At 35.7% G+C, this 230,686-nt stretch carries 225 protein-coding genes, 1 riboswitch and 1 other annotated feature (2 of these 227 running past the window's edge); of the genes, 211 read left to right on the top strand and 14 right to left on the bottom strand.

What is annotated here, in order from left to right; translation table 11 throughout:
* The 37 genes from ACXYMZ_RS05540 to ACXYMZ_RS05360 form a co-directional block, all read left to right on the top strand.
* A protein-coding gene (locus ACXYMZ_RS05540; protein ID WP_458947365.1) for a DUF3397 domain-containing protein crosses the window boundary here: on the top strand, positions 1 to 301 show its 3' portion. Its footprint begins 83 nt before the window's first position; 301 of the gene's 384 nt are visible here — the last part of the coding sequence; its start codon lies off the left edge, out of view; it ends in the stop codon at positions 299 to 301.
* Between the two features lie 77 nt (positions 302 to 378).
* Positions 379 to 1,998, top strand: a complete 1,620-nt coding sequence (bshC, locus tag ACXYMZ_RS05535) for a bacillithiol biosynthesis cysteine-adding enzyme BshC (protein WP_458947364.1) — start codon at positions 379 to 381, stop codon at positions 1,996 to 1,998.
* 221 nt (positions 1,999 to 2,219) lie between these two features.
* Entirely contained in the window at positions 2,220 to 2,651 is a 432-nt protein-coding gene (gene mraZ / locus ACXYMZ_RS05530) for a division/cell wall cluster transcriptional repressor MraZ (protein ID WP_458947363.1), read from the top strand.
* A gap of 93 nt (positions 2,652 to 2,744) precedes the next feature.
* On the top strand, positions 2,745 to 3,722 hold the full coding sequence (gene rsmH, locus ACXYMZ_RS05525) for a 16S rRNA (cytosine(1402)-N(4))-methyltransferase RsmH (protein WP_458947362.1): 978 nt from the start codon (positions 2,745 to 2,747) through the stop codon (positions 3,720 to 3,722).
* On the top strand, positions 3,722 to 4,093 hold the full coding sequence (ftsL, locus tag ACXYMZ_RS05520; protein WP_458947361.1) for a cell division protein FtsL: 372 nt from the start codon (positions 3,722 to 3,724) through the stop codon (positions 4,091 to 4,093). Before rsmH ends, ftsL begins: the two co-directional genes overlap by 1 nt.
* A 12-nt stretch (positions 4,094 to 4,105) precedes the next feature.
* A complete protein-coding gene (locus ACXYMZ_RS05515) occupies positions 4,106 to 6,358 on the top strand; it encodes a penicillin-binding protein (protein ID WP_458947360.1) in 2,253 nt (750 codons plus the stop codon).
* 77 nt (positions 6,359 to 6,435) lie between these two features.
* Positions 6,436 to 8,358, top strand: coding sequence for a stage V sporulation protein D (locus ACXYMZ_RS05510; protein ID WP_458947359.1), 1,923 nt, complete (start codon positions 6,436 to 6,438; stop codon positions 8,356 to 8,358).
* A gap of 62 nt (positions 8,359 to 8,420) precedes the next feature.
* A complete protein-coding gene (locus ACXYMZ_RS05505) occupies positions 8,421 to 9,884 on the top strand; it encodes a UDP-N-acetylmuramoyl-L-alanyl-D-glutamate--2,6-diaminopimelate ligase (RefSeq protein WP_458947358.1) in 1,464 nt (487 codons plus the stop codon).
* 12 nt (positions 9,885 to 9,896) lie between these two features.
* A complete protein-coding gene (locus ACXYMZ_RS05500; RefSeq protein ID WP_458947357.1) occupies positions 9,897 to 11,273 on the top strand; it encodes a UDP-N-acetylmuramoyl-tripeptide--D-alanyl-D-alanine ligase in 1,377 nt (458 codons plus the stop codon).
* A gap of 51 nt (positions 11,274 to 11,324) precedes the next feature.
* Positions 11,325 to 12,284 (top strand): phospho-N-acetylmuramoyl-pentapeptide-transferase, encoded by a 960-nt coding sequence (mraY, locus tag ACXYMZ_RS05495; RefSeq protein ID WP_458947497.1) that lies wholly within the window; start codon positions 11,325 to 11,327, stop codon positions 12,282 to 12,284.
* Positions 12,284 to 13,633 carry a UDP-N-acetylmuramoyl-L-alanine--D-glutamate ligase gene (gene murD, locus ACXYMZ_RS05490; RefSeq protein WP_458947356.1) on the top strand — a complete coding sequence of 450 codons (1,350 nt, stop codon included), beginning with the start codon at positions 12,284 to 12,286 and terminating at the stop codon, positions 13,631 to 13,633. The genes mraY and murD overlap by 1 nt, the downstream gene beginning before the upstream one ends.
* Positions 13,634 to 13,702: 69 nt before the next feature.
* Positions 13,703 to 14,815: a stage V sporulation protein E gene (spoVE, locus tag ACXYMZ_RS05485; protein ID WP_458947355.1), complete on the top strand. Its 1,113-nt coding sequence runs from the start codon at positions 13,703 to 13,705 to the stop codon at positions 14,813 to 14,815.
* A gap of 183 nt (positions 14,816 to 14,998) precedes the next feature.
* A complete protein-coding gene (locus ACXYMZ_RS05480) occupies positions 14,999 to 15,799 on the top strand; it encodes a cell division protein FtsQ/DivIB (protein ID WP_458947354.1) in 801 nt (266 codons plus the stop codon).
* Positions 15,800 to 16,214: 415 nt separating this feature from the next.
* Positions 16,215 to 17,498: a cell division protein FtsA gene (gene ftsA / locus ACXYMZ_RS05475; RefSeq protein WP_458947353.1), complete on the top strand. Its 1,284-nt coding sequence runs from the start codon at positions 16,215 to 16,217 to the stop codon at positions 17,496 to 17,498.
* Between the two features lie 82 nt (positions 17,499 to 17,580).
* Entirely contained in the window at positions 17,581 to 18,717 is a 1,137-nt protein-coding gene (gene ftsZ / locus ACXYMZ_RS05470; protein WP_458947352.1) for a cell division protein FtsZ, read from the top strand.
* 306 nt (positions 18,718 to 19,023) lie between these two features.
* Positions 19,024 to 19,944: a sigma-E processing peptidase SpoIIGA gene (gene spoIIGA / locus ACXYMZ_RS05465; protein WP_458947351.1), complete on the top strand. Its 921-nt coding sequence runs from the start codon at positions 19,024 to 19,026 to the stop codon at positions 19,942 to 19,944.
* Positions 19,945 to 19,964: 20 nt separating this feature from the next.
* Positions 19,965 to 20,678, top strand: a complete 714-nt coding sequence (gene sigE, locus ACXYMZ_RS05460) for an RNA polymerase sporulation sigma factor SigE (RefSeq protein WP_458947350.1) — start codon at positions 19,965 to 19,967, stop codon at positions 20,676 to 20,678.
* A gap of 124 nt (positions 20,679 to 20,802) precedes the next feature.
* Positions 20,803 to 21,585, top strand: coding sequence for an RNA polymerase sporulation sigma factor SigG (gene sigG, locus ACXYMZ_RS05455; RefSeq protein WP_458947349.1), 783 nt, complete (start codon positions 20,803 to 20,805; stop codon positions 21,583 to 21,585).
* 106 nt (positions 21,586 to 21,691) lie between these two features.
* Positions 21,692 to 21,961 (top strand): YlmC/YmxH family sporulation protein, encoded by a 270-nt coding sequence (locus ACXYMZ_RS05450; RefSeq protein WP_458947348.1) that lies wholly within the window; start codon positions 21,692 to 21,694, stop codon positions 21,959 to 21,961.
* A 72-nt stretch (positions 21,962 to 22,033) separates the two neighbouring features.
* Complete coding sequence (pgeF, locus tag ACXYMZ_RS05445; RefSeq protein ID WP_458947496.1) at positions 22,034 to 22,840, top strand: peptidoglycan editing factor PgeF; 807 nt, start codon at positions 22,034 to 22,036, stop codon at positions 22,838 to 22,840.
* 25 nt (positions 22,841 to 22,865) lie between these two features.
* Positions 22,866 to 23,537, top strand: coding sequence for a YggS family pyridoxal phosphate-dependent enzyme (locus tag ACXYMZ_RS05440; protein WP_458947347.1), 672 nt, complete (start codon positions 22,866 to 22,868; stop codon positions 23,535 to 23,537).
* 35 nt (positions 23,538 to 23,572) lie between these two features.
* The gene (locus ACXYMZ_RS05435; RefSeq protein WP_458947346.1) at positions 23,573 to 23,989 is read left to right on the top strand and encodes a cell division protein SepF; all 417 of its coding nucleotides are present in this window, start codon (positions 23,573 to 23,575) and stop codon (positions 23,987 to 23,989) included.
* Positions 23,990 to 24,007: 18 nt separating this feature from the next.
* Positions 24,008 to 24,274, top strand: a complete 267-nt coding sequence (locus ACXYMZ_RS05430; RefSeq protein WP_458947345.1) for a YggT family protein — start codon at positions 24,008 to 24,010, stop codon at positions 24,272 to 24,274.
* 12 nt (positions 24,275 to 24,286) lie between these two features.
* Positions 24,287 to 25,063, top strand: a complete 777-nt coding sequence (locus tag ACXYMZ_RS05425; RefSeq protein ID WP_458947344.1) for a YlmH family RNA-binding protein — start codon at positions 24,287 to 24,289, stop codon at positions 25,061 to 25,063.
* Between the two features lie 89 nt (positions 25,064 to 25,152).
* Entirely contained in the window at positions 25,153 to 25,656 is a 504-nt protein-coding gene (locus tag ACXYMZ_RS05420) for a DivIVA domain-containing protein (protein ID WP_458947343.1), read from the top strand.
* Positions 25,657 to 25,709: 53 nt separating this feature from the next.
* Positions 25,710 to 25,932, top strand: a binding site (T-box leader).
* Positions 25,933 to 26,014: 82 nt separating this feature from the next.
* Positions 26,015 to 28,765: an isoleucine--tRNA ligase gene (gene ileS, locus ACXYMZ_RS05415; protein ID WP_458947342.1), complete on the top strand. Its 2,751-nt coding sequence runs from the start codon at positions 26,015 to 26,017 to the stop codon at positions 28,763 to 28,765.
* Positions 28,766 to 28,912: 147 nt separating this feature from the next.
* Positions 28,913 to 29,392, top strand: coding sequence for a signal peptidase II (gene lspA, locus ACXYMZ_RS05410; protein WP_458947341.1), 480 nt, complete (start codon positions 28,913 to 28,915; stop codon positions 29,390 to 29,392).
* Complete coding sequence (locus ACXYMZ_RS05405; RefSeq protein ID WP_458947340.1) at positions 29,389 to 30,300, top strand: RluA family pseudouridine synthase; 912 nt, start codon at positions 29,389 to 29,391, stop codon at positions 30,298 to 30,300. Before lspA ends, ACXYMZ_RS05405 begins: the two co-directional genes overlap by 4 nt.
* Before the next feature lie 197 nt (positions 30,301 to 30,497).
* Positions 30,498 to 31,040: a bifunctional pyr operon transcriptional regulator/uracil phosphoribosyltransferase PyrR gene (pyrR, locus tag ACXYMZ_RS05400; protein ID WP_458947339.1), complete on the top strand. Its 543-nt coding sequence runs from the start codon at positions 30,498 to 30,500 to the stop codon at positions 31,038 to 31,040.
* A 575-nt stretch (positions 31,041 to 31,615) separates the two neighbouring features.
* The gene (locus ACXYMZ_RS05395; protein WP_458947338.1) at positions 31,616 to 32,539 is read left to right on the top strand and encodes an aspartate carbamoyltransferase catalytic subunit; all 924 of its coding nucleotides are present in this window, start codon (positions 31,616 to 31,618) and stop codon (positions 32,537 to 32,539) included.
* Positions 32,496 to 33,773 carry a dihydroorotase gene (locus ACXYMZ_RS05390; RefSeq protein WP_458947337.1) on the top strand — a complete coding sequence of 426 codons (1,278 nt, stop codon included), beginning with the start codon at positions 32,496 to 32,498 and terminating at the stop codon, positions 33,771 to 33,773. The genes ACXYMZ_RS05395 and ACXYMZ_RS05390 overlap by 44 nt, the downstream gene beginning before the upstream one ends.
* Before the next feature lie 18 nt (positions 33,774 to 33,791).
* A complete protein-coding gene (locus tag ACXYMZ_RS05385) occupies positions 33,792 to 34,544 on the top strand; it encodes a dihydroorotate dehydrogenase electron transfer subunit (RefSeq protein ID WP_458947336.1) in 753 nt (250 codons plus the stop codon).
* Positions 34,541 to 35,455 carry a dihydroorotate dehydrogenase gene (locus tag ACXYMZ_RS05380; RefSeq protein ID WP_458947335.1) on the top strand — a complete coding sequence of 305 codons (915 nt, stop codon included), beginning with the start codon at positions 34,541 to 34,543 and terminating at the stop codon, positions 35,453 to 35,455. The genes ACXYMZ_RS05385 and ACXYMZ_RS05380 overlap by 4 nt, the downstream gene beginning before the upstream one ends.
* Positions 35,452 to 36,159 (top strand): orotidine-5'-phosphate decarboxylase, encoded by a 708-nt coding sequence (pyrF, locus tag ACXYMZ_RS05375; protein WP_458947334.1) that lies wholly within the window; start codon positions 35,452 to 35,454, stop codon positions 36,157 to 36,159. The genes ACXYMZ_RS05380 and pyrF overlap by 4 nt, the downstream gene beginning before the upstream one ends.
* Entirely contained in the window at positions 36,149 to 36,769 is a 621-nt protein-coding gene (pyrE, locus tag ACXYMZ_RS05370; RefSeq protein ID WP_458947333.1) for an orotate phosphoribosyltransferase, read from the top strand. Before pyrF ends, pyrE begins: the two co-directional genes overlap by 11 nt.
* Before the next feature lie 87 nt (positions 36,770 to 36,856).
* The gene (locus ACXYMZ_RS05365) at positions 36,857 to 37,717 is read left to right on the top strand and encodes a LysR family transcriptional regulator (RefSeq protein WP_458947332.1); all 861 of its coding nucleotides are present in this window, start codon (positions 36,857 to 36,859) and stop codon (positions 37,715 to 37,717) included.
* A 237-nt stretch (positions 37,718 to 37,954) separates the two neighbouring features.
* Positions 37,955 to 38,377: an organic hydroperoxide resistance protein gene (locus ACXYMZ_RS05360; protein ID WP_458947331.1), complete on the top strand. Its 423-nt coding sequence runs from the start codon at positions 37,955 to 37,957 to the stop codon at positions 38,375 to 38,377.
* Between the two features lie 61 nt (positions 38,378 to 38,438).
* Here ACXYMZ_RS05360 and ACXYMZ_RS05355 read toward each other — a convergent pair whose 3' ends face one another.
* Positions 38,439 to 40,139 carry an Rqc2 family fibronectin-binding protein gene (locus tag ACXYMZ_RS05355; protein WP_458947330.1) on the bottom strand — a complete coding sequence of 567 codons (1,701 nt, stop codon included), beginning with the start codon at positions 40,137 to 40,139 and terminating at the stop codon, positions 38,439 to 38,441.
* A gap of 96 nt (positions 40,140 to 40,235) precedes the next feature.
* On the opposite strand from ACXYMZ_RS05355, the gene ACXYMZ_RS05350 reads away from it, so the two are divergent.
* The 15 genes from ACXYMZ_RS05350 (at position 40,236) to spoVM (ending at position 56,681) form a co-directional block, all read left to right on the top strand.
* Entirely contained in the window at positions 40,236 to 42,890 is a 2,655-nt protein-coding gene (locus tag ACXYMZ_RS05350; RefSeq protein ID WP_458947329.1) for a cation-translocating P-type ATPase, read from the top strand.
* A 150-nt stretch (positions 42,891 to 43,040) separates the two neighbouring features.
* Positions 43,041 to 43,922 carry a YicC/YloC family endoribonuclease gene (locus ACXYMZ_RS05345; RefSeq protein ID WP_458947328.1) on the top strand — a complete coding sequence of 294 codons (882 nt, stop codon included), beginning with the start codon at positions 43,041 to 43,043 and terminating at the stop codon, positions 43,920 to 43,922.
* Positions 43,923 to 44,025: 103 nt separating this feature from the next.
* Positions 44,026 to 44,277 (top strand): extracellular matrix/biofilm regulator RemA, encoded by a 252-nt coding sequence (gene remA, locus ACXYMZ_RS05340; RefSeq protein ID WP_458947495.1) that lies wholly within the window; start codon positions 44,026 to 44,028, stop codon positions 44,275 to 44,277.
* Between the two features lie 65 nt (positions 44,278 to 44,342).
* Positions 44,343 to 44,957 (top strand): guanylate kinase, encoded by a 615-nt coding sequence (gmk, locus tag ACXYMZ_RS05335; protein WP_458947327.1) that lies wholly within the window; start codon positions 44,343 to 44,345, stop codon positions 44,955 to 44,957.
* A 2-nt stretch (positions 44,958 to 44,959) separates the two neighbouring features.
* The gene (gene rpoZ, locus ACXYMZ_RS05330) at positions 44,960 to 45,154 is read left to right on the top strand and encodes a DNA-directed RNA polymerase subunit omega (protein ID WP_458947326.1); all 195 of its coding nucleotides are present in this window, start codon (positions 44,960 to 44,962) and stop codon (positions 45,152 to 45,154) included.
* 141 nt (positions 45,155 to 45,295) lie between these two features.
* Positions 45,296 to 46,504: a bifunctional phosphopantothenoylcysteine decarboxylase/phosphopantothenate--cysteine ligase CoaBC gene (gene coaBC / locus ACXYMZ_RS05325; RefSeq protein WP_458947325.1), complete on the top strand. Its 1,209-nt coding sequence runs from the start codon at positions 45,296 to 45,298 to the stop codon at positions 46,502 to 46,504.
* Positions 46,501 to 48,909: a primosomal protein N' gene (gene priA, locus ACXYMZ_RS05320; RefSeq protein WP_458947324.1), complete on the top strand. Its 2,409-nt coding sequence runs from the start codon at positions 46,501 to 46,503 to the stop codon at positions 48,907 to 48,909. The genes coaBC and priA overlap by 4 nt, the downstream gene beginning before the upstream one ends.
* A gap of 290 nt (positions 48,910 to 49,199) precedes the next feature.
* Positions 49,200 to 50,141 carry a methionyl-tRNA formyltransferase gene (gene fmt, locus ACXYMZ_RS05315; protein ID WP_458947323.1) on the top strand — a complete coding sequence of 314 codons (942 nt, stop codon included), beginning with the start codon at positions 49,200 to 49,202 and terminating at the stop codon, positions 50,139 to 50,141.
* 1 nt (position 50,142) lies between these two features.
* The gene (rsmB, locus tag ACXYMZ_RS05310; protein ID WP_458947322.1) at positions 50,143 to 51,492 is read left to right on the top strand and encodes a 16S rRNA (cytosine(967)-C(5))-methyltransferase RsmB; all 1,350 of its coding nucleotides are present in this window, start codon (positions 50,143 to 50,145) and stop codon (positions 51,490 to 51,492) included.
* A gap of 76 nt (positions 51,493 to 51,568) precedes the next feature.
* The gene (locus tag ACXYMZ_RS05305; protein ID WP_458947321.1) at positions 51,569 to 52,327 is read left to right on the top strand and encodes a Stp1/IreP family PP2C-type Ser/Thr phosphatase; all 759 of its coding nucleotides are present in this window, start codon (positions 51,569 to 51,571) and stop codon (positions 52,325 to 52,327) included.
* Complete coding sequence (gene pknB, locus ACXYMZ_RS05300) at positions 52,324 to 54,354, top strand: Stk1 family PASTA domain-containing Ser/Thr kinase (protein ID WP_458947320.1); 2,031 nt, start codon at positions 52,324 to 52,326, stop codon at positions 54,352 to 54,354. Before ACXYMZ_RS05305 ends, pknB begins: the two co-directional genes overlap by 4 nt.
* Complete coding sequence (rsgA, locus tag ACXYMZ_RS05295) at positions 54,355 to 55,239, top strand: ribosome small subunit-dependent GTPase A (protein ID WP_458947319.1); 885 nt, start codon at positions 54,355 to 54,357, stop codon at positions 55,237 to 55,239.
* Positions 55,240 to 55,245: 6 nt separating this feature from the next.
* Entirely contained in the window at positions 55,246 to 55,902 is a 657-nt protein-coding gene (gene rpe, locus ACXYMZ_RS05290; RefSeq protein ID WP_458947318.1) for a ribulose-phosphate 3-epimerase, read from the top strand.
* A gap of 3 nt (positions 55,903 to 55,905) precedes the next feature.
* A complete protein-coding gene (locus ACXYMZ_RS05285; protein ID WP_458947317.1) occupies positions 55,906 to 56,565 on the top strand; it encodes a thiamine diphosphokinase in 660 nt (219 codons plus the stop codon).
* A gap of 5 nt (positions 56,566 to 56,570) precedes the next feature.
* A complete protein-coding gene (spoVM, locus tag ACXYMZ_RS05280; protein ID WP_458947316.1) occupies positions 56,571 to 56,681 on the top strand; it encodes a stage V sporulation protein SpoVM in 111 nt (36 codons plus the stop codon).
* 211 nt (positions 56,682 to 56,892) lie between these two features.
* On the opposite strand, the gene rpmB is transcribed toward spoVM, so the two are convergent.
* Positions 56,893 to 57,081, bottom strand: coding sequence for a 50S ribosomal protein L28 (gene rpmB, locus ACXYMZ_RS05275; RefSeq protein WP_458947315.1), 189 nt, complete (start codon positions 57,079 to 57,081; stop codon positions 56,893 to 56,895).
* A 518-nt stretch (positions 57,082 to 57,599) separates the two neighbouring features.
* Here rpmB and ACXYMZ_RS05270 point away from each other — a divergent pair.
* The 11 genes from ACXYMZ_RS05270 (at position 57,600) to rnc (ending at position 68,024) form a co-directional block, all read left to right on the top strand.
* The gene (locus ACXYMZ_RS05270; RefSeq protein WP_458947314.1) at positions 57,600 to 57,962 is read left to right on the top strand and encodes an Asp23/Gls24 family envelope stress response protein; all 363 of its coding nucleotides are present in this window, start codon (positions 57,600 to 57,602) and stop codon (positions 57,960 to 57,962) included.
* Between the two features lie 27 nt (positions 57,963 to 57,989).
* On the top strand, positions 57,990 to 59,648 hold the full coding sequence (locus tag ACXYMZ_RS05265) for a DAK2 domain-containing protein (RefSeq protein ID WP_458947313.1): 1,659 nt from the start codon (positions 57,990 to 57,992) through the stop codon (positions 59,646 to 59,648).
* A gap of 329 nt (positions 59,649 to 59,977) precedes the next feature.
* Positions 59,978 to 60,640 carry an L-serine ammonia-lyase, iron-sulfur-dependent subunit beta gene (gene sdaAB / locus ACXYMZ_RS05260; RefSeq protein ID WP_458947312.1) on the top strand — a complete coding sequence of 221 codons (663 nt, stop codon included), beginning with the start codon at positions 59,978 to 59,980 and terminating at the stop codon, positions 60,638 to 60,640.
* Between the two features lie 20 nt (positions 60,641 to 60,660).
* Positions 60,661 to 61,536 (top strand): L-serine ammonia-lyase, iron-sulfur-dependent, subunit alpha, encoded by an 876-nt coding sequence (gene sdaAA / locus ACXYMZ_RS05255; RefSeq protein WP_458947311.1) that lies wholly within the window; start codon positions 60,661 to 60,663, stop codon positions 61,534 to 61,536.
* 44 nt (positions 61,537 to 61,580) lie between these two features.
* Complete coding sequence (gene recG, locus ACXYMZ_RS05250) at positions 61,581 to 63,614, top strand: ATP-dependent DNA helicase RecG (RefSeq protein WP_458947310.1); 2,034 nt, start codon at positions 61,581 to 61,583, stop codon at positions 63,612 to 63,614.
* Positions 63,615 to 63,744: 130 nt separating this feature from the next.
* The gene (fapR, locus tag ACXYMZ_RS05245; RefSeq protein WP_458947309.1) at positions 63,745 to 64,338 is read left to right on the top strand and encodes a transcription factor FapR; all 594 of its coding nucleotides are present in this window, start codon (positions 63,745 to 63,747) and stop codon (positions 64,336 to 64,338) included.
* The gene (gene plsX, locus ACXYMZ_RS05240) at positions 64,322 to 65,317 is read left to right on the top strand and encodes a phosphate acyltransferase PlsX (RefSeq protein ID WP_458947308.1); all 996 of its coding nucleotides are present in this window, start codon (positions 64,322 to 64,324) and stop codon (positions 65,315 to 65,317) included. Before fapR ends, plsX begins: the two co-directional genes overlap by 17 nt.
* Positions 65,318 to 65,321: 4 nt before the next feature.
* Complete coding sequence (gene fabD / locus ACXYMZ_RS05235; protein ID WP_458947307.1) at positions 65,322 to 66,260, top strand: ACP S-malonyltransferase; 939 nt, start codon at positions 65,322 to 65,324, stop codon at positions 66,258 to 66,260.
* Positions 66,261 to 67,001, top strand: a complete 741-nt coding sequence (gene fabG, locus ACXYMZ_RS05230; RefSeq protein ID WP_458947306.1) for a 3-oxoacyl-[acyl-carrier-protein] reductase — start codon at positions 66,261 to 66,263, stop codon at positions 66,999 to 67,001. It begins immediately after the preceding gene.
* 31 nt (positions 67,002 to 67,032) lie between these two features.
* Positions 67,033 to 67,269 carry an acyl carrier protein gene (gene acpP, locus ACXYMZ_RS05225; RefSeq protein WP_458947305.1) on the top strand — a complete coding sequence of 79 codons (237 nt, stop codon included), beginning with the start codon at positions 67,033 to 67,035 and terminating at the stop codon, positions 67,267 to 67,269.
* A gap of 62 nt (positions 67,270 to 67,331) precedes the next feature.
* Positions 67,332 to 68,024, top strand: coding sequence for a ribonuclease III (gene rnc / locus ACXYMZ_RS05220; protein ID WP_458947304.1), 693 nt, complete (start codon positions 67,332 to 67,334; stop codon positions 68,022 to 68,024).
* Between the two features lie 33 nt (positions 68,025 to 68,057).
* On the opposite strand, the gene ACXYMZ_RS05215 is transcribed toward rnc, so the two are convergent.
* Positions 68,058 to 68,282 (bottom strand): DUF1128 domain-containing protein, encoded by a 225-nt coding sequence (locus tag ACXYMZ_RS05215; RefSeq protein WP_458947303.1) that lies wholly within the window; start codon positions 68,280 to 68,282, stop codon positions 68,058 to 68,060.
* Positions 68,283 to 69,058: 776 nt separating this feature from the next.
* On the opposite strand from ACXYMZ_RS05215, the gene smc reads away from it, so the two are divergent.
* The 86 genes from smc to ACXYMZ_RS04785 all read left to right on the top strand — a co-directional run bounded on the left by smc (position 69,059) and on the right by ACXYMZ_RS04785 (position 151,797).
* Positions 69,059 to 72,625 carry a chromosome segregation protein SMC gene (smc, locus tag ACXYMZ_RS05210; protein ID WP_458947302.1) on the top strand — a complete coding sequence of 1,189 codons (3,567 nt, stop codon included), beginning with the start codon at positions 69,059 to 69,061 and terminating at the stop codon, positions 72,623 to 72,625.
* Between the two features lie 17 nt (positions 72,626 to 72,642).
* Positions 72,643 to 73,635 (top strand): signal recognition particle-docking protein FtsY, encoded by a 993-nt coding sequence (ftsY, locus tag ACXYMZ_RS05205; RefSeq protein ID WP_458947301.1) that lies wholly within the window; start codon positions 72,643 to 72,645, stop codon positions 73,633 to 73,635.
* A gap of 70 nt (positions 73,636 to 73,705) precedes the next feature.
* A complete protein-coding gene (locus tag ACXYMZ_RS05200) occupies positions 73,706 to 74,023 on the top strand; it encodes a putative DNA-binding protein (protein ID WP_458947300.1) in 318 nt (105 codons plus the stop codon).
* A gap of 13 nt (positions 74,024 to 74,036) precedes the next feature.
* Positions 74,037 to 75,380 (top strand): signal recognition particle protein, encoded by a 1,344-nt coding sequence (ffh, locus tag ACXYMZ_RS05195; protein ID WP_458947299.1) that lies wholly within the window; start codon positions 74,037 to 74,039, stop codon positions 75,378 to 75,380.
* 96 nt (positions 75,381 to 75,476) lie between these two features.
* Positions 75,477 to 75,752 carry a 30S ribosomal protein S16 gene (rpsP, locus tag ACXYMZ_RS05190; protein ID WP_458947298.1) on the top strand — a complete coding sequence of 92 codons (276 nt, stop codon included), beginning with the start codon at positions 75,477 to 75,479 and terminating at the stop codon, positions 75,750 to 75,752.
* 9 nt (positions 75,753 to 75,761) lie between these two features.
* Positions 75,762 to 75,989 carry a KH domain-containing protein gene (locus ACXYMZ_RS05185; protein ID WP_458947297.1) on the top strand — a complete coding sequence of 76 codons (228 nt, stop codon included), beginning with the start codon at positions 75,762 to 75,764 and terminating at the stop codon, positions 75,987 to 75,989.
* 318 nt (positions 75,990 to 76,307) lie between these two features.
* Positions 76,308 to 76,697, top strand: coding sequence for a YlqD family protein (locus ACXYMZ_RS05180; RefSeq protein WP_458947296.1), 390 nt, complete (start codon positions 76,308 to 76,310; stop codon positions 76,695 to 76,697).
* Positions 76,698 to 76,705: 8 nt separating this feature from the next.
* Entirely contained in the window at positions 76,706 to 77,218 is a 513-nt protein-coding gene (rimM, locus tag ACXYMZ_RS05175; RefSeq protein WP_458947295.1) for a ribosome maturation factor RimM, read from the top strand.
* On the top strand, positions 77,218 to 77,952 hold the full coding sequence (gene trmD / locus ACXYMZ_RS05170; protein WP_458947294.1) for a tRNA (guanosine(37)-N1)-methyltransferase TrmD: 735 nt from the start codon (positions 77,218 to 77,220) through the stop codon (positions 77,950 to 77,952). Before rimM ends, trmD begins: the two co-directional genes overlap by 1 nt.
* A gap of 168 nt (positions 77,953 to 78,120) precedes the next feature.
* Positions 78,121 to 78,465, top strand: coding sequence for a 50S ribosomal protein L19 (gene rplS / locus ACXYMZ_RS05165; protein ID WP_458947293.1), 345 nt, complete (start codon positions 78,121 to 78,123; stop codon positions 78,463 to 78,465).
* 157 nt (positions 78,466 to 78,622) lie between these two features.
* Complete coding sequence (lepB, locus tag ACXYMZ_RS05160) at positions 78,623 to 79,177, top strand: signal peptidase I (protein WP_458947292.1); 555 nt, start codon at positions 78,623 to 78,625, stop codon at positions 79,175 to 79,177.
* A gap of 8 nt (positions 79,178 to 79,185) precedes the next feature.
* Positions 79,186 to 80,034: a ribosome biogenesis GTPase YlqF gene (gene ylqF / locus ACXYMZ_RS05155; protein ID WP_458947291.1), complete on the top strand. Its 849-nt coding sequence runs from the start codon at positions 79,186 to 79,188 to the stop codon at positions 80,032 to 80,034.
* Between the two features lie 35 nt (positions 80,035 to 80,069).
* Positions 80,070 to 80,837 carry a ribonuclease HII gene (locus ACXYMZ_RS05150; protein WP_458947290.1) on the top strand — a complete coding sequence of 256 codons (768 nt, stop codon included), beginning with the start codon at positions 80,070 to 80,072 and terminating at the stop codon, positions 80,835 to 80,837.
* 22 nt (positions 80,838 to 80,859) lie between these two features.
* Complete coding sequence (locus ACXYMZ_RS05145) at positions 80,860 to 82,698, top strand: hypothetical protein (RefSeq protein WP_458947289.1); 1,839 nt, start codon at positions 80,860 to 80,862, stop codon at positions 82,696 to 82,698.
* A complete protein-coding gene (locus ACXYMZ_RS05140; RefSeq protein WP_458947288.1) occupies positions 82,695 to 82,970 on the top strand; it encodes an EscU/YscU/HrcU family type III secretion system export apparatus switch protein in 276 nt (91 codons plus the stop codon). Before ACXYMZ_RS05145 ends, ACXYMZ_RS05140 begins: the two co-directional genes overlap by 4 nt.
* Before the next feature lie 89 nt (positions 82,971 to 83,059).
* Positions 83,060 to 84,220 (top strand): ADP-forming succinate--CoA ligase subunit beta, encoded by a 1,161-nt coding sequence (sucC, locus tag ACXYMZ_RS05135; RefSeq protein WP_458947287.1) that lies wholly within the window; start codon positions 83,060 to 83,062, stop codon positions 84,218 to 84,220.
* A gap of 52 nt (positions 84,221 to 84,272) precedes the next feature.
* The gene (gene sucD, locus ACXYMZ_RS05130) at positions 84,273 to 85,175 is read left to right on the top strand and encodes a succinate--CoA ligase subunit alpha (RefSeq protein ID WP_458947286.1); all 903 of its coding nucleotides are present in this window, start codon (positions 84,273 to 84,275) and stop codon (positions 85,173 to 85,175) included.
* 70 nt (positions 85,176 to 85,245) lie between these two features.
* A complete protein-coding gene (gene dprA, locus ACXYMZ_RS05125) occupies positions 85,246 to 86,136 on the top strand; it encodes a DNA-processing protein DprA (RefSeq protein ID WP_458947285.1) in 891 nt (296 codons plus the stop codon).
* Between the two features lie 111 nt (positions 86,137 to 86,247).
* On the top strand, positions 86,248 to 88,326 hold the full coding sequence (topA, locus tag ACXYMZ_RS05120) for a type I DNA topoisomerase (protein ID WP_458947284.1): 2,079 nt from the start codon (positions 86,248 to 86,250) through the stop codon (positions 88,324 to 88,326).
* 578 nt (positions 88,327 to 88,904) lie between these two features.
* Entirely contained in the window at positions 88,905 to 89,825 is a 921-nt protein-coding gene (gene xerC / locus ACXYMZ_RS05115; RefSeq protein WP_458947283.1) for a tyrosine recombinase XerC, read from the top strand.
* A gap of 17 nt (positions 89,826 to 89,842) precedes the next feature.
* Positions 89,843 to 90,388 carry an ATP-dependent protease subunit HslV gene (gene hslV, locus ACXYMZ_RS05110; protein WP_458947282.1) on the top strand — a complete coding sequence of 182 codons (546 nt, stop codon included), beginning with the start codon at positions 89,843 to 89,845 and terminating at the stop codon, positions 90,386 to 90,388.
* Positions 90,389 to 90,408: 20 nt separating this feature from the next.
* The gene (hslU, locus tag ACXYMZ_RS05105) at positions 90,409 to 91,806 is read left to right on the top strand and encodes an HslU--HslV peptidase ATPase subunit (protein ID WP_458947281.1); all 1,398 of its coding nucleotides are present in this window, start codon (positions 90,409 to 90,411) and stop codon (positions 91,804 to 91,806) included.
* Positions 91,807 to 91,831: 25 nt separating this feature from the next.
* Positions 91,832 to 92,611, top strand: coding sequence for a GTP-sensing pleiotropic transcriptional regulator CodY (codY, locus tag ACXYMZ_RS05100; protein WP_458947280.1), 780 nt, complete (start codon positions 91,832 to 91,834; stop codon positions 92,609 to 92,611).
* Between the two features lie 368 nt (positions 92,612 to 92,979).
* Positions 92,980 to 93,375, top strand: a complete 396-nt coding sequence (gene flgB / locus ACXYMZ_RS05095; RefSeq protein ID WP_458947279.1) for a flagellar basal body rod protein FlgB — start codon at positions 92,980 to 92,982, stop codon at positions 93,373 to 93,375.
* A gap of 2 nt (positions 93,376 to 93,377) precedes the next feature.
* The gene (gene flgC / locus ACXYMZ_RS05090; protein WP_458947278.1) at positions 93,378 to 93,830 is read left to right on the top strand and encodes a flagellar basal body rod protein FlgC; all 453 of its coding nucleotides are present in this window, start codon (positions 93,378 to 93,380) and stop codon (positions 93,828 to 93,830) included.
* 21 nt (positions 93,831 to 93,851) lie between these two features.
* A complete protein-coding gene (gene fliE / locus ACXYMZ_RS05085; RefSeq protein ID WP_458947277.1) occupies positions 93,852 to 94,148 on the top strand; it encodes a flagellar hook-basal body complex protein FliE in 297 nt (98 codons plus the stop codon).
* 71 nt (positions 94,149 to 94,219) lie between these two features.
* Positions 94,220 to 95,824, top strand: a complete 1,605-nt coding sequence (fliF, locus tag ACXYMZ_RS05080) for a flagellar basal-body MS-ring/collar protein FliF (RefSeq protein ID WP_458947276.1) — start codon at positions 94,220 to 94,222, stop codon at positions 95,822 to 95,824.
* A gap of 19 nt (positions 95,825 to 95,843) precedes the next feature.
* Positions 95,844 to 96,854, top strand: a complete 1,011-nt coding sequence (fliG, locus tag ACXYMZ_RS05075) for a flagellar motor switch protein FliG (protein ID WP_458947275.1) — start codon at positions 95,844 to 95,846, stop codon at positions 96,852 to 96,854.
* Complete coding sequence (gene fliH, locus ACXYMZ_RS05070; protein WP_458947274.1) at positions 96,847 to 97,599, top strand: flagellar assembly protein FliH; 753 nt, start codon at positions 96,847 to 96,849, stop codon at positions 97,597 to 97,599. The genes fliG and fliH overlap by 8 nt, the downstream gene beginning before the upstream one ends.
* Entirely contained in the window at positions 97,596 to 98,915 is a 1,320-nt protein-coding gene (gene fliI / locus ACXYMZ_RS05065; RefSeq protein ID WP_458947273.1) for a flagellar protein export ATPase FliI, read from the top strand. The genes fliH and fliI overlap by 4 nt, the downstream gene beginning before the upstream one ends.
* Positions 98,915 to 99,361: a flagellar export protein FliJ gene (gene fliJ, locus ACXYMZ_RS05060; protein WP_458947272.1), complete on the top strand. Its 447-nt coding sequence runs from the start codon at positions 98,915 to 98,917 to the stop codon at positions 99,359 to 99,361. Before fliI ends, fliJ begins: the two co-directional genes overlap by 1 nt.
* A gap of 5 nt (positions 99,362 to 99,366) precedes the next feature.
* The gene (locus ACXYMZ_RS05055; RefSeq protein WP_458947271.1) at positions 99,367 to 99,966 is read left to right on the top strand and encodes a MotE family protein; all 600 of its coding nucleotides are present in this window, start codon (positions 99,367 to 99,369) and stop codon (positions 99,964 to 99,966) included.
* Positions 99,967 to 100,010: 44 nt separating this feature from the next.
* Complete coding sequence (locus tag ACXYMZ_RS05050) at positions 100,011 to 101,384, top strand: flagellar hook-length control protein FliK (RefSeq protein WP_458947270.1); 1,374 nt, start codon at positions 100,011 to 100,013, stop codon at positions 101,382 to 101,384.
* Complete coding sequence (gene flgD / locus ACXYMZ_RS05045; RefSeq protein WP_458947269.1) at positions 101,385 to 101,855, top strand: flagellar hook assembly protein FlgD; 471 nt, start codon at positions 101,385 to 101,387, stop codon at positions 101,853 to 101,855.
* 16 nt (positions 101,856 to 101,871) lie between these two features.
* Entirely contained in the window at positions 101,872 to 102,243 is a 372-nt protein-coding gene (locus ACXYMZ_RS05040) for a TIGR02530 family flagellar biosynthesis protein (protein WP_458947268.1), read from the top strand.
* Positions 102,244 to 102,323: 80 nt separating this feature from the next.
* Complete coding sequence (gene flgG, locus ACXYMZ_RS05035) at positions 102,324 to 103,241, top strand: flagellar basal body rod protein FlgG (RefSeq protein WP_458947267.1); 918 nt, start codon at positions 102,324 to 102,326, stop codon at positions 103,239 to 103,241.
* A gap of 46 nt (positions 103,242 to 103,287) precedes the next feature.
* The gene (locus ACXYMZ_RS05030) at positions 103,288 to 103,509 is read left to right on the top strand and encodes a flagellar FlbD family protein (RefSeq protein WP_458947266.1); all 222 of its coding nucleotides are present in this window, start codon (positions 103,288 to 103,290) and stop codon (positions 103,507 to 103,509) included.
* On the top strand, positions 103,502 to 103,924 hold the full coding sequence (locus tag ACXYMZ_RS05025; RefSeq protein ID WP_458947265.1) for a flagellar basal body-associated FliL family protein: 423 nt from the start codon (positions 103,502 to 103,504) through the stop codon (positions 103,922 to 103,924). The genes ACXYMZ_RS05030 and ACXYMZ_RS05025 overlap by 8 nt, the downstream gene beginning before the upstream one ends.
* A 34-nt stretch (positions 103,925 to 103,958) precedes the next feature.
* Positions 103,959 to 104,954, top strand: coding sequence for a flagellar motor switch protein FliM (gene fliM, locus ACXYMZ_RS05020; protein WP_458947264.1), 996 nt, complete (start codon positions 103,959 to 103,961; stop codon positions 104,952 to 104,954).
* On the top strand, positions 104,947 to 106,128 hold the full coding sequence (gene fliY, locus ACXYMZ_RS05015) for a flagellar motor switch phosphatase FliY (RefSeq protein WP_458947263.1): 1,182 nt from the start codon (positions 104,947 to 104,949) through the stop codon (positions 106,126 to 106,128). The genes fliM and fliY overlap by 8 nt, the downstream gene beginning before the upstream one ends.
* Before the next feature lie 23 nt (positions 106,129 to 106,151).
* On the top strand, positions 106,152 to 106,514 hold the full coding sequence (locus tag ACXYMZ_RS05010) for a response regulator (RefSeq protein WP_458947262.1): 363 nt from the start codon (positions 106,152 to 106,154) through the stop codon (positions 106,512 to 106,514).
* A 12-nt stretch (positions 106,515 to 106,526) separates the two neighbouring features.
* Positions 106,527 to 107,165 (top strand): flagellar biosynthetic protein FliO, encoded by a 639-nt coding sequence (locus ACXYMZ_RS05005; RefSeq protein ID WP_458947261.1) that lies wholly within the window; start codon positions 106,527 to 106,529, stop codon positions 107,163 to 107,165.
* Entirely contained in the window at positions 107,158 to 107,823 is a 666-nt protein-coding gene (gene fliP, locus ACXYMZ_RS05000) for a flagellar type III secretion system pore protein FliP (RefSeq protein WP_458947260.1), read from the top strand. Before ACXYMZ_RS05005 ends, fliP begins: the two co-directional genes overlap by 8 nt.
* 30 nt (positions 107,824 to 107,853) lie before the next feature.
* Positions 107,854 to 108,123: a flagellar biosynthesis protein FliQ gene (gene fliQ / locus ACXYMZ_RS04995; RefSeq protein ID WP_458947259.1), complete on the top strand. Its 270-nt coding sequence runs from the start codon at positions 107,854 to 107,856 to the stop codon at positions 108,121 to 108,123.
* A gap of 3 nt (positions 108,124 to 108,126) precedes the next feature.
* Positions 108,127 to 108,906 carry a flagellar biosynthetic protein FliR gene (fliR, locus tag ACXYMZ_RS04990; protein ID WP_458947258.1) on the top strand — a complete coding sequence of 260 codons (780 nt, stop codon included), beginning with the start codon at positions 108,127 to 108,129 and terminating at the stop codon, positions 108,904 to 108,906.
* Position 108,907: 1 nt separating this feature from the next.
* The gene (gene flhB / locus ACXYMZ_RS04985; protein ID WP_458947257.1) at positions 108,908 to 109,987 is read left to right on the top strand and encodes a flagellar biosynthesis protein FlhB; all 1,080 of its coding nucleotides are present in this window, start codon (positions 108,908 to 108,910) and stop codon (positions 109,985 to 109,987) included.
* Between the two features lie 20 nt (positions 109,988 to 110,007).
* Positions 110,008 to 112,041: a flagellar biosynthesis protein FlhA gene (gene flhA / locus ACXYMZ_RS04980; RefSeq protein WP_458947256.1), complete on the top strand. Its 2,034-nt coding sequence runs from the start codon at positions 110,008 to 110,010 to the stop codon at positions 112,039 to 112,041.
* Positions 112,038 to 113,165: a flagellar biosynthesis protein FlhF gene (flhF, locus tag ACXYMZ_RS04975; protein WP_458947255.1), complete on the top strand. Its 1,128-nt coding sequence runs from the start codon at positions 112,038 to 112,040 to the stop codon at positions 113,163 to 113,165. Before flhA ends, flhF begins: the two co-directional genes overlap by 4 nt.
* Positions 113,158 to 114,027: a MinD/ParA family protein gene (locus tag ACXYMZ_RS04970; protein WP_458947254.1), complete on the top strand. Its 870-nt coding sequence runs from the start codon at positions 113,158 to 113,160 to the stop codon at positions 114,025 to 114,027. The genes flhF and ACXYMZ_RS04970 overlap by 8 nt, the downstream gene beginning before the upstream one ends.
* Complete coding sequence (locus ACXYMZ_RS04965; protein ID WP_458947253.1) at positions 114,024 to 115,103, top strand: protein-glutamate methylesterase/protein-glutamine glutaminase; 1,080 nt, start codon at positions 114,024 to 114,026, stop codon at positions 115,101 to 115,103. Before ACXYMZ_RS04970 ends, ACXYMZ_RS04965 begins: the two co-directional genes overlap by 4 nt.
* Positions 115,104 to 115,156: 53 nt before the next feature.
* Complete coding sequence (locus ACXYMZ_RS04960; protein WP_458947252.1) at positions 115,157 to 115,627, top strand: chemotaxis protein CheW; 471 nt, start codon at positions 115,157 to 115,159, stop codon at positions 115,625 to 115,627.
* A 7-nt stretch (positions 115,628 to 115,634) separates the two neighbouring features.
* The gene (locus ACXYMZ_RS04955) at positions 115,635 to 116,270 is read left to right on the top strand and encodes a chemotaxis protein CheC (protein WP_458947251.1); all 636 of its coding nucleotides are present in this window, start codon (positions 115,635 to 115,637) and stop codon (positions 116,268 to 116,270) included.
* The gene (locus ACXYMZ_RS04950) at positions 116,263 to 116,763 is read left to right on the top strand and encodes a chemotaxis protein CheD (protein WP_458947494.1); all 501 of its coding nucleotides are present in this window, start codon (positions 116,263 to 116,265) and stop codon (positions 116,761 to 116,763) included. Before ACXYMZ_RS04955 ends, ACXYMZ_RS04950 begins: the two co-directional genes overlap by 8 nt.
* Before the next feature lie 39 nt (positions 116,764 to 116,802).
* Entirely contained in the window at positions 116,803 to 117,567 is a 765-nt protein-coding gene (locus tag ACXYMZ_RS04945; RefSeq protein WP_458947250.1) for a FliA/WhiG family RNA polymerase sigma factor, read from the top strand.
* Positions 117,568 to 117,594: 27 nt separating this feature from the next.
* Entirely contained in the window at positions 117,595 to 118,989 is a 1,395-nt protein-coding gene (locus ACXYMZ_RS04940; RefSeq protein WP_458947249.1) for a DUF342 domain-containing protein, read from the top strand.
* Positions 118,990 to 119,242: 253 nt separating this feature from the next.
* On the top strand, positions 119,243 to 119,539 hold the full coding sequence (locus ACXYMZ_RS04935; protein ID WP_458947248.1) for a hypothetical protein: 297 nt from the start codon (positions 119,243 to 119,245) through the stop codon (positions 119,537 to 119,539).
* Positions 119,540 to 119,551: 12 nt separating this feature from the next.
* Positions 119,552 to 120,019, top strand: a complete 468-nt coding sequence (locus tag ACXYMZ_RS04930) for a DUF6115 domain-containing protein (protein WP_458947247.1) — start codon at positions 119,552 to 119,554, stop codon at positions 120,017 to 120,019.
* 176 nt (positions 120,020 to 120,195) lie between these two features.
* On the top strand, positions 120,196 to 120,945 hold the full coding sequence (gene rpsB, locus ACXYMZ_RS04925) for a 30S ribosomal protein S2 (RefSeq protein ID WP_458947246.1): 750 nt from the start codon (positions 120,196 to 120,198) through the stop codon (positions 120,943 to 120,945).
* Positions 120,946 to 121,037: 92 nt separating this feature from the next.
* Positions 121,038 to 121,916, top strand: coding sequence for a translation elongation factor Ts (gene tsf / locus ACXYMZ_RS04920; RefSeq protein ID WP_458947245.1), 879 nt, complete (start codon positions 121,038 to 121,040; stop codon positions 121,914 to 121,916).
* Positions 121,917 to 122,075: 159 nt separating this feature from the next.
* Positions 122,076 to 122,810 carry a UMP kinase gene (pyrH, locus tag ACXYMZ_RS04915; protein WP_458947244.1) on the top strand — a complete coding sequence of 245 codons (735 nt, stop codon included), beginning with the start codon at positions 122,076 to 122,078 and terminating at the stop codon, positions 122,808 to 122,810.
* The gene (gene frr, locus ACXYMZ_RS04910) at positions 122,800 to 123,357 is read left to right on the top strand and encodes a ribosome recycling factor (protein WP_458947243.1); all 558 of its coding nucleotides are present in this window, start codon (positions 122,800 to 122,802) and stop codon (positions 123,355 to 123,357) included. Before pyrH ends, frr begins: the two co-directional genes overlap by 11 nt.
* A 156-nt stretch (positions 123,358 to 123,513) precedes the next feature.
* Positions 123,514 to 124,275, top strand: a complete 762-nt coding sequence (locus ACXYMZ_RS04905; RefSeq protein ID WP_458947242.1) for an isoprenyl transferase — start codon at positions 123,514 to 123,516, stop codon at positions 124,273 to 124,275.
* A 15-nt stretch (positions 124,276 to 124,290) separates the two neighbouring features.
* Entirely contained in the window at positions 124,291 to 125,082 is a 792-nt protein-coding gene (locus ACXYMZ_RS04900; protein WP_458947241.1) for a phosphatidate cytidylyltransferase, read from the top strand.
* Between the two features lie 115 nt (positions 125,083 to 125,197).
* Positions 125,198 to 126,472: an RIP metalloprotease RseP gene (gene rseP / locus ACXYMZ_RS04895; RefSeq protein WP_458947240.1), complete on the top strand. Its 1,275-nt coding sequence runs from the start codon at positions 125,198 to 125,200 to the stop codon at positions 126,470 to 126,472.
* Positions 126,473 to 126,699: 227 nt separating this feature from the next.
* Complete coding sequence (locus ACXYMZ_RS04890; protein ID WP_458947239.1) at positions 126,700 to 130,989, top strand: PolC-type DNA polymerase III; 4,290 nt, start codon at positions 126,700 to 126,702, stop codon at positions 130,987 to 130,989.
* A 254-nt stretch (positions 130,990 to 131,243) separates the two neighbouring features.
* Positions 131,244 to 131,714: a ribosome maturation factor RimP gene (gene rimP, locus ACXYMZ_RS04885; protein ID WP_458947238.1), complete on the top strand. Its 471-nt coding sequence runs from the start codon at positions 131,244 to 131,246 to the stop codon at positions 131,712 to 131,714.
* Positions 131,715 to 131,733: 19 nt separating this feature from the next.
* Positions 131,734 to 132,849: a transcription termination factor NusA gene (gene nusA, locus ACXYMZ_RS04880; protein ID WP_458947237.1), complete on the top strand. Its 1,116-nt coding sequence runs from the start codon at positions 131,734 to 131,736 to the stop codon at positions 132,847 to 132,849.
* An 11-nt stretch (positions 132,850 to 132,860) separates the two neighbouring features.
* The gene (gene rnpM / locus ACXYMZ_RS04875) at positions 132,861 to 133,139 is read left to right on the top strand and encodes an RNase P modulator RnpM (RefSeq protein WP_458947236.1); all 279 of its coding nucleotides are present in this window, start codon (positions 132,861 to 132,863) and stop codon (positions 133,137 to 133,139) included.
* Entirely contained in the window at positions 133,129 to 133,431 is a 303-nt protein-coding gene (locus ACXYMZ_RS04870; RefSeq protein WP_458947235.1) for a L7Ae/L30e/S12e/Gadd45 family ribosomal protein, read from the top strand. Before rnpM ends, ACXYMZ_RS04870 begins: the two co-directional genes overlap by 11 nt.
* A 20-nt stretch (positions 133,432 to 133,451) precedes the next feature.
* Positions 133,452 to 135,602 (top strand): translation initiation factor IF-2, encoded by a 2,151-nt coding sequence (infB, locus tag ACXYMZ_RS04865; RefSeq protein WP_458947234.1) that lies wholly within the window; start codon positions 133,452 to 133,454, stop codon positions 135,600 to 135,602.
* Entirely contained in the window at positions 135,599 to 135,877 is a 279-nt protein-coding gene (locus ACXYMZ_RS04860; protein ID WP_458947233.1) for a DUF503 domain-containing protein, read from the top strand. Before infB ends, ACXYMZ_RS04860 begins: the two co-directional genes overlap by 4 nt.
* A gap of 30 nt (positions 135,878 to 135,907) precedes the next feature.
* Positions 135,908 to 136,249: a 30S ribosome-binding factor RbfA gene (gene rbfA, locus ACXYMZ_RS04855; protein ID WP_458947232.1), complete on the top strand. Its 342-nt coding sequence runs from the start codon at positions 135,908 to 135,910 to the stop codon at positions 136,247 to 136,249.
* A gap of 82 nt (positions 136,250 to 136,331) precedes the next feature.
* Positions 136,332 to 137,228 carry a tRNA pseudouridine(55) synthase TruB gene (gene truB, locus ACXYMZ_RS04850; RefSeq protein WP_458947231.1) on the top strand — a complete coding sequence of 299 codons (897 nt, stop codon included), beginning with the start codon at positions 136,332 to 136,334 and terminating at the stop codon, positions 137,226 to 137,228.
* Positions 137,229 to 137,360: 132 nt separating this feature from the next.
* Positions 137,361 to 138,302, top strand: coding sequence for a bifunctional riboflavin kinase/FAD synthetase (locus ACXYMZ_RS04845; protein WP_458947230.1), 942 nt, complete (start codon positions 137,361 to 137,363; stop codon positions 138,300 to 138,302).
* A 116-nt stretch (positions 138,303 to 138,418) separates the two neighbouring features.
* Positions 138,419 to 138,688, top strand: a complete 270-nt coding sequence (gene rpsO, locus ACXYMZ_RS04840; RefSeq protein WP_458947229.1) for a 30S ribosomal protein S15 — start codon at positions 138,419 to 138,421, stop codon at positions 138,686 to 138,688.
* A 238-nt stretch (positions 138,689 to 138,926) separates the two neighbouring features.
* Positions 138,927 to 141,044 carry a polyribonucleotide nucleotidyltransferase gene (locus ACXYMZ_RS04835; RefSeq protein WP_458947228.1) on the top strand — a complete coding sequence of 706 codons (2,118 nt, stop codon included), beginning with the start codon at positions 138,927 to 138,929 and terminating at the stop codon, positions 141,042 to 141,044.
* A gap of 407 nt (positions 141,045 to 141,451) precedes the next feature.
* Positions 141,452 to 142,399, top strand: coding sequence for a polysaccharide deacetylase family protein (locus ACXYMZ_RS04830; RefSeq protein WP_458947227.1), 948 nt, complete (start codon positions 141,452 to 141,454; stop codon positions 142,397 to 142,399).
* Positions 142,400 to 142,423: 24 nt separating this feature from the next.
* Positions 142,424 to 143,644 (top strand): M16 family metallopeptidase, encoded by a 1,221-nt coding sequence (locus ACXYMZ_RS04825; protein WP_458947226.1) that lies wholly within the window; start codon positions 142,424 to 142,426, stop codon positions 143,642 to 143,644.
* Positions 143,645 to 143,710: 66 nt separating this feature from the next.
* A complete protein-coding gene (locus tag ACXYMZ_RS04820; protein WP_458947225.1) occupies positions 143,711 to 143,956 on the top strand; it encodes a YlmC/YmxH family sporulation protein in 246 nt (81 codons plus the stop codon).
* Between the two features lie 123 nt (positions 143,957 to 144,079).
* The gene (dpaA, locus tag ACXYMZ_RS04815) at positions 144,080 to 144,961 is read left to right on the top strand and encodes a dipicolinic acid synthetase subunit A (protein ID WP_458947224.1); all 882 of its coding nucleotides are present in this window, start codon (positions 144,080 to 144,082) and stop codon (positions 144,959 to 144,961) included.
* Complete coding sequence (locus ACXYMZ_RS04810) at positions 144,961 to 145,545, top strand: dipicolinate synthase subunit B (RefSeq protein WP_458947223.1); 585 nt, start codon at positions 144,961 to 144,963, stop codon at positions 145,543 to 145,545. The genes dpaA and ACXYMZ_RS04810 overlap by 1 nt, the downstream gene beginning before the upstream one ends.
* A gap of 65 nt (positions 145,546 to 145,610) precedes the next feature.
* Positions 145,611 to 146,663: an aspartate-semialdehyde dehydrogenase gene (locus tag ACXYMZ_RS04805; protein WP_458947222.1), complete on the top strand. Its 1,053-nt coding sequence runs from the start codon at positions 145,611 to 145,613 to the stop codon at positions 146,661 to 146,663.
* Positions 146,664 to 147,040: 377 nt separating this feature from the next.
* Entirely contained in the window at positions 147,041 to 148,273 is a 1,233-nt protein-coding gene (dapG, locus tag ACXYMZ_RS04800) for an aspartate kinase (RefSeq protein WP_458947221.1), read from the top strand.
* Positions 148,274 to 148,466: 193 nt separating this feature from the next.
* Positions 148,467 to 149,189 carry a ClpP family protease gene (locus ACXYMZ_RS04795; protein WP_458947220.1) on the top strand — a complete coding sequence of 241 codons (723 nt, stop codon included), beginning with the start codon at positions 148,467 to 148,469 and terminating at the stop codon, positions 149,187 to 149,189.
* Positions 149,186 to 149,386: a YlzJ-like family protein gene (locus tag ACXYMZ_RS04790; RefSeq protein ID WP_458947219.1), complete on the top strand. Its 201-nt coding sequence runs from the start codon at positions 149,186 to 149,188 to the stop codon at positions 149,384 to 149,386. The genes ACXYMZ_RS04795 and ACXYMZ_RS04790 overlap by 4 nt, the downstream gene beginning before the upstream one ends.
* A gap of 131 nt (positions 149,387 to 149,517) precedes the next feature.
* Entirely contained in the window at positions 149,518 to 151,797 is a 2,280-nt protein-coding gene (locus ACXYMZ_RS04785; RefSeq protein ID WP_458947218.1) for an FtsK/SpoIIIE family DNA translocase, read from the top strand.
* Between the two features lie 200 nt (positions 151,798 to 151,997).
* Here ACXYMZ_RS04785 and ACXYMZ_RS04780 read toward each other — a convergent pair whose 3' ends face one another.
* On the bottom strand, positions 151,998 to 152,603 hold the full coding sequence (locus tag ACXYMZ_RS04780) for a TetR/AcrR family transcriptional regulator (RefSeq protein ID WP_458947217.1): 606 nt from the start codon (positions 152,601 to 152,603) through the stop codon (positions 151,998 to 152,000).
* A gap of 307 nt (positions 152,604 to 152,910) precedes the next feature.
* On the opposite strand from ACXYMZ_RS04780, the gene ACXYMZ_RS04775 reads away from it, so the two are divergent.
* The 32 genes from ACXYMZ_RS04775 to glnA all read left to right on the top strand — a co-directional run bounded on the left by ACXYMZ_RS04775 (position 152,911) and on the right by glnA (position 188,833).
* Positions 152,911 to 153,681 (top strand): SDR family NAD(P)-dependent oxidoreductase, encoded by a 771-nt coding sequence (locus tag ACXYMZ_RS04775; protein WP_458947216.1) that lies wholly within the window; start codon positions 152,911 to 152,913, stop codon positions 153,679 to 153,681.
* A gap of 221 nt (positions 153,682 to 153,902) precedes the next feature.
* Positions 153,903 to 154,661, top strand: a complete 759-nt coding sequence (locus ACXYMZ_RS04770; RefSeq protein ID WP_458947215.1) for a glucose 1-dehydrogenase — start codon at positions 153,903 to 153,905, stop codon at positions 154,659 to 154,661.
* 537 nt (positions 154,662 to 155,198) lie between these two features.
* Positions 155,199 to 155,921: a GntR family transcriptional regulator gene (locus tag ACXYMZ_RS04765; protein ID WP_458947214.1), complete on the top strand. Its 723-nt coding sequence runs from the start codon at positions 155,199 to 155,201 to the stop codon at positions 155,919 to 155,921.
* A gap of 89 nt (positions 155,922 to 156,010) precedes the next feature.
* Positions 156,011 to 157,126 (top strand): BMP family lipoprotein, encoded by a 1,116-nt coding sequence (locus ACXYMZ_RS04760; RefSeq protein WP_458947213.1) that lies wholly within the window; start codon positions 156,011 to 156,013, stop codon positions 157,124 to 157,126.
* Positions 157,127 to 157,266: 140 nt separating this feature from the next.
* Complete coding sequence (locus ACXYMZ_RS04755; protein WP_458947212.1) at positions 157,267 to 158,799, top strand: ABC transporter ATP-binding protein; 1,533 nt, start codon at positions 157,267 to 157,269, stop codon at positions 158,797 to 158,799.
* Positions 158,796 to 159,845, top strand: a complete 1,050-nt coding sequence (locus ACXYMZ_RS04750) for an ABC transporter permease (RefSeq protein ID WP_458947211.1) — start codon at positions 158,796 to 158,798, stop codon at positions 159,843 to 159,845. The genes ACXYMZ_RS04755 and ACXYMZ_RS04750 overlap by 4 nt, the downstream gene beginning before the upstream one ends.
* Complete coding sequence (locus ACXYMZ_RS04745; protein ID WP_458947210.1) at positions 159,846 to 160,796, top strand: ABC transporter permease; 951 nt, start codon at positions 159,846 to 159,848, stop codon at positions 160,794 to 160,796.
* Between the two features lie 124 nt (positions 160,797 to 160,920).
* Positions 160,921 to 162,210: an EF-P 5-aminopentanol modification-associated protein YfmF gene (gene yfmF, locus ACXYMZ_RS04740; protein ID WP_458947209.1), complete on the top strand. Its 1,290-nt coding sequence runs from the start codon at positions 160,921 to 160,923 to the stop codon at positions 162,208 to 162,210.
* The gene (gene yfmH / locus ACXYMZ_RS04735) at positions 162,203 to 163,486 is read left to right on the top strand and encodes an EF-P 5-aminopentanol modification-associated protein YfmH (protein WP_458947208.1); all 1,284 of its coding nucleotides are present in this window, start codon (positions 162,203 to 162,205) and stop codon (positions 163,484 to 163,486) included. The genes yfmF and yfmH overlap by 8 nt, the downstream gene beginning before the upstream one ends.
* Before the next feature lie 7 nt (positions 163,487 to 163,493).
* Positions 163,494 to 164,216: an elongation factor P 5-aminopentanone reductase gene (ymfI, locus tag ACXYMZ_RS04730; protein ID WP_458947207.1), complete on the top strand. Its 723-nt coding sequence runs from the start codon at positions 163,494 to 163,496 to the stop codon at positions 164,214 to 164,216.
* 73 nt (positions 164,217 to 164,289) lie between these two features.
* A complete protein-coding gene (locus ACXYMZ_RS04725) occupies positions 164,290 to 164,553 on the top strand; it encodes a DUF3243 family protein (RefSeq protein WP_458947206.1) in 264 nt (87 codons plus the stop codon).
* 172 nt (positions 164,554 to 164,725) lie between these two features.
* Positions 164,726 to 165,517, top strand: coding sequence for a YmfK family protein (locus ACXYMZ_RS04720; protein WP_458947205.1), 792 nt, complete (start codon positions 164,726 to 164,728; stop codon positions 165,515 to 165,517).
* Positions 165,518 to 165,534: 17 nt separating this feature from the next.
* Complete coding sequence (locus ACXYMZ_RS04715; RefSeq protein ID WP_458947204.1) at positions 165,535 to 166,425, top strand: helix-turn-helix domain-containing protein; 891 nt, start codon at positions 165,535 to 165,537, stop codon at positions 166,423 to 166,425.
* A gap of 101 nt (positions 166,426 to 166,526) precedes the next feature.
* Positions 166,527 to 167,105: a CDP-diacylglycerol--glycerol-3-phosphate 3-phosphatidyltransferase gene (pgsA, locus tag ACXYMZ_RS04710; protein WP_458947203.1), complete on the top strand. Its 579-nt coding sequence runs from the start codon at positions 166,527 to 166,529 to the stop codon at positions 167,103 to 167,105.
* On the top strand, positions 167,102 to 168,352 hold the full coding sequence (locus ACXYMZ_RS04705; RefSeq protein ID WP_458947202.1) for a competence/damage-inducible protein A: 1,251 nt from the start codon (positions 167,102 to 167,104) through the stop codon (positions 168,350 to 168,352). The genes pgsA and ACXYMZ_RS04705 overlap by 4 nt, the downstream gene beginning before the upstream one ends.
* A gap of 174 nt (positions 168,353 to 168,526) precedes the next feature.
* Entirely contained in the window at positions 168,527 to 169,573 is a 1,047-nt protein-coding gene (recA, locus tag ACXYMZ_RS04700) for a recombinase RecA (protein WP_458947201.1), read from the top strand.
* A gap of 233 nt (positions 169,574 to 169,806) precedes the next feature.
* Complete coding sequence (rny, locus tag ACXYMZ_RS04695) at positions 169,807 to 171,372, top strand: ribonuclease Y (protein ID WP_458947200.1); 1,566 nt, start codon at positions 169,807 to 169,809, stop codon at positions 171,370 to 171,372.
* Between the two features lie 61 nt (positions 171,373 to 171,433).
* Positions 171,434 to 172,336 (top strand): DMT family transporter, encoded by a 903-nt coding sequence (locus ACXYMZ_RS04690; RefSeq protein WP_458947199.1) that lies wholly within the window; start codon positions 171,434 to 171,436, stop codon positions 172,334 to 172,336.
* A gap of 31 nt (positions 172,337 to 172,367) precedes the next feature.
* The gene (locus ACXYMZ_RS04685; protein ID WP_458947198.1) at positions 172,368 to 173,165 is read left to right on the top strand and encodes a TIGR00282 family metallophosphoesterase; all 798 of its coding nucleotides are present in this window, start codon (positions 172,368 to 172,370) and stop codon (positions 173,163 to 173,165) included.
* Between the two features lie 172 nt (positions 173,166 to 173,337).
* The gene (locus tag ACXYMZ_RS04680; protein WP_458947197.1) at positions 173,338 to 173,598 is read left to right on the top strand and encodes a stage V sporulation protein S; all 261 of its coding nucleotides are present in this window, start codon (positions 173,338 to 173,340) and stop codon (positions 173,596 to 173,598) included.
* Positions 173,599 to 173,749: 151 nt separating this feature from the next.
* Positions 173,750 to 175,306 carry a tRNA (N6-isopentenyl adenosine(37)-C2)-methylthiotransferase MiaB gene (miaB, locus tag ACXYMZ_RS04675; protein WP_458947196.1) on the top strand — a complete coding sequence of 519 codons (1,557 nt, stop codon included), beginning with the start codon at positions 173,750 to 173,752 and terminating at the stop codon, positions 175,304 to 175,306.
* Position 175,307: 1 nt separating this feature from the next.
* Positions 175,308 to 175,736 (top strand): RicAFT regulatory complex protein RicA family protein, encoded by a 429-nt coding sequence (locus ACXYMZ_RS04670; RefSeq protein ID WP_458947195.1) that lies wholly within the window; start codon positions 175,308 to 175,310, stop codon positions 175,734 to 175,736.
* 400 nt (positions 175,737 to 176,136) lie between these two features.
* The gene (cotE, locus tag ACXYMZ_RS04665; protein ID WP_458947194.1) at positions 176,137 to 176,706 is read left to right on the top strand and encodes an outer spore coat protein CotE; all 570 of its coding nucleotides are present in this window, start codon (positions 176,137 to 176,139) and stop codon (positions 176,704 to 176,706) included.
* Positions 176,707 to 177,218: 512 nt separating this feature from the next.
* On the top strand, positions 177,219 to 179,795 hold the full coding sequence (mutS, locus tag ACXYMZ_RS04660; RefSeq protein WP_458947193.1) for a DNA mismatch repair protein MutS: 2,577 nt from the start codon (positions 177,219 to 177,221) through the stop codon (positions 179,793 to 179,795).
* 19 nt (positions 179,796 to 179,814) lie between these two features.
* Positions 179,815 to 181,656: a DNA mismatch repair endonuclease MutL gene (mutL, locus tag ACXYMZ_RS04655; RefSeq protein WP_458947192.1), complete on the top strand. Its 1,842-nt coding sequence runs from the start codon at positions 179,815 to 179,817 to the stop codon at positions 181,654 to 181,656.
* A gap of 323 nt (positions 181,657 to 181,979) precedes the next feature.
* Positions 181,980 to 182,432, top strand: a complete 453-nt coding sequence (locus tag ACXYMZ_RS04650) for a Dps family protein (RefSeq protein ID WP_458947191.1) — start codon at positions 181,980 to 181,982, stop codon at positions 182,430 to 182,432.
* Positions 182,433 to 182,721: 289 nt separating this feature from the next.
* Entirely contained in the window at positions 182,722 to 183,657 is a 936-nt protein-coding gene (gene miaA, locus ACXYMZ_RS04645; protein WP_458947190.1) for a tRNA (adenosine(37)-N6)-dimethylallyltransferase MiaA, read from the top strand.
* A gap of 39 nt (positions 183,658 to 183,696) precedes the next feature.
* Complete coding sequence (hfq, locus tag ACXYMZ_RS04640; protein ID WP_458947189.1) at positions 183,697 to 183,918, top strand: RNA chaperone Hfq; 222 nt, start codon at positions 183,697 to 183,699, stop codon at positions 183,916 to 183,918.
* 129 nt (positions 183,919 to 184,047) lie between these two features.
* Positions 184,048 to 184,953: an AAA family ATPase gene (locus ACXYMZ_RS04635; protein WP_458947188.1), complete on the top strand. Its 906-nt coding sequence runs from the start codon at positions 184,048 to 184,050 to the stop codon at positions 184,951 to 184,953.
* A 22-nt stretch (positions 184,954 to 184,975) separates the two neighbouring features.
* A complete protein-coding gene (hflX, locus tag ACXYMZ_RS04630) occupies positions 184,976 to 186,214 on the top strand; it encodes a GTPase HflX (RefSeq protein ID WP_458947187.1) in 1,239 nt (412 codons plus the stop codon).
* 5 nt (positions 186,215 to 186,219) lie between these two features.
* Positions 186,220 to 187,467, top strand: a complete 1,248-nt coding sequence (locus tag ACXYMZ_RS04625) for a methionine gamma-lyase family protein (protein WP_458947186.1) — start codon at positions 186,220 to 186,222, stop codon at positions 187,465 to 187,467.
* 31 nt (positions 187,468 to 187,498) lie between these two features.
* Positions 187,499 to 188,833: a type I glutamate--ammonia ligase gene (gene glnA / locus ACXYMZ_RS04620; protein ID WP_458947185.1), complete on the top strand. Its 1,335-nt coding sequence runs from the start codon at positions 187,499 to 187,501 to the stop codon at positions 188,831 to 188,833.
* 309 nt (positions 188,834 to 189,142) lie between these two features.
* Here glnA and lexA read toward each other — a convergent pair whose 3' ends face one another.
* Positions 189,143 to 189,766 (bottom strand): transcriptional repressor LexA, encoded by a 624-nt coding sequence (lexA, locus tag ACXYMZ_RS04615; protein WP_458947184.1) that lies wholly within the window; start codon positions 189,764 to 189,766, stop codon positions 189,143 to 189,145.
* A gap of 290 nt (positions 189,767 to 190,056) precedes the next feature.
* Between lexA and ACXYMZ_RS04610 the strand changes: the two genes are divergently transcribed.
* The 8 genes from ACXYMZ_RS04610 (at position 190,057) to ACXYMZ_RS04575 (ending at position 195,954) form a co-directional block, all read left to right on the top strand.
* A complete protein-coding gene (locus tag ACXYMZ_RS04610; protein ID WP_458947183.1) occupies positions 190,057 to 190,710 on the top strand; it encodes a YneB family resolvase-like protein in 654 nt (217 codons plus the stop codon).
* A 113-nt stretch (positions 190,711 to 190,823) separates the two neighbouring features.
* Complete coding sequence (locus tag ACXYMZ_RS04605; RefSeq protein ID WP_458947182.1) at positions 190,824 to 191,057, top strand: DUF896 domain-containing protein; 234 nt, start codon at positions 190,824 to 190,826, stop codon at positions 191,055 to 191,057.
* Between the two features lie 100 nt (positions 191,058 to 191,157).
* Positions 191,158 to 193,158 carry a transketolase gene (gene tkt / locus ACXYMZ_RS04600; protein ID WP_458947181.1) on the top strand — a complete coding sequence of 667 codons (2,001 nt, stop codon included), beginning with the start codon at positions 191,158 to 191,160 and terminating at the stop codon, positions 193,156 to 193,158.
* A 189-nt stretch (positions 193,159 to 193,347) separates the two neighbouring features.
* Positions 193,348 to 193,794 (top strand): sporulation inhibitor of replication protein SirA, encoded by a 447-nt coding sequence (gene sirA, locus ACXYMZ_RS04595; protein ID WP_458947180.1) that lies wholly within the window; start codon positions 193,348 to 193,350, stop codon positions 193,792 to 193,794.
* Between the two features lie 52 nt (positions 193,795 to 193,846).
* Complete coding sequence (locus tag ACXYMZ_RS04590; protein WP_458947179.1) at positions 193,847 to 194,071, top strand: YneF family protein; 225 nt, start codon at positions 193,847 to 193,849, stop codon at positions 194,069 to 194,071.
* A gap of 216 nt (positions 194,072 to 194,287) precedes the next feature.
* Complete coding sequence (locus tag ACXYMZ_RS04585) at positions 194,288 to 194,992, top strand: cytochrome c biogenesis CcdA family protein (protein WP_458947178.1); 705 nt, start codon at positions 194,288 to 194,290, stop codon at positions 194,990 to 194,992.
* 70 nt (positions 194,993 to 195,062) lie between these two features.
* Entirely contained in the window at positions 195,063 to 195,434 is a 372-nt protein-coding gene (locus ACXYMZ_RS04580; RefSeq protein ID WP_458947177.1) for a response regulator, read from the top strand.
* A 37-nt stretch (positions 195,435 to 195,471) separates the two neighbouring features.
* Positions 195,472 to 195,954: a CcdC family protein gene (locus tag ACXYMZ_RS04575; RefSeq protein WP_458947493.1), complete on the top strand. Its 483-nt coding sequence runs from the start codon at positions 195,472 to 195,474 to the stop codon at positions 195,952 to 195,954.
* 71 nt (positions 195,955 to 196,025) lie between these two features.
* Here the strand turns inward: ACXYMZ_RS04575 and ACXYMZ_RS04570 are convergent, their stop codons facing one another.
* Complete coding sequence (locus tag ACXYMZ_RS04570) at positions 196,026 to 196,565, bottom strand: DUF2621 family protein (protein WP_458947176.1); 540 nt, start codon at positions 196,563 to 196,565, stop codon at positions 196,026 to 196,028.
* A gap of 201 nt (positions 196,566 to 196,766) precedes the next feature.
* On the opposite strand from ACXYMZ_RS04570, the gene ACXYMZ_RS04565 reads away from it, so the two are divergent.
* The 4 genes from ACXYMZ_RS04565 (at position 196,767) to ACXYMZ_RS04550 (ending at position 202,209) form a co-directional block, all read left to right on the top strand.
* Complete coding sequence (locus ACXYMZ_RS04565; protein WP_458947175.1) at positions 196,767 to 197,885, top strand: ATP-binding protein; 1,119 nt, start codon at positions 196,767 to 196,769, stop codon at positions 197,883 to 197,885.
* A gap of 221 nt (positions 197,886 to 198,106) precedes the next feature.
* Positions 198,107 to 200,815, top strand: coding sequence for an aconitate hydratase AcnA (gene acnA, locus ACXYMZ_RS04560; protein ID WP_458947174.1), 2,709 nt, complete (start codon positions 198,107 to 198,109; stop codon positions 200,813 to 200,815).
* A 485-nt stretch (positions 200,816 to 201,300) separates the two neighbouring features.
* Positions 201,301 to 201,873, top strand: a complete 573-nt coding sequence (locus ACXYMZ_RS04555) for a TlpA family protein disulfide reductase (protein WP_458947173.1) — start codon at positions 201,301 to 201,303, stop codon at positions 201,871 to 201,873.
* 36 nt (positions 201,874 to 201,909) lie between these two features.
* Positions 201,910 to 202,209: a hypothetical protein gene (locus ACXYMZ_RS04550; protein ID WP_458947172.1), complete on the top strand. Its 300-nt coding sequence runs from the start codon at positions 201,910 to 201,912 to the stop codon at positions 202,207 to 202,209.
* A 258-nt stretch (positions 202,210 to 202,467) separates the two neighbouring features.
* Here the strand turns inward: ACXYMZ_RS04550 and yidD are convergent, their stop codons facing one another.
* Both yidD and plsY read right to left on the bottom strand, forming a co-directional pair.
* Positions 202,468 to 202,695, bottom strand: coding sequence for a membrane protein insertion efficiency factor YidD (gene yidD, locus ACXYMZ_RS04545; RefSeq protein ID WP_458947171.1), 228 nt, complete (start codon positions 202,693 to 202,695; stop codon positions 202,468 to 202,470).
* Positions 202,696 to 202,749: 54 nt separating this feature from the next.
* Positions 202,750 to 203,331: a glycerol-3-phosphate 1-O-acyltransferase PlsY gene (gene plsY, locus ACXYMZ_RS04540; RefSeq protein ID WP_458947170.1), complete on the bottom strand. Its 582-nt coding sequence runs from the start codon at positions 203,329 to 203,331 to the stop codon at positions 202,750 to 202,752.
* A gap of 202 nt (positions 203,332 to 203,533) precedes the next feature.
* Between plsY and ACXYMZ_RS04535 the strand changes: the two genes are divergently transcribed.
* The 12 genes from ACXYMZ_RS04535 to ACXYMZ_RS04480 all read left to right on the top strand — a co-directional run bounded on the left by ACXYMZ_RS04535 (position 203,534) and on the right by ACXYMZ_RS04480 (position 219,875).
* Positions 203,534 to 203,950, top strand: coding sequence for a CoA-binding protein (locus ACXYMZ_RS04535; protein WP_458947169.1), 417 nt, complete (start codon positions 203,534 to 203,536; stop codon positions 203,948 to 203,950).
* Positions 203,951 to 204,346: 396 nt separating this feature from the next.
* The gene (gene parE, locus ACXYMZ_RS04530; protein WP_458947168.1) at positions 204,347 to 206,302 is read left to right on the top strand and encodes a DNA topoisomerase IV subunit B; all 1,956 of its coding nucleotides are present in this window, start codon (positions 204,347 to 204,349) and stop codon (positions 206,300 to 206,302) included.
* 50 nt (positions 206,303 to 206,352) lie between these two features.
* Positions 206,353 to 208,803, top strand: coding sequence for a DNA topoisomerase IV subunit A (parC, locus tag ACXYMZ_RS04525; RefSeq protein ID WP_458947167.1), 2,451 nt, complete (start codon positions 206,353 to 206,355; stop codon positions 208,801 to 208,803).
* A 123-nt stretch (positions 208,804 to 208,926) separates the two neighbouring features.
* Positions 208,927 to 209,526 (top strand): TetR/AcrR family transcriptional regulator, encoded by a 600-nt coding sequence (locus tag ACXYMZ_RS04520; RefSeq protein WP_458947492.1) that lies wholly within the window; start codon positions 208,927 to 208,929, stop codon positions 209,524 to 209,526.
* A 95-nt stretch (positions 209,527 to 209,621) separates the two neighbouring features.
* Entirely contained in the window at positions 209,622 to 210,764 is a 1,143-nt protein-coding gene (locus ACXYMZ_RS04515; RefSeq protein WP_458947166.1) for an acyl-CoA dehydrogenase, read from the top strand.
* 41 nt (positions 210,765 to 210,805) lie between these two features.
* A complete protein-coding gene (locus ACXYMZ_RS04510) occupies positions 210,806 to 212,161 on the top strand; it encodes an acetyl-CoA carboxylase biotin carboxylase subunit (RefSeq protein ID WP_458947165.1) in 1,356 nt (451 codons plus the stop codon).
* A gap of 11 nt (positions 212,162 to 212,172) precedes the next feature.
* A complete protein-coding gene (locus ACXYMZ_RS04505; protein WP_458947164.1) occupies positions 212,173 to 212,385 on the top strand; it encodes an acetyl-CoA carboxylase biotin carboxyl carrier protein subunit in 213 nt (70 codons plus the stop codon).
* Positions 212,386 to 212,417: 32 nt separating this feature from the next.
* Positions 212,418 to 213,203: an enoyl-CoA hydratase gene (locus ACXYMZ_RS04500; RefSeq protein ID WP_458947163.1), complete on the top strand. Its 786-nt coding sequence runs from the start codon at positions 212,418 to 212,420 to the stop codon at positions 213,201 to 213,203.
* 14 nt (positions 213,204 to 213,217) lie between these two features.
* Positions 213,218 to 214,747, top strand: coding sequence for an acyl-CoA carboxylase subunit beta (locus tag ACXYMZ_RS04495; protein WP_458947162.1), 1,530 nt, complete (start codon positions 213,218 to 213,220; stop codon positions 214,745 to 214,747).
* 181 nt (positions 214,748 to 214,928) lie between these two features.
* On the top strand, positions 214,929 to 218,537 hold the full coding sequence (locus ACXYMZ_RS04490) for a dynamin family protein (RefSeq protein ID WP_458947161.1): 3,609 nt from the start codon (positions 214,929 to 214,931) through the stop codon (positions 218,535 to 218,537).
* 19 nt (positions 218,538 to 218,556) lie between these two features.
* Positions 218,557 to 219,426, top strand: a complete 870-nt coding sequence (locus tag ACXYMZ_RS04485) for a 5'-3' exonuclease (RefSeq protein ID WP_458947160.1) — start codon at positions 218,557 to 218,559, stop codon at positions 219,424 to 219,426.
* Positions 219,427 to 219,449: 23 nt separating this feature from the next.
* Positions 219,450 to 219,875 carry a PH domain-containing protein gene (locus ACXYMZ_RS04480; protein ID WP_458947159.1) on the top strand — a complete coding sequence of 142 codons (426 nt, stop codon included), beginning with the start codon at positions 219,450 to 219,452 and terminating at the stop codon, positions 219,873 to 219,875.
* A 61-nt stretch (positions 219,876 to 219,936) separates the two neighbouring features.
* On the opposite strand, the gene ACXYMZ_RS04475 is transcribed toward ACXYMZ_RS04480, so the two are convergent.
* Complete coding sequence (locus tag ACXYMZ_RS04475) at positions 219,937 to 221,568, bottom strand: glutathione ABC transporter substrate-binding protein (RefSeq protein ID WP_458947158.1); 1,632 nt, start codon at positions 221,566 to 221,568, stop codon at positions 219,937 to 219,939.
* A gap of 402 nt (positions 221,569 to 221,970) precedes the next feature.
* On the opposite strand from ACXYMZ_RS04475, the gene ACXYMZ_RS04470 reads away from it, so the two are divergent.
* From ACXYMZ_RS04470 to ACXYMZ_RS04450, 5 genes are all read left to right on the top strand, one after another.
* Positions 221,971 to 222,867, top strand: coding sequence for an ABC transporter permease (locus ACXYMZ_RS04470; RefSeq protein ID WP_458947157.1), 897 nt, complete (start codon positions 221,971 to 221,973; stop codon positions 222,865 to 222,867).
* Positions 222,868 to 222,885: 18 nt separating this feature from the next.
* On the top strand, positions 222,886 to 223,806 hold the full coding sequence (locus tag ACXYMZ_RS04465) for an ABC transporter permease (RefSeq protein WP_458947156.1): 921 nt from the start codon (positions 222,886 to 222,888) through the stop codon (positions 223,804 to 223,806).
* A 29-nt stretch (positions 223,807 to 223,835) separates the two neighbouring features.
* Positions 223,836 to 224,858 carry an ABC transporter ATP-binding protein gene (locus ACXYMZ_RS04460; protein WP_458947155.1) on the top strand — a complete coding sequence of 341 codons (1,023 nt, stop codon included), beginning with the start codon at positions 223,836 to 223,838 and terminating at the stop codon, positions 224,856 to 224,858.
* A complete protein-coding gene (locus tag ACXYMZ_RS04455; RefSeq protein WP_458947154.1) occupies positions 224,836 to 225,849 on the top strand; it encodes an ABC transporter ATP-binding protein in 1,014 nt (337 codons plus the stop codon). The genes ACXYMZ_RS04460 and ACXYMZ_RS04455 overlap by 23 nt, the downstream gene beginning before the upstream one ends.
* Before the next feature lie 97 nt (positions 225,850 to 225,946).
* A complete protein-coding gene (locus ACXYMZ_RS04450) occupies positions 225,947 to 226,591 on the top strand; it encodes a DNA alkylation repair protein (protein WP_458947153.1) in 645 nt (214 codons plus the stop codon).
* A gap of 46 nt (positions 226,592 to 226,637) precedes the next feature.
* Here ACXYMZ_RS04450 and thiE read toward each other — a convergent pair whose 3' ends face one another.
* From thiE to thiW, 4 genes are read right to left on the bottom strand one after another with little or no spacing between them, the layout of a single operon-like run.
* A complete protein-coding gene (gene thiE, locus ACXYMZ_RS04445; protein WP_458947152.1) occupies positions 226,638 to 227,219 on the bottom strand; it encodes a thiamine phosphate synthase in 582 nt (193 codons plus the stop codon).
* 22 nt (positions 227,220 to 227,241) lie between these two features.
* Complete coding sequence (thiM, locus tag ACXYMZ_RS04440; protein ID WP_458947151.1) at positions 227,242 to 228,030, bottom strand: hydroxyethylthiazole kinase; 789 nt, start codon at positions 228,028 to 228,030, stop codon at positions 227,242 to 227,244.
* On the bottom strand, positions 228,027 to 228,848 hold the full coding sequence (gene thiD / locus ACXYMZ_RS04435; protein ID WP_458947150.1) for a bifunctional hydroxymethylpyrimidine kinase/phosphomethylpyrimidine kinase: 822 nt from the start codon (positions 228,846 to 228,848) through the stop codon (positions 228,027 to 228,029). The genes thiM and thiD overlap by 4 nt, the downstream gene beginning before the upstream one ends.
* Before the next feature lie 18 nt (positions 228,849 to 228,866).
* On the bottom strand, positions 228,867 to 229,352 hold the full coding sequence (gene thiW, locus ACXYMZ_RS04430) for an energy coupling factor transporter S component ThiW (RefSeq protein WP_458947149.1): 486 nt from the start codon (positions 229,350 to 229,352) through the stop codon (positions 228,867 to 228,869).
* Between the two features lie 89 nt (positions 229,353 to 229,441).
* Positions 229,442 to 229,555: riboswitch (TPP riboswitch) on the bottom strand.
* Positions 229,556 to 229,741: 186 nt separating this feature from the next.
* On the opposite strand from thiW, the gene ACXYMZ_RS04425 reads away from it, so the two are divergent.
* Complete coding sequence (locus ACXYMZ_RS04425) at positions 229,742 to 230,089, top strand: SCP2 sterol-binding domain-containing protein (protein WP_458947148.1); 348 nt, start codon at positions 229,742 to 229,744, stop codon at positions 230,087 to 230,089.
* A gap of 38 nt (positions 230,090 to 230,127) precedes the next feature.
* On the opposite strand, the gene ACXYMZ_RS04420 is transcribed toward ACXYMZ_RS04425, so the two are convergent.
* Positions 230,128 to 230,686: the 3' portion of a DUF3307 domain-containing protein gene (locus ACXYMZ_RS04420; protein ID WP_458947147.1), read on the bottom strand. It continues 290 nt past the right edge of the window; only the last 559 of its 849 coding nucleotides appear in the window; its start codon lies beyond the right edge, outside the window; the stop codon is at positions 230,128 to 230,130.

Genomic DNA, 230,686 nt, shown 5'->3' with positions numbered 1-230,686 from the left:
CATGACTATAGAGCGAAATAAATGGAAAGCGATACATCGCGTGGTTAATTGGACAACCATTTTTTACGTTATCGCTGTATTAATGATGCTACAAATGATTTTCGACCGTAATTTTATTGGGATAGCGATTATTGTTCTTCTCACCATTTTAACAATTATTGTAGTTGTACAATGGAAAAAAGACCGAGACATTCAGTTTTTATCTGCCTTTAAGTTATTACTTAGGGTTTCATTTTTATTGTTTTTCGTGCTTTATGGATGCCTAATGATTATAGGAATTATTATTCAGCTAGTTGGATAAACAGATTAAGTGATTAAATGAGATATATTCTGTACAATACATAAAGGAATCAACAACTGTAAAAGGGGAAATACTTAATGCGAATCGACGCTGTGAATATTAAAAAAGAAAATATTCTTATAGCCGATTATCGAAAGGGAGAAGAACGAGCAATGCAGTTCTTTGATTATCAACCATTCGAATCGTTAAAAGATAGAGCTATAGAATTAAATAAAAGAAATTTTAAACGTGAAGAACTTACAAAAGTTTTATTAAAAAGCAACCAAAAGTGGGGGGCTTCTTCTTCTACATTAGAAAATATTGAGTTACTGAAACAAAAGGAAACAATAGCAATCGTCGGAGGCCAACAAGCTGGTTTACTGACTGGTCCGCTGTACTCCATTAATAAAGTAATTTCAATCATTCAATTTGCAAAGCAACAAGAAGAAGAACTTCAAGTGCCTGTCGTACCGATTTTTTGGATTGCTGGAGAAGATCATGATTATGAGGAAATTAATCATGTCTATATGCCTGACAAAACAGAACTCAAAAAAATGAAGCTTAAACAGTCACTTTACAAAAAAGCTCCGATATCACAAGTAGAACTTGATAAAGAAATTTGTGAGAAATGGCTTCAAGATCTTTTCTTACAATTAGATGAAACGAAGTACTCAAAAGAATTATTTGAAATGCTGAAAAAACATCTACAACACTCAAGCAGCTTCACTGACTTTTTCGCAAAAATTATATTTGAGATTTTTCAAGAAGAAGGTATCATCCTGATTGATTCAGCGGATGAAAATGTGCGAGCGTTAGAAAGTGAATACTTCATTCAGCTTATCGAAAATCAACAGAAGATAAGCAATGAGGTTGTGGAAGCCTGTAGTCAACTGAAAGAATACAATTATCCCATTCATTTGGATGCGGCACTAGAAGATGGGCATTTATTTTATCATTTAGATGGTGAGAGAATCCTATTAGAACGTGATGCGGATGGTAAATGGATTGGAAAGCAAAACGAAATAATGCTAACAACAAACGAATTATTAACTGTTGCAAAGGAATCTCCAGCAAAGTTAAGTAATAACGTTGTGACAAGACCATTGATGCAGGAAATGCTTCTTCCAACACTTGCATTCATTGGGGGCCCAGGAGAAATAAGCTATTGGGCTGCACTGAAGAAAGCATTCCATACATTAGATTTGAATATGCCACCAGTTATACCTAGATTATCCTATACATTTTTAACGGATAAAGTTAATAAAGCGTTAGAGATGACAAAAATAAATGTGGAAACAGCAGTAAACGAAGGGGTAAGTGAGCAAAGGAAGACATGGCTCGAAAGCAAACAAAGTCCTGATATTGCTGAATTAGCAGAAGTACTTAAACAAACGATAGATAAAGCGCATCAACCAATGCGAGAAGTAGCGTCGGAAATTAGGGACGACGTAAAGCAACTTTCAGAAAAGAACTTAGAATATATTCATCGCGAAGTCGATTTTCTGCGTGATCGAATGATGCAAGCGTTAGAGTTTAAATTTGAAAAGGAATTATCTCAATTTGATCTTATCCAACAATCGCTAAGGCCTGAAGATGGCCTTCAAGAACGCAAGTGGAATCCACTTCCATTTTTAAATCGATACGGCAACGGTTACCTAGCAAATGTTATTAACCATCCCGTTTCATTTAAAGAAAACCATTACGTTGTTTATCTATAATATATTTAACTTTATTTCTTAGGTGGGATTTCCCCCCCACCATCTACCACAATTTAGTAAATGATAAGAAAAGCCATTAAACATTGATTTAATGGCTTTTCTTTTTTTGTTTTTTAAGGTTTTTTATGAAAAACAAAGAAACTAAAAAATTAATGATAAATTTAGTGGTGGAGAGTGGTGGATTGTGGTAATATTAATATTACGAAAGTGGTGAGAACTAAATGTTTATGGGAGAGTACAAGCATAACGTTGATATCAAAGGAAGAATGATCGTTCCAGCGAAGTTTCGTGATGGACTTGGCGATGTCTTTGTTGTGACTCGAGGACTCGATAAATGTTTGTTCGCATATCCACAAGAAGAATGGAAAGTAATCGAAAATAAATTAAAACAATTACCACTTACAAAAAAAGATGCAAGAGCATTTACAAGGTTTTTCTTTTCAGGTGCAATTGAATGTGAAGTGGATAAACAGGGAAGAATAAATATTCCACAGAACTTGAGAAGTTATGCGGAGTTAGAAAAAGAATGTGTAGTTATAGGTGTTTCAGAGCGAGTAGAAATTTGGGCAAATACGAAGTGGGATGATTATGTAGAGGACTCAGAAGAATCCTTTGCAGATATCGCAGAAAATCTCATGGACTTTGATATCTAAATATGAAGGGGAACACCCTTCATACATAGAACATCATTAATAAGTAAAGAACTTATATAGCAATCAATTCATAATTGTGAAGGTGGTGGAGATTTGTTTGAGCATTATAGTGTATTGAAAGAAGAAACAATAAATGGATTAAACATTAAACCTGATGGTACATATATCGACTGCACCGTGGGTGGTGGCGGCCACTCGTATGAAATTGCTTCACGTCTTCACGAAAATGGATTACTGATTGCATTTGATCAGGATAAAGATGCTTTAGAAGCAGCAAAAGAAAGACTAAAAGAATATGAAGATCGAATTCTTTTTATTCATGCTAACTTTAGACAAATTGAAGCAGAGATTGAAAAGCATGAAATAAAGCACATCGATGGTATTCTCTTTGACCTAGGTGTATCTTCCCCACAGTTAGATCGTGGCGATCGAGGTTTTAGTTATCAACATGATGCCAGGCTTGATATGAGAATGAATCAAGATAGTGAATTAACAGCATATGAAATTGTTAATGAATGGCCTTATGCAAGACTTGTATCAATCTTTTTCCAATACGGGGAAGAGAAGTTTTCCAAACAAATCGCAAGAAAGATTGAAGAGCATCGAAAACTTACACCTATTGAGACGACATTTGAACTTGTCGAGATCATTAAAGAAGGTATTCCAGCAGCTGCCAGACGTAAAGGTGGGCATCCTGCAAAACGAATTTTCCAAGCATTGCGTATAGCTGTCAATGATGAGCTTCAAGCATTCAATGATGCATTGCAGCAAGCGGCGAGAATTGTAGGAATTGACGGGCGAGTAGTCGTAATCACTTTTCACTCTTTAGAAGACAGATTATGTAAGCAAGCTTTCAAAAAGTGGAGTACACCGAAGAAAACCCCAAGAAATCTACCGGTTATCCCCGAGGGACATGAGGCACCATTTGAACTAGTAACTCGAAAACCGATTATAGCAAATGAATCTGAACTAGAAGAGAATCGACGTTCTCGTTCAGCGAAATTAAGAATAGCAGAGAAAAAAAGAGTTTGGAATGACGAATTTGTATTTGAGGAAGGATGGAGAAAATAATGAATGCGAATCAAGCAAGGAGCTTTCAAACAGCACCTAGTCCAAATCAGGCACCTAAAAAAGTACGTGTAACAGTCAAAAAACAAGGTTGGATCACAAAAGGCGAGAAGGTAATTTATTCTATTGTTGCTGCAATCATTATAATTTCTTGCGTTTTTATGGTATCCTTATCTTCATCAACAGATGCAATAAATCGTGAATTACAAAGTCTAGAAAGAACTGTTGAACAGAAAATTATCTCCAATGAAAGCCTAGCATTTGAAGTGAAAGAGTTATCTAGACCTGAAAGAATTATTTCTATTGCAGAAAGTAATGGTTTAAAAATTCAAAATGCTGAAGTGAGACAAGCACAGGTTACAGACAGAGAGTAAGGAGCAATATATATGAGGAAAAATAAAACGACTCATATGATGGCTGGAATTTTTATCATTCTTTTTTCAATATTATTTTTAGTATTAACAGGCAGGTTTGTATATATCCAAGCGACTGGTGAAGTGAATAATGTATCTTTAGAGGAATGGGCAGAGCAAAAACGCACTTCCTCTTATTCTATTGGAGCAGAACGCGGAAAAATTTATGACAAGAACGGTATGATTCTTGCCTATGATCGACCTACTTATAGAGTATATGCAATTCTCGATGAAGCCTATTCTGATAATTCCACAGAGCCTAAACATGTTGTCGATCCAGCAGAGACAGCTGAAGAATTAGCTAAATATATTGATTTAGAAGCAAGTGATATTATACAAACGATAGAAAATGGATTGAATGCAAAACCAAAACCACGCTTTCAGGTAGAGTTTGGGAAAGCCGGAAGACAGCTGACTCAAAGTGAAAAAGAAGAAATTGAACAAGCAGATATTCCTGGTATTTACTTTGAAGAAGAATCATTACGTTACTATCCAAATGGTGTGTTCGCTTCGCATATTATCGGTTTTGCTAGAGATGAGATTATAGAGACCGAAAACGGAGAGAAAGTAGAGTTGACGGGTATTACAGGAATGGAAAGAGAAATGAATGAGATTTTACGAGGAAAAGATGGATTTATTTCCTTCCAAAGAGATATATATAATACGAGATTACTTGATCCGAAAGAAGTTATTCAAGAGCCTGAAGATGGTGATGATGTATATCTAACATTAGATCAAAAAATCCAAACACTTCTTGATGAAGCACTTTCAACGGTCCAAGCAGATTATAATCCGGAAAAAATGACCGGAATTGTGATGAGTGCAAAAACAGGAGAAGTTTTAGCGATGAGTAGTCGTCCGAGCTTTAACCCAAATAACCCTGCGAACGTAGAAAATTGGTACAATGACGTTATTTCCGCACCTGTTGAGCCTGGTTCTACTGTTAAGATGTTTACTTGGGCTGCTGCAATTGAAGAGGGCGTATATAATGGCAGTGAAGGCTTTATGTCAGGGAGATATAATGTCAATGAGCGAATTGCACCAATACGTGACCATAATCGAGATGGATGGGGAGTTATTTCATTCGACGAAGGGTTCGAGCGTTCATCTAACGTAGCAGCATCTAAACTTGTTTGGGAAAAAATTGGTGCTGATAGATTCCTAGATTATATTCATGCATTTGATTTTGATAAAGAAACAGGGATCGATTTACCTGGTGAAATTGCTGGAAGTGTTCTTTATAACTGGCCAAGAGAAAAGCTCTCAGCAGCTTTTGGACAAGGGAGTACTGTAACACCAATACAAATGATGAAAGCAGCTACAGCTATCGCAAATGATGGTGTGATGCTACAACCTTATGTGATTAATAAAATTGTTGATCCTTCAACCAATGAAGTTATTGAGCAAAAAGAACCAACTGCGGTATCCGAGCCAATATCAAGTAAAACGGCAGAGGAAACAAGGGAACTTCTTCGTAGAGCTGTTGAAGGAGATTATGCTACAGGTAAGAGCTTCCGTCTAGAAAGTTATTCTCTTGGCGGGAAAACTGGAACTGCAGAAATTCCTAATCCAGATGGTGGAGGTTATTTTACAGGTAGAGAAGAGTTACTATTTTCTTTCCTTGGTATGGCCCCGATTGAAGATCCAGAATTAATTATATTTGTATCTGTACAAAAACCTGAATTAGAGCCAACACAGTATGGCTCGCAACCTGTATCGTTTATCGTGCGAAATGTGATGGAAAATAGTTTGCATTATTTAAACATTGATCCAGATCAAGAAGCAGATTCGACGATAGAAAAAGTGAAAATACCAAAATTACTCCAACAAAATACAGATGAAGTTAGCGATAAACTGAAACAAGCAGGCATTAAATATACAGTCGTAGGAAATGGAAAGAAAATTATAGATGCGAACGTTGCGGAAGGACAATCTGTTTTCCCGAATACAAGAGTTATTCTTTTAACAGATGAACCTACGATGCCAAATATTATGAACTGGTCACAGCGAGATGTGGTTCAGTTTGCAAGTATGCTAGAATTGCAGCTCGAAACTTTCGGAAATGGCTATGTTGCTGTTCAAGGGACAAAAGAGGGAACACCAATTAAAAAAGGTGACTATCTCGTGATAGAATTAATGCTCCCAAATGAAGAAGAACCAGTAACAGAAGAAAATGAAGATGAAGGTGTAGAGCAGGAAGAACAAGAAACAGAATCCGAAGAGTAATGATTCAAAACAGTGTTCTATTCGTTTTTTAATACTCATATAGTTGATACAAGCTTAACTTTATAGGGAGTGCGTATATGAAACAGGTATCAACTATTACAGTTAGAAAACGAATTGTCACTGTTTTTCTCTTTGTTCTTTTTGTGTTTCTTATTATTATTTTACGTTTGGGATATGTTCAATTTTTTATAGGCACCGAACTTAGTGAACGTGCAACTGATTTATGGACAAGAGATATCGTCTTTGCCCCAGAACGAGGGAATATCCTTGATAGAAATGGGGACAAGCTTGCTGAAAATGTGACTGCACCGACTGTTGTCGTCGTTCCTAGACAAATAAGTGAGGCGCAAGATACGGCGGAAAAGCTTGCAACCATACTTCAAGCTCCAGTAGATAAAGTCTATGAAACGATTACCAAAAATGAATCAAGTGTTACCATTCGTCCGCAAGGGATTAAGATTGATTCGACAGCTGAAAAAGCAATTCGAAATTTAAATCTTCCAGGTGTTTACTTAGCGAAGGATTCTAAACGACATTATCCACATGGAAGATATCTTTCTCATGTATTAGGTTTTACAGGGATTGACAGTCAAGGTTTGATGGGCCTAGAGCGTTATTATGACGACAAATTAAATGGTGCAAATGGTAGTCTTTCTTTTTACTCGGATGCAAAGGGTGGCAGGTTAGATATATTGGCTGATGTATACCACCCACCAAAGGATGGCCTACATTTAAAAACTACCATCCATTCACAAGTACAAGCAATTATGGAAAGAGAGCTAGATTTGGCTTTATCTAAATATAATCCAGATGGGGCGATGGCGATTGCGGTTGATCCAAAAACCGGTGGAATCTTAGGAATGACAACAAGACCAAACTTCCATCCTGAAAACTATCAAGAAGTTGATGCAGACATTTTCAATCGTAATTTACCGATTTGGAGTACCTATGAACCAGGGTCAACATTTAAGATTATTACTTTAGCAGCAGCTTTAGAAGAAGCAGTCATCGATTTAGAACATGATCACTTTCATGATCCTGGTAGTATCACTGTATCTGGCACAAAAATTCGCTGTTGGAAAAGTGGAGGACATGGGCATCAGTCGTATTTAGAAGTTGTCCAGCATTCTTGTAACCCTGGATTTGTAAATATCGGTCAAAAACTTGGTACGGAAACACTTTTCTCTTATATTGATGCATTTGGCTTTGGAAATAAAACAGGCGTTGATTTGGATGGGGAAGGAACAGGGATTCTTTTTAAACCTGAAAATGTTGGACCTCTTGAGCTAGCGACTACTGCTTTTGGGCAGGGGGTTTCTGTCACACCGATTCAACAGGTGATGGCTGTTGCAGCTGCTATTAATGGTGGCAATCTCTATGAACCATATATCGCAGAATCCTGGCTTGATCCATTCACTGGTGAAGTAGTAGAGGAAAATAAACCGAATTTAAAAAGCAGTGTAATTTCAGAAGGAACTTCCGAGGAAATCAGGCATGCATTAGAGTCTGTCGTTGCACAAGGGACAGGTAGACCTGCATATGTTGAAGGGTACCGAGTGGGAGGAAAAACAGGGACAGCTCAAAAGGTAGGAGAAGATGGAAGGTATATGCAAAACAATTATATTGTTTCTTTCATCGGCTTTGCACCTGCGGATGACCCTGAAATAGTAGTATATGTTGCAATCGATAACCCAAAAAACACTGTACAATTTGGTGGGGTTGTTGCTGCGCCAATTGTAGGAACCATTATTGAAGATAGTTTAAGTGCAATGGGTGTTCCTAGAAGAATAGATGGAATGGATAAAGAATACCAATGGCCAGAAGCCCCACTAGTGGAAGTTCCTGATTTAATTGGGCGAACAACGGGCGAGCTAGCTGAATACATGGTGGACTTATCCATAGAAGTTAGCGGAACTGGTGAAGCAATTATTGACCAAGAACCAAAGGCTGGAGCTAAAGTCGAGCAAGGTGCGCAAATACGAATTTTTTTAGGTGAATAAAGTTAACGAAGTAATGACTCCTTCTTTCAATCGGTATAGTACATTTAGAAAAAGGTGTCATCATGAAATTAAGTGAATTAACAGCTGTTCTACCTTTTCTCAAACATTCAAATATATATGACGCTATTGAAATTGACTCTCTAGCAATTGATTCTAGAAAAGTGAAGCCAGGAAGCTTGTTTATTTGTTTGCGAGGTCTACAGACGGATGGTCATCTGTTTATAGAAGACGCGATAAGAAATGGTGCTGCAGCAATCATTATGGAAGAGCCTATGAATCTACCTATTCCATGCATCCAAGTAAACGACACTTCTACTGTGCTTGCGAAAATAGTGAATAAGTTTTATGAATACCCCACATCAAGTTTAGATGTCACGGGTATTACTGGAACAAATGGGAAAACAACCGTTTCTTATTTACTAGAAGCAATTTATGAAAAATACGAGAAGAAGACTGGTGTCATAGGGACGATTCAAAATAAAATTGGAGATACGATATTTAATACAAGTCATACAACGCCAGATATTGTTGAGCTCCAACGAATCTTTTATAAGATGAAAAAGGAAAATGTTGATCAAGTAATCATGGAAGTCTCTTCTCATGCGCTTGATATGGGAAGAGTCCATGGCACAGCTTTTGATACAGTTGTTTTTACGAATATTACGCAAGATCATTTGGATTATCATGAAAATCCGATGTACTACTTTTATGCGAAAAGTTTATTATTCTCGCAATTAGGTAACACATACGAAGGCAACAGAAAATATGCGATTATAAATGCAGACGATACAGAAACAAGACGATTAAAGAAAGCTACAGCTCAGCATATTGTCACTTATGGAATCAATCACGAAGCAGATGTTAAAGCATCGGACATTCAATTAAATGCTACGCATACAAAATTTAGATTGAAAACCCCTGTAGGAACGGTTAAAATTACGAGTAGACTTATTGGCAAATTTAATATATACAATATGCTTGCTGCAAGTTCCGCTGCTATAGTAAACGGTGTGCCATTAGAAATCATTCAATCCGCCTTTGAGTCTAAGGATTCTATACCAGGCCGCTTTGAAACGATTGATGAGGGGCAGGATTTTACGGTCATCGTCGATTACGCACACACGCCTAATGCGTTAGAAAATACTTTGATGACAGGTAAGCAATTGACAAAAGGTAGGCTTATTACCGTTGTTGGTTGTGGTGGAGATCGAGACCGCTCAAAAAGGGGTATGATGGCAAAGACTGCAGTAGACTTTTCAGATGTTACTATTTTCACTGCAGATAACCCTCGAAGCGAAGATCCTAAGGAAATCATTCGTGAAATGGTTTCAGGTTTAGATAAGCAATTTGTAAACTTTGAAATAGAAGTTGATCGCAAGCTAGCAATCAAAAGGGCCTTAAGTATTGCTAAAGCAAATGATATACTTATCATTGCTGGAAAAGGCCATGAAACCTATCAAGAAATTGCCGGTAAGAAATACGCATTTGATGACAGAGAAACGGTTCGTAAATTGTTAAATAGCTAAGGAGTAAAAATTATGTTATTTGATTTAGGATGGTTAGCAACTATTTTCACAGATACAAAAGGTGAAATAAATACTCATATAGAAATTGACAACGTAATTATTGATAGTCGTGATGTCCGTCAAAACTCGCTCTTCATTCCTATCGTTGGAGAGCGGTTTAATGGGCATGCATTCGTGGAGCAAGCAATTGCGAATGGAGCAGCTGCTGTCATTTGGGGGAAAGAAGAAAAGCTACCAACATCGGTGCCAAGTGATTTTCCTATATTTTATACCGAGGATACGACAGTAGCTCTACAAACTTTAGCAAAAGCTTATCGTGATTTCATTCAGCCGATTGTTGTAGGAATTACTGGCTCAAATGGAAAAACGACTACTAAAGATTTAGTCGCAGCAATTGGAAAATCTACATATAAAACACATTACACATCGGGAAATTTTAATAATTTGATTGGTTTACCATTAACAATCCTTTCCATGCCACAGCAAACAGAGTTATTAATCCTTGAGATGGGAATGGACCGGTTTGGCGAGATTGAGGCATTGTCCAACATAGCAAGGCCGGATTATGCCATCATCACGAACATAGGTGAATCCCATATTGAATTTCTTGGGTCAAGAGAAGGAATTACCAAGGCCAAATTAGAAATTATTAGTGGGATGAAGCGATCAGGTGTACTAATCGTTGATGGAGACGAACCAATGCTTGAACAATTACATATGGATAAAATTATTTCAATTTATAATGTTGGTTTTGCAGAACATAATGACTTACAAATCAAGGACACAATCGTATCCATGGATGGTACTTCATTCCACGTAAATCAAACATCTAAATACGAGATACCTTTAATTGGGAAACATCATGCTAAAAACGCTGCATTTGCTATCGCGCTCGCAAATCAATTAAAGATTGATCCAGAGAAACAAAAGAATGCGTTACAAGATTTGGAGCATACTCCCATGCGATTTGAGGTTCTTGAAGGTAAGAACCAATCAACAATTGTAAATGATAGTTATAATGCTTCTCCAACTTCTATGGCAGGTGCTATAGGCGTCATGAAGCAAATTGATGGCTTCACACATAGAATTCTAGTGCTAGGAGATATTTTGGAATTAGGTAGCTTTTCAGAAGAAATGCACCGCCTTATAGCAAATGAAATTACTCCTCCAATTACCCATGTTTTCACTTATGGTCAGCAAGCGAACTTTATTCATGAGGAAATGAATCTAAAGAAATCACAAATTATTTCAAAACATATGGCTGACAAAGAAGAGATTGTAAAAGACTTAAATGAATTATTAAACGAAGATACAATTGTATTATTTAAAGCATCAAGAGGCATGCAGTTTGAAACAATGGTAGAAGCTATTATAATAGATGAGAAGTAACAGGAATCGCTGTTTTAGGAGGAACGAATAGTGAATACAACCGTTTTATTTATGACAATAGGGATCGCATTTCTAATTACAGTTCTTTTATCACCAATATTTATCCCTTTTTTAAGAAGACTTAAATTCGGACAGAGCATTAGAGAAGAAGGTCCGCAATCACATTTAAAGAAAACTGGAACACCTACAATGGGTGGAATAATGATCGTTCTAAGTATTATTACAACATCATTCATCATGGTATGGAAGGTAAATGGTGGGATAGGCTTTGAACTTTGGTTACTCGTATTTGTATTATTTGGATATGGTCTATTAGGTTTTCTTGACGATTTTATAAAAGTAGCGTTTAAAAGAAATTTAGGATTAACTTCATTACAGAAACTTATAGGACAAGTAATTATTGCATTAGTCTTCTTCTTCGTTTTACAGATGAATGACTTCTCAACCTATATTCAAATACCAGGTACAAATATACAATGGGAATTTGGTTGGTTTTATGCTGTTTTGATTATATTTATGTTAGTTGGTTCATCAAATGCAGTTAACCTTACAGATGGCTTGGATGGTTTATTAGCAGGAACGGCAGCAATTGCATTTGGAGCTTTTGCTATCTTAGCTTGGTATGGCATCCCACAAACAGAGATCGCTATTTTTTCATTAGCTGTTGTTGGTGCTCTACTAGGTTTTCTTGTGTTTAATGCACATCCTGCAAAAGTGTTCATGGGAGATACCGGATCTTTGGCACTGGGTGCAGCGATTGCAGCAGTTGCAATTTTAACTAAAATGGAGATTCTTTTAATCATTATTGGTGGGGTCTTTGTTATAGAAACACTTTCGGTAATTATTCAAGTTATATCTTTTAAAACTACTGGTAAACGTGTCTTTAAAATGAGTCCATTACACCATCATTATGAGCTAATTGGCTGGTCTGAATGGCGTGTGGTAACAACATTCTGGCTAGTTGGTCTTATCTTTGCAGCAATTGGTGTCTATATTGAGGTGGGATTATAGTGAGTAAACAATTAGAATTTCCCTATCAACATATTTTAGTTTTGGGGCTTGCTAGAAGTGGTACAGCAACAGCTAAAACGCTTTTAAAAAATAATAAACAAGTACGAGTAAATGATAAAAATACGGCGAATGACGCCGCAGAAGTAGTCCTTTTAAGAGAATTGGGTGCGGAGGTTATTGTAGGATCACATCCGCTATCACTTTTAGAAGGAATCGAATTAATCATAAAAAACCCTGGTATTCCTTATAGTATCCCGCTTTTAGAGGAAGCAGAGCAAAGAGGAATCCCTATCGTTACTGAGATAGAGCTTGCTTATCAGTTGGTTCCTGGTAACTTAATTGGAATCACTGGTTCAAATGGAAAGACAACGACCACAACACTTACCACGGAAATGCTCAGAGAAAGTGAGCGTCCAGTGAAAGTAGCTGGGAATATCGGTATTGTTGCCACAGAAGCAGCAGAAGAATTAACAGCAGAAGAAACATTGGTATTAGAACTTTCTTCTTTTCAATTACAAGGGACAATCTCTTTTAGACCAAACATTGCTGTAATCTTGAATATATTTGCTTCACATCTTGATTATCATAAATCAATGGATAATTATAAACAGGCAAAGTTTAATATCTTCAAGAACCAAAATGAAAATGATTACCTTATTTACAATGCGGATGATAAAGCGATCGTAGAGAAAATCGAATTTGCAAAAGCTCAACGAATCCCATTCTCTACTAATCAGAAATTACCAAATGGTGCATGGGTAGATGATTCATTTATTTATTTTAAAGATGAAAAAGTAATTGCTAGAAATAAAGTAGTTCTCGTTGGGGATCATAATCTTGAAAATATATTAGCAGCAATTGCTGCAGCAAAGTTAGCTGGTGCGACAAACGAGGGAATTGAAAAAGTGTTATCAACTTTTCAAGGTGTAAAACATCGCTTGCAATTTGTCGAGAAAATCAATGACAGATTATTTTACAATGATTCTAAAGCTACGAATATGTTAGCAACTCAAAAAGCACTCCGCTCATTTAATCAACCAGTGATTCTTTTAGCTGGAGGCTTAGACCGTGGGGATAACCTTGACGAACTCCTCCCATACTTAAACAATGTAAAGGCGCTAGTCAGCTTTGGCGAAACAAAAGAAAAGTTTAGAGAATTAGCTGAAAAAGCTGGAATCGAATTAACAGAAACAACTGATACAATCTTACAAGCCGTAAAAACAGCTTATGAATTTTCGGATATGCATGATGTCATCTTGCTCTCACCTGCTTGTGCGAGTTGGGATCAATATCGAACCTTTGAAGAGAGAGGCGACATATTCATTGAATCCGTGCATAAACTGTTGTAGGGGGCTTGTACATTAATAAAGTTATTTCATAAAATGCCCCAATTCTTTTTAAAAGAAAGGGGTATTTTTTTGTTTCGTCACTTATTAAAAACAGAGAATCGACCAGATTTAGCTTTATTATTTATCATTCTAGCATTATTAATTATTGGTGTTGTCATGGTATATAGTGCCTCACATGTTTGGTCACTGTATAAGTTCGATGACGGTACTTATTATGTGAAACGACAGTTATTATTTGCGGGTGCAGGTGTTATCGGAATGTTCCTCTTTATGGTCATTCCATATTATACATGGAGGAAATATGCCCCCGTTATTTTAATTGTCTGCTTTGTATTATTGATTGCTGTGCTAATACCAGGTGTGGGTTTAAAAAGAGGTGGAGCACAAAGTTGGATTGGTATTGGTGCTTTTAGTATACAACCTTCCGAGTTTATGAAATTAGGATTAATTATTTTCTTGGCAACATTATTAGTGAATAAGCAAAAGTATATTACTTCATTTACCCAAGGATTTTTACCTTGCTTATTACTTGTTTTTACAGCATTTGGATTCATAATGTTGCAACCTGATCTTGGGACAGGTTTAGTGCTTGTCTTAACATGTATGACAATGATCTTTGTTGCAGGTGCAAAAATCTCTCATTTTATTGGGTTAGGACTTCTCGGATTGGTAGGCTTCACTTTACTCATACTATCTGCTCCATATCGAATAAGCCGAATAACTGCATTCTTAAATCCATGGGAAGACCCACTTGGAGATGGTTTTCAAATTATCCAATCCTTATATGCGATTGGGCCAGGGGGTTTTATGGGGTTAGGACTTGGAAATAGTTTACAAAAATATTTTTATTTGCCTGAACCTCAAACAGACTTTATCTTTGCAATTATTGCAGAAGAGCTAGGCTTTATCGGCGGAACGACAATTATTATCCTCTTTTTTCTCCTTCTATGGCGGGGAATTAAATTATCTTTAGCTTCCACAGATGCTTTTGCTCGTTATTTATCGCTAGGAATCGTTGCGATGCTTGCTATTCAAGCAATGATTAATATAAGTGTCGTTATCGGTCTTATTCCAGTAACAGGAATTACTTTACCATTCCTTAGTTATGGTGGTTCTTCACTAACGTTAACATTATGCTCAGTAGGGATTTTACTTAACATAAGTATCCATACGAGGGTATGAAATTTAAAGATTGAACCAAAAAAAGAAAATCACTTAAAAAAGTGAGAACTATGTGAAGTAAACGCTATGAAAACTAGGAATCTATGATATAATTCTAATATCTCTTTTTATAAAGTAATTTTACCTTACTAAATTAGAAATATATAAAAAAAGAATAGTAAATTGATAAAGGAAGAAATGGAGATGGAGAAGAATAAAAAGAATATCGTTTCTATCGAAGATCGTATTCCAAAATTAAAAGAAGCACGAAAGAAAAAAGCAAATCGACGCTTAGTTTTTTATTTAAGTATCTTCTTCCTTTTAATTCTAATAATCGTCTATTTACAATCTCCTTTAAGTCAAGTTAAAACGATTGATGTTCAAAATAATTCTTTTATTTCTGATGATGAAGTTGTAGAGATTTCTGGTATTAAAATTGATAGTAATATTTGGTCACTTGATTTTGAAAACATGGAGGCCATTTTAAAAGGTAATCCAATTATTGATGAAGTATCAATTGAAAGACAGCTTCCAAATACGGTTGTATTCGAAGTAACGGAAAAAAGAATCGTTTCTTTTTTTGAGCAAGGCGCTTCCTACTATCCTGTATTAGAAAATGGAACTGTTTTAACTGAAGCAGAATTTAAGGAGTTTAATGGACAAGCACCACTGATGGTTGGGTTTACAGATACAGAAAACTTAAGTATCATAGCAAGTGAACTCAATAAGTTATCTGATGAGATTTTGTCTCTTATATCTGAGATTCATCAATTACCTGAGGATAATAATCAGAGTACAGTAATGATGTATATGAATGATGGATTTGTCGTAAAAGCAGCAACCAGGAATTTCTCAGAGGGAATGAGTGCTTACCCTTCTGTAGTTGCACAATTAGATCCAGAAACTAACGGAATGATTCATGTTGGTGTTGGAGTTTATTTCGAAGAATTTATTGAAGAAACTGAAGATGATCTTGAAACAGAAGAAGATGCAGAAGTAGAATAATGTATTTTCACGACATAATCTATACGCTGTATACGAACAGTTATATGTACAAAGGCGTAAGCGCCCGTTCAGCGACGTACAAACTGGAGTACTTCGCAATGAGATAAAGGAAACACGGCGAGGTACGAGCTGATGTTGACTTATCGATTGGAGGAGTACGAAGTTTGATAGTCGTTGGGCGCTGAAGCCGGACGTGGCTATCCTTCACTCGAAGAGTTATCCACAAATTTCATGTTCTATACTGTTCTTTATATCAAGAAAAATTTATTTGATAGCTAAATAAAGGGAATTCACTTAATGATGTTGAAATAGATAGTAATTGTATATTATTACTAATGAATTTCAACCATCGTTAACTTATAATTAGATAAAATATTAATTTAAACAGAGATGTCTTATTGGGAGGTGCCTTTTCTTGAATAATAGTGAAATTCTTGTGAGCCTAGATATAGGTACTACAAAAATTAAAGTAATTATTGGAGAAGTATTAAATGACTCACTTAATATAATCGGAGTAGGAACTGCTAAATCACTAGGAATGAAAAAAGGGGCAATCGTTGATATTGACCAGACCGTTCAATCGATTCGCAACGCGATCGAGCAAGCGGAACGTATGGTTGGTATGCAAATTGAAAGAGTTGTCGTAGGGATAAACGGGAATCATATAAGATTGCAACCTTGCCATGGTGTAGTTGCAGTACAAAGTGATAATAGAGAAATCAATGAAGAAGATATCACAAGAGTAATCGATGGAGCACAGGTAGTATCTATCCCACCAGAGCGCGAAATCGTCGATGTTATTCCACAACAATTTATTGTAGATGGACTTGAAGATATTAATGATCCTAGAGGTATGATAGGTGTTCGTCTAGAGATGGAAGGTACACTTATTACTTGTTCTAAGACAGTGTTACATAATACATTGAAGTGTGTAGAACTAGCTGGCTTAGAAATTTCTGATATTTGTTTATCCCCACTTGCTTCAGGTGCAATTGCACTATCAAGTGATGAGAAAAATATGGGAGTTGCTCTGATTGACATAGGTGGTGGATCTACTACTGTTTCAATCTTTGAAAACGATCATATTGTCGAAACAAATGTTATCCCATTAGGTGGAGACAATATTACGAAGGACTTAGCAATAGGCCTTAGAACCTCTACAGAAGAAGCAGAGGAAATAAAACTTAATTACGGTCATGCATTTTATGAAGATGCACAGGAAGATGAAACATTTGAGGTTTCAATTATTGGCAGTAATGTAAGACAAACATATAATCAACAACAGATTGCAGATATGATTGAAGCTAGATTAGAAGAAATATTTGCTTTTGCTGAAAGAGAAATTAATCGAATGGGCTTTCAAGAGTTACCCGGAGGACATGTGCTAACTGGTGGAACGATGGCAATGCCAGGTACGTTAGACCTTGCACAAAACATGTTTTACTCTAATGTTAGAGTGGCAATTCCAGATTACATAGGAGTTAGGGAACCACATTTTACTACTGGAGTTGGTATCTTGCAATTTGCTTATCGAAATGCGAAAATACAAGGTAAACGTATTTACCCAGCAGTAACTAGCTTAGAACAAGAATCGAAATCGAAACGAAATATAAAACAACCAAAGTCTAAAGAAGAAAAAGGAAATAAACAGAAAAAAGACTCTGGAATTGCTAATTTTTTCAAATACTTCTTTGATTAAATTAATAGGTTTAGGATTAATCGGCCTCTTATAAATTAGCTTCTGGAATGCTTGTTATTTTGCGGATTAGGAGGAACAAAGTATGTTAGAGTTTGATACGAACATGGAAGAACTTGCTAAAATAAAAGTAGTTGGGGTTGGTGGCGGAGGAAATAACGCTGTTAACCGTATGATTGAACATGGGGTAGAAGGTGTTGAATTTATTACAGTAAACACAGATGCTCAAGCTTTGAATCTATCAAAAGCTGAAATTAAAGTACAAATCGGTACAAAATTAACCCGTGGTCTTGGAGCGGGTGCAAATCCAGAAGTAGGTAAAAAAGCTGCAGAAGAAAGTAGAGAGCAGTTAGAAGAAGTTCTTTCTGGAGCAGACATGATTTTTGTTACAGCAGGTATGGGTGGAGGAACTGGAACTGGAGCAGCACCGGTTATTGCACAAGTTGCAAAAGAATTAGGTGCATTAACAGTAGGTGTAGTTACTCGTCCATTCTCATTTGAAGGAAAAAGACGTTCTAATCAAGCTGTTTCAGGGATTGATACATTAAAAAGCAATGTAGATACACTTATTGTGATTCCAAATGATCGTTTATTAGAAATCGTAGACAAAAATACACCAATGCTAGAAGCTTTCCGTGAAGCGGATAATATTCTAAGACAAGGTGTTCAAGGTATCTCGGACCTAATTGCTAAACCAGGTCTAATTAACGTGGACTTTGCGGACGTTAAAACCATTATGTATGATAAAGGTTCAGCATTAATGGGTATCGGTGTTGCAACTGGTGAAACACGCGCAACGGAAGCAGCGAAGAAAGCTATTTCTTCTCCACTTCTTGAAACTTCAATTGATGGTGCACACGGTATTCTTATGAATATTACTGGTGGTACGAACTTGAGTCTATATGAAGTTCAGGAAGCAGCAGATCTTGTAACAAATGCTGCAGACGAAGAAGTTAACGTTATCTTCGGTTCTGTTATTAATGAAAGCCTAAATGATGAAATTATTGTAACAGTAATTGCTACTGGATTTGATGAAACCGTTCAAAAAGCAGAAGCTTCAAGACGCGATATTCGTCCAACAATTGCTCAAAAGCAGCAAGCAGCAACACGCGCACCTGAAGAACCAACGCAGCGTGAACAACCAACACAACAACGACCAAAACAGGAAGAGGACGAGCTAGACATCCCAACATTCCTAAGAAATCGTAACCGTAATCGCTAATTAATTAAATAATAATAAAAAGCAGAATGGAACCTATCCATTCTGCTTTTTTGATGTCCAAAATATAAATATTTGTTGGAAGTTTTAAAAACATACATATTCATCGACAGGGGCCGCATATTTTAGTGAAAAGAAGTTATTTACTGCATACAAGAACTGACAGACTTTGCTGAGTAGGTAAGCTATACTTCTTTTTAACAGATAGTCTATGTTGAAACATATTGGACAGATTTCATCCACTTAACAACATTGAACTTTAACAAAGCCAACACATAAGAATAAAAGTTTTGCTAAAGGAGTGACAAGTTGTCTATCTACCTTGATTCAGTATGGCTATTAAATATTCTACTGGATTACATGTTGTTAGCACTAACTAATAAACTAACTAAAATAAATATCAAACAATCTAGATTAATACTAGGTGCTCTTGTTGCATCCATGATGGTACCACTCACAATATATTTTCCTGACACCTTCGTTACGATACTTCCATTCAAAATAATGTTCTCAATGCTCATCATCTTTACGACATTTGGTTTTAAAAATATCATTCGATTCATGAAGCTATTATTTATGTTTTATTTCATTAGTTTTTCTGTTGGAGGAGGGCTTATCGCAATTCATTTTATTCTTAATAATCCAGTAGCTGCAAGCAATACAGGGATACTTACTTATAACTTAGGTTTCGGGGATCCTATTAGTTGGTTATTTGTTATATGTTTTTTCCCATTGGTTTGGTTTTTTACCAAACAGCGCATGGACAAGCACGTTCAAGCGGAAATTCGATACGATTCATTTTATGATGTAAAAATCACTATTAAAGGTACAACACACGAAACACCAGGATTTGTCGATAGTGGTAACCAGCTTACAGATCCATTTACAAAAAAACCTGTCGTTATCTGTGATGAAGCGTATTTATTAAACTGGTTTGAAGCTACAGACTGGAAACTCTTAAAGCAGGCGTATGAGAATTGGGAGATGGAAAAGATTCCAAGTAATTGGATAGATTCAATCGTTGTCATACCATATCAAGGTGTAGAAGGGGGGGATGGATTTATCTTTGCGATTAAACCTGATCTTTTAACAATTGATTATGGGTCCCAAGGAATTCATACCAAACATGTCTTAGTTGGAATTAAATTTGGTCAACTAACGTCTGATGCAAGTTATCACTGTCTCTTACAACCAGAATTAATAAAGGCAGCTACTGAATATACAGCATAACAGAAAGGAAAGGATAATTAATGTGGAAGATTCGATTGCGTTTATATTGGTATAAATTGCTATTTAAATTAAAATTAAAGTCTCCAGAAATTTATTACATCGGTGGAAAAGAAGCACTACCACCGCCACTGTCGAAGCAAGAAGAGCATGAATTATTAAAGTTGCTTCCTACTGGAGATAAATCAGCCCGAGCATTATTGATTGAAAGAAATCTCCGTCTTGTTGTATATATTGCAAGGAAGTTTGAAAACACAGGTATCAATATTGAAGATCTCATCAGTATTGGGACGATCGGCCTCATTAAAGCAGTTAATACATTTAAACCCGAGAAAAAGATCAAACTAGCAACATATGCCTCAAGATGTATAGAAAATGAAATTTTAATGCATTTGCGAAGAACAAATAAGTTAAAATCAGAGATATCTTTTGATGAACCATTAAATATTGATTGGGATGGAAATGAACTACTATTGTCAGATGTTTTAGGAACAGAAGAAGATATCATTACTAAAAATTTAGAAACGATGGTCGATAAAAACTTATTAAACTCCGCATTATCACAGTTAAATAAAAGAGAGCAACAAATCATGTTTTTAAGATTTGGTTTACATGGACAAGAAGAGAAAACACAGAAAGATGTTGCCGATATGTTAGGGATTTCGCAATCATATATCTCTAGATTAGAAAAGAAAATTATCCGCAGGCTTCAAAAAGAATTTAATAAGATGGTCTAGCCTTACTACATGTAGTTTTGTCGTATATTTACCAATTTCTACATGATTACCCTCTGCATAAAAAGTCGATTACGGGGAGATACTGACCTTGAACAGTATCATCGACTGGGAGGGTTGAGTAGATATGGCTAGACATAAAGTAGAAATATGTGGAGTAGATACATCGAAGTTGCCTGTATTAAAAAATGACGAAATGAAGAAGTTATTTATCAGGCTGCAACAAGAGAACGACTTATCAGCTAGAGAAGAGCTGGTAAATGGGAATCTCCGTCTCGTTTTGAGCGTCATCCAACGATTTAATAATCGCGGCGAATATGTAGATGATTTATTTCAAGTTGGATGTATTGGACTAATGAAATCAATAGATAACTTTGATTTAGGTCATAATGTTCGTTTTTCAACCTATGCAGTACCAATGATTATCGGTGAAATCCGCCGCTATCTTCGGGATAACAACCCAATTAGAGTTTCAAGGTCTTTAAGAGATATTGCATATAAATCTTTACAAGCTCGAGAGTTACTTATGAATAAAACGTCGAGAGAGCCTACACATAAGGAAATTGCTGAGGAGACAGGAATACCTGAAGTAGATATTGTTTTTGCGCTTGATGCAATCCAAGATCCTGTTTCTTTGTTCGAACCGATTTATAATGATGGTGGCGACCCAATCTATGTTCTTGATCAAATAAGTGATGAGAAGGATAAAGCCTCATCTTGGGATGATAATATATCGTTGAAAGAAGGTATGATTCAGTTAAATGCAAGAGAAAAATTAATTTTAAATAAACGGTTCTTTCAAGGAAAAACTCAAATGGAAGTTGCAGACGAGATAGGTATTTCTCAAGCTCAAGTTTCTAGATTAGAAAAGGCAGCAATTAAACAAATGAATAAGCGAATGTTTGAATAGAAATAAATGAGAAGAGGCAGGCGATATGCTTGCTTCTTCTTTTATTTTCTATTTAATGAAAAATGTAATTTATGGTGCATATAAATAGTAGTAGAGAGGTGAGGAAATGGTTCGATTATCTGAATTACAATTAAAAGAGGTTATTTCGGTTGTTGATGGTAGAAGATTGGGGTTTATAACGGACTTAGAGATTGATGTGCGCACTGGTAAGGTACGTTCTTTGATTTTGGCTGACCCCGAGAATAAAGGGCATCTGTTTGGTAAAGGAGAAGAAGTCGCTGTCCTTTGGAATCAGATTTTACGGATTGGCTCTGATGTTATTTTAATCAAAGAAATTCATGGTCAAACAACAATTATGCCCTCTGTTGTTAGGTAAACTGCCATTATACGATAAATATGCGTCATATTATGTTAAAATAGAACGAGATAGAGGAGGCGAAGCTTGGAAATGGAACCGTTTGTATTAAAAGATGAGCAATATTTACAATTAGAAAACATGCAGCAAGACAACCATCATTTAATTGCAGGATTTACTACGAAAAATGGCGGAAGAAGTAAAGGAGATTTTTCAAGCTTTAACTTAGGCCTTCACGTACATGATAATGAAAAAGATGTTTTAGCTAATAGAGAAATTCTTAGCAAAATAACAGGATTCGCACTCGATGATTGGGTAGCTGGTGAACAAACACATGGTACAAAAGTAAAGGTAGTTGGAACAGATGACAAAGGTTGCGGGGCGAAAACTACTGCAACTGCTTTAAAAGATATTGACGGCTTAGTAACCAAGGAAAAAGGAATTTTACTTACCGCATTTTTTGCTGATTGTATTCCACTATATTTCTTTGACCCACTAGAAGGCATTGTTGGAATTGCACATGCTGGTTGGAAAGGAACTGTTGGAGAGATAGCAAAGCAAGTAGTATCTGTATTTCAGCGACAAGGTTCGAAGCTTGAAAATATTCAAGTAACCATCGGACCAGGAATATCTAAAGATTATTACGAGGTTGATCAGCGAATTGTCGATTTTATTGAACCAAGCTTTTATGACAAAGTATTAACAGAAAAGCAGAATCAGCACTTTTTATTAGATTTAAAGGCATTAAATAGAGAAATTCTTTTAAATTGCGGCATATTAAGGCATAATATAGATACTACAAATTATTGTACACATCGTGATGAATCTTTATTTTTTTCTCATCGACGTGATAATGGAAAAACTGGTAGAATGCTAGCATTTATAGGATTAATTGAATAAGTTTTAAAGGAGTAGGAAAATAGAAATGGTAGTTGCAAGAAATTTGGAGAAGATTAATAATAATATTATAGCTGCTTGTGAAAGAAAAAATAGAAATATGGAAGAAATTACATTAATAGCAGTAACAAAATATGTTACAATTGAACGAAATAAGGAAATGCTCGAAGCAGGAATCACACATTTTGGAGAAAATCGTAATGAAGGTTTTCTTGAAAAGTATGAAACTGTTGGCGATGCTGCTACTTGGCACTTTATCGGTACACTACAGACGAGAAAAGTTAAAGAAATAATCGACAAAGTAGATATGATTCATTCGCTCGATCGTGTTTCTTTAGCAAAAGAAATCAATAAGCGGGCAGACCGTGTCATCGATTGTTTTGTGCAAGTGAATGTTAGCGAAGAAGAAACAAAGCATGGCCTTCGTATCGACGAAGTACAACCTTTCATAAAAGAAATTGAAAAGTTTGAAAAGGTTCGAGTGGTTGGCTTGATGACGATGGCTCCACATATTGAGGATAAGCAAGAGATCCGTGAAGTGTTTATTCAACTTAGAGAACTACGTGATGCAATAAGAACTGAAAATTATGGACATGCTCCTTGTAATTATTTATCCATGGGAATGAGCAATGATTATGAGATTGCTGTTGAAGAAGGCGCGACACATATTCGAGTTGGTTCTAAGTTAGTGGAAGAATAAGTTTAATAAATTCTTATGATAACTGAGGTGACAAGATGAGCATTAAAAGCAAATTCAAAAATTACTTTTCAATGGACGATGAGTACGAATATGAGTATATTGAAGAAGACGAACTTCCAGAGAAAGTAAGCCCTAAAGTTAAAAGCAATAATGTAGTTAACCTTCAAGGTGTTCCACAGCCAACCCAAAAGGTTGTCCTTTGTGAGCCAAGATCTTATGGTGAAGTACAGGAAATTGCAGATAATATCGTCAATAAACGTGCAGTTGTTATAAATTTACAAAGAGTTGATAATCAACAAGCTAAAAGGATTGTAGATTTTTTAAGTGGTACAGTTTATGCGGTAAATGGTGATATTCAAAAGCTAGGTGCTGAAACATTTCTGTGTACACCTGATAACGTCGACGTTACAGGATCAATTACAGAAGTTTATCAAGATGATGATGAATTTTAAAAAGGATGGTTATAATTAATGATTCAACTCTTTAATTTATTACAATTAGCATTAACAATTTACACGTTTTCTTTAATTATATATATTTTCATGTCTTGGTTCCCCGGTGCGCGTGAATCTTCATTTGGTATGATGTTGGGTCGTATCTGTGAACCGTATTTAGAAATCTTTAGAAAATTTATTCCCCCACTAGGAATGATTGACCTATCTCCAATCGTAGGTATAATTGTGTTAAACTTAGCAGGACGAGGGTTATACACATTTTTCCAAATGTTTTTATTTTAAAGGAAGTATGAAATGGATATTTATCAACATTTTCGTAAAGAAGAACAACCTTTTATTGACCAAGTGATGTCTTGGAAAGACGAAGTAGAACAAACATATATACCAAGATTAACTGATTTTCTTGATCCTAGAGAACAACAAATAGTCACCATGATTATCGGTGAAACGAATGAAGAATTAAAACTCTATTACTCTGGTGGATCAGCATATGCTGAAAGAAAGCGTATGATAATTGCTCCGTTCTATGAAGAAATCTCTGAAGAAGCTTTTCAATTATCTATCCTTGAAGCAAGATATGAAGAGAAATTCATTACTCTTACGCACCGTGATGTGATGGGTGCATTTCTCTCATTAGGTGTAATAAGAGAAAAACTTGGAGATATCTACGTTAAATCAGGAAAGCTTCAAATCATCGTGACAAGTGAAATTTCACAGTATGTTATCATGAATCTTTTATCTATAAAAAATGCAAAAGTTAATTTAAAAGAAGTACCAGTTACTTCGCTAATAGATCATAAGCCAAATTGGTTGGAATCAACAAAAACGGTATCATCCATGAGACTAGATGTGATTCTAAAAGAAATCTATCGTATTTCTAGAAAAGATGCTCAACAAGCAATTGAAAAACAACGTGTGAAAGTTAATCATAAAGTTGTTCAAGATAATAAGTTTGCTTTACAAGAAGGGGATATGATTTCTCTTATAGGTAAGGGCCGAAGTAAAGTAGTCAGTATTGCTGGGCAAACACGAAAAGAAAAATGGCGAATAACGACAGCAACGCTGCAATAGATTTTACCTCAGGCAGGACAATTTGTATTCTTGTTGAATAAAGTATAGAAGTCAAAAATTATCATAAATCGTAAAAGGAGGTGGCCACTGTGCCATTATCACCATTAGATATCCATAATAAGGAATTTACGAATAAATTTCGTGGATTTGACGAAGATGAAGTAAATGAGTTTTTAGATCGCGTCGTAAAAGATTACGAAATTGTTATTCGCGAAAAGAAAGCTTTGGAAGAACAAGTGAAACAAATGGAAGAAAGACTTGGACATTTCACAAACATTGAAGAAACGCTAAACAAATCAATTCTTGTTGCACAAGAAACTGCTGAAGATGTTAGAGCCAATGCAATGAAGGAATCAAAATTAATTATTAAAGAAGCAGAGAAAAATGCAGACAGAATCATTAATGAAGCTTTAAGTAAATCAAGAAGAATTGCGATGGATGTTGAAGAACTGAAGAAACAAGCCAAAGTGTTCAGAACTCGCTTGAAGATGATTGTTGAAGCTCAATTGGAAATGATTGAGACAGATGATTGGGAAGAACTATTTAGTGAAGAAATCAGTGATGAAGAGGAATTAATGCAGAACAACGCTTAGTTCTTGACGTTATTATAAATTTTACATATAATTCATATATCTTAAAAGAATCCAGAAATACGTTGACGGAGACAGTATAGAAGTATTTTTTCTAATTAGCGAATCAGGGTTGGTGCGAGCCTGATAGAAATTACTTTTGGAAAATCACTCCCGATGTAGTCATTGTGAAATAACAGTAACGATGAACGGTTAGTCACCGTTAACAGATTTTGAGTGAATTTAAATGGTCATATTTAAATTTATAAGGGTGGTACCGCGAGTCTTCTCGTCCCTTTCCAGGGATGGAGAGGGCTTTTTTTATAGCTATAATTAAAGAAATCTTATAAATGAATTGAAAGATAATTTAGGAGGAAATTCAATGGATTATAAAGAGACATTATTGATGCCAAAAACGGAATTCCCAATGCGTGGAAATCTACCAAACAAAGAACCTGAAAGACAGAAAAAGTGGGAAGAAGAAAAAATTTATGAACAAGTATTAGAACGAACAAAAGGTCGTCCACTATTTAACCTGCATGATGGACCTCCATATGCTAACGGTGATCTTCATATTGGTCATGCACTAAATAAAGTGCTAAAAGATATGATTAACCGTTACAAATCAATGACTGGTTATCATGCACCATATATTCCAGGTTGGGATACGCATGGTCTACCTATCGAAACAGCTTTGACTAAAAATAAAAAAATCAAAAGAAAAGAAATGCCAATTGCTGAATTTAGAAAGCTATGTGAAGAGTACGCATTGGACCAAGTTGATAAACAACGTACACAGTTCAAAGGCTTAGGAGTTCGTGGTGACTGGGATAATCCATACATCACGTTGACAAAGGATTATGAAGCAGCTCAAATTAAAGTTTTTGGTGAAATGGCGAAGAAGGGCTACATCTATAAGGCTCTAAAACCAGTATATTGGTCACCATCTTCTGAATCAGCATTAGCTGAAGCTGAAATTGAATACTATGATAAGCGCTCACCGTCTATTTATGTATCTTTTGATGTGACAGATGGTAAGGGAGTATTAGAAACTGGAGATAAAATTATTATCTGGACAACGACTCCTTGGACATTACCTGCGAACCTTGGGATTAGCTTACATCCAGATTTAGAATATGTTGTTGCAAAGGTAAAAGATGAAAGATATGTCGTTGCTAAAGCATTGTTAGAAGAAGTTGCAGAAGAGTTAGGCTGGGAAAATCATGAAGTTGTGAAAAACTTTAAAGGTGAAGAAGCGGATAAAGTAGTGGCTAAACATCCATTCTATGACCGTGATTCACTTGTTATGTTGGGAGACCATGTAACAACTGACGCTGGTACTGGTTGTGTTCATACAGCACCAGGACATGGTGAAGATGACTTCTACGTTAGCCAAAAATATGGAATTTACGCTTTATCTCCTGTAGATGATAAAGGTGTATTTACAGAAGAAGCTCCAGGATTTGAAGGCTTGTTCTATGACACTGCAAATAAAGCAATTACTGAAAAATTGGAAGAAGTAGGTGCGTTATTAAAACTAGACTTCATTACGCACTCTTATCCACATGACTGGAGAACAAAGAAACCTACGATTTTCCGTGCAACACCACAATGGTTTGCGTCTATTAAAGACTTTAGATCAGACATTTTAGATGAAATTAAAGAAGTTAAATGGTATCCAAACTGGGGCGAAACGAGACTATATAATATGGTTCGTGATCGTCAAGACTGGGTAATTTCTAGACAGCGTACATGGGGTGTTCCTATCCCTGTTTTCTATGGTGAAGATGGAGAACCAATTATTACTGAGGAAACAGTGAATCATGTATCTGAATTATTCAAAGAGCATGGGTCAAATGTGTGGTTTGAAAGAGAAGCTAAGGACTTACTTCCAGAAGGATTTACTTCAGAACATAGCCCGAACGGAACCTTTACAAAAGAAACAGACATTATGGATGTATGGTTTGATTCAGGATCTTCTCATGAAGGTGTCCTAATGAATCGTGAAGACCACCAGCGTCCTGCAGATATTTATCTAGAAGGTAGTGACCAATATCGTGGTTGGTTTAACTCTTCCATTTCTACTGCAGTTGCTGTAACAGGTAAAGCTCCATATAAAGCAATCATTAGTCACGGATTTGTTTTAGATGGTAATGGCCGTAAAATGAGTAAGTCTTTAGGGAACGTTATTCTTCCAGGTAAAGTTCAAAAGCAATTGGGTGCAGATATTTTACGTCTATGGGTTTCTTCTGTGGATTATCAAGCTGACGTAAGAATTTCAGATGATATTCTAAAGCAAACTTCAGAAGCTTATCGTAAAATTAGAAACACCTTCCGTTTTATGCTAGGTAACTTGGCAGATTTTGATCCTGCCAAAGATAGTGTGCCAGAAGCAGAAATGGAAGAAGTAGACTTATTCATGCTTAAACGTTTACAGGAAGTGTTAAAAGAATCAAGAAATTCGTATGAAGCTTATGAATTCTCACCAATTTTCCATCAAATTCATAACTTTAGTTCTGTAGACTTAAGCTCATTCTATTTAGACTTTGCTAAAGATATTCTTTATATTGAGAGTCCAAATAATAAACGTCGTCGTAGCATTCAAACAGCTTACTATGAAATTTTAACGACGCTTGTAAAATTACTAACGCCAATTATTCCACATACTGCAGAAGAAGTGTGGGAGTATATTCCAGGAGTTAAAGAAAGTAGTGTTCAATTAACAGATATCCCTGAACCAAGAGAAATTACTGGTTTTGATGAAGAAAAATGGAATCATTTTATGAATGTTCGTGATGACGTTCTTAAAGCTTTAGAAGAAGCTAGAAATGAAAAGTTAATTGGAAAACCTTTAGAAGCGAAAGTAACATTAGTACCACGTGATGAAGAGACGAAAAACGTCTTAGAATCTATGGAGCATTTACACCAATTCTTAATTGTATCAGGTGCTGATATTGTTGAAGCAGACGAAGATGCTAAAGAATATAAATATGTAAATGTAAAAGTAGAAGTACATCCAGGAGAGAAATGTGAACGTTGTTGGGTTGCTTCTGAGACAGTAGGAGAAGATCCTGAGCATTCAACACTTTGTACACGTTGTGCAGAGGTAGTAAAAGAGCATTATCAAGCTTAAATAAAAAGAGCTGGGACATGAGTTAATTTGATACTTGTGTCTCAGCTTCTTTTTGTTTGATAGCGATTCTTCTTGTATTTCAAGGGCGTAACATATAAGATAAATAATGATAAAATAATTTTTACTGTCGCATGCTGGAGGAACAGAATGTTAAAATATTATATAATTGCACTCATTTTAATAATAATTGATCAGGTTACTAAATGGCTTATTGTCGTTAACATGGAAATTGGTGAAAGAATTACGATTATAGAGGATTTTTTCTACCTACTCTCCCATAGAAATAGCGGAGCAGCCTGGGGTATTCTACAAGGACAAATGCTGTTTTTCTACATTATAACTATTTTTGTTATTATAATGATTGTGTATTACATGCAGAAGTACGCGAAGAATAATACGCTTTTGGCAATCGGGCTTAGCTTTATTCTTGGTGGTGCAATTGGAAACTTTATTGATCGTTTGTTAAGGCAAGAAGTAGTAGACTTTGCAAGTTTCATTATTGTTAATTATAATTTTCCGATCTTTAATGTCGCCGATTCAGCTCTAACAATTGGTGTTGTACTCGTATTTATTGCAATGATTGTAGAAGAAATTAATGAAAGAAAGAAGGCTAAGAATAAAAAATGAGTTCTTTTAACCATATTGTAACCGACGAAGAAAAGAAGCAACGAATTGATAAGCTTTTAACAGAACTAAATCCCGACCTTTCGAGATCCCAAATTCAGACATGGATTGAAGAGGGAAATGTTGAAGTAAATAATAAAGTTATAAAAGCGAATTATAAAGTAGCTGCAGGTGATGATGTACAATGGACGATACCTGAAGTGAAACAATTAGAAATTGGAGCGGAAAATATCCCACTTGATATTGTTTATGAGGATAGTGATTTATTAGTAGTAAATAAGGCGCGTGGAATGGTTGTGCATCCGTCCGCTGGACACGGTTCAGGGACACTAGTTAATGCGTTGTTACACCATTGTGACGATCTATCAGGCATCCATGGCGTTGAACGTCCTGGTATTGTCCATCGTATAGATAAAGACACTAGTGGCTTGCTAGTAGTTGCTAAAAACGATAAAGCACATATCGGACTTTCGGAACAATTTGCTAATCGCGAGGTTGAGCGAAAATATGTCGCACTTGTACATGGTGAAATCCCCCACGAGACAGGGATGATTGATGCTCCAATTGGTAGAGATCCAAAAAATAGACAGCGTATGGCTGTAATCGATAATGGAAAACCAGCAATCACACATTTTACTGTGCTAGAGCGCTATCCAGATTACACTTATATAGAATGTAAATTGGAAACTGGAAGAACTCATCAAATTAGAGTGCATATGAGATATATTGAATTTCCACTAGTTGGTGATCCATTATATGGTCCAAGAAAAACACTTGATCTTGGCGGACAAGCTTTACATGCGAAATCTATTGGATTTATTCACCCAATTAAGAAGGAATGGATGCAATTTGAAGCAGATATTCCAGCTTATTTTCAAGATACTTTGAACTTTATTGAGAAGATGTCTTGACAGGCATTCATTTGTTTGAAATAATGAGAAACAGTAGAAAATGATATTATATTCGTAGCCCTTTAAATATAGTCCTGTGAGACTAAAAAGGAACCATACGTTTTAAGTTATTTATTGTATGTATGTTCCCTTTTTTCTTAACAGGAAAAAGGGATTTTTTATTGAAATATGATTGATTTGAGAAGGGAATGGACAAATTGAAGAAGAAAGCTGTAGTTTTAGATGCTGCTGCAATGAATAGAGCATTAACTAGAATGGCTCATGAGATTCTCGAGAAAAATAAAGGAGCAGATGATCTAATCCTTGTAGGAATCAAAACAAGAGGTGTCCCTTTAGCGAAACAATTACAACAAAAAATTGCAGATATTGAAAATGTCACTGTACCAATCGGTGAATTAGATATTACATTGTATAGAGATGATTTAACGACAGTAAGTCCGAATAAAGAACCAGAGCTTAAATCAACAAGTATTGATGTAGCAATTACTGGTAAGCGTATTGTTCTAGTAGATGATGTGTTATTTACAGGAAGAACGGTTCGAGCTGCGATGGATGCAGTTATCGACATAGGGAGACCTTCACAAATTCAATTAGGTGTGCTCATTGATCGCGGCCACCGTGAATTACCTATACGTGCAGACTATGTTGGCAAAAACATCCCAACATCTGATAAAGAAGTAATTGTTGTCCATTTAAATGAAATCGATAATGAAGAAAAAGTAGAGATATATGAACAGTAACTAATCAAAGGCGGAAGCACCCGGTTAGCAACGTACAAACTGTAGCGCTTCGCAATGAGATAAAGGAAACACGACGATCGAAGAGAGTCGATGTTGACTTTCACCACAAGGGTATAAGTGCGACTAAGCCTCTCGCAAGCGAATCGGCAAGTCTTCTTTATCGATTGGAGAAGTGTGAAGTTTGATAGTTGCTGGGTGCTGTAGCCGGACGTGGCTGTTTATGCAAATGAGTTTTCACAGCTTTAAATTTTGTGTTTTTAATAGAACAACTGAACTTTTAATTAAATCCAGAGAGATTTAAAAGGTTGAGGAAATGATGTCATGTTTTTATTTAAACATGATAACCTTCTTGCAACCTTTTGCAAGAAGGTTTTTTTATAAAGAATTCATTGATTAAATAGTAGGAAGTATAAACTTAGCTTCGGAAAATATACGAAGACTCCGAGATGAAAGGCAACGGTGAGCCGCCCGCGGAAAGCGAAGTATATTTCCGAAGCGGTGTCCTAGCTCCATACCTATAGAGCATCAAAAATTGAATACAAAATAAACTTACATGAAGAAATTGGAGGAAAAATATGGAACATTTTATTTCAGTAGACCAATTGTCAAAAGCACGTATTTATTCAATTTTAGAAAAGGCTGAAGCGTATCGCAATCGAACATTTAAGTTAAAAGATCCCATTTTTGCAGCAAATTTATTTTTCGAACCGAGCACACGAACAAAAATGAGTTTTGTAGTAGCAGAAAAAAAGTTAGGTCTTAGTAACCTTGAATTGAGCACAAATACTTCAAGTGTAGTAAAGGGAGAGTCGCTTTATGATACGGCTAAAACTTTCGAGGCGATTGGAGCTAACTTACTAATTATTAGACATGGATCCGATAACTGGTTTGAAGAATTTCAGGGTAAGTTCTCGATTCCAATCATAAACGCTGGAGCAGGTTCTGCAGAGCATCCGACACAAACAATGTTAGACCTTTTAACCATCTATCAAGAATTCGGTGGTTTTACAGGACTGAAAATCGCAATTGTAGGTGATGTGAAACATAGTAGAGTAGCGGCATCAGATGCCATGGCGTTAAAGAAAATGGGTGCAGATGTATACTTTAGTGCATTACCAGGTTTAGAGAGAGATAGCACAGAGTATCCTAATATACCAATTGACGAGGCAGTTGAAATTTGCGATGTCATTATGTTGTTAAGAGTTCAGCATGAAAGACATAAAGATTCCATTGGTACGTCAGACTATCTAGAAAAATATGGTTTAACAAAAGAAAGAGAAAGCAGAATGAAACCTGCTGCGATTATTATGCATCCAGCTCCTATCAATCGAGGAGTAGAAATTGATTCTGATCTCGTGGAATGTGGTCGCTCACGAATATTTAAACAAATGGAAAATGGTGTATTCGTACGCATGGCCATCATTACTGACATATTAAAAAATTGGGGGATTATACATGAAACTACTGTTGAGAAATTCCAAACTATTATCAGCAACTGATGAATTACAAGATTGTGAGATATTAATCGAGAATGGTCGTATCATAAAAATAGAAGAAAAGATAGAAGAAGCAGCAGATCGAGAAATTGATTGTGAAGGAAAACTTGCCTTGCCAGGATTTATTGATGTTCATATCCATTTACGTGAACCTGGTGGAGAAGCGAAAGAAACGATTAAATCAGGAACACTAGCAGCTGCACGTGGAGGTTTTACAACGGTTTGTGCAATGCCAAATACAAATCCAGTTCCAGATGATGTTTCAACATTAACAACTTTACTTGAAAAAATTAATGAAGATGCTGTTGTAAGAGTATTACCTTATGCTTCCATCACTAAAGGTTTAAAAGGGGAAGAGCGGACAGATATTAAAGCACTAAGTGAAGCTGGAGCATTTGCATTTACTGACGATGGTGTGGGGATTCAAACGGCAGATGATATGTTACAAGCAATGAAAGAAGCAGCATCAGTCGGTAAATCGATCGTTGCCCATTGCGAAGATAATTCACTCATTTATGGTGGGGTGCTACATGATGGGGAAGTAAGTACAAGATTAAATTTACCTGGAATACCATCGATTAGTGAGTCTGTACAAATTGCAAGAGATATTCTATTAGCTGAGAAAGCTGGTTGTCACTACCATGTTTGTCATGTAAGTACGAAAGAATCTGTAAGAGTAATTAGAGATGGTAAGAGAGCTGGAGTAAATGTTACAGCAGAAGTAAGCCCACACCATTTATTATTAAATGAAGCGGATATTACTGAAGACAATGCTGATTTAAAAATGAATCCACCGTTAAGAGCAAAGGAAGATCAAGCAGCATTACTAGAAGGATTATTAGATGGCACGTTGGACTTCATTGCAACTGACCATGCACCACATACTACAGAAGAAAAGGCGAGTGGATTCATGCAGGCGCCATTTGGAATCGTTGGTCTAGAAACAGCATTTCCATTGCTATACACACACCTCGTTCAGACTGGTAAATTAACTTTGAATGAATTAGTAAAACATTTAACTGTAAATCCTGCTGATGTTTTTAACTTACCTTATGGTCAACTTGCTGAGGGAGAGATTGCAGATATTGTGATTGTAGATTTAGAGAATGAGTTTACAATCGATCGAAATGAATTTTATTCAAAAGGTAAAAACACACCATTTGATGGTTGGAAGGTAAAAGGAAACCCAGTTTTAACAATAGTAAATGGTGAAATTGTCTATTCAGCTTCTAAATAAAGGGAGGTTAACGTTGTTATGAGAAAAACAAAAATGAAAGTAATCGAAGTAAATGAAATTGCGTTAGATACCTTCGAAATTATTTTAGAAGATGAATATATTACTAGCCAAGCAGTTCCGGGTCAATTTATTTATATCGCACTTCCTGGATTTACGCTACGTAGACCGATTTCTATTGCGGATATAAACAAAGAAAAACAGCAATTAACGATTCTTTTTAAGAAGCTAGGTAAAGGTACAGAAAAACTTGCACTTGTTGCAAAAGATACGGAATTAGATGTGTTAGGACCAAATGGTAATGGATTTCCATTAGATGTGAGTGCTAGTAGTACAGTTGTTTTAATTGGTGGAGGAATTGGTGTGCCACCTCTCTATTACCTTGGACGCAAACTTAAAGAACGTGGTATAGATGTGAAAGCAGTACTAGGCTTCCAAACGAAAGCAGCAATATTTTATGAAAAACAGTTTAAAGAATTAGGAGAAACAATCATTGTAACTGATGATGGTACATATGGTGAAACGGGTTTTGTGACTGATGTAATTGATCAGTTACCTGCGTTCCAAACATATTACTCATGTGGGCCAACTGGTATGCTAAAAGCTGTGAAAGAAAAACTTCATGACACACAGGGGTATATTTCACTGGAGGAAAGAATGGGTTGTGGCGTTGGAGCATGCTCTGCTTGCTTTATCCCTTCAACAAATAAAGAAGGATTCATGAAAATTTGTCATGATGGACCAGTATTTCGGGCTAAGGAGGTTATTTTATGACAAATTTAAAAGTTTCACTACCTGGATTAGAGTTAAAAAATCCATTAATGCCTGCATCAGGTTGTTTTGCTTTCGGAAGAGAATATAGCAAATTCTATGACCTTGGTAAACTAGGTGCAGTAATTATGAAAGCTGCAACTGGAGAAGCTAGATTAGGAAATCCCACTCCAAGAGTTGCTGAGACAGATAGTGGAATGCTAAATGCTATTGGTTTGCAAAATCCTGGTGTGGATAAAATCATTGCAGAAGAAGTTCCTTTTCTTGCACAATTTGATACCCAGATTATTGCTAATATAGCTGGAAGCACAATTGAAGAATATGAAGAAGTAGCTAGAAAATTTAATAGCACTTCAGATGTAGCCGCACTGGAACTAAATATATCTTGCCCGAATGTAAAAGAAGGTGGCATTCAATTTGGAACGGATCCAGGTATGGCGAAGGAAGTTACTGAGAGAGTAATTGCTGCAAGTGATAAGCCGGTTTATGTAAAACTTTCTCCTAACGTTACAGATATTGTATCAATGGCAAAAGCAGTAGAGGAAGCAGGAGCTGCTGGATTAACAATGATAAATACATTAACTGGGATGCAAATTCATCTACCGTCGAGAAAGCCTTTAATTGCGAATAAAACAGGTGGATTATCAGGTCCAGCGATTAAGCCAATTGCAATACGCATGATTTATGAAGTGAAACAACAAGTGTCTATTCCGATTATTGGCATGGGAGGAATTACGAATGCAGAGGATGTATTGGAATTTCTCTTAGCAGGTGCAAGCGCAGTAGCAGTTGGAACAGCTAACTTCAGCAATCCGTTTGTTTTACCAGAAATTATTGAAGAATTGCCAGCAGTACTTAATAAATACGGCTTTTCTTCTGTTGAAGAAGTAATTGCAAAGGGGATGTCTGTATGAATACTTCACTTTATATTGCTCTAGACTTTCCGACTGGAGAAGAGGCATTACATTTCCTTCAAGTTCACGGTCTTCAACAAGCACCAGTAAAGGTAGGAATGGAATTATTTTATCGGGAAGGTCCGAAAATTATTGAAAAGTTGAAAGAAAATAACCATCCTATTTTTCTAGATTTAAAGTTGCATGATATTCCAACAACTGTCTATAAAGCAATGCAAAATATTGCTAAATTGGATGTAGATATTATTAACGTCCATGCACTTGGTGGGAAAGAAATGATCACAAGAGCAAAAGAAGGGCTGTTGCAAGGTGGAGCAGATCATACGAAACTTATTGCCGTTACTATCTTAACCTCAATGAATGAAACGACGATGAATCAAGAATTAAATCTATCTGGTACCGTTGAAAATCAGGTAACAAATTTAGCAACACTATCGAAAGAGAGCGGAGCTGATGGTGTTGTTTGCTCTGTTTTGGAAGTAGAAAATATTAAAAGCAAATGTGGTAAAGATTTCCTCACCGTTACCCCAGGTATTCGATTAGCAAACACAACTGTTAACGATCAAAAAAGGATTGCCACTCCAAGTTTTGCAAAGAACGCGGGAGCTGATTATTTAGTTGTTGGTAGAGGAATAACCCAAGCAGATGATCCAAAAGTAGCTTATAAAGAATTCTTGAAGGAGATTGAAATTCATGACAATTAGTGAAGGAATCGAGCATGATTTACTGGAAATTGAAGCTGTACAACTTCGGCCTGATAACTATTTTACTTGGACATCAGGAATAAGATCACCGATCTACTGTGATAATCGCCTAATTATGTCGTATCCAGAAGTACGAAATAAAGTTATAGAAGCATTTGTAAAGATAATGGAAGAAAAACAATTTAAACCTGATGTTATTGCAGGTTGTGCAACAGCTGGCATTCCACATGCTGCATGGTTAAGTGAAAGATTAAATTTACCTATGGCTTATGTAAGATCAAAGCCTAAAGGTCATGGAAAGGGCAACCAAATTGAAGGTATAATTCAACCTGGACAAAAAGTGTTAGTTATTGAAGACTTAATTTCAACAGGTGGTTCTTCTATCGAGTCTGCAAAAGCTATAGAGTCAGCTGGTGGAGAAGTAATTAGTGTGCTTGCCATTTTTTCCTATGGGTTAAAGCAAGCAAAGGAAAATTTTAAGAATGCTGATTTTAATTTTACGACAATAACTAATTTTGATAAATTATTAGAAGCGTTAATGGAAACACAACAAATGACGATAGAAGAAAAAAATACAATGACCTCATGGAGAGATCAACTTGTATTCTGATTGCTTACAATCTCTACACACTGATAATAGGTGAATTTTACGGTATAATTAAAGATAAAGTAAATTCACAGCAAGGGTGTTTGAACAATGAGAATCCAAGACTATGAACTATTATTAAAATTAGAAGAAGTTGGTACGATTCGAGGTACAGCGAAAGTTATCCTTATCTCACAACCAGCTGTAACGCAACGATTACGGTATATTGAGGAATATTTTGGTGTTGGTATCTTCTTAAGAACACAAAAACGCCTCAAGCTAACTCCTGCTGGGGAAATACTTCTCGAGCATGCCAGAGAAATTGTAGAAAAAGAAAAAATGATTATGAATAAGTTAGCTAAATCGAGTAACGAAGTACAAGGGACATTATCGATTGCTTGCTCATCCCTTATTAGCCAGCGGTTTCTACCTGCAATCTTAGGAGAATATACAAGTGCGTATCCAAAGGTTGCAGTCGATTTGGTGACTGGAATCAGTGAAGATATTAAAAGAGACCATAAAGATTATGACGTCTGTATTATCCGCGGCGAAAAATTGAAAGATAGTGTTTGTGTGAGGCTATTTGACGATCCGTTATATATTTTTGATACAGAGCCATTTCCTGATAATGTAATAAAAGAAAGACCTTTAATATCTTTTAAAAGTGATGACAGCATGCATGAGCTTGTCGATCATTGGCTCTATCATCACCAAGGTTTGATTAAGCCTGAAAAAACAATGACTGTTGATCAAATAGAAACGTGTAAGCAATTTATGAAGCAAGGAATTGGCATGGCTGTCTTACCGAAAAGCGTCTCTGCCTCTCTAATGAATGACTACCCACATTTACCTTTAACAGTTGAGGGAAAACCAGTAACTAGAGACACATGGGTCTGTTATCAAGAAGGAGCAAAAGAACTACCACAAGTAAATCATTTTATTGAAGCCATCACAGCAACAGAATTCCTTTAATCTTTTACACTATTAAGAAATAAGAAGAACAAAATTAGCTTCGGAAATATACGAAGACTCCTGCGGGATGGAAGGCAACGGTGAGACCCCGCAAGTCGCTTGCGACTGAGGAGGCTCACCAGCCGCCCGCGGAAAGCGAAGTATATTTCCGAAGCGGGTTGACACTCATAATAACTCTGATGTTTAACATAATTATATCTGTGGAAGAGTTAATAGTAAGTTAAAGGAGGAGTTTCAATGAGTGATATACTTTTTACATCTAGTGCAACTGCAAAAAACGGCCGTAGCGGACATGTGAAGTCTTCTGATGGAATTATCGATTTACAGTTAGTAGATCCAAATGGAAAAGATGACTCTCCAGGCTCTAACCCAGAACAATTATTTGCAGCTGGCTATGCAGCTTGCTTTGATGGAGCACTGAATTTAATGGCTTCCAAACAAGATAAAAAAATTGATTCAACGACAACAGCTGAAGTTAGCTTAATGAAAGATAAATCAGATGGTGGCGTAAAGATACAAGTAGCATTAAATGTAGAGATTAGTGGTGTTAGTCCAGAAGAGGCTGATGAACTCGTACAGGCTGCTCATGATTTTTGCCCATATTCGAAAGCGACAAGAGGAAATATTGACGTAAAGTTAACACCACAAGCAATAGAATAAATAATTAAAAATAATGCCCATTTGAGGAGGGAATTTAATCTCTTCAAATGGGCATTTCTTATTATTTTTTTCTGGATTTCACAAAGTCAGATGTCGGTGTCACAAAAATTGTTTTTTGATTATCATAGATTACATAACCTGGTTTAGCGCCATTTGGTTTTTTTACATGGCGTACAAGCGTATAATCGACAGGAACGGAAGATGAATTTTGTGACTTACTAAAATATGCTGCGAGCATTGCTGCTTCATTTAGCGTTTCATCACTTGGATCTGTTGAACGAATAACTACATGAGATCCTGGAATATCCTTCGTGTGTAACCAAACCTCATTTCGATGGGCAAGCTTCGTTGTAAGAAATTCATTTTGTTTATTGTTTTTACCAACAAGAATTTCTGTACCGTCTGTCGACACGTATTTTTCTGGGTTTGGTTTAGTAACTTTCTTCTTCTTCGAGAATTTCTGTTTTTTAAGATAACCCTCTTCACGCAATTCTTCGCGTATTTCTTCTATATCTTCTACACCTGCAACTTCAATTTGCTGAAGTAGCTGATCAAAATAATCCACTTCTAGTTTCGTTTTCTCGATTTCTTTTTCTACAACTATTTTTGAGTTTTTTAATTTTTGGTAGGTTTTAAAGTATCTTTGTGCATTTTCACTTGGTGTAAGATTTGGATTCAACTCAATAGTCATCTCTGATTGTTCAGGATCATAGTAATCAAGTACTTGAACAGAAGTATCTCCTTTACTGACCAAATGGAGATGTGCGGTTAATAATTCACCTGTCTTTTGGTAATGCTGTGCATTTTCTGCTTTTTGCAATGTCTGTTGATGCTTTTTAAGTTTTCTTTCATTTTTCTTACTTTCATTTTTAATAAATCTCGATAAATCTTTTGCTTGCTGCTTTACACGGTCTCTTTCTGCTTTACCAGAATAGAAGTTATCTAGCATATCGTTTACGGAATCAAATTTTAGAATATCAGCTTTTAAATGTGTGATTTCAAGAACATGAAAGTCTTCTCGCTCATTTTTATATATCGCTGGATTGTATTTTTGATTGATAATTGGTTGATTAACTTCTTCAAATTTTTCCTGATAAATTTGCGGTGAGCCTAGTTTCGCTCGATGAATGATTTCTTTAGCGATAAATGGAGAATATCCATCAAGTTGTTGGACTAACTGTTGATCTATTTTACCTGCGTTAAAATCTAATCTCCGAACGAGTTCTTCACCTGACGTTTCTAGTGGATTCATTTTATTTTGTTCAGGCGGCTTTATATAGTCATGCCCTGGTAAAATGGTACGGAATCTATTTTGAGAGATAGGGACATGTTTCATGCTGTCAATTATTTTTTCATTTTCTTTATTAACTAGCACAACATTACTATGTCTTCCCATTAATTCGATGATTAGTTTCTTTTCACTTTCATCACCGATTTCATTTTTTGTCTGCAAGAAAATAGTAATAACTCTTTCCAAGCCATCTTGTTCGATTTTATCAATGACGGCACCGCTTAAATGTTTTCTAAGAACCATACAAAACATTGGTGGTTCTTTGGGATTCACATACGTATCATTTGTTATATGCATACGAGCATAGGTAGGATGTATCGACAATAACAATGTGTGATTTTTGCCTTGGCTGCGTATTGTTAATAAGACTTCAGTAGGTGTTGGTTGATAAACTTTAGACACTCTACCAGGTATTAGCTGTTCAATTACTTCATTTGTTACCGCTCTGGTAACTATTCCATCAAATGGCATCTCATCACCTCAACGGTAATTATAGCATTATTTAAAGTGTAGATACATATATATGAGAGTGAGGCATGAGCAATCTGATTTTCTGGAGGAGTGATAATGGAGTGGTATCAATTAACTGTACAACAGGTAGAAGAAAAATTGCAGGTGAAATCAAATACAGGACTAAACGAAACAGAGGTACAAGCGTCTAGAAAAAAATATGGAGAAAACAAAATAATATCTCAAAAACAAACAGCACGTTGGTTAATTTTTATAAAACAATTCCAGGATTTTATGGTCATTGTCTTATTGGGTGCGACATTACTTGCTGGTTTATTAGGAGAATTTATTGATGCAATCGCTATATTAATTATCGTTTTGGTGAATGGATGTATCGGCTATTTTCAAGAACAAAAAGCAGAAAATTCATTAGAAAAACTGAAGCAACTATCTGCACCATTAGCAAATGTTTTAAGAAACGGTGAATGGAAAAAGGTTCCTTCAAGTACTCTAGTTGTTGGCGATATTGTTAAATTGAAGAGTGGAGATAGGATTCCAGCAGATATTAGAATCATTCAAGCGAATAGTTTAGAACTAGAAGAATCAGCATTAACAGGCGAATCCTTACCAGTAGAAAAAATAGTACGAGCTATTGAGAAGCCAAGTTTAGATGCACAAGATCAAGCGAATATCGGTTTCATGGGAACACTTGTAACAAAAGGGAATGGACGAGGAATTGTTGTAAAAACTGGAATGGAAACAGAAATGGGTAAAATTGCTTCTTTAATGATTACCACTAAAAAAGTAATTACACCACTCGAGCGTAGATTAGCTGAACTAGGAAAAGTGTTGATCGTTGTCGCATTATTAATGACAGCCTTGGTTGTTGTCCTTGGAATTCTTCAAGGTAGGCCAACATATCAAATGTTTCTAGCGGGCGTATCCTTAGCTGTAGCTGCAATTCCCGAAGGCCTCCCCGCAATTGTCACAGTTGCACTTTCTCTAGGTGTCCAACGTATGATTAAGCGAAAAGCGATTGTTAGAACGCTTTCTTCCGTAGAAACTCTAGGTTCAGCTTCAGTCATTTGCTCTGATAAAACAGGTACAATGACTGAAAATAAAATGACTGTTAAGCATATTTTTATAAACGATGAGAACCTCACAGTATCTGGAGATGGTTATGATATTGAAGGAGAGATATTCTCAGGTGAAAAGAAAGTTGATGAAAGATACCCCAACTTAAAATCCATGCTGCTCTATGGCACACTTTGCAATCAGGCAGAGTTAATTGAAAAGCAGGACAAGCATCAAATTGATGGTGACCCTGTAGATGGTGCCTTACTTGTAGTAGCAAAAAAGTATGGTTTAGATAATCAAACAGTAAAAGATTATCGAATCGTCAAAGAAATTCCTTTTGATTCAAATAGAAAAAGAATGAGTGTGATAGTGGCGGATAAAAATGAAAAACATTATTTAATCGTCAAAGGTGCTCCCGAAGTGTTGTTGCCACGATCACAAAATATAATGACGAAAAAGGGTATTAAAAGATTCGATGATTTACACAAAGAAAAGCTGAATCAAAAAATTGATCAAATGGCAGCACAGGCATTAAGAATAATAGGAATTGGCATAAAAGAACTGGAAGCCTATAAAGAAGAGGATATACTGACCCTTGAATCCGATATAACTTTTATTGGTTTGTATGGGATGATTGATCCTCCACGTAAAGAAGTAAAAGCGGCGATTCAAGCCTGTAACCAAGCAGGGATTAAAACAGTAATGATTACTGGAGACCATATGCACACAGCTACAGCAATTGCGAAAGACCTCGCACTATTACCTAAAAATGGACGGGTTGTAGCAGGCAGTCAATTAAATCAAATGCATCAAGAAGAACTAGAAAGTCAGATAGATGATATTTATGTATTTGCCCGCGTAACCCCTGAACATAAACTGCGCATTGTGAAGGCTTTTCAAAGTAAAGGGCATATTGTTGCAATGACAGGAGATGGGGTTAACGATGCACCTTCCATTAAGGCGGCAGATATTGGAATTAGTATGGGAATAAGTGGGACGGATGTGACGAAAGAAGCTTCTTCTGTTGTACTGATGGATGACAACTTCGCAACAATCAAAGCAGCTATCGACGAAGGTAGAACTATTTATGAAAATATTCGTAAATTCATTCGCTACTTACTAGCCTCGAATGTGGGAGAGATTCTCGTCATGCTCTTAGCAGTTTTACTAGCTTTGCCTTTACCTTTAGTGCCTGTGCAAATTCTATGGGTAAATCTTGTCACTGACGGACTACCAGCAATGGCACTTGGTATGGATACTGCAGAAAAAGATGTCATGAAAAGAGGACCAAGAAGTCCAAGAGAAGGAATATTTTCTCGGGGGTTGGGTTATAAGATTATAAGCAGGGGGATCATGATCGGTCTTGTTTCTTTAATTGGCTTTATGGTTGCATATCAAAATAATCCAGATCAATTAATCTATGCACAAACAATTACGTTCTGTACGCTTGTCATGGCGCAGTTGATTCATGTGTTCGATTGTCGTTGTGAAACTTCCATTTTTAAAAGAAACCCATTTGAAAATAAATATTTAAACTTTGCTGTTATTTCATCTGTACTTCTTTTATTAGTCGTTGTATATTGGGAACCATTGCAACCAATATTCCACACCACAGCACTAAGTCTAATAGATTGGTTATTTGTATTATTTTTAAGCGTCATTCCAACAGTAATATTCGCAATTACAAAAAAGTAAAACAAAACTAGCTATCCTCATAAGGTGGCTAGTTTTTAAATGGCGCTATTTTAAGAGAATTGAACTTTTGTTCGTCCATCAATTGTGATACGATTAGTTAAATTATAAACACTTTAAACGTAATTAATTTAATGAACAGGTGTGGTGAAAATGGTTAGAAGCATGACAGGGTATGGAAAGCATGTAATTGAAAATGAAGATTTTAGCCTTTCAGTAGAAATGCGTTCAGTAAACAATCGCTTTTTAGATTTCTCATTAAAAATGCCACAAGCTCTTTTATATTTAGAAGAAAGCATAAAAAAAGAACTCAAAACGATGTTTAGACGCGGGAAAGTTGACGTCTATATAACTATTAAAGGTGAAGGAACAACAGAAAAACATCTTCAAGTTAATCAAGAATTATTAAAACAATACATAAATCATTTTTCAGATGTAAAACGAAGATATTCAATCGAAGGTGAGCTAGAAATAAATACACTTGTTTCGCTTCCTGATATTTTCGAAGTAGTGGAAATGAATAAACATAATGATGAATTAAAAGAAAATGTTTTAACAGCAATTTCTGAAGCAGCTAAAGAATTATTAGAAATGCGAGAAACGGAAGGGAATTTTCTAGCGAAAGATATTAAGAGTCGTTTGAATGTCATAGAAGATATAACCAATCGATTAGAAACGCTTGGTCCAGAAGTTACCCAGGAATATAAGGAAAGAATACTTAAACGAATGAGTGAATTACTAAATAATGCAACAGATATTGATGAGGTTAGAATGCACCAGGAAGTTGCCATTCTAACCGAAAAAGGAGATATAACAGAAGAGATTATTCGTTTGAAGAGCCATGTAGAGCATATGAGAAAAATTTTAAAAGAAGAAGATAGCATTGGTAGAAAGCTTGATTTTATTTGTCAAGAACTTCATCGTGAAGCAAATACAATTGGATCCAAATCGATGGCAGCAGAAATTAATCATCTGGATGTTTTATTAAAAAGTGAGATAGAAAAAATTAAAGAACAAGTTCAAAATATTGAATAGTTATTAACAACATTAGTTTTTAGTATAAATTTATGTGAATTTCAAGTATACTAGTGATAACTATCTATGAACTGATAGAGGGGGAAGCACTTTGAATTTATCCATGGTTAATATTGGATTTGGAAATGTTGTTTCAGCTAATCGGATTATATCTATCGTATCACCTGAATCAGCACCAATAAAAAGAATTATTACTGTAGCGAGAGACAGAAATAAATTAGTAGACGCTACATATGGAAGAAGAACAAGAGCAGTAATTATTACTGATAGTGATCACATCATTTTATCTGCTGTTCAACCTGAAACAGTGGGCCAAAGAGTTGAAACACATGAAGAACTCACCGAGGAATCATAATAAATTTCACTAATATGTGGTGAGGTTCATTTTAAATTGTAGGAAGTTTTTAGGAGGAAAAGTAATTGAAGGATGAGTCAGGCATTTTATTTATTCTTTCAGGTCCATCTGGAGTTGGTAAAGGTACTGTGCGTCAAAAATTATTTGAAGAACAAACAGATTTACAGTATTCTATCTCAATGACAACAAGAGATATGCGACCAGGAGAGCAGGAAGGTGTTGATTATTTCTATCGTTCCACAAACGAATTTGAAGAGATGATCAAAAATAATCAATTTATAGAATATGCAAGGTATGTCAATAACTATTACGGTACGCCGAAACAATACGTGGAAGAAACATTGGCGAAGGGCAAAGATGTATTTTTAGAAATTGAGGTACAAGGTGCTTTGCAAGTGAAAAACAATTTTCCACAAGGAGTCTTTATCTTCTTATTCCCACCAAGTTTAGATGAATTGAAAAATCGCATCGTTGGACGTGGAACAGAAACGGAAGAATTAGTAATCAATCGATTAAAAGAAGCAAGAAAAGAAATTGAAATGATGCACGCTTATGATTATGTTGTTGTAAATGACGATGTAAGTAAAGCTGTTGAAAGAGTTAAATCGATTATTACGAGTGAACATTTAAAAAGAGAACGTGTAGAAAAACAATACAAAAAAATACTGGAGGCTGAATAATTATGATGCTCGAACCATCAATCGATCAATTACAAGAAAAAATTTATTCGAAATATGTTTTAATTACTTTATCTGCAAGACGTGCTAGAGATATCTCTGACGGTGCAACACCAATGGTAGAATCACCAACTTCACATACATCAGTTGGAATTGCCCTAGAAGAAATCGCTGCTGAAAAACTTTACGTAGCAAAATAATATTTTTTTTAAACCCTCGCCTCTAAAGCGGGGGTTTCATTTTTAAATACATAATTTTAAATATGCTGATTGCGGTCTAGGAAAAATGTAGAAGACAGGAAAATATGATAAACTTAGAGCAATGAAGAAAGGGGTTATCGCATGGTAAAAGGTAAAAATATTCTATTAGGCGTTTCTGGTGGAATCGCCGTATACAAAGCATGTGCCCTAACGAGTAAACTTACACAAAAAGGCGCAAACGTAAAAGTAATTATGACAGAAAATGCAACAAAATTCGTATCACCTTTAACATTCCAAGCCTTATCTAGAAATCCTGTTTATACAGATACATTTGATGAAAAAGATCCTAATAAAATTGCACATATAGATTTAGCAGATTGGGCAGAAATAGCAATTTTAGCTCCTGCCACATCGAATATCATTGGAAAAGTCGCACACGGAATTGCGGATGATATGCTTTCAACAACATTAATTGCAACTAGGGCAGAAGTTTATATAGCGCCCGCAATGAATGTTCATATGTATGCACATCCAGCCGTTATGGAAAATATGCGAAAGCTTGAAAAGTGGGGCTATAACTTTATTGAACCAGGTGCAGGTTATTTAGCTTGTGGGTATGTTGGTAAAGGTCGTTTAGAAGAACCTGAAACTATAATAGAGGTTATAGAGAATCATCAAAAGAAGGATCAGCCATTAAAGGGAAAGAAAGTATTAGTTTCCGCTGGTCCAACTAGAGAAGTTATCGATCCCGTTCGTTTTCTCTCGAATCGTTCATCAGGGAAGATGGGCTTTCGTATAGCAGAAGCAGCAAAAAAACTAGGTGCAGATGTGACATTGGTTACAGGACCGACAAGTGAAGAACTTTCAGAACTATCGATAAAGAGAGTTGATATTGTCTCAGCTGAAGAAATGTTCCAAGCAATGCATGAAGAATTTTCAGATGCAGATATTGTCGTGAAATCAGCAGCAGTATCTGATTATCGACCAAAACAAGTTTTTGATGAAAAGGTAAAAAAACAACCCGAAGATATCGTATTAGAAATGGAAAGAACGAAAGATATATTAGCATCACTAGGTGAATTAAAGAAAAATCAATTTCTCGTAGGATTTGCGGCCGAAACAGAAAATGTAGAAGCGTATGGCAAAGAAAAACTACAAAAGAAGAATCTTGATGCGATTGTGATCAATAATGTTGCAACAGAAGGTGCAGGTTTTGCAGGAGATACGAATATAGTAACGTATTTAAACCGTTCTTTAGAATCAGAGACACTACCTTTAGCAACAAAATCAGAAATCGCAAACCGTTTATTCGAACTAATTTTACGAGATATGAAGGATGACCGTCTTTGAAAATAGCTAAAGTAATTGTTGATGTGCCTGCGAGTGTTATTGACCAAACCTTTGACTATGAAATACCAGAACAATATATTGATGTTCTGGTTCCAGGTATGCGTGTAATTGTTCCATTTGGTCCACGAAAGATTATGGGTTATGTCGTGAAAATTACATCGGAATCTGCTTTTAAAAGGTTAAAACCAATAGAAGAAGTATTAGATATTGTTCCAGTATTAACGAATGAACTTCTAGATCTTGGACAGTGGCTTGCAAAAGAAACATTGTCACTCTCCATTTCGGCACTTCAAGTGATGTTGCCACAGGTGCTAAAATCGAAGTATAAAAAAGAAATTCATCGGCTAAATGAAGAACAACTTTCTCCAGAGTTAGAAGATTTATTTGCAGGGCGTGATGTTATTACATATGAGGAGTTTGAAACCTCACTAATCAAGCACAGCCAGCTAAAGAAAGAAATAGATCAAGAGAAAGTAATGATTGATTATATTGTAAAATCTAAGATAACAAAAAAATACGAAACGATGGTTCGTCCGAAAAAAGATATCCTGCAATTAGAAGAAGCACTAGTAGATTTCTCGAAATCTGCTAAGAAGCAAGTTGCTATTTTAAACTATTTTATCGACCATCCAGAAGAAATCTCACAGAAAATTCTATTGAATAAGTTGAAAACTACTTCGAGTACAGTAAAAGCATTGGTTGAAAAAGGGTTACTAGAAACTTATCGTAAAGAAGTGTTTAGAAACCCATTCGATGATGATTCGATTGTACAGACAGAACCACTGCTATTAACAGATGAACAAGATCAAGCAATTCAACCAATCCTTGAAAGTATCGAAAAAGTCGAACATGAAGTTTTTCTTATTCACGGAGTTACTGGAAGTGGAAAAACGGAAATATATCTTCAAGCAATCCAGGAAGTGATTAATCAAGGGAAAGAAGCGATCGTTTTAGTACCTGAAATTTCATTAACCCCGCAAATGGTCCACCGTTTCAAAGGAAGATTTGGAAAAAACGTTGCTGTAATGCACAGTGCACTATCTGCAGGTGAAAAATTTGATGAATGGCGTAAGATTCAGAGAAAAGAAGTCCAAGTTGTTGTCGGAGCAAGATCAGCAATATTTTCTCCATTTGAAAATCTAGGAATTATTATTATCGATGAAGAACATGAAACAAGTTATAAACAAGAAGAGCAACCTCGCTATCATGCAAGAGATGTAGCAATTTATCGAGGTAAGAAAAACAAATTCCCAGTTGTTCTTGGTAGTGCAACACCAACATTAGAGTCGTTTGCTCGAGCAGATAAGAATGTTTATAAGCTACAAACCCTTCATAAGAGAACAAATGAAAAACCTATGCCTGAAGTGATTACCGTAGATATGCGAAATGAGCTACATGCAGGAAACCGGACGATGTTCTCTAGACTTTTAATGGATAAAATGAAGGCTTGTATCGAGAGGGGAGAACAAATCGTTCTCTTATTAAATAGGCGTGGTTACTCAACGTTTATTATGTGTCGTGATTGTGGTCATGTGAAAGAGTGTCCACATTGTGATATAGCATTAACCTATCACAAGAACACCAATATCTTAAAATGTCACTACTGTTCATTTGAAGAAACAGTACCAACGATTTGTCCCGAATGTGAAAGTGATTTAATTCGCTACTTTGGAACTGGTACACAAAAAGTGGAAGAATCACTTGCGCAATTGATGCCAGAAGCTACAGTGCTTCGAATGGATGTTGATACAACCCGAAAGAAGGGTGCGCATGAAAAGATACTCACAGCATTTTCTGAGAAGAAAGCAGATATCTTGTTGGGAACACAAATGATTGCAAAAGGACTAGATTTTGAGAACGTAACACTGGTTGGTGTGTTAACTGCTGATTCGATGTTGAATCTACCAGATTTTCGTTCTTCTGAAAGAACTTTTCAACTCTTGACTCAAGTAAGCGGAAGAGCAGGAAGACATGATTTAACTGGAGAAGTAATTGTGCAAACATATACGCCAGAACACTATAGTATTGAGCTTGCTAGCCAATATAATTTTGAGGACTTTTATAAAAAGGAAATGGCAATTCGCAGGACTTTTCAATACCCGCCATATTTTTATTTAGCATTAATTACAGTATCTCATCCTAACCATGTAAAAGTTGTTCAAAGTGCTCAATCCATTGTCGGACAACTACAAGAAAGGGTTTCCGGTCAAACAATTATTCTCGGACCAACACCATCGCCAATCCCTAGGATCAAGGATAGATATCGCTACCAATGCATGATAAAATACAAGAATGAACCAGAATTGAGAAAATACATTACAGAAATGCAACAGTCATTCTCAGACGAAATGCGAAAAAATGACCTACAAATCATCGTCGACATGCAACCATATCATATGATGTAACTACTTTTGAGAAATATTTATCGAGTTAAAATGACGCATCGATTAATTTAGAAGGCAATGTTAAAGCTAATTATTGAGATTCCTCCTAAGAGAACTTAAAAGAATGAAATTAGCTTCGGAAATATACGTAGACTCCAGCGGGATGGAAGGCAACGGTGAGACCCCGCAAGTCGCTTGCGACTGAGGAGGCTCACCAGCCGCCCGCGGAAAGCGAAGTATATTTCCGAAGCGGGTCTATCCTGATAACAACTTTATACTTTAACAAAGCCATATAGAAAGAAGGTTTTATTATGAAAAGAATTGTTTTTATGGGAACTCCTGAATTTTCGGTACCAATACTTCAAGCACTTGTAGATTCAGAGTATGAAGTTGTACTAGTAGTAACGCAACCTGATCGACCAAAAGGGAGAAAAAGAGTAATTACACCACCTCCAGTTAAGGAGTTGGCTGTAGAACTTAACATTCCTGTTTTTCAACCAGAAAAACTAAGAGAAAATTATCAAGAAATTCTTTCCTATCATCCAGACTTAATTGTTACGGCAGCTTATGGTCAGTTATTACCAAATGGATTACTTGAAGCACCACCATTTGGTTCAATTAATGTCCATGCCTCACTACTCCCTGAACTACGTGGCGGTGCACCTATCCACCACGCTATCGTGCAAGGAAAAGAAAAAACAGGGATTACAATTATGTACATGGTGGAAAAATTAGATGCAGGAGATATGTTGACTCAAGTGGAAGTTCCGATTTTAAAAGATGATCATGTTGGAACGATGCATGATAAACTTTCAATTGCTGGAGCGGATTTACTTCTTAAAACATTACCTAAGCTATTTAATAATGAGCTCGAACCAATAAAGCAAGATGAAACGAAAGCAACTTTTGCTGCGAATATTACAAGAGAAGATGAAGAAATCGACTGGAATAAAACGAATATAGAGATTTATAATCATGTTCGGGGATTACATCCATGGCCAGTAGCCTATACTACTTATGAAGGAAAACGTTTGAAAATCTGGTGGGCAGAACTTGATGAGACAACCTATGATGAAAAACCTGGAGTCATTATCAAGAAAGATGACCTAGATGATTTTATCGTCGTTTGTGGGAATCAAAAAGGACTTCGCGTTACTGACATTCAACCAGCAGGAAGTAAGCGTATGTTAGTAAAAGACTATCTTCAAGGATCAGCTGACCGTATTAAAACTGGTGTACAATTAGGAGAATAATATGAAACCATTACGACTAAGAAATACAATACTAGAATTATTGCTCCAGATTGAAAAAGGTGGCAGCTATAGCCATTTAGTTATTAACAAAGTAATTAATGAAAAAAATTTCAGTACGAAAGATGAAGCTCTCCTCACACAAGTTGTCTATGGAACAACAGAGCGAAAGTTAACACTTGAGTATTACTTAAGTCATTTTCTAAATGAAAAGAAAAAAATTGAACCATGGGTATATACCCTTTTAAAAATGTCTGTTTATCAAATGGTTTACTTAGATAAAATTCCTGCACACGCTATTATACATGAGGCAGTAGAGATTGCTAAAGAACGTGGTCACCGAGGCGTTCAAGGCTTTGTTAATGGTGTATTGAGAAATATTCAGCGTAATGGGGTTCCAGATTTCTCAGACATTAAAGATCCAATTGAAAAGTTATCTATTCAAACGAGTCATCCATATTGGCTTATCGAAAGATGGATCGAACAATACGGTAGAGAAGTTACGGAAAAAATTTGTCTAGCGAATTTAGAAATCAAACCAATTACCGTACGAGTACAACCGTTGAAACTTTCAAGAGAAGAAGCAATCACTAAACTAGAAGCAGAAGGATACAGTGTGAGAGCTTCAGATTTTTCGAAGCAAGGAATTATCATAGAGAAGGGGAATATTCTCTCAAGTAATTTATTTCAAGAAGGTAAATTAACCATACAAGACCAGAGTTCTATGCTCGTTAGCGAAATATTAAACCCTATGCCTGGCATGACAGTGTTAGATGCATGTAGCGCTCCAGGTGGGAAAGCAACACATTTAGCAGAACAGATGGAGAATGTGGGAATCATCCATGCGCATGATTTAAATGAAAAGAAAATAAAACAAATTGATGATAAAGCTTCAACCTTGAACTTAACGATTATAGATGCAGAAAAAGCCGATGCACGTAAATTAAAGGAAAAATACGATGTAGCGAGTTTTGATCGCATTCTAGTAGATGCTCCGTGCTCTGGTTTAGGAGTAATTAGAAGTAAACCTGAAATAAAATACGAAAAAAAGCTAGAAGATATCATGAATTTACAAGTGATCCAACTTAATATTTTAGAAGAGGTTGCTGACCTTTTAAAAGAAGATGGTCGTATGGTATATAGTACTTGCACGATCGAAAAGGCAGAAAACGAAGAAGTAGTAAAACGATTTTTGGAGAAAAATACAAACTTTGTTGTGGATGAAACATTCTTCGATGAATTACCAGATGTATTTGAAAATTCAATAGGGGTTACCCCATATGGATTGCAAATCTTTCCATATACAAATCAAACCGATGGATTCTTTCTAACTCGATTTAAGAAAATTAACTAAATTGTTTTTTTATCTCATTACTTATGTAATAATCAAGATACAACTATTGCTCAAAGGATAGAAATGGGGGGGCAAAATGGAAGCTTATTTCCTGACTGATATTGGTAAAGTAAGAAGTCATAATGAAGATTCTGGTGGAATCTTTTTTAATAAGGAAGGACAAGTGCTTGCGCTTATTGCAGATGGAATGGGTGGTCACTTGGGTGGAGATGTTGCAAGTCAAATGGCAACTGAATTCATTAAAAAACAATGGGAAATTGCTGAAAAGAAAATCCGCCCAAATGAAGTCGAAACTTGGATTAAAGAAACAATCGACGGAGCAAATAAAGTGATTTTCGAAGGTTCCTTAGAGAGCGAAGATTTGAAGGGTATGGGGACTACTGTTGTTTTGGTAGTCTGTTTAGATGAGTTTATTTCTATTGCCCATGTTGGAGATAGTAGATGCTATCTCTATGAAAATGAAAATTTAAAACAAATCACAGAAGATCATACGTTTATTCATGAGTTAGTAAAAACAGGACAAATCTCAGCAGATGATGCCGAACTTCATCCAAGAAAGAATGTCCTACTTCGTGCGTTAGGGACCGAAGAGAATATTAAAGCAGATATTCATACGATGGAGTGGGATAAAGGAAATAAAGTTCTTCTTTGCTCTGACGGATTATCAAATAAAGTAACGGATGAAGAATTACAAAATCACCTAGGGAATTCAGAAGATACGGAAGCTATAAGTGAATCATTAGTTTCGCTCGCCAATGAACGCGGTGGCGAAGATAATATAACATTAGCAATTGTTCACCATACTTCTCTCGAGGAAGTTGGTGAAGAATTATGATGAAAGGACATCTCTTAAACGAACGCTACGAAATCATTCAAAAAATTGGTAGCGGTGGAATGGCAGATGTTTATTTAGCAAGAGATACAATCCTAGAGCGAGACGTCGCAATAAAAGCATTGCGTTCGGATTATGTAAATGATACAGAGTTCACCACTCGGTTTGACCGTGAAGCACAGGCTGCAACGAGCCTTTCTCATCCGAATATCGTAAATATCTTTGATGTAGGTGAAGAGGGCGATGTTCTATACATGGTAATGGAATATGTTGATGGTCTTACTTTGAAAGAATACATACAACGTTACGGGCCGATTGAGGTTGAAGAGGCAATAGATATCATGAAGCAAATTGTTTCTGCTATCGCTCATGCCCATGATAATGATTTTGTGCATCGAGATATTAAACCGCAAAATATATTGATTAACAACTTTGGCCAAGCAAAAGTAACCGACTTTGGAATTGCTATTGCTTTAAGTGCAACTTCATTAACGCAAACAAATTCAATTTTAGGTTCCGTCCATTATTTATCACCAGAGCAAGCTAGAGGTGGAATGGCGACTAAAAAATCAGATATCTATTCGATTGGAATTGTCTTCTTTGAACTATTAACAGGTAGATTACCTTTTTCAGGACAATCACCAGTTTCAATCGCATTAAAGCATTTACAAAATGAAACACCTTCTGTTAGAAGATTTAATCAGGATATTCCACAAAGTGTAGAGAATGTTGTTTTAAAGGCAACTGCGAAAGATCCTTTTCATCGCTACGCTTCCATTTATGAACTGGAAGATGCAATTGAAACGGCACTTTCACCAAGCCGTTTGAATGAGCCTCCGTACACTCCACCAGTCGAAGTTGGTGAGGAAACGATGGCAATACCAATTTTGACAGACGATCAATTCATTGGTGCAGAAAACCAAGAAACTATCATCAGTCAACCAAATGGAATGACAAGAAGTTATCCTGTGGATGAAGATGTAGATGATAAAAAGAAACCAAAGGACAAATCAAAAAAGAAAAAAGGTAAGAAAAAGAAATGGTTAATTATTCTAAGCGCTCTATTTATATTAGTCGTAGCAGGTGTAATTGCACTGTTTCTAATCCCTGGACTACTTCAACCAGACGATATTGAATTGCCAGATTTCGTTGAGTGGGAATATGAAGAAGCGAAAGAAGCGTTAGAAGAACTGAATTTACTTGTTGAGCAAGAACTTGATTATTCCGATGAAATTCCAGAGGGACATGTAATAGAAATGAAACCTAGAGCAGGTAGAACTGTAAAAGAAGGTTCCATAGTTACATTACTAGTAAGTGAAGGAAAAGAACTTATTACTATGGAAGATTATGTTGGCGAAGACTTCGAACAAGTATTTGAGGAACTTGAAGAATTAGGGTTTGTGGATATTTTACCGTTAGAAAAGTACTCCGACGAACCAGCAGGACAAATTATCACACAAATTCAACCTTCACCAGGTTCAGAAGTTGTTCCAAGTGAGGAAAAAGTGATTTTAGAGGTAAGTATGGGGATAGAACCAGTAAGTCTCAATAATCTAACCGGAATGACTGAAAAACAGGCTAGAGAGTATCTCGAAAATAACAATCTTGAAATGAAGCTTCATCATGAACACTCTTCAAATGTTGAAGAAGGTAGAGTAATCAGGCAATCTCCTGATTCTGGTACACAGTTAGAAGTTGGCGATACTGTGGATGTATATATTTCACTAGGGCCAGAAGAGATACCTCCACGTACATTTGAGGTGACCTATAATGTTAATTACACAGGTGACCAAGGAACAGATGACGAAGAGGATACGGAAAATCAAGAGCCTGTAGAACAAATTGTAAAAATTTATATTGGTGATATGGAAAATAATATTACGAATGTATACGAAGAAATTACTATAACGGAAGATACTCCAGTGACGTTTACATTAATTATTGCACCGAACAGCAATGCAGAATATTTTATTACGAGAGATGAACAAATGATAACAAGCGACGTAATTAGCTATGAGGATGGTGACTAAATGGCAGAAGGCAGAATCATAAAAGCATTAAGCGGATTCTATTATGTGAAAACAAAAGAAGACAAAATTTATCAATGCCGAGGCAGAGGTGTTTTCCGTAATCAAAATATCACCCCTTTAGTTGGAGATGAAGTTATCTTCGAATTCGAGAATCCTAAAGAAGGTTATATTATGGAAATTAAGCCACGTATCAACGAATTACAACGGCCACCAATTTCAAATATAACACAAGCAATTATTATGACTTCTGCCAAAGAACCGAATTTTAATCAAACGCTATTGGATCAATTTCTTATACTAATAGAGGCTAAAAACATTCGAGCAGTTCTTTTTATTAGTAAAATGGATCTCTTAACTGAAGATGAGCGTGAAGAAATAGAGCGATATAAAGAAAAGTATGAAGCAATCGGTTATCCTGTTGAATTGGTTTCTACAAATACGGAAAGCACCTTTCAACATTTAGAAGGATACCTAGCTGATGAAATAACAGTAATTGCAGGTCAGTCAGGCGTTGGAAAATCTTCCATTTTGAATTTATTAGATGCATCTTTAGAGTTAAAAACCGGAGAAATATCTGATAGCTTAGGTAGGGGTAAACATACAACAAGGCATGTAGAATTAATCAATATTAATAATGGTCTTGTTGCTGATACCCCTGGTTTTAGTTCTTTAGACTTTAGCGAAATAGAGGCGGAAGATTTATCAAGTTACTTCCCTGAATTTCGCGAGAGGATGCATGCATGTAAATTTAGGGGTTGCCTTCATGTGAAGGAACCAAAATGTGCGATTAAAGATGCTTTAGAAGCAGGAGAAATTGCTGCGTCTCGTTATAATAATTATGTGAAGTTTCTAGAAGAAATTAAGAATAGAAAGCCGAGGTATTAATACGAAATGACAAAGATTGCACCTTCCATCCTTTCCGCAGATTTTGCAAAGCTTGGAGCAGAGATTAAAGATGTTGAAGCAGGTGGAGCGGAATATATCCATGTGGATGTAATGGATGGACATTTTGTTCCTAATATTACGATTGGCCCTCTAATTGTCGAAGCAATTCGCCCGATTACAGAGCTGACATTGGATGTACACTTAATGATTGAAAATCCAGATCAATATATTCCTGCATTTGCAAAAGCAGGCGCAGATATTATTTCGGTTCATCAAGAAGCTTGTGTTCATTTAGACCGTACGATCCAACTGATTAAAGAATCTGGTGCGAAGGCGGGTGTTGTCATTAATCCTGCAACACCAGCAGAGTTTCTACTACCGATTTTGTCAAAAGTTGATTTAGTATTGGTTATGACGGTAAATCCGGGCTTTGGGGGACAAAAATTTATTGAAGAAGCTGTTCCTAAGATTAAACAGTTAGATACATGGAGATCTGAAATGAATCTTTCATTTGAAATTGAGATAGACGGTGGAGTTAACACGGAAACAGCGAAGAAATGTACAGATGCCGGTGCAGATGTACTTGTCGCGGGAAGTGCAGTTTTTAACAAACCCGACCGAAAAGATGCAATTGAAGCTATTTTAGATGCAGTAAGAGATTGAGCCATGGAGCAGCTGACAATAGGAGTAGTTGCCAATGGACCTGAACATCTTATACCAGATTTAAGTGATTACAAGGATAAAGTTGATGTGTGGATTGGGGCAGATCGTGGAGCTCTACATTTACTAAATAATAACCTTACGATTGATTATGCATTAGGAGATTTTGATTCTGTTACAACGAAGGAACTTGCAAGAATAGAAGAAGTTACAGAGAACCTGGAATCATTTCCAAGTGAAAAAGATGAAACAGATGTTGAGTTAGCAATCCGAAAAGCTTCAGAACTAGGAGCGAAAAAACTTCTTCTCTTTGGTGTAACAGGAGCTAGAATTGACCATGAGCTAATTAATATACAACTTCTATCAATTGTTCATCAATTGGGAATAAAAGGGATTATTATAGATATATATAATTCTATTGAATGGACGACACCAGGTGAACATTCTGTTTTTCAAGATACGATCTATGAAACAATTTCTTTTATACCTGTCACAGAGGAAGTAATAGGTCTTACATTAAAAGGTTTCTATTACCCATTAGATAAAGCAACTGTAAATTATGGATCTACAAGAACTATTTCTAATAAACTTACTGAAGAAAAAGGTACTTTTTCGTACGACCAAGGCATATTATTGTTAATAAAGAGTCGCGATATTAAAGAGTAATAAGCTTGGTTTGTGCGAAGGAGGGGGAACTCATTAAATTTTATACGATTAAACTCCCAAGATTTATTGGTGGCTTTGTAAAAGTAGTAATGGGTGTTTTTAAAAAAGATAAATAAAAAATACAGCTTTTGTCTTTGGGGACAGAAGCTGTATTTTTTATTAAGCTTATCATTCACGTCTAGTTCCAGCGCCCAGCAACTATCAAATTTCGTACTTCTCCATTACGATAAGTCAACATCGACTCACTGCGTTCGTCGTGTTTCCTTTATCTCATTGCGAAGCACTACAATTTGTACGTTGCTGACCGGGCACTTCCACTTTTGGTTATTAAACTCGCTCAACTTTTCCTGATTTTAATGCACGTGCAGAAACATATACACGTTTTGGTTTTCCATCAACCATTATACGTACTTTTTGAACATTCGCTTTCCAAGTACGTTTATTGGAATTCATAGCGTGAGAACGAAGATTTCCACTTCGTGTTTTACGGCCCGTAACAACACATTTTCTAGCCATGACAATCCCTCCTTACTGTTTACAGATGTCGTTAATCATACTTGTATACTTTATCATAAAATAAAATAGTATGCAATCGATTTTTGTGACTGTAAGGGTGACTATAGAATTTGGACTTTGTGAATAACTCATTTGATGAGGGATAGCCACGTCCGGCTCCAGCGCCCAACGACTATCAAACTTCGCACTCCTTCAATCGATAAGTCAACATCGACTCGTACCTCGTCGTGTTTCCTTTATCTCATTACGAAGTACTCCAGTTTGTACGTCGCTGAACGGGCGCTTGCGCCTTTGTTCTTGCAAAGAATAAACTCTTGACAGAAAGTTTTAATTCCCCCATTGTATGAAGAGTAAAAACGCAAGACAGTAAAATTAAAGTGGAATTAGAATAGGCTTTTAAAAATAGGTATGTTGTAGTAGAATGTCTTTATACTATGTAGTTTTTGAATAGGACTTGTCTAAATGAATAGTTTAAAAATCTTTTATGAACAAAACTGAAGTTTATGAGGAGGATCCATATGTCCATTGAACTAAATACAAAGGATGGCCAAGTTACAATTACTAATGATGTGATTTCTACTATAGCTGGAGGCACAGCAGTTGAATGTTATGGTATTGTTGGAATGGCGTCTAAAAGTCAAATCAGAGATGGAATAGCAGAGATACTTAGAAAAGAAAATTACTCCCGTGGGATTGTTGTGAGACAAGAGGGCGAGAAGCTTCATATTGATTTGTATATCATCGTAATCTATGGAACAAAGATTTCTGAAATTGCGAGCAACGTACAATCACAGGTTAAATATACATTAGAACAATCTTTAGGACTTACTGTTGATTCCGTCAATATTTATATTCAAGGTGTTCGAGTTGTAAACGATTAAGAATAATTTATGCAGGAGGAAATTATGGTGATATTACATAAAATAGATGGAGAGCATTTAACACAGATGATCCTATCTGGAGCGCATCACTTATCGAATAATGCAGATAAGATTGATGCATTAAATGTCTTTCCAGTACCAGATGGGGATACGGGCACCAATATGAACTTATCGATGACTTCAGGTGTAAATGAAGTAAGACAAACGGAGTCTTCGAATATCTCTGAAGTGGCAAATGCCTTAGCAAAAGGATTATTAATGGGAGCAAGAGGAAACTCTGGTGTAATCCTTTCACAAATATTCCGTGGTTTTGCAAGAGGAATGGGACAAAAAGAAACTTTAGAAGTAAAGGACTTCGCACAAGCATTTGATGCAGGAGTTTCAACTGCTTACAAAGCTGTGATGAAACCAGTTGAAGGAACGATTTTAACAGTTGCGAAAGACTCAGCTGCAAAAGCTGTTGCAATCGCTGATTCAGAAACAGATATTATCCGTTTCATGCAACAAGTATTAAATGAAGCGAAAGCATCCTTAAAGAGAACACCAGATTTGCTTCCAGTATTAAAGGAAGTTGGGGTTGTTGACTCTGGAGGACAAGGTTTAGTTACTATTTATGAAGGGTTTTTAGCAGCACTTAAAGGTGAAGAGCTTCCAGCAGATTCAATTGTAGCGATGGAAGACTTAGTAAGTGCTGAACACCATAAAATCACACAAGACTTTATGGATACCTCGGATATTGTATATGGTTACTGTACAGAGTTTATGGTTAAATTTGAAGAAGATAAATTAGCAAATAGACCATATAATGAAGAAGAGTTCCGTAATGAACTAAGTGAATTAGGTGATTCTTTACTTGTTGTATCTGATGAAGATGTTGTAAAAGTTCATGTACACTCAGAAGACCCTGGACAATGTTTAACGTTAGGGCAGCGATTCGGTAGCTTAATTAACATGAAGATTGAAAACATGCGTGAACAACATAGTGCAATTGTCGGTAAAAAGGACAAGCAGAAGCAACCTAAAGAAAAAGCGGAATATGGTATTGTTTCCGTTGCAATGGGTGAAGGATTAAAAGAATTGTTTGAAAGTCTTGGTGTAACAGTTGTTATCGAAGGTGGACAGACAATGAATCCAAGTACACAAGATATTGCTGAAGCGGTAAAAGCTGCAAACGCAAAAAATGTACTTATTTTACCTAACAACAAAAATATCCGTATGGCTGCTGATCAAGCAGCAGAAATTGCTGAAGGTAATGTTGCAGTTGTTCCAACATCAACGATTCCACAGGGGATTAGTGCTTTATTAGTATTCAATCCTGAAGATTCGTTGGAAAATAATCAAAAAGAGATGGATATGGCTAGAAAAGAAGTAAAAACTGGTCAAATCACGTATGCTGTTCGTGATACTCAAATTGATGGAATCACTATCCAAAAAGATCACTTCATGGGAATAGAAGATGGTAAAATAATTTCTTCACATGAAGATAAGCAAGAAACAGTTAAAGAATTATTAAAACAAATGATTACAGAAGATGATGAAATTCTTACAATTCTTTATGGTGAAGGCGTTACAGAAGCTGAAGTAAATGAATTAGAAAGCTATGTAGAAGAAAACTATGAAGATATTGAAGTAGAAGTTCATAATGGGAAGCAACCAATTTACTCCTACATTTTTTCTGTAGAATAAATATTACCAATTAATAAGCAGGGTCCATCTAATGGATTCCTGCTTATTTTTATGGAGTTGTTAAAGTATATTTTTGAGAATTCATCCAGTAAAGAATTAGAAGAGCAATATAAGCTTCGGAAATATACGAAGACTCCTGCGGGAGGCTCGCCAGCCGCCCGCGGAAAGCGAAGTATATTTCCGAAGCGGGTTTATGCTCAAAATAAGCTGGAACTATTTGTTTGATAGACATCTAAATCGGGGATTGGATTTTATAGAAATGTGCTACTTTAAGTGATTTTTGTTATACTCTAAAGAGAAGTGATGAAACTTTAAAAGGCGGTGTATGAATGAAATATAATTCAGTGTTTGATATCATCGGTCCTGTGATGGTAGGTCCATCAAGTTCACATACGGCAGGTGCTGCACGAATCGGGTTAACAGCTCGAAATCTTTTAGGTAAACAACCCACATGGGCTAAAATATATTTATATGAATCTTTTGCAAAAACGTATAAAGGACATGGTACAGATTTTGCTATTATCGGAGGTTTATTAGGTTACGCAACCGATGATACACGTATGAAAGATGCCTTAGTAAGAGCGAAAGATATTGGTCTCGACTTTGAATTTATTGAAGATTCAAAAGCCGTAGACCATCCCAATACTGCTAGAGTAGTAATCGGATATGAAGAAGAACAATTAGAACTAGTCGGAATATCAATTGGTGGGGGTAAGGTAGAAATAACAGAACTAAATGGTTTTGCTCTTAGACTATCAGGCAACCACCCAGCGATTCTTATTATGCATAATGATAGATACGGTGCAATTGCTTCTGTGACAGAAATTTTAGCTAAACATAAGATAAATATCGGTCATATGGAAGTTAATCGTAAAGATGTTGGTAAAGAAGCCCTCATGGTCATTGAAGTTGATCAGAATGTGGATGATTCCGTGTTAAATGAATTGAAGAGTGCTGCCCATATTATTCACATTACAAAAATTAGTAGTTAAAAGGCGAAAGGGGAATTTATATGTTTCGATCAGTAGCTGAATTAGTAGAATTAGCTGAAAAGCAAAATATACCTATTTCCGAAGTGATGATTTTACAAGAGATGGAAGTAAAAGAAGTGTCACGTGAGGAAGTTATGGCAGAAATGGAAAAGAATCTGCAAGTAATGGAAGATGCAATTGAAAGATCCTTAAAAGGTGTTGAATCAGTAACTGGATTAACCGGTGGGGATGCAGTAAGAGTGCAAGAATATATGAAAAATCATACACCTTTATCAGGCCCGATTTTACTAGATGCAGTAAGTAAAGCGATGGGGACAAATGAGGTTAATGCAGCGATGGGAATTATTTGCGCTACCCCAACTGCAGGAAGTGCTGGCTGTGTTCCAGGTACATTATTCGCTGTGAAAAACCAGTTAAATCCTACTCGAGAACAAATGCTTAGATATTTATTCACTGCTGGAGCATTTGGATTTGTAGTTGCAAATAATGCATTTATTTCTGGTGCTGCTGGAGGTTGCCAAGCTGAAGTTGGTTCTGCAGGTGCAATGGCTGCAGCGGCAATTGTTGAAATGGCGGGTGGATCACCACAACAATCTTCGGAAGCCTTCGCTATTACTTTGAAAAATATGCTCGGCTTAGTTTGTGATCCTGTTGCGGGCTTAGTTGAAGTTCCATGTGTAAAACGAAATGCACTTGGTTCATCACAAGCGATTGTATCAGCGGATTTAGCATTAGCAGGAGTGACGAGCCGTATCCCTTGTGATGAAGTAATTGGAGCGATGTATCGAATTGGAAAGCAAATGCCTTCTAGTTTACGAGAAACTGGAGAAGGTGGCCTTGCAGATACTCCTACAGGCAGACTACTTAAAGAGAAGATATTTGGTGCTACAGTCTAAATGTTTGTAATCATAAGACTGTTTTCTAGAAAGAGTGATATTTAGTGTTAAATGAATCTGTGTTAAATATTAAGGGAGTTGGCGAGAAATTTGCGGAAGATCTAAAAGCGTTAAAAATTTATACGATAGAAGATCTTTTATTGTATCTTCCTTATAAATATGACGTCTTAGAGATTCTTCCATTAAGCGAACTCATTCATGAGGATAAAGTAACAATTGTGGGAAAGGTTCTTTATGAACCTTCCCTTAATTTTTATGGAAGAAAAAAGTCTCGCTTAGTTTTAACGGTTGAAGTGGAAGGTATTGCTGTAAAAGCAGTGATGTTTAACCGCGCTTTTGCCAAAAAACAAATAAACGAAGGTGATACTGTAACTTTAACTGGTAAGTGGGATGCACATCGCTTACAAATCACCGTAAGTAATTATCGAGTGGGAGTACTAGAAGAGTCAGCAGAAATACTCACCATGTACTCTGTAAAAGGTGATATTAGTCATTACCGTCTAAAGAAAGTGATTAATCAAGCACTTCAAGATTATGGAGATAGAATTGAAGAGATACTACCAGAAACATATCTCCAAGCTTATAAACTACCAGATCGTCGTCAAACCATTCAATTTCTACATTCTCCTTCAAATAAGGAACAACTGAAACATTCTCGTAGAAGATTTATTTATGAGGAGTTTTTAATTTTTCAGCTTAAAATGCAATTGTTAAGAAAACTCCATCGTGAAGCTGCAACTGGAAATGCACAGAATTATGATGTTGAAAAGCTCGAGCAATTTATAGCTAAGTTTCCTTTCCAGTTAACTAAAGCTCAGCAAACCTCTTTAAAAGAAATTTTAGCTGATATGAAATCTCCCTTAAGAATGAATCGCCTCTTACAAGGAGACGTTGGTTCAGGGAAAACGGCAGTGGCTGCAATCAGTTTGTATGCTGCTATTACGGCTGGAAAACAAGGGGCATTAATGGTGCCAACAGAAATATTAGCTGAACAACATTATCAATCTCTTGTTGAATTATTTGGTGACCTCGCCAATATCAGACTCTTAACAGGTTCTGTAAAACAGAAAGATAGACGAGTAATATTAGCAGCCTTAGAAGCAGGAGAAATTGATATTTTAATTGGTACACACGCTCTCATTCAAGATGAAGTTATTTTTCATGACTTAGGTATGGTAATTGTTGATGAACAACATAGATTTGGTGTAGAACAAAGAAGAATTTTACGTGATAAAGGGCTACATCCGGACGTATTATTTATGACCGCAACTCCAATTCCACGTACTTTAGCAATCACGGCTTTCGGTGACATGGATGTATCGATCATAGATGAATTACCAGCTGGAAGAAAAGAAATAGAAACACTATGGGTAAAGGAAAATATGTTTGAAAGAATCTTGCATTTTATTCAAAAGCAAGTTGCCCTTGGTGAACAAGCTTATATTATTAGTCCCTTAATCGAAGAGTCTGACAAGCTAGATATTCAAAATGCTGTTGACCTTTATCATCAATTACTTGAATTTTTCCCACCAGAATTGAAGGTTGGTTTAATGCATGGCAGACTACCTAGCCAAGAAAAAGATCAAGTGATGAAAGACTTTGCGGAAAATAATATTCAAGTTCTTGTTTCTACAACAGTTGTAGAAGTTGGTGTAAACGTACCAAATGCGACAGTAATGGTTATTTATGATGCCGAACGTTTTGGATTATCCCAGTTACATCAGCTGCGAGGTAGGGTTGGTAGAGGGGACAAGCAGAGTTATTGTATCCTTATTGCAGAACCAAAAAATGAAGTCGGCAAAGAGCGAATGAGTATTATGACTGAAACAAATAATGGCTTTGAGCTTGCTGAGCGTGATCTACAATTACGTGGCCCTGGAGACTTTTTCGGTAAGAAACAAAGTGGAATACCAGAGTTTAAAGTTGCTGATATGGTTCATGATTATCGAGCACTAGAAACAGCGAGACAAGATGCTCAAAAGATTGTAGAAAGTGGTCTATTAACAAAAGATAAAGCATATGAAAAACTATATAATCTACTTAAAAAAGATGTTTCTTTGCAAATGAAATTGGATTAAATTTAGTAAACATAGTTGCATAAATAATATAGCTATTATATATTACTGTTAGTACCAAGTCTTAAAACGTAACAATAATCCTCAAATGAGATTGCGAGGATGCATTAATAAAATTGGTGGTTGGTGCATGATGAGAACGACAAAAGCAGAAAGACAAAAGCTTTTAAAAGAAAAAATTGAAGAGGTTCCATTTATAACAGATGAAAACTTAGCGAAGGAATTCGATGTAAGTATTCAAACCATCCGACTTGATCGTATGGAACTTGGAATACCTGAAATGCGTGAAAGAATGAAATCAGTGGCCACCGATCAGTGGAATGAAACGATTCGAGCGCTGCAAATAGAAGAAGTTTTTGGAGAAATCATTGATTTAGTTTTAGATAAACGAGCAATTTCAATACTTGATATTACGAGTGAACTTGTTTTTTCGAGAAATAAAATTGCAAGAGGGCACCATCTTTTTGCCCAAGCAAATTCATTAGCAGTCGCAGTGATTAATGATGAGTTAGCATTAACAGTGAAATCAGAAATTACTTTTACCAGACAGGTGCAAGAAGGTGAACGTGTGATTGCTAAAGCAACTGTCGAAGGAAAAAATGATAAGGGACATACTTTAGTTAAAGTCGATTCTTATGTTGATAACGAAATTGTTTTTACGGGTATGTTCCAAATGTTTCAATCAAACGAAGAAATAGGTGAAAATAGAAATGAAACTAGCAATTGATGCAATGGGTGGAGATCATGCACCAAAAGAAATTGTCCTAGGTGCGATGGAAGCTGTAAAAACGTTTGACGACCTTACAATTACTTTAATTGGTGATGAAGAGAAGATTAAGCCGTTTTTAACGGATTCTAAAAATATTGAAATTATACATACGAATGAAGTCATCACTGGTGATGATGAGCCTGTACGAGCAGTTCGCCGCAAGAAAAATGCGTCGCTTGTTTTAATGGCTGAGGAAGTTAAAGAAGGTAGAGCAGATGCATGTATTTCTGCGGGTAACACTGGTGCGCTAATGAGTGCAGGTTTATTTATTGTTGGACGTATACCAGGAATTGCAAGGCCTGCGCTTAGCCCAACTTTACCTACAATTGATGAAGAGGGATTTGTATTCTTAGATGTTGGTGCGAACGTGGAAACAAAACCGAGTCATCTATTGCAGTACGGGATTATGGGATCAATTTATGCACAAAAAGTTCGTGGAATTGAGAATCCAACAGTTGGTTTATTAAACGTCGGAACGGAAGCTGGCAAAGGCGACGAACTGACAAGAAAAGCATTCGAACTCTTAGAAAATGCTCCGATTAATTTTATTGGAAACGTAGAAGCCCGTGATTTATTTAATCATGTTGCAGACGTTGTAGTTACGGATGGATTTAGCGGTAATGTAGCTTTAAAGACAATTGAAGGTACTGCACAAACCGTATTCACTCTATTAAAAGAAGTTTTAACATCTTCTTTAAAAACGAAAATTGCTGCAGGTATGGTAAAAAGTGACTTAAAATCATTGAAAAGTCGTTTGGATTACTCGGAATATGGCGGAGCTGGACTATTTGGATTACAAGCTCCCGTTATAAAAGCACATGGATCTTCAAATGCTCGAGCTATTCTGAGTGCAATCAGACAAGCAAAGCATATGGTAGATTATGATGTGACAGAAACGATTAGAAAAACGGTTGAAACAATGAATATTGAGGAGTGATTTCATGAAGCGCGTTGCTTTTATGTTCCCTGGCCAAGGGTCACAAGCAGTCGGAATGGGGGAAGAATTCTATCAGAATTATCCCCAAGTCGAAAAGCTTTTTTCTAAAGCAAATGAATTACTAAATAAAGATCTTACAGAAATTATGTTTGCTGGTCCAAAAGAAACATTGACAGAAACAGAAAATGCACAACCTGCTTTACTTTTAACAAGTATTGCTATTCATCAAATCTTAATTGAAAAAGGAATTCAGCCACAAATGACAGTAGGACATAGCTTGGGTGAATATAGTGCACTTGTTGCAGCTGGAGCTATTAGTTTTGATGAGGCACTTCCCCTTGTTGCGACACGTGGGCGTTTGATGGAAGAAGCATTTCCTAGTGGGCAGGGAACAATGGCTGCTGTACTTGGACTTTCAGTAGAACAGGTTAGTGAAGTTCTTGAAGATATAACAGAAGAAATTGTAGACTTAGCTAATATAAATTGCCCTGGTCAAATTGTTATCTCAGGTTCCATAAAAGGTGTTGAATTGGCAACAGAGAAGTTAAAAGAATCTGGAGCGAAACGAGTTTTACCTCTAAACGTTAGTGGGCCATTCCATTCGAGATTAATGGAAGCTGCGAATGAAGAGTTTTCTGCATATCTTAACGAGGTAAAAATAGAAAATGCTATGATTCCTGTTTATGCAAATGTATCAGCAGCACCTGTGACGGAACGAGAGCAAATCAAAGAACTTCTAGTTAAACAATTATATTCTCCTGTTCGTTTTGAGGAATCAATTGAAAACATGCTAAAAGAAGATGTAGATGCGTTTGTAGAAGTTGGTAATGGAAAAGTACTTTCTGGGTTACTTAAAAAAATTGATCGATCAGTAAAAACGTTTGCTGTTCAAGACGTTCAATCTTTAGAGGCTTTTATTGAGTGGTTTAAGGAGGATGCATAAATGTTAAAAGGGAAAGCAGCTTTAGTAACTGGTGCATCAAGAGGTATCGGACGAACAATAGCTCTGGAGTTAGCGAAACAAGGAGCCAATGTTGCAGTTAACTATGCAGGAAGCGAAGACAAAGCAGCAGCTGTAGTAGAAGAAATAAAAGCTCTTGGAGTGGAAGCTTTTAAAATCCAAGCGAATGTTTCTAATGAACAAAGCGTCAAAGATATGGTGAAAAAAGTAGTGACAGAATTCGGAAGCCTGGATATCCTAGTAAATAATGCTGGTATAACAAGAGACAACCTTCTCATGCGTATGAAGGAAGAAGAATTTGATGAAGTGATTAACATCAATTTAAAAGGGGTATTCTTGTGTACGAAAGCTGTAACTAGACAGATGATGAAACAAAGAAATGGAAGAATCATTAATGTAGCTTCTATCGTTGGTGTAGGTGGTAATCCTGGCCAAGCAAACTATGTTGCAGCAAAAGCCGGTGTGATTGGTTTAACGAAGACTACTGCGAAAGAGCTTGCTTCACGAAACATTCTTGTAAATGCTGTTGCTCCTGGGTTTATATCAACGGACATGACAGATGAATTAAATGAAGACCAAAAAGAAATGATGTTAAACATGATTCCTTTAGCTAGATTTGGGGAGCCTGAGGATGTAGCGAAAGTCGTTCGCTTTTTAGCATCAGAGGATGCAAATTATATTACAGGACAAACACTTCATATTGATGGTGGAATGATTATGTAGTGTAATAAAATTTTGAAGGGAGGTGAATAATATGGCAGACGTTTTTGATCGCGTAAAAGAAATTATTGTTGATCGTCTAGACGTGGAAGAAGAGAAAGTTACAATGGAAGCTTCATTTAAAGATGACCTTGAAGCAGACTCTCTTGACGTTGTTGAGCTTGTAATGGAGCTTGAAGATGAATTTGACATGGAAATTGCAGATGAGGAAGCTGAAAAAATTAATACAGTAGGTGATGCTGTTAACTACATAAACAGTGTTTCTCAATAATAAAAAGGAAGTCTCGCTTTAACGCGGGACTTTCACATGTTTTCTACTGAGAGGTGAACTGTATGGATGTACACGAACTAGAACAGCAATTTAATATAAGTTTTAATCAAAAGCAACTATTGAAACAAGCTTTTACGCATTCATCCTATGTGAATGAGCATCGAGCCCAACCTTTTACAGATAATGAGCGTCTAGAATTTTTAGGTGATGCTGTACTTGAGTTAGGTGTGTCAGAGTACCTTTACAAGATCCAACCTAAATTAGCTGAAGGTGACATGACAAAGTTACGAGCAGCAATTGTTTGTGAGCCGTCTTTAACGAAATTTGCCAAGGAATTGAATTTTGGACAATATTTATTATTAGGGCGCGGTGAAGAACAAACGGGTGGCCGCGAGCGATCAGCAATTTTAGCTGATGTCTTCGAAGCGTTTTTAGGAGCGGTTTATCTTGATTTAGGTTTTGACAAAGCAATTGAATTTCTGGATACACATGTTTTACAGAAGATTGATATTGGTGCTTTTTCGCATGCGATGGATTATAAAAGTCAGCTTCAAGAATTAGTTCAACAAAAGAAAAACCAAAAGATTTCTTATGAGATAGTTGAAGAAAAAGGACCTTCTCATGATAAAGAATTTGTTGCCCAAGTATTAATAAATGATCAAGTGATTAAGAAAGGCAGTGGGCGTTCTAAAAAGGAAGCGGAGCAACGTGCTGCTGAATTAACAATTGATTATTTAAATGCTCAGGAAAAATAATAAGAATCAGTGGATATGCTCCACTGATTCTTATTATTTTTTACGAATTGTCGCTAACTCATCAACAAATGCTTTTGTTTCTAAAGCGCTAAGTCTTCCTTTTTGTACGACAATATCATGTATAAATTTCAAATCTTCATATTTTGCTATATCATAATCCTCGACATCAAATAGCCCACGATTAGCAACTTTTAAATGATCTGCTAACTCATTAAGCATAATCGAGAGATTCTCCTCGGTAGCTTGTTCCAGACTCATATTCAAACTTCCTCCCTGTTAATGGTTTTAAATATACTTCTTACTTTATAGAATTATACGGATACCCAAACTTAAATACAAGACTCAATTGATATAATGTGTTGATTAGTTTGATTCTGAGTAATAAGCGGAAGCATCGCTCCAGAAAAAATACACTACGCTTTCCGTGGGCTCGCGATTTGCCTCCTCAGAGGAAGAACACCTCTTCCGGGGTCATATCGTCTTCGCTTTCCCACTGGAATCTCCGTGTATTTTTTCTTGCGCTATGTTTAGCGTATTTTATTAATATATAGTTTAATCATTTAAGAGTGGATAAGGTATAAAAGTGTATTTGTACGGAGCAGTTCAGCACTAGAAAATTGCAATTGCATTATATCTTCAACCAGCTAGATTCAGCGGAGGAAAAACGTACGGAGACTCCAACGGGAATAGCATGAGGCGAAGATCCCGCAGCGAATCGAGGCAGACTAAGTACGCCACGTCCTGTGGCAACGTCTGCATTAGCACGTCCTATGCGTCGAGGCTGAGGCCATGCCCTAGGATGCGCGAAGTACGTTTTTCCCGGAGCGACATCTTTAATCTAAATTTATAACTGCTGAACTCGGATTCCACACTGTGTTCTGAATTAAATTAACCAACGATCTATTTAAAATGAAGTTATATCATGGTGTTACTTCTTTTGCATGCGGGATTGTGATAAAATATATAAGTTGAAGAGCCTATAAATTAGATGGTTTGTTCGAATAATAGCTTTTTTTATAAATAGGAGAATTACTATGTATCTAAAAAGATTAGAAAGTGTCGGCTTTAAATCTTTTGCCGAAAGAATATCAATAGACTTTGTTCCTGGCGTAACGGCAGTAGTAGGTCCTAATGGCAGTGGTAAGAGTAATATTACAGATGCCATTCGCTGGGTACTTGGCGAGCAATCGGCAAAGTCATTACGTGGTTCAAAAATGGAAGATATTATTTTCCAAGGAAGCGATACGAGAAAAGCATTAAACGTCGCAGAAGTAACACTTGTCCTTGATAACTCCGACAAAGCTGTACCATTAGATTATGATGAAGTCAGTGTTACGAGGAGAGTATATCGCTCAGGTGAAAGTGAATTCTACATCAATAAACAATCCTGTCGTTTAAAGGATATTATTGATTTATTTATGGACTCCGGATTAGGTCGCGAAGCATTCTCCATTATTAGCCAAGGAAAAGTTGAAGAAGTCCTAAGTTCGAAAGCTGAAGAAAGAAGAACCATCTTTGAAGAAGCAGCAGGAGTTTTAAAATATAAACAACGAAAAAAGAAGTCAGAATATAAATTAGCTGAAACACAAGAAAATTTAAACAGAGTCGAAGATATTATTTTTGAAATCGAAACACAAATTACCCCGTTAGAAAAGCAGATGCAAACTGCAAAAAGATATTTAGAACTCAAAGAAGAGCTAAAACAAGAGGAAATTGCGCTCCTCATCGCTGAAATTGAAGATCTCCATGGAAAATGGGAGAACGTACAGGTAGAAATAAAAGAAGAAGATGAAAAGGCACTTAGAACCCAAACACAAATCAATTCAAGAGAAGCATGGTTAGAAGAACAAAAACAAATCAATTATAAAACCGATGTTCTAATTGAAGAATTACAAGAAAAACTCTTGGAATCTACAAAACAACTAGAGAATATTGAAGGAAGAAAGCAACTTTTTTCTGAGAGAACAAAACATTTCACAGAAAACAAGCAAAAACTAGAAGAACAAAAACAAGAAGTCATTAATAACCTTGATACTTTACAGCTACAAATGAAACAAGATCAAACAGCTTTGGACGTTTTAAAACAAAATAAAGAAACCTCCAAGAAAAAAATAAAAGAATTAGAAAATAAACTAGATTTTACTAGTGAAAAAATTCTAGTACAAATTGAAGATTTGAAATCAGATTATATTGAATTTCTAAATGAGCAAGCTGCATCAAGAAATGAAATGCAATCGATAGAAAAGCAAATGCAACAAATTACTGGCAGAAATGAAATGCAACTCGGTAAGTTTAATGATGCACTTTCATTAAGAGAAAGTCTCGAAAAAGACAAGCTTGAACATGAAGAAAAATTAAAAAATAATACACATAAATATCAAGAAAAACTAGCGCTTATTGCAAAACTAAAGCAGCAGATTGAAAAAGAACGTAAATTATTTCAAGATATGCAGACAAAATTATACCAGGGCTATCAACATATCGAGAAAATGAAATCTCGAAAAGAAATGCTCGAAGAAATGAAAGAAGATTATCAAGGATTCTTTCATGGAGTTAAAGCTGTATTAAAAGCGAGAGAAGACGGACAGCTTGAACAAATCCACGGTGCAGTTATTGAATTAATTGATGTTCCAAGTCGATTTGTTTCAGCAATTGAAATGGTCCTTGGTGGACAAGCACAGCATATTGTTGTTCAAGATGAGTTAGCTGCGAGAGCCGCAATTTCTTGGCTAAAGAAAACAAACAAAGGAAGAGCGACATTCCTTCCGTTAACAGTTATTCAAGAAAGATTTATTCCTGAACAGCTTTTAGCTAAGGTTCAAAGTCATGAAGGCTTTATTGGTGTGGCAGCAGACCTTGTTAATACAGACAATTCCTATCAACGTGCTGTCAACCACTTAATGGGTCATGTACTTATTGCAGAGTCTCTTAAAGATGCTAATGATATAGCAAAATTAACTGGTAGACGATACCGTATCGTAACACTTGATGGCGATGTTGTTAACCCAGGTGGTGCCATGTCTGGTGGAGCTACAAAGAAATCGAATCAATCCTTATTTACGAGAGACAAAGAATTGGAAGAGATTAGAGGTAAATTAGTAAACTACGAGGAACGTACGATTGCTTTTGAGAAGAAAGTTAACGAACAAGAGAATAAAGTAAAAAACGCTATTGAAAATCTAAAAATAAAAGAAGATTCCCTTCTTGATTTGCAAAAGGTTGTTCAAGAGCTACAATCCATTCAGCACGAAAAAGAAATGGAATTCAAATCGATTAATGATAACCTTTCAAATTTTGATCAAGAAGAAAAGCTTTTTAAGGAAGAAAAACAATATCTTGAAACTCGTAAAGTAGAATTAGAGAAGAAATTAATTGATATTCAAGGAAAGCTGGAAGAAATTCAGCAGACTATAAACAGACTGAATGAAGAAGCAGCAACATTTAAACAGAACCAAGAAGAGATACAAAATGAGCTTCATGAGACAAAGCTTTTACATTCTACACAAGAAGAACGATATCGAAATCAATTTACTAAAGTCGAAGAACAACATGATCAATTGAAAATGATTACAAAGCAATTGAATGAATATAATAATGAATTAGAAGCGCTCGTTCAATTTTCAGAATCCGATGAGTCATTAGATGAAATTGAGCAATTGATTGTGAAAGAGAAACAACAAAAAGAAGAACTAACAGCTCTCATTCAAGAAAATCGTCAAACAAGATTAGACAGAACGACGAAAATTGAAGATGAAGAACGAGAGTTGAAAGAAACAAATAAACGTCATCAAGAAATCATTTCTATTATCCAACAAAAAGAGGTTCTGTTAAATCGTTTAGATGTTGATCTAGAAAATAGATTAAATCACTTACAGACTGAATATATGATTACATTTGAGAGAGCTAGACAGGAATATGTTAAAGCCGAGGACATGAAGGATTCAAAAGCAATAGTCAAAGCGAAAAAAGAGCAAATTAGTCGCTTAGGAACGGTTAATCTAGGATCAATCGAAGAATATGAACGTATTTCTGAAAGATATTCTTTCTTAACAGAACAACAAACTGATTTAGTGAACGCAAAAGAAACCTTGTATCATGTGATTGCAGAGCTAGATGTTGAAATGAAAGAGAAATTCCAAACAACTTTTGCAGCAATAAAGGATGAGTTCACTGTTGTATTTAAAGAACTTTTTGGTGGCGGAAGAGCAGAATTAAAGCTGACAGATCCGAAAGATATTTTGGAAACTGGTGTAGACATCATTGCACAGCCACCTGGGAAGAAATTACAGCACCTTGGACTTTTATCAGGTGGGGAAAGAGCATTAACCGCTATTGCATTATTATTTGCGATTCTCCGCGTGCGGCCAGTACCGTTTTGTATACTGGATGAGGTTGAAGCGGCTCTTGATGAAGCTAACGTAACAAGGTTTGCTAAGTATTTGAAAAAATATCGTGAAGAAACGCAGTTCATCGTAATTACACACCGTAAAGGCACGATGGAAGAAGCAGATGTATTATATGGTGTGACCATGCAAGAATCCGGCGTTTCACGATTAGTATCAGTAAAATTAGAAGAAACGGTAAATCTGATTGAATCTTAAGGAGGAATCTGTAAGAAATGAGTTTTTTAGATAAATTAAAGAATCGATTTAGACAAGAAGAAGATGTTGAAGAGGTATCTGAGAAATATAAAGAAGGTATGAAAAAGACTCGAGGATCGTTTTCAACAAAATTAAATGATCTCTTAGCACGCTACCGCAAAGTAGATGAGGATTTCTTTGAAGAATTAGAAGAAGTTTTAATTTCTGCTGACGTTGGTGTAAATACTGTAATGGACTTAATTGACGAACTGGAATTTGAAGTGAAACGTCAAAACATTAAAGAAACGAATCAATTGAAAGATGTTATTTCAGAAAAACTAGTAGATATCTATTACGGTGAAGATAATAATGAAGTAGAAACGTTAAATTTACAAAAAGATGGAATGACTGTTATTTTAGTCGTAGGTGTAAATGGCGTTGGTAAAACTACTTCGATTGGAAAACTTGCACATAAATTAAAAGCTGAAGGTAAGAAAATTGTTTTGGCAGCTGGAGATACCTTCCGTGCTGGTGCTATTGAACAATTAGAAGAGTGGGGAAAACGAGCAGACGTTGAAGTAATAAAACAAAGTGCTGGTAGTGATCCAGCAGCTGTTATTTATGATGGTATTCGTGCAGCAAAATCACGTAATGCAGATGTCTTAATTTGTGACACTGCAGGACGATTACAAAATAAAGTAAATCTAATGAATGAATTAGAAAAAATCAATCGTGTGATTGAAAGAGAAGTTCCAGGTGCACCACATGAAGTATTGTTAGTTCTTGATGCGACAACAGGACAGAATGCGCTAAGCCAGGCAAAAACGTTTTCCCAAGCCACAAACGTATCAGGAATCGTCTTAACAAAGTTGGATGGAACAGCTAAAGGTGGTATTGTTCTAGCGATTCGTAAAGAACTAGATATCCCAGTAAAGTATGTAGGGCTTGGAGAACAGGTAGGGGATTTACAAGCATTTGATGCAAGTGCTTTTGTTTATGGACTATTTGCGGATATGTTAGAAGAAGAGTAATCTTGACACCAAATCGTTTTATTCGTTATGATGTTCTGTAAAGACATTTCACTTAACAAGGAGCGTTTATATGCTTGAAAAAACAACGCGAATTAATTACTTATTTGATTTCTATCATGAGTTATTAACACCTAAGCAACAAAAATACATGAAAATGTATTATTTAGAGGACTTATCTTTAAGTGAGATTTCTGAGCTTTTCTCCGTTTCTAGACAAGCAGTTTATGATAATATTAAAAGAACTGAGGCAATGCTAGAATCTTATGAAGAGAAATTACATTTATATGATAAATTTAGCAAGCGAACTGTTATTATTGAAGAAATTCAAAAGAAATATCAAGATACAGAATTGCTTGATTTACTACAACAACTAAAAGAATTAGATTAGGAGGACACCTTCTATGGCATTTGAAGGCTTAGCCGAGCGCCTACAAGATACAATAAAAAAGATAACAGGTAAGGGTAAAATATCTGAACAAGACATTAAAGTAATGTCTCGTGAAATTCGATTAGCTCTCCTTGAAGCAGATGTTAACTTCAAGGTTGTTAAAGATTTAATTAACCGAATTAAAGAACGAGCAGTTGGTCAGGAAGTAATGGAAAGTCTAACACCAGGTCAACAAGTAGTTAAGATTGTTCGTGATGAATTAACAGAATTAATGGGTGGAGAAAATAGTAAAATTGCAGTTGCAGATCGTCCACCAACGGTCATTATGATGGTCGGTTTGCAAGGAGCGGGTAAGACAACAACCACAGGTAAACTGGCGAATCTTTTGAGGAAGAGTCATAACCGTAAACCACTTCTTGTAGCGTGTGATGTTTACCGTCCAGCTGCAATTCAACAATTAGAAACACTCGGAGAACAATTAGATATGCCTGTTTTCTCTTTAGGAACAGAAGTAAGTCCAGTAGATATTGCAAAACAAGCGATAGAAAAAGCAAAAGAAGACCACTTAGATTACGTAATTATTGATACAGCAGGTCGTTTGCATGTAGATACAGATCTAATGGATGAATTACAGGAAATTAAGTCCACTGTAAATCCTGATGAAATTTTCTTAGTAGTAGATGCTATGACAGGTCAGGACGCAGTTAATGTGGCTGAGAGTTTTAATGAACAGTTAGATGTTTCTGGAGTCGTTCTTACTAAACTAGATGGAGACACTCGTGGTGGTGCTGCGTTATCCATAAAAGCAGTAACCGATAAGCCAATTAAATTTGCTGGTATGGGTGAAAAACTCGATCAATTGGAACCTTTCCATCCAGAACGTATGGCTTCAAGAATTCTTGGTATGGGAGATGTACTATCATTAATTGAGAAAGCCCAAACCAATGTGGATGAAAAGAAAGCAAAACAACTTGAAGAAAAAATGCGCACGATGTCCTTTACATTTGATGACTTCCTAGAGCAAATGGAACAAGTAAAAAGCATGGGTCCACTTGACGATTTACTTGGTATGTTACCAGGTGCAGGTAAAATGAAAGGTCTAAAGAATGCACAGGTCGATGAAAAGCAAATATCTCAAGTAGAAGCAATTGCAAGATCGATGACAAAGCAAGAGCGTCATGAACCAAACATAATTAATGCCAGCAGAAAAAAGAGAATCGCAAAAGGTTCTGGTACAACCGTTTCACAAGTTAATCGTCTTTTAAAACAGTTCGAGGAAATGAAAAAGATGATGAAACAAATGTCAAACATGCAAAAAGGTAAAAAAGGAAAAGGCATGAAGTTTCCTTTTATGTAAATAAAAATAATTTGTAATGCAAAAACCCTTTACAGACTATAAATTTTCTGTTAGAATTTAAAATTGTGAGTAACTATATTAATGGAGGTGCAATTAATGGCTGTTAAAATTCGTCTAAAACGTATGGGTTCTAAAAGAAATCCATTCTATCGTATTGTTGTAGCTGATTCTCGTTCACCACGTGATGGACGTCAAATCGAACAAATTGGAACATATAACCCGGTAGTTAACCCGGTTGAAGTTAAAATTGATGAAGAAAAAGCACTTACATGGATGGCTAATGGTGCAAAACCAAGCGATACTGTTCGTAATCTTTTCTCTAACGAAGGTATTATGCAAAAATTCCATGAGCAAAAAAATCAAGCAAAGTAGCGTGATACCATGAAAGCCCTAATCGAAACTATCGTCACTTCTCTAGTCGATTATCCCGAGGATATTGTTGTGACTAAAAGAGAAGAAGAAACGAAAATCGTTTACCATCTTCAAGTACATGAAGAAGATGTAGGCAAGGTTATTGGCAAGAATGGACGTATTGCAAAAGCAATCCGTACAGTTGTGTATGCAACGAAAACGGATGATAACAAACGAATCTATCTAGATATTATGTAAAGGGAAAGGAGCCTTTCAAGGTTCTTCTTTCCCTTTTGCATATTTATTTATAGGGTCCTGTTGAAATTTGATGTTAAGACTTCTTCGATTAAGAAATAGTAAGAGTAAAATCAGCTTCGGAAATATACGGAGACTCCAGCGGGATGGAAGGCAACGGTGAGACCCCGCAAGTCGCTTGCGACTGAGGAGGCTCACCAGCCGCCCGCGGAAAGCGTAGTATATTTCCGAAGCGGGTTTGTGCTCATAACAACTATAAATTTTGACTTAGTCATTTTTAAAGCATTGGATATTTTCTTCTGGGGGAGGAGAGTGCTGCTAATGAAAATAATAAAGAAAACTTTAGTAAAGCAAATCATCACAGAAAAAAGTAAGAATAAAATCAAGAAAAACTTCGAAGACCAAAAAATGCGACTTGAACAAGAGTGTCAACAACTACTTTTTGAGAAAAGAAAATTAAAAAGTAAACCTGGTATTTCCAAACGAGAAGTAGAACATCGTTTTCAGGAACAAATCGATAAACGAATCGATGATATCAAACTAATAGAATTGAAAGAAGAACAGCTAGAATTATTAGAAATAGGCAGCGAGATCGTTGAAAGTGAAGTTGAAACTCTTGTTGAAGTAAGCGTTGGAATGGATTTCGAATCCCTAATTAGGGACCAAGCAATTGTAATAAAAGACGATATTGTCGTTAGATTAGATAAGTAGGTGATTACATGGAAATAAAAATGTTTAACATTGGGAAAATAGTTAATACGCATGGTATTCGTGGAGAAGTCAAAGTAAAAAGAATCACGGATTTTGAAGAGCGCTTTAATGTTGGTGAAACGGTATATATCGAAAGTGATGGAAAACATCTACCATTAGTAATATCTGCCCATCGAGTACATAAAGGCTTTGACCTGCTTTATTTTGAAGGGTATAACAATATTAATGACGTGGAAAAGTATAAAGGTTCGTATTTAAAAATTCGGGAAGATCAGCTAACAGATTTAGATGAGAATGAATTCTATTACTATGAAATCATTGGCTGTGAAGTATTTACATCCTCAGGTGAAAAATTAGGTAAAGTAAAGGAAATTTTGGCTCCAGGTGCTAATGATGTGTGGGTTGTAGAACGAAAAGGCATGAAAGATGCGCTCATCCCATATATTGACCAAGTTGTGAAAGATATCAATATTAATGATAAAAGAATTGTGATTGAACCGATGGAAGGACTGCTTGATTAATGCATATCGATATTTTAACATTATTTCCTGAAATGATTGATGGCGTATTTCAATCTTCTATATTAAAAAAAGCTCGCGAGAAAAATAAGTTTAGCTATAACTTAGTAAACTTCCGAGACTTTTCAGCGAATAAACATCAAAAAGTCGATGATTATCCATATGGTGGAGGAGCAGGAATGGTGCTTACAGCTCAGCCTGTTTTTGATGCCGTGGAGTCATTAACAAAAGATAAAGAAACTCCCCCAAGAGTTGTGCTAATGTGTCCCCAGGGAGAGCCTTATACGCAAAAGAAAGCAGAAGAGTTAGCGAAAGAAGAACACTTGATTTTTATTTGTGGACATTATGAAGGTTACGATGAAAGAATACGTACAGGCCTAGTTACTGATGAAATATCTATCGGAGACTATGTTTTAACTGGTGGAGAGCTTGGCGCAATGGTTGTTGTAGATAGTGTTGTACGTTTAATCCCTGATGTGCTAGGAAATGAAGATTCAGCACCACAGGACTCATTTTCCACTGGACTTCTGGAACACCCTCACTATACAAGACCAGCAGAGTTTCGTGGAATGAAGGTTCCTGAAGTGTTAATGTCGGGAAATCATGCACATATTGATAAATGGCGAAAAACCGAATCATTAAAGCGCACGATCGAGCGACGTCCAGACTTACTTGAAACCTATGAGGTTACCGAAGAAGAAGCACAAATCTTAAAAGAAATTAAAGGAAACGAATGATTAATAAATAAATCCTAGTAAATATATGATGATAATTAAAATTTTTATAAACTATATTGTATTATAACTAGGTTTATGGTATATTTATTGTTGTGCTTATGCACGTATAAACGATGTTCCGCTGTTTCCTATTGAGGCAAGAGCATTGGTTTGGAAGGAGTGAAGCAAATGCAAAATCTTATTGCAGATATCACAAAAGATCAGCTTCGTACAGATCACCCAGATTTTCGTGCTGGTGATACAGTTAAAATCCACGTTAAGGTTGTTGAGGGAGAACGCGAACGTATTCAGATATACGAAGGTGTTGTAATCAAACGTCAAAACGGTGGAATTAGCGAAACATTTACAGTAAGAAAGATTTCTTATGGTGTTGGTGTTGAACGTACATTCCCTGTACATTCACCAAGACTTGAAAAGATTGAAGTTGTTCGTAAAGGTAGCGTACGTCGTGCGAAACTTTACTACTTACGTAAATTACGTGGTAAAGCTGCTCGTATTAAAGAGCGCAGATAATCACAATCCGAATGAAAACTTTAAAAATCAAAGGGAGCTTGAACAAAACTGTTCAAGCTCTTTTTTCTATACTTTCCTAGTAGATTAGGTGTTATAATAGTATTATTCCTATATAAAATGATAAGGATAAAGGATAACTGATGTCGGAGGAGAATTTATGGCTAAGAAAAAGAAAAAAGAATGGTTAGAATGGCTGAAAGCTCTATTGGTAGCTTTAGGTCTTGCATTTATTGTACGTATGTTTTTATTTGCACCAATAATTATTGATGGTCCTTCTATGTTGCCAACATTGCATGACCGTGACCAAATGATTGTTAATAAATTTAGTTATTACTTTAGTGAACCTGAACGATTTGATGTTATAGTCTTCCATGCACCAATGCAAAAAGATTTTATTAAAAGAGTTATCGGATTACCAGGTGAGCATGTAGCAGTAGTTGATAATGTGTTACATATTGATGGCGAGCCAGTAGAAGAGAATTTTTTATCCGATGCAAATGAAGAGTTAAGTAGTGCTCGAACAGACTTTACGTTAGAAGGGTTGCCTGGTGGGCATTCCGAGATACCTGAAGGTCATGTATTTGTCTTAGGAGATAACCGTGGAGATTCTACTGACAGTCGGAGAATAGGTGTAGTTTCAATGGATGAAATTGTTGGCGAGGCAAGCTTTATATACTGGCCATTTGATCGTATACAATTTGTAGGAGAGTAGGAAAGAGTATGTCTATTCAATGGTTTCCCGGCCATATGGCCAAAGCAAAACGTGAGGTAGCAGAAAAATTAAAACTTGTAGACTTTGTCATTGAACTTGTCGATGCCAGAGCTCCATTATCATCGGAAAACCCGATGTTACATGATGTTTTGCAAAATAAGAATAAAATAGTAGTTTTAATGAAGAGTGACTTAGCTGATCCAGCTATAACTGATAAATGGTTAAATTATTATAAAGAAAAAGATATCCCCGCAACCGCAGTAAATGCAAACGACAAAGGCGATATTAAAAAAGTAATTGCATTATCAAAAAAAGTCGGACAAGAAAAAATGCAGAAATTACAAGCAAAAGGTATTGCACCAAGAGCACACCGAGCAATGATTATTGGCATACCAAACGTTGGCAAGTCGACTTTAATTAATCGTCTGGCAAATAAAAAAGCCGCAAAAACTGGTGATCGTCCAGGAATCACAAAGCAACAACTATGGATAAAAATTGGGAAAGACTTTGAATTACTTGATACCCCAGGGATACTTTGGCCGAAATTTGAAGATCAAGCAGTTGGTTATCGATTAGCAGCAATTGGTACGATTAAGGATCAAGTTTTATCCTTACAAGATATCGTTGTGTTTGCGATTCGCTATATGCAAGAGCATTACCCTACATTTTTAAATAAACGCTATGGTGTGACTTCAGTGATGGATGATATGCTTGAAGTGTTTGAAACAATAGGGAAACAACGCGGAGCACTTGAAAGCGGTGGCGAAGTAAACTTCGACAAAGTTTCAGAACTATTCCTACAAGACTTACGCGGCGGTAAATTAGGAAGAATAACTTTAGAAACACCGAATTATTAGATTTAAAATGTAGTATTAGGGAGTAAATTAACAATATGAATAAATCATCAATTACTGTTATACGACAGTTGTTTGAAGAAAACAAAATTGACAATCAACTATTAGATGAACTAAAAACTGACACTCGAAAAGGTGTCCAAGCTCTTATAAAGAGATACGAGAAACAGCAAGCAAAACAAGAAGAATTAGAGTTAAAGTTTTTAACAATGACAGCATATGAAAAGCGCGCAAGAGAAAATGGCTATCAAAACATAGCTGGTGTGGATGAGGCAGGCCGAGGACCTTTAGCTGGCCCGGTAGTTGTAGCGGCGGTCATTCTACCAGCTGATTTTAAACTACTAGGCTTAGATGATTCAAAAAAGCTGTCCGAAAATGAAAGAGAAACATACTTCGATTTTATTAAAGATCAAGCAATGAGTTATAAGATATCGATTGTCTCGAATACCGAAATCGACCAAATGAATATACTTGAAGCAACAAAATATGGAATGATCCAAGCAATAAATGGTTTAGATGTTGCACCTGATTATGCATTACTTGATGCAGTTGCATTAGATAATTTACCCTGCAAGTCAGAGTCTATTATTCAAGGAGATGCAAAAAGCATTTCGATTGCAGCGGCAAGCATTTTAGCAAAGGTTACAAGAGATAGAATAATGAAAGAAATACATAATAAGTATCCGATGTATGATTTCAATTCAAACATGGGATATGGTACGAAAAAGCATATGGATAGTTTAAAGATTAATGGGGCTTCCCCATATCATAGGGTGTCTTTTGCACCTGTAAGAAATGTCTTGTAAATCTAAATGAGGTGGATAATCCTTGAATATTTATAATTTAAACAAAGTGAATCAATCTGTGAAGCTAGCACCAGCGGAACGCCAAACGTTGAGAGCAGGTCAGATTATTCAAGGAAAAGTTTTAAAATTATATCCCGAGAATAAAGCTGAAATTCAATTAGGGAACCAAAAATTAGTTGCTAATTTAGAAGTAGGTCTTGAAGTTGGATCAAAGTATCATTTTCAGGTCCAATCCACATCAGATGTTATTCAATTAAAAGTGATCAATCAAGCATCAACGTCTAATGGTCAAGTTGATTTAGGACGTTTATTACAACAATTGGGTATTAAAGAATCCAGAGCAAATATTCAATTGGTTGATCAACTTATTCGCTTAAAAATACCATTTGAGAGCTCTCAATTAGCTCAGTCTGTGGCACTTTTAAAAAACGCGAAGAATAAACCAGCTGCAATCGATGTGCTGACACATATGATAGATAGGAAATTACCTATTAACAGCTCTATTTTTAGTGCTTTGACTGAAGTAACGAGATCTTCGATAACATCTCAACTTAGTGCTGTTATACAACAAATGAATACATCAGACGGAATGCCTCTAACAAATAACCAAAGACAAGCAATAGAAGTAAATTTACAACGCTTGGTTAGTACTTTAATTGATAAGCCTCAAACATTCCAAACAGCTCTTTCAAATCAAGTTTTATCGCAGAATTCTAGTAATAATCAAGGGTTGTTTCGAACTTTACAAGGTCTAGGTATGCTCCCGTTAAACACGGACTTTTCAACATGGAAAGCAGATTGGTCAAATGTGCAACAAAATAATTCGTTGCAAACCGGTACGAATCAGAATCCATTAACAGCCTTACCATCCCAGTTAAATACCCAAGAACTAAGCCAAGTATTATCAAGGATTACGGAGCAAAGCGCTGGGTTTACGCAGGCGGTTAAGAGTTTTTCTAATCAATGGAGTCAACAACTTAACTTTCATCAATTATTGAATACTAAATTACCAGAACAAGACTTTGCTGCGTTGAAAAGTTCATTGACCAGAGATATTTTACCATTTATCCAAGGTTCACAAGTGTCTAGTGAGAATGCCCTACAACAAATAACAAACACTCCTAGTCATTTATCTGCTTTATACCAAGGCATGCAAACGCTCCAACAAGGAAGTGAACTAGAGAATTTACTAAAACTCTTCCAAAGGTCTATATCAGATGAAAACTTTTTATCAATGTCTCCAAGACAGCAGTTCCTAACACAAACGAGTCTTTTTATTCAATCGATTGGCTTAGATTATGAACAACAATTATTACAACAATTAAATACAAATAATCAATCGGAATCTATTAAAGGGATGCTTCTACAACTTGCTAATAATGCTGAAGGAATGCAATCAGAAGCAAATACTAGATTAGTAAACCTTATAAATGGCATGCAAATCCAGAGTGTAAATGAATCGCAAACAGTCGTGCAAGCAGCAATTCAAATCCCTGCGGAACGATTAGGATTAATTAAAGATATTGAGCTTGAATTTGAAGGAAAGAAAAATGAAAATGGTGAAATCAATCCTGATTATTGTAGGATTTTATTTTATCTGAATCTAGGTGCAATCAAAGAAACTGTCATTGATATGAATATCCAACAAAGGAAAGTTTCGATCACTATTTTTAATAATGAACAAGGGATTAAAGATATAGCGAATCTTTTTAAAAATAAACTTGAGCAAAGTCTAGAAGAAATAGATTATCAGTTAGGTTCAATTCAATATAAAAAAATTGAAGAAAAAGAAAAAACAATGCTACCAGTAGAACAGAGATATAATGAGACCCAAAAGCAGGGAGTTGACTATCGAATATGAGTGATAAATACAAAAGAGCTGCTTCCTTAAGGTATGACCAATCTAGTGACGCTGCACCTGTTGTAAGTGCTGCTGGTAAAGGATTAGTAGCTGAAGAGATTATTAGAGTAGCAAAAGAGAATAATGTTCCAATTGTCGAGGATACATCTCTCGCAGAATTACTTGCGGAATTAAATATCAATGAATATATACCTGAAGAATTATACCAATTGGTAGCAGAAGTATTTGCCTTTATTTACCAAGTTGATAAAGAATCTGCGGGTAGTGAATAAAACGTTTGCAGATTTAATATCTTAATTCTTGTGAAATAGCTTTTAATTTAATACAATGGTAATGCAATAAAAATTTGGGAGGATGAAACATGAACATTCATGAGTATCAAGGGAAAGAGTTATTACGTTCTTTCGGAGTGAAGGTTCCTAGGGGTTATGTTGCTTATACGGTGGATGAAGCTGTGGAAGCTGCTGAAAAATTAGGGACTAATGTAACTGTAGTTAAAGCTCAAATTCATGCAGGTGGTCGAGGAAAAGCTGGCGGGGTAAAAGTTGCCAAAGGACTCGATGAAGTTCGTACATATGCAAATGAGATTCTCGGTAAAGTACTAGTTACAGAGCAAACAGGTCCAGAAGGTAAAGAGGTTAAGAGACTTTTAGTTGAAGAAGGCTGTGATATTCAAAAAGAATATTATATCGGTCTTGTACTTGACCGCGCAACATCACGTGTAGTGTTAATGGGTTCAGAAGAGGGCGGAACTGAGATTGAAGAAGTGGCAGCAGCTACTCCTGAAAAGATTTTTAAAGAAGTCATTGATCCAGTTGTAGGTCTGGCACCATACCAAGCACGTAGATTAGCTTTCAATATTAATATTCCACATGAACTTATTAATAAAGCTGTTCAGTTTATGGACGGATTATATAACGCTTTCGTTGAAAAAGATTGTTCAATAGCAGAAATTAACCCACTTGTTACAACAGGTGATGGTGAAGTGCTAGCGCTTGATGCGAAAATGAACTTTGATGAAAATGCGATTTATCGCCATAAAGATATTCAAGAACTTCGTGATTTAGACGAAGAAGATATTAAAGAAATTGAAGCTTCTAAACATGATTTAAGCTATGTTTCTTTAGATGGAAATATTGGCTGTATGGTTAACGGGGCTGGTCTTGCTATGTCCACAATGGATATTATTAAATATTACGGTGGCGACCCTGCAAACTTCCTAGATGTTGGGGGCGGAGCAACTGCAGAAAAGGTTACCGAAGCCTTTAAAATTATCCTTTCTGATGAAAATGTTAAAGGAATCTTTGTAAACATTTTTGGTGGAATTATGAAGTGTGACGTTATTGCAGAAGGTGTGGTAGCGGCTACTAAAGAAGTAGGTTTAGAAATTCCGTTAGTAGTACGTCTAGAAGGAACAAACGTTGATTTAGGTAAAAAGATTTTAAATGAATCTGGTCTAGATATTGTTCCTGCAGACTCAATGGCTGATGGAGCAGAAAAAATTGTTTCTCTAGTAAAGTAATGACCAAAAAACAAGATTATTGTAACTTTATAGAAGGGATTGACGAAACAAAATGGGAGTTTATATAAATAAGGACACAAAAGTAATTGTCCAAGGTATAACTGGTGGTACAGCAAAATTCCATACAAAACAAATGTTAGAGTATGGTACAAAGATTGTTGGAGGGGTTACTCCGAAAAAAGGTGGAACAGAAGTAGAAGGTGTTCCAGTATTTAACACTGTAGAAGAAGCAGTAAAAACTACTGGTGCTACAGCTTCAGTAATTTATGTTCCAGCACCATTTGCTGCAGATGCAATCATCGAAGCAACGGATGCAGAACTAGATCTTGTAATTTGTATTACGGAGCATATTCCAGTATTAGACATGGTTAAAGTTAAACGATATATGGAAGGTAAGAAAACTCGTTTGATTGGACCAAACTGTCCTGGAGTAATTACGGCTGATGAGACTAAGATTGGTATTATGCCTGGATATATCCATACAAAAGGACATATCGGAGTTGTATCTCGTTCAGGAACGTTAACATATGAAGCAGTTCATCAATTAACACAAGCAGGATATGGTCAAACATCTGCTGTAGGTATTGGTGGAGATCCAGTTAATGGAACAAACTTTATCGATGTATTAGATGCATTTAATAAAGATCCTGAAACAGAAGCAGTAATCATGATCGGTGAAATTGGTGGTACTGCTGAAGAAGAAGCTGCAAGATGGGTGAAAGATAATATGACGAAACCTGTCGTAGGCTTTATTGGTGGAGCAACAGCACCTCCAGGAAAACGTATGGGACATGCTGGTGCTATCATCTCTGGTGGGGAAGGTACAGCAGCAGAAAAAGTTCGCGTTATGAAAGAAAGCGGAATTGCTGTAGCAGAAACACCAGCAGTTATGGGCGAAACAATGATCAGAGTCCTAAAAGAAAAAGGCCTAGACGAAAAGTGTAAGACACATTAATATAATAATGAAGGGCTTAAAAGTTAATTCTTTTAAGCCCTTTTTATAAAAACAGAAGGAAGTGAAATTATTGAAAGCAATTAGATATCGATTAATCCATGTTCACCGAGCAAGAGGCATTGGCAGAAACACAATACGTAAGTTCCTCAAATTTGACCCAACTCTTGAATCCATCTACAAAATGTCTCCTAAAAAGCTAAGTCTTCAATTCTCTATTCCACAAAATAAAGCCGTTCTATTTTACCAATCCCTTCATAATGAAGAATTAAAACAGAAAGTCATTCAAGATATCAAAAGATATAAAATCATAACTCTTTTTGATGAAATTTATCCAAATTCATTACGTACAATCAATGACGCTCCACTCGTCATATATACGCTGGGAGATACAACTCTTTTAAACAAAAAACCTAGTTTAAGTGTTATTGGCACAAGAAATCCATCAAATGAAGCAAAATCAAAAATGGAATTTATCATAAATCCACTGATTCATGAAAACTGGGTAATTATAAGTGGAATGGCAAAAGGAATAGACGGATTTGCACATGAGATTACATTAAATCAAGGCGGGAAAACAATTGCTGTACTAGGTGGCGGTTTTGAGTATATTTATCCTAAGGAGAATACTTCTATTTTTAATCGAATTGCCAGACAAGGATTAATATTAAGTGAATATCCACCAGATTTAAGACCTGCTAAATACCACTTTCCCGAAAGAAACCGCATCATTAGTGGTTTATCCTTTGGTACTCTAGTTATCGAAGCCATGGAAAGAAGTGGTACGATGATAACTGTCGAACAAGCTCTTGATCAGGGGAGAGATGTTTTCGCCGTACCAGGATCACCTTTAATACCACAAACGAAAGGCTGTAACCTATTAATTCAAGACGGTGCAAAATTAACAAAAAGTGCAAATGATATCCGAGAAGACTGGCTACAAAGAGCAGAGCAATTTGAGTAATTTTTCTAATAATAATTGAATACATTAACTAGAAAGTTTGACAAAACGGGTTATACTCTTTAGTATAAGTTAGGATTTCAATTTACTAACCTCATTTTAGGAGGAAATATTATGGCAGATTATCTAGTAATTGTTGAATCGCCAGCAAAAGCGAAAACAATTGAACGTTATTTAGGGAAAAAATATGAAGTAAAAGCTTCAATGGGACATGTTCGTGATTTACCAAAAAGTCAAATGGGTGTAGATGTTGAAAATAACTATGAACCGAAATATATTACAATCCGTGGTAAAGGCGATGTGTTAAAAGAATTAAGAAAATCAGCTAAAAAAGCAAAAAAAGTTTATCTCGCAGCTGACCCGGACAGAGAAGGGGAAGCCATTGCTTGGCATCTAGCACATAGTTTAAATGTTGACTTAGATGCTGAAAGTCGTGTTGTATTTAATGAGATTACAAAAGATGCTATTAAGGAATCATTTAAGACGCCTAGAACCATTAATCTAGATTTAGTAGATGCACAACAAGCGAGAAGAATTTTGGATAGACTTGTTGGGTACAATATTAGTCCTTTATTATGGAAGAAAGTAAAAAAAGGATTAAGTGCTGGAAGGGTTCAATCCGTAGCTTTAAAAATGATTATTGATCGTGAAAAAGAAATTGAAAAGTTTATACCAGAAGAATACTGGTCAATTGAAGCGAACTTTGAAAAAGACAAAGAAGTATTTGATGGAGCATTCTACGGAGTTGATGGTAAAAAAGTAGAATTAAAATCCAAAGAAGATGTTGAAAAAATTCAAAAGCAGCTAAAAGGTGAAACGTTTAATGTAGATAAAGTGAATAAACGTAATAGAAAACGTAATCCTGCTAAACCTTTTATCACTTCATCATTACAACAAGAAGCTGCTCGAAAGTTGAATTTTAGAGCGAGAAAAACAATGATGATTGCCCAGCAATTATATGAAGGAATTGATTTAGGTCGTAAAGCTGGTGGTATAACCGGTTTAATCACGTATATGCGTACAGACTCAACTCGAATTTCTAATACAGCTAAGCTGGAAGCAATAGATTATATTGAAGAGACGTATGGCAAGGAATATTTAGGTGCTAATAAAGAAAGTAAGGCAAAGCAAGGTGCACAAGATGCACACGAAGCGATTCGACCTACTGCTATTGCTAGAACACCAAAATCTCTAAAAGAAGTATTATCTAATGACCAATATAAATTATATAAACTGGTTTGGGAAAGATTTGTAGCAAGTCAAATGGCTACAGCCCTAATGGATACGATGACTATCCACCTAGTGAACAATCAAGTGGAATTTCGTGCCACTGGTTCTAAAGTTAAATTCCCAGGCTTCATGAAGGTCTATATTGAAAGTACAGATGATAATAAAAAAGTTGAAGACAAACTACTTCCAGAACTAGAAGAAGGTATGGAAGTTAATGCAAAAGAAATTACACCAAACCAACATTATACACAGCCACCACCAAGATATACGGAGGCTAGACTAGTACGTACAATGGAAGAGTTAGGAATTGGGCGTCCATCAACATATGCTCCAACACTTGATACCATTCAACGAAGAGGCTATGTTTCTATTGATAATAAACGCTTTATTCCAACAGAACTTGGTACGATTGTGAGTGAATCAGTAGAAGAGTATTTTCCAGAAGTTATCGATGTTGATTTTACAGCGAAGATGGAAAGAGATCTTGATTCTATTGAAGAAGGCGATACAAAGTGGAGAGAAGTAATTGATAATTTCTACTCTGATTTTGAAAAGCGACTCGAATTTGCTGAGAAAGAAATGGAAAAAATTGAAATTAAAGATGAACCTGCAGGGATTGATTGTGAAAAATGTGGTCACCCAATGGTTTATAAAATGGGAAGATATGGGACATTTATGGCCTGCTCGAATTTCCCAGACTGTAGAAATACAAAAGCAATCCTAAAAGAAATTGGTGTGGGTTGTCCAAAATGTAAAAAAGGTAATATCGTTGAGAGAAAATCGAAAAAACGTAGAATTTTTTACGGCTGTGACGAATTCCCTGAATGTGACTTTGTATCATGGGATAAGCCAATCGCAAGACCATGTCCGAAGTGTGATTCATTATTAGTAGAGAAAAAAGTTAAAAAAGCAGTGCAAGTACAATGTACAAACTGTGAATACAAAGAAGCAGAGCAAAGCTAACTGTTCATTTTATATGAGCAGTTTTTTGCTTTTAAATTTGAAATTATCCTATAGATTTATATTTCCGTACAAATTTTTTCTCTCAAGATCTAAGGACTTTTATAGCGTCAAAAATATAAATTTACTCAATTAATAAACAAATAGCATTTGTATTGTATATTTCTCTTGCTCCATGTAAATAATGTTATTCTATAAATCAAAATAATGGTTATAATGAATAAAAAGCAAGAAGCAGAACCACTCGACGAATTATCTTTATTATGAGATAATCAAATGTGGTGCCTTTTTTATTACCCCAAGAGAACTCATAATTGCGATTTTCACAAAATGTTCATCAATTCATATTCTTCTAAAAAAATTAATACTACAAAATTGACTAAAAATTAATAACTCAATATAATATCCAATGGACAAACAAATCTTCATTTCCCTATTCACGAATAGCAGGTACAAGCCCCGTCCCTTAACTTTATACAAAATATCAGCCCGATTCTGAATTTTGTTTTAATTTCGTTAAATTAATTGATTTTGAAGATATAGTATGTTATTATTTATTCAGATTTTAATGGGGTGAGAAGGTGAAAAGTTTTGTAGAAAGTTGTCAAAACTTTGTGGAATATCTACAAATCGAGAAAAATGCATCTCCTTACACAATTCAGTTTTACCAGAAGGATTTAGAAACTTTCTTTCAGTTTTTAGAAAGTGAATCGGTTGAGAAATTAAAAGATGTTGATCATCAGCTTATTCGTTTGTATCTTACGAAAATGTATGACAGAAAATTAAGCAGAAAATCTGTATCTAGAAAAATTTCAACGATACGTAGTTTCTATCGTTTTCTCGAAAGAGAAGATGAAACATATACAAATCCTTTCGTTCATATTCATTTCCCTAAAGCAGAAAAAAAGATTCCTGGTTTTTTATATAAAGAGGAATTGGAAAAATTGTTTGATGTGAATGATTTAACGGATCCGTTAGGCCAAAGAGATCAAGCGCTTTTAGAGATTCTTTATGGCACGGGCATTCGAGTAAGCGAATGCCAAGGGTTACGCTTAGGAGATATTGATTTTTCAATTGGCACTATATTTGTTAAAGGAAAAGGCCGTAAAGAAAGATATGTTCCGTTTGGTAGTTATGCAGAAGTTGCTTTAGAAAGATATATAAATGAAGGTAGAAGAACACTATTAGAGAAATCAAAGGATTCTTCAAAAGATGTATTATTTCTTAACGCCAGAGGTGGTCCGTTGACCACAAGAGGTATTCGACATGTATTAAATAAAATAGTTGAAAGAGCAGCACTTACCATTCATCTACACCCACATAAATTAAGACATACATTTGCGACAAACCTGCTAAATGAAGGGGCTGACTTACGAACAGTCCAGGAATTATTAGGTCATGAAAGTTTATCATCAACACAAATTTATACACATGTTACGAAAGACCATTTGCGTGATGTATATATGAAAACACATCCAAGAGCAAATGATCAAAACAAGTAATGATAGGGGTGATTTGAATGTCGAATCAAATGCATGCAACTACTATTTTTGCCATTCAGCATGATGGACAGTGTGCGATGTGTGGTGATGGTCAAGTAACATTGGGAAATGCTGTAGTCATGAAACACAAAGCTAAAAAAGTTCGTAAGCTTCACAATGGTAAAGTACTAGCTGGTTTCGCTGGATCTGTTGCGGATGCTTTTACACTCTTTGAAAAGTTTGAAAGTAAATTAAATGCATTTAACGGAAACCTAACTCGTGCTGCAGTGGAATTAGCGCAAGAGTGGCGCAGTGATCGAGTTCTAAGAAAACTAGAAGCCATGCTAATCGTTATGAATAAAGAAAATATGTACTTGGTATCTGGAACTGGAGAAGTAATTGAGCCAGACGATGGGATACTTGCGATTGGTTCAGGTGGGAATTATGCACTAAGTGCAGGAAGAGCACTTGTAAAACATGCAAACTCGTTAACGGCTGAGGAAATTGCTAGAACTTCATTAGAAGTTGCTGGTGAAATTTGTGTGTTTACGAATGACCAGTTAACTTTAGAAGTACTTAACTAGTAGGAGGTAAGCAGCGAACTATGGGAATGGAGTACACTCCAAAACAAATTGTTGAACAGTTGGATAGGTATGTCATTGGCCAGAATAAAGCAAAGCGTTCTGTTGCAGTTGCACTTAGGAATCGGTATAGAAGAATGCAACTTGATGATGATATCAAAGATGAAATTGTTCCAAAAAACATTTTAATGATCGGCCCAACAGGTGTAGGGAAAACTGAAATTGCTCGCAGATTAGCCAAACTGGTTGGAGCACCATTCATTAAAGTAGAAGCGACAAAGTTTACTGAGGTTGGTTATGTCGGACGCGATGTGGAATCAATGGTACGAGACTTGGTTGAAATGTCCGTTCGTATCATTAAAGAAGAGAAACTAAATGAAGTAAAAGATGTTGCTGAAAAAGAAGCGAATAAAAAATTGGTAGAATTACTAGTTCCTCAAGCGAAAAAACAAAATTCTATTAAAAACCCATTTGAAATGCTCTTTGCAAACCAGCCTGATATGGATGACGAATCAAATGAGGAAAGTAATAAAAATGAAGAAATCCGCAATAAACGTCAACAAGTCGAGCGCTTGCTAGCACTTGGTGAATTAGAAGAGAAATTAGTTTCTATAGAAATCATTGAAACACCACCTTCTATGTTTGATATGCTACAGGGTTCGGGTATGGAACAAATGGGTATGAATATGCAGGACGCCTTCGGACAATTTATGCCACAAAAGAAAAAGAAGCGTAAATTACCAGTTAAAGAAGCGCGAGGCATCCTAACTCAACAAGAAGCACAAAAGCTTATTGACATGGAAGAAATTGCGCAAAGTGCTACTGTAAGAGCAGAACAAGCCGGTATTATTTTTATTGATGAAATAGATAAAGTAGCCGGAACAGGGCAGGATAGTGCGAATGTTTCTCGTGAAGGGGTTCAAAGAGACATCTTGCCAATTGTTGAAGGATCGACAGTAGTTACGAAACATGGTCCAGTGAAAACAGACCATATATTATTTATAGCTGCTGGGGCATTTCATATGTCGAAGCCGTCAGATTTAATACCTGAGCTCCAGGGTAGGTTCCCGATTCGAGTGGAATTGGAAAAACTATCCGTTGAGGATTTCAAACAAATACTAACTGAACCATCCAATGCTCTAACAAAGCAGTACATGGCTTTGCTAGAAACGGAAGGTATAAAAGTTGAATTTACAGACGAAGCTATAGAAAGTATAGCAAGCGTAGCTTTTCAAGTGAATCAGGATACGGATAATATTGGTGCACGTAGACTGCATACAATTTTAGAAAAATTACTAGAAGATTTACTATTTGAAGCACCAGATATAACAATGGAAAAAATTGAAATTACCCCTTCCTATGTTGATCAAAAGTTAGCAAACATAGTGAAGAACAAAAACTTAAGCCAATTTATACTATAAAAACCTAAAAAAATGGAGGATTATTATGAAACTATTAGATCGCGCAAGAAAAATTAATGCAATGCTACAAAAAGCTACAGGAAAGTCAGTTAACTTCAATGAAATGTCTGCTTCATTAAGAGATGTTATTGGTGGCAACGTATATATCGTTAGCCGTAGAGGGAAATTACTTGGAGTAGCTGTTACACAAGAAGTTGAGAATGAGCGTATGAAATCTATGTTAGAAGAAAGACAATTCCCAGAAGATTATACGCAAGGTCTGTATAATATCCATGAGACAACATCTAACCTGGATATTGATAGCCCACATACTGTGTTCCCTGTTGAGAACAAAGATTTATTCAGAGATGGCCTAACTACAATTGTTCCTATTATCGGTGGTGGCGAGCGTTTAGGTACATTAATTATTGGACGCGTACAAGATGCATTCAATGATGATGATCTATTATTAGCAGAATATGGTGCTACAGTAGTTGGAATGGAAATTCTTCATGAGAAAACAGAAGAAATTGAAATGGAAGCACGTAGCAAAGCTGTTGTACAAATGGCAATCAGCTCACTTTCATACAGTGAATTAGAAGCTATCGACCATATCTTTGAAGAATTAAATGGTAACGAAGGTCTTCTAGTAGCAAGTAAAATTGCTGACCGCGTAGGAATTACAAGATCAGTAATCGTTAATGCACTCCGTAAACTAGAAAGTGCTGGTGTTATTGAATCACGCTCACTGGGGATGAAAGGTACTTATATTAAAGTACTTAATGATAAGTTCCTAGTAGAACTTGAGAAACTACGTTCAAGATAAATCTAAATAATGTAATAGTTGTAAAGAAGGATATCTTTTATAGGTATCCTTCTTTTTTTTTGGAAAAACCTAAAGAAAACTATTCAATTCCAATTGCCTATTCGTTAACCATTGAGCATACAAATCTTTGTAAAAAATTGTCGAAAAATAGGAAAAAATTTCAAAATTTTCGTTTTAGCAAAGTTGAAAACTGGTTTTTCTTAATAACTTCTTTCTAATTTAGTTATAATTACCTAGTCAAAAGTTTTCATTTTGTGACTTTAGTTTGAAATTACCTAAAAAGCATAGACTTATCGTTCGAATTAAAATACAATGTACTTAGGTTTAAAACTATTGTAGGATAATGTCAGATTTAGGAGAGATGTTAGGTGGACTTGTTTAAAGGAACCATTCAAAACTTAGAGCGATCATTGGATTACTCTACTGCAAAAAACCGAGCGATTTCTAATAATATCGCAAATGTGGATACTGCTAATTATAAGTCAAAGGATGTAGTATTTAAAGATGTATTGAATAATGCGATGGCAAATCCTATGGAAGCAAGACGAACAAACCCTCGTCATATCCCATTTAACACCCATTCAAATTCTGTATATCAAATCACTACTAAAAATAACACTACATACAATCATAATGGAAATAATGTCGATATAGATAAAGAAATGACAGATTTAGCAACGAACCAGATTTATTACAACAGTTTAATAGATCGTATAAATGGCAAGTTCAGTAGCATACAAACCGTACTGAGAGGAGGAAATTAAACTTGTCTATTTTTTATGGAATAAATACAAGCGCTAGTGCCCTAACTGCACAAAGGCTAAGAATGGACGTTGTCTCCTCGAATGTGGCTAATAGCGAATCTACAAGAGCTACCGTTAATGAAGCTGGTGAATGGGAACCTTATCGTAGGAAGCTAGTCTCATTTCAAGCTGAAGGAAATAATTTTAGTTCATACTTAAGTAACGCACAAAACCAAAGAGCAAATACTGGTGGCGTAAGAGCTACAGTGATCTCAGAAGATCAACAACCATTTAAAATGGTATTTAACCCAAATCATCCAGATGCTGATGCTGCTGGATATGTTCAAATGCCTAATGTGGACCCATTACAAGAAATGGTCGATTTAATGAGTGCTACACGTTCTTACGAAGCGAACGTAACAGCATTAAACGCAAGTAAAAATATGTTACTCAAAGCTTTAGAAATTGGTAAGTAAAGTAGATAAGGAGATATGACAATGAATATTAATTTTAACCCACAAGTTGGTTTGCAAAATGAAGCAATTTCTAAGGTGACAACTCCTGCAACTACTCAATCCAATTTTGGAGAAATTCTTAAAGGAACAATTGAAAATTTAAATAATGTCCAAAATGAATCGGATCGAATGACTAATGCATTAGCTTCTGGTAACGCTCAAGACTTGCATCAGGTAATGATTGCAGCGCAAAAAGCGAGTATAACATTAGAAACTACTGTGCAATTTCAACAGAAAGCAATTGATGCTTACAATGAAATTATGCGTATGCAAATTTAAAGCTGTTTAAAAATAGAAACTGCATAATTAAACAATGATTTGTGAGCAGTATGTATTTGTTGGAGGGTAGCATGAAGGAAAACCTAATAAAATGGAGAGAATCAGTGGTTTCATTTTGGGCCAACCGTTCGAAGCGTGAAAAAGTAACCTATATGGGTTCAGCTATTATTCTTATATTACTTATTATTGGAATCACTTTTTTTACTTCGAATGCGAGATCAGGCCTAGTTCCACTATATTCTAATTTATCCATACAAGAAACTAGTCAAATTACAACAGAATTAGATGCAAGAAGTGTCCCATATGAGCTAGAAAATGGTGGCACAACCATTACTGTACCAGATAATCAGGTTGATAGGTTGCTCGTCGATTTCGCAGGTCAAGGTATACCTAGCAGTGGGAATATCGACTATTCTTTTTTTAGTGAGAATTCATCTTTTGGAATTACAGACAATGAATTCAGTATAATGAAACTCGATGCAATGCAAACAGAGTTAGCTAATCTAATAACTGGAATTGAAGGTATTAACAATGCCGAGGTTATGATTAACCTCGCTGAAGAGACTGTATTTGTTGGTGAACAAATGGGAGAAACGACTGTAGCGATTGTTATTCACACGCAGCCAGGTTACCAATTTGAAGGAAATCAAATACAAACACTTTATCACCTTGTTTCAAAAGCTATACCTAATTTAAAGAAAGAAAATATTGGAATTATGAATCAGTATTTTGAATACTTCGATCTGGAATCAAGTTCACAGTATACGATGCAAAATGCTCATACGTATCAACAATCCGTTAAAAGAGATGTAGAACGTGATATTCAACGAAGATTACAGCAAATGCTTGGCACGATGGTTGGTACTGATAATGTAATTGTATCAGTTACAGCCGATGTTGATTTCACTCAAGAAAATAGATTGGAAGAATTAGTAGAACCTGTTGATATTGAAAACATGGAAGGTCTACCTGTTAGCTTAGAAACAATCCAAGAATCCTATTCAGGAAATGCTGCTGGTGGTGGAGTAGTTGGAACTGGGGAAGACGATGTTGCGAACTATCCAGGAGTAGGGACAGGTGACGACGGGGAATATGAATTAGATAAAGAAACGATAAACTTCGAGTTTAATAGAATTCGCAAGGAAATCGTTGAAAGCCCATATAAAATTAGAGACTTAGGTATTCAAGTTGCGGTTGATAATGTTAGAGGAGCGGATGGAAATGAAATAGAATTTCTTACGCTTCAAGAGCAAAACGCCGTTGAAGAAGGAATATCATCTCTTTTAGATTCCATAATTTCTACTTCTATCGACACAACATATGGTGAAGTTACACCAGAAGAAAAGTTTTCAATCGTATTTCAAGAGTTTACAAGTAATCCTATGATGACAGAAACTCCAGCGCCAACAATACCAACTTGGTTTTATATTGCTGGAGGAGTATTGCTGGCAGTGATTATTTTGTTAATCGTTTTACTCGTACGCAGTCGACGAACGAGTGAAGAAGAGTTTATAGAAGAAGTCACAATGAGTGAATCTTCGCCTATGGAAATTCCAGATATGCTTCAAGATGAAGAGTCTGAATCAATAATTCGTAGAAAACAGCTAGAAAAAATTGCTAAAGAGCAGCCAGAAGATTTCGCGAAATTATTAAGAAGCTGGATTGGTGAAGAATAGGATTAGGAGGAACGAAAGAATGGCAAGACAGAACCAACTAAGTGGTAAACAAAAAGCAGCGATTTTATTAATTTCTCTTGGTCCTGACGTTTCCGCCCAAGTATACAAACATCTTTCAGAAGAAGAAATCGAAAAGCTGAGCTTAGAGATTTCTTCTGTTAAGAAAGTAGATTCAGATATGAAAGAAGAAATCATTGAGCAATTCCATCAAATTGCAATTGCTCAAGATTATATTACTCAAGGTGGAATTGGTTACGCGAAAACCGTTTTAGAGAAAGCTTTTGGCTCTAAAGAAGCTTCAGATATTATCAATCGCCTTACCTCTTCGTTACAGGTAAGGCCGTTTGACTTTGCCAGAAAAGCGGATCCACAACAGGTGCTGAACTTTATACAAGGTGAACACCCACAGACAATTGCACTCGTTCTATCTTATCTTGACCCAGAGCAAGCTGGACAGATTTTATCTGAGCTTCCTCAAGATGTACAAGCTGATATAGCAAAACGAATTGCAACGATGGATTCAACTTCTCCAGATATCATTAGTCAAGTTGAACGGGTTCTAGAGAGTAATCTATCAATGTCCTTAACAGAGGATTACACGCAAACTGGTGGTATTCAAGCAGTTGTTGAAGTTCTTAATGGAGTCGATCGAAGTACGGAAAGAACCATATTGGAAGCATTGGAAACTCAAGACCCAGAACTTGCAGATGAAATCAAGAAGCGTATGTTTGTATTTGAAGATATCGTAATCCTTGATAACCGTGCCATCCAACGTATCATTCGTGAAGTTGATAATGAAGACTTACGTTTAGCGCTTAAAGTTGCAAGTGAAGAAGTGAAAGAGATTGTCTTTAACAACATGTCACAAAGAATGGCTGAGACATTTAAAGATGAGATGGAATATATGGGACCTGTACGTTTGAGAGATGTAGAGGAAGCTCAAACAAGAATTGTAGGAACAATCCGCAGACTCGAGGATATTGGAGAAATCATTATCGCTCGTGGCGGAGGTGACGATATCATTGTCTAGAAAAATTAAGCATAGGGAAGTTTCTCAACGAAAAATTCAAATTAAACCAATTGAGCTCCCAAAAGAACCTGTGGATATCGTAAGCGCCGAAGATGAATTATCGATGATATTGGATAAATTAGAAAAAGCAAAACAGGAACTTATTAAAACTGAAAGCGAAGAAAAAAACTTACTCGAAGAAGTTAGAGCTACGATCGCGCAAGAAAAAGAGCAATGGCAGGAAGAAAAGTTAAAATGGGTAGAAGAAGCGAAGGCAGAAGGCTATCAAGCGGGATTTAAGCAAGGTGAAGTCGCTGGTAAAAAATCGTATGAGGAATCTATCGAGATCGCGAATCATATCGTCGATTTAGTGAAGGTGGACTACCAAAAAACGTTAGAAAAAACTGAAGACGTTATTATTCAACTTGGTATGCATACCGCGGAAAAAATTATCGAAACTAGACTGGAAGAAGATCCGGATTTATTTTTAAATATTGTTAGGTCTGCATTAAAAGAAATCAAAGATCAGTCAATCATTTCAATTTACTTGCACCCTACAAATTATGAAACTGTACTTACCCAGAAAGATGAGCTTAAGAGAATTTTAGAAACAGATACAAAGCTTTCCTTATATATAAAGGAAGATTTAGAAAAAAACAGTTGTATCATTGAACATCCATTCGGACAGATTGATGCAACTGTGGATACACAGCTTGGACAAATACGTAGCGCATTATCTGAGCTAGTAATGGAGTCGAAACAATGATATTAAATGATCTTTTAGAAGTTATTGAACAAGCAGATGCCTATAAGCGATATGGCAAGGTGTCTAGGGTTATTGGAATAATGATAGAATCCAAAGGCCCTGAAGCAAACGTTGGAGAGGTCTGTTACATTCATTCTACTTCAAAAAATCGGGAACCAATAATTGCAGAAGTTGTTGGTTTCAATAACGAAAATATCATTCTCATGCCTTACGGTGAAGTGAATGAAATCGGTCCAGGTTGTTTAGTAGAATCTACCGGAAAACCACTTACAGTCAAAATCGGTAGAGGATTGATTGGTAGTGTTGTAGATTCATTAGGATTACCCCTTGATGGTTCGCTACTTCCAAAAGGTCTATCTAACTATCAAACAGAACAATCACCTCCAAATCCATTAGATAGACCCCCAATCCATGAACCCTATCAAGTTGGAGTAAAGGTCATTGATTCTTTACTAACAATGGGTAAAGGACAGAGGATTGGAATATTTGCTGGTAGTGGGGTCGGTAAGAGCACACTTTTAGGAATGATTGCTCGTAATAGTAGTGCAGATATTAATGTCATTGCATTAATTGGGGAACGAGGACGTGAAGTCCGTGAATTCATTGAAAAAGATCTGGGACCTGAAGGATTGAAAAAATCAATTGTCGTTGTGGCGACATCTGATCAACCTGCTTTAATGAGAATAAAAGGTGCTTATACCGCAACAGCAATTAGCGAATATTTCAGAGACTTAGGTTTTCAAGTGAACCTTATGATGGATTCCGTAACAAGGGTTGCCATGGCGCAACGTGAAGTTGGTCTTGCGGTAGGTGAGCCGCCAACAACCAAAGGTTATACCCCGTCTGTGTTCTCTGTTTTACCAAAACTGCTTGAAAGAACTGGGACGAATGCTCTAGGTGCGATTACTGCTTTTTATACAGTACTCGTCGACGGTGACGATATGAATGAACCTATAGCAGATGCAGTGAGAGGAATCCTTGATGGACACTTTGTTATGGATCGTAAGCTTGCTGAAAGAGGACAATACCCAGCTATTAATGTATTGAAATCGATTAGCCGTGTAATGAACCAAGTCGCGTCTGAAGAACATAAAAAAGTTGCAACTGAAATGCGAGCGCTGATGGCAATTTATGAAGAGAATAGTGAACTAATAAATATTGGTGCATATAAGCGAGGCACGAATGCTGAAATAGACCGGGCGATTGTGTATTATCCGCTCATTCAAGACTTTTTAAAGCAAGAGGTGTTTGAATATAAAACACTCGATGAATCTATCACTTTGTTACATACTCTGGTTAATGGAGGAGCTAGCTGATGGCAGAAATTGTTTCATTAATAAAAGTATTAAATGTTAGAGAGAACGAGAAGAATGTTGCGCATAAAGACTTTCTTAAATCACAAGATGTTTTCGAAGAAGTTGCTACTAAACTTTATCGCGTCTTAAAGAAAAAGGAAGAAGCAGAACAGTCTTATGAAAATTTTATCCAAACCCCAACTCCTTTAGATAAAATTAAAGAGCAGATAAGCTATATCGAAAAGTTGAATACACAAATAACTTTGCTACAACGAGATGTTCAATTTGCCCGAAGTCAAATGGATAAAAAACAAGTTATTCTAAACGAAGCATATGTCGAAGTAAAGAAATTTGAAAGTATTATCGAGAAAAGAAAACAGCTTGAGATTGAAAAAACGGAACGAATGGAAAGGTCATTTATGGATGAAATTTCTATTAACCAATATTTAAGTCATAAAAATAGGTGAAGTAAATGGCGAACACAAATCAAACGGAAAAAAAGAAAACTAAACCAATTATTTGGATATTATTTGGGGTTATTATTCCGTTGATCATTGTAATTGTAATTATAAGTATTATCTTAGGTGTTGCAGGTTTTAATGTTGTGGACTGGGCGAAGGAAAAAGGAAGCGAAGTTCCAATCATTTCAAACTTTATTCCCACAGAAGAAGAAGTTAATACTGCAGCAGAAATTGAAAGATTAACAGAAGCGGTCAACAGCAGCGATGAACAAATTGAACAATTAAACATTCAAATTGGCATCCTGGAAGATGAAATAACTGGCTATGAACAACAAGTGATGCGTCAACAGCAAACAATTGAAAGTTATGCTGAAAGAGAAATGAATAGCGAAGCAACAGAAACCTCAACAGATGAGCAATTAAAAGAGGTAGCCAAAACATACCAAGAAATGAAAAGTAAAAATGCTGCAGCTATTCTCGAAACAATGCAGCAAAACGAAGCCTTACTCATCCTACAAGAACTTCCTAACGATGTTAGAAGCAGCATTTTGGAAGCAATGGAAGTTGAATTTGCAGCAAACATGACACAATTGCTCATGAATAATAACTAATTTTTTATTCATAAACATTTAACCCTTGAAAGGGGGTGAAAAGAATGAACGTAATGACAATGTTATCGCCAAGTTTAAAAGTAAGCTCATCGACACATTCAGAAAATTTATCAGCTGGCAAGTTAATGGATAAGACTGCATTTCCAACTGTATTTGGTCAACTAACAAATAGTTCGTCACAAAAGATGGAAGTGATAGATGAAGCTGTCTTAGTAGAAGAAGTAATCATAGAACTTAATGCTGAAGAGATGAAAGAGTTATTTAATAGCCTTGACTTATCAACACTTAAAGATGTTTTAAATGGTTTATTAGAACAAGGTGAACTATCTAATGAAGATCTAATTCTTGTTGAAGAAATGCTTGCCGATCTTTCATCTGAAACTTTACCGGCGTTTGATATGGTGTCAGAGGATCTCATGGCAATGATGATGAAGCAATACGAAGAAATACGACTAGCAGCACAAGATTCTCAAGATAATACGAAAGACTACCAATCCATCTTTCAAACTGCACTTCATCTACATTCAAATCTAGCTTTAACTGGATTAACAGATAAGCAAGCACAAGACCAACTGAAACAGCTTTATACAAGAATAGAAGCTTTATTACAGCAAATAAACTCACAAGCAGACATGAAGAAAATCGCTCCAAAACTTCAAGAGTTTTTACAGGAGTGGCAGCAATTAACAGCAAAGTCATCTGCTCAAACAAGTAACCAAGTACTTTTGAATGCTGACAATAAAGCTCTTGCAAATGTTTGGCAAGAACTTGTACAAGCATATGAAAAACGTATGGGAATGTCTCAGCGTCAGCAGTACAATCTTGATGCTAAGGTTTCAACAAATGATATTGTTCGTTGGTTAGGAAATGCAATGGAAGCAAATGCGCAAACTGATAAAGTTGTTCAGATGCCAGTGTCTACGATGAATATGCCTATTTCTAAAGTAGAACAATTTGTAATTCACTTGAATCAAACACAAACACATCAATCTGTTGACAAGCAGCTAATCGAACAGTTCCAAAAAATAATGGATGCTAATAAGATTACGAGCTTACAAAACAATCGAGGTCAACTAGCAATTACTCTAAAACCAGTAAACCTTGGTGAAATGCTTGTGCGTTTTACACAAGTTAATGGAGAAATGGTAGTGAAAATCACTGTTACAACTGCCGCAGCAAAGAGTATGTTAGAAGGAAATCTACAACAGTTACGTGGAATGTTCTCTCCGCAACAAGTAATTATTGAGAGACAAGAGGTAAACTTGACGCAAACTCAAGAAGCACAGAATGAAGAAACAAGAGAAGAACAACAAGACAGAAATCAAGAACAACAAACAAATTCTAAAAATGAGCAGCAACTAGAAGATGATTCATTTGCTAATATCTTTGAGGAATTAGTTCTGAATGAGAAAGTGTAGGTGAAAAACGTGGTAAATGGAATTGATCCTTCCTTATATTTATCAAATCAAAGAAATACTAGAGAGCCTAACCCTGAGTTAGACAAGGATGGTTTCTTGAGAATTTTAATGACTCAGTTACAAACACAAGACCCAACTGATCCAATGGATAGTCAAGGTATGGTACAACAAATGACACAACTTTCTTCATTAGAACAAATGATGAACATGTCAAAGTCTATTGAAATGCTTGTACAAAGCCAATTGATGTCCCCTGTAATTGAATATAGTCATATGATTGGTAAAACAGTTACTTATAAAGATGAATCTGAAGGTGCTTCTGGTAATGTATCAAGTAAAGTGGTATCTGTAAGCCAAAAAGATGGCTGGGCGATATTAGAACTTGATAATGGTGAGAAGATCTATGCAGATGCAGTTATTGAAGTAAGAGCTGATAGCAATACAGAAGCAGAAAAAGATACAGCAGAATAAAAGGAAGTGAATTGTAATGGACCACCGCATTCATCAAGTGCCTAAGTATGCATTACAATTTCCAAATGTAGCAAAGCCAAAGCAAACACAACCAACAACAAGTTTTGAAGAAGTTTTAAAAGCAGAAAGTAACTTAAAAATAAGTAAACATGCTTCTGATAGAATTAAAGAGAGAAATATAGAAATAACAGACAAGCTCTGGCAGACAATTGGAGAAAGAGTGCAAGAGGCAAAACAAAAAGGAGTTACTGATTCATTAGTTGTATTAAACGACGCTGCACTACTTGTTAGCGCAAAAAACAATACAGTCGTTACAGCTATGGACAGAACAGAATCACTAAGTAAAACTTTTACGAATATAAACGGTACAATTTTAATTAATGGATAGGCTGGACTCATAGCGAGAAGCCGAATAGCTATTGACTGACAGATATAGCTAAATGATGAAAATAAAAGGAGAAATAAATTATGTTACGTTCAATGTATGCAGGAATCTCAGGTATGAAAAACTTTCAAACGAAATTAGATGTTATCGGGAATAACATCGCTAACGTTAGTACATCAGGATTCAAAAAAGGTAGAGTTACCTTCCAAGATATGATGAGTCAAACAACTGCAGGAGCACAAGGCCCTACAGCTACTCGAGGTGGAGTGAACGCTTCACAAGTAGGACTAGGTTCACAAATGGGAACGATTGATAATATTCATACACAAGGTTTCCGTCAAACGACAAATAACCCTCTTGATTTTGCTATTCAGGGAGATGGGATGTTTGCATTGGTGGAAGGTGATGTGACGAATATAATTAATAGCCAAGATGTTGCATTTTCACGGGCGGGTAACTTTTATTTGGATCAAAATGGAAATATTGTGAATCCACAGGGTTTATATTTAGTGGGTTATCAGGAGGATCCTACTTATGATCCCAATGCTGCTGCGCCAGGTAATCCAACGCTAGATACATTAGGGACAATAACAATTCCTCGTGATGCTCAAAGTTTTAATATAGAGTCTAATGGACTTGTTACTTACATTAATAATCAAGGTGATTTCTCTATAGCAGGTCAAGTTGCTTTAGTTAACTTCTCGAATCCAGCTGGTCTAGAGAAAATTGGAGATAATCTTTATAATAGTACTCCTAACGCTGGGGGAAGAAGCTTGGAAGCAGATGGAACACCGACTCAAAATGAGTATTTTAACTTCCAAAGAGCAGAGTCCGATGGTCTCGGCTCATCAATCATCAGTAACTCCCTAGAAATGTCCAACGTTGACCTTGCTGAAGAGTTCACTGAAATGATTACTGCACAACGTGGTTTCCAAGCGAACACTAGAATTATTACTACTTCGGATGAGATTTTACAAGAATTAGTAAACTTAAAACGATAATAAGGAGGTAGGGAGTGCTTAACATTTAAGCACTCCCACCAATTATATGATTCAATTAAAAAAAATGAATGGTGACGTTTTTACTCTCAATGCGGTGTTAATCGAACAAATCGAGTCTTTACCAGACACTACGATAACCTTAATAAATGGAAAGAAAATGCTTGTTAAAAACTCTAATCAAGAGGTTAGGGATTTAGCGATAAAGTTTTACCAGAAGATTGGACTGCAACAAATTAATCATCAACAGGTAGGTGAAGAAAATGAGTAAACTAGTAAAAATAATGGTTACATCCTTAGTTGTTTTATTGATTGCATCGATTGCAGCGCTTGTTGTTGTACTAAATATTAATGTAGCTGGTGCAGATGATAATAAGGAATTAACGATTGAAGAATTGGTTGAGTACTCTTATCAAACGCCTGAAGTAACAACTGATTTGCAAGATGGGTCCTTTGTAAGAATTCAGTTCCAAATTTTAACGGATGGTAAAGATGCACATCAAGAAGTTAGTCAGCGTGATTTTCAATTAGTAAATATCTTAATAAAAGAATTAGCAACCATGAATGAAGAAAGCTTTAAATCTGGGTTGGATGAACTAGAAGTTGTAATAAAAGATAAATTAAATGATGTGATGACAGAAGGAGAAATTGTTGACGTCTACACAATCAATAAGATACTACAGTAGATATTTTGCTCCAATGTGGAGGTGAGAAGCTTAAATGGATGAAATTTTATCACAAAATGAAATAGATGTTTTACTTTCTGCGATATCTTCAGGTGAAATGGATGCCGAAGAGTTAAAGAAAGAAGAGGAAGAAAAAAAGGTCCGAGTATATGATTTCAAACGTGCTCTACGTTTTTCAAAAGACCAGATTAGAAGTATATCTAGAATTCATGAAAACTTTGCGAGAATGCTAACAACATTCCTTTCATCGCAGTTAAGGACCTATGTACATATTGCTGTAACCTCTGTGGATCAAGTTCCTTATGAAGAATTCATACGTTCGATATCTTCCTTAACAGTTTTGAACATCTACAGTATGAACCCACTAAAAGGTAATTTGATTATGGAGGTCAATCCAAATATTGCCTATGCTTTATTGGATCGAATCTTAGGAGGTAAGGGAACAACTGTCGCAAAGAATGATAATTTAACTGAAATAGAAGTTTTATTATTAAAACAAACATTTGAAAAAGCGGCAACAAATCTTAAAGATGCATGGGCTTCTCTAATCGAAGTAGATCCTATTCTTGAAGAATTTGAAGAAAACCCACAATTTATACAAATGGTTTCACCTAATGAGACGGTTGTCATTGTGTCAATGTCTGCTTCCATTGGGGAAACAACAGGAATGATTAATCTTTGTATTCCTCATACATTGCTTGAACCAGTTATTCCGAAGTTATCTGCACATTATTGGATGGAGAATACGACGAAGGAACGTGATGAGGAATCCTATTCCAAACTTACTGAGAATCTACAGGGTACTGTAGTGGATCTTAGTGCAATTTTAGGTAGAACGAATATCTCAATCAATGAGTTTTTGGATTTAGCTGAAGGTGATGTACTTGCATTGAATCAACAAATTAGTGACCCGTTAACGATGATGGTTAATGATGAAGCTAAATTCTTTGTACAACCAGGAGAGTTTAAGAAAAAACTGGCCGTACAAGTCCTAGAAGAAATTACAAAGGAGGACAGCAGCAATGAATGATGGCATGTTATCTCAAGATGAAATTGATGCACTATTGAACATTGGCGATGATAAAGAAGAAGAAAATAATAAGAGTGAAGTGTCCCTTTTAACGGATATAGAAATTGATACGATTGGTGAGATTGGTAATATCTCTTTTGGTAGTTCTGCAACAACATTATCGATGTTATTGAATCAAAGAGTTGAAATTACAACACCAACTGTAAGTGTTATTGAAAAAAAGGATTTAAGTGATGAATTTAATTTCCAACCGGTTAGTGTTCAAGTAGATTACACGAAAGGTTTCTCAGGACGTAACATCTTTATTATTAAAGCAACTGATGCAGCAATAATTGCTGATGTAATGCTTGGTGGAGATGGATCTAGCCCTGATGAAAACTTATCGGAAATTAGTATAAGCGCTGTCCAAGAAGCAATGAACCAAATGATGGGAACAGCTGCAACAAGTATGTCTACTATATTTAATAAAACTGTAGATATATCACCACCTTCTATAATCGAAGGTTCTATTGAAAGTGATATAGATGAAATATTTAGTGAAGATGCTTATGTGAAAGTATTTTTCCGTTTAATAGTTGGTGACTTAATTGACTCGAATATGATGCAATTAATCCCTATGTCCTTTGCAAGTGAGTTGGTAGAGCAATTACTAAATGCTGATTCAGAAAATGATCAAAGCGAAGGTTCTGCAGAAGTACCAACAAAAGAAACGATGGAACAACCTGTTACTTCACAACAGCAAACAAGAGAGCAAAGTGCGCCAAGTCAAGCTCATCATGAACAACCTATAAATGTACATAGGCATGAGGAAAGGCAAACACAATATCTAGGTAATAATTTCGATGCAAATAATGCAACGATTGAACAAGCCGCCTTTTCAAGTTTTGATGCACCAACACTGTCGTCAAATGAAAAGCGCAACCTAGATATGTTATTAGATATATCTTTAAAAGTAACAGTAGAGTTAGGAAGAACAAAGAAAAGCATTAAAGATATTCTTGATTTAAGTTCAGGATCAATTATCGAGCTAGATAAGCTTGCAGGGGAACCTGTTGATATTCTAGTAAATGATAAATTGGTTGCTGAAGGAGAAGTAATCGTTATTGAAGAGAATTTTGGTGTTAGAGTTACTGATATAATAAGTCAGTCCGATAGATTAATGAAACTTAAATAATTATGCCTTTAGGAGGAAACAAAATGTCTAAAAAAGTATTGATTGTAGATGATGCAGCATTTATGCGCATGATGATTAAAGATATCTTATCAAAAAATGGTTATGAAATCGTTGGTGAAGCGCCAGACGGAGCGCAAGCTGTTGAAAAATATAAAGAGTTACAACCTGATTTAGTAACAATGGATATTACAATGCCTGAGATGGACGGCATTACAGCTCTAAAAGAAATCAAAAAAATAGATCCAAACGCGACAGTTATTATGTGTTCTGCAATGGGGCAACAAGCAATGGTGATTGATGCAATCCAAGCTGGTGCAAAAGACTTTATTGTAAAACCATTCCAAGCGGATCGTGTACTAGAAGCAATACAAAAGGCAATTAGCTAAGCGAGGATGCTTATGAAATGGATAAAATATATTGCTCTTGCTGTCTTCATCTTACTACCCTTTAGTGTAAGTGCTGAAACAGATTATGTTGAGGATTGTTTGGAGAATCCAGAGGCATGTGAAGAAGATCTAGACGAACCAGTTATCGATACGAATGAGAACGATGGAAGTGATCTGCTGGGACAAGAGACTGGCAGTAGTTCTTTATTTTTTGAAATAATAAAGATGTTCTTCGCTTTATTACTTGTTCTTGCATTAATTTATATTTTCCTATATTTCTTGAAGCGAAGAAATAAACTAGGTAATCGAATTAAGTCATTAGAAAATATCGGTGGTCTGTCGGTTGGTCAAAATAAATCGATTCAAATTATTCGTCTTGGAAGCCAAGTGTATGTAGTTGGTGTAGGCGAAGAGATTACTTTATTAAAAGAAATCGATGATAAGGAGTTAATCGATCAATTACTTCTTGAAGCGGAAGAAGAAACAACTGATTTTTCGGCGGATACCATTCTATCCATGTTTCAAAAGAAGAATGATAGAAAGCAAGAAAATGAAAATGACTTTAAGAATTTATTTAATGAAGAGCTGAGTGATTTGAAGAATAAACGCAAAAATATAATTAATAGGCACAAGGAAGATCATAATGAATGAATTTATAGAAATATTCTCTAGCTCAGATCCTACAAATATATCAACGTCAGTAAGATTACTTCTTTTACTAACGGTATTTTCATTGGCGCCTGGTATTTTAATATTGATGACGAGCTTTGCGAGAATAGTTATTGTACTTTCTTTTGTTCGAACATCATTAGCAACTCAGCAGATGCCGCCTAACCAAGTACTAATTGGATTGGCACTATTTCTAACCTTTTTCATTATGGCTCCAACATTTCAAACGGTTTATGATGATGCATTAGAACCATTATTTGCTGAAGAAATTACATTGGACGAGGCATACGAGAATGCTAGTGTCCCTATGAAAGAATTTATGGCAAAACATACAAGACAAAAGGATCTAGCGTTATTTATGAACTATTCTGGAGCAGAGGCACCGGAAACAGTTCAAGATATTCCGTTGATGACTTTGATTCCAGCATTTGCTATTAGTGAATTAAAAACAGCCTTTCAAATTGGCTTCATGATTTTTATTCCATTTTTAGTAATCGACATGGCTGTCGCAAGTGTTTTAATGTCAATGGGGATGATGATGCTTCCGCCTGTTATGATTTCATTACCGTTTAAGATTTTGTTATTCGTTTTGGTAGATGGTTGGTATCTCATTACACATTCATTATTAAGTGGCTTTTAATAAAAGATTACTTGAAGGAGGTTGTTGTTGTTGAGCAGCGAATTAGTCTTAACATTAGCAGAGCAAGGAATTTTCACCATCTTACTTGTTACTGGTCCATTACTTTTACTTGCTCTTGGCGTTGGTTTGCTGGTCAGTATCTTTCAAGCAACAACACAAATTCAAGAACAAACCTTAGCATTTATCCCGAAAATTGTTGCTGTATTAATTGGTCTAATATTCTTTGGTCCTTGGATGCTTACAACGATGGTTGAGTTCACTTCAAATCTATTCCAAAATCTGAATAACTTTGTAGGGTAAGCGATGATAGAATATATTGATTTTAATAGTTTACCTGCATTTTTGCTTATATTTGCTAGGGTACTAGCTTTCTTTGTTACGATGCCACTATTCTCTTATCGTACAATACCAACAATGTTCAAAATAGGATTTAGCTTTTTTATAGCGATTCTTATGTTAGGAACAGTTGATGCGACAGCGCTAGTAGTTGATCATACGTTTATCTTTTTAATTGTAAAAGAAGTTCTTGTAGGTCTTCTAATTGGCCTAATGGCTTATATCATCATTTCAGCTTTACAAGTTGCTGGGGGGTTTGTAGACTTCCAAATGGGGTTTGCCATTGCTAACGTAATGGACCCACAGACTGGAGCACAAAGCCCGTTAACTGGTCAATATTTTTATACATTTGCACTATTATTTTTATTAGCCGTAAATGGTCACCATTTAATTATAGATGGTATCTTTAATAGCTATTCATTTATTCCAATAGAATCCTTTGTTTCATTTGGGGACCGTTCGATTGCAGACTTTGTAATTGATTCTTTTAATTATATGTTCGTTGCTGCCTTCCAAATGGCAATCCCAATTGTAGGAACATTATTCTTGGTTGACGTTGCTCTAGGGATCATCGCGAGAACCGTTCCGCAATTAAACGTTTTCGTTGTTGGTTTACCTTTAAAAATATTAGTAAGTTTTCTAGCAATCTTCGTTTTTCTTGCACTTTATATTACAATAGTAGAAAATTTATTTTCTGCAATGTTTCGTACAATGCGTCAATTAATGCAATTATTTGGAGGTGCTTAACTTGCGATTAGTAATGGATTTACAATACTTTGCAGGTGAAAAGACGGAAAGAGCAACTCCAAAAAAACGTATGGATGAACGTAGAAAGGGAAAAGTTGCTAAAAGTCAGGATATAAATACTTCGATTTTACTTGTATTTTGTTTTCTGGCTTTATTTGTTTTTGGTAGTTTTATGCTAGATGCGATGCTGCAACTTTTTATACAAGCATTTACAATGTACATACATTCGGATGTAACCTTCGAATCTGTACCAATGGTATTTAACAGTGCTTCATGGGAAGCAGCAAAAATGTTAGCACCAATTATGCTGATTGCAATAATTGCCGGATTTGGTTCGAACCTGCTACAAGTTGGATTTCTATTTACAACAGAACCACTTAAATTTGATTTAAAGAAAATTGATCCTATTCAAGGTGCGAAAAGAATCTTTTCAATACGTGCTATTGTGGAACTGTTAAAATCATTATTTAAAATTACCTTTATTGGTGCTGTTACTTTTTCGATTATATGGATATTTAGAGACGATGTATTAATGCTAGCATTTTCAAATGCTGAAAATGCTTTAGCATTGTTTGGGAGAATTGCAATTATAATGGGGATTGCTTCTACAGCAGCTCTATTTTTCCTGGCAATTCTAGATTATCTCTATCAACGTTATGATTTTGAAAAAAACATGAAAATGTCAAAACAAGATATAAAAGATGAATATAAAAACATGGAAGGGGATCCGTTGATAAAATCTAAGATTAAAGAGAAACAACGGATGATTGCAACGAGAAGAATGATGGCAGAAGTTCCTGATGCTGACGTTGTAATCACTAACCCGACCCACTATGCAATAGCAATAAAGTATAATGAAGAAAGAGCTAGTGCACCTTATATCCTTGCGAAGGGTGTTGACCGTACTGCTCTTAAAATTCGTGAAATTGCTGCTGAAAACAACGTGATCGTTTATGAAGACAAACCTTTGGCAAGAGCATTATATTCTGTAGTTGAAGTTGGCGATGTAATTCCAGAAGAATATTATCAAGCGATAGCTGAAGTATTAGCTTATATCTATCAAGTTGAGCAAAAAGCGTAAGTAATGAGGAGAGACATTTAATGAAATTTCGTGATTTATCCGTTTTAATAGCAGTTATTCTAATTATATTAATGCTTGTTATTCCTCTTCCAGGGGGAGTATTAAGTGTTCTTATCCTCGTTAATATTACAATCTCACTTATGGTAATTCTTGTTGCAATGAATACAACTGAGGTACTACAGTTTTCTGTTTTTCCGACCTTATTATTACTTGTTACACTATTTCGACTAGCTCTAAGTGTATCTACAACAAGAGCAATTTTAGCTAAAGGTGATGCTGGTGGAGTTGTAGAAACATTTGGTAGCTTCGTTATTGGCGATAACCCTCTAGTTGGGTTTGTTGTATTTATTATTTTAGTAATCGTTAACTTCTTAGTTATTACAAAAGGTGCCGAACGTGTTTCCGAAGTTGCGGCTCGTTTCTCTCTAGACTCTATGCCTGGTAAACAAATGAGTGTTGATGCTGATTTAAATGCTGGGTTGATTTCGGAGCAGGAATCAAGAGAACGTCGAAAAAAGATTGAAAAAGAAGCTGACTTCCATGGTTCCATGGATGGGGCAAGTAAGTTCGTAAAAGGTGATGCAATCGCCAATATTATTATTGTTCTTGTAAACATCATCTTTGGTATTATCATTGGTATGGTACAAATGGGTCTCTCACTAGGTGAATCCGTTGAACTATTTACGCGTTTAACAGTTGGGGATGGATTAGTGAGTCAAATTCCAGCACTCCTGATGTCAACAGCTACTGCAATTGTAGTAACACGTTCAAGTGATGGACAAAACTTGGGTACAGATGTTATGGACCAAATGTCGCAATATCCAAAGTTATTATATATAGCTGCAGGAACAATTTTCTTATTAGGTCTAACTCCTATTAATTTCTTACTGACAACATCACTTGCTGGATTACTGGCTTTCACTGCTTATTTCATGCAAAGAAAACCAGTTGTGCCTGATGTACCAGATGAAGATGAATTGGCTGCAGAAGAAGGTTCGCAAATGCGTCAACCTGAAAATGTAGTTAACTTGATCAATATGGATCCTATCGAATTTGAGTTTGGTTATGCGTTAATTCCATTAGCAGATGCGAGTCAAGGTGGGGATCTTTTGGAACGTGTCATCATGATTCGTCGCCAACTAGCCATTGAATTAGGACTTGTCATTCCAGTTGTGCGAATTCGCGATAACATACAACTGAATCCAAATGAATATCGATTAAAGATTAAAGGAAATGAAGTTGCTTCTGGAGAATTGATGTTGGAACATTATTTAGCTATGGCACCTGACATGGAAGATGATGACTTGGAAGGTATCGAAACGAAAGAACCTGCGTTTGGATTACCAGCTAAATGGATAACTGAAGAGTATAAGGACGATGCTGAATTGTCAGGATATACGGTAGTAGATCCTCCATCTGTCGTTTCTACACACATTACAGAGGTAATTAAACAACACGCGCATCACCTACTTGGTAGACAAGAAACTAAACAACTTATTGATCACTTGAAAGAAAGTAATCAGATATTAGTTGATGAAGTTACTCCAGAACCACTAGCAATCGGAGACATTCAGAAAGTGCTTGGTAAACTGCTTAGAGAAAAAATATCTATTCGTAATTTACCAATTATCTTTGAAACACTAGCTGACTATTCGAAAATGACCAATGATACAGATTTACTGACAGAATATGTAAGACAAGCATTATCTGCACAAATCACAAAACAATATACAACAGAAGATTTTCACTTAAAAGTAATCACTGTTTCCGGTAAGGTAGAGAAACTAATTGCTGAGAATATACAGCAAACAGAACACGGAAACTTCTTATCACTAGATCCAGAACAACAGCAAGATGTTATCACAACCATTCATAAAGAAGTTGAAAAATTATCCTTACAGGTAGATACACCAATTATTCTATGTTCGCCAGCGATTCGTATGTATTTAAAACAGTTATTAGAGCGTTTCTTACCACAGGTTGTTGTTTTATCTTATAATGAATTAGAACCGAACGTACAAGTTCAGAGTGCAGGGGTGGTGAATATCGCATGAAAATAAAAAAGTATAAAGCCAATACAATGCCCGAAGCTCTCGAAGTCATTCGTGAAGATTTGGGTCCAGATGCAGTAATTCTTCACTCGAAAGAAGTTAAGAAAAATGGCTTATTCGGTTTTTTTGGGAAAAAGAAAATCGAAGTTATTGCGGCGCTTGATCCACAACCTATTCAAAGAAAAGCTCAACCTAAAATCGTTCATAAGCCGACGAAAGAGGCGAGAATGCAAGAAGTTTATAAACCATCGAAAGAACAAGATACTATTTTAGCAGAAATAAAACATTTAAAGAAAATAGTTGAGCTCCAATCTTTAAAAGATGAGTCTTCTCTTGCACCTGATTTTCAATTGATCTACAACCATCTCATTAATCAAGAAGTAGACGAAACACTTGCGAAAACAATCATTGAAGAAGTGAATGAAGCAATTGGAGATACTGAAGAATCAGTAGAACGAAAAGATATTGAAAAAGCTTTTAAGCATGTATTAACTGAGAAGCTCAAGAAATATCCGGCGAAAGCTATTCATTCTGAACATAAAGTCGTTCAATTTGTTGGTCCAACTGGTGTTGGAAAGACGACTACAATTGCAAAGATTGCAGCAAAGTTAATGCTGGATCAAGGAAAAAAAGTAGCATTTATAACTTCAGATACGTATAGAATCGGTGCTGTAGAACAGTTAAAAACCTATGCAAGAATTTTAAATGTTCCACTGGAAGTTGCTTATAACTTAGAAGACTATCAAAATGCTGTAGAAAAGTTTAATGATGTAGATATCATTTTAGTAGATACGGCTGGAAGAAACTTTAGAGATAAAAAGTATGTTCAAGAGTTACAAAAGCTTAGCATTGATCAAGAAAAACTTGCGACATATCTTGTATTATCTTTAACAGCTAAACCAAAAGATTTAAGTGAAATATACGATCAATTTCATCTTATCCCGCTTGAATCCGTTATATTTACAAAAATTGATGAAACGAAACAGTATGGCAGTATGTTAAATATCGTCTTAAATAAAGAAATTGGAATTTCCTATGTTACAAATGGTCAAGATGTTCCTGATAATATCCTTCAGCTTACCGAAGAAGATATTACAAAACTTGTAGTAGGTGATTTATATGACTGATCAAGCTTCCAATCTTCGTAGGAAATTAGCTTCTAAAGAGGAAGTTCGTCAAGCAAAAACAATTTCTATTATTAGTGGAAAAGGCGGGGTTGGAAAGTCCAATATTGCGCTTAACTTTTCTATTGAATTGATCAATCAACAAAAGAAAGTTATTATTTTCGACCTTGATGTTGGAATGGGAAATATTAATATATTACTTGGTTTATCACCCAAGCGAACCATCGTAGATCTATTAGAGGAAAACCTTCAAATAGCAGAAGTTGTTGAACATGGTCCAAATAACTTGGCTTACGTCGCTGGAGGCTCTGGGTTAAGTAATTTTCTAGAATTAACAACAGAAAAGAAAATGCATTTTTATAACCAATTTGAACAAATAACAAAAGAATACGATTATATTATCTTTGATATGGGAGCAGGAATTACAATGGACAGTCTGTTCTTTATTCTTGCCTCAGATGAAAGTATTGTCGTGACAACTCCTGAACCGACATCCATCACGGATGCTTATAGTATGATTAAACAGTTAGTTAATCACGGGTATAACAGTGAAATAAACATTATTTTGAATCGTGCACCCTCACACAAGGAAGGAATACACGCTTTAGAAAGATTTCAACAGGTCGTTACACAGTTTTTACATATTCAAACGAGGGCTATGGGAGTTATTCCTGAAGACCAAACAGTTACAAAGGCAGTCATCAAGCAAACACCTTATATGTTGCTAAATGAAAAGTCCAAAGTCGCTAAAGCAATGCGCGTGCTAACTGAAAGCTTTTTGGAAACAAAAACGGATACATTGAATATTGAAGATACATCCTTCGTTAACAAATTAATTAATTTATTGCGAGGTAAAAATAAATGAAGACAACAAGAGTGCTTATCGTGGACGATTCGGCCTTTATGAGAAAGATGATTACATCAATTTTAGAAAGTGATTCTCGAATCAAAGTCATAGGTACTGCTAGAAATGGGGCAGACGGGATCAAGAAAATTAAAAGCTTGAAACCCGATGTCGTAACGATGGATGTAAATATGCCAGTATTAGATGGCATTAGTGCATTGCAAATAATTATGAAGGAAATGCCTCTCCCAGTAATTATGTTATCTAGTCAAACAGCAAGAGGTACTGATAATACAATAGCGGCAATTGAAGAAGGCGCGGTCGATTTTATTATGAAGCCGTCTGGAGAAATTTCATTAAATATTGAAATGATTAAAAATGAAATTGTATCCAAAGTTATTGCAGCATCCTCTGCTACAATAGGAATTGAACCAAAAGAGATTATTCAACTCCCACCAAAAGAAGAAGTTAAGAAAAAGGTTGAGAAACAACGCGTTATCTCAGAAAAAAAACGCACAATTATCGTTCTAGGAACTTCAACAGGAGGCCCTCGTGCATTACAAAAGGTAATAACAAGCCTACCTAAAGATTTCCGCACACCAATATTAATTGTCCAACATATGCCAAAAGGATTTACAAAATCATTAGCTGATCGATTAAATGGTATGACTCACTTGCATGTAAAAGAAGCGGAGCATGGGGAAGTCATTCAAGCCAAGTCAGTTTATATTGCACCTGGTGGTTTTCATATGAGGGTAGAGAAGGTTGGAAGTAACTTTGTGATTCATACCTCTCAAGATGCACCAATCAATAATCACCGTCCCTCAGTAGATGCTCTGTTTTTCTCCGCGTCAAAGTTGTATAATATTAATAAAATAGCAGTTGTACTTACTGGTATGGGAAATGATGGTTCTGCTGGGATTATTAATATGAAAGAAGAAGACCAAGATACAATCATTTTAAGCGAATCAGAAAAAACAGCGACTATCTATGGTATGCCAAGGGCGGCATACGAAACGAATGTTGTCGACCAAGTTTTACCTATTGATCAAGTCGGTAAGTTTTTAGGAGAAATAACTAGAAATTTTAAATCTTGATTGTTAATAGGAGCAAGCTTCGATCATTATCTCAAAACAAGGAGATGTTATAAATGGAAAACAATACAGATTCAAATTTAAAAGTGATTGTATTTAACTTAAACGGTGAGGAATACGCTTTGCCTGTCGAGTATGTAGGGGCGATAGAAAGATTACATCCTATTACACGAGTACCTGAGACAGCGAACTTTGTAAAAGGGGTTATAAATCTTCGTGGTGTTATTATTCCTATCATAGACTTACGATTACGCTTTGAATTAGAAGAGACTGAACTAACAGATGAAAATCGTATTATTATCGTTAATGTTAATAATCTTGAAGTAGGAATTATTGTAGATGCAGCAAATGATGTAATTGATATTCCGCGTGATATTATCGAAGAACCACCAGAGGTTATTGGTTCAGTGGATGTAGATTATGTTGAAGGAGTAGCAAAATTAGACCAGAGACTTTTAGTACTTCTTAATCTTGATCTAGTGCTTGCTAAAGAAGATAATAAATTGTTTTCTAATTTAGAAGGGTAGTAATAATATGGGGTTTAAAAAATTAACCGAAGTTCATGTCGATGTTTTACGTGAATTAGGTAATATCGGAGCTGGTAATGCAGCAACTTCTCTATCTCAATTACTTCAAAAGAAAATAGATATGATTGTACCCTCAGTTAATATTGTTTCTTTTGATGAAATGGTTGAATTATTCGGTGATCCAGATGATATCATCGTAGCCATTCTTTTCCGCATTTATGGAGATGCACCAAGCACAGTAATATTTATACTTACAGTTGAAGAAGCAGAGTCACTCATTCAAGACATGGTAGGCGACACTGATTTTGACCTCTTGGAAGATAGTTCAAAAAATCCACTAGCATTGTCAGCACTTGAGGAAGTGGGTAATATTTTAACTGGTTCCTATATTGCTGCTTTGTCTGATTTAACTGGGCTTCACTTACAACAGTCTGTCCCACATTTGGGAATAGATATGGCTGCAGCGGTATTGACATATGGTCTATTAGAATTATCACAGTCATCAGACTATGCAATCGTGATTGATTCTAAAGTGAATGCAGATGAATCAAAAGAAGCAATGACTGGAAACTTTTTCTTACTGCCAAATCCGGAGGCTATCCCAGTTATATTAAAAGCGTTAGGAATCAATGGCCATGAATAATAAAGTTGGAACAGTTGTAAGAGTTGGTATTGCTGATTTAAATGTTGTGAGAGAACCTGATATGATAAGAACATTAGGACTTGGATCCTGTGTAGGGGTTGTTATTTACGATACCCAAAAGAAAGTAGCTGGTCTTGCACATGTGTTATTACCAGACTCAAGTGTAGCAAAACAAGATTCCTTAAATGATTATAAATATGCGAATACGGCTCTTCCTATTTTAGTAGATAGATTGCTAGCGATGGGAGCGAGGAAATTTGCTTTAAAAGCTAAACTAGCTGGTGGAGCTGAAATGTTTAAAATACCCTCAGGCTCAGATATTATGAGAATAGGTCCTAGAAATGTCGAGGCTGTCTTGAAGCAATTAAAAATGTTACAAATTCCAGTTATTGCGCAGGATGTTGGGGGAAACATAGGTAGAACGATTGAATTTGATCCAACGTCAGATAAATTAAAAATACGTAAAGTAAATAAAGAAGAATCTTTTATTTAATGTCAATGTCATCATATTTAAGGGAGGAGTGGAGCTACTATGAATTTAGATTACTCATCTTATGAACATAATCTCTGGGAAAGATGGAATAAGGAAGAAGACGAGGCCGTACTAAATGAAATAATTGAGTATTATATGTACCTCGTACAATTTCATGTCGAACGAATCGCAAGTCATCTACCAAGTAGTGTTAGTAAAGATGATATAAATAGCTTTGGTCTCCTCGGTTTATACGATGCAATAAATAAATTTGAAACAGACCGTAATCTAAAATTTGATACGTATGCATCATTTCGAATCAAAGGTGCGATTATTGATGGTTTGAGAAAAGAAGATTGGCTCCCAAGAACATTAAGGGAAAAAACAAAAAAGGTAGAAAAAGTTACAAATCAACTAGAGCAAGAACTTCAACGCTCACCAACTTCTGAAGAAATTGCAAATGAATTAGATATGACAAAAGGTGAAGTGGAGTCCGTCGTTAAAGATGCATTATTTTCAAATGTCATGTCCATTGAAGAAAAACCTAAAAATCAAAACGAATTCACTGAAGGCATAGGATATACTATTCCTGATGATGATTCCCTACAACCTGAAGAAGAAATGGTACAACAAGAATTAGAAAAAGATTTAGTCGAAGGAATTCGAGCTTTGAATAAAAATGAACAGATGGTTATCAGTCTATTCTACAATGAAGAATTAACTCTCACTGAAATCGGACAAGTTTTAGGCTTAACAACTTCTAGAATTTCACAAATACATAAAAAAGCGATTTATAAATTAAAAAACATTTTAACTAAATTATAAACGCTTCTATCTAAAGGGGTAATGATTATGGAAAGGCTTACGAAATATTTCCGTATCTTATTAGTAGAGAATAAAATGATAGCACAAGTGGAATATAAGGATGATTTCTTAGATTTAGAAGAAGAATTAGTTATAGAAAAGGATGTTTGGTTGAATTTTTTAGCAACCCAAAAAGTTGTATATGGAATTCAGCAAAACGTTATATCTGAGTTATCTCTCCAACCATCAAAATTCGAATATCCTATCATCATAGCAAAAGGCGAACCCCCAATAAATGGAGAAGAAGGGAAAGTCGAGTTTGTTATCGATTTCGAAAATCAAATAAATAGAGATGAAAATTGGAATTTTCGTGAAGTGATGAAAATACCTTCCGTAACAAAAGGGCAAAAACTAGCAAGGATAATAGGACCCACTTCTGGTGAAGATGGTAAAGATGTGACAGGTGCTATTATAAAAGCAAAGCAAGGAAAAGCCGCAAGTGCAAGAGCAGGTAAAAATGTTGTTTTTCAAGAAGAAAGTGCGAGCTTTTTTGCTGCTGAGGATGGACAATTTAGTTTATTAGGTAAAAAGCTATCAGTACATCCTGAATTTGAAGTTAATGAAACATTATCTTTAAAAAATGGAAATCTCGACTTTGTAGGAACGATTGTTATTCATGGCGATGTACCTAATGGCTACACTGTGAAAGCGGATGGAGACATTAAAATCCATGGAGTTGTTGAAGGTGCTACAATTGTTGCAGGCGGATCCATATTCATCGGTGAAGGAATAGTAGGACAAGGAAAGGGTTATTTGAAGGCGGGGCAAGATATTCGGCTAGGCTATATCAATCAAGCTGAAGTATATGCAGGCAATAATCTTTTCGTAGAAAACTCTATTATTCATAGTACCTGTATTGTAAATGGACATGTATTCTGTCAAACCGGTAACATTATTGGCGGGTCCGTGTCTGCTGGAAAATCAATTGAAGCAAGAGATATTGGAACAAAGATGAATTCAAAGACAGAGGTTTTCTTAGGAGTAAATAAATTAGTCTCCGAACAAGAAGAGCAATTACTAAGCGAAAAGCAAAAACTTACCGATCTACTTGGCAAACTAAAACACTTAGGTGAAAAACTTGCTACGCAAAATAGTGAAAATCCCCAAATCCGAATCTCACTACTTCGTCAGAGAAACTCTTTAAATAAAACAGAAACACGTTTGCGAGAAATAGAGGAAGAACTCCTCACATTAAATTCAAATCTTGGTGATTACCAAGAAACAAAATTAGTTGTTCGAAATTTTATTTACCAAAATGTAATTGTTACATTCGGAAAATACAAACGCGTCATGAAATCAGATTACCATTTTGTGAAAATGAATACAGAAGGCAATGAAATCAAATTACACCAATTATTCATACCAGAAACATCGAAACCTTAGTTATTAAAATAACTAGCCAAGTTAAAGTTTATTGTTGAGGCTTTCTCTATTTATAGACAGGGATAGCAATATGAGCTTCGGAAATATACGAAGACTCCTGCGGGATGAAAGGCAACGGTGAGACCCCACAGTGCGCAAAGCGCGCGAGGAGGCTCACCAGCCGCCCGCGGAAAGCGTAGTATATTTCCGAAGCGGATCTACTAGCTTAACAATAGTGGCTTTAGCTTTGCTAAAATAATGGGGGTAACTGCAAATGGGATGGAAATCAATAGAGATGCAGGTGGCATTACCTAGAACTGTAGATGCTGGTAAAGTCCAAGAACAACTACAAAAACAATCAGAACAAATGCAAGGGGCATTAACAGCTTCCCAAGTAGAACAAGAAAAAATTAAAAGAACCAAAGTTGGTGAATCAGAAAACACTGAAAAGCTTAAGCTAAAAAAAGACAGCCAGGATAATCAAGAAGAATCAACAGAAGACGACAAAGATAGAAAAGATGTCGATTCCTCCCATCCTTATCTCGGGAAACGTATTGATTTTAACGGCTAGAGGAGAGTTTTTATGATTCCATTTTTATTGATTATAAGCTTTTTATTGCATATCATCTCGCTTGTAGCAATATTTCAGCTTATAAAACAACGACAACAAAATAAACCACAAGATTCTTCTCAAGAAGTGATGGAATTATTAGAAGTCTATCTTACAGAGATTAGAGAAGAGAATAACCGACTTGATACACTACTTAAAAAACAAAGTAAGCCAGTGATCAGTGATGAAGCAGCTAAAAAACCTCTAAAAAAAGAAGTACATGAAGCCCCAATAGAAGTTGAAGAACCCGAAGAAATAGAGGACACATCTGAGATTGACGAAATACTAAAAGAAGTCCCACAAGATCAACTGAACGCCTCTCTTGAATCTAGGGTTTTGCAATTACATGCACAAGGTAAGAGTATAGAGACAATCGCAAAAGAGTTAGATTGTGGTAAAACAGAAGCAGAATTAATTATAAAGTTATATAATAGACCCTAATCTCTTGCTTCTATCGCCAAGTTATGATATATTATTTTTTGGTGTAAAACTCTTTTTATTAAGAAAGAAAGTTAAAACACACGTTTGGTGATTTACTTATTTGGTGCCATTGCCAATGGTCTATAAGTAGAAATGACCTGAGCGGAGGAAAACAAACCACTAGGAGGAATAAAATTATGGCAGCAATTTCGATGAAACAATTACTAGAAGCTGGTGTACATTTTGGTCACCAGACACGCCGTTGGAACCCAAAAATGAAGAAGTATATCTTCACAGAGCGTAACGGTATTTACATCATTGACCTACAGAAAACTGTAAAAAAGGTTGATGAAGCTTATAACTATGTAAAAGAATTAGCGGCTAATGGCGGTACAGTTCTTTTCGTAGGTACTAAAAAACAAGCACAAGATTCAGTTAGAGACGAAGCGATTCGCTCGGGCATGTACTTTGTTAACCAACGTTGGTTAGGTGGAACACTTACAAACTTCGAAACAATTCGCAAACGTATTAACCGTATGAAAGCAATTGAGAAAATGGAAGAAGACGGTACTTTTGAAGTACTACCTAAAAAAGAAGTAGTAGATCTTCTTAAAGAAAAAGATCGTCTAGTTAAATTCTTAGGCGGAATCAAAGATATGAAGAAGCTACCTGATGCTTTATTCGTTGTTGACCCGCGCAAAGAGCGTATTGCAATTGCAGAAGCTCATAAATTAAATATCCCAATCATCGGAATCGTAGATACTAACTGTGATCCAGATGAAATTGATTATGTAATTCCAGCGAACGATGATGCTATCCGTGCTGTGAAATTATTAACTGGTAAAATGGCTGATGCTATTTTAGAAGCAAAACAAGGTGAAGAAACTGCAGAAGCTGTTCAAGAAGAAACAGAAGAAAAAGCAGCAGTGGAATCAACTGAAGAATAATTTTTAAAAGATGAGGGTGATAAGAGGAGTTTAGCCTTTTATCGCCTTTTTTAAAGCATAATGAATGAATCGATAATCAAGGAGGAATTATAATGGCAATTACAGCGAAAATGGTAAAAGAACTACGTGAAAAAACTGGTGCAGGTATGATGGATTGTAAAAAAGCACTTCAAGAAACAAACGGTGATATCGATAAAGCAATTGATTTCCTACGTGAAAAAGGTGTTGCGAGCGCAGGTAAAAAAGCTGACCGTATCGCTGCAGAAGGTTTAACACACGTTGAAATTGACGGAAACAGAGCAGTACTTCTAGAATTAAACTGTGAAACAGACTTCGCAGCTAAAAACGATATGTTTACATCATTACTGAATAAAGTAGGTAAAGCACTTCTTGCTAACAACCCGAGTTCAGTAGAAGAAGCTTTGGCACAAGAAGTTGATGGTGAGTCGTTAGAAGCAGTAATTAATGGAGCGATTTCAACAATTGGTGAGAAAATTTCATTACGCCGTTTTACAATCTTAGAGAAAACAGATAGTGATGTATTCGGTTCATACCTTCATATGGGTGGAACAATTGGAGTACTTTCTCTTCTTGAAAATACGGACAATGAAGAAATTGCAAAAGACGTTTCAATGCACGCTGCTGCAGTTAATCCAAAATATGTTTCTCGTGAAGAGGTTTCAGAAGAAGAAGTTGCACGTGAGCGTGAAATTCTAACTCAACAAGCACTTAATGAAGGTAAACCAGAGAAAATTGTTGAAAAAATGGTTGAAGGTCGTTTAGGTAAATTCTTCGAAGAAATCGTATTACTAGAACAAAGCTTTGTTAAAGATCCTGACGTAAAAGTTAAAAAGTTTGTAGAAGAAAAAGGTGCTACAGTTAAAAACTTTGTTCGTTACGAAGTTGGAGAAGGTATCGAAAAACGCGAAGAAAACTTTGCTGATGAAGTAATGAGCCAAATTAAAAAGTAATAATGTCTCGCTTAAATGTCAAAATAAAAAGTTTTGACATATGGGCTGGACATTGGAAAATAGGGAGCAACTTGTTCCCTATTTTTCCAATATCTATTTATTCTAATCTCTATACCAGACAATCAAGTAAAACTCAAAAAAATTTCTATGGAGGTTTCTATGACAACAGCAAAGTACCGTAGAATTGTATTAAAATTAAGTGGGGAAGCATTGAGTGGTGAACTTGGAAATGGAATTGATCCCAAAATCATCAAATCAATTGCCCAACAAATTAAAGAGGTTTCAGAACTTGGAGTAGAAATTGCAGTTGTAGTAGGTGGCGGCAATCTCTGGAGAGGTAAAACCGGAAGTGAAATGGGAATGGACCGTGCATCAGCAGACTACATGGGTATGCTTGCAACAGTTATGAATTCTCTAGCTTTACAAGATGGTTTAGAAAATATTGGGATTCAAACAAGAGTTCAAACTTCTATAGAAATGCGCCAAGTTGCTGAACCATACATACGTAGAAAAGCAATTCGACATTTAGAGAAAAAACGCGTTGTCATATTTGCTGCAGGTACAGGTAATCCTTACTTTTCAACAGATACAACAGCTGCACTTCGAGCTGCAGAAATCGAAGCTGAAGTTATTTTAATGGCAAAAAATAATGTTGATGGTGTTTATTCTGCTGATCCTAAACTTGACAAAAACGCGGTAAAATATGATACCTTATCATATATGGATATACTTAGCGAAGGCCTAGCAGTAATGGATGCAACAGCATCTTCATTATGTATGGACAATGATATTCCACTTATCGTATTTTCAATTACTGAGCAAGGAAATATCAAACGTGTCGTTCAAGGCGAATTAATTGGTACAACAATTAGGGGGAAAACAAATGGCAAATAACGTATTGAAGCAAATGAATGAAAAAATGGATTCAGCGATCCAATCTTTTTCTCGAAACTTAGCTACCGTAAGAGCTGGCCGTGCAAACCCAAGTTTATTAGATAGTGTAAATGTAGAATATTATGGTGCGCAAACACCACTTAATCAAATTGCGTCAGTTGGTGCACCAGAAGCAAGACTACTTGTGATTACACCATATGATAAAACAGCTCTAGGTGATATTGAAAAAGCTATTCAAAAAGCTGATTTAGGACTTTCACCTGCAAATGATGGTAATGTAATTCGAATTAGCATTCCTGCACTAACAGAAGATAGACGTAAAGATTTAGTTAAGGTTGTAGGTAAGTTTGCTGAAGAATCTCGTGTTCAGGTAAGAAACATACGAAGAGATGCAAATGAACAGTTAAAAGCTTTAGAAAAGAAAGCTGAGATTACGGAAGATGAGCTACGTAAATATCAAGATGATGTTCAAAAAAGCACGGATAATTATATTAGTAAAATAGAAGATATCGTTAAGGATAAAGAGAAAGAAATCTTAGAAGTTTAAGCGAAAAATAATCTTAATTTGAGTTATGCCCTCTTTTTTTAAGGGGGCTTTTGTTTTCTTTTCGAATTACGGTTATAATAGAATTTATTATTAAAGAAATAATTTCCTTTTCTTTTACATATTTTATATGAAACCATTAAGTGTGGAGGACTCATGATGTCTATGAAAATACCTTTTATTAAAAGTAAACAAGCGAATAACGCCTCTATAGATGAGGGTGAAAATATACCTAACCACGTTGCAATTATAATGGATGGCAATGGTCGTTGGGCGGAAAAGCGCGGTTTACCTCGTGTTGCTGGACATAAAGAAGGTGTTAAGGCAGTTATGAATATTGTCAGAGCTGCCAATCATGCAAATGTGAAAATCCTAACTTTGTATGCTTTTTCAACTGAAAATTGGAACCGACCGAAGTTTGAGATAGAGTTTTTGATGAAACTACCAAAAGAGTTTCTGCATATATACCTCCCAGAACTAATGGAAAACAATGTTAAGATTGATACAATTGGTGACTTCGCTGCCTTGCCTATTCAAACACAAAAGGCTGTGCAATATGCGAAGGATAAAACAAAAAATAATACAGGATTACTTTTAAATTTTGCTTTAAATTATGGTAGTCGCTATGAAATTATGCAAGCAATAAAACAGATTATGAATGATGTTGATGGTGAAAAAGTTTCTTTAGATTCTATAAATGAAGAAGAGTTTTCAAAATATCTTTATACGAATGGATTAACAGATCCAGATCTACTTATCCGTACAAGCGGAGAAAAACGATTGAGTAACTTTCTATTATGGCAACTTGCATATAGTGAGTTTTGGTTTACAGATGTGTTATGGCCAGATATGAACGAAGAGGAATTTTTACGAGCGATAGCAGATTACCAAAAAAGGAAACGTCGTTATGGGGGCATATAAGGGGATGTTGAATAGATGAAGCAAAGAATAATTACAGCGATACTAGCATTAATTGTATTTCTACCCTTTGTTATATACGGTGACTGGCCTTTTACACTATTTATTTATTTGTTAGCTACCATCGGACTTCTAGAACTATTAAGAATGCGTAAAATTCCAATGATTTCTATTCCCAGTGTCATAGGTTTAATTGCATTATGGGTAATTTTATTACCAGGAGAAAGTTCGCTTTTTCCAATCGGTCAATTTTCAACAACTGATTTCTTTACGGTCATTATTTTGTTCTTACTTGCTTATACTGTATTAGTACGAAATAAATTTACTTTTGATGAAGCTGGTTTTATCATCCTAACTACACTATATGTAGGGATTGGGTTTTACTTCCTCATCGAAACAAGAATTGGTGAGAGTGGGTTAACGAATATTCTTTATGCCTTCTTAATTATTTGGGCAACTGATACTGGTGCATATTTTGCTGGTAGAGCATTTGGTAAAAAGAAATTATGGCCAGAAATTAGTCCGAATAAAACGATTAGCGGGGCAGTCGGTGGAATTATCACTGCTACGGTTGTAGCAATAATATTTCACGTCATTTATCCATTTCCACACACCTTACTCATTGTAATTCTTGTTACAATATTTGCTTCAATGTTTGGTCAAATAGGGGATCTAGTAGAATCTGCTTTTAAACGTCACTATGGTGTAAAAGATTCTGGCAAGTTATTACCTGGCCATGGAGGGATTCTTGACCGTTTCGACAGTCTATTATTTGTACTACCGTTCTTACACTTGATTCATTTTATTTAAATAGGTTAGAATTGAAATGAATTTATACTCATTGTAAATGAAAGACCTACGAGTGTCCGACTGAAAAGGTTTTACTCGATGAGAGAAGATATTGTTATAAAGGAAGGTGCTTCATTTGACCACAGTTATCGCATTTATATTTATGTTTGGCCTGCTCGTGTTCATTCATGAATGGGGACATTTAATTTTTGCAAAACGTGCAGGTATGCTTGCGCGTGAGTTTGCGATTGGTTTTGGCCCGAAGGTATTTTCGTTTACCAGGAATGAAACACTTTATACGATTCGGCTTATTCCAGCAGGCGGTTATGTGCGAGTTGCAGGTGAAGACCCTGAAATTATCGAACTAAAGCCTGGACATCATATTGGATTAGAATTTAATGATGCTGGTAAAGTTGATAAAATCATTGTGAATAATAAATCCAAACATCCAAATGCAAGAGTAATTGAGGTTGAACGTGTAGATCTAGATCATGATTTAATCATCGATGGCTATGAATTAGATGATGATGAGACAAGACTTCACTTCGAAGTAGATGAAAAGGCATTCTTTATCATGGATGAAAAAGAAACACAAATTGCTCCATACAATCGTCAATTTGCTTCAAAAAAACCAGGACAAAGAGCGATGCAATTGTTTGCAGGACCTCTTATGAACTTTGTTCTAGCGATTGTTATTTTTATTATCATCGGTATTGGACAAGGTACTCCGGTTGAAGAAGCAAAACTAGGTGAAATAATGGATGACGCTCCTGCACAAGAAGCGGGCTTTATTGCAGGAGATGAAGTTATAGATATTGAAGATACACCAGTATCAACTTGGCAGGAATTTACTACGATTGTAAGAGAAAGTCCTGGAGAAGAACTAGAGATGACTATTTTACGAGATGATACAGAACTTGAACTCGTCGTAACGCCAAACGAAGTAGAGGCAATGAATGAACAAGGTGAAACAATTTATATTGGGCAGATAGGTGTATATGCAGCCTATGAGAAAACTGTATTTGGCACCTTGACCTATGGCTTTAAACAAACATATGAAACAACAAAGATGATTTTAACTAACCTACTTATGTTAGTTACTGGTCAGGTTTCCATTGAGTTGTTATCTGGGCCTGTAGGAATATATGATGCAACAGACCAAATTGTTCAAACAGGTTTCTGGAACTTTATGCTATGGACTGCAATGCTAAGTATTAATTTAGGTATTGTAAACCTAGTACCATTACCAGCACTTGATGGTGGACGTTTACTCTTTGTCGGTCTAGAAGTCTTACGTGGAAAACCAGTCCCTCCAGAAAAAGAAGGGATGTTCCACTTCGTAGGATTTGCATTCCTTATGCTCCTAATGATCATCGTAACCTGGAATGACATTCAACGACTGTTCTTGTAAAATTAAACTTCAAAAGTTTCTAATGGAAAAATAAACATGCAGTGAAATAGTACACTTTATAAAACCCTTGCCTTATAATTAGAGGCAGGGTTTTTAAATTACAACTCTTCCATTGTTTCAATGCAATATCATCAATCGGAGAGTTATTTATGAAAATATACATAGACACCATATAGACTTAAAAGTACTAGTGTCAGACGTTTAAAATCTTATAGGAGGAATTAAATATGGATTTAACGAAACAAGAGAAATTAAATATTCTTTTAAAGCAAATCCACTTTCCAGAAGAATTTGCAGAAGAACATTTTAAGAATAGTTATTTAAATAAACTATTAGTCATTAAAAAAACAAAGACCTGGAATTTTTATATTCATATAGAAAAGATTCTTCCTTTTCATGTTTACCAACTATTTGAAACGAAGCTCAAGGAAGCTTTTAAAGATATTGCAGAAGTTAATGTATGGATAGAAGCTAAAGATACATTAATAGCAGAAGAAGATTTCCTCCATTACTGGAAAGAATTTTTAACTAGTATTCCTAGCTTATCTCCAGCATATAAGGGATTGGTTGAAAGCCAACAACCCCAAATGAATGAAAATAAAATTATTATAACAGCGAGAAATTCGGCGGAAGCTCAAGCATTGAATAATCGATTAACTCAAGACTTCAGAGATTATTTTAAAGGTATTGGAGCTCCACAATTATTGATTGAAATAAGTGTAAATACAAATATAGAAGAGATACAAAAGTTCAGAGAACAAACAGCAATTGAGGATCAGAAAATTGTTATGGATTCGGTGAAGGAAAAAGAAAAACGTGATCAATCACGCTTAGAAGACAAAAATAAACCATTCCTTCTAGGTTATCGTATTCCAGATGAACCGATAGCTATGGAACAAATACTAGAGGAAGAACGGAGAGTTACAGTACAAGGGTATATCTTTTCAGTAGATGTGAGAAGCCTTCGTTCAGGGAGAAGCTTACTTATTGTAAAAGCAACTGATTATACAGACTCACTTGAAATCAAAATGTTCTCTAAAGGAGAAGATGACGCTGACAAGTTCAATGCCGTTAAAGAAGGAGCTTGGATTAAAGCCAGGGGGAGTATCCAAACGGATATGTATTCGAATGAATTAGCAATGATGGCAAATGATATTCAAGAAATTAAGGTTGAAGAAAGAATGGACAATGCACCAGAAGAAGAGAAGAGAATTGAATTCCATGCACATACGACTATGAGTCAGATGGATGCAGTAGTATCTCCTAAACGGTTAATTTCCCAAGCTGCGAAATGGGGACATAAAGCAATTGCAATTACAGATCATGGTGGTGTCCAAGGCTTTCCTGAGGCATATTCCGCTGGGAAGAAACATGGTATAAAAGTGTTATATGGAGTTGAAGCGAACCTTGTAGATGATGGTGTACCGATTGCTTATAATGAAATCGATATCGAACTTGAAGATGCTACCTACGTGGTTTTTGACGTAGAAACAACAGGTTTATCAGCTGTATATGATACGATTATCGAGCTTGCAGCCGTCCGAATAAAAAACGGAGAGATAATCGATAAATTTGAATCCTTTGCAAACCCACATAAGCCTCTTTCAGATATTATTATTAACTTAACTGGTATAACAGACGATATGCTTGTCGATGCACCAGAAGTAGATCAAGTTCTGAAGGATTTTTCTTCATGGATTGGCGATGATATTTTAGTTGCTCATAATGCAACCTTCGATATCGGCTTTATAAATCAAGGATTTGAAAAAATTAATCTTGATAAACTTACTAACCCTGCAATTGATACACTTGAACTTGCAAGATTCTTGTTTCCGCAATTGAAGAATCATCGTTTAAATACGCTTTGTAAGCATTTAGATATTGAATTAACACAACATCATCGAGCAATTTATGATACAGAGGCAACCGCTTATATGATGTGGAAGTTTCTGCAAATGTTATTAAAGCAAGAGATTAATAATCACAACCAATTAAATGATCATATGGGTGAAGGCAACGCATATCAACGTTCACGCCCCTTTCATGCGACACTTATTGCAAAGAATGATATTGGTCTTAAAAATCTTTATAAACTTGTATCTTATGCCCACGTCAATTACTTTTATCGTGTACCACGTATCCCGCGTTCCGTTCTCGAGAAGCACCGAGAAGGTCTGTTAGTAGGTACAGCATGTAACCAAGGTGAGGTTTTTGAAACAATGATGCAAAAGTCAGAAGATGATGCTGAAAAGGTTGCCCAATTTTATGATTATATTGAGGTTCAACCACCAGCGAATTTCACTCATTTGATGGAGAGAGAGCTTGTAAAAAATGAAGCTCAAGTTATGGATATTATTAAAAAAATAGTAAATCTTGGTGAGCGGATGGATAAGCCCGTACTCGCTACAGGGAATGTGCATTATATTGATGAAAATGATAAGCAATATCGTAAAATATTAATTGCTTCTCAAGCTGGAAATCCACTTAGTCGTGGCCAATTACCAGATACACCGTTTCGAACTACTACAGAGATGCTCGAAGCTTTTCAGTTTTTAGGTGAAGAAAAAGCAAAAGAGATTGTCATTATGAACACTCATAAACTCTCAGAACAAATTGAAGATGTTTCTCCAATAAAGGATGGATTATTTGCACCTACGATTGAAGGAGCAGAACAGGATGTTAGAGATTTAAGTTACAATAGAGCGAAAGAAATTTACGGTGAAGACTTACCGAAAATCGTTACAGATCGTCTGGAAAAAGAATTAGATAGTATTATTGGTAATGGGTTTGCCGTTATTTATCTCATTTCACATAAGCTAGTTAAAAAATCTTTGGATGACGGTTACCTTGTTGGTTCCCGTGGTTCAGTAGGGTCTTCTTTAGTAGCCACAATGACTGAGATTACGGAAGTAAACCCGCTAGTCCCACATTATGTTTGCTTGAACTGCCATTACCATGATTTTATCACTGACGGATCTTATGCGAGTGGTTTCGATTTGCCAGATAAAGCATGTCCAGAATGTAGTACTAAACTTTCAAAAGATGGTCAAGATATTCCGTTTGAAACTTTTTTAGGTTTCAAAGGGGACAAGGTTCCGGATATCGATTTAAACTTCTCAGGGCTCTATCAGCCAAGAGCGCATCACTATACGAAAGAATTATTTGGTGAAGAATATGTATATCGTGCTGGAACAATTGGTACAGTGGCAGAGAAAACAGCTTATGGATATGTTAAAGGCTATGCTTCAGATAATAACTTAATGTTGAAACGTGCGGAAGTAGACCGGTTAGTTAAAGGTACAACAGGCGTTAAACGAAACACTGGTCAACATCCTGGTGGGATTATTGTTGTTCCAAATGATAAGGAAATCTATGATTTCACACCGATTCAGTATCCAGCAGACGACCGGAAGAGTAAGTGGCTAACAACGCACTTTGACTTCCATTCCATCGATGAAAACTTATTGAAACTTGATATTCTAGGTCATGATGACCCAACTGTTATTCGTATGCTTCAAGATTTAAGTGGAATAGAGCCAGATGATATTCCGACAGATGACGCAGAAGTAATGAAGATTTTCTCAGGCACAGAGTCTCTAGGCGTCACGCCAGAACAGATTAACTGTAAGACTGGAACATTAGGTGTCCCAGAATTCGGAACAAAATTTGTTAGACAGATGCTTGAAGATACAAAACCAAGTACTTTTGCGGAGTTGCTAATTATTTCTGGACTCTCACACGGGACGGATGTTTGGCTTGGTAATGCACAAGACCTCATTAATGATGGAATATGTGAACTCCCTGAAGTTATCGGTTGTCGTGATGACATCATGGTTTATTTAATGCAAAAAGGCCTAGACCCAGCACTAGCGTTTAAAATAATGGAATTTGTGCGTAAAGGTAAAGGTCTACAAGATGAGTGGATAGTAGAAATGAAAAAGCATGGTGTTCCTGATTGGTATATTGAATCATGTAAAAAGATTAAGTATATGTTCCCGAAAGCACACGCTGCTGCTTATGTTTTAATGGCAGTAAGAATTGCATACTTCAAAGTACATCATCCAATTCTTTTCTATGCAGCTTACTTTACAGTAAGAGCAGGTGATTTTGATTTGGAAACGATGATTAAGGGTTCAGGCGCACTTAAGGAAAAAATCCTAACCATCTCTTCAAAAGGTAATGATGCGACACCAAAAGAAAAATCATTGATGACAGTATTGGAAGTAGCTCTAGAAATGTGTGAAAGAGGCTTTGCATTTAAGAAAGTAGATTTATACAAATCTAGTGCAACGGAATTTATTGTTGATGGTGATAGTCTATTACCACCATTTAATGCCGTAGATGGCCTTGGTACAAACGCTGCATTAAATATTGTTGAAGCTCGTAAAAATGGTGAGTTTTTATCAAAAGAAGACCTACATGAACGTAGTAAAATTCCGAAAACGGTACTCGAAACATTGGATCAATTAGGATGCCTAACAGGAATGGCTGAAAAGAACCAACTATCGTTATTCTAAAAAGTTTATAGATTATTCTAGATTTCACATAGTATTGCAATTACAATAAAATTATGATATAATTCTTATGGAAAGTTTTTGATAGTGAACGTTCAAGGAGTGGGTGAAAACCCACTCCTTCTTCTTCAGAATTTATCTCAGGTTCCCTAGCCCCATTGTCAGGCTAGGGTTTTGTATTGAAATGAGCCTGATAAATTAAAAGCCTTCAATTGGTTCATAATAAGTGAAGGATGAAAGCGTAAAGGAGGAAGACAATGAGTTCTAATGTTATTCAAACTACTGAAGAATTAGTAGAACCAATCTTAAAAGATAATGGTTTGGAGTTAGTTGATATCGAATATGTAAAAGAGGGTAAAAACTGGTTTCTAAGAGTTTATATTGACAAAGATGGTGGCATTGATATTACTGAGTGTGGAATTGTTTCCGAGCAACTTAGTGAAAAGCTTGATAAACTAGATCCAATAAAAGAAGCTTATTTCTTAGAGGTATCTTCTCCTGGAGCAGAACGACCTTTGAAAACAAAAAAAGACATTGAATCAAATGTTGGGAAAAATGTTTATTTAACGCTTTATGAGCCTATCGATGGCGAAAAGTCTTATGAAGGTGTGTTACAATCCTTTGAAAATGATTTACTAACCATTGAATATAAAATCAAAACAAGAAAGATAACAATTGAAATTCCGCATAACAAAATAGCTAAAATTCGATTAGCAGTAACATTTTAATAAAGGGGGACAATGACAAGTGAGCAATCAGCTGTTTGATGCGATTGATTTATTAGTTGAAGAAAAAGGTATTGATAAAGAAGTTTTAATGGAGGCACTTGAAGCAGCGTTAATTTCGGCGTATAAGAAAAACTTTAAGTCAGCTACGAACGTCCGTGTAGAACTAAACGAAGAATCAGGCACAATGAAAGTATACTCAAGAAAGACAGTAGTTGAAGAACTTGAAGACGACCAAGAAGAGATTTCTTTGGAAGAAGCAAGACTTACAGATCCAAATTACGAAGTTGACGATATTATAGAAGTTGAAGTGACGCCTAAGAACTTCGGTAGAATTGCAGCTCAGGCAGCAAAACAAGTAGTAACTCAACGTGTAAGAGAAGCAGAACGTGGTGTTATTTTTTCTGAATATGTTGATCGTGAAGACGATGTAATGACAGGAATTATTCAGCGTAAAGATCCACGATTTGTGTATGTTAACCTTGGTAAGATTGAAGCGAAACTTGCGGAAGCGGAACAAATGCCGACGGAAGAATATCATGTACATGATCGCTTGAAGGTTTATGTTACGAAAGTGGAAAACACAAGCAAAGGACCACAGATTTATATTTCACGCTCACATCCAGGATTACTGAAAAGATTATTTGAAATGGAAGTACCTGAGATTTATGATGGCGTTGTTGAGATAAAATCAGTAGCTAGAGAAGCTGGAGATCGTTCAAAAATCTCCGTATTCGCTGAAAACCCAGAAATTGATGCTGTAGGCTCATGTGTTGGTCAAAGAGGTCAACGTGTACAAGCAATCGTTGATGAACTTAAGGGTGAAAAAATTGATATCGTAGAATGGGCAGAAGATCCTGTTGTCTATGTATCTAATGCATTAAGTCCATCCAAAGTTATCGATGTAATTGTGAATGAAGAAGAAAAGGCGACAACAGTAATTGTTCCTGATTATCAGCTTTCACTAGCAATTGGAAAACGAGGGCAGAACGCGAGACTTGCTGCGAAGCTTACTGGTTGGAAAATCGATATTAAAAGTGAAACAGAAGCAAAAGAACAAGGTATTTTAAATGAGAGTGTAGAAGTATTAAATGAAGAAAGTTCTTATTCAACGAAAGATGATGATTTGTTCGAATAGGAGGATAAGAGATGGCAATAAATCGTAAAGTTCCTGAAAGAAAATGTGTTATAACAGGTGAAATGAAACCGAAAAAGGAATTAATTCGAATCGTGCGTAACAAAGAAGGCGAAGTATTTGTTGACGCCACAGGAAAGAAGAACGGTCGCGGAGCATATTTAACTAGAAGTATAGAAGTTGTAGACCAGGCAGAGGAAACTCAAATACTAAACAAACAGCTTAATACAATAATAGATGCTTCCATCTACGAAGAATTAAGAGCACAAGTTGGTCAAAAGAATGAAAAATAATTATTTGAATTTACTAGGGCTTGCGTACCGCGCAGGTAAATGTTCGCTAGGAGAAGATGCAATTCTTCGAGATATTCGTAGTAACAAAGCAAAATTAGTACTCTTAGCAAATGATATAGGCTATCAAACGAAAAAGAGACTTACGGATAAATCAAATTATTATAATGTGCCGTGTATTATCGTGGATGAAGATCGGGAAACTTTGGCAAATGCTATTGGAAAGTCAGAAAGAGTTGCTATAGCAATTCTAGATGCGGGATTTGCGAAGAAGTTTAAATCGCTGCTTGGGTAATTATATTTGGGGGTGGACGTATGACTAAAATGCGTGTATATGAATATGCAAAGAAGAACAATTTAACAAGTAAGGATGTAATTAATTTTCTAAAAGATAAAGACATTGAGGTTGCAAATCACATGTCGACTGTTAATGAAAATGTTGTTAAAATTTTAGATGAGAAATTTGTCCAAAAGAAAGAAGAAAAAGTAGTAGAAAAGAAAGTAGAAAAGAAAGTAGAAAAGAAACAACCTGAGAAAAAAGTAGAAAACAGTACAACTACACCTCAGAACAAGGATAAAAAAGGGAGTCAACAAATGACAGGGAAAGCACAGCAAAACAGGACTCACCAGAATAAAAACCGTAATCAAAACAGAAAAAGAAATCACAGAGGTAGAAATCAACAACAGGTTAAACGTCCAGTAGTTGATTTAACACCTGAAAAAATCACGTATAGCTCAACATTAACTGTAAGTAGCTTAGCTAGTAAGCTTAATAAAAAGGAATCTGAAATCATTAAGAAGTTAATGTTTTCAGGAGTCATGGCAACGAAAAACCAAGACTTAGATGATGATACTGTTGAAATGATTTGTAGTGAATACGGTGTTGCAGTTGAGAAAGAAATAGTTCTCGACGACACTGATTTCGACAAATATAAAATAGAAGAAAAACCAGAAAATCTTGTGGAAAGACCTGCAGTTGTTACAATTATGGGACACGTTGACCACGGTAAAACAACGACACTTGATTCTATTCGTGAAACAAAGGTTACCGCAGGAGAAGCTGGTGGGATCACACAGCATATCGGTGCATACCAAGTCGATGTTAGCGGAAAGAAAATCACTTTCTTAGATACACCTGGTCACGCAGCATTTACAAGCATGCGTTCTCGTGGTGCAGAAGTGACGGATATCGCAATTTTAGTTGTTGCAGCTGATGATGGCGTTATGCCACAAACGGTTGAAGCAATCAACCACGCTAAAGCAGCTGAAGTTCCAATTATTATTGCGGTTAACAAAATGGACAAAGAAACTGCTAATCCTGACCGTGTAATGCAAGAGTTGACGGAATATGAAATTATCCCTGAAGCATGGGGTGGAGATACTATATTCGTTAATATTTCGGCTATAAAACACGAAGGAATTGATGAATTACTCGAAATGGTTCTATTAGTAGCTGAAGTTGAAGAATTAAAAGCAAATCCTAATGCTAACGCATCTGGAACAGTTATTGATGCTCAATTAGACAAAGGAAGAGGTTCCGTTGCAACGCTACTTGTGCAAAATGGAACACTTCGTGTGGGTGAATCCATAGTAGTTGGGAATACTTATGGAAGAGTACGCGCAATGCTAAGCGACATTGGTACAAAGGTAGATGAAGCTGGACCATCAACTCCAATAGAAATTACCGGATTAAGTGATGTACCTCAAGCAGGCGATCAATTCCTAGTATTCTCTGATGAGAAAAAAGCGAGACAAATCGGTGAAGCGCGTCAGCAAAAATATATTACTGAAAATCGTGGATCACAAACGAAGATTAGCTTAGATGATTTATTTGAACAAATTAAGCTTGGTGATATAAAAGATTTAAATATTATCATCAAAGCGGATGTTCAAGGTTCAGCAGAAGCACTTTCATCTTCTCTCCAAAAAATTGAAGTTGAAGGCGTAAAAATTAAAATCATTCATACTGGTGTAGGAGCAATTACAGAGTCTGATATTATTTTAGCATCTGCTTCAAATGCGATCGTAATTGGGTTTAATGTTAGACCTGATATCAACGCTAAAAATGCAGCAGCAAATGAACAAGTAGATGTTCGCCTGCACCGTGTAATCTATAATGCAATTGAAGAAATCGAATCTGCTATGAAAGGTTTACTTGATCCTGAGTTCGAGGAGAAAGTTATTGGACAGGCAGAAGTGCGTGAAATCTTCAAAGTATCTAAGATTGGTACAATCGCTGGTAGCTATGTAACAGACGGTAAAATTACGAGAGACGCAGGAGTACGTGTCATCCGTGATGGAGTTGTTCTTTACGAAGGTGAAATCGATGCATTACGCCGCTTCAAGGACGATGTCCGCGAAGTAGCACAGAACTATGAGTGTGGAATTACAATTGCAAACTTTAACGATATCAAAGAAGGAGATATTGTTGAAGCATTTAAAATGGTAGAAATTGAACGCAAATGATATTATATGCTGAAGTCGAGTGTTTCTTTTACGAAGGGACGTCACTTAAAGCAAAGCGTTCTATCTTAAAGAGATTATTTTCTAAACTGACAAATGATCATAATGTTGCAGTGGCTGAGCTGGATTTCCAGGATTTATGGCAACGAACGAAGATTGGAATTGTAACAGTTTCATCTAGTGGTGTTCATGCCGAAAAGGTAATCCAGCGCACGCTGCAGATTGTTGATTCGTTTACAGAACTAGAACGCACAATTACGAACATCGAAGAACTATAATAGAAATTTTGCTTACGAGGTGAAGTTAATATGGCAGAATTACGTGCAAATCGTGTTGCTGAGCAAATGAAAAAAGAGTTAGGCGACATTCTCACGACAAAAATTAAAGACCCGAGAGTTGGGTTTGTTACTGTTACGGATGTGGAAGTAACTGGTGACCTCCAACAAGCTACTGTCTATATCTCTGTTTTAGGAACAGAGGAAGAGAAGCAAGATACACTTCTTGGACTTTCTAAAGCAAAAGGTTTTATACGTTCAGAAATTGGTAAGCGAATTCGACTACGTAAAACACCTGAGATCACTTTTGAATTCGATGAAGCATATGAGTATGGTAATCGAATTGAATCTATTTTAAGAGACTTAAATAAGTAAATATAATCTGACTCCGCAAGTTGTGAGTCAGATTTTTTCCGTGAAGAATACAAAATTTGAATGTAGCATGGAGGTTTATGGCATGGATGGAATATTACCACTATGGAAGCCACGAGGCATGACCTCACATGACTGTGTCATGAAAATAAGAAGACTTTACAAAACAAAAAAAGTTGGCCATACAGGTACGCTAGATCCTGAAGTTGAAGGGGTTTTGCCAATCTGTATTGGACAGGCAACAAAGGTAGTTCCTTATCTAACAGATACAAAAAAGACCTATATAGCAGAAGTAAAACTCGGTGCAACAACAGAAACAGAAGATAGCTATGGTGAAATTGTGGAAGAAGCTATTGTTACCAACTTTCCAAGTGAATCAGAAATTGATCATTGCTTGGAAAGCTTTTTAGGTGAAATTACACAAATACCACCAATGTATTCTGCTGTAAAAGTTAACGGACGTAAGCTTTATGAATACGCACGTGCAAACGAAACAGTGGAGCGTCCTACACGGCAAGTCCAAATCTTTGAACTAGAAAAGTTAGGTAGTGATCCGATAAATCATACGATTAGATTTAAAGTGGTCTGTTCGAAGGGGACCTATATTAGAACATTATCAGTCGACATCGGAAAAAAATTAGGTTATCCTGCACATATGTCTTATTTAGAAAGAACCCAGACAGGATCTTTCCAAAAAGAACATGCAATAACCTTTGAAATGATTGAAGAAGCGGTAGAAAATCAGGAAGAACTTGATCTGTTAATGCCGTTAATCACTGGATTAGACCATTTACCAATTATTCAAGTTGATGAAGAAACAAAGAAAAAGATTTTATTTGGGCAGAAGCTATCAACACCAGAACAACTCCCAGAAACATCACCATATGTTATGATGTTTGAAGAAGAGCTATTAGCAATTTACCAGCTCCACTCAGATAATCCAAATCAAATCAAAGCATTACGAGTATTTAACGGTTTTTAGTAAGGCTGTGTTAAAGTTTTATGTTGAGATTTCATCTAATATCAAATTAAAAGAGTATATTTCCGAAGCGGGTTTATTCTAATTACAACATTTAACTTTTTCAGTGTCTAAAGAAAAAGCAGGTGAACTTTTATGAGAACGTTTAGATTGAGTTATCCACATAGGCTATTAGTGGATGAAATACCAGAAACAGTGAGTGCCATTGGATTCTTTGATGGCGTTCATCAAGGACATCTAGAAGTTATTCGTGCGGCAGTAGAAAAAGCAAAAGAAAAAAACATGGAAAGTGCTGTCATTACTTTTCATCCACACCCATCTGTCGTATTGAGAAAAGATAAAATGCATGTAAAATACATAACACCAATGCGTGAAAAAGAAGAAATTCTACAGAAACTAGAAGTCGACCGACTATATATCATTGAATTTAATGAGGAGTTGTCAAAACTCTCTCCGCAAGCATTTATTGACCACTTTATTGTTGGGCTAAATATAAAGCATTTAGTCGCTGGTTTTGATTATAGTTATGGCCATAAAGGCAAAGGGAATATGGAAAACCTTGACGAGTTTACACAAGGAAGATTTGACTATACAGTCATTGATAAAGTAACCCTTGATCAAGAAAAAATTAGTTCCACTCGAATTAGGGAGTTACTCCAAGAGGGAGCTATTGAAGAAGTAAATAATCTACTTGGAAGAAAACTAAAGTATACCGGAACAGTAATTCATGGTGCAAAACGTGGTGCTGATCTTGGCTTTCCCACTGCAAATCTTGATATTAATGAAGAAGCTCTGCTACCTAAAATTGGAGTATATGCGGTAAGAGTTATCTACAAAAATGAAGTATACGAAGGGATGGCCAGTATTGGTACAAACCCAACATTCAAAGAAGACGAAGGCAATTTATCAGTAGAAGTTAATATTTTTGATTACAATAATAATCTCTACGGAGAAGAACTACAGATTGAGTGGCATTCATTTATACGTGATGAAGAAACATATCATTCCATTGAAGATTTAATTGCTCAGCTAGAGGAAGATGAGAAAAATATCAGAAACTACTTCTTAAACAGTTGATTTTCAAGTGAAAGAGAGCTATAATAATAAAGATAAACCATCGCTTGGCAAATCGTAACTCCGACGTTTGCTAGGAGATAGGTGTTATAAACAATATTAATGGAGGTGGGCCTACAATGGCTATTACACAAGAACGTAAGAATGAACTTATCAACGAATACAAAGTTCACGAAACTGATACTGGGTCTCCTGAGGTACAAATTGCTGTACTTACAGAAGATATTAATCTTTTAAACGAACACCTACGTGTTCATAAGAAAGATCACCACTCACGTCGTGGATTATTCAAAATGGTTGGTAAACGTCGTAATTTACTAAACTACTTACGTAATAAAGACGTTATTCGTTACCGTGATTTAATTCAAAAACTCGGTTTACGCCGATAATTTAGGAAAAGCAGGAGAAATCCTGCTTTTTTTATTAATGAATTAACTAAATTCTCTCTTTAAAATTTATAAATTTACGATGAGCTTTATATACATAAGGGTTATTTATTGGTTGTCGTTTGATTCTAATGGTTCAATCGTATATTCTATAATTAGTTAATATAGAAAAAATGGAGATAAGTTTATTTCCATCCCTTAATTTAAATTGGAACTTGTATTGAAAGGAGCACTATTCAACATGGCTGAAGGAAAACAAACATTTACTACTGAAATTGCTGGTTCTACTTTTAAAGTCGAAATAGGAGAAGTAGCAAAACAAGCTGGTGGGTCTGCATTGATTCATTATGGAGATACAGCAGTTCTAGCAGTTGCAACTGGTTCAAAAGAGCCCAAAGATTTACCATTCTTTCCCCTTACAGTAAACTACGAGGAACGTCTTTATGCAGTTGGTAAAATCCCAGGAGGTTTTATTAAACGCGAAGGAAGACCAAGTGAGAAAGCAATTCTTACATCTCGCCTGATTGATCGCCCAATTCGCCCATTATTCCCAGAAGGATATCGTAACGAAGTGCAAGTAATTAGTACGGTTATGAGTGTGGATCAAGACTGTGCTTCAGATATAGCAGCAATGATCGGTTCTTCTATTGCATTATGTACATCTAATATTCCTTTTAAAGAACCAATTGCAGGTGTGCATGTTGGACGAGTTAATGGAGAGTTTATCATTAATCCAACAATTGAAGAGCAAGAAGCAAGTGATATCGCACTAACAGTAGCTGGAACAAAAGACGCTGTAAACATGGTTGAAGCTGAAGCGAATGAAGTTACTGAAGACGTGATGTTAGAAGCTATCATGTTCGGACATGAGGAAGTTAAACGTTTAGTTGCATTCCAAGAAGAAATCATCTCGCAATTGAATATTGAAAAAACAGAAGTTACCCTGTTTGAACATAATGAAGAACTCGTTCAAAAAACGGAACAAGCTGTAAAAGAGAAATTAGTTGCTGCGATTCAAGTGAAAGAAAAGCATGAAAGAGAAGATGCAATCGCATTAGTGAAATCTGAAGAATTAGAGAAATATGATGAAGAAACTGAAGCAGATGTAAGAAAAGAAGTAAAAAATATATTAGAAGATATGGTGAAAGAAGAAGTAAGACGCCTTATCACGAAAGAAAAAATTCGTCCTGATGGTAGAAGCCCAGAAGAAGTAAGACCATTATCTAGTCGTGTTAAAGTACTACCACGTACACATGGTTCTGGATTATTTACCCGCGGTCAAACACAGGTTTTAAGTGTTTGTACATTAGGTGCTTTAGGCGATGTTCAGATTTTAGACGGACTAGACTTAGAAGAGACGAAGCGTTTTATGCATCATTATAACTTCCCTCAGTATAGTGTTGGTGAAACTGGACCAATGCGTGGACCTGGAAGAAGAGAGATTGGACACGGTGCTCTTGGAGAACGTGCATTAGAAAAAGTAATTCCTTCTGAAAAGGATTTCCCTTACACGATTCGTGTGGTATCAGAAGTATTGGAATCTAATGGTTCTTCTTCACAAGCAAGTATTTGTGCAAGTACATTAGCTATGATGGATGCAGGTGTTCCAATTAAAGCTCCTGTAGCAGGTATTGCAATGGGCTTAGTTAAATCTGGTGATGATTATACGGTTCTTACAGATATTCAGGGAATGGAAGATGCACTTGGAGATATGGACTTTAAAGTCGCTGGTACAGAAAAAGGAATTACTGCTCTTCAAATGGATATCAAGATTGAAGGTTTATCCAAAGAGATTTTAGAAGAAGCAATGGCACAAGCTAGAACTGGCCGCCTAGAAATTCTTGAATCGATGCTAGCTACAATAAACAAACCAAATGAAGAGTTATCACCATTTGCTCCGAAAATCTTAACAATGACAATTAATCCGAACAAGATTCGTGACGTAATCGGGCCAAGTGGAAAACAAATTAATCAAATTATCGATGAAACAGGTGTTAAAATCGATATTGAACAAGACGGAAGTGTATTTATTTCCTCTACTGATAGTGCGATGAACGACAAAGCGAAGAAGATTATTGAAGATCTAGTTCGTGAAGTAGAAGTCGGTCAAATGTACTTAGGTACGGTGAAGCGTATTGAAAAGTTCGGTGCTTTTGTAGAGTTATTTAAAGGAAAAGATGGCTTAGTCCATATTTCTGAACTACAAATTGAACGAACAAATAAAGTAGAAGATGCTGTAGCTATTGGTGATGAGATTCTTGTTAAAGTTAAAGAAGTTGATCATCAAGGTAGAGTGAATTTATCAAGAAAAGCAGTACTACTTGAAGAAAAAGAAAGAAAAGAACAAGCAAATAATTAGGAACAAAGGCGCAAGCGCCCGTTCAGCGACGTACAAACTGGAGCACTTCGGAATGAGATAAAGGAAACACGGCGAGGTACGAGCCGATGTTGACTTTCACCACAAGGGTATAAGTGCGACTAAGCCTCTGCTAAAGCAATCGGCAAGTCTTCTTTATCGATTGGAGGAGTGCGAAGTTTGATAGTCGTTGGGCGCTGGAGCTAGACGTGGCTATTCCACTTATAATATACACAATATGGAAATTTTATATTTTCATACACCATATCAAAAAGAAACTGAACATATCTCAGTTTCTTTTTTTATGCTCTAAATTAGTTAATCACATCTTACCTTAGAAAGTTCTTCTAGTATTATGAAAGCATACCTTGTCCCTTCCATGCATAAATTGATGTTAGGGAGGGGATAAGATGCATTCCTACAAAAAATATGTGAATACCTTTTTATTTATAATTATTCTGTTTGCTAGTTTTACTAACCAGCATAATCCATTTGTATACACGTCAACTTTTCAGGAAGTAGAAGTAGGGAAAACTTCAGATCCAATTTATCAAAAGTTAAAAAACCTAGCGAAGGAAGATGCATATATAGAAGAACCACAAGATGCATATATTGATCGTGTTTGGAAAAAAACGCCTGGAAGAAATGGCAAGAAGATAAATGTTGAGAAATCTTATCAAAAAATGAAAGACGAAGGAGCGTTTGATGAAAAACTTCTCGTCTATCAAAAGGTTCCTCCTAAAATATCGTTAGAAGATTTACCAGCTGCACCAATCTATCGAGGTCATCCGGAAAAAGATATGGTGGCATTTGGTATTAATGTCTCTTGGGGAACAGAATACATTCCAAAAATACTAGAAACATTAAAAAAGAATAAAATAAAAGCAAGTTTTTTTATAGAGGGTAAATGGGCTCGTGAAAATCCCGATATCGTTAAAATGATTCATGACGAGAATCATCTCATAGGAAATCATGCATATAGCCATCCTGATATGGCTAGAATGAACAGAGCGGAAATTCAAGATGAAATTTCTAAAACAAATGAAGTGATTTCGGCCATTATTGGAGAGGACATTTATTATTTCGCACCTCCGAGTGGTAGTTTTACAGATGATGTAGTAGAAATTGCTCATGGCTTAAACATGCAAACAATTCTTTGGACAGTCGACACTATTGATTGGAAGAATCCCTCTGTTTCTGTTATGATAAACCGTGTGACTCAGTCTGTTCATCCAGGAGCAATTATCTTGATGCATCCAACACAAGTCATTGCTGATGGCCTAGATGAGTTGATTGGACACTTAGGAAAGAACTATAGACTTGGTCGCATAGATCGTCTATTAGATGAAGACAGATAAATTCAGTCATATTGGGGGAGTACAATGATATATAAACATACAGGTAAGAATGGACTTAGAATTGTCATGGAGGAGATCCCCACAGTTCGTTCAGTTACAATCGGAATCTGGATTTTAACTGGTTCAAGAAACGAAAAGATAGAAAATAACGGAATTTCTCACTTTTTGGAACATATGTTTTTTAAAGGAACAAAAACAAGAAGCGCTCAGGATATAGCAGAGGCTTTTGATTCCATTGGTGGTCAAATAAATGCGTTTACTTCAAAAGAATATACTTGTTTTTATGCCAAAGTATTGGACACACATAAAGACATGGCATTAGAGATTCTTACAGATATGTTCTTTAACTCTGTGTTTGATGAAGCAGAGATGGAACGTGAAAAGAAAGTAGTCTATGAAGAGATCAAGATGTATGAGGATACACCAGATGATCTTGTCCATGATTTATTGGCAAAAGCTTCATTCAGTGATCATCCGTTAGGTTACCCTATAATTGGTACCGAAAAGCAGCTTGAGACATTTACAAAGGAAGCATTAGACGACTATATGAAAGAGCGTTACACACCAGATAATATTGTAATTTCTGTAGCAGGAAATATAGATGAAACTTTTGTAAAATCAATTGAAGCTAATTTTAGTCAATTAGAAGGCAACAAAGTAGATAAAGTTACAGATAAACCATTGTTTATAGCAAAAACAATTAACCATAAAAAAGATACAGAACAAGCACATTTCTGTTTAGGTTATCAAGGTTTACCTATTAACCATTCGGAAACCTACAGTCTTATTGTATTAAACAATGTACTCGGTGGAAGTATGAGTTCAAGACTGTTTCAAGAAATAAGAGAAAAACAAGGATTGGCATATAGCGTGTTTTCATATCACACATCTTATCTAGACAACGGATTATTAACCATTTATGCTGGAACTGGTAAAGACCAACTACAGCAATTATCAGATACCATTTACTCAACTGTGGATCATTTAGCTAAGAATGCATTAACAGCTAAAGAATTACACAATAGTAAAGAGCAGCTAAAAGGTAATCTTGTCTTGAGTCTTGAAAGTACGAATAGCAGGATGAGCCGAAACGGTCGAAATGAATTATTATTAAAACGACACCGCTCACTTGATGAAATGATTACAGAAATCGATGCTGTTTCACCTGAATCGATTCAAAAAGTAATTGATTATATTTTTAAAGAAGAGCCATCTAAAGCTTTGGTTGCTCCAGAAATTAATTAATTATAGAAGTGTGTTATTTGTTTATCCCCCTTGCATATATTGTATAAAGGCAAGGAGGGATTACAGATGCGTTTTAAAGAAATTGGTGGCAAAGAAATCATTAATGTCAATTTAGGGATAAAGCTAGGAGTCCTTGGCCAAACAGATCTAGAAATAAATGAACATACAGGTCAAATTGAAGCTTTTATCGTTCCTTCCTATAAGTGGTTTGGATTAAAGAAGGAAGATACGGAAACATTTATCCGTTGGAAAGATATTAAGGTAATTGGCGAAGACATGATTATTGTAGAATCGAATAATTTTAACGAGTAAAAGGCTAGTATCTAACCACATAGATACTAGCCTTTTTTATTATTCTTAAAGAAGAGGAAGCACTTTAAGGTATAACCTTCATAAGCTATATAGAAGTATATGAAGTGGAGGTTATTAGCGATAATGAATCAACTCATTGCAGTTATAGGTGGAGATGCTAGATATCTCGAATTAATACGAAAACTAAAAGAATTACCCAAAAAAGAAATTATCCTAATTGGCTACGATAAATTAGAGCAGGGATTTATAGGTGTAAAACAATACGAGCTAAATGAAATAGATCCAGCTGAAATAGATGTCGTGATTTTACCGATTACAGGTACGAATGAGACTGGAAAGGTAGAGGCCATCTTTTCAAATCAAGAAATTGAGCTAAACGACGAATGGTTCAAAAAACTTAAGAAAACGAGCATTGTATTTACAGGAATGTCTAATGAATATTTAGAAAGTGTAACTAAAAATAATGATTTAGAACTCATATCATTACTTGCGCGAGATGATGTAGCGATTTTTAATTCTATTCCCACAGCTGAGGGAGCCATTATGATGGCAATTGAGCACACGGACTATACGATTCACGGCTCAAATGTTATCGTAACCGGATTTGGGAGAGTTGGGCATACCGTTGCAAATAGGTTTTCTGCACTTGGTGCAAAAGTAAGTGTTGCCGCTAGAAGTGATCATGACTTAGCAAGAATATCAGAGATGGGCTTAACTGCCATTCCTCTGCTTCAGTTAGAGAATGCTATTGGTACATGTGATTTATTAATTAACACCATTCCAGCATTAATTATTAATGAAAATAAAATCGAGAAACTCCAAGCGCATACGGTCATTATTGATTTAGCATCAAAACCTGGGGGAACTGATTTCGCATTTGCAAAGAAACGTGGAATAAAAGCAATATTAGCTAAAAGCTTACCAGGGATTGTTGCACCGAAAACGGCTGGAGAGATTTTAGCGAACGTCGTGCAACAACTTTTAGAAGAAAGGGGATTCGATTGATGAGTCTTAAAAATAAAAAAATCGGCTTCGGTTTCACGGGCTCGCATCATTCACAATTATTCGTTTTTGAAGAACTTAAGAAACTCGTAGCTGAAGGAGCAGATGTTTATCCTATAGTTTCAAATACAGTTCAAGGAATCGATACAAAACATGGGAAAGCTAGTGATAACATCTTAATGATTGAAAAAATTACAGGTAAAAAGGTTATCTCAACCATACCTGAAGCGGAACCATTTGGACCTAAAAATCCATTAGATTGTATGGTAATCGCTCCGCTAACAGGGAATTCACTTAGCAAACTGGCAAATGCTATTACAGATACTCCTGTATTGATGGCAGCAAAATCAACCATGCGTAATAGTGCGCCAGTTGTTCTCGGGATTACAACGAACGATGCTTTAGGATTAAATGGAGTTAATCTAATGAAATTATTAAACACTAAAAATATCTTCTTTATCCCTTTTGGCCAAGATAATCCTCTTACAAAACCAAATTCACTAGTAGCGAATTGGAATTCTTTAGTGAAAACAGTGGAGTGTTCATTAAATAAAACACAAATTCAGCCGATAATCATTACTTATTAAGGCGATTTATGTTACACTTTACTGTAGTAAAGCAATTTGTAAGAATTAGAAGGGAGTCGCAATGAATGACTAAAAAAACAAGTTATAATCTGGCAATTATTGGTGCAACAGGAGCAGTTGGAACTAAAATATTGCAAATTTTAGAACGTAGAGCATTTCCTATAAATGAATTAAAGGTTTTGGCTTCGAAGCGATCTGCGGGTAAGACCATTCATTTCAATAATAAAGAAATTATTATTGAAGAGGCTACTCCTGAAAGCTTTGAAGGAATAGATATTGCTTTGTTTTCTGCTGGAGGAGATATTTCAAGAAAACTTGCTCCAGAAGCTGTAAAACGTGGAGCAGTTGTGGTAGATAATACGAGTGCATACCGAATGGCAGAAGACGTTCCTTTAGTCGTACCAGAAGTAAATGAAGCAGCGATCCAAAATCATCAAGGAATTATTGCTAACCCTAACTGTTCAACGATTCAAATGGTTACAGCTTTAAAGCCAATCAAAGATAATTTTGGACTTTCAAGAATTATTGTCTCAACTTACCAAGCAGTTTCTGGTGCAGGGGATGCGGCAATTACAGAGTTAGAAAATCAAGTGAAACAATTTGTAAATGATGAAGAGATGAAGGCAGAAATACTTCCGGTAAAAGGCGATAAGAAGCATGCTCCGATTGCTTTTAATGCTTTACCACAGATTGACGTATTTTCTGATAATGGCTATACATTGGAAGAAATGAAAATGATTAATGAGACCAAGAAAATCATGAGTGCTCCCGAATTATCAGTCGCTGCAACATGTGTTCGTCTTCCGATATTTACATCACATGCAGAAAGTGTTTATATCGAAGTAGATAATGAAAATATCACAGTAGAAGATATTTGGAATAAGCTAGAGGAAGCTCCAGGGATTAAGTTAGAGGATGCCCCTGGTGAGCAATTATATCCAACACCAATGTCTGCTGCGAATAAAGATGATGTATTTGTTGGCCGAGTGCGTAGAGACTTAGATAATAATAAAGGATTCCATTTATGGATTGTCTCTGATAACTTAGTAAAAGGTGCAGCTTTAAATACTGTACAAATTGCTGAGTCAATCGTGAAAAATAATTGGTTAACAAAATAATAAATGAAACTGAATACACTATAAATAAACAATACAATTAATAGATCCGAATAAATTTTAATAATTCCACTACTACTGTTGGTAATTATCTTATTATTTATTCGGATTTAGTATTTTAAATAACATTAATTCTAAAAAACGGTTCTGTTAAAGCTCATTGATTTTACTATATCTATTTAGAAATAAGAAGGACAAAATGAGCTTCGGAAATATACGAAGACTCCAGCGGGATGGAAGGCAACGGTGAGACCCCGCAAGTCGCTTGCGACTGAGGAGGCTCACCAGCCGCCCGCGGAAAGCGTAGTATATTTCCGAAGCGGGTTTTTCCTCATTACATCAATGAGCTGTTATTATGTCATGAAAATTGAGGGGATGTTATGAAATTACTTGTTCAAAAATATGGAGGTAGTTCATTAGCTACTCCTGAGAAAAGGAAATATGTACGAAGGCATATCTTAGATGCTTTAGAGAAGGATTATAAATTAATCGTTGTTGTCTCTGCAATGGGGAAAACACCTTCACCATATGCCACCGATTCACTTTTAGATTTAGTGAATTACCCAGATACCGATGTATCTGATCGTGAACTCGATCTCCTTCTATCATGTGGGGAAATCATTTCCGCAATTGTTTTATCAAACGAAATGAAACAAGACAATATTTCTGTTACTGCATTGACAGGTGGTCAAGCAGGAATCCTCACAAATACGAACCATACAAATGCAAACATTAAATATATAGATACCACTCGCATTAAAAAATTATTAGAAACGTATGATGTGGTAGTTGTTGCAGGATTTCAAGGAGCAACACTAGACGGGGAAATTACTACAATTGGGCGAGGAGGGAGTGACACTACTGCAGCGGCTCTCGGAGCAGCTACAAACGCCGATCGCGCGGATATCTTTACAGATGTAGAAGGAATTATGACCGCTGACCCTAAAATTGTTGAAGAAGCGAAAGTTTTGAGAAATTGTACGTATGATGAGACTTGTAACTTAGCTTATCAAGGTGCAAAAGTAATCCACCCACAAGCTGTCGAAATTGCAATGCAAGCTAAATTACCATTACAAATAAGAGCAACGAATCAAAAGAAAAGTGGCACACTTATTCTAACTAACACCTCTACTAATAAAATTCCTTCCTATGAAAACAGGCCAATCACTGGAATCGCTCACCTTACAGGGATTGCTCAAGTAAAAATAAAGCGAAAAGATAACTTAAACTTCTCTTTAACAAAGGTATTTAAAGAAATTGCAAAAGAAGGAATTTCGATAGACTTTATTAATCTTTCCCCAAATGAAATCATCTTCACGCTTCCGAAAACTTTATTAAATCGCGCAAAATTCTTATTTGATAAGCTAAATGTTTATGCAGAAATTACGGAGAATTGTGCCAAAGTTTCAGCAGTAGGGATGGGGATGAGTGGCATCCCAGGCGTCGCAGCAAAGGTAGTAACGGCATTAGCTAAAAAAGACATTCAAATTCTTCAAGCTGCAGATAGTCATACAACAATATGGGTTCTAGTTTATGAAAAAGATTTAAAGCTAGCAGTAAACGCCTTACATGATGAATTTCAACTAAGTGGAACGAAAGCAGTTAAAACTTAAGAAAAACATCGCCACAAATTTACGGTATCATCCTCCTTGGAAGAAATTATTCTCTTCAAGTGAGGTTGGTGCTTTTTTTGTTCTATCTTATAACTAGTGACTTGGCCGAAACAAACTTCATCTCCATACATGTTTCGCTCTTAGATGTTAATACTATTCATTAGCTGAGAAAATGATAATGAGGAGTGTTTTTATGGAGAAGCAGTTTGAGACGAAAGAAAAGCAGGGTGAAGCAGCAGATTCAATTATTGAGAAGATACAAGCCTTAGGGCAAACGAAAATTCCTGAAGCCCCAGAATCAAAAATACATGTACTAACAATCATTGGACAAATTGAAGGACATATGCAACTTCCGCCACAAAATAAAACAACCAAATATGAACATTTACTTCCACAATTGGTAGCTATAGAACAGAACCCAAAAATTGAAGGATTGGTTATTTTGTTAAATACAATCGGTGGAGATGTCGAAGCAGGACTAGCTTTATCAGAAATGATTGCATCGCTCTCCAAACCTACTGTTTCCGTTGTCCTTGGTGGTGGCCATTCGATAGGCGTTCCAATCGCAGTTGCAACGGATTATTCATTTATCGTTCCAACTGCAACCATGACCATTCATCCCGTACGATTGACGGGTTTAGTGATAGGCGTTCCACAAACATTTGAGTATTTGGATAAAATGCAAGAGAGGGTTATCCAATTCGTTATTAACCATTCGAATATTGAAGAAGAACAATTTAAAAGTTTTATGTTTGCAAAAGGAAATCTAACAAGGGATATTGGAACAAACGTTATTGGTTCGGAAGCTGTTGAATGTGGATTAATTGATCAAGTGGGTGGCATTAAAGAGGCTCTTGGAAAACTTAATGAAATTATTCAATCAGATAAAAAACAGGAAGGAGAAATACTGCAATGATTTTATATACTCCCCTTGCTGTGGAAGATATATTCTTTGATGCTAATGAAGCTCAAACAGAACGTTCCTATATTCAATATGAGGGTAAATATTATTGTGTAGATAAAAACAAATTTGGTTACGAATTAGTCGGAATTACTTCAACTGACCCAAATGATTATATGAATGACTTATTTAGACCTGGCACATATCTATAAAATCCATAATCGATTCCAATTTTAGTAAATGATTTATGCTATAATATAGTCAATCTATTAAACCCTTGCCAGGCAATAGGCAAGGGTTTAAATGAATTTTAAAATGTTTTTATGAATCTGGGGTGTATCGATTGGCAAAAAAGAAAAGAAATAGAAAAGGGAGAACGTCAAAGAAATCTAGTTTTTTAAAAGCTGAATTATTAGGGTTATTATTTATCTTTTTAGCTATATTTGGAAGTGGGGCTAGTGCTATTAGTGATGGTGCTATACCTGGATGGTTAGAATATTTCTTTCATTTCTTCTTTGGAATTTGGTATTTTATAGCGTCCATTTTTCTATTGGTAACTGGAATCTTTCTATTAATTAAACGTCAATATCCCAATTATTTTTCTAGAAAAATGGTAGGGTTTTATATATTATTTGCTGGTGTTTTAATATTTACGCATGTGCAAATCTATGAACCTATACTTCTAGCAAATGATAACATTTCTATTATTGCTGCAACATGGGATAATTTCATCTCTTATATTGGTGGCGAAGTGACGAATGCAGATACAGGCGGTGGTATGATTGGTGCTGTATTATTCGCTTTTTGTTACTTTTTATTCTCATTTGTAGGAGCAAAGATTGTAGCAGTATTCTCGATTTTAATTGGACTTATTTTTATAACAGAAATGTCGATAGGCGAATTGGTGAATAAATTCTATCAACTAGTCAAGAAAGGTTTTAATTCTATTCGTGAAAAGCTGAAAAATAGAATGCAAACGAGAAAAGAAAAAGTGAAAGATCAACCAATAGAAGTAACGCCAACTAATGAATTAGAAGTTGAAAATGAAATTCAAATCAGTGACTTCACAGAAGTTGCTTACAAGCAATCAGCTGAAAAAGAATCAGAGAAACTAATAGAGACACCTGCCGAACCTGAAGCAAGTGAAGATGTATCTTTTGATCCTGATTTAACACCGAATGAAAAAGAAAATCATGACTATAAACTTCCTCCATTAGATTTACTTTTGGAACCAGAAAAGAACAGTCAGCAATATGAAAAATCACAAGTTCAAGCTACCGTCAGGAAGCTAGAGCAAACTTTTCATAGTTTTGGTGTAAAGGCAAAAGTAACGAAAGTAAATGTAGGACCTGCTGTAACAAAATATGAAATTTATCCCGAAGCAGGGGTAAAGGTCAGTAGGATTGTAAGTCTACATGATGATATTGCTTTGGCATTAGCTGCTAAAGATATTCGAATAGAGGCACCGATTCCTGGTAAATCTGCCGTTGGGATTGAGGTTCCAAATAAAGAGGTTGCAATGGTAGCTTTACGAGAAGTTATTGATGAGAAGTACAATAAAAACTCTAAACTGCTCGTTGCTTTAGGAAGAGATATTTCTGGAGATGCAGTTGTAACGGAATTAAATAAAATGCCACATTTACTTATTGCCGGAGCGACTGGGAGCGGGAAGAGTGTTTGTGTGAATGGTATTATAACGACATTATTGATGCGCACAAAACCACATGAAGTGAAAATGATGATGATTGACCCGAAAAAAGTAGAGTTAAATGTTTATAACGGAATACCACATTTGCTAGCACCAGTTGTTACAGATCCTAAGAAAGCATCACGAGCTCTAAAGAAAGTAGTAGCTGAAATGGAAAGAAGATATGATCTGTTTTCTGACACAGGTACTAGAAATATTGAAGGCTATAATGATTATGTTAAAAAATATAATCAAACTGCTGACGAAGAGCAACCGCAATTGCCATTTATCGTTGTGTTAGTAGATGAGCTAGCTGACTTAATGATGGTTGCTTCAAGTGATGTAGAAGATTCTATTACCAGACTTGCACAAATGGCAAGAGCTGCAGGAATTCATTTAATTATTGCAACGCAAAGACCGTCTGTAGATGTTATTACAGGTGTGATAAAAGCGAATATCCCATCACGAATTGCATTCAGTGTATCTTCACAAACAGATTCTAGAACCATTCTTGATAGTGGAGGTGCGGAGAAACTGTTAGGTCGTGGTGACATGTTATTTCTCCCAGTAGGTATGTCAAAACCAATCAGGGTACAAGGAGCATTTTTATCTGATGATGAAGTAGAACGCGTTGTCGATCATTGTATTGAACAACAAAAAGCATCTTATCAAGAAGAAATGATACCTGAAGATACAAATGAAGAGTTTGAAGAAGTAGATGATGAACTTTATGATGATGCAGTACAACTAGTTTTAGAGATCCAAAGTGCTAGTGTGTCCATGCTACAACGTAGGTTTAGAATCGGTTATACAAGAGCAGCTCGCCTAATCGACGCAATGGAAGCAAGAGGAGTCGTTGGGCCATATGAAGGAAGTAAACCACGTACTGTTCTAATTTCTAATACAGAAAGTGAAGAATCACTTCCTTCTGGTTAATTAACTATATACAATATGTGATTTTTAAACGGATTAGTTGAAAGAAAAAACACTATAAAAATGAGTAATTAGGACATCATTCTTCTAGGAATGGATGTCCTTCTTTTTATTTTTTAACATAAACGATAAAGCAATTCGGCCAAATAAAGATATTTTACGGAAGAGAAATAATTTTTTGCTTTTACCGACCATCAATATACTTACAGGTCATTTTTAAAATTCATTGCAAAAACATTATTTGTATATAAAGATGTTAATTGTTCAGTCATGAAATGAGCAGGATATTTAAAATCATTTTTAATCCAGTATTTTATAACACCGAGTGTAGCGTGAATTTGAAAGCTAAGAAGAATTTCATACTCTGTATTAGTAGCATTACTTTTTTGTTCAATCTTTATTTCTTCAGTGAATAAATTCCACAAAAAATCTTCAAGACGATGATATATATTAGGTTCACCGTCAATAAAATCTAAAACTTTATATAGCTTTTTAAAATTTTCGATATGGTTAAATATTAGATTGAGGGAAGGGATATTGTTATCAATCAACTTCCTGTCCATATCTTTATATGGTTTGATAATGGATTGATGTATTCCTTCAACAGCAACAAGGTAAATATCTTCTAATAGATCGAATTTATCTTGGTAATGGGTATAAAATGTTCCACGATTAAAATCAGCTCGGCTAGCAATCTCGCTTACTGTAATTGACTCAACATGGTTATTTTCCAATAGAAGATCGATAAAAGCGTTTCTCAATAATCTTCTTGTAGTCTCTGTTTTTCTAGTTCGTCGATTGGTTTTCATCAAAATAAATCACCCTTTAGTATATAAACGCTAATATTTTTAACAAAAGAGTACCATCTGTTGAAACTTCAACACTTTGATTTTACCTGTATATTGAATGCAAAGTCCAGTAATGCTAACCTATTAATGTAAGCGCTTATTATTAGATCACATTTCGTCAGGTAGATGAAAATGCTGAAACACATGAAAAACTTAAATTAATCCATATGGAATATTTTGAGAAGGATCTAGTTATCTACTTCGATATATTTTGTGATAGTTATAGGCTATTTAGATTGGAAATCAATATTAGGGGAGGATTTAATTTATGAGTAAATTAATGGAAGGCAAAGCAGGTTTAGTAACAGGGGCAGGTTCTGGTATTGGACAAGCAACAGCAATCGCTTTTGCAAGAGAAGGTGCTAAAGTAATTGTTTCAGATATTAATGAAGAGTTCGGAAATGAAACAGTTAGATTGATTAGTGAAGCAGGTGGAGAAGCGACGTTTGTCAGTTGTGATGTAAGTGATGAAGAGCAAGTAAAAGCACTAGTTGATACAACTGTTTCCACATACGGTAAATTAGACTTTGCATTTAATAATGCGGGATATAATGGTGAGTTTGCTCCATTAGCTGAGATCAAATCTTCTACATGGGATAGAGTCATGAAGATTAATTTATATAGTACATTCTATTGTATGAAACATGAAATTAATGCAATGCTGAAAACTGGTGGTGGAGCAATTGTAAATACCGCTTCAGGAGCTGGTTTAATAGGTATCAATAACAATGCTCCTTATAACGCTGCAAAATTTGGTGTCGTTGGAATCACAAGAAATGCGGCGATGGATTATGGTACAGAAGGAATCCGAGTGAATGCACTCGCTCCAGGTTCTACAATGACTCCAATGATGAAAAATGCATTTGAACAAAACCCTGGACCAGAATTTGAAGAAAGTATTTTAGGTGGTATTCCGATGCGCAAACTTGCTGAGCCAGAAGATCAAGCAAATGCTGTTGTTTGGTTATGCTCTGATCAAGCAAAAATGATTTCAGGTGCATCATTACCTGTTGATGGTGGTTACTTGGCTGGTAAATAGTAAACCTATTATATTATTTATTGTTCAAGATATTGATTCTAAGGAAAATGTAGAGATTTTATAGTCTCTGCTTTTTTCCGTTTATTTCAGTGAGAGTATTATGTTATTAATTAAGCAAATTAATTGACGAAAATGAATAATGACCTTATAATTATATTGAATTAAGGTATATTTTATTAATAATATATGAATTAAGTTGTTTTAAGAAAGGGAGATTATAAATGGGCAAATTAGATGGGAAAGTAGCAATTATTACTGGTGCTGCTCAAGGCATGGGAGCATCACATGTGAAGTTATTTGTAAATGAAGGGGCAAAAGTTGTTTTAACTGATATTCAAGATGAAGCTGGTAAGGCATTAGCGGCAGAACTAGGAGAAAACGCACTGTTCATCAAGCATGATGTAACGAACTATGATGAATGGAAACATGTTGTTAAAGCAGCAGAAGAAAATTTCGGTCCTGTTGATATACTGATTAATAATGCAGGGACATCTGGCCCAGCGTTATCAATAGAAGAATTAGATATTGAAGGATATCAAAAGATTGTTGATATCAACCAAACTTCCGTCTTTTATGGATTGAAAGCAGTTGTGCCATCTATGAAGAAAACTAAAGCTGGCTCAATTATTAATATTTCATCGGTAGCAGGACTTGCTGGAGCTCCGAAAGCCTTACCTTATATAACATCAAAATTCGCAGTTCGAGGTATGACAAAAGCAGCAGCTGCTGATCTTGCTGAGTTCGGTATAACAGTTAATTCAGTTCACCCAGGAGTTATAGAAACACCAATGGTTATTGATTACGGGAAGACAGAAGATGGTAAAACTTATTTAGATAATATGAAACAAGGTATTCCACTAAACCGTTTTGCTCAAGTAGAAGAAGTATCGAAATTGGTAGTATTCCTTGCTTCTGACGATGCTAATTATTCAACGGGTTCAGAATTTGTAATTGATGGTGGAGTAACCTCACAACAGTAAACAGCTAATAAATAAAATTACTCGCTGAACAATAAAGAAAATATATTTTATAAAAAATTTTTTAATAGTTAATGTCTCTTCAGCTTTAGGTATAGATGAAGGATGAATCTAGATAATCTAAGCTTCTTTCATTACATGGACTAGAGTAATATTAGATAGTAATATGCATCGAGTAGGTGACTAACCATTGAATGGTTAGTCACCTACTCGATTGTTTTGAAAGATAACTTTTTAATATTTATGGTATAAGTGTAGAGTGCATTAGTAAAATGAAGTTAGGTAACAATACATAGATATGAGCAGTAAACCCATGAGTAGGATTTAGCAAGATCTACCGACAAAAATATAGCAAAGTCTTTCTATTAATCATTAAAAATTTGTAACCGTTCACATATTTATAAGAATTCCTTTACAAATGTAATATAATTTTAACATTACTATTTATTTCTGAAAGTATTAGTGGTATAGTATTCATGACAAAATGGTCAAACGTCAGAGGTCAGATCTCTAAAGGTTAGTAGAGGGAGAGGTGATGTTTTGTCGCTTAAAATAGACTCAAGACAGCTTTATTTACAAGTAGTTGATGAACTAAAGCGTAAGATAAAAGGTGGAGTCTTTGCGGAAAATCAAAAACTTCCTTCTGAATATAATCTTTCAAAGCAGCTTGGTGTTTCTCGTGCAACGCTTAGAGAAGCATTGCGGGCACTCGAAGAAGAGCATATTGTTACAAGAAGGCATGGGGTTGGAACATTTGTTAATCCAACACCAACAGTTACTTCAGGAATTGAAGAATTGAAAACCGTTACAGATATGATTATTCAATCTGGTAAAACGCCTGGATCACAATATATTTCAGCCGAAATAATCCAAGCTACTCGTGAAGACAGAGAAAGATTTTCGTCTAATCTCGTCGAACTAGCTAAAATTGAAAGGGTACGTACCGCAGATGAGGCACCAGTTGTCTATTGTGTGGACATGGTACCTGTTGGACTATTTCCTCTTGAAGAATTACGTGAACAGGGGTCGATTTTTGCTGCAATCGAAAAGCATACAAGTAAGCAAATTGCTTATGCAGTGACATATATCGAACCAGTGAGTTATCACGATAGAATCTTTAACATTTTAAATTGTGATCCGAATCAATCGCTCCTTTTACTAAAGCAAATGCATTACACTACTGACGATGAAGCTATACTTTACTCAGCTAATTATTTCCGATCTGATACTTTTAGTTTTCATGTTTTACGAAAACGTGTTTAACTAATAAAGTATGGAGAGATTGACTGAGGGGATATATTTCTTATTGATTGTTTTGTCAAAGGATTTTAATTTTAATAGGGGGTAAGAAAATGAAGAACCGTAAATTTTTATTGTTTGCTTTAATGTTTGGACTAGTTCTATTACTAGCAGCATGTGGCGGCGGGAACGACGACGAAGAAGCAGACAACACAACTGGTGACGATACAACTAGTGAAGAAGCTGGAGAAGAAGGAACTGACTTTTCAGTAGCTATGGTTACTGATATTGGCGGTGTTGATGATAAATCATTCAACCAATCAGCATGGGAAGGTATCAATGCTTGGGGAGAACAACACGGACTATCTAAAGGTAATGGATTTGACTATGCACAATCTAACGCACCAGAAGATTATGTACCAAACATTACACGTCTAGTACGTGAAGGCTATGATTTAGTTTTCGGTATTGGATTTGAATTAAAAGAAGATATCCAAACTGCTGCTAACCAAAACGAAGATGTATACTTCGGAATCGTTGATGATGTTGTAGAAGGCGATAACACAGTAAGTATTACATTTAAAGAACACCAAGGTTCATTCTTAGTTGGTGTTGCTGCTGCTCTTAAAACAGAAACAAATAAATTAGGATTTGTTGGTGGAATTGATTCTCCACTAATCAATAAATTTGAAACAGGATTTATTGCTGGTGCAAAATCAATCAACCCTGATATCGAAATTGATGTTCAGTATGCAGAGCACTTTGGTGATGCTGCAAAAGGTAAAATGATTGCTGCTGATATGTATAATAACGATATCGATATTATCTATCACGCTGCTGGTGGAACTGGTAACGGTGTATTCAACGAAGCAAAAGATCTTAAAAACGCTGATCCAGATCGTCAAATTTGGGTAATCGGTGTTGACCGTGACCAACATGAAGAAGGACAAATTGGTGATGACAACGTAACATTCACATCAATGGTTAAACGTGTAGACGTAGCTGTAGAAGATGTTTCTCAATTATCAATGGATGGTAATTTCCCTGCTGGTGAATTACTTGAATTTGGTCTTGAAGAAGAAGCAATTTCTATCGCAACTACAAACACAGATGCGATGACTGATGATATTATTTCAGCAGTTGAAGAATGGGAAGAGAAAATCCTTAACGGAGATCTTGAAATTCCATTCACGCATGACATGCTTGATGAGTATCTAGAAAACCTTTAATATTGTGCAGGGATAAAGCGATAAGCTTTTCCCTGCTTTAAAATCTTCAACTGAAGAAGATAGAAGCTGTCTTTTTCAGTTGGTGATTTTAGCCATATTATTTTATAACGTTATTTTAATGCCAAAGGGGTGGTCACAAAGTGGATTATGTGATAGAAATGCTAAACATACGTAAGGAATTCCCTGGTATTGTTGCCAATGATAATATAAATATTCAACTAAAAAAAGGGGAAATTCATGCGCTTCTAGGTGAAAATGGTGCAGGTAAATCTACTTTAATGAACGTATTATTTGGATTATATCAACCTGAGCAAGGAGAAATAAAAGTTAATGGGAAGCCAGTAAATATTACTAATCCCAATATTGCAAATGAATTAGGCATTGGGATGGTTCACCAACACTTTATGTTAGTGGAACCGTTTACTGTTACTCAAAACATTATTCTTGGCCATGAGCCTAAAACAAAATTAGGAACGGTAAATTTAAAAAAGGCTGAAAAAGAAATTCAAGAACTATCAGATCGCTACGGTTTACGCGTTGATCCACGTGCGAAAATTCGGGATATATCTGTAGGCATGCAACAGCGTGTTGAAATTCTAAAGACGCTTTATCGTGGTGCAGACATTCTTATTTTTGATGAACCAACAGCTGTATTAACTCCTCAAGAAATTATTGAGTTAATTGAAATTATGCGTTCATTAGCTAAAGAAGGAAAGTCCATCATCCTGATTACACATAAATTAAAAGAAATCATGCAAGCATGCGATCGCTGTACCGTTATTCGTAAAGGTAAAGGAATTGGAACCGTTGATGTGAAAGATACGACAGTAAATGAACTAGCTTCATTAATGGTCGGTAGAGATGTCAGCTTTGAGGTACAAAAAGAACCAGCACAACCACAAGAGAAAGTTCTTGAAGTAAAAGATCTTCATGTTAGAGATTCTCGTAAGGTGGATATTGTTAAAGGATTGAACTTAGATGTTCGTGCAGGTGAGATTGTTGGTATAGCTGGAATAGATGGTAATGGACAATCAGAATTGATTGAGGCAATTACAGGTCTTACAAATAGCCAATCAGGAAGCATCTTGCTAAATAATAAAGATATTACGAATCTTTCTCCACGTAAAGTAACAGAAAGTGGATTAGGACATATTCCTCAGGACCGTCATAAATATGGTCTCGTATTAAATTATACAGTGGGCGAGAATATTGTCTTACAAACCTATTACCAAAAACCATATTCGAAAAATACTGTCTTAGATCATAAAGAAATTTATAAAAAGGCTGATGAACTTATTGAGATGTATGATGTTCGTACACCGAATGCATATACCTTGGCTCGTTCTTTATCAGGTGGAAATCAACAAAAAGCAATTATTGCTCGTGAAGTAGATCGTTCGCCAGATTTATTAATAGCTGCACAGCCTACAAGAGGTTTAGATGTTGGAGCTATTGAGTTTATTCATCAAAAGTTAATTGAAGAGCGTGATAAAGGAAAAGCAATATTATTAATTTCTTTTGAATTAGATGAAATTATTGATGTGAGCGACCGCATAGCAGTTATATTTGATGGGCAAATCGTCGCAGAAGTAAATGCTAAAGAAACAAATGAACAAGAATTAGGTTTATTAATGGCTGGTAGCGGCCCTGTAAAAGAAGGTGTACCAGAATGATAGCTAACAAAAGATTATTCTCTATATTAGTACCAGTAATTTCTGTATTCCTTGGATTACTTGTAGGTGCAATTATTATGCTTCTTTCTGGATTTAACCCAATTGAAGGATACAGAGCTTTATGGTTAGGTGCATTTGGAGATTCATTTACAATTGGAGAAACAATTAGAAGAACAACTCCACTAATTTTAACGGGACTTGCGGTTGCATTTGCTTTCCGTACGGGCTTATTTAATATCGGTGCTGAGGGGCAAGTTATCGTTGGTTGGCTCGCTGCCGTCACTGTAGGACTTCTAATCGATGCACCTATGATTATTCATTTACCACTTGCAATGCTTGCAGGTATGTTTGCCGGGGCATTATGGGGCTTTTTACCAGGACTTCTAAAGGCAAAGCTTGGTGTCCATGAAGTTATCGTCACCATTATGATGAACTATATTGCTTTATATGTTTCAAATGAAATAATTCGTTCCGTACTAACAGATCATGCAACGAAAACGGGACAAATTGCACCAACAGCATCACTTGCTTCTGAGTGGTTGCAGACATTGACAATGTACTCTCGTGTCCATTATGGAATTTTAATTGCTTTATTTGCCGCGATTATCATGTGGTTTATTATTGAAAGAACAACGATTGGATATGAGTTAAAATCTGTCGGGTTTAACCAACATGCATCAAAATACGCAGGGATGAATGTTAGTAAAAATATTATGATTTCCATGGCAGCTTCAGGTGGTTTTGCAGGACTTGCTGGTGTGATGGAAGGTCTTGGAACATACGGAAACATTCATTTAATGTCTGGGTTTACCAACCTCGGATTTGATGGGATTGCTGTTGCGCTTCTTGGTGCAAACAATCCACTCGGGGTAGTAATATCGGCATTTTTATTTGGCTCACTAAAAGAAGGGGCAGGACAAATGCCAACCTCAGCAGGTGTTCCAACAGAGTTAGTAGATATCATTATTGCATTAATTATTTTCTTTGTTGCTTCAAGTTATATTATTCGTTGGGCAATACTTCGCTTTAAAAAGGAGGGGAAATAAATGATTGATTTATTGCAATCAGTTGTCCCTACAGTATTGTTTTTCTCAGCACCTTTAATCTTAACTGCTTTAGGCGGAGTATTTAGTGAACGTGCAGGTGTAGTTAATATTGGATTAGAAGGTCTAATGGTTATCGGGGCATTTGTAGGTATCGTGTTTTCACTAACGTTCCAGGATGCTTTAGGGAGTTGGACCCCTTGGATAGCGATTGTTGTTGCTGCAGTGGTTGGGGGAATCTTTTCTACCATTCATGCAGTAGCATCGGTTTCATTTTATGCGAACCAAGTAGTTAGTGGTGTTGCGATTAACATGTTAGCTCTTGGTGTTGGGGTATATTTAACGAAGCAATGGTATGGTAAAGGACAAACAGATATGGTGGATGGATTTTTCCGTACAGATATCCCGCTGTTATCCGAAATTCCAATCATTGGTTCCATATTTTTTGAAAGAGTTTATGCAACTTCTTATGTTGCAATTGTTCTTGCATTTATTGCTTGGTATGTTTTATATAAAACAACATTTGGCTTACGTTTGCGAGCAGTCGGAGAACATCCGATGGCAGCAGATACAAATGGAATTAGCGTTAGTAAAATGAGATATATTGCGGTTATTTTATCAGGTGTATTTGGAGGGTTAGGCGGTTCTGTATTTGCTTTAACCATCGTATCTAACTTCTCACAATCGACAATTGTCGGTCAAGGGTTTATTGCACTTGCGGCTGTAATCTTTGGTAAGTGGCATCCATTAGGGGCTATGGGAGCGGCATTATTCTTTGGTTTTGCTCAAAGTTTAAGTATTGTAGGTTCTTCGATTCCAGTAATCGAGGATATTCCTCAAGTGTTCTTATTAATAGCACCATATGTCCTTACAATCTTAGCTCTTGCTGGATTAATTGGACGCGCAGATGGTCCAGCTGCTAACGGGGAACCTTATATAAAAGGGAATCGCTAATAGAAAAACTGACTTGTTATGATAGCAAGTCAGTTTTTTATTATTCTTATAATTGGATGATTGTAAAAAAGATGTGTAAAATACGAGTATAGATAATTTTTATAATTTAATTGGAGGTTTGAATATGACTGTAATTACCGAGAAATCAGTTAAAATAAACGGTTTTCGTTTTCATTTCGTTCCAACGAAGAAATTTAAAACGTTAACAATAGCAGCTAAATTACGTGCCCCACTAGAAGCTGAAACAATTACAAAGCGAGCATTACTACCTAATATTCTTAGACAAGCTACAAAAAACTATCCAACGCGTCAAGAACTACAACTAAAGTTGGATGATCTTTATGGTGCCGTGTTGTCTATAGGTGGAACGAAGAAGGGTGAACAACATATCATTAGCGTCCGTATGGAGATAGCAAATGAAAGATATTTACCCAAAGGAGCAGAATTCGTTGAAGAAGCTGCTCAGCTATTTGAAGAATTAATTTTCCAGCCATACGAAGAAAATGGTTTATTTTCTGAGAAAATCTTCCGAAGAGAGAAAGAAACATTAAAACAAAGAATTCAATCAATCAAGGACGATAAAATTAGATATGCAAACATGCGATTAATTGATGAAATGTGTAAAGATGAGGCTTTCAGTTTACATGTGAATGGTTATGAATCAGAACTAGAAACGTTAACAAACCAAGAACTCTTTGACTACTACCAAAAAATGATCAATGAAGACTTAATTGATTTATATGTTGTCGGTGATTTCGAGCCAGCAGCGATGGAAGAAAAATTAACGAAAGTTTTCAATAAAACAAGAAATGAAAAAAACACTAAACCTGTTGCATCTAAAAACAGAGAGATTGAAGATGTTAAAGAAATAATCGAGAACGAGCCAATTCAACAAGCGAAATTACATATTGGTTATCGTACCAATACAGTATATTCAGATGATGATTATCCTGCACTACAAGTTTTTAATGGGATATTTGGTGGTTTTCCGAGTTCAAAGCTATTTATCAATGTTAGAGAAAAAAATAGCTTAGCTTATTATGCAAGCTCACAAGTGGAGAGTCATAAAGGCCTATTATTTGTTTATAGTGGAATTGCTCCAGAAGATTATGAAAAAGCACGTGATATTATAAGGGAACAAATGGATGAAATGAAGGCCGGTAATTTTACAGAAGATGAAATTGCTGAGGCAAAGAAAATGATTATTCATTATCTACGTGAAGCAATGGACAGCAATTATGGACTGGTTGAAATCTTTCACCAACAACATTTAGCTGGAACTTCCATGAATCTTCAGGAGTTATTTGACAGAATTAATGCGGTAACAAAAGAAGATATCATTGGAATCGCCACTAAAATTCAAGAAGATACGTTATATTTACTTACTCCAAAGGGAGGAGAAAATAATGAATAAAAAAACATATTCAGAAGTCGATGAGGTTGTTTACTCTAAGAAATTAGCAAATGGACTTTCTGTATTTCTTATGCCACGTCAAGAAATGGAAAAGACATATGCAATTTTTTCAACCGACTATGGTTCAATTGATCAAAAGTTTGTACCAATTGGTGAAAAAGAAATGGTTACCGTTCCAGACGGTGTTGCTCACTTCTTAGAGCATAAGTTATTTGAAAAAGAAGATGGAGATGTTTTTGCTGACTTTGGAAAGCTTGGAGCATCCGCTAATGCTTTCACATCTTTCACAGAGACTTCTTATTTATTTACTGCAACAGATTATATCGAAGAAAACGTAAAAATATTAATCGACTTTGTTCAAGACCCTTATTTCACAGAGGAAACTGTTGAAAAGGAAAAGGGAATTATTGCACAAGAGATTAAAATGTATGATGATCAACCTGGTTGGCAGTCCTTTATGGGTACGATTAAAGCAATGTTTAAAAGCCACCCAGTAAATATTGATATTGCTGGAACAGTTGATTCAATTATGAAGATTACGAAGGATGATCTATATACTTGTTATAACACATTTTATCATCCAGAGAATATGACATTATTTATTGTCGGTAAGATGAACCCAGAGAAATTATTTAAATTGATCGAAGAGAACCAAGCAAATAAAACCTTCGAAAAAATGAATGATATTGAGCGAGAGTTTCCAGTTGAACCTGAGGAAGTTGCTGAAGCTTATTTAGAAATAGACATGCCAGTCTCGGTTCCAAAATGCTCGGTTGGGATTAAGGAATCAAGCAAAACTTTAGAAAAAGACGAATTCTTACAAAAAGAACTTTTGACGACGATGTTAATGAGTCATTTCTTCTCAAAGGGTGGAGACTTTTACCAAGAATTGTATCAGTCGGAATTAATTGATGGTAGCTTCTCTTTTGAAACGAATCTTGATAAAAGCTTTGGTTACACATTGATTAGTACAAATACGCAAAAACCAGAAGAGTTTGCGAAGAAGGTAAAAGAATTGCTATTAAAAACAAATACGATGCAAATTAAATCTGAAGAAGTGTCACGAATGAAGCGTAAGAAAATTGGACAGATTTTAAGAGCTATGAACTCTATCGAAAGTATTGCAAGCAACTTTATAAATTATCACAAGCTTGGAATAAATTATTTTGACATTATTCCAGCTATTGAAGCACTAACTGTTGAAGACTTCAATGGATTTTTAGAAGAGTGGATAAAAGAGCAACGACTTGCAGTATGTACGATTAAAGAAGGTTAATTAGAAAATGGGAAAGAATATTTTAGTTATAGGTGCGAGCGGAGATATCGGTAGAGCTATTAGTTTGCGAATGGCAAAAGAGGGCTACCAACTTCTTTTGCACTACCATAAAAACCTAGCAGCTATAGAAGAGCTTGTCCAAGAAGTAAAGACAGAACAAATTTTACAAGTTGTTCAGGCAGATCTTACTACGGAGGAAGGCATTAACTCTTTATTAAATTCGCTCGTCTTTTCCATTGATTCGATCATCTTTGCGAATGGTAATTCTAAGATGGGTTTATTTCAAGATGTTTTGGAAGAAGAAATGGATGAAATGATTACCCTTCACTTAAAAGCTCCAATGAAAATTACGAAACATTTTCTACCATCGTTTATACGAAAAGGGGCAGGAAAGATTATTTTTATAACCTCTGTTTGGGGTGAAGTTGGGGCAAGCAATGAAGTGTTGTATTCGACTGTAAAAGGTGCCCAGAATAGTTTTGTTAAATCACTTGCTAAAGAAATAGCTCATAGTGGTGTATCTATTCATGCAATAAGTCCAGGTTTTATTGACACGAAGATGAATGCTAGCCTTTCCATAGAAGATAAAAACGAAATTTTTTCTAGCATCCCATTGAGACGGGCTGGTCAACCAAGTGAAGTAGCTGATGCAGTTGTTTATTTATTGCATGCGAAGGCTAAATACTTGAATGGCCAGGTCTTGCAAGTCTCAGGTGGTTGGATAATTTAGCCAACTTTTCATATGTATAAAGTGTTTGAAATGATAAATACTATACATAGTAATTTGAAGAGGAGGCTATAAAATGTCAGTACTTGATAATTTTGATACATGGAAGGGATTTCTAGCAAATCGCCTGCAACAAGCTAAAGAAAATGGAATGGATCATGATACCATTACAAATGTTGCGCATGAAGTTGGCGACTACCTAGCAGAGCATGTAGGAGCAAAAAATAAAGAGGAAGCCGTTTTAAAAGAACTATGGAATGCAGCTTCTGAAGAAGAACAACAAGCAATTGCAAGCTCTATGATAAAGTATGTTGAACAACAAGGTAATAAAAATGGATAATTAGAGACAGAAGCTGTATATTTAATATATACAGCTTCTTTTCTATTTCATCTATTTTAGAATTATTTTCAGATTACACTTTCCACTCGTTCGAAAATCATTTATAGTAGATGTAGCTGAACTTATAATGATCTTCTTTACATAAATACATTACTGTTAAAGGAGAATGATGATGGAAAAGACAGAGTGGTATTTAGAATATGAGAACCAAATTAATCGACCGGGATTATTAGGAGATATATCCACTTTATTAGGAATGCTCTCCATAAATATAATTACAATTAATGGTGTGGAAAATGAAAGACGTGCCATGCTTATTCTTTCTGAAGATGATGATAATATTAGAAGACTTGAAACGATTTTAGATACTGTAGATATTATTAAGGTACTTAAAATTAGAAAACCTAAATTAAAAGACCGTATGGCTGTTCGTCACGGAAAATACATCCATACAGATAAAAGTGATAGAAAGACGATTCGATTTGTAAGAAATGAACTAGGTATTCTTGTTGACTTTTTAGCTGAATTATATAAGCAAGAAGGCCATAAATTGATAGGTGTACGAGGGATGCCACGTGTTGGCAAAACCGAATCAATTGTAGCCGGAAGTGTTTGTGCAAACAAACGTTGGCTATTTGTTTCTAGTACGATGATCAAGCAAACAGTCAGGAACAAATTAATAGCTGGAGAATATAATTCAGACAATATTTATATAATAGATGGTGTCGTATCAAAAAAGAGGGCAAATGAAGAACATTGGCGTTTAATTCGTGAAGTAATGCAACTACCAGCGATTAAAGTAGTTGAACACCCAGATATTTTTGTAGAAGCGACAGAATACGACTTGGATGATTTTGATTATATTATTGAACTTAGAAGTCATGAAGACGAAGAAATAACGTATGAAGCTATTGAAGACCAGCGTTTTGGTCAAAATAGTGGTTTTAACATGTTTGAATTTTAATATGGAAGGTGTTTAATATGGATGTAGGTGCTAGGCTGAAAGAAGCAAGGATTGCGAAAGGCCTTTCTTTAGATAGCTTACAGGAAGTAACGAAAATTCAAAAACGCTATTTGGCTGCAATTGAAGAGGGCAATTTTAATATCCTTCCTGGGAAGTTCTATGCTAGAGCTTTTATTAAAGAATATGCTAATGCAGTTGGGCTCGATTCAAATGACTTGTTAGAAGAGCATAAAGAAGAAATTCCAAAATCTGTAGAAGATAGCGAAATTCAATATACACGTGTAGAAAGATCAAGAAGGGATACGATTAGTAGTGATCGCAGTGGGATGATTTTTACAATCGCCCCTAAAATTATCTTGGTTCTATTAATTTTGGGTATTATAATAGCTGCTATTTGGTTCATTACACAATCCAATTCCTCGGATGATCCGACAGAAATTGAAGAACCTGGCAATGTGATTATTACAAATCCAAATGACGGAAGTAATTCACCTGGTGCTTCAGACGACACAGATTCCGAAGATACTACTGATGAAGAAGATATAGAAGAAGAGGAACCTGCTCAGGAAGAGGATGAAATGGAGTTTGAAGTCACGGATGTAGCAACTGACTCTGCATCGACATCAACAATTGAACTGACGAATGCTGGAGATACATTGAATTTTGTTTTTGAATCCCCTGCTAGATCATGGTTGGATGTCCAAAATGCGGATGGAGAAGTATTCTACGCAGGCTTTGTTAGTGTGGAGGAAGGCGAATTAGAGTTAGACCTTTCCGGTGAAGAATCAATCTATATAAATGCTGGAAGCACACCAAACCTTCTAATCACGATTAATGATGTGGAGTTAGAATACCCGATTGAGCCAACCGAATTAGATGTTCAAAAGTTTTGGATCAATATAAAGTAAAAAAATATTAAGAAAGAGGCTAAAGACATAATTAACCTGTAATACGGGTTATGTTTTAGCCTCTTATATGTTTTACCTGATATAAGGGAGGAAGTACTTAGATGAATTTACCAAATAAATTAACCATTTCAAGAATACTATTAATACCAATTTTTATTATTTTACTTTCCATACCGCTTGATTTAGGAGCTTGGGATATCGGTGGTAGTGAATTACCAATCACTCACTTTATTGCAGCCTTGATCTTTATTTTTGCTTCAACAACAGATTGGGTAGATGGATACATCGCTAGAAAATATAATCTAATTACAAATTTAGGGAAGTTCTTAGACCCACTTGCTGATAAATTACTTGTTTCAGCAGCTTTAATCATGTTGGTACAATTAGAACTTGCTGTGGCATGGGTTGTTATTGTTATTATTAGTAGGGAGTTCGCTGTTACTGGATTGCGTTTAGTTGCTGCAGGTGAAGGAATTGTTCTTGCTGCAGGACAAATGGGAAAGCTTAAAACAGCAACACAAATGATTGCTATCATTTTATTATTATTACACAATTATCCTTTTTCTTATCTTAACTTTCCATTAGGTACAATTATGTTATACATCGCTTTATTCTTTACCGTAGTATCTGGTGTTGATTACTTTATCAAAAACAAACATGTAATGAGGGATGCCAAATGATAAAACAATTTAAAGCGGAAGTAATTGCAGTAGGGACAGAAATTTTATTAGGACAAATTGCTAACACAAATGCACAGTGGATTTCACAAAAACTAGCACTTTATGGAATAAACGTATACAACCATGTTGTTGTTGGTGACAATCTAGAGCGAGTAGCTCATTCATTCAGTGAAGCGCAGGATCGTTCAGATATTATTATTGTTACCGGTGGTTTAGGTCCAACCGAAGATGACTTAACTAGAGAAGCTTTTCAAATCTTAAGTGACTTGAATATAATTGAACATATCCCTTCAATGAAACGGATAGAAGATTATTTCAAAAGACATGAATGGAAAATGACACCGAATAATCGAAGACAGGCTAGAGTATTTGAATTTGCAAAAGTTCTAGAAAATAAAACAGGAATGGCACCTGGAATGATTGTAGAGTACGAAGGTCGTGTATGGATTTTCTTACCAGGAGTTCCACGAGAAATGAAAGCATTATTTACAGACGACGTTTTACCGTTTTTATATAAGCTAACTGGAAAACAAGAAGTCATTCAATCGAGTATTTTGAAATTTATCGGAATAGGCGAATCAACATTGGAGCATGAATTAAAAGATTTGATACACTTACAGACGAATCCAACAATTGCTCCCTTAGCAACAGATGAGGGGGTAATTATTCGTCTGACGGCAAAAGGTCGTTCAAGTGAAGAATTAGAAATGATGCTTAACGAAACAAAAAGTCTTATTTTAGAAAAAGTTGGGGACTTCTTTATAGCAGAGAATGATGAAACAATTGAAGAGGTAATTATCAATCAACTGAAAACAAGTGAACGTTCGATTGCTGTTGCAGAAAGTCTAACTGGTGGAAGATTTTTAGATAAATTAATTTCCGTTTCAGGCTCAAGTAGTGTTGTTAAGGGTGGAGTCGTCTGTTATGACCCAGCTGTAAAAGTGGATACGCTCGGAGTTCCTGAGCAAGTTATCAAGGATCATGGAACAGTCAGCGAAGAATGTGCAATTATACTTGCTAGAAATGTAAGAGAAAAAATGAATGCAAACATTGGACTCAGTTTTACCGGAATAGCTGGCCCAGGCGAAATCGAAGACAAGCCTGTTGGTACTGTATATATTGGTGTTTCTATTCATGGACAAACAGATAAAGCGATTGGAATTAACTTTATAGGGGATCGCCAAACGGTTAGAAATCGCGCTGTTTTAAAAGGTTTAGAAATTATTTTTAATGAGTTAAAATCGTAAAGTGAATAGCCTATTACTAGTTGAAATCGCAAAACGCTTACTCGACACCTTCTAATAATTTAAAAATACAAAAATAAATACATGCAAAATGGTAGAACATTCATTCGTCTTTTGCTTGTAAAAAAAGTTAAAACGTTATATGATGATAATAGATAATTTGAGGAGGTATTTTCAGTGAGTGAGAGAAAACAAGCTTTAGATATGGCTTTAAGACAAATAGAGAAACAATTTGGTAAAGGTTCAATTATGAAATTAGGGGAAGAGGCCCATCAAAAACTAGCTACAATTCCTAGTGGATCACTTGCACTAGATGTTGCTTTAGGTATAGGTGGATATCCAAAAGGAAGAGTAATTGAAATTTATGGACCTGAATCTTCTGGTAAAACGACTGTAGCACTACATGCGATTGCAGAAGCACAGAAACAAGGTGGACAGGCTGCTTTTATTGATGCTGAGCATGCACTTGATCCAACATATGCTCGTGCATTAGGCGTAAATACAGACGAGCTTTTACTATCACAGCCAGACACAGGGGAGCAAGCTTTAGAGATTACGGAAGCTCTTGTTCGAAGTGGTGCAGTTGATATTATCGTTATTGACTCGGTAGCAGCGTTAGTACCTAAAGCCGAGATTGAAGGAGAAATGGGTGACTCCCATATGGGTCTTCAAGCTCGCTTAATGTCGCAAGCTCTTCGTAAGCTTTCAGGAGCAATTAATAAATCGAACGCGACAGCAATATTTATTAACCAAATCCGTGAAAAAATTGGAGTTATGTTTGGAAACCCAGAAACAACTCCTGGTGGACGTGCACTGAAATTCTATTCATCTGTTCGACTAGAAGTTAGACGTGCCGAAACATTAAAACAAGGTAATGATATATTAGGGAACCGTGCAAGAATAAAAGTTGTTAAGAACAAAGTAGCGCCACCATTTAAACAAGCCGAAGTAGATATTATGTATGGCGAAGGAATTTCTAGAGAAGGAGAAGTTCTAGATGTAGGTGCAGAATTAGATATCGTTCAAAAGAGTGGAGCATGGTATTCCTATAAAGGCGATCGTCTTGGCCAAGGAAGAGAAAATGCAAAACAATTTATGAAAGAAAACCCTGCTATTTTGCAAGAAGTTCATGCAGCAATTCGCGAACATTATGAATTGGATGTTGATCCAAGTGAAATAAAGGTTGAAGAGGATCCAAAAGAACAAGAAACATTAGATATTTAATGAATATTAAATCCCCTCTGAGAAACAAAGTTCAGAGGGGATTTTATTTTGTATAGTTACCGCCAGAAAATATATTGTGAAGATTCCTTGACAATACTTATTATGAGACTTAAAATTGAAAATGTATAATTATATATTTATTATACGTACATTGTTAATCTTTGCATTGATAATAGGTACATGAAGACAATAATGAATTGTACAACAACTTTATAGCAACAGGAGGTGAAATTATGGACAACCCTTTAATCATCTCCATTTTGCTAGTTTTCATCCTTATTATAGGTCTGTTTGTTGGCTATCTGATTCGCAAAAAGATTGCGGAAGCGAAGATTTCTAGTGCAGAAGAGTTAGCGAAGCAAATCGTTGAAGAAGCAAATCGAAATGCCGATGCAGCAAAAAAGGAAGCACTTCTTGAAGCAAGAGACGAAAATCATAAACTTCGTCAACAGGCTGAGGATGAGTTGCGTGAACGCCGCGCAGAACTCCAGAAGCAAGAAAACCGTCTGACACAGAAGGAAGAAAATCTTGACAGAAAGAGTGTAACCCTTGATTCTCGTGAATTATCATTAGAAAAAAGAGAAAATGCATTAGTACAGAAACAACAACAAATTGAAGAAATGGAAAGCAAAGTGGATGCTATTATAGAGGAGCAGCAAGCTGAGCTTGAGAGGATTTCAGGATACACAACGGACCAGGCTAAACAAATTATTTTAGAGCGAATTGAAAACGATGTTAAACTTGAATCAGCAATTATGATTAAAGAAGCAGAGAGCCGTGCCAAAGAAGAAGCTGATAAGAAAGCGAAAAGCATTCTATCACTTGCTTTACAACGTTGTGCAGCCGATCATGTGGCTGAAACAACTGTATCTGTCGTAACTCTTCCAAATGATGAGATGAAAGGTCGAATCATTGGTCGAGAAGGACGAAATATTAGAACATTGGAAACGTTAACTGGTATCGATTTAATTATTGATGATACACCAGAAGCTGTAATTCTATCTGGATTTGATCCGATTCGTCGTGAGATTGCAAGACTTTCCTTAGAGAAACTTGTACAGGATGGAAGAATTCACCCAGCACGAATTGAAGAAATGGTAGATAAAGCAAGACGTGAAGTTGACGAATATATTCGTGAAATCGGAGAAGAAACGACATTTGAAGTTGGAGTGCATGGTTTACATCCAGATCTTGTTAAGATCATTGGACGTCTAAAATACCGTACCAGCTATGGTCAAAATGTATTGAAACACTCAACTGAGGTTGCATACTTATCTGGTTTGCTTGCAGCAGAACTTGGTGAAGATGAAACATTAGCAAGAAGGGCTGGATTACTTCATGATATTGGAAAAGCAATAGACCATGAAGTTGAAGGCAGTCACGTTGAAATAGGGAAAGAACTTGCGATTAAATACAAAGAGCATGATGTTGTAATTAATGCGATTGCATCCCACCATGGTGATGAAGAAGCGACATCTATTATCTCTGTACTCGTCGCTGCAGCTGATGCATTATCAGCAGCTCGACCAGGAGCAAGAAGTGAGACATTAGAGAACTACATTAAGCGTCTGGAGAAATTAGAAGAAATTTCTGAGTCGTATGAAGGAGTCGAGAAATCATACGCAATTCAGGCAGGTAGAGAAATTCGCATTATGGTAAAACCTGATGAAATTGATGATCTCGAAGCAATTCGAGTTGCACGAGAAATTCGTAATCGAATTGAAGGAGAACTAGATTACCCAGGTCATATTAAAGTGACTGTGGTTAGAGAAACGAGAGCAGTTGAATACGCAAAATAAAAGTAGTCATATGACTACTTTTATTTTATTCCCGAGAATAGAAAATGTGGTGAGAGAAATAATGGTTAAGATATATTTATTGTTATTATTCGTCATGATGCTTTGGGGATTTAATTTATCTGCATTAAAAGTATTGGTGACAAATATAGACCCTGTTCTATTAACTGCTGTTCGTATTGCTGTTGCTGGGGTATCCGTAATAATTATTACTTTCTTTTTAGGAATTTTTAGGTTCCCGACAAAAAAAGAATTTAAAACTATTTTATACATATCTATATTCAATGTAATGTTTCATCATGTGTTGCTAGCACAAGGTTTAACTACAACCAGTGGAGTGAATGCCGGTTTAATCTTAGGGGCAGCTCCGTTAGTGACAATGATGTTATCGATAATTATATTAAAAGATTATTTAAGTCGATTAAGAGTACTAGGCTTTATCCTTGGCTTTACGGGTATTATAATTACAACCTTTGTAGGTTCAGGCGGCATGTCATCCATTGCAATCGGTGATGTTTATATTGGCCTTGCCGTATTAACACAAGCGTTTAGTTTTATACTAATAAGTAAATTGAATCCAAGCTTTGATCCCCGACTTTTAACTGGCTTTATGCTTTTAGTTGGTTCAATTGCAATCTTTATTTATAGTCTTATAACGGATGTAAACTTTGGGCAATTATCAACTTTATTCGATTGGAAATTAGGCTCTTTGTTCTTATTTAGTGCAGTATTATGTACAGCATTCGGACATATGGTATACAATTTTTCGGTTAAGGAAATTGGACCTGCAGAATCTGCAGTTTTTATCAATTTAAATACATTCTTTGGTTTATTGGGTGTTGCCATTTTCCTAGGAGAACCGATATTATTCAATCATATCATCGGTCTAGCTTTAATTTTAATAGGGGTATTTGTCGGTACTGGAGCATTAGAGTATCTTCTTAAAAAACGAAAACTAACGAATTGAATATAATTTAACTTTAAAAAGGATGATTAAAATGAAAATATTATTTATAGGTGATGTAGTTGGCTCTCCGGGAAGAGATGCTGTAAAGGAATACCTTCCTAAACTTAAAGAAAAATATCATCCAACAGTTACAATCATAAATGGAGAAAATGCTGCTTCAGGTAAAGGAATTACAGAAACGATTTATAGACAATTTCTTGAAATGGGTGCCCAAGTCATTACGATGGGAAACCATACATGGAATAAGAAAGAAATCTATGACTTTATTGATGACGCAAAATATTTAATCCGCCCAGCTAACTTTCCAAAAAATAATCCGGGAAAAGGTATTGTTTATCTCAATATCAACGGAACCCAAGTTGCCGTAATTAATATCCAAGGCAGAACATTTTTATCTGCAATTGATGATCCATTTGAGAAAATTGATGCGTTGATTGAAGAGGCAAAACAAAAGACAAATATTATTTTTGTTGATTTCCACGCAGAAGCTACAAGTGAAAAAGTAGCTTTAGGCTGGTATGTTGACGGAAGGGTTAGTGCCGTAGTTGGAACCCACACACATATTCAAACTGCTGATGAGCGTATCCTGCCAGGTGGTACAGCTTACATTACAGATGTAGGTATGACTGGTCCATATGACGGTATATTAGGCGTAGAACGGGATGCCGTCTTAAAAAGATTTACTACAAGTCTTCCGGTGCGTTTCGAAATTACAAAAAAGGGTACATCTCAATTAAATGCCGTATTAATTACAATTAATGATCATTCAGGTAAGGCTGAGAACATCCAGAGAATTATTATTAATGATGATCATCCTTTTTTTAATTAACTTTTAAACAAACAAGCTGAACTGTCACAGCGTCTATAATTAAAAAGTAACTCCAATTTCACACCAATAGTTATTGATATATTCCTCTACATTTAGTTTAGGGAATAAGCTTACTTAACTAAGAATATAGTAGAAATAGAACTACAATATGCAGGTAAGGGAGGTACTAATAATGGAAGTACTGAAGGTTTCTTCAAAATCAAATCCAAATTCGGTTGCGGGGGCTCTGGCAAATGTATTAAGGGAGCGCGGGACTGCGGAAATTCAAGCAATTGGTGCAGGAGCATTGAATCAATCGATTAAAGCTGTAGCAATCGCCCGTGGTTTTGTTGCTCCTAGTGGGGTGGATTTGATTTGTATTCCAGCATTTACTGACATAATGATTGATAATGAAGAACGAACGGCAATCAAACTAATTATAGAACCACGCTAAAATCTATGACAAATTCGGTAACCTTCCTTTTAAAAGAGGAAGGTTTTTGTTTGCAGTAACGCTGTTAGTATTGTTAATATTAATAAAAGCATCTATAATTATATATTGTACGATTATACATAATAGTATCTGTGGGAAAAGGAGAGTAGACATGAACGAAGAGCAAAGAAATCAACAAGCTCAAATTCATTCTGAAGATAACATCGAGCGCATAAAGAAAACATCAAGTGATGAATTTATTGCGAAGTACTTTCAAACGAGTTATGAACCTCAATCACCCGATATAAAAAAGGCAAGAAAACGTAAAAATGAAGAAGTTAAATTTAAATATGATTTTTCAATCCCAGAAGATATGGAAAACATAGGTAAAGGAAAAAAATTCTTAATTCGCACGTACGGATGCCAAATGAATGAACATGATACTGAAGTAATGGCTGGTATTTTTACAGAAATGGGTTATACAGCCACTACGGAAACAAAAGAAGCGGATATTATTTTATTAAACACTTGTGCTATCCGAGAAAATGCGGAAAATAAAGTGTTTGGAGAAATTGGTCATTTAAAGCCTTTGAAGCTAGAAAACCCTGATCTGATCATTGGTGTTTGTGGCTGTATGTCCCAAGAAGAATCCGTTGTAAATCGTATTTTAAAGAAACACCAGCATATTGATTTAATTTTTGGTACGCATAATATTCACCGCTTACCTCACTTAATCAAAGAAGCCTTATTTGGTAAAGAAATGATTGTCGAAGTGTGGTCTAAAGAAGGCGATATTATTGAAAACCTTCCAAAAGTACGCAAAGGTAAAATCAAAGCATGGGTAAATATAATGTATGGTTGCGATAAATTTTGTACGTATTGCATTGTCCCGATGACAAGAGGAAAAGAACGAAGTAGACGTCCAGAAGATATTATTCAAGAAGTAAGGCATTTGGTAGCACAAGGTTATCAAGAGGTTACGCTGCTTGGGCAAAATGTAAATGCTTACGGTAAAGATCTAGAAGGTATGGATTATACATTTGGTGACTTAATGAACGATATGCATAAAATAGATATACCACGTGTACGCTTTACTACTTCACATCCTAGGGACTTTGATGATTATTTAATAGAAGTGCTCTCACAAGGTGGAAATCTTGTTGACCACATCCATTTACCTGTCCAATCAGGTAGCACTGAGATTCTAAAGAAAATGAATCGAAAGTATACTCGAGAAGACTATTTAGAGCTCGTCAGAAAAATAAAAACGGCGATTCCAAATGTTACTCTTACCACAGACATAATTGTTGGGTTTCCTAATGAAACAGAAGAACAATTTGAGGAAACAATGACTCTGATGGAAGAAGTCGGTTTTGAAGCAGCATACACATATATTTACTCACCACGTGAAGGAACTCCTGCAGCGATGAAAAAAGATGATGTTCCGGAAAAAGTGAAAAAACAGCGATTATATCGTTTAAATGAGTTAGTAAACAAACAATCACAAGCTTCTATGTTAGAATATGAAGGTAAGGTAGTAAAAGTTCTAGTAGAAGGCGAAAGTAAGAAAGATCCTGATATACTAGCTGGCTACACAGAAAAAAATAAACTAGTTAACTTTAAAGGACCAGACTCTACGATTGGTAAAATTATAGAAGTAAAAATAACACAAGCTAGAACATGGTCTTTAAATGGTGAAATGGTTGAAAGTAAATTAGAGGTGAATTGAAATGGCGGAATACACAAGAAAAGAAGTTATTGAACAAGCAAGAAAACTAGCAGAAATGCTTGCACATACAGAAGAGATTGATCGTTTTAAAGAGCTCGAGGTGAAAGTAAACCAGAACTCAAAAATCCAAGGTTTAATTATGAGAATTAAATCCTTACAAAAACAAGCGGTTAACTTACAAGCTTACGATAAAAAAGAAGCTTTACAAAAAGTGGAAGCGGAATTAGATCGTTTGCAAGATGAAATAGATGAAATTCCAATTGTATCTGAATTTAAAGAAATTCAAGTTACAGTAAATGATGTGTTACAGCTAGTATCTACAACGATATCTAGAGAAGTAACAAATCATATCATCGAAGCAACAGGTGGCAATTTATTAAAAGGCCATACTGGAAGAAAATTAGTAGAAAAAGAACAACCTACAGAATAATACATGACCAAGTAGCAATCACGCTACTTGGTCATTTTCTTTGAAATTAAATTTTAATAAATGAGTACCTTCATTCAATGACAAAATACAATACATTACCGGGATAATTTCTTGTCTATTTTTTTAAGCATATATTTTACAGTGAATTCATGGTACACAGTTAGTAAAATAATAATGAAAGCCAATATATTTTGTGTGTTCTTAAACATTTACATCACCTCTCTGCTTAGTATGGAGGTAATTTTACTTTTAATACGAAGAGAATAATTTAATTTGACAGCTTCAACAGTACAATTAACTGTTGAGAATACAGCGTATAAATGAGTTTAATTATTATCATGCACTTTAGGTGTTTGCCTCGCATAAAATGACTATGAAAAAAGAGGAGGTAAATACTACAATGTCTTTTCTGAAAAAGGATTATAGAGAAATCATCACAAAAGCAGTTATTGGGAGGGGTAGGAAATTTACGCAGGATGTTCATTCCGTAACACCAACACATCGTCCTTCAAGTATTTTAGGCTGCTGGGTGATTAATCATTTATATCACGCAAAAAAGAAATCGGCTGATTCTGTGGAGGTAAATGGTAGTTACGAAATCAATATCTGGTATTCCTATAATGATAATACGAAGACAGAGGTTGTCACGGAACGTGTTACTTATCGTGATATTATCCCTTTATCTGTGAAGGATGAGAATTGCCTCGATGATGATTTTGATGTCATTGTTAAAGTGTTACAACAGCCAAATTGTTTAGAAAGTAAGATTGACAAGAAAGGCAGTAAGATTACTGTAGAAGTAGAGAGAGAATTTGTTGTCCAAATAATTGGAGAAACAAGACTGAAAGTTAAAGTAGATCCAACATGGGAAGCAACTAGCCCAGACGAAGACGACGACGATTGGGACCACAAAGTAACAGATGAAGAACTTGAAGATGTCAAACCTGACTTCTTCGGCAAAAAAGACTAATAAAAATACGAGGGATACAACTCTCTCGTATTTTTTGTTTTTCATTTTTAAATACCTTTAATAAAGTTGAATATAGAATGATGATTAGTTTAATTTAAAATATCTAACTATTGCTTGGAAGTCCGTAGCCCCGATGCAAATTCGCGCATCCTAAGGCGTCTGATGAGCCTCCTCGGGCTATCGCCCTCCGGGGTCTCATCCAAGACTCTAATCCCACAGGAGTCTTCGGTGCGTCGGGGCTACTCCCTGCAAATATTTAGACTATGCTTTTGAATTCTATTTTGTAAATACACACCATATTTGAAAGTAGAATTTCAATAACATTATGCATTTATCATATTAGTTACAAGATATGTTACTAAATTTACAACTGCGGAGCTCGAATTATACCGTGATCTGAATTAAACTAATCTACACTCTAAATAATTTATTGACTATCTGTCGTTTTATGTTGAAAGTACATGTTATGCTATAATGATGGAAGAATATTTGGGTATTTTGGGGGCTTAGGAATGACAAAACAAACACCAATGATGCAACAATATATGAGGATTAAAGCAGAACACCAAGACTCATTTTTATTTTACCGTTTAGGTGATTTTTATGAATTATTTCATGATGATGCAATTAAGGCTGCGAAAGAACTAGAGATAACATTAACAAAACGAGGCAGCAAAGGCGATTCGGAAGGAATACCAATGTGTGGCGTTCCCTATCATTCTGCCGAAAATTACATAAAAATATTAATAGAAAAAGGCTATAAAGTTGCGATATGTGAACAAGTGGAAGATCCTAAAACCGCTAAAGGAGTAGTAAAGAGAGAAGTTGTTCAGGTAATAACACCCGGTACAGTGATGTCAGGGTCAATGTTGAAGGACGGCGAAAACAATTACTTAGCAAGTCTTTCTCATTTTCAAGATGGTTCCTATGTAGTGGTATATAATGATTTATCTACTGGAGAAAATCAAATTGCACTAATTAAAGATGGCTGGGATGCTGTTCTTCATGAATTATATAATCAACCGATTCGCGAGATTGTTATTTCCTCAAGTCTTTCTGAGGATCTACAAGTAAGCTTAAAACAAAAGTTAAATGTTACCTTGTCTTATCAAGATGAAGTTACATTTAATGCTGAGTATCGCGAGCTAAGTGAACAATTAAATGATGAAAGGTTAATGAAGGCCTTTAGTCGTTTACTTAATTATATCCAACACACACAGAAGCGCTCATTAGATCATTTACAACAAGCAGAAGTAATCGAACTCAAAGAATATCTATCACTCGATATGTATTCGAAACGAAACTTAGAACTAACAGAAACAATCATTAAAAAAGGAAAACATGGAAGTTTGCTATGGGTTTTAGATAAAACAGTAACTGCCATGGGATCAAGAATGTTAAAAAAATGGATCGAGCGTCCATTACTTAATAAAAATAAAATTGAAGAAAGACATCATATTGTAGAAGGTTTCTATACTAATTTCATGCAAAGAAATGCTCTAAGAGAAACATTACAATCTGTCTATGACATTGAAAGACTTGCAGCAAGAATTGCTTTTGGAAATGTAAATGCTAGAGATTTAATTCAATTGAAGCAATCACTAAAACATATTCCACAAGCAAAAGATATTCTAATGGAATTTGAACAGAAGGAAATTAAAAAGTTAGCTGAGACATTACTATTCCCAGAACATATTGTCGATTTATTAGAAAGTAGCTTAATGGAAAATCCACCTGCATCAATTACGGAAGGTGAGCTTATTAAGGATGGCTATAACGATAAGCTTGATGAATATCGTCATGCAACAAGAAATGGGAAGCAATGGATCACAGAATTGGAAAAACAAGAAAAAGAAGTAACCAATATTAAATCATTGAAGATAGGCTATAACCGTGTATTTGGTTACTATATTGAAGTTACGAAAGCAAATATTCATTTATTACCAGAAGGTAGATACGAAAGAAAGCAAACACTGGCTAATGCAGAACGCTATATAACACCAGAATTAAAAGAAAAAGAAATATTGATTTTAGAGGCAGAAGAGAAGAGTGTCGAATTAGAACAACAGTTATTTATCCAAATTCGCGAAGAACTTAAAGAACATATTCCAACGCTCCAATTTTTAGCTGAAACGATTAGTAAAATTGATGTGTTACAAGCATTTGCAACCGTCAGCGAAGAGAATAATTACGTTCGCCCGCAATTTGTTGAGAATAAACTATCCATTAAAAATGGGAGACATCCTGTAGTTGAGAAAGTAATGGTAGATGGAGAGTTTGTCCCGAATGATATAGAGCTTGATGAAGAGAATAGCATTTTACTTATTACTGGCCCCAATATGTCAGGGAAAAGCACATATATGCGCCAGCTTGCACTGACGGTAATTATGGGACAAATCGGTTGTTTTGTACCAGTTGAGGAAGCAAATCTTATCATTTTCGATCAAATTTTTACGAGAATTGGAGCGGCTGATGATCTAGTGTCAGGCCAGAGTACTTTTATGGTCGAGATGCTTGAAGCAAACCATGCGATTACAAAAGCGACCAACCAGAGTCTAATTCTTTTAGATGAAATCGGAAGAGGAACAAGCACATATGATGGAATGGCTTTGGCGCAAGCAATCGTCGAGTATATTCATAATAATATTCAAGCAAAAACACTTTTCTCCACGCATTATCATGAATTAACAGCAATGGAGAAAACATTACCCCATTTGAAGAATATTCATGTTCGTGCAGAAGAGTATGAAGGAAATGTTGTTTTCCTTCATCAAATAAAAGAGGGTTCGGCAGACAAAAGCTATGGAATTCAAGTTGCTAAGCTAGCAGAGTTGCCAAATGCTCTCATTGAAAGAGCTACAACGATCTTACAAGAATTAGAATCCGATTCGAAACCTAAACCCGTAACAGAAAAAATTGAATCTGGCCAACTATCATTTTTCGTTGATGAAAAAGTTGTAAAAGAAGAATCGAAGGTTGAGCAAAAGGATAATAAGGTAATTAAAGAACTAAAAGAACTTAATTTATTTGAAATGACACCAATGGAAGCAATGAATGAGTTATATAATCTCCAGAAAAAAGTTAGGTAACAACTGAAAGGATGTTTGTATGAAAATAAAACAAATGCCCATAGAATTATCGAATAAAATTGCTGCTGGAGAAGTAGTTGAACGCCCGTCATCTGTTGTGAAAGAATTAGTTGAAAATAGTATAGATGCCAATAGTTCATCAATAAAAGTCGAGTTAGTTGAGGCTGGAATTGAACAAATTAAAGTAACCGATAATGGTGATGGCATGGTCGAAGAGGATAGCCAAATTGCTTTTCTACCCCATGCTACTAGTAAAATTAGAACCGAGAACGACTTATTTCGCGTGCGCACTTTAGGATTTCGCGGAGAAGCTCTGGCAAGTATTGCGGCTGTAAGCAAGCTAACATTAAAAACATCGACTGGGGAAGGTGCTGGCATCACACTAAACTTAGAAGATGGGAAAATAATTGATAAGAAAAAAAGTGATGCAAGAAAAGGGACGGAAATTACCGTTAATCAACTTTTTTATAATACTCCAGCTAGATTGAAATATATGAAGAGTCTTCATACGGAACTAGGTCATATAACCGATCTCTTAAACCGATTAGCGCTTTCACATCCAGAGATTCGTTTTGAAGCAGTACATAATGGACGAACACTGTTCAAAACCTCTGGGACTGGAGACTTATTACAAGTTATTTCGCATATTTATGGAATGTCCGTTGCGAAGAAAATGATTCCTGTTTCCTATGAATCTTTAGACTTTAAAGTGGAAGGTCTCATTGCCAAACCTGAGGTAACGCGAGCTTCAAGAAACTTTATATCAACTATTATCAACGGTAGATATATAAGGAGTTTTCCATTAACAAAAGCAATAACTGATGGTTACCATACACTTCTTCCAATTGGAAAGTTTCCAATTGTTGTGTTGAAAATCGATATGGATCCAATTCTAGTGGATGTAAACGTACATCCAACTAAATTAGAAGTTCGCTTTAGTAAGGATAAAGAGCTGTTTGAAGTTGTCAGAGAAACAATTAAGAAGGCGTTTCGAGAACAGACTTTAATCCCGGAAGTGGAACATAAAGAGAAGCGACCGAAGATTGACACCACACAAGAAAGTTTTGATTTCCCATCAACAAGTAAATACAATAGCACTGAAAATACACTCAATCAAAATACGAGTCAACCATCTTATTCAGAGCCTAATTATTTTAGTAGGTCTGAAAGTTCAACAAAACGATATGAACCGACTGAGCATGTTGAATCAATAAATGAAACACTGGCCCCGATTGAGAGTTTGTCAGGAGAAACGGTAGACCCGGTTGAGCCTTTGAAAAGAGTTCCAACGATTTATCCTATTGGTCAGCTCCAAGGCACCTATATATTAGGCCAAAATGAAAATGGTTTATATATGATTGACCAACATGCCGCTCAGGAGCGGATTAAATATGAATTCTTTAAAGAAAAGTTAGGGAGACCTGTTAAAGAGTCTCAAGAACTTTTGATACCATTAACATTTGAATTTTCAAACCAAGAGGCGCTGTTTATAGAGAATTATAAAGACAGATTAGAAGAAGTTGGACTATTCTTTGAACCTTTTGGCTTTAAGACATATATTATTCGTTCCTATCCGAATTGGTTTCCGAAAGGCTTTGAAGAAGAAGTGATTCGAGAGATGGTTGAACAAGTAATGCATGATGAAAAAGTTAATATTGAAGCAATTAGGGAAGAAGCAGCAATCATGATGTCCTGTAAACGATCAATTAAAGCAAATCATTATTTGACAGAAGAAGAAATGTTTCGACTCATTGAAGATTTACGAGCAACACAAGACCCATTTACTTGTCCACACGGTCGACCAATTATTGTTCACTTAACAACCTACGAATTAGAAAAGATGTTCAAACGCATTATGTAAGGTATAAATTGTATTTGATTGTGCAACGCTAAGAACAAAGGCGCAAACGCCCGTTCAGCGACGTACAAACTGCGCCCCATAGGACGTGGGGTGGTTCAACGTTGCCACGTGATGTGGCGCTCTTAGTTGAACTTCCTAGCCACAGTGAGATAAAGGAAACACGGCGAGGTACGAGCCGATGTTGACTTATTGATTGGAGGAGTGCGAAGTTTGATCGCCGCTTTAGCGCTGGAGCCGGACGTGGCTCTGCTTCACGTAAAGAGTTATTCACAAAGTCCATATTCTATAGCTTCTTTCTAATTAAAAACAATGAGGTGAATTTCATGCAAAACCAAGAATTGATAAAATTTATGAATCAATTGCTATCAAATTATTTTATTTTATATGTGAAATTACATCGGTACCACTGGTATGTTAAAGGACATCAATTCTTTCAATTACATGAGATTTTCGAAGAGTTTTATGAAGAATTTCAAGGAAATCTTGATGAGTTAGCAGAACATATTATGGTTGTTGGTGGGAAACCACTAGCTACCATGAGCATGTATTTGAAGCAAGGAACTTTAGAGGAAGCAAATGCGGATGATACAGAGGAAGAAATGATTTCCCAGCTTTCTAGTGATTTAAATAAATTATCTGTAGAAATTTCGCAGGTCGGCTTACCTTTAACAATTGAAGTATCAAACAGCCTTTCAAATGATATTTTGATAGCACATCTTAAAAAAATAGAAAATAAAAAATGGATGTTAGAAAACTATCAAGGCTCAAAGGCGTAAGCGCCCGTTCAGCGACGTACAAACTGCGCCCCACAGGACGTGGGGTGGTTCAACGTTGCGACGGGATGTCGCGATTTTAGTTGAACTTCCCTATTCTTTTGAGATAAAGGAAACACGGTGAGGGACGAGCCGATGTTGACTTATCGATTGAAGAAGTACGAAGTTTGATAGTCGCTTTAGCGCTGGAGCCGGACGTGGCTAACCTTTATGCAAAGAATTATCCACAAAGTATAAATTCTATAGTTTTCTATCAAGCAGGAAATTAATAAATATAATTAGGGGAAATAGGATGAAAAAAACTGTAATTGCTATTGTGGGACCAACAGCAGTGGGAAAAACAGAGCTAAGTATAGAACTTGCAAAAGAAATTAATGGTGAAATTATCAATGGTGATTCTGTGCAAGTTTATAGAGGGATGAATATTGGGTCTGCAAAAATTTTGCCCGAAGAGATGCAGGGAATTCCGCACCATCTTTTAGACATAAAGGATCCAGATGAAGAATATACAGTAGCAGACTTCAAACTCCAAGTGCAAAAATTGGTAGAAGAAATCTCTGAGAAAGGGCGCATCCCCATTATTGTTGGGGGAAGTGGTTTATATATCCAATCAGCGCTATATGACTATAACTTTCCAGATATAAAAAAAGATGAAGAAATAACAAAACAACTAGAAGAAGAGCTTGAAGAATTAGGATTAGAAAAAATATACGAGCGCCTTCAATTGATTGATCCAGAACAAGCGGCGAAAATTCATCCAAATAATTACCGTCGTGTGATTCGCGCAATAGAAATCTATCAATCAACTGGAAAGACAAAAACCGATTGGGAAAAAGAACAACAGATTGATTCACCGTATAATGTGATTTTTATTGGCTTAACGATGGAACGTGAAGAATTATACAAACGGATAAATAAACGCGTTGATTTAATGCTTCATCAGGGGTTAATTGACGAAGTAAAGTCCTTATGTAATAAAGGGTATAAACACACACAGGCGATGCGCGCAATTGGCTACAAAGAGATCATTCCTTATCTTGAAGGAAAAGTAGAATTAGAAGATGCAGTCGAGCTACTTAAACGCAATTCTAGAAGGTTCGCAAAAAGGCAATTTACATGGTTCAGAAATCGTCTAGAAATCGACTGGTATTCTGTTACACCTGCAAGCAAAAATAAAAAGTTTACAATGATTATTCAAAAAATAGCAGGAATATTAAAAATGAAGTAGAATTAAGATTAGTATAGAGAGAAAAGAGGAGGAAGTTCTATGGCGCAAAATGCAAACATTCAAGAGCAGTATTTAAATCAATTAAGGAAGAACCACATTTCGGTCACGGTTTTTCTAACGAATGGCTTTCAATTAAGGGGTGTTGTTAAAGCTTTCGATAACTTCACAGTTTTACTCGAAACAGAAGGTAAACAACAATTGATTTTTAAACATGCAATATCAACATTCGCACCAGTAAAGAATGTTAATTTAGAAGCATAATTAGTTTTAGATAAGGGAACGGATGCATACTAGCATCCGTTTCTTTCTGCTTTTAATCCATCAATCACTAGGCATTTGTCACAAGTCTATGAGTATTACGTATACTGTCATGACAAAGGAGTGGTAACGGTGGATTCAGCGATTAATTTGAACGCAAAAGGAAGAATAAATATCATTTTACAAGAGAAAGCACCTCCGAATCCTAATTCTATCGACAAGCATGTTAATCGACACTTTTTAAAGATTGAGGAAACTTTTGCTCCCTTTATTGGCATGGACGAAATAAAGGAAACTGTAAAACAAGTTTATGCTACTTATATAATTAATGAGAAACGAAGTGAGTTAGGGTTTTCTACAAATAAACAAGTATTGCACATGCTATTTAAGGGTAATCCAGGTACAGGGAAGACTTCTGTTGCAAGACAGCTTGCCAAGTTATATGTTGAATTAGGTATTTTGTCTAAAGGGCATTTTACAGAAATAGAACGTGCAGATATTGTAGGTGAATATATCGGATCCACTGCTCAAAAGACTCGAGCTGTAATTCAAAAGGCAATGGGTGGTATACTATTCATAGATGAAGCTTATTCTCTAGCACGTGGTGGCGAAAAAGACTTTGGTAAGGAAGCCATTGATACATTGGTAAAACACATGGAAGATCACCATAATGATTTTATTTTGATCCTTGCAGGTTATCCATATGAAATGGAAAAATTTTTAAGAATCAATCCAGGGCTTAAATCACGGTTCCCTTTTATTCTTGATTTTTCCAATTATAAAATTGATGAATTAATGAAAATCACAAAGCAAATGGTAAAAGATAGGGAATACTATTTAACAAAAGCTGCAGAGGAAAGGCTTAAGATTATCCTTCTGAAAAATATAAACGACAGGAATTTCTCGAATGCTCGTTTAGTAAGAAATATAGTTGAAAAAGCAATACGGCAGCAAGCTTACCGGTTGGTACAAAATGAAAAGTTTCAACCAGAAGATATAATCAATCTTAGTGCAGAAGATTTTAAACTAAATGATTAAATGATACTAATGGAGGTATTTCATGGCAGAAGAGAAGATAATAGTAGTAGCAGTAAAAAAACCAGACCAATTAGATGAACGTTTTCAGACATCCTTGGATGAATTGATTTCTTTAAGTCAAACAGCTGGAGGAAGTGTAGAAGCGATATTTACACAGAATCGTAATTCTATTCATCCAGCTACATATATTGGTGAAGGAAAATTGCAAGAAATAAAAGATGAAATTGAAGAAAATGAAATTGATTTGGTTATATCTAATGATGAGTTGTCTGCTGGTCAGTTGCGTAATTTAAATAAAGCTTTAGGAGTTAGAATTATAGACCGCAGTCAATTGATTTTAGATATATTTGCACAACGTGCGCGTACAAAAGAAGGTAAACTCCAAGTTGAGCTTGCTCAATTAGAATACGTATTACCAAGATTAAGGGGACAAGGTATAGAATTATCAAGACTTGGAGCTGGTATTGGAACAAGAGGACCTGGGGAAACGAAACTTGAAACCGACAGACGTCACATTCGTGGACGTATCTTTGACATTAAAAAGAGATTACAACTAATTGTAAAACAAAGAGAACAGTACCGTAAACGAAGAAGAGATAATAATGTTTTTCAAATTGCAATTGTCGGCTATACAAACGCTGGGAAGTCGACTTTGTTTAATCGTTTGACAGATAGTGATTCACTTGAAGAAGATAAGTTATTCGCTACATTGGATCCTTTAACAAGAAAAGTTAAAATGCCTTCTGGATTTGAAGCTTTAATTACAGATACGGTTGGTTTCTTACAAGATTTACCTACATCTTTAATTGCTGCTTTCCGTTCGACATTGGAAGAAGTAACAGAGGCAGACTTTTTGCTCCATGTTGTTGACGGTTCCCATATAGATCAAGAACAACATCAGCAAACAGTTAAGAAATTACTTGAGGAATTAGATGCTCACAATATTCCAACTCTATATATTTATAATAAAAAAGATTTGATTCAGGAACCATTTTTCCCATCACATTTTCCCAACTTACTAATTAGTGCATACGAAGAAGACGATTTACAACTAACAGTGGAAAAAATAGAAGAAGTTCTGAAGAAGGAGTGGAGTCCTTTTACACTTCATCTAGATGCAGATCAAGGGAAAATTATAAATTTAATTGAAAGAGAATCACTTATAGAAGAAAAAGAATTCGATGAAGAGAACAATAAGTATATTCTAAAAGGATATATTCAAAGTGAAGATCTATTGAACAAAATTACAAAGGGGTCATAATTTTCATGTTAGAGCAATTAATAAACCAAACAGAAAAAGATATTGCAGAAATTAAAAACGACATTAATACGATCGTAGAAATAAATCAAAAAAGCGTACTCGAAGCATTTATTGCAAATAGAGTAAGTGATAGCCATTTTAATTCAACTACTGGTTATGGATACGATGATATGGGACGAGATGCATTAGAAAGTGTTTATAAAGATGTCTTTGGTGCGGAAGATGCTTTAGTTCGTCCACAACTTGTTTCTGGTACGCATGCGATTTCAACTGCATTATTTGGTGTGCTTCGTCCAGGTGATGAGTTAATTTATATAACTGGTAAGCCTTATGATACATTGGAAGAAGTTATCGGGATAAGAGGAGAGCGGACTGCAGGTTCGTTGCGTGACTTTCAAATTGATTATCAACACGTATCACTTCTCGAAGGTGGAGCTATAGATTATCAAGGAATCAAAGAAGCAATAACAGAGAAAACAAAAGTTATCGGTATTCAGCGTTCAAAAGGCTATGATAATCGTCCATCTTTTACTGTTGATGAAATTGAAGAAATGGTTCAATTTGTTAAAGAAATAAAATCGGATGTTATCGTATTTGTGGACAACTGCTATGGTGAATTTGTAGAAACAAAGGAACCTACTCATGTTGGAGTGGACTTAATGGCAGGCTCATTAATAAAAAATCCAGGTGGAGGAATTGTGCGATCTGGAGGATATATTGTTGGTCGACAAGATTTAATTGAACAGTGCGCAAACAGACTTACAGCACCTGGTCTTGGCAAAGAGAGTGGAGCTACATTAAATATGTTGCAAGAATTATTCCAAGGATTCTTCTTAGCACCACATGTTGTTGGCGAGGCATTGAAGGGCGCAATATTTACTTCGCGGTTTTTAGAATTAGTTGGACTAACTACCACTCCTGATTATCAAATGAAGCGAACAGACTTAATACAGACAGTTACATTTGATAAAGCAGAACAAATGATTGCCTTCTGTCAATCCATACAAGCAAGTTCACCGGTTAATTCTTATGTAAGCCCATATCCAAGTGAAATGCCTGGATATGAAGGTGAAGTAATTATGGCAGCTGGTACATTTATTCAAGGTTCAAGTATTGAACTATCTGCGGATGGACCTATTAGAGCGCCCTACACTGCGTATGTTCAAGGTGGATTAACTTATGCTCATGTGAAAATAGCAATTATAGAGGCTGTAAAAACTATTGAACAAAAGGGTTATCTCTCCATTAAGTAGGGTATAGTAATTTTTGGAGGGGATTAATAACATGAGTAAAATAACGAAAGAAATGATAAAACAAAAAATTGAAGAAGAAAACGTAAGATTTATTCGGTTACAGTTCACAGATATGATGGGTACGATTAAAAACGTCGAGATACCTCTGAGTCAACTTGATAAAGCATTAGATAATAAAATGATGTTCGACGGATCAGCAATTGAGGGGTTTGTAAAAATAGAAGAATCAGATATGTTTTTATACCCTGATTATGATTCATTTGTCGTTTTTCCATGGACATCTAATAAAGGTAAGGTAGCTAGATTTATCTGTGACATACACAATCCAGATGGAACTCCATTTCTAGGCTGTCCTCGTAATACTTTAAAAAGAAACCTAAAAAAGATGGAGAAACTTGGATATGATACTTTCAATATTGGTACAGAACCAGAATTCTTTCTCTTCAAGCTAAATGAAAAAGGCGAGCCAATTCTTGAGTTAAATGATTATGGTGGATACTTTGATTTAGCACCTACAGATTTAGGAGAAAGTTGCCGGAGAGATATTGTACTAGAATTGGAAGAAATGGGCTTTGAGATTGAAGCATCCCACCATGAAGGTGCGCCTGGTCAACATGAAATAGACTTTAAGTATTCGGATGCCTTAAAACACGCGGATGATATCCAAACATTTAAATTAGTCGTGAAAACTATAGCAAGACAACATAATTTACATGCAACATTTATGCCGAAACCTTTATATGGTGTAAACGGTTCTGGGATGCATGTGAACATGTCACTATTTAAAGATGGCAATAATGTCTTTTTTGATGAATCAGATGAAATTAATTTAAGCAAAGACGCCTTTCAATTTATCGCAGGTATTTTAGAACATGCTAGTGGGTTTACTGCGATTACAAATCCTATTATTAACTCTTATAAACGTTTGGTACCAGGATTTGAAGCTCCATCTTATATTGCTTGGTCAGCGTCGAATAGAACGCCATTACTTAGAGTTCCTACCTCAAGAGGATTGAGTACGAGAGTAGAAGTTCGAAGTGTCGATCCTGCATCTAATCCTTATTTGGCATTGTCTGTGTTATTAGCCGCTGGTTTAGATGGGATTGAAAATGAAAAAGTAGCTCCAGAGGCTGTTGATCGTAATATTTTTGAAATGACAAGTAAAGAAAGATATGAAAATGGAGTAAGGGATTTACCATCGAATCTAAAAGAGGCTCTTCAAGAGTTAGAAAATGATTCAATTATTATTGAAGCTGTAGGAAGTCACTTATACCATCATTTCATGCGTGCTAAGCAAATGGAGTGGGAGATGTTCAATAATACGGTACATCCATGGGAAAGAGAACAATATTTAACATCATACTAATAATTAAATTAAAAAAATCTGTTACTTTTAAATAAAGTAGCAGATTTTTTGTTTCGTTTATAATAGCTCGCTTATAAGAATATGTATGGGAATAAATTCATTAACCATTCTGTTGTTAGGAGTAAAAACCCGCTTCGGAAATATACTACGCGCATCCTTAGGCGGCTGGTGAGCCTCCTCAGTCGCAGGCGACTTGCGGGGTCTCACCGTTGCTTTCCATCTCGCAGGAGTCTTCGTATATTTCCGAAGCTCATTTACTGCTTCTTTTTTTAATTGCTGAAGTATCAATTGCAAACTTTACCATAGCCATTATTTTATATGTCTATATAATCCTATTACTTTTCCTAGGATAGAGACATTATCAAAGAATAGTGGATCCATTGTGGCGTTTTCTGGTTGTAATCTAATGGAATCCTTTTCTTTAAAGAAACGTTTAACCGTCGCTTCGTTTTCTTCTGTCATCGCTACTACGATATCTCCGTTGTCCGCAGTGCTTTGTTGTTTAACAATAACCATATCCCCATCGAGAATACCTGCTTCTATCATACTTTCACCATCAATGATCAATACAAATAGATTATCATCAGGATTTGAACTTGAACTAGGAATTGGCACGAACTCTTCTATATTCTCCACTGCTGTAATTGGTAGACCAGCAGTTACTTTTCCAATAACAGGTGCATATCTTGCTTGATCTTTTGGAATGTTTGATTCCCCTGTAGGGTCAAGAATTTCTATCGCTCTTGGTTTCGTAGGATCACGTCTAATAAACCCTTTCACTTCGAGTCGTTCCAAATGACCGTGTACAGTTGAGCTTGATGCAAGACCAACAGCTACAGCAATTTCACGAACTGATGGTGGGTATCCTTTAGCTTTTACTTCATTTTTTATAAAATCTAATATCATCTGTTGCCTTTTTGATAATTTTGTCATGCTTGAAACACCTCTCACATAGGATTTATTAAACATAGTTTACCATCTCTATCCATAATATGCAAACATTCGTTCTAAAAGTAGTTGACAAGACCGTATGTTCGTGAGATACTATGTTCGTAGGAACAAAGGTTCTTTTATTTCTAAGGGGGCATTCATATGTTTAATAAACTATTAAAAAAATATTCAAAAGAAGATCTATTTTATTTTGTTGCATTCGGTCTAATGCTAGTATTTTTATACTTCTCTTTAATTACTAGTGGAAATTAGTATAAAAGGAGATTAATAAATTGAGAGTAATCATCTATTGCAGAGTGAGTACAGATAAAAAAGAACAAGAAACCTCTCTTTCAAGACAGCGTCTCGAATTAACGGAATTTGCTAACTCACAAGATTTTAAGATTGTGAAGTGTATTGAAGAACAACAAAGTGGCTTTGACATTGAACGAGAAGGAATTTTTGAAATGCTTGCGTATTTTTCACAGGAAAAAGCAGATGGATTATTAATACAAGATGAAACTAGACTAGGCAGAGGGAACACTAAAATCGCTTTATTCCATCAACTACAAAAATTAGGCATCAAGATTTATACGTTAATGCATAACGGAGAGTTAGAGCTTTCTGATTCGGATTCAATGGTTTTACAAATTGTTGGGATCGTAGAAGAATATCAACGTAAAATTCAAAATATGAAAATTAAACGTGGGATGAAAAAAGCAGTGCAAGCAGGTTATCGACCAGAAGCAAATCTTAAGAATATAGATAAAGCACCAGGTCGTAAGCGCGCAGAAGTTCCACTTCAAGAAATTATACAATTAAGAGAAAAAGGATTAACCTTTCATGAGATAGCTACAACATTAAATGGACTCGGATATAATGTATCTAAAGCTACCATACACAGGCGTTACCAAGAGTACCAAATACTTGAGAATGAGATTCGCTAGTTGTAAGATAGAAGACAAGATTTATTTCTTGTCTTTTTTGGTTTTAGAATATTATATTATCCAAAGGGTACAGGTATACTAATAAAAGATTTATGATTAAAGGAGGTATATTAATGTTAGCAAAAGAGAAACTTACTCGTATAAATGAATTGGCAAATAAAGCGAAAAATGACGGATTAACAGAAGAAGAAAAAATAGAACAAAAAAGATTACGTGAGGAATACCTTGGTAATATTCGTAGCTCTTTTACGAATCAATTTAAAACGATGACAGTAATTGATCCACTCGGAAATGATGTAACACCTCAGAAAGTGAAAGATTTACAAGAACGTAATAAAAAGCATTAAACAAAACTACCTTCCTTCTATACTTGCGCTTGTGAAGAACGCATGTTCATTATAGAATGAAGGTAGTTACATATTTAAGGGTTAATGAAAGGAGATTTACATGTCAACAATTGAACAACTATCAGTGAATACAATTCGTACATTATCAATCGATGCAATTGAAAAAGCAAATTCAGGACATCCAGGATTACCTATGGGGGCTGCTCCAATGGCTTATGCATTGTGGACAGATTTCATGAATCACAATCCTAAAAATTCTAAGTGGTTTAATAGAGATCGTTTCGTGCTTTCTGCAGGTCACGGATCCATGCTACTCTATAGTTTATTACACTTATCTGGTTATGATGTAACAATGGAGGATATTAAAAATTTCCGCCAATGGGATTCAAGAACTCCAGGTCACCCAGAAGTACATCATACAGATGGGGTAGAAGCGACAACAGGTCCGCTCGGCCAAGGAATTGCTATGTCTGTTGGTATGGCAATGGCAGAAGCACATTTAAGCGCGAAATATAACAAACCTAATTTTAATATTGTTGATCACTACACATATGCACTTGTAAGTGATGGTGATTTAATGGAAGGTATTTCTCATGAAGCAGCATCATTAGCTGGACATTTAGGTTTGGGTAAATTAATTGCTCTCTACGACTCGAATGATATTTCTTTAGATGGAGATTTAGACCGTTCATTCTCTGAAAATACAGAGCAACGTTTTAAAGCATACGGATGGCAAGTTATCCGTGTAGAAGATGGAAATAACTTAGAAGAAATTCGCTCAGCTATTAAAGAGGCTCAAGCAAACACTGACCAACCAACGTTAATTGAAATTAAAACTATAATTGGTTATGGTTCACCTAATAAATCAGCTAAATCTGATTCTCATGGTGCACCATTAGGAACAGAAGAAGTTGGTTTGACGAAAGAATACTACAAATGGGAGCATGAAGAATTTCATGTACCAGAAGAAGTTTATCAAGACTTTCAGGAGAAAATTCAAGTAAAAGCTGAAGGATTAGAAGCTGACTGGAATAAAATGTTTAGTCAATTTGAAGAACAATACCCTGAAGAATCAGCTGAACTAAAACGCGCAATAAATGGCGAGCTTCCTGTTGATTGGGAGAAATCATTACCAAGTTTTGAAGAGGGTAGCTCTTTAGCAACACGTGCATCTTCAGGAGAAGTCCTTAATGCGATTGCTAAATCTGTCCCTAACTTCATTGGAGGTAGTGCAGACTTAGCTGGATCAAATAAAACGCTTATCGATGATGAGGCAGATTTTACTAAAGCAGATTATAGTGGTAGAAATATTTGGTTTGGTGTACGTGAACATGCAATGGGAGCAGCACTAAATGGTATGGCACTACATGGAGGATTAAAAGTATATGGAGGAACGTTCTTCGTATTTAGTGATTACTTACGTCCATCGATTCGCCTAGCTTCTATTATGAGAATGCCTGTAACCTATGTATTCACACATGATTCTATTGCTGTTGGAGAAGATGGTCCGACACATGAGCCAGTTGAACATTTAGCAGCTTTACGCGCCTTCCCGGGTCTATCCATTATCAGACCAGCAGATGCTAACGAAACAAGTGCTGCTTGGAGATTAGCTTTAGAGTCAAGTGAAGAACCAACTGCACTTGTCTTAACTAGACAGAACCTACCGACATTAGCAGGTACGAAAACAGCTGCATATGAAGGTGTTAAAAGAGGGGCTTATACAATAAGCAAAGCAGAAAAAGAAACTCCAGATGCTCTGTTACTTGCTACTGGAAGTGAAGTTCAACTAGCTACACAAGCTCAGGTGAAATTAAAAGAGAAAGGAATTGACGTCTCTGTTGTTAGTATGCCTTCTTGGGATCGATTCGAAAAACAAGACGCAGCTTACAGAGAAAGTGTCATTCCTAAATCAGTTAAAAAGCGCTTAGCTATTGAAATGGGAGCATCCTTTGGCTGGGATCGATACACAGGTGATGAAGGTGCAATACTTGCGATTGATCGATTTGGAGCTTCAGCACCAGGTGAAAAAGTTGTCGAAGAATATGGCTTTACTGTAGAAAACGTTGTTAAAAAGTTAGAAGAACTAGTTAATAATTAATTTTCTCAACAAGTCATATATAATTTTAAAAATGCTTTATATTAGGCAGTTCTTCGTTGAACTGCCTAATATATTTTAATGAAGTATATAATAATTGCTAATGTGACAAAACTAGTGATTTTTTATCTCAAAATATGACAATATATTCTTTTGACATTGCGTATAATTGAACGATAAAGGAGTGAGTTCATGTATACGTATTCTGTTTTCTGTATTAGATCTGAAATTGTTACACATTACTATTATAAAACAGGCATTCTATATCGTTTTTTAAAGGAATTTAAGGAAAACCGTAAGCCTTCTTATCTACAGCTACAGTATAATTTTATCACAGAGCCACTCACACTCGATTTAATTTCCTCAAGTCTACAATATACAAATGAAGGAATTGATTGGGACAAGCGTGATAATTATTTAAAAATGTATAGGAATAATGGTCATTTATCGATTTATAAAGACGAACGACATTTAGAGTTCTCGTGTGACTCAATAGAGGAAGCAGAGGAGTTCTTATTTCCTATGCTCCGTCGATTGCCTTTACATTTTTTTGTTGTGAATAATACAATAAAAGACTACGGTTGGTTAACTTTAGATAAAAATAATTATTTAGAAATTAAACAAATATTGTATTCTTAGACGTTCTTTTATATACTGTTTAGAGAGAGTCGTGAAGGAGGAAAGTCAGAGTATGGGCACAATTTGGGTAGTATTAATTGCAATAGGAGCTTTAATAGCAGGAATTGCTCTTGGTTTCTTTATTGCAAGAAGATATATGATGAGTTATTTAAAGAAAAATCCACCAATTAATGAGCAAATGCTTCGTACATTGATGATGCAAATGGGTCAAAAACCGAGCCAAAAGAAAATCAATCAAATGATGCGTGCAATGAATAATCAGAACGAAAAGAATTAAATAATTTACCATTAAAAGTCCAAAACTATTTATAGTAAAGGACTTTCACTATGCGTTTTCAAAAGCATTTAAAAGGACAACACTTTTTATTTTCTATATACTGTATGTATAACTTGAAAATGGTAGAAAGTGTTGTCCTTTTGTCATAAATAAAAAGACATAGACCCACCATTTATTGTTAAAATGAAGTGAAACTACTTTCATAGGGGGATTATAATGTCTGAAATAAATATATTTCTAGCTTTTGGAGCTGGCTTCTTATCTTTTGTCTCTCCATGTGTTCTTCCGTTGTATCCAGTTTTCTTATCTTACATAACGGGCATGAGTATTAGTGAAATAAATGATGAAAATACAAAATTAAATCGCAAAGCAATTTTGCATACTATTTTCTTTTTAATTGGGTTTTCTAGTGTATTTATAATGCTAGGCTTTTACACAACTGCATTTTCTTCATTCTTATTAACGTATCAAGATATCATCCGACAAGTGGGAGCCATCTTAATTATCTTCTTTGGACTTGTAATAGTTGGAGTACTGAATTTTAATTTCTTAATGAAAGACAGAAAGATTCAATTTAAAAATAGACCAGCGGGTTATCTTGGTTCAGCATTAATTGGACTCGCTTTTTCATTAGGTTGGACACCTTGTACAGGGCCAATATTAGCAATTGTACTTTCATTAGCAGTATCTAATCCGGAAACAGGTATGGTTATGATGATTGCTTATATCCTTGGCTTTGCTATTCCGTTCTTATTAATGGCGTTCTTTATTGGTAAACTTAAGTGGATCAAGAAACATAGTCAGAAAATCGTTAAATTTGGTGGGTATGTGATGATCCTAATGGGGATTGCATTATTCTTTGACTGGATGACTGCATTCACATCTTATCTTGCTGGATTATTTGGTTTCTATGGATTTTAAAGTTGTAGGGGAATTTTGGCTAAGTGAATCAAAGAGAAAGAGATGTACTTAGTGTACTGGGGGGAATAAAATGGCGAAAGTGCTAATAGTCGATGACGCAAAGTTTTTGCGAGTAATGCTAAGTTCTATTCTTGAAAATGGGGACTTTGAGGTAGTTGCTGAGGCCGAAAATGGAGAAGAGGCTATCGAACTCTATAAAGAACATAGACCAGACATTGTAACAATGGATATTACAATGCCTGTAATGAACGGTATAGATGCTATAAGGGAAATAAAGAAAATTGATGAAAATGCAAGTATCGTCGTTTGTTCTGCTGTCGGACAAAAGAATGTTGTCGTTGAGGCAATCGAAGCTGGAGCAAAAGACTTTATTGTGAAACCTTTTAACGAAAAGAAAGTATTAGAGACTTTAAATCGTATTCTAGACCGAATTACATTATAGGCAAGAAATGGAATAGATTTGAGAGAGTGATTTGAACATGGTATGGGGTATTGCAAGCATGGTGGTAGCGGTAGTAATGGCTACAGCGATGATTTTCTTCCGAATGAAGATGGCTAGAAGACCAGCGACTGTTAAAAAAATTATATTGCCGCCAGTATTTATGAGTACAGGTGCGTTGATGTTTATTTTTCCAGTATTTCAAATTTCTTGGCTCCAAGTGATCGAGTCATTTGTTGTTGGTATTATATTTTCAATTATACTTATTAAAATTTCCAAATTTGAAATACGTGATGGAGAGATTTATTTAAACCCATCAAAAGCATTTCCTTTTATTTTATTTGGCTTGTTAGCAGTCCGTCTAATTTTAAAACTGATTGTGGGCGCGCATATTTCTCTAGGGGAGACTAGTGGCATGTTCTTTATCCTTGCATTTGGGATGATTCTTACATGGAGACTAGTAATGCTTTATAAATTTACAGAGCTAAGAAAAAGCATGACTTTAGAAAAGGCTGGGACATAATTAGCGTAATAAAAAAAAGGGTCCAATCACTAAAACTTAGTGATTAGACCCATTTTTAATTTATAAGAGAATTATTCTCTCACTTTTTTATAAATTTCCTGCCAGTTTTCTCGATAGTTATCTTTCGAAAGTTCGAAGAGATGCTCATATGGCGCAACATCTATTTCTTTTTGTCTCAGCTTCTTTCTAAGGAAGTTATGGTCCCGTTTAGGGGTCGCTATAATATATCCTTCAATCAATGTATTTTGTGTAATTGTTTTTTCATGCTTTTCTAAAGCAACTTCACCAATTTTACTGGCGATCTTTTGGCGAGCCACATCGCGGAATAATTCTGGAACAGGTGATACAAGTTCTTCTAATAATTCTTTTTCTTCGCTAAGCCACATATGCTTAGACTTTTCTAAATAATATTCTTCCCAGTCCATTGCAGATCTTCCATCTTCTTTAGGCAATCGCTTTAGAAATTTGCGAAACATAAAAAATCCGCCGATTCCCATAATCGTAATTAAAAAGAACCCCCAAAGAACAACAATAATTTCCAAAAACCTCACCCAATTTCTTATAAATATTGAATTGTTGCATTTATTATAATATTTATATTGTTTTTTCATATGGTTGTAGTAATATGAAGCTATACTCATTATAAAATGAATTGTAGATAGTTACAAATTTTTCAGTTGCACCCAGTACTTCTTTCATATAATTGTATCTAAAATAAGACAATACATACATGATAGCCTTTCACGATTAATTAGATATTTTTTCTTGTAAGGATATTTAAACTCTTTAAAAGAAATTAAGGAGAGGATGAATTGAGTATAGAATCTTTTTATTCCACAAATAATCTTAAGGAAAAACGACAAGTCTTTGATAGTTATGCAGATCTTCCAAGAAATTTTATTCAATGGATTGAAGAAAATCAAGCTGCAGGTACGATTGTTTGGAATGAAATAGGTGAAGTCTGTTTCATTTCTAAATCTATGATTCGCTTATTAGGTTATAGTAGGAATGATTGGTTGGGTTTAAATTGGAAAAACATTATAGAAGGTGAAATAGTTAAAGAGATTACAAGCAATTTTATCAATCGTTCAGTTAAAGAAAAAGAATTTATTATACCCGTACGTACTTCTGAAAATAAAGAAATACAATTCGAGGTTTTATTAGAGAAACTTTTTGATGACCATTCAAAAGAGAATTATTATATTGCATCTTTAAAAGATTTGTCTTATGTCAAATCAATGCAAGAACTAATGCTTCAAATTGAAAAAATGTCAGTAGTCGGCCAGCTCGGAGCAAGTATAGCACATGAAATAAGAAATCCGTTGACTTCTATTAAAGGATTTTTACAACTACTCCAAGCAGGTGTGCAGTATAAAGAGGAATACTACAGAATTATGGCAATTGAAATTGAAAAAATGGAAACGATTACAACTGAACTTCTGGTTGCATCAAAACCTACATCTGAAGATTGGCAAGAAGAAGATGTTTTAAGAATGGTTCGGGATGTGGTTTTACTTCTACAATCACAAGCAAGATTAAAAGATATCCATATTAAAATTGATTTACCGATAGACGAAAAGATTTATTGTAATGCTTCGCAAATTAAACAAGTGCTTATTAATTTAATTAAAAATGCGATAGAAGCAATGGAAAACCCAGGTGAAATTACGGTTGCTGCGAGGTCTTTAGATGAAAATGTTCATATTAGTGTGCGTGATGAAGGAATTGGTATACCAGATGATTCCTCAAAAAGGTTGGGTGAAGCATTTTATACGACAAAGAAAGAAGGTACTGGGCTTGGGTTGAATATCACAAAAGATATACTTTCAGAGCATAATGGTTCCTTAAGATTCTATAGAAATCCGGGTAAAGGAAGTACATTTGAAATCACCTTACCGAAATATACTAAAAATAAATCAGATGGACGATAAGAATCTAATCGTCCATCTGTTTTTATGTATAAGTAAAAGTTATCACTAAGCATAAAAATTTAATATAGCTTAGTGATAGCTAATGATTTGTTTTCTCTTGTATAATCCTATAATATAAGGATAAAGGTCTTTATTTGAAGAGATTTTATGAAATTTATACCTTTACTATTTTCAGAGTATAACAGACTAATAATGGTATCAAACGAAAGGGGAAGAATTACATGGGAAATGATGCATTTAATTCGAAAAAGCAATTTGATTTAAATGGTAAAAAGTATAATTATTATCATTTAAAAACGTTAGAAGAAAAAGGCTTAGGAAATGTTGATCGCTTGCCATTCTCTGTTCGCGTACTTTTAGAATCTGTTCTTCGTCAACATGACGGATTTCAAATTCAAAACGAACATGTAGAAGCATTGGCTAACTGGGGAAAAAATAAGGGAGAAGCGGTTGATGTACCTTTTAAACCATCCCGAGTTATTTTACAAGATTTCACTGGAGTGCCAGCAGTAGTAGACTTGGCTTCACTTAGAAAAGCAATGGTAGATATGGGTGGCGAGCCTGATAAGATTAATCCAGAGGTTCCTGTTGATCTAGTTATTGACCACTCTGTACAAGTTGACCAATACGGTACTACAAATGCACTACAAGCAAACATGGAAATCGAATTTGAAAGAAACGCAGAACGTTATGAGTTCCTAAACTGGGCTCAAAAAGCATTTGATAACTACCGCGCAGTTCCTCCTGCAACAGGTATTGTACACCAAGTTAACTTAGAGTACATTGCAAACGTTGTTCACGGATTGGAAACTGAAAATGGGGAGTATGATGCTTTCCCAGATACACTTGTTGGTACAGACTCACATACGACAATGATTAACGGTCTAGGTGTATTAGGTTGGGGTGTTGGAGGAATTGAGGCTGAAGCAGGAATGCTTGGTCAACCATCATATTTCCCTGCTCCTGAAGTAATTGGAGTGAAATTCGTTGGCAGCTATCCTAACGGAATTACTGCAACGGATCTTGCTTTAAAAGTAACACAAGTACTACGTGAAAAGAGTGTTGTTGGTAAATTTGTTGAATACTTCGGTCCTGGACTTAAAGATATGCCACTAGCAGACCGTGCAACAATTTCTAACATGGCTCCTGAGTATGGTGCAACTTGTGGATTCTTCCCAGTAGATGAAGAGACATTGAATTATCTTCACTTAACGGGTCGTAGTAAAGACCAAATCGATTTAGTTGAAAAATACAGTAAATTAAACAACTTCTGGTATGACCCAGAGGATGGAGATCCAGAATATACAGAGGTAGTAGTTATTGATTTATCTGAGCTTGAGCCAAACCTATCTGGTCCTAAGCGTCCACAAGACTTAATCACACTTTCAGATATGCAAAAAGAATTTATCAAAGCGATCACTGCACCTGAAGGAAACCAAGGTTTTGGAAAAGATAAATCTGAATTTGATAAAGAAGTAACTGTAACACATAAAAATGGAAGAGAATCTGTACTAAAAACAGGTTCACTTGCGATTGCAGCGATAACTTCTTGTACGAATACATCTAACCCATATGTTATGTTAGGTGCAGGGCTAGTAGCGAAGAAAGCTGTAGAAAAAGGCTTGAAAGTTCCTGATTATGTGAAGACTTCTTTAGCACCAGGTTCGAAAGTAGTTACTCGCTATTTAGAAGATGCTGGTTTACAGAATTATTTAGATCAATTAGGTTTCAACCTTGTAGGTTACGGATGTACAACATGTATTGGTAACTCAGGTCCACTATTAGAGGAAATTGAGAAGGCAATTGTTGACTCAGATTTAATTGCATCTTCCGTTCTATCAGGGAACCGTAACTTTGAAGGTCGTATTCACCCATTAGTTAAAGCTAACTATCTAGCTTCACCACCACTTGTTGTTGCATATGCTCTTGCAGGAACTGTTGATATTGATCTTTCAAAAGATCCACTAGGTGAAGATAAAGACGGTAATCCAGTATACATGAGTGATATTTGGCCAACAGCACATGAAATTAAGGATGAAGTTGCAAGAGTTGTTACTCCAGAAATCTTCTTGAAAGAATATGAGAACGTATTCGATTCAAACGAGAAATGGAATGCAATTGAAACAACTGACGAGCCATTATTCGAGTGGGATGAAGACTCAACTTACATTCAAAACCCACCATTCTTTGAAGGCTTGTCGAAAGAAAAAGGTATCGTTGAACCGTTAAATAATTTACGCGCAGTAGGTTATTTCGGAGATTCAGTAACAACGGACCATATCTCACCAGCTGGTGCGATTGCTAGAAACATGCCTGCAGGTCAACACTTGCAAGAAAAAGGTGTTTCACCAAGAGACTTTAACTCTTATGGTTCACGTCGTGGAAACCATGAGATTATGATGCGCGGTACTTTTGCAAACATTCGTATCCGTAACAAACTAGCTCCTGAAACAGAAGGCGGATATACAACTTACTGGCCAACAGAAGAAGTTATGCCTATCTATGATGCAGCGATGAAGTATCAAGATGCTGGTACAGGATTAGTAGTAATTGGTGGTAAAGATTACGGAATGGGATCTTCACGTGACTGGGCAGCTAAAGGAACGAAACTGCTTGGAATTAAGACAGTTATCGTTGAAAGTTACGAGCGTATTCACCGTTCAAACCTTGTAATGATGGGTGTTCTTCCTTTACAGTTTGAAAAAGGTGACAGTGCTGCGAAACTTGGATTAACTGGAAGAGAAACTTTCCATGTAGAGATTGATGAATCAGTTGGAGCAAACAGTCCAGTTCAAGTAAAAGCTGTGGATGAAAAAGGAAAAGTAACAGAATTCACTGCAATTGCTAGGTTTGACAGTCCAGTTGAAATTGAATACTACCGTCACGGTGGAATTCTTCAAATGGTATTAAGAGACAAAATGAAAGCATAATTAAATCTATTGCCGCTACTCAACGAAGAGTAGCGGCTTTTTTGTATAGTAAAGTTATTATATTTCCGAGATTTGGATAAAGTTTATGGAAAAGTCACGTCCGGCTCCAGTGCTAAAGCGGCGAGCAAACTTCGCACTCCTTCAATCGATAAAGAAGACTTGCCGATTGCTTTAGCAGAGGCTTAGTCGCACTTATACCCTTGTGGTGAAAGTCAACATCGGCTCGTACCTCACCGTGTTTCCTTTATCTCAAAAGAAAAGGGAAGTTCAACTAAAATCGCGACATCCCGTCGCTACATTGAACCACCTCACGTCCTGTGAGGCGCAGTTTGTTCGTCGTTAAACAGGCACTTCCGCCTTAGTTCTTGTCAACTTTCCAAACATTGGTGCGAATACCTTTACTTCACCTCACATAGTATTTACTATTAAAGTAGACAAGTATTTATTTTTATTTTTTTGATATGTACAATTCAGGAGATGATAGAATGCATAAAACAATACTAGGTGTTTCTCTTCTCATTATTCTAGTTGGGATTATGATAGGATCTTCAATAAATAATGACGAACAAACAGAAACAAATGATTTCCTACCTGATACAGGTGGAATGATTATGCCTAAAGAAGCAGAAGATTTTGTAGGAATCCAACCAGGAGAAACAGCAGTTGACTTTGAATTGGAGACATTAGACGGGGAAATGCTTCGCCTGTCAGACTTACAAGGCGAAAAGGTAATTCTGAATTTCTGGGCTAGCTGGTGTCCACCATGTCGTGAAGAAATGCCAGAAATGCAGGAGTTTTACGAAGAATATAATGAAGATATTAAAATTATAGCCGTAAATTACAATGAAACAGATGAAACGGTTAAGGATTTTATAGAAGAATTTAATTATACATTTACAACGCCTCTTGATCGTAATGGTGCTGTAGGTGATAATTACGGTGTGCTTAGCCTTCCAACAACTTACTTCATTGGTACGGACGGGAAGATTCAAGAACCTCGTCACGTTGGCCCAATGGATTATGAGTTTATGGAAGATATGATGGAAAAACTAAATTAATGAGTCATTCTCAACCAAATTAAAGGAGCAAGTTTTATGGCTTTTGGAATAAAAAGAGATGAACTAAAAAAATGGAAACAACAAGTATTAAATGGAGAGATTGCTTTTCTCACACACTATTGGATCGATGAACGATTTCCTGGTTGTGACACGGTAACAAAGGTAGGATGCTGCGATGTGAGTAAGTTAAAGGCATGGGGAAGAAAATATGGTCTAGAAGATCATTGGATAGATTATAAAGATAAATTTCCGCATTATGATTTATTTGGAAAATATCAATCACACATTCTCAAGAGCGAGAGAATCTGGGATCAAATCGAACGTTTTAAACTATAGGTTATGTTAAAGCTTATTGTTGATATAGTAATCTATAAAAAATCAGAATTATAAATTGAGCTTCGGAAATATACGGAGACTCCGGCGGGAGGAGAGGCTTAGGTGAGATCCCGCAGTACGCAAAGCGTACGAGGAAGCTCACCAGCCGCCCGCGGAAAGCGTAGTATATTTCCGAAGCGGGTTTATCCTCAAAACAACATCAAGCTTTAACAGAGCCAAACTATAAAAAACGAATGAACACAATGGTTCATTCGTTTTTTACTTTTCAGCCTTTTTATCTGGTACTAAGTCAACTCCACCCGGATGAAAGGGATGGCATTTTAAAATTCTAACTACAGTAAGATATAAGCCTTTGAAAGCTCCAAACCGTTGAAATGCTTCCAAGCTATATGCGGAACATGTTGGATAAAAACGACAGGTTGGTGGCTTTAAAGGACTAATAATCTTTTGATATAGTTTAACTATTCCTATAAAAATAAATCTCATATTAACCAAAACTTTCTATTAGTGATTTTCTTATATATAGCATATCATAAATTCTTACATCCACTTAATTTTTGGTTCGGTCCCTTTACGAATACGTTTAATATTTTCCCAATGACGATAAATGACAAATAGGGTGAGAACACCTAGTACAATTGTTAAACCAATATCTTGATAAAATAGAGATACAACAATGGTTACTAGACCTGTAAGCATTGAAGAAAGAGATACATATTTAGATAGATAAAGCGTTGCTAGAAACGTTGTAATCATAATGATAAACAGAATTGGATTAATTCCCAAAATAATACCAGCAGATGTAGCTACAGCTTTTCCACCTTTGAATTTAGCAAAGACAGGGTATGTATGACCTACAACGGCAAATAATCCTATAATTAATAAATAGATATCTACTTGAAATAATAAAGGTAAGATGGTTGCCAAGGTGCCTTTTAAAATATCTGAAACTGTAACGATTATACCAGCTTTTACCCCTAGAACTCTAAAGGCGTTTGTAGCTCCAAGATTTCCACTACCATGTTCTCTTACGTCTATTTTGTAGCCTAATTTTCCAACAATTAAAGCTGAAGGAATTGAACCAAGTAAATATGCAATAATAGCAAAAATAACATATTCCATTTAATAGTCCTACTTTCAAATTTATAATAAGATTTAGAGCCCTGCTTTATTTTAGCATGAATTAGTAATAGATAGAACTTATAATTCTAAAATTAATATAATAACGTTTTACGAGCGGGGGACAAAGTTATATTAGTTGACTGTAAATTAAATAAACTTTAAGATATGGCTAATAATAAATTATCTTGAGAGGATGAGTGTAATGAGTTGGGAAAATCCATCCAAAGCTGAATTAAAAGAGATCTTACAAGAAGCGAAGACAATTGCTGTTGTTGGTTTATCAAATAATGAAGAGAAAACGGCGTATCAAATTTCTAAAATCATGCAAGATGAAGGGTATAGAATTATACCTGTAAACCCATCAGTTGATGAAGTACTTGGAGAAAAAGCATATCCGACACTAAAAGATGTACCTGAAAAAATAGATATTATTAATGTGTTTCGTCGCCCTGAATACTTACCAGGTGTTGCGAAGGATGCTGCCGTAACAGACTGCCGTGTATTCTGGGCACAACAAGGGATCGTAAATCAAGAAGCATATGATTATCTGAAGGAAAGAGATTTTAAAGTTATTATGGACATGTGTATAAAAGTTGTCCATGCAGTTTTAGTAAAATAATCTTTAAACGAGATTGAAAATAAACATTCAACGAATTTATAGTACTTTTAGTTTTTAAGCTCTGGGAATATAGGATAGATTCTGTACACGAAGAGGCCCACACGCCTTCAACAGAATTTAGAATATATTTACCAGAGTGTTTTATTTTATCGAAACTTGAACCAAAAATTTTAAATATAATTATCTTAAAAAACCATCTATAAAATAAAATTTTAATATATTAGTGTATTTATTTCTGAATTTACGATAAGATAGTTTAGAAAAGCTTGAGATTACAATGTTTTCATTTACATTGACAAACATTTGTTCTAGAATTAGATATAGAGAAACTATTTGATATTATTTAATGAGATAGATGTAAGTTTTCACTCGGGTTAGGAAAGGGGAATTTTTACTTTGGTAAATCAGTCAAATGGATACTCAGATGATTCCATCCAAGTATTAGAAGGATTGGACGCTGTCAGAAAAAGACCTGGAATGTATGTAGGTAGTACAGATGAAAGAGGTCTACATCATCTAGTATTTGAAATTGTAGATAATGCCGTGGATGAAGCTCTTGCAGGACACGGAAATGAGATTAAAGTAACGCTACATAAAGATAATAGTATTTCTATTGAAGATAGCGGTCGTGGAATACCAACTGGTATGCACAGCACAGGTATATCGACAATTGAAGTAATCTTTACTGTGCTTCATGCTGGAGGAAAGTTTGGTCAAGGTGGTTATAAAACAAGTGGAGGTCTCCACGGAGTAGGTGCATCCGTTGTAAATGCGTTATCTTCTTGGATGGAAGTTACGATCCACCGTGAAGGTCATACGTATTTTCAGCGTTTTGAAAACGGTGGAAAACCAGTTGGCACATTGAAAAAATTAAAACCTACGAGAAAATCAGGATCAATTATTCACTTTAAACCGGATGAAACGATCTTTTCTTCGCATGTATTTGATTATGAGACGATTTCTGAAAGATTAAGAGAAGCAGCATTTTTACTTAAAAATTTATCAATTGAATTAGAAGATAAGCGTGCAGATACAAAAGAAACTTTCCAATATCCAGATGGACTGAAATCATTTGTCGACTATTTAAACGAAGAAAAAGACACATTACATAATGTTGCATTTTTTGAAGGTGAAAGTGCTAAAATCCAAGTTGAATTTTCCTTTCAGTTTAATGATGGCTATGCAGAAACCATGTTATCGTTTGTAAACCATGTCCGAACAAAAGATGGTGGAACACATGAAGTTGGTGCACGTACAGCAATTACGAGAGCTGTAAATGACTATGCTCGTCGTACTTCTTTACTGAAAGAAAAAGATAAAAACCTCGACGGTGCTGATATTCGTGAAGGTCTCACAGCTATTATTTCCGTAAGAATTCCTGAGGATAAATTACAATTTGAAGGCCAGACAAAAGGAAAACTAGGGTCACCAGAAGCCCGTTCTGCAGTTGACACAGTTATAACGGAACAAATGGCATATTTTCTCGAAGAAAATGCCGAGATTTCGAAGCAATTGGTTAATAAGGCAATTAAGGCAAAAGAAGCCAGGGACGCGGCAAGAAAAGCAAGAGATGATGCACGTTCTGGAAAACAAAGAAAGAGAAGAGATACTTTACTAAGTGGGAAACTCACACCAGCTCAATCGAGAAACCCGAAAAGAAATGAGCTATATTTAGTAGAGGGAGACTCTGCCGGAGGTTCTGCCAAACAGGGGAGAGACCGTAAATTCCAAGCTGTTTTACCCTTAAGAGGTAAAGTAATTAATACAGAAAAAGCAAAACTTGAAGATGTCTTTAAAAATGAAGAGATTTCAACAATCATTCATACAATCGGTGCAGGTGTTGGTGTCGATTTTGATATTGATGACGTGCAGTACGACAAAATTATCATTATGACAGACGCGGATACGGATGGAGCACATATTCAAGTGTTATTGCTTACATTTTTCTATCGTTATATGAGACAACTTATAGAAGCAGGCAAGATATTTATTGCCTTGCCTCCATTATTTAAAGTCTCTAAAGGAAAAGGCAAAAGCGAAAAAGTTCATTATGCTTGGGATGAAGCAGGAATGAAAGAAGCAGTTGCGAAGTTAAAGAGCGGTTATATGATTCAGCGTTACAAAGGTTTGGGTGAGATGAATGCTGATCAACTTTGGGATACAACGATGAATCCAGAGTCCCGAACGCTTATTAGAGTGACGATTGAAGACTTTACCCGTGCGGAAAGAAGAATAACAACACTTATGGGTGACAAAGTAGAACCTCGAAGAAATTGGATCGAAGGAAATGTGAAATTTGGTCTTGATGAGGACACGAATATTATTGAAAACGAAAAGATTCGTACAGAATAATTGTAAAGTAAGAAGTATTTTGTTTTGTGTAAGGTGAAGGAGGAAGACGATTGGCTCAAGAAGAAAAGTTTCTAGATCTTTCATTGGAGGAAGTTATTGGGGACCGCTTTGGAAGATATAGTAAATATATTATTCAAGAGCGTGCATTACCAGATGCGCGTGATGGTTTAAAGCCTGTACAAAGAAGAATTCTATACGCAATGCTTATGGAAAGAAATACCCATGATAAAGGTTTTCGTAAATCTGCAAAGACAGTTGGAACCGTAATTGGGAACTATCACCCACATGGAGATACATCCGTTTATGAAGCAATGGTTAGGTTAAGCCAAGATTGGAAATTGCAACATGATTTAGTTGAAATGCATGGTAATAATGGAAGTATTGATGGAGACCCTCCAGCAGCGATGAGATATACAGAAGCAAGGCTCTCAAAGATAGCTTCTGAGTTACTCAGAGATATTGATAAAGAAACGGTTGATTTTATCGATAACTTTGATGAGACAACTACCGAACCTGTCGTATTACCTGCTAAGTTTCCTAATTTACTAGTGAATGGCTCAACAGGTATTTCTGCAGGTTATGCAACGGATATCCCACCACATAACTTAAAAGAAGTTATAGATGCTGTGATCATGAGAATTGATAAGCCTGAAGCAAGTGTTGACCAGTTAATGACAGTAATCAAAGGACCAGACTTTCCAACAGGCGGTATTATTCAAGGAATAGATGGTATCAAGAAGGCCTATGAAACTGGCAAAGGCCGTATTATTGTAAGAAGTAAAGCAGAAGTCGAGGACCTACGTGGTAATCGCCAACAGATTGTTATTCATGAAATTCCATATGAAGTTAATAAAGCAAATATGGTTAAAAAAATGGATGAATTACGTTTGGATCGCAAAGTGGAAGGGATTGCCGAGGTACGTGATGAATCAGACCGTACTGGACTGAGAGTTGTCATCGATCTTAAAAAAGATGCTGATGCAGAGGGTATTTTAAACTTTTTATATAAAAACACCGAACTTCAGGTTTCCTATCACTTTAATATGGTTGCTATCCAGGACAAAACACCAAAACTAATGTCTCTCCCACAAATTCTTGATGCATTCATTGGCCATCAAAAAGAAGTAGTAACGAGACAAACGAAATATTTATTAAATAAAGCAAAAAGTAGACAACATATTATAGAAGGTTTAATCAAAGCAATTTCTATATTAGATGATGTTATTGCAACAATACGCGCTTCAAAAGACAAAGCAGATGCTAAGAAACAATTAATTAAGGAATATAGCTTTAGTGAAGAACAATCTGAAGCAATTGTTAATTTGCAATTATATCGACTAACAAATACTGACATCACTGAATTAGAAAAAGAAGCAACTGAACTAGAAAAAAATATTAAAACATACGAAAAAATTCTTGATAGTGAAGCAGTTCTGATGAAAACAATTAAAAAAGATTTAAAAGAAATGATTAAAGCTTTTCAAATTGATAGAAAATCCATTATTGAGGACAAAATAGAAGAACTTAAAATTAATATAGAAGTCATGATCGCTAGTGAAGATGTCGTTGTTTCTGTCACAAAAGATGGCTACATTAAACGTACCAGCTTAAGGTCTTATGGGGCTTCTAAACCAGAAGATATCATGATAAAAGATTTGGATTACTTGATAGGACTTTATGAAGTGAATACTACAGATACCCTGCTTCTTTTCACAAATAGGGGTAGATTTATTTCTTACCCTGTCCATGAGTTGCCAGATATCCGCTGGAAAGAGCTAGGTGCACACCTATCCCATTTTGCTAGTCTTGCCGAGGATGAAAAAATCATAAAGGTTTTACCTGTTAGAGAATTTACTGATAAGAAATATCTTATTTTCTTTACGAAAAACGGGATGGTCAAACGAACAGAACTTGATAAATATCAAACGCAAAGACAAGCTAGAGCAATGGTTGCCGTTAATTTGAAAAAAACGGATGAAGTGATAAGTATAAAAGAGTCTGATGGTTTTTCAGATATATTTATTGCGACGAATACAGGATATGGGTTATGGTACCATGAATCAGAAGTGACTCCTACTGGTCAAAGAACAGCCGGAGTAAAGGCAATCACACTGAAAGCTGATGAAGAAGTAGTGAATGCGGAAGTGTTTGATGAATTAGCTGATCCTTCACTTGTAGTGGTAACGCAGCGTGGAGCAGTTAAGCGAATGAATTTAAATGAATTTGAAAAAACAACTAGAGCAAAACGTGGACTTCATATGTTACGTACCGTGAAAAGTAAGCCTCATTTTGTTAAAGGGTTTTATGTTGTTGAAGAAAGTGATAGCATTTGGTTCCAAACATCAAAAGATGAAATGCATCATATTTATCCAATCCAATTATCTTCTAGTGAGCGAACAAGTAATGGTTCATTTGTGATTGATTCGGATCATGATGGAGAAGTAATTGAAGTTTGGAAGCAAGTAAATTATTCAAAACCATTTGAAGTTGATAGCGAATAAAATATAAGTAAATCACCCAAGAAAATTAACGTTTTGTTATTTTTCTTGGGTGTTTATTTAGATAATTCTTTTATTATTTTGTATGATATGTTAGAGTAAAATTATTAATAAGAGTTTGGAGGGATTCAAACGGACCTAAGACAGCGAATTATTGAGGAATCACTTATTTTGTTTGAAAAAGAAGGGTTTCATGGCGTGACAGTAAAAGAAATCGTCGAAGCTGCAGGTATTTCTAAAGGTGGGTTTTATCATCACTTTACCTCTAAAGATGAGCTTTTATTTGTAATTCACGATGTCTTTATTACCTATGTTCTTGACAAGGCAAGATTGGCAAATGAACAACATACTTCGCCGACGGATCGTTTACGTGCAATTATAAAAGACTTTGTAAGCGTTTTCGATATGTATCAAGCACATTTAACTGTATTTTATCAAGAAAGTGTTTATCTACTTCCTGAACATGAGTTAATTGTAAAACAAAAGAGAAATCAATTTAAAGACATGATTAAAGATGCACTGCATGACGGGGTTGTCTCTGGTGAATTTAGGGAAGAACTTTCTGTCGATATTACGACGATGGCGATACTCGGGATGGTGAATTGGACATATAGGTGGTATCAACAGTCCGGTGAGAATAGTATAGAAGAAATAGCAGACTACTATATTGATTTAATCATGCATGCGACATTAAAAAAGCATATGACATCTGAAGGAAAAGGATGATAAGTAATTGTAAACTTCTTAAAACTAAGAAGTAATTTTTTAAAAATCTACCGACCAACCAGTCGGTCACAAACTTATGAACTGAGGTGCATGTAATGAATTTTGAATTAACGAAAGAACAAACGATGATTAAAAAAATGGTTAGAGACTTTGCTGAAGAGGTAATTCGTCCTCGTGCCATCGATATTGATGTGAAGGCGGAGTTTCCAGAAGATATCTTTAAACAAATGGGAGAGCTAGGTTTACTAGGTATTCCATTCCCAGAAGAAGTTGGTGGATCAGGTGGAGATACGCTCTCCTATGCATTGGCTGTAGAAGAAGTCGCGCGTGTTTGTGGAAGCACTGGCTTAAGCTATGCAGCGGCAGTATCACTTGGATCAAGCCCACTATACTATTTTGGAACAGAAGAGCAAAAGGAAGAATTTTTACGCCCGCTTGCAGAAGGTAAAGCTTTAGGGTCATTTGGATTAACTGAACCAAACGCTGGTTCTGATGCTGGTGGTACATTAACAACAGCAGTCGTTGATGGAGATGATTATGTTATCAATGGTGAGAAATGTTTCATTACGAATGCTAGTTTTGCTAAATTCGTGATTGTAACCGCTGTTACTGGAAAAAGTGATAGTGGTAAAAAACTAATTTCATCTATTATTGTTCCTACTGATACAGAGGGTATGACCATCACTAGCAATTACGATAAAATGGGTGTTAGAGGCTCAGACACAGCAGAAATCGTTTTAGATAATGTTCGTGTTCCTAGAAGTAATATACTTGGGGAAGAGCATAAAGGCTTTAACCAATTCTTATCTACATTAGACGGTGGAAGAATCTCTATTGCCGCTTTAGGTGTAGGTATTGCACAGGCGTCTCTTGATAAAGCGCTTGCTTATGCGAAAGAGAGAAAACAATTTAACCAACCAATTTCTAAATTCCAGGCTATCCAATTTAAATTAGCTGATATGGCAATGGAAGTAGAGTTAGCACGTAATATGGTGCATAAAGCAGCTTGGCTTAAAGACCAAGGGAAACCTTTTGGTAAAGAAGCGGCATTTGCAAAACTCTATGCATCTGAAGCAGCTGTACGTGCAGCAGATCAAGCGATTCAAATACATGGTGGTTATGGTTATATGCGCGAATACGAAGTTGAAAGATACCTAAGAGATGCGAAATTATTAGAAATCGGTGAAGGTACTTCTGAAGTTCAACGTTTAGTAATTGCAAGACACCTAGGTTGCTAGTTCAATAGTTTATATAACAATCCTAGATTAGGAGGGTGAAAATGATTCAAAAGATTTTAATTGCAAACAGGGGAGAAATTGCTTCCCGTATTATAAAAACTTGTAAAAAGATTGGACTTAAATCTGTAGCAGTTTATTCTGAGGCAGATGAGTACGCACCATATGTCGGGGAAGCTGATGAGTGCTATCTACTAGGACCTGCACATGTAAACGAAAGTTATATGAATGTAGATAAGCTATTTGAAATAGCCAAAACGGCTGAAGTAGATGCTATTCATCCTGGTTACGGATTTTTAAGTGAAAACCCTGGATTTGCTAGTCGTTGTGAAGAAGAAGGCTATATTTTTATTGGCCCAAGTAGTGAAGTAATAAATAAAATGGGAGATAAAATTGCAGCAAGAAATGCCATGCAAGTAGCGGGAGTTCCTGTTGTTCCTGGAACAAACGAAGCAATTGCAGATGTAGAAGAAGCGGTACAAATTGCTGCTGATATTGGTTATCCCGTGATGTTAAAAGCTTCTGCTGGTGGCGGCGGAATCGGTATGCAAGCTGTAAATAATGAGGAAGAACTTAGAAAGTCATTTAAAAATAATTCTGATCGTGCACTTAGCTTTTTCGGTAACGGTGCAATGTTTATTGAGAAAAAGATTGATGGGTCACATCATATCGAAATTCAAATCCTTGCTGACCAAGAAGGTAATGTTATCCATCTCTTCGATAGAGAATGTTCCATTCAACGTCGTAATCAGAAGGTAATTGAAGAAGCTCCATCTCCATTCATTTCAAATGAAACAAGAGAAAAGATGGGGAAAGCGGCAATCTTAGCTGCATCTTCAATTGGTTATAGTAATGCAGGTACAATAGAATTTCTAGTTGATCAGGACGAAAATTTTTATTTTCTTGAAATGAATACTAGAATTCAGGTAGAGCATCCGATTACGGAAGAAGTAACTGGAATAGACATTGTCGAAATGCAGATTCATATAGCAAACGGTAAAGCTCTTCCGGTAAATCAAGAGGATATCCAAATAAATGGTCATGCAATTGAAGCAAGAATTTATGCAGAGGACCCGATTCGTTTCTTCCCATCTCCAGGAAATATAACGAGCATCAATGTTCCTGAAGGTGAAGGTATTCGTAATGACATTAGTTTTACAAACAATTACAAGGTCACTCCTTTCTATGATCCGATGATTGGTAAACTAATTGTGCATGCATCGTCAAGAGAGGAAGCAATTGTTAAATTCCAAGAAGCACTTTCTGTCTATAAGATTGAAGGTATAAAAACTAATCTACCAATGCTTCAGGCAACTGCTAAAATTGATGCTTTTATTGAAGGAATGACAACAACGGATTTTGTAGAAAAACATTATTTACCATTAGTAACTGAAAAATAGGAGGAATTAAAATGGAAAAAGTAGTAGCAAGTATGGCTGGAAACGTATGGAAGATTGTAAAGAATGTTGGTGACACAGTAACAGAAGGTGAAGATATCGTCATCTTAGAATCTATGAAAATGGAAATCCCAATCGGTGCTGAGGCTGATGGTACGATTAAAGAATTAAAAGTAGCAGAAGGCGACTTTGTAAACGAAGGCGACGAAATTGCTATCATCGAATAGTCTGGAAGTTTTATATCGGATTAGAAAGGAGCATGAGAACAAATCAAATGATTGATATCCAAATAAAAAATCATGTTTGTATTCTAACATTAAATAGACCTGAGGCAGCAAATGCCTTATCTATTCAAATGCTCGATGAGTTAAATAAAGCACTTGAAACAATTGAAAATGATTCTTCGGTCTTTTGTACGATTTTAACAGGTAGTGGCGAGAAAGCATTTTGTGCTGGGGCAGATTTGAAAGAGCGAAAAGGCATGTCAGATGATGAAGTAATTAAAACCGTTCAATACATCGGTCAAACAGTAAACAATGTTGAAAAACTTCGCATGCCTGTAATTGCAGCTTTAAATGGTGTAGCTTTTGGTGGTGGATTAGAATTAGCTTTAGCCTGTGATTTTAGAATAGCAAGTGACAAAGTTAAATTAGGCCTGACAGAAACGTCGCTTGCGATTATCCCAGGAGCAGGTGGAACGCAACGCTTGCCACGCTTAATAGGTCTCGGACAGGCTAAAAAGCTCATCTATACTGCCGAACGTCTAACTGCTAACAAAGCTCTTGACTTAGGTATTGTAGAAGAGGTAGTAGATCAAACGGAAGTTAGCTCTGTGGCATTAAAATATGCCGAACAAATTGCAAGCAATGGTCCGATCGCTGTTCAAGCTGCTAAAGCTTCCATAAATCAAGGAATGGAAACAGATTTAGCAGCAGCTTTAGAAATTGAGCATCAAAATTATAAGAAAACAATCCCTACAAATGATAGAAAAGAAGGATTGTTGGCGTTTCAAGAAAAGCGTAAACCTATTTATAAAGGTGAATAGTTAGGGAGGATAATATGTCTTTTGTGAATGAATTAGAAACAAGAATGAATAAGATTAAACAAGGCGGAAGAGAAAAATATCATGAAGCAAATGCTGAAAAAGGTAAACTATTTGTCCGTGAGCGTCTAGAATTATTACTAGACCATGGAATGGATATTGAGGATGCATTTTTTGCTAATTGCATGGATGATTCACTTCCATCTGATGGTGTTGTTACAGGTATCGGGAAAATTAACGGACAAAACGTTTGTGTTATGGCGAATGACTCCACCGTTAAAGCTGGCTCTTGGGGTAAACGAACAGTAGAAAAGATTATTCGTATTCAGGAAACTGCGCTTAAATTAGAAATCCCAATATTATATCTTGTGGATTCTGCTGGTGCAAGAATTACTGACCAAATTGAAATGTTCCCTGGTAGAAGAGGTGCAGGACGTATTTTCCATAATCAGATTAAACTATCTGGACGCGTCCCTCAGGTATGTCTTTTATTCGGACCGTCTGCTGCAGGTGGAGCGTACATCCCAGCATTTTGTGATGTCGTTGTAATGGTTGATGGGAATGCTTCCATGTATCTAGGTTCTCCACGTATGGCTGAAAAGGTAATTGGTGAAAAAGTCTCCCTGGAAGAAATGGGCGGGGCAAAAATGCATACTTCAGTTTCAGGTGTTGGTGACGTGTTAGTTAAGACAGAAGAAGAGTCTATTGAATATGCAAGAAAATATCTTGGATATTTCCCAAGTAACTTCCGTAGTAAACCAAGCAGTGTTGAAGCAAAAATGATCAAGGCAACTGATAAAAAAATAAGTGAAATTGTACCAGAAAATCAGAACGCTGCTTTTAATATGTTTGATTTAATCGATCATATTATTGATGAAGATAGTTTTTGTGAAATCAAAAAACGTTTTGCTCCTGAATTAATAACTGGTCTAGCTCGCATGGAGGGTAATACAGTAGGAATCATTGCCAACCAACCAAGAGTTAAGGGCGGTGTTCTATTCACTGATTCTGCCGATAAAGCAGCTAAATTTATTCAACTTTGTAATGCTTTTAATATCCCACTCCTATTCTTAACAGATGTACCAGGCTTTATGATCGGTACAAAAGTGGAGCGTGAAGGAATTATTAGACATGGGGCGAAGATGCTTTCAGCAATGAGTGAAGCAACTGTGCCTAAAATATCTGTAATTGTAAGAAAAGCTTATGGAGCAGGTTTATATGCGATGGCTGGCCCGGCATTTGATCCAGATGCTGTAATTGCATTTCCAAACGCACAAATTGCTGTAATGGGACCTGAGGCAGCTGTCAACGCAGTTCATGCAAATAAAATCGCAGAACTCCCTGAAGAGGAGAGAGCAGCATTTATCAAAGAAAAACAGGATGAATACAAAGAGGAAATCGACGTATATCGACTAGCTTCAGAACTAGTAATCGATGAAATCATTAATCCTGATAGACTAAGGGAAGAATTAGTTAAACGATATTCCGTATATGCAGACAAGAACATTAGCTTTACGGAAAGAAAGCATGGCGTTTACCCAGTATAAATAAAAAAGGTTCTCGGCAAAATATGCGGAGAGCCTTTTTTGTTACTCATAATATTATTATGTTAACTGTGTAGGCGATTTTTATGAATATTTTCGCTAACAAGTATATTAGGTAGAAATAGCTGCTCTGATTGCGTATAATTGAATTAAAATTGTTTGTCTAAAGGGGTAGTAGTGTTTCATGATTAAAGAGGGAAGTACATTAAGAACAAACAAGCATCAGCTAGCAGCGCTTTACCAAACAATGCTTGCAAATAACGATGAAGAAAATGCATTGAAAATACTTGATCTACATAATAAGTTAATGAATAAAGAACTAATAGTTAGCTTTTCTGGTCATTTCTCAGCAGGAAAGTCATCAATTATTAACCATCTTTTAGGTGAAAACATTTTGCCAAAGAGCCCGATTCCTACAAGTGCTAACATTGTAAAAATCACTTCAGGTGAAGGATGGGCAAGGGTTTATTTCAATAAGGGAAAAGCAGTAGAATATAAAGAGCCATATGATATTAATATGATTAAAGAATATTCTACAGATAAAGACTCGATTCATAAAATTGAAATCAGTACATCAAAAGCCATCATTCCAGAGGGTTCTGCGGTAATTGATACTCCAGGTATAGATGCTGCAGATGATGCTGACCGTCTGATGACTGAGGGTTCGCTTCATTTAGTTGATGTTCTTTTTTACGTGATGGATTACAACCATGTACAGTCTGAAGTAAATCTATATTTCTTGCAGTCTTTAAAAGAGAATCAAATACCTTTTTATTTGATCATTAATCAGATTGATAAACACAATGATGCTGAACTTAAGTTTGATCAGTTTGTAACAAATATCAAACAAACATTTGATCAATGGCAAATCCATCCATTAGGGATGTACTTTACATCATTACATGATTTCTCAATCGCAAACAATCAATTTTCAGATGTTAAGAGTAGATTATTTTCTATGATGCAAAGTGAAAAAAGTGAGTTCTTTAATATTGATGCATCAGTAAACCAAGTAGTGATGAAACATAAGAAATTTCTTCAAGACCAGTATGGTGAACTTTTATCAGATTTTGAAGATGATGATTCTGCTTCAAAGTTATCGGAAATACAAGACATTGAACAGAAAATAACTGATTTAAAAGAGCAACCACAGAAGCTTGAAAAAGAATTCCAACAAGAATTAAGTAGCACATTAAATAATGCTTACTTGATGCCAAAAGAATTACGAGATAAAGCTGAGAGTTATTTGGCAGCGGAACAAAGTGGATTTAAAGTTGGTTTATTTGGTTCTAAGAAGAAAACAGATGAAGAAAGACAGAGTCGCAGGGATATTTTCCTGAATGGACTAAAAGAGATAATGGAGTCTTCTATCCAGTGGAAGCTTCGAGATAAATTCTTGAATATTTATAGGAATTATAACTTAGAAGATTTAAAGCTTCAGGAAATGATTAATAATATTACGATTAGCTATGAACTTGAGGATTTAGAAGCTTTAATGAAACCTGGTGCGCAAATAAATGGTGATTATGTTTTAAATTACACGAATGATGTCGCAGCAGATGTGAAAAGTAAATTCAAACGTATCGCGTTAAACATTCTTACTCAGCTAAAGCATGCATTAGAAAATAAAAATGCAAAAGTATTACTAGATTACCAAACCAGTTATGATAATTTACAAGATGCTCAACAACTACAAGCAAAATATAAGAAAATAGAAGAAGAATTAAAGATGAAAGAAGATACCGTTGATCAAATGTTCGTTTCTCCAATATTTAATGAAAATAAATGGGAAGATACGTTGAATCAATATAATAAAACGCAGTCAGATTTTGTTATAGAGGATAGTCCTCAAAAAGGGTCTACGAAAAACAAAAAAGATGAAGTTTTAGAAACCCCAGTAATAGAAGAAGAAACTTCAACTAAATATGAAGCTGTGGAGATTATCAATCGAATTGATCAAACACTTTCAACGATAGAAACAATTCCAGGATTCAATGATTTAATGAAAGACTTAGAACTTAAAAAGCATAGACTAGCGAATCGCACATATACGATTGCTCTATTTGGTGCTTTTAGTGCAGGGAAATCATCTTTTTCTAATGCTCTTATAGGTGAGCGAGTGCTTCCTGTATCACCAAATCCAACGACTGCTACTGTAAACCGAATCCATCCAGTTTCGGAGTCGCATCCACATGGAACAGTCGTTGTTACAATGAAAAGGGAAGAGGCTTTAGTTAAAGAACTATATGCCATGACTAATAAGTTTTCACCAAAAGCTGATACATTAGAGGAATTTGTAAAATGGATTAGAAAGAAGAAAATTCAACAACATAAAAATCTTAGCAATATGTATCAAGCATATATTCTAGCGGTAATCACTGGATATGATGAGAATAAAGCGTTGATCGGTAAGGAAACAACGATTTCATTGGAAGAGTTTGCAACGTATGTAACAGACGAAACTATTGCCTGTTATATCGAGACTATCGATTTATATTACGACAGTGCTTTGACAAAACAGGGGATAACTTTAGTAGATACACCTGGAGCAGACTCTGTGAACGCAAGACATACAAATGTAGCCTTTAACTATATAAAACATGCAGATGCCATATTATATGTAACTTATTATAACCATGCATTGTCTCGAGCTGATCGTGATTTCCTGATGCAACTCGGACGTGTAAAGGAAGCATTTGAATTAGATAAAATGTTCTTCATCGTAAACGCTGCAGACTTAGCAGAAAACGAAGAAGAGTTAGCTCTTGTGTTGGATTATGTAGATAATGAGTTAATGAAATTAGGTATTCGTCATGCTAAATTATTCCCAGTATCAAGTAAACAGTCGATTGAAGAGAAACTTGATAATAAAACATTAAACGAACAGATGAAGGCATTCGAAGATAAATTTTATTCTTTCATTCACCATGATTTAACTAGACTTATCATTGATAGTTCGTTATGGGATATAAACCGTGTTGCCCATACACTCAAATCATATATCGAATCTGTTAGCTTAAATGAAGACGACAAAGCGAAAAAGATAGAAAAAACCACTTCAGACGAGCATACGGTAATAGATATTATAGAAACATATGATACAAGTGTATACCAACAACAAATTGAACAAAGAATTGAGAAACAGCTTTACTACGTGATTGAACGGTTGGGAATTCGATTCCATGATATGTTTAAAGAAATGTTCAATCCCACAACAATTACAGAGAATGGTAGAAAAGCGAATGATCAATTAAAGAATGCATTAGATAACCTTATCGAGTATGTACGCTTTGAATTAAATCAAGAATTGCAAGCAGTTTCTTTGAGGGTTGAAGGCTATAAAAAGGAATTAATTGGCGAAGTTTATCAATCATTCCTAACGAAAAGTTCAGAGATAAACGATATTTTTGATTTACCAAAGGAATATACGGTAGAATTCGAAACGCCAACGTTTAAGGAAGAATTTGTCGAATTACCAAGTAAAGAATTTAATACAACACTTAATAAATTTAAAGGAACAAAAGCATTTTTTGTCCAAAATGAGAAAGAGTTAATGAAAGAAGAGTTATATTCAGCACTTCTTCCTTCTGTTGAAACATTTGTGAAAGAAAACAGTGATATAATGCGTACGTCATATCTTAAACAGTGGAGTGAACAAGTAGACGTATTAAAGATTAGCACAGAAGAAAAAATCAAGCAGTATACGCAAAATTACTTTGCAATGCTTGAAGCACCAGCAGATATTGATTCGTTAAAAGAAAACCTTGAATTGATAAATAAACTAGTAAAGTAGAAATAGGAGATTTGTTTAAATGGTTAAAAATCGCGTGTTATTAGTAGATGGAATGGCATTACTTTTTAGAGGTTTTTTTGCTACAGCTTTTAGAGGTAACTTTATGAAGACGAGCTCAGGCATGCCGACGAATGGTATTTACCAATTCTTAAGATATTTCATTGATGCAGAAAAAACGTATCAGCCCACACATATTATTTGTTGCTGGGATATGGGAAGCAAAACTTTCCGTAATGAGGTTTACCCGTTGTATAAAGCGAATAGAGATGCACCTCCAGAGGAATTAATTCCGCAGTTTGATTTAATCAAAGAGGTAGTAGAGTCGTTTAATATACCAAACGTAGGATTAGAAAACTTTGAAGCCGACGATTGTATAGGGACACTTGCTAAAGTGTATAGTGAAACAAATGAAGTAATTATTCTTACTGGTGATCAAGATATGTTGCAACTTGTAACAGATAATATTCATGTATCGATCATGAGAAAAGGTTTAGGTAATTACGAACTATTTACAAAGGATAATTTCTACGAGAAAAAAGGAATTTATCCAAGACAAATTGTTGATGTTAAAGGACTGATGGGGGATAGTGCAGATAACTATCCAGGAGTTAAAGGAATAGGGGAGAAGACTGCTATAAAATTAATGCAGGAATATGATACAATCGACGTGTTATTAGAAAATGTTGATCAATTATCAAAGAGTTTGCGTCAGAAAATCTTAGACAATCTTGATAATTTACATCTTTCAAGAGAGCTAGCGACGATTAAGTGTGATGTGCCTATTCAATGTGAAATAGATACCGCTATCCGTCATTTTGAAGTGGATAAGATCACGGATAAACTAACTACTCTAGAGTTTAAAAACATCGATAAAATGATTTTTCAGTAAGCTAAGAAGATGGGAGGAAAATAATGTATTTTCCATCAATAAGAGACAAGTGGATAACATTTTTAGTATGGGGAGTTAGTATCGCAGGTATTCTTTTACCATTGATAAATGAGCAGCTTACTGCTTTGTTTATTACCGTGACTCTTGCTGCGTTCCTACTCTGGTTTTGGTTCCGTACTGGTTATTTAATAAAAGATAATAAAATTAAAATTTATTATGGTCCAATAAGACAAACAATTGAAATTCCTGAAATTCAACTAATTCTTCTTTCAAAGATGCCGTTATCATCACCAGCACTTTCGTTTAAAAGAATTCAAATATCTTGTGGTAAATATGATATTGTTGCAATATCTCCTAAGAATAGGGAAAAATTTATAAGTATGCTATTAGATATCAACCCTGAGATACCGATAGATGAGAGATTATTACCTGAAGGATATAGGAAGTAAATTTTTCTGTATATAAGAAAAAGCCTTGTACGTTTTGTACAAGGCTTTTTCCATGAACTTTTTACTGTTCGATATAAGTGTCTTTAAGTTTGTAAATACCTTGTGCATCAATCCAGAAGTCTTTAACAGATTCGTTAACTCCTAGTAGATACTCTTGGTGGTTTAAATAAAGCATTGGAGCTAGGTCAACAAGCATTTCTTGTGCTTCAGTATAAAGCGCTTGTCTCGCTGCAGGATCTGTTTCTTTACGTGCTTCATCTAAAACAGCGTCAAGCTCAGGATCCTCTAAGAATGAACGGTTACCTGTAGATCCTACTGCTGAAGAGTGGAATAATGGATACATTCCGTAGTCAGCATCAGATGTTACAACAGACCAACCAAGGATGAACATGTCATGCTCTCCATTAGCTGTTCTATCTAGGTAAGCACCCCACTCAAGCTCTTCGATTTGAACATCGATACCAATTTGTGCTAATTGTGCTTGGATTGTTACAGCAGTATCAACACGTTGCTCGTTATCGTTTGTCCAAATAGTTGTTTCAAAACCATCTGCATATCCAGCTTCTGCAAGTAATTCTTGTGCAGCTTCTAGATCGTACTCAAGTCCACTTACGTTTTCATCATAACCGAATACTGGTGGTGCAAGTGGTCCTACTGCAGGGATACCAATACCATTGTATACCCCTTCAATGATTTGTTCTTTATCAATTGCCATAGAGATTGCTTGACGAACTCTTACATCATCAAATGGCTCTTTTTGTACGTTGAATCCAACATATGCTAAAGATACACTAGGCTCTTCAAGAGCGTTTGCATTATCCATACCATTAACTCTTGATACGTTGTTAGGTCCGATAGCATCTACAATATGAGATACATTCGTTTCTAACTCAGCAATACGTGCACTTTGCTCAGAAACAACTTTGAATGTTACTGAATCAAGCTTCGCAGGCTCACCCCAGTAATCGTCGTTTCTTACTAATACTACGCTTTCACCAGGAGTCCAGTTTTCATATTTGAAAGGACCTGTACCAGCTGGGTTTTGGTTGATGTAAGCATCAACGTCTCCACCGTCAGCAAGTTGAGCATAATCTTCTGCAATTACATCAGGACTCATAATTGCTGCTCCACTGTGTGTTAAGTTTGAAAGTAGTGGTGCGTACGGATACGCTAAGTTGATTCGTAGTGTGTACTCATCAACTACTTCTGTGCTTTCCACTGCTTCAAATAAGAATGCACGTGGAGATGCGATTTCTTCATCTACAATACGGTCGAAGTTAGCTTTAACTGCTTCCGCATTTAATGCTGCTCCATCATGGAAAGTAACTCCTTCTTCAATAAAGAAGTCCCATGTTGTTTCGTCTACTTCTTCCCATGTAGCTAGACCAGGTTGAATCTCTCCGTTCTCATCGAACTTTGTAAGAGTTTCATAGATGTTTTCCCCAACGTTACTTGAAGGAACATCGTTTGATCCGTGTGTTGATAGTGAAACGATGTCTGAACCAATAGCAATAACTAAATCGCCTGTGCCCTCACTTGCAGCATCATCAGTTGAATCATCTTCTGTATCTGTGTTGCCGTCGTCAGTTGTCTCAGGCTCATCATCTGGCTCCCCGTCACCAGCACATGCAGCAAGTACTAGCGCAAGAGCAAGCATGAGTGCTGTAAGCAACCATAATTTTCTTGATTTCAAGATGTAAAACCCCCTTAAATATTTTTTTGTTAAATAGACTATACTTAAAGCATAATCAATTTATAATATAGAATATTTTTAGATAAAAAGCAAGTTTAGAATCCAAGGTTTACTTAAAAAGAAAATTAATTTATACTTTACTTTATGGTGGTAAATTGTGTTCTAAACTAAATTAGGGAAAAGTAAAAGGGAGTGGAATGATTAAAGTTTTCCTATTATATGAAAATTTATTTAGATCAATTTGTAATTATTTGTTTCTATTAAACTTATATTTAATTACTATCTAAATTATTTTTTTAACAAACAGTAGAACTTTAAAAAGTCTCTTTTATGGAAACGCATAACTTTAAGACATAAGTGCCTACTAGTTAAACAATTTTTTAAAATGAAGGGGGTTTACCAATGACAACAAATAAAGAAGTTGATCAAATCGCAAAACCACAAAAAAGAGGGTCAATCTTTTTTAATAACTTAAAAGATTTCTACAAGCGTTTAGCTAGAAACAAAACTGCTTTAATTGGTGGTTATCTTATTATATTCCTCACAATAGTTGCTATTGTAGGTCCTTGGATAACGACAATTGACCCAAACTTACCTAATTATGCGGTAAAGTTAGAAGGTCCATCAGCTGAACACTGGTTTGGAACTGACCACCATGGAAGAGATATCTTTACGAGGGTTATCCACGGGGTAGGGATAACGATGACTATCGGAATCTTATCTACTATTCTAGGTGGATTAGTTGGTGTCATCATCGGAATAATTTCAGGTTACTATGGTGGTAAAATTGATACCATTATTATGCGTCTAATGGATATTCTTTTAGCATTCCCAGGTATTTTACTAGCGCTAGCTCTAGTTAGTATTCTTGGAGCAAGTAGAGAAAACGTTATCTATGCAATTGCAATTTTCGCGATACCTACTTTTGCAAGAATTGTAAGGGGATCAACTCTATCGGTTAAAAACCTTGAGTATATTGATGCAATGAGAGCACTTGGAGCATCTGATTTAAGGATAATAGCTCTACATATTTTCCCTAACATACTATCACCAATTATTGTTCAATCAAGTGTATTTATAGCAAGTGCAGTATTAACTGCGAGTGGATTATCCTTCCTTGGCTTGGGTGAAGCACCACCGTCGCCTGAACTCGGTGCATTACTAAGTGATGGTCGAGACTTTATGTGGGAGGCAGGGCATATCGCATTATTCCCTGGTCTAGTTATTATGATGATCGTATTAGCCTTTAACGTACTAGGTGACGGATTACGTGATGCTTTAGATCCAAAAATGAAGTAAGGGAGGTTTGAGAAGCAGATGGTTCAATTTATTGTACGTCGTTTATTACAACTTATACCGGTTTTACTTGGTGTAACAATTATTGTTTTCTCTTTAATGCACTTAACACCAGGAAACCCAGCACATATTATAGCTGGTGAGAATGCTCCACCAGATACAATTGCACAAATTGAAAAAAGATTAGGTTTAGATCAACCAATTCCTATACAGTTTTATGAATTCGTAAAAGATGCAGTAACATTGGATTTTGGTAATTCTTGGAGAACAAGTTTACCAGTAAGTCATGAGCTTTGGCCCAAATTTTGGGTGACCCTAGAACTCGCCGTTTATAGTATGATATTCAGTATAGTTCTTGGAATGGCAGCTGGAATAGTCTCAGCTGTTAGACAATATTCTGTCATGGATGTTACACTTATGCTTGTGGCGTTATTTGGTTTATCTATGCCAAACTTCTGGCTAGGTTTAATGTTAATGCAATGGTTCTCTATTAACTTAGGCTGGTTCCCGCCAACAGGTTGGGGTTCACCAGAACAAATCCTGCTTCCAGTAATTACCCTTGGAACGTCAGGTGCTGCTGTAATTGCTCGTTTTACTAGATCTAGTATGCTTGATGTTATCTCACAAGATTATATTAGAACGGCTAGAGCAAAAGGTTTGAAAGACAGAGTGGTAATTTATCGACACGCTCTTAAAAACGCACTTATTCCAATTGTAACGATCATAGGTTTACAGTTTGGTGGATTACTAGCAGGTGCTGTTCTTACAGAATCTGTATTCGCTATTAATGGAATGGGTAAGTTAATCGTTGACCGAATTCTTGCAAGAGACTTCCCAGTTGTTCAAGCTGGAGTACTCGTTATTGCTGTAGTGTTTGTATTTGTTAACTTATTAGTAGATATTTCATATAAACTATTAAATAAACGAATTGACATAGATTAATCAATCGTTTGAAGAAAGAGGTGGAATTGATGAAGGATGATATTATATTAGAAGTTAATAATTTAAGAACCTCATTCTTTACTGATGACTTTGAAGTAAAAGCTGTTGATGGCGTATCCTTCGAGCTACCTAAAGGTAAGACCTTAGGAATAGTTGGTGAATCTGGATCAGGTAAAAGTATAACGGCCTTATCGATTCTCCGATTATTAGAAAAGACGGGAAAAATTGTTGACGGTGAAATACTATTTAATGGAAAAGACTTAACTAAATTAAGCGAACGTGAGATTCGAACGATTCGCGGTAATGATATATCAATGATTTTCCAAGAACCAATGACTTCATTAAACCCCGTGTATACAGTTGGTAAACAAATATATGAAGCATTGAAAGTACATCAGGGCTTAGATAAGAAAAAAGGGAATGCTCGTACTATAGAATTATTAGAATTAGTTGGAATTCCATCACCTGCTCAAAGAGTGAAGCAATATCCGCATGAACTCTCTGGTGGTATGCGTCAGCGTGTTATGATAGCAATGGCATTAGCATGTAATCCTAAATTACTTATTGCGGATGAGCCTACAACAGCATTAGATGTTACCATTCAAGCGCAAATTCTAGAACTAATTAATGGTTTACAAGAAGAACTTGGAATGTCAGTAATCATGATTACACATGATCTTGGTGTTGTAGCTGAAACATGTGATTATGTTGCAGTTATGTATGGCGGTCAAGTTGTAGAATATCAGTCTGTTCGTGAGTTATTTAAAAATCCAAAGCATCCTTATACAGTTGGACTCTTAAATTCTATGCCACGTCATGATATAGATGTAGAAGAATTAGAACCAATTCGAGGAAATGTTCCTAGTGTAAGAAACATGCCTAAAGGTTGTCGTTTTGCACCAAGGTGCCCATTCGCAACTGAACTATGTGTGACGGAACTGCCTAAACTTGATAGAAAAGAAGACGGTTCAGAAATTCGTTGCTGGATTTATACTGATGAATGGGACGGAGATCCGGAGGTGAAAGTAAATGACAAAGAAAGAGCTACTTAAAGTTCGTAACTTAAAACAATATTTCCCTGTTAAAGGTGGTTTTCTCGGTAGAACCGTTAACCACGTAAAAGCAGTTGATGATATTTCCTTCGATATATATGAAGGTGAAACATTAAGTGTTGTAGGAGAGTCTGGATGTGGTAAGTCGACAACTGGACGTGCGATTCTTAGATTAGAGGAACCTACAGCTGGAGAAATTGATTTCCAGGGAGAAGATTTGCTTTCACTTAGTAAGAGTCAAATGAGAGAAAAGCGTAAGGATCTACAAGTTATTTTCCAAGATCCATATGCTTCTCTAAACCCTAGACACACAGTCGCAAAAATTCTAACAGAAGCAATGCATATCCAAAAGGTTGCTCCAAGAAATGAATTAAGAAAACGTGCGATTGAACTAATTGAAACTGTTGGATTAAATGCTGATCAAATTGATCGTTACCCACATGAATTCTCAGGTGGTCAGCGTCAACGTATCGGTATTGCTAGAGCATTGTCACTTGATCCGAAGCTAATTATTGCGGATGAGGCAGTTTCTGCTCTTGATGTATCCATTCAAGCACAGGTTTTAAACTTACTTAAAAGTTTACAACGTGAATTTAATTTGACGTACTTATTCATTGCCCATGACTTAGGAGTTGTGCGTCATATTTCTGATAGAATAATAGTTATGTATTTAGGTAAGATTGTTGAGGTTGCTGATAAGAAATCTTTATTTGATAACCCACAACATCCTTATACAAAAGCGCTATTATCTGCAATTCCTATTGCGGATCCTGAAAAGAAAAAAGAACGTATTGTATTAAGAGGAGATGTTCCTTCTCCAATTGATCCACCGCAAGGATGTCGTTTCCATACAAGATGTCCATTTGCAACAGAGATTTGTAAAACGAAAGTTCCAGAACTTCGTAATCTCGATCATATGAAAGAAGGCCATCAAGCAGCATGTCACCATATTGAAAAAATCAAATCAGGTGAAATGTCAATGCACGCTTAAATAATAATAATAATCAGGTACTCAGTTCAGACTGGGTACCTGATTTTTTAAAAGAAAAGGGTGGTAAAATTTGCATGAACTGGAGTTAATTCAAAAAATGTTTAAAGCAGAAGCGAAAGATGAAAATGCTTTTCCTATGGAGAAATATATGCGAAATAAATTTTCTTTTTTAGGAATAAAAACACCGAAGAGAAGAGAGGTAATGCGACGTTTTTATAAGGAAAGTGAAATATTAAAACTTTCTTTTCAACGTGAGTTTGTACTTGGTTTATGGGATTTAAAAGAAAGAGAGTTCCAGTATGCTGCTACTGATTATATTATTTCTTCTTTAAAAAAGCTGGAAAAGGCAGATATTCTTTTAATAGAAAAACTTATTATTACAAAGGCTTGGTGGGATACTGTTGATATGCTAGCGCAAAGGGCAGTTGGTGAAATTGCTAAAAATCATCCTGAAGTAATAACTGAGGTAATTGAAGGATGGATAGTTAGTGATAATATGTGGTTGCAGCGAAGCGCTATCCTTTTTCAGTTGAAATATAAAGAAGATACAGATGCGCCTCTATTATTTCGCTTTATTGAAACGCATGCTTCTAGCAAAGAATTTTTCATTCAAAAAGCGATAGGTTGGGCGCTAAGAGAATACTCGAAAACAAACCCGCAACTTGTAAAGAATTTTATTGAAAATAATGCGTTATCCAAATTAAGTATAAGAGAAGGAAGTAAATATTTATCTATAAAATAAACCTCTATTTCATTGTTTCTAATGAAATGGAGGTTTATTTTTGAGTTTATAATGCATTCACTGCTCCATTGATGTTCTTCGCTTGAGTAATTGCAGATATAAATGATACACCATCTGCTCCTGCTTGAATAACAGAGGCCGCATTTGTTGTATTAATTCCACCGATGCCTACAATCGGAAGATTAGGAAATTGTTTGCGGAGTTCTAAAATCCAATCAAGACCAACTACTTCTTTCGCATCATTTTTTGTCGAGGTCGGAAAAATAGGTCCCGCTCCAATATAATCCACGAGATCTAAAGGGCTTTGTTCAAGTTCTTCTTTTGTTGAAACAGATAAACCAATGATTTTATTCGGAAACATTTTTCTTAACTCTTCAACTGAAGTATCATCTTGGCCGACATGAATTCCATCAGCATCTAAGCTTTTTACAAGTTCTACGTCGTCGTTAACAATAAATGGAATGTTATGCTTCCTGCATACCGCTTGCAATTTCATCCCTAATTCAAATTTGTCGTTACCAGCGAGGGAGGAGGTACCTTTTTCACGAAATTGAAATAGTGTAATGCCAGCCTTAGCTGCAGCATCTAATATTTCCACAGGATCTCCCTGACAATTTTGACTGCCCATAATAAAATATTTGCGCAAAGATTTATTTATCGGCATCATTATAATTCTCCTTTAACTGCTCCTCATTAAAAGACAGTGCATCTAAAAAATGAGGCATGAAAGTTCCTGGACCGTTTACATTCGGATGGTTAGCAGCATACTCAGCAGCTAATCCGTAAAAAGCTAAGGATGTTTTCATTTGTTCATTTAACGAATGATCGGTTGTAAGGCTTGCAGTTATTATGGAACCTAGTAAACAGCCTGCTCCCGTAACTTTTGTCAACAGAGGATGACCAGTATGATTTTCAATACATGTTTCATCTGAATAAATAATATCTGTTTCTCCTGTAACAATCGCAGTAGTTTGATACTTTCTAGAAACGATTGCGGCAACTTCTTCTAAGTTCCCAACCCCGATTGATTCAACACCTTTTGTCTGCCAAGGAATATCAGCGAGGAAAGCCATTTCACCAGCATTTCCTTTAATGATAGTTGGTGTTACTTCATTTAAAATCTTCCGAACAGCTTGTGAACGAAACGATGTTGCAGCAACTCCTACGGGATCTAATACTACTGGAATATTTCTTTCATTCGCTATTTTACCTGCAATGATCATAGCCTGAAGATCAGCCTCTGTTAATGTTCCAATATTAATTAAAACACCATCAGCAATACTTGCCATTTCGGCTGCTTCTTCTCGAGACTTTGCCATTATTGGTGATGCTCCAAAAGCTAATAAGCCATTAGCTGTAAAGTTCATTACGACTTGATTTGTCAGGTGGTATATAAGAGGTTGCTTTTCTCTAACATGTGCAATAATTTCTGAGTTCATATCTCAACACCTTCCAGCCGGATTCCCCAATGATTCGTAGGACCACTGCCAGCTCCTATATCAAAGGAATGTTTGATAGCAGCAGTTACAAATGTTTTCGCATTTTTTACAGCCTCAACTAATGGTTGTCCTTTACTTAAGTTAGCAGTAATTGCTGCTGCATAGGTGCAACCAGTTCCATGTGTATTGTTGGTTGGAATTCGTGGCGAAGAGAAACTATGCATTTTTACTCCGTCATAAAGAAAATCAATTGCATCGCCTTTCAGATGACCACCTTTGATTAAGGCAGCTCCAGCACCATACTTATTTACTAAAAGATGTGCTGCTTCCTGCATTTCAGTCTCTGATTCTATTTTTACTCCAGTAAGAAATTCAGTTTCAGGAATGTTAGGAGTAATTACAGTAGTGAGCGGAATAAGTTTATCACGTAAAAAATCTCTCGCTTGGTTTTCGATTAAAACATCACCACTCGTCGCAACCATCACAGGATCCATGACATATGGCGCATTAATATTTACAATTTTATTATAGATGACTTGCATCATTTCCTGATTAGCGATCATACCTGTCTTAAATGCATGTATTGGCATATCTGAAATGATAGATTCCAATTGTTGTTCAATCATTTCTAGTGAAACATGAGAGATTGCCTGAACACCAGTTGTATTTTGTGCAACAATTGATGTGATAACTGACATTCCGTAACTCCTGAGTTCTTGAAATGTTTTTAAATCCGCATGAATTCCAGCTCCGCCACTTGGATCTGTTCCAGCAATTGTTAGAGCGCACGGCACTTGTTGATTAATATGATTTGTCATAGCTTTTTTAGACACTCCTTAATTGTGAAGCAATTTTCTACTATTAACCTTTGAAACAATAATTAGTCCGATAATTGATCCAGATAAACTACTTACAAGGAATGCAGGAATGAATGCAAAAGCTCCAACAGCAGTACCCATAAAGATAGTTGCAAATGGTACCGCGAACATTGCTCCAATTACACCACTTCCAATTCCTTCTCCAACTGCAGCAAGTGATTTTATTTCAGTCTTTTTATAAAGAATGCCTGCTAAAAATGCACCAACCATCGCTCCAGGAAATGCGAGAAGTGTACCCAGTCCAAGCATATTACGTAATAGACTAATCATGAATGCAATGATTACGGCGGGACCTGGTCCAAGGGTAACAGCTGCCATAACATTTATTGCGTGTTGCACTGGATAAGCTCTTGCTACACCTGCAGGGAACCAGATAAGCTGAGCACTTATCGTTCCAATCGCAATAAAAACAGCCATTAATGTTATTAAACGTGTACGATTCATTATTTACCTCCTCTCATAATAGGGGGGATAAAATCAAAAAAACCAGATCTACGAGAGACCTGGTTTCATCAGTAAAATAGTTATGACACAGATGTGCCTTCCTACTTCCCTCCGCTGGTATTACCCAGATCAGGTTCATTAAGAGTCGGAAAGTATGCTACACTTTCCTCTCAGCCCACGATTGGGCACCCCTAGTAGTGGTAAAACTTATTTGATTCATGAATAATCATATCAGATAAATTACTATCTGTCATACAATCTACTTAAAGAAAGACAAGATTTTGAATTTACTTTTTCTTATAATTGAAAAGAAACTAAAAAACATTTATAATTCAACTAAATGTTCATGGTTAAAAGTCATAGTAGACAAAGTAGGGGGAGTAAGTTAAATGGAGAATTTAAGTTTAAATGAAGTTATGCAAGAAATTGAAAAAAGGTTAAATGAAAATCCTGAACCTATCCATGAAGTTCAGTCATTGTATCAATTTGAGATTAGTGGGGAAGAGGAAGGTGTCTATCAATTAGATATACAAAATGGTACGGCGAAGGTTAGTGAAGGGGTAAAGGCCGATGCAGATTGCACATTAAAAATGTCGCTCAAAAACTTCCATAAATTTCTTGCTGGAAATCTAAATGGAACGGTAGCATTTATGACTGGGAAATTAAAGTTGGATGGAGATATGACCAAGGCTTTAAAACTAGAAAGTCTTTTAAAGAAATATAAACTAAGTGAATAACATTGGAAAAGGACTCTTTGTTAATAAGAGTCCTTTTTCTATTCCATCAACAATTTTTTGGAAATTAACCCAAGTACTAAACCTAAGAATATAGAGGAAAGGGTCCCTAAAAGAAAATATTCCGCCCAGTTACGATCATCAAGTTGTTTAAATCGCGCGATTGATTTTGCAGCAATTATGAAAGCAATAGATTGATAAGAACCAATCATTGTCAATACAATTACTAGTAATCTCTCAATATATCCGATTAGTTTTCCACGAGAACGCAGGGGAGAGGAGTACGAATAGTAATGATATTCCTCTGTAAAACTATTATCGGTATTGGGTACATTTTTTTCACTTTTATTACTTATTTTATTTCTCAAAGTTAATTCACCTTCAAAATTTGTAAATTCTGAGGGCAGGGAGCCAACAACATATTTTACTATGTGGCCACTGACGGTTGTGGCTAGAATAAATAAAATTAGTATAAACAATGTTGTCTGTATAATTCCTTCATGTAAATTCAATAAGCTGTTCCATATTGCTAGGGGTTCTTGTTGAAAGAATAGAAAGCAAGTCGTTACAATGATTGTTACATGTAATACTTGGTCCAGT

The organism is Oceanobacillus sp. CAU 1775 (genome assembly GCF_054482815.1).
This window is presented reverse-complemented; position numbering and strand designations above follow the sequence as displayed.

Coding starts and splice junctions, on each gene's coding strand:
- bshC (WP_458947364.1), top strand. CDS start 379: ATGCGAATCGACGCTGTGAATATTAAAAAAGAAAATATTCTTATAGCC.
- mraZ (WP_458947363.1), top strand. CDS start 2,220: ATGTTTATGGGAGAGTACAAGCATAACGTTGATATCAAAGGAAGAATG.
- ftsL (WP_458947361.1), top strand. CDS start 3,722: ATGAATGCGAATCAAGCAAGGAGCTTTCAAACAGCACCTAGTCCAAAT.
- ACXYMZ_RS05515 (WP_458947360.1), top strand. CDS start 4,106: ATGAGGAAAAATAAAACGACTCATATGATGGCTGGAATTTTTATCATT.
- ACXYMZ_RS05510 (WP_458947359.1), top strand. CDS start 6,436: ATGAAACAGGTATCAACTATTACAGTTAGAAAACGAATTGTCACTGTT.
- ACXYMZ_RS05505 (WP_458947358.1), top strand. CDS start 8,421: ATGAAATTAAGTGAATTAACAGCTGTTCTACCTTTTCTCAAACATTCA.
- ACXYMZ_RS05500 (WP_458947357.1), top strand. CDS start 9,897: ATGTTATTTGATTTAGGATGGTTAGCAACTATTTTCACAGATACAAAA.
- mraY (WP_458947497.1), top strand. CDS start 11,325: ATGACAATAGGGATCGCATTTCTAATTACAGTTCTTTTATCACCAATA.
- ACXYMZ_RS05480 (WP_458947354.1), top strand. CDS start 14,999: ATGGAGAAGAATAAAAAGAATATCGTTTCTATCGAAGATCGTATTCCA.
- ftsZ (WP_458947352.1), top strand. CDS start 17,581: ATGTTAGAGTTTGATACGAACATGGAAGAACTTGCTAAAATAAAAGTA.
- sigE (WP_458947350.1), top strand. CDS start 19,965: ATGTGGAAGATTCGATTGCGTTTATATTGGTATAAATTGCTATTTAAA.
- sigG (WP_458947349.1), top strand. CDS start 20,803: ATGGCTAGACATAAAGTAGAAATATGTGGAGTAGATACATCGAAGTTG.
- ACXYMZ_RS05450 (WP_458947348.1), top strand. CDS start 21,692: ATGGTTCGATTATCTGAATTACAATTAAAAGAGGTTATTTCGGTTGTT.
- pgeF (WP_458947496.1), top strand. CDS start 22,034: ATGGAACCGTTTGTATTAAAAGATGAGCAATATTTACAATTAGAAAAC.
- ACXYMZ_RS05440 (WP_458947347.1), top strand. CDS start 22,866: ATGGTAGTTGCAAGAAATTTGGAGAAGATTAATAATAATATTATAGCT.
- ACXYMZ_RS05435 (WP_458947346.1), top strand. CDS start 23,573: ATGAGCATTAAAAGCAAATTCAAAAATTACTTTTCAATGGACGATGAG.
- ACXYMZ_RS05430 (WP_458947345.1), top strand. CDS start 24,008: ATGATTCAACTCTTTAATTTATTACAATTAGCATTAACAATTTACACG.
- ACXYMZ_RS05425 (WP_458947344.1), top strand. CDS start 24,287: ATGGATATTTATCAACATTTTCGTAAAGAAGAACAACCTTTTATTGAC.
- ileS (WP_458947342.1), top strand. CDS start 26,015: ATGGATTATAAAGAGACATTATTGATGCCAAAAACGGAATTCCCAATG.
- lspA (WP_458947341.1), top strand. CDS start 28,913: ATGTTAAAATATTATATAATTGCACTCATTTTAATAATAATTGATCAG.
- ACXYMZ_RS05405 (WP_458947340.1), top strand. CDS start 29,389: ATGAGTTCTTTTAACCATATTGTAACCGACGAAGAAAAGAAGCAACGA.
- ACXYMZ_RS05395 (WP_458947338.1), top strand. CDS start 31,616: ATGGAACATTTTATTTCAGTAGACCAATTGTCAAAAGCACGTATTTAT.
- ACXYMZ_RS05390 (WP_458947337.1), top strand. CDS start 32,496: ATGAAACTACTGTTGAGAAATTCCAAACTATTATCAGCAACTGATGAA.
- ACXYMZ_RS05385 (WP_458947336.1), top strand. CDS start 33,792: ATGAGAAAAACAAAAATGAAAGTAATCGAAGTAAATGAAATTGCGTTA.
- ACXYMZ_RS05380 (WP_458947335.1), top strand. CDS start 34,541: ATGACAAATTTAAAAGTTTCACTACCTGGATTAGAGTTAAAAAATCCA.
- pyrF (WP_458947334.1), top strand. CDS start 35,452: ATGAATACTTCACTTTATATTGCTCTAGACTTTCCGACTGGAGAAGAG.
- pyrE (WP_458947333.1), top strand. CDS start 36,149: ATGACAATTAGTGAAGGAATCGAGCATGATTTACTGGAAATTGAAGCT.
- ACXYMZ_RS05365 (WP_458947332.1), top strand. CDS start 36,857: ATGAGAATCCAAGACTATGAACTATTATTAAAATTAGAAGAAGTTGGT.
- ACXYMZ_RS05360 (WP_458947331.1), top strand. CDS start 37,955: ATGAGTGATATACTTTTTACATCTAGTGCAACTGCAAAAAACGGCCGT.
- ACXYMZ_RS05355 (WP_458947330.1), bottom strand. CDS start 40,139: ATGCCATTTGATGGAATAGTTACCAGAGCGGTAACAAATGAAGTAATT.
- ACXYMZ_RS05350 (WP_458947329.1), top strand. CDS start 40,236: ATGGAGTGGTATCAATTAACTGTACAACAGGTAGAAGAAAAATTGCAG.
- ACXYMZ_RS05345 (WP_458947328.1), top strand. CDS start 43,041: ATGGTTAGAAGCATGACAGGGTATGGAAAGCATGTAATTGAAAATGAA.
- remA (WP_458947495.1), top strand. CDS start 44,026: ATGGTTAATATTGGATTTGGAAATGTTGTTTCAGCTAATCGGATTATA.
- rpoZ (WP_458947326.1), top strand. CDS start 44,960: ATGATGCTCGAACCATCAATCGATCAATTACAAGAAAAAATTTATTCG.
- coaBC (WP_458947325.1), top strand. CDS start 45,296: ATGGTAAAAGGTAAAAATATTCTATTAGGCGTTTCTGGTGGAATCGCC.
- fmt (WP_458947323.1), top strand. CDS start 49,200: ATGAAAAGAATTGTTTTTATGGGAACTCCTGAATTTTCGGTACCAATA.
- rsmB (WP_458947322.1), top strand. CDS start 50,143: ATGAAACCATTACGACTAAGAAATACAATACTAGAATTATTGCTCCAG.
- ACXYMZ_RS05305 (WP_458947321.1), top strand. CDS start 51,569: ATGGAAGCTTATTTCCTGACTGATATTGGTAAAGTAAGAAGTCATAAT.
- pknB (WP_458947320.1), top strand. CDS start 52,324: ATGATGAAAGGACATCTCTTAAACGAACGCTACGAAATCATTCAAAAA.
- rsgA (WP_458947319.1), top strand. CDS start 54,355: ATGGCAGAAGGCAGAATCATAAAAGCATTAAGCGGATTCTATTATGTG.
- rpe (WP_458947318.1), top strand. CDS start 55,246: ATGACAAAGATTGCACCTTCCATCCTTTCCGCAGATTTTGCAAAGCTT.
- ACXYMZ_RS05285 (WP_458947317.1), top strand. CDS start 55,906: ATGGAGCAGCTGACAATAGGAGTAGTTGCCAATGGACCTGAACATCTT.
- rpmB (WP_458947315.1), bottom strand. CDS start 57,081: ATGGCTAGAAAATGTGTTGTTACGGGCCGTAAAACACGAAGTGGAAAT.
- ACXYMZ_RS05270 (WP_458947314.1), top strand. CDS start 57,600: ATGTCCATTGAACTAAATACAAAGGATGGCCAAGTTACAATTACTAAT.
- sdaAB (WP_458947312.1), top strand. CDS start 59,978: ATGAAATATAATTCAGTGTTTGATATCATCGGTCCTGTGATGGTAGGT.
- sdaAA (WP_458947311.1), top strand. CDS start 60,661: ATGTTTCGATCAGTAGCTGAATTAGTAGAATTAGCTGAAAAGCAAAAT.
- fapR (WP_458947309.1), top strand. CDS start 63,745: ATGAGAACGACAAAAGCAGAAAGACAAAAGCTTTTAAAAGAAAAAATT.
- plsX (WP_458947308.1), top strand. CDS start 64,322: ATGAAACTAGCAATTGATGCAATGGGTGGAGATCATGCACCAAAAGAA.
- fabD (WP_458947307.1), top strand. CDS start 65,322: ATGAAGCGCGTTGCTTTTATGTTCCCTGGCCAAGGGTCACAAGCAGTC.
- fabG (WP_458947306.1), top strand. CDS start 66,261: ATGTTAAAAGGGAAAGCAGCTTTAGTAACTGGTGCATCAAGAGGTATC.
- acpP (WP_458947305.1), top strand. CDS start 67,033: ATGGCAGACGTTTTTGATCGCGTAAAAGAAATTATTGTTGATCGTCTA.
- rnc (WP_458947304.1), top strand. CDS start 67,332: ATGGATGTACACGAACTAGAACAGCAATTTAATATAAGTTTTAATCAA.
- ACXYMZ_RS05215 (WP_458947303.1), bottom strand. CDS start 68,282: ATGAGTCTGGAACAAGCTACCGAGGAGAATCTCTCGATTATGCTTAAT.
- smc (WP_458947302.1), top strand. CDS start 69,059: ATGTATCTAAAAAGATTAGAAAGTGTCGGCTTTAAATCTTTTGCCGAA.
- ftsY (WP_458947301.1), top strand. CDS start 72,643: ATGAGTTTTTTAGATAAATTAAAGAATCGATTTAGACAAGAAGAAGAT.
- ACXYMZ_RS05200 (WP_458947300.1), top strand. CDS start 73,706: ATGCTTGAAAAAACAACGCGAATTAATTACTTATTTGATTTCTATCAT.
- ffh (WP_458947299.1), top strand. CDS start 74,037: ATGGCATTTGAAGGCTTAGCCGAGCGCCTACAAGATACAATAAAAAAG.
- rpsP (WP_458947298.1), top strand. CDS start 75,477: ATGGCTGTTAAAATTCGTCTAAAACGTATGGGTTCTAAAAGAAATCCA.
- ACXYMZ_RS05185 (WP_458947297.1), top strand. CDS start 75,762: ATGAAAGCCCTAATCGAAACTATCGTCACTTCTCTAGTCGATTATCCC.
- ACXYMZ_RS05180 (WP_458947296.1), top strand. CDS start 76,308: ATGAAAATAATAAAGAAAACTTTAGTAAAGCAAATCATCACAGAAAAA.
- rimM (WP_458947295.1), top strand. CDS start 76,706: ATGGAAATAAAAATGTTTAACATTGGGAAAATAGTTAATACGCATGGT.
- trmD (WP_458947294.1), top strand. CDS start 77,218: ATGCATATCGATATTTTAACATTATTTCCTGAAATGATTGATGGCGTA.
- rplS (WP_458947293.1), top strand. CDS start 78,121: ATGCAAAATCTTATTGCAGATATCACAAAAGATCAGCTTCGTACAGAT.
- lepB (WP_458947292.1), top strand. CDS start 78,623: ATGGCTAAGAAAAAGAAAAAAGAATGGTTAGAATGGCTGAAAGCTCTA.
- ylqF (WP_458947291.1), top strand. CDS start 79,186: ATGTCTATTCAATGGTTTCCCGGCCATATGGCCAAAGCAAAACGTGAG.
- ACXYMZ_RS05150 (WP_458947290.1), top strand. CDS start 80,070: ATGAATAAATCATCAATTACTGTTATACGACAGTTGTTTGAAGAAAAC.
- ACXYMZ_RS05140 (WP_458947288.1), top strand. CDS start 82,695: ATGAGTGATAAATACAAAAGAGCTGCTTCCTTAAGGTATGACCAATCT.
- sucC (WP_458947287.1), top strand. CDS start 83,060: ATGAACATTCATGAGTATCAAGGGAAAGAGTTATTACGTTCTTTCGGA.
- sucD (WP_458947286.1), top strand. CDS start 84,273: ATGGGAGTTTATATAAATAAGGACACAAAAGTAATTGTCCAAGGTATA.
- topA (WP_458947284.1), top strand. CDS start 86,248: ATGGCAGATTATCTAGTAATTGTTGAATCGCCAGCAAAAGCGAAAACA.
- hslV (WP_458947282.1), top strand. CDS start 89,843: ATGTCGAATCAAATGCATGCAACTACTATTTTTGCCATTCAGCATGAT.
- hslU (WP_458947281.1), top strand. CDS start 90,409: ATGGGAATGGAGTACACTCCAAAACAAATTGTTGAACAGTTGGATAGG.
- codY (WP_458947280.1), top strand. CDS start 91,832: ATGAAACTATTAGATCGCGCAAGAAAAATTAATGCAATGCTACAAAAA.
- fliE (WP_458947277.1), top strand. CDS start 93,852: ATGAATATTAATTTTAACCCACAAGTTGGTTTGCAAAATGAAGCAATT.
- fliF (WP_458947276.1), top strand. CDS start 94,220: ATGAAGGAAAACCTAATAAAATGGAGAGAATCAGTGGTTTCATTTTGG.
- fliG (WP_458947275.1), top strand. CDS start 95,844: ATGGCAAGACAGAACCAACTAAGTGGTAAACAAAAAGCAGCGATTTTA.
- fliI (WP_458947273.1), top strand. CDS start 97,596: ATGATATTAAATGATCTTTTAGAAGTTATTGAACAAGCAGATGCCTAT.
- fliJ (WP_458947272.1), top strand. CDS start 98,915: ATGGCAGAAATTGTTTCATTAATAAAAGTATTAAATGTTAGAGAGAAC.
- ACXYMZ_RS05055 (WP_458947271.1), top strand. CDS start 99,367: ATGGCGAACACAAATCAAACGGAAAAAAAGAAAACTAAACCAATTATT.
- ACXYMZ_RS05050 (WP_458947270.1), top strand. CDS start 100,011: ATGAACGTAATGACAATGTTATCGCCAAGTTTAAAAGTAAGCTCATCG.
- ACXYMZ_RS05040 (WP_458947268.1), top strand. CDS start 101,872: ATGGACCACCGCATTCATCAAGTGCCTAAGTATGCATTACAATTTCCA.
- flgG (WP_458947267.1), top strand. CDS start 102,324: ATGTTACGTTCAATGTATGCAGGAATCTCAGGTATGAAAAACTTTCAA.
- ACXYMZ_RS05030 (WP_458947266.1), top strand. CDS start 103,288: ATGATTCAATTAAAAAAAATGAATGGTGACGTTTTTACTCTCAATGCG.
- ACXYMZ_RS05025 (WP_458947265.1), top strand. CDS start 103,502: ATGAGTAAACTAGTAAAAATAATGGTTACATCCTTAGTTGTTTTATTG.
- fliM (WP_458947264.1), top strand. CDS start 103,959: ATGGATGAAATTTTATCACAAAATGAAATAGATGTTTTACTTTCTGCG.
- fliY (WP_458947263.1), top strand. CDS start 104,947: ATGAATGATGGCATGTTATCTCAAGATGAAATTGATGCACTATTGAAC.
- ACXYMZ_RS05010 (WP_458947262.1), top strand. CDS start 106,152: ATGTCTAAAAAAGTATTGATTGTAGATGATGCAGCATTTATGCGCATG.
- ACXYMZ_RS05005 (WP_458947261.1), top strand. CDS start 106,527: ATGAAATGGATAAAATATATTGCTCTTGCTGTCTTCATCTTACTACCC.
- fliP (WP_458947260.1), top strand. CDS start 107,158: ATGAATGAATTTATAGAAATATTCTCTAGCTCAGATCCTACAAATATA.
- fliR (WP_458947258.1), top strand. CDS start 108,127: ATGATAGAATATATTGATTTTAATAGTTTACCTGCATTTTTGCTTATA.
- flhA (WP_458947256.1), top strand. CDS start 110,008: ATGAAATTTCGTGATTTATCCGTTTTAATAGCAGTTATTCTAATTATA.
- flhF (WP_458947255.1), top strand. CDS start 112,038: ATGAAAATAAAAAAGTATAAAGCCAATACAATGCCCGAAGCTCTCGAA.
- ACXYMZ_RS04970 (WP_458947254.1), top strand. CDS start 113,158: ATGACTGATCAAGCTTCCAATCTTCGTAGGAAATTAGCTTCTAAAGAG.
- ACXYMZ_RS04965 (WP_458947253.1), top strand. CDS start 114,024: ATGAAGACAACAAGAGTGCTTATCGTGGACGATTCGGCCTTTATGAGA.
- ACXYMZ_RS04960 (WP_458947252.1), top strand. CDS start 115,157: ATGGAAAACAATACAGATTCAAATTTAAAAGTGATTGTATTTAACTTA.
- ACXYMZ_RS04955 (WP_458947251.1), top strand. CDS start 115,635: ATGGGGTTTAAAAAATTAACCGAAGTTCATGTCGATGTTTTACGTGAA.
- ACXYMZ_RS04950 (WP_458947494.1), top strand. CDS start 116,263: ATGAATAATAAAGTTGGAACAGTTGTAAGAGTTGGTATTGCTGATTTA.
- ACXYMZ_RS04945 (WP_458947250.1), top strand. CDS start 116,803: ATGAATTTAGATTACTCATCTTATGAACATAATCTCTGGGAAAGATGG.
- ACXYMZ_RS04940 (WP_458947249.1), top strand. CDS start 117,595: ATGGAAAGGCTTACGAAATATTTCCGTATCTTATTAGTAGAGAATAAA.
- ACXYMZ_RS04935 (WP_458947248.1), top strand. CDS start 119,243: ATGGGATGGAAATCAATAGAGATGCAGGTGGCATTACCTAGAACTGTA.
- ACXYMZ_RS04930 (WP_458947247.1), top strand. CDS start 119,552: ATGATTCCATTTTTATTGATTATAAGCTTTTTATTGCATATCATCTCG.
- rpsB (WP_458947246.1), top strand. CDS start 120,196: ATGGCAGCAATTTCGATGAAACAATTACTAGAAGCTGGTGTACATTTT.
- tsf (WP_458947245.1), top strand. CDS start 121,038: ATGGCAATTACAGCGAAAATGGTAAAAGAACTACGTGAAAAAACTGGT.
- pyrH (WP_458947244.1), top strand. CDS start 122,076: ATGACAACAGCAAAGTACCGTAGAATTGTATTAAAATTAAGTGGGGAA.
- frr (WP_458947243.1), top strand. CDS start 122,800: ATGGCAAATAACGTATTGAAGCAAATGAATGAAAAAATGGATTCAGCG.
- ACXYMZ_RS04905 (WP_458947242.1), top strand. CDS start 123,514: ATGTCTATGAAAATACCTTTTATTAAAAGTAAACAAGCGAATAACGCC.
- ACXYMZ_RS04900 (WP_458947241.1), top strand. CDS start 124,291: ATGAAGCAAAGAATAATTACAGCGATACTAGCATTAATTGTATTTCTA.
- ACXYMZ_RS04890 (WP_458947239.1), top strand. CDS start 126,700: ATGGATTTAACGAAACAAGAGAAATTAAATATTCTTTTAAAGCAAATC.
- rimP (WP_458947238.1), top strand. CDS start 131,244: ATGAGTTCTAATGTTATTCAAACTACTGAAGAATTAGTAGAACCAATC.
- rnpM (WP_458947236.1), top strand. CDS start 132,861: ATGGCAATAAATCGTAAAGTTCCTGAAAGAAAATGTGTTATAACAGGT.
- ACXYMZ_RS04870 (WP_458947235.1), top strand. CDS start 133,129: ATGAAAAATAATTATTTGAATTTACTAGGGCTTGCGTACCGCGCAGGT.
- infB (WP_458947234.1), top strand. CDS start 133,452: ATGACTAAAATGCGTGTATATGAATATGCAAAGAAGAACAATTTAACA.
- ACXYMZ_RS04860 (WP_458947233.1), top strand. CDS start 135,599: ATGATATTATATGCTGAAGTCGAGTGTTTCTTTTACGAAGGGACGTCA.
- rbfA (WP_458947232.1), top strand. CDS start 135,908: ATGGCAGAATTACGTGCAAATCGTGTTGCTGAGCAAATGAAAAAAGAG.
- truB (WP_458947231.1), top strand. CDS start 136,332: ATGGATGGAATATTACCACTATGGAAGCCACGAGGCATGACCTCACAT.
- ACXYMZ_RS04845 (WP_458947230.1), top strand. CDS start 137,361: ATGAGAACGTTTAGATTGAGTTATCCACATAGGCTATTAGTGGATGAA.
- rpsO (WP_458947229.1), top strand. CDS start 138,419: ATGGCTATTACACAAGAACGTAAGAATGAACTTATCAACGAATACAAA.
- ACXYMZ_RS04835 (WP_458947228.1), top strand. CDS start 138,927: ATGGCTGAAGGAAAACAAACATTTACTACTGAAATTGCTGGTTCTACT.
- ACXYMZ_RS04830 (WP_458947227.1), top strand. CDS start 141,452: ATGCATTCCTACAAAAAATATGTGAATACCTTTTTATTTATAATTATT.
- ACXYMZ_RS04825 (WP_458947226.1), top strand. CDS start 142,424: ATGATATATAAACATACAGGTAAGAATGGACTTAGAATTGTCATGGAG.
- ACXYMZ_RS04820 (WP_458947225.1), top strand. CDS start 143,711: ATGCGTTTTAAAGAAATTGGTGGCAAAGAAATCATTAATGTCAATTTA.
- dpaA (WP_458947224.1), top strand. CDS start 144,080: ATGAATCAACTCATTGCAGTTATAGGTGGAGATGCTAGATATCTCGAA.
- ACXYMZ_RS04810 (WP_458947223.1), top strand. CDS start 144,961: ATGAGTCTTAAAAATAAAAAAATCGGCTTCGGTTTCACGGGCTCGCAT.
- ACXYMZ_RS04805 (WP_458947222.1), top strand. CDS start 145,611: ATGACTAAAAAAACAAGTTATAATCTGGCAATTATTGGTGCAACAGGA.
- dapG (WP_458947221.1), top strand. CDS start 147,041: ATGAAATTACTTGTTCAAAAATATGGAGGTAGTTCATTAGCTACTCCT.
- ACXYMZ_RS04795 (WP_458947220.1), top strand. CDS start 148,467: ATGGAGAAGCAGTTTGAGACGAAAGAAAAGCAGGGTGAAGCAGCAGAT.
- ACXYMZ_RS04790 (WP_458947219.1), top strand. CDS start 149,186: ATGATTTTATATACTCCCCTTGCTGTGGAAGATATATTCTTTGATGCT.
- ACXYMZ_RS04780 (WP_458947217.1), bottom strand. CDS start 152,603: ATGAAAACCAATCGACGAACTAGAAAAACAGAGACTACAAGAAGATTA.
- ACXYMZ_RS04775 (WP_458947216.1), top strand. CDS start 152,911: ATGAGTAAATTAATGGAAGGCAAAGCAGGTTTAGTAACAGGGGCAGGT.
- ACXYMZ_RS04770 (WP_458947215.1), top strand. CDS start 153,903: ATGGGCAAATTAGATGGGAAAGTAGCAATTATTACTGGTGCTGCTCAA.
- ACXYMZ_RS04760 (WP_458947213.1), top strand. CDS start 156,011: ATGAAGAACCGTAAATTTTTATTGTTTGCTTTAATGTTTGGACTAGTT.
- ACXYMZ_RS04750 (WP_458947211.1), top strand. CDS start 158,796: ATGATAGCTAACAAAAGATTATTCTCTATATTAGTACCAGTAATTTCT.
- ACXYMZ_RS04745 (WP_458947210.1), top strand. CDS start 159,846: ATGATTGATTTATTGCAATCAGTTGTCCCTACAGTATTGTTTTTCTCA.
- yfmF (WP_458947209.1), top strand. CDS start 160,921: ATGACTGTAATTACCGAGAAATCAGTTAAAATAAACGGTTTTCGTTTT.
- yfmH (WP_458947208.1), top strand. CDS start 162,203: ATGAATAAAAAAACATATTCAGAAGTCGATGAGGTTGTTTACTCTAAG.
- ymfI (WP_458947207.1), top strand. CDS start 163,494: ATGGGAAAGAATATTTTAGTTATAGGTGCGAGCGGAGATATCGGTAGA.
- ACXYMZ_RS04725 (WP_458947206.1), top strand. CDS start 164,290: ATGTCAGTACTTGATAATTTTGATACATGGAAGGGATTTCTAGCAAAT.
- ACXYMZ_RS04720 (WP_458947205.1), top strand. CDS start 164,726: ATGGAAAAGACAGAGTGGTATTTAGAATATGAGAACCAAATTAATCGA.
- ACXYMZ_RS04715 (WP_458947204.1), top strand. CDS start 165,535: ATGGATGTAGGTGCTAGGCTGAAAGAAGCAAGGATTGCGAAAGGCCTT.
- pgsA (WP_458947203.1), top strand. CDS start 166,527: ATGAATTTACCAAATAAATTAACCATTTCAAGAATACTATTAATACCA.
- ACXYMZ_RS04705 (WP_458947202.1), top strand. CDS start 167,102: ATGATAAAACAATTTAAAGCGGAAGTAATTGCAGTAGGGACAGAAATT.
- rny (WP_458947200.1), top strand. CDS start 169,807: ATGGACAACCCTTTAATCATCTCCATTTTGCTAGTTTTCATCCTTATT.
- ACXYMZ_RS04690 (WP_458947199.1), top strand. CDS start 171,434: ATGGTTAAGATATATTTATTGTTATTATTCGTCATGATGCTTTGGGGA.
- ACXYMZ_RS04685 (WP_458947198.1), top strand. CDS start 172,368: ATGAAAATATTATTTATAGGTGATGTAGTTGGCTCTCCGGGAAGAGAT.
- ACXYMZ_RS04680 (WP_458947197.1), top strand. CDS start 173,338: ATGGAAGTACTGAAGGTTTCTTCAAAATCAAATCCAAATTCGGTTGCG.
- miaB (WP_458947196.1), top strand. CDS start 173,750: ATGAACGAAGAGCAAAGAAATCAACAAGCTCAAATTCATTCTGAAGAT.
- ACXYMZ_RS04670 (WP_458947195.1), top strand. CDS start 175,308: ATGGCGGAATACACAAGAAAAGAAGTTATTGAACAAGCAAGAAAACTA.
- cotE (WP_458947194.1), top strand. CDS start 176,137: ATGTCTTTTCTGAAAAAGGATTATAGAGAAATCATCACAAAAGCAGTT.
- mutS (WP_458947193.1), top strand. CDS start 177,219: ATGACAAAACAAACACCAATGATGCAACAATATATGAGGATTAAAGCA.
- mutL (WP_458947192.1), top strand. CDS start 179,815: ATGAAAATAAAACAAATGCCCATAGAATTATCGAATAAAATTGCTGCT.
- ACXYMZ_RS04650 (WP_458947191.1), top strand. CDS start 181,980: ATGCAAAACCAAGAATTGATAAAATTTATGAATCAATTGCTATCAAAT.
- miaA (WP_458947190.1), top strand. CDS start 182,722: ATGAAAAAAACTGTAATTGCTATTGTGGGACCAACAGCAGTGGGAAAA.
- hfq (WP_458947189.1), top strand. CDS start 183,697: ATGGCGCAAAATGCAAACATTCAAGAGCAGTATTTAAATCAATTAAGG.
- hflX (WP_458947187.1), top strand. CDS start 184,976: ATGGCAGAAGAGAAGATAATAGTAGTAGCAGTAAAAAAACCAGACCAA.
- ACXYMZ_RS04625 (WP_458947186.1), top strand. CDS start 186,220: ATGTTAGAGCAATTAATAAACCAAACAGAAAAAGATATTGCAGAAATT.
- glnA (WP_458947185.1), top strand. CDS start 187,499: ATGAGTAAAATAACGAAAGAAATGATAAAACAAAAAATTGAAGAAGAA.
- lexA (WP_458947184.1), bottom strand. CDS start 189,766: ATGACAAAATTATCAAAAAGGCAACAGATGATATTAGATTTTATAAAA.
- ACXYMZ_RS04605 (WP_458947182.1), top strand. CDS start 190,824: ATGTTAGCAAAAGAGAAACTTACTCGTATAAATGAATTGGCAAATAAA.
- tkt (WP_458947181.1), top strand. CDS start 191,158: ATGTCAACAATTGAACAACTATCAGTGAATACAATTCGTACATTATCA.
- sirA (WP_458947180.1), top strand. CDS start 193,348: ATGTATACGTATTCTGTTTTCTGTATTAGATCTGAAATTGTTACACAT.
- ACXYMZ_RS04590 (WP_458947179.1), top strand. CDS start 193,847: ATGGGCACAATTTGGGTAGTATTAATTGCAATAGGAGCTTTAATAGCA.
- ACXYMZ_RS04585 (WP_458947178.1), top strand. CDS start 194,288: ATGTCTGAAATAAATATATTTCTAGCTTTTGGAGCTGGCTTCTTATCT.
- ACXYMZ_RS04580 (WP_458947177.1), top strand. CDS start 195,063: ATGGCGAAAGTGCTAATAGTCGATGACGCAAAGTTTTTGCGAGTAATG.
- ACXYMZ_RS04575 (WP_458947493.1), top strand. CDS start 195,472: ATGGTATGGGGTATTGCAAGCATGGTGGTAGCGGTAGTAATGGCTACA.
- ACXYMZ_RS04570 (WP_458947176.1), bottom strand. CDS start 196,565: ATGAAAAAACAATATAAATATTATAATAAATGCAACAATTCAATATTT.
- acnA (WP_458947174.1), top strand. CDS start 198,107: ATGGGAAATGATGCATTTAATTCGAAAAAGCAATTTGATTTAAATGGT.
- ACXYMZ_RS04555 (WP_458947173.1), top strand. CDS start 201,301: ATGCATAAAACAATACTAGGTGTTTCTCTTCTCATTATTCTAGTTGGG.
- ACXYMZ_RS04550 (WP_458947172.1), top strand. CDS start 201,910: ATGGCTTTTGGAATAAAAAGAGATGAACTAAAAAAATGGAAACAACAA.
- yidD (WP_458947171.1), bottom strand. CDS start 202,695: ATGAGATTTATTTTTATAGGAATAGTTAAACTATATCAAAAGATTATT.
- plsY (WP_458947170.1), bottom strand. CDS start 203,331: ATGGAATATGTTATTTTTGCTATTATTGCATATTTACTTGGTTCAATT.
- ACXYMZ_RS04535 (WP_458947169.1), top strand. CDS start 203,534: ATGAGTTGGGAAAATCCATCCAAAGCTGAATTAAAAGAGATCTTACAA.
- ACXYMZ_RS04515 (WP_458947166.1), top strand. CDS start 209,622: ATGAATTTTGAATTAACGAAAGAACAAACGATGATTAAAAAAATGGTT.
- ACXYMZ_RS04510 (WP_458947165.1), top strand. CDS start 210,806: ATGATTCAAAAGATTTTAATTGCAAACAGGGGAGAAATTGCTTCCCGT.
- ACXYMZ_RS04505 (WP_458947164.1), top strand. CDS start 212,173: ATGGAAAAAGTAGTAGCAAGTATGGCTGGAAACGTATGGAAGATTGTA.
- ACXYMZ_RS04500 (WP_458947163.1), top strand. CDS start 212,418: ATGAGAACAAATCAAATGATTGATATCCAAATAAAAAATCATGTTTGT.
- ACXYMZ_RS04495 (WP_458947162.1), top strand. CDS start 213,218: ATGTCTTTTGTGAATGAATTAGAAACAAGAATGAATAAGATTAAACAA.
- ACXYMZ_RS04490 (WP_458947161.1), top strand. CDS start 214,929: ATGATTAAAGAGGGAAGTACATTAAGAACAAACAAGCATCAGCTAGCA.
- ACXYMZ_RS04485 (WP_458947160.1), top strand. CDS start 218,557: ATGGTTAAAAATCGCGTGTTATTAGTAGATGGAATGGCATTACTTTTT.
- ACXYMZ_RS04480 (WP_458947159.1), top strand. CDS start 219,450: ATGTATTTTCCATCAATAAGAGACAAGTGGATAACATTTTTAGTATGG.
- ACXYMZ_RS04470 (WP_458947157.1), top strand. CDS start 221,971: ATGACAACAAATAAAGAAGTTGATCAAATCGCAAAACCACAAAAAAGA.
- ACXYMZ_RS04465 (WP_458947156.1), top strand. CDS start 222,886: ATGGTTCAATTTATTGTACGTCGTTTATTACAACTTATACCGGTTTTA.
- ACXYMZ_RS04460 (WP_458947155.1), top strand. CDS start 223,836: ATGAAGGATGATATTATATTAGAAGTTAATAATTTAAGAACCTCATTC.
- ACXYMZ_RS04455 (WP_458947154.1), top strand. CDS start 224,836: ATGACAAAGAAAGAGCTACTTAAAGTTCGTAACTTAAAACAATATTTC.
- ACXYMZ_RS04450 (WP_458947153.1), top strand. CDS start 225,947: ATGTTTAAAGCAGAAGCGAAAGATGAAAATGCTTTTCCTATGGAGAAA.
- thiE (WP_458947152.1), bottom strand. CDS start 227,219: ATGGGCAGTCAAAATTGTCAGGGAGATCCTGTGGAAATATTAGATGCT.
- thiM (WP_458947151.1), bottom strand. CDS start 228,030: ATGAACTCAGAAATTATTGCACATGTTAGAGAAAAGCAACCTCTTATA.
- thiD (WP_458947150.1), bottom strand. CDS start 228,848: ATGACAAATCATATTAATCAACAAGTGCCGTGCGCTCTAACAATTGCT.
- thiW (WP_458947149.1), bottom strand. CDS start 229,352: ATGAATCGTACACGTTTAATAACATTAATGGCTGTTTTTATTGCGATT.
- ACXYMZ_RS04425 (WP_458947148.1), top strand. CDS start 229,742: ATGGAGAATTTAAGTTTAAATGAAGTTATGCAAGAAATTGAAAAAAGG.